The following is a 188,898-nucleotide window of genomic DNA, read 5'->3' as shown; positions in this document are numbered from 1 at the left end:
CGGTCTGAGCAAGAAAGAGATCATCCGCTGCCTCAAGCGCTACCTCGCCCGCGAGGTCTACGCCGCCCTCACCCACACCCGAAAAGATCTTGAACCAGCTGCTTGACGTCCATAGGAGCATCGGAACGGGCAGCCGCGCTGCTCGCGCCCGTGCTGCCCCGCACCCGCGGGGTGGCGGAGGCGGATCTCGCGGCCGTCGCGGCCCCGGACGGCACGCAGATCTTCTTCACCCGCACCGTGCCCGACGGCTGGCCCGCCGACTTCCTCCCCACCGGCCACGCGCCGGGCAGCGGCCCGCTGCGCGTCGACCACGTCGGGCTCACCCAGCCGTTCGACTCCTTCGACGAGGCGGCGCTGTTCTACCGGGAGGTGCTCGGGCTCGGCCCGGAGGCGGTCACCGAGATCCCCGCGCCGTACGGGCTGATCCGCGACCGGGCGGTGACCAACGCCGACCACTCGGTGCGCCTGACGGCCACGGCCTCGCTGCTGCGCCGCGGCGGGTGGGCCCCGGGCGTGCCGGCACCCCAGCACGTCGCGTTCGGCACCGACGACATCGTCGCCACCGCACGGGCGCTGCGCGACGCGGGCGCGCCGCTGGTGGCCGTGCCCGCCAACTACCACGACGACCTCGACGCCCGGTTCGACCTGGACCCCACGCGGCTCGCCGCGATCCGCGAGTTCGGGCTGTTCTACGACGAGGCGGGGACCGGCGCGTTCCTGCACCTGTACACCGAGGTGCTCGGCGGGCGGGTGTTCTTCGAGTTCGTGCAGCGGATCGGCGGCTACGACGGGTACGGGGCCGCCAACGCGCCGGTCCGGATGGCCGCCCAGCGGCGCGCCCGCCTCACCGAGGAGGTGGCCGCGGCCGGAGTGTGACCGGCGGAGTCAGCCCTTCTCCGCGCGTACCTCCAGCTCGCCGTCGCGCACGTCGACCACGACCCGGCCACCCGGGCCGAGCTCGCCGGCGATGATCAGCCGGGAGAGCGCGCGATCGACGTCGCGGGCGATCGTGCGCCGCAACGGCCGGGCCCCGAGGTCGGGCTGGTGGCCGCGCTCGGCGAGCAGGTCGACGGCGGCGGGCGTGACCTCCAGCGCGATGTCCTGCGCCCGCAGCCGCTCGGCGGTGCCCGTGAGCAGTAGTTCCGTGATGCGGCGCAGCTCGGCGCGGTCGAGGGCGGAGAAGAGCACGACGTCGTCGATCCGGTTCAGGAACTCCGGCCGGAAGTGCACGCGCGCCATCGCGAGCACCCCCTCACGCACCTGGTCGGTGAGCCGCCCGGTGGCCGCCAGCAGGCGGTCGGCCCCCAGGTTGCTCGTCATGATCACCACGGTGTGGGTGAAGTCGACGGTGCGCCCGTGGGAGTCGGTGAGCCGCCCGGCGTCGAGCACCTGCAGCAGCGTGTTGATGACCTCGGGGTTCGCCTTCTCGATCTCGTCGAGCAGGAGCACGGAGTAGCGGTTGCGGCGCACCGCCTCGGTGAGCTGGCCCGCGTCGTCGTACCCGATGTGCCCGGGCGGGGCGCCCACGAGCCGCATCGCGCTGCCGCGGTCGGCGTACTCGCTCATGTCGAAGCGCAGGAGCGCATCGACGCTGCCGAACAGGGCCTCGGCGAGGGCCCGCGCGAGCTCCGTCTTGCCCACCCCGGTGGGGCCGAGGAACAGGAACGAGCCCACCGGCCGGTCGGGGTGGGCCAGCCCCGCGCGCCCGGCCCGCACGGCGTCGGCGACCGTCTCCACGGCCTCGTCCTGCCCGACCACGCGCCGGTGCAGCAGCGCCTCCAGGTCCAGCAGGCGGCGGCGCTCGGCGCCCGTCAGCTCCGCCACCGGGATGCCGGTGCTGTCCGACACCACCCGCGCCACGTCGTCGGGCCCGATCGTGACGGTGTCCCCGCCGCCCTTGCGCAGGTCCGGGCCCAGCGCGGCCTCCGCGGCCTCGATCTCGCGGGTGAGCACGTGGGCGCGTTCGAAGTCCTCGGCGTCGACGGCCACCTCACGGGCCCGGCGCAGCTGCTCCAGCTCCTGCTCACCGGCTCTTGTGCCGGGGTTGTCGGCCGGTGCGCCGCCGCGGATGCGGGCCCGGGAGCTCGCGCGGTCGAGCAGGTCGATGGCCTTGTCCGGCAGGAACCGGTCGGGCACGTACCGGTCGGAGAGCTCCGCCGCGGCCACGAGCGCCTCGTCGGAGATCCGCACGCCGTGGTGCTCCTCGTAGCGCGACCGCAGGCCGCGCAGGATCGCCACCGTGGCCTCCACCGAGGGCTCCGCGATCGGCACCGGCTCGAAGCGGCGCTCAAGCGCGGCGTCCTTCTCGATGTGGCGGCGGTACTCCTTGAGCGTGGTGGCGCCGATCAGCTGCAGGTCGCCGCGGGCGAGCGCCGGCTTGAGCAGCGTGGCGGCGTCCATCGGGGCGCCCTCGGCCGACCCGGCCCCGATCACGGCGTGCAACTCGTCCAGGAACAGCACCACCGACCGCTCGGCGGCCACCACCTCGTCGATCACGCCGGTGAGCCGCTGCTCGAAGTCGCCGCGGTAGCGGGTGCCTGCCACCATCCCGCCCAGGTCGAGCGCCACCACCCGCACACCCTGCAACGACGCGGGCACCGACCCGTCGGCCACCCGCTGCGCGATGCCCTCCGCGATGGCGGTCTTCCCGACCCCCGGGTCGCCCACCAGTACCGGGTTGTTCTTCGTGCGCCGGGCCAGCACCTCGAGCACCTGGTCGATCTCGGCGTCGCGCCCGATCACCGGGTCCAGCTCGCCCCGGGCGGCCTCCGCGGTGAGGTCGCGCCCGAACCGGTCGAGCTTCGGCGTGCGGCCGCCCGTGGGCGTGCGCCGTCCCCCCGCGCCGCCCAGCGTGTCGCCGAGCGTGCTCTCGAGGTTGCCGATGAGCCGCTCGAAGAGGTCGTCGAAGGGCCCGGGGTTGGGGCCGGGGTTCGGTCCGGGTCGGTCCTGCGGCACGTCCACCTCCAGGGGTGTGCTCCACCTCCGATGGTCCTCCGTCCCGGCCGTTCGCGCCGCTCCGGTGTGCGGACCTCGCGCGCGACGGGCCGGATGATCGACGACTGGACCGGCGACGGCGTCACAGATCGATCCGCCGACCGGTCTCGGCCGAGCGGGTGATCGCGTCCAGCAGCCGGTGACGCCGCACCGCGTGGGCGAAGTCGGGCACCGTCCGCGGGCCCCCGCGGAGTGTGTGGCCGATCCCCGCGTAGGCGTGTACCAGCGAGTGGATGGGTGTCTGGGCGAGGTGGCGGTACGGGTCGTCCGGTCGGGTCAGTGTGGTGAGTGGCTCGCCGCGGCGTGCACCGCGCACGAGCACCGGGACCACGTGCGGATGGTCGGGGGCGGTGACCTCGAGGGTGCCGGCGGTGCCGTCGATGACCATCGAGAAGCTCGAGCCCGCAGCTGTCCCTCCGCGCTGGTGTGCGGAGAGGATCGCCCCGTTCGGCAGTCTCCCCGAGACCGCGATCTGGTCGTCCGCGGTCATCGGGACGAGCCGGTCGCCACCGCCGAGCCGAACGTGTGGATGGCGTACCGCCGTCGTCGCGACCACGTCCTGCAGGTCGCCGACGACCATCGACGCGGCGTCGATCGCGTGGCCGAACGCAATGCCCAGCATCGTCGCCCCGAGCGTCCGGTCCAGTGTGTAGAGCATCCGTTGCGCGACGGGCCCACCCCACTCGGTGACCGTCGAGGAGACGGTGGCCGACAGCACCTCGCCGACGTAGCCGTCGGACACGAGCCCGGCCAGCCATCGGAACGTCGGCGAGGACCGGCCTTGCAGCCCGACGAACGTCGGCACCGCGCGGGCTGCTGACGCGATCTCCTCCGCTTCACCGAGATCCACGGCCAGCGGCCACTCGCAGAAGACCGGTCGCCCGGCGGCCAGAGCGGGCAGCACCAGTTCGCGATGACGAGGTGTCTTCACGGTCACCACCACGAGATCGATGTCCTCGGCCTGCGCGAGCCGTTCCACGGACCGATACGCCGGGACACCGTGCACCTCGCTCGCGGCGCGAGCAGATGTCGTCGAGCCTCCGACCAGACCGCGCAGCTCGAAACCACCGGCCGCGCTGAGGGCCGGGACGTGTGCGCCGGCCCCCCATCCGCCCGTCGCGCTCAGCCCGACGATGCCGACACCGATCGTGCGCTCACGGGCGCCCACCCGTTGTCGAAGTCCGTCGAGTGCAGTCGTCCTGCTCACGACCAGAGGGTATATACGGAACGCTCGGTACGGAAATGTCGTGCTCAACTCGTCCATCCGTGCCGCCGACGGCTGGGCGGACTTCGGTCAAGGCCGAGCTCGCCGCGGCGGTTCCGATCGAACGCCTCGGCCGTCCGGAGGAGGTGGCCGCAGCGGTGGCTTTCCTCGCCTCGCCGGAGAGCAGCTTCGTCTACGGCGTCAACCTGGACGTCGACGGCGATGAGCGCCAGTTCTGAGCCGAGTTCGCGCGCGGCACGGAGTTCCTGACGTACCAACGGCACCCCCGTACCGCTCTATCGGACGAAGGTGCCGTTGGTGCGGAGCTGGTCAGGCGGTGCGGGCCTTCGCGAAGCGCTCGGCGGCGTCGGCCCAGTTGACGACGTTCCACCAGGCCTTGACGTAGTCGGGCTTGACGTTGCGGTACTGCAGGTAGAAGGCGTGCTCCCACATGTCGAGCATGACCAGGGGGATCTGGCCGGCGGGGAGGTTGGCCTGCTGGTCGTAGAGCTGGTGGATCAGCAGCCGCTGGCCGAGGGTGTCCCAGCCGAGGACGGCCCAGCCGGAGCCCTGGATGGTGGTGGCGGCGGCGGTGAAGTGGGCGCGGAAGGCGTCGAAGGAGCCGAAGTGCTCGTCGAGGGCGGCGGCGAGTTCGCCGGTGGGCTTGTCGCCGCCGTCGGGGGAGAGGTTGTTCCAGAAGATCGAGTGGTTGACGTGGCCGCCGAGGTTGAACGCGAGGGTCTTCTCGAGGCCGACGATGGCGGCGAAGTCGTTCTTCTCGCGGGCGGCGGCGAGCTTGTCGAGCACGTCGTTGGCCGCGTTGACGTAGGTCTGGTGGTGCTTGGAGTGGTGCAGCTCCATGATCTCGCCCGCGATGTGCGGGGCGAGGGCGCCGTAGTCGTAGGGCAGGTCGGGCAGCGAGTACGTCATGATCCGATCGTCGAACCTCCACCCGGGTTCAGCTCAAGATGACCATGGCGCAGGTCACCTACGCCCGGGGGAGTAGGCGCACCGCCCACCCCGAGCGGACGACAACGGGGCTGGCGCGGCCGACGATCGCAGGCATGGACACCGAGGTGCTGCGACCGCGCCGGATCTGGTTGATGCTGCTGGTCGCCGTGGTGGCGGGCGCGATCATGGTGGCGCCCTACGTGCTGCTGGACATCCGCTCCAGCCGGCTGGACGTCGACGGCGGGTGGCACTACGGCCTGCTGGTGGCGCACGTCTTCACCGCAGGCGTGGCGCTGGTGCTCGGCCCGCTGCAGTTCGTGCCCGCGATCCGGGCGCGGCGGCGGTGGCACCGCCGGATCGGGCGCACCTACCTGCTCGCGGGCGTGCTGCCCGCCGCGCTCACCGCGGTGCCGGTCGCACTCCTGTCGGGCCGGATCATCACCCAGGTCGGGCTCGTGATCCCGGCGGCCGGGTGGCTCATGACGGGATCGCTCGCCGTCCGCGCGATCCGCCGCGGGGACGTCACGGCCCATCGCGAGTGGATGACCCGCAACTACGCGCTGACCTTCCTCGCCGTCACCGCACGGATCCTCGTGCCGCTGATGCTGCTCACCGGCCTGGCCACCGGCGTCGTCGCGCCGGCAGGCGCTCAGGCGGCGGCCACATCGCTGATCCCGGTGGGCCAGGTGCTCGGCTGGGTGATCGACCTCGCCGTGGCGGAGGTGCTGATCAGGCGAGCTCGACGGTCCCGGTCGGCGTCGCGACCAGCGCGCGCAGCGCGGGGGCGGGCCCCGGCGCGACCGTGACGTCCGGTGCGCCGACGGCGGCGAGGCGGCGCCGCGTGCCCGCCGGATCGGGGTGCGCGGCCGTGAATTCCTCCAGCCGGGCCCCGCGGGCGGCGCTGCGACTGGGGTGCTCGGTGGCGCCCCACGCGATCAGGAATGGCACCACCTCGGGCACCGTGCCCGGGGGAGGGGTGAGCCGCCACTCCAGCCGCACGCCGTCACCGCGCAGGCGCGCCATGTCGCGGGCCGCACCCGGATCGACGCCGTGGGAGCGGGCGGCGGCCACGGCGGCGTCGATGTCGGCCACCCGCACCGCCCACGCCACCAACCGGGGCGCGCGCAGGCCGTCGATGCCGAACGGCCGCGGCTGCGTGGGCTCCGGCTGCTGCGGGTCGGGGCCGATCACCTCGAGGTAGGCGCCGTCGCCGAGATCGGCCAGCGCGTTGCGGGTACCGAGCCCGTCGTGGGCGCCGCCCGGGCTGGTGACGAGGCCGCGGCCGGCCAGGTCGGCCACGGTGGCGTCGAGGTCGGGGGTGGCGAGGACGAGGTGGTCGAGGGCGGGGTGGTCCAGCACGGGGCCGATCATGCCGGTCCGGAGGGGGTGGTGAGGCTCGTGGGGCCGCTGGCGAGCACGGCCGCGGCGAGCGCCTTCGTGGCCGGACGGTCCTCGGTGCGGGGGTTGGTGAGCAGCACGAGGTCGAGGTAGCCGAGCTCGGGCAGGCGGTGCTGCGGCCCGAGCGGGGTGAGCTGCACCGGCACGAGGCTGCTCGCGAGGGCCGAGATCCCGATCCCGGCCGCGACCGCCCCGATCAGACCGTTGACGCCCCGGCAGATGCAGGCGGGCCGGTAGGTGATGGTGGCCCGCTGCAGCGCGTTCTCCATCGCCGAGCGCGACAGGCTGGGGTTGGGGTAGACGACGAGCGGCAGCGGCTTGCTCGTGTCGAGCCGCGTGGAGGCCGTGCCCACCCAGACGAGCCGGTCGCGCTTCACCAGCTGTCCCCGCGGTTCGCCGCGCGGGCGCTTGCCGACGAACAGGTCGAGCCGGTCGTTCTCGAGCCTGCGGTGCAGGGAACCGCTCTGGTCGATCGACAGGTCGAGGTCGACGAGCGGGTTCTCGCGGCGGAAGTCGCGCAAGATGTGCGGCAGCCGGGTGAGCGCGAGGTCGTCGGACATCCCGATCCGCAGCCGTCCGTGCGGGCGTTCCTCGTTGAAGTAGTTCGCGGCCCGCTCGTGGGCGGCGAGGATCGACCGGGCGAAACCGATCATGGCCTCGCCGTCGGGGGTCAGGGCCACGGTGTGGGTGTCGCGGTGCACGAGCACACGTCCCGTGGCCTCCTCGAGCTTGCGGACGTGCTGGCTGACCGTGGGCTGGCGGATGCCGAGCCGCGCCGCTGCCTGGGTGAAGCTGCGGGTCTGGGCCACGGCGAGGAACGTCTGGAGCTGGGCGGGGTCGTAGATCGTCTGTGCCATTCTGCTCCGCAATAACAGTTAGTCGGCTGATCGGCGTTCACAATACGCCCCTGGCGCGGGACACTGAGATACGGATTTCTGCGGGCACTACGAAGGGTTATCCGTGACAACGGCTGCGGCCGACATACCCGTGAGCGGGACCACATCCACCTCCGATTCCACGCAGCGCCGCGGCAGCACATTCGCCGCCTTGCGCGTTCCCAACTTCCGGATCTACGTCAGCGCTCACGCGGTCGCCAGCACCGGCACGTGGATGCAGAACATCGCCCTGGAATGGCTCGTCCTCGAGCTCAGTGGCAGCCCCGCCGCGGTGGGAATCACGATGGCCTGCCAGTTCCTGCCGATGCTGTTGCTCGGCATGTACGGCGGCATGATCGCCGACCGCTACCCCAAGCGCGCCATCCTGATGATCACCCAGACCGCCAACGGTCTCCTGAGCGCCGCGCTCGCCGTGCTGACGATCAGCGGGCAGATCCGCGTCGAGCACGTCTACGCGTTCGCGCTCGCCGCCGGGCTCGTGTTCGTGGTCGACAACCCCACCCGCCAGATCTTCGTCAACGAGGTCGTGCCGCAGCGCTACGTGCGCAACGCCATCGCGCTGAACGCCGCGGTGTTCCAGACCAGCCGCCTCATCGGGCCCGCCGTGGCCGGCGTCATGATCGCCACCGTGGGCTCGGGGTGGGCGTTCGCCGCCAACGCGGCGTCCTACGCCGCCCCGATCATCGCCCTCACGCTCATCCGCAGCGCCGACCTGTTGCGCACACCCCCGGTGGAGCGGGCGCCCGGGCAGCTGCGCGACGCGCTGCGCTACGTCGCCGACCGCCCGCACGTCGCGTGGACGATCGTGCTCGTCGGCGTCTTCGGCACCTTCGGGCTCAAGTTCCCGGTGGTGCTCACGGCGATGGCCAACGAGACCTTCGCCGGCTCGTCCGTCGACGGGGCCCAGCTCTACGGGCTCTTCAACGTCGTCATCGCCGTCGGCTCGGTGGCGGGCGCCCTGATCGCGGGCGGTCGCACACACCCGCGGCTGCGTACCATCGTCCTCGCGGGCGCCGGGTTCGGCGCCGCCCAGTTCGCCGCCGCGCTCGCCCCCGGGCTGGGCGTCTTCCTCGCGGCCCTGGTGGTCATGGGCATGGTGAACCTGGCGTTCCAGGCCATGGCCAACTCGTCGGTGCAGTCCTGGGTCGGCGGCGACGTCCGCGGCCGCGTGATGAGCCTCTACATGCTCGCGTTCGTCGGTGGCACCCCGCTCGGCGGCCCGGTGATCGGGTGGATCACCGACGCCTTCGGCGCCCGCGTCGGCATGGCCGTGTGCGGGCTGGTGCCCCTGTTCGCCGCGGTCGCGGTGGCAGGCGTGCTGGCCCGGCACGCCCGCGCCCGCCGGGCGGCCGAGGTCGCGCCGGCCTGAGGCGCTAGTGGTGGTGTGTCGGCGCCGTGGCGGCGTTGCCTCGGTGGCTCGCGCGTCGGTTGTCGTGCTGGCACATCGGTTGCGTCGGTGTGTGAGCGCGGGTGGTGGTGTGTGAGCGCCGTGGCGGCGTCGCCTCGACGGCTCGCACACGACCATCGGTGCCGACACATCGGTTGCAGTCGATGTGTGGGCGCCAGTGGTGGTGTGTCGGCGCCTCCGCGCGGCGCCTCGGTGGCTCGCACATCGGTCGTCGTGCTGGCACATCGGTTGCAGTCGGTGTGTCGGCACGATTGGTGGTGTGCGGCGCTTCGGGGTGGCTGGCACCTCGGTCGGCGGCGCGACCGGTGAGGGCCACGTGGTGCTGCGGCCCTGGGCGTCGAGGCTCGGCGGCTCGCACACGACTATCGGTGCCGACACATCGGTTGCAGTCGGTGTGTGAGCCCCAGTGGTGGTGTGTGAGCGCCGTGTCGGCGGCGCCTCGGTGGCTCGCACATCGGTTGTCGTGCTGGCACATCGGTTGTAGTCGGTGTGTCGGTGCCACTGGTGGTGTGTGAGCGGTCCGCCGGTCGCGTCAGCGCGGGCTAGCGGCCGAGGAGCTTGTCCAGCCAGCGGATCTGGGCCTGCCGCTGGTAGGACTCGCCGCCCTCGTGGTCGTTGTAGCGGTAGACCTCGATGTCCTTCGTGGCGCCTGCGTAGTGGTTGTAGGCGGCGTAGACGGTGGAGGGCGGGCAGATCAGGTCCATCAGCGCCACCGAGAACAGGGCGGGTGCGCTCGCGCGGCGGGCGAAGTTGACGCCGTCGAAGTACGACAGGGTGCCCAGCACGTCGTCCACGCGCGGGCGGTGGACGGCGAGGTAGCGGGTGATCTCGGCGTACGGGTCCTTGTCGCAGACGTCGAGCGCGCGGGCGAAGTGGCACAGGAACGGGACGTCGGGCATGGCGGCGACGAGGTCGGGCACCAGCCCGGCGACGGCGAGGGTGATGCCGCCGCCCTGGCTGCCGCCCTGGGCGGCCACGCGGCCGGGGTCGACGCCGGGGAGGGTGCGCACGGCCTCGACCGCGCGGACGGCGTCGGTGAAGACGCGGCGGTAGAAGTAGGTGTCGGGGTGCTCGATCCCGCGGGTCATGAAGCCGGGGGTGGCGGGGCCGGATCCGTGCGGGTCGGCCGTGCGGCCACCGCCGCCCCAGCGGGCGCCCTGGCCGCGGGTGTCGACGAGCAGGTGGGCGTAGCCGGCGCTCGCCCAGCGCAGCGACTCGCCGGGCAGGTCGCGGCCGCCGTTGTAGCCGATGAACTCCACGACGGCGGGCAGGGGGCCGTCCTCGCCGCGCGGCACCGTGAACCACGCGCCGATGCGGTCGCCGCCGAACCCGGCGAAGGAGACGTCGCGGACCGTCACGGTGCGGTAGGGCGTGTCGACCTCCTCGACCCGGACGGCCAGGTCGTGGCCGCGCGCCTCGTTCAGCGTGCGGGCCCAGAAGGCGTCGAAATCGTCCGGCCGGGTGACGTCGGGGCGGTAGGCGACGAGTTCGTCAAGGGGAAGATCGGCTCGGGCCACGGAGCTCCTGTCCTCGAACGGGGGTACCGCGGTGACGATATCCCGCGCGTGATCAGAAACTCTGCAGAGCGCTGTCGAGGTCGGGGTACAGGGGCAGGATCTGCTGCAGGTTCATCGTCTCCCACGGCCGCACCACCGCGCTGTTATCGGGTGGTGCCACGAGGCGCAGCGGGGGGACCGGTGCCGACGGCCGGGGCCGGTAGCCCTCGCCCCCGGACGGCGCGGTGGTGCGCGTGGCGAGCTCGGCGAGCGTGCCCAGCCCCGACGAGCCGAGGAAGCTCACGGCGGTGAGGTCGACGACGACGCCGGTGAGGTCGGGCCAGTGCAGGGTCTCGTCCACGGTCTTCATCAGCTCGCGCGCGGTCAGCAGGTCCAGCTCACCGGTGACCGTCACCACGGCTGCCGAGCCGACGCGGGTGGCGTTCAGCGTCATGACGTCGGCGGTGTCGTCGGCGCGCTCGTCGGCAGGGTCGCTGTCGCTCATCCCGAGACCGTATCCGGCGCGCGGTCACGGCGGTGACGCAGTGCGTGACCGCGGCGCCGGATCCTCCGGCTACCTGTGGTGAGCGGTGGGCCGCCGGTGTAGCCCGTTCGGGCGGCCTATCGGGGCTTCGGTGTACGGGGACCACCAACCGGGGTAGGCGGTCCCGTGTGGATCTCGCTCGCCGTGCCGGTCGCCCTCATCCTGGCGACGCTGTTGCTGCAGCGACTCGAGGCCAAGCTCCTCAGTACGACCGCACCGGCCGAGCATCCTGATCCGAACGATCCCCGGCCGGTGCTGACCGCCGGGTCCCCCGCCCCGCCCGCATCCCCGCCACCACGGCGAGTGTTGCCGCGAGGAACAGCAGCTGCATGAGGGTGCGGGGGAGCAGCGGGGTGCCGGTGCCCTCCAGTGCGGCGTGGACGTTCGCGGGGAACATCACGACGAGCAGCGCGGCGAGCCCGCCCGCGGCCCACGGTGCCGTGCGGGTGATCAGGAGCCCGGCCGCGGCCGCGAGCTCGAGCACGCCGGTGATCGTGACGAGCAGGTCCGGCGCGGGTAGCCACGGCGGCACCATCGCGATGAGCTCCTGACGCATCCCCACGAAGTGCACGACCCCGGTGAGGGTGAACATCGCCGCCAGGCCGCCGCGGAGCGCCACCGGCCACGGCCGCAGGCCGCGCACACCGAGGGCGCCCGCGCCGAGCAGCACGGCCGTGACGGCGACGAGGGTGATCAAAGGTTCCACGACGGCCTCCAGGTCTTGTCAGTGGAAAGTTGCCACTGACAAGATGCCTGCCTCGCGCCGTCTTGTCAACGTAAAGACGGGCCGTGAGTGGATACGAGTGCTCCAGCACTCGTATCCACTCACGGGGTGGGCCTGGCCGCCGCCTCCCGCAGCAGCGTGAGCCGGATCTCCCGCGCGGTGCTCATGTGCGTCCCCGCGATCTCCCGGGCGGCCTGCTCGTCCCGGTCGCGCACGGCGGCGACGAGCCGGGCGTGCTCGTCGAGCGCGGCGGCCCACCGGCCCGGCACCGAGAGGGTGGAGCGCGGGGCGTGCACGAGGTGCAGGGTGAGGCGGTCGAGCAGGTCGATCAGCACCGCGTTGTGGGTGGCCTCGCGGATGGCGGCGTGGAACTCCAGGTTGGTGCGGATGCGGGTGGCGTCGTCCGGATCGGTGAGGGCGCGGTCGCGGGCGAGGAGCCCCTCCAGGCGCATGAGGTCGGCGTCGCCGCGGCTGCGCGCCGCCTGCCCGGCCGCCTCGGTCTCCAGCAGCACCCGCATGTCGTAGACCTGCACCACCTCGTGCGGCTCGATCGCCCGCACCTGCATGCCGCGGCCACCGGGCGCCAGCAGGCGGTCCTGCTGCAGGCGGCGCAGCGCCTCGCGCACCGGTGTGCGGGACACCCCGAACCGCTGCGCCAGCGCGATCTCGCGCAGCGGGGTGCCCGGCGGCAGGTCGCCGGAGAGGATCTGGTCGCGCAGGTCTCCGTAGACGGTCTGCGCGTCTGTCCCGGCCATGGTGCTCAGGCCAGCGACCCGGCGCGGCGCCCGAACACCGCGCCCGACGTGAGCCCGCTGCCGCCCGGGTAGTTGCCGCTGAAGAGCCCGCCCAGCATCTCCCCGCAGACGAACAGGCCGGGCAGCGGAGTGCCTTCGGCGTCGAGCACCCGGCTGGAGGTGTCGGCGCGCAGCCCGCCGAAGGTGAACGTGATCCCGCACGTCACCGGGAAGGCGTAGAACGGCGGCGTCTCGCACGGGATCGCCCAGTTCGACTTCGGGGGGTCGACGCGGGCGCTGCGCCCGTCCTTGACGGCCAGGTCGAGCGGCACATCGCGGTCGATCGACGCGTTGAACTCCTCCACCGTGCGGGTGAGCGCCGCGGCGTCGACACCCATCCCGGCGGCGAGCTCGGCGAGGGTGGAGCCGGTGACGACCGACGCGCCCGGCATGTCGTACTCCTCGGTGCGCAGCTGCGGGCGCGTGGTGGCGTCGAAGATCTGGAACGCGATCCCCCCGGGCTGGGCGAGGATGCGGGCGCCGTAGAGCGCGTAGGTGTAGTTGCGGAAGTCGGCGCCCTCGTCGAGGAACCGCTCGCCGCGGGAGTTGACCACGATTCCGAGGGGGTAGCCGCTGCGGGTGAGCTGGTTGGTGAGCTCGCGGTTGCCCTCGTTCTCGGCGTGCCAGGCGTCCCACGCCACGCTGTGGCAGCTGCCCCAGTCGCCGTACGGGACCGCGCCGGCGGCGAGGGCGGCGGTGAGCATGTCGCCGGTGTTGAGCGGGGTGCCGCGCACCTTCGCCAGCTCCCAGCCCGGGCCGAGGTGGCGCCTGCGCAGCTCCGCGTCGGCTTCGAAGCCGCCGGCCGCGAGCACCACGGACTTTGCGCGCACGGTGCCGGTGCGCCCGGCGGCGTCGCGCCAGGTGACGCAGGGTCCGTCGGTCAGCAGGTCGAGCACTCGGGTGCCGTAGCGGATCTCGATGCCCGCCTTCTCGGCCGCCTCGGTGTGCTGCTCGATCAGGCCCTTGCCGCCCCCGGTGCTGCCCACGGCGAGCCCGCCCCAGAACACCTGGCGGCCCTGCGCGTCGGGGTACGCCTGGCGCTCGTACATGAGCCGGTAGCGCAGCCCCTTGCCGTGCAACCACCGGATGGCGTCCTGGCTCTCGCCCACCAGCACCTCGGTGAGCGCGGGGTCGTTGCGCCCACCGGTGACCTTCGCCATGTCGGCGGAGAACTGCTCGGCGGGGTACGGGGGGAGCACGCTGACGCCGTGCCGCTCGTCGGGGTCGAGCAGGTCGGACAGCTCCTCGAGACCGTGGTGCGCGATCCGCACGGCCCCCGCGGTGAAGTAGCTGTTGCCGCCGGCGAGCCCGGCCTCGCCCTTCTCGAGCACCAGCACGCGCCGGCCCCGCTCGGCCGCCGCGTGGGCGGCGCTGAACCCCGCGTTGCCGCCGCCGACGACCACCACGTCGACGGAGGACTCGATCTCTTCCTGCACTCTCGGGCCTCCCACTTGTCCTCGACTGCACATCACTGTATACAACGGTCGACAAAGCAGTCGATCCAACCGACGGGGGAGCCGGTGGAGCAGGCACCCGGAACCACGCAGGAGCAGGCCCCACCCGCCCGGCCCGGCCGCAGCGGCGTGATCGCGCTGGTGGCGGCCGTGGCGGCCACGGCCGCGATCGTGCTCACCGCGCCCGCCGACGCCCAGGGCGGCGCGGTCGCCGACGTCCTCGGCGAGGAACAGCTGCGGATCATGGCCCCGGCCTCGCCCGGCGGCGGCTGGGACCAGACCTCGCGCGAGATGCAGGCGGCACTGCGCGAAGTGGTGGGGCGCACCGAGGTCTACAACGTCTCGGGTGCGGGCGGCACGATCGGGCTCAGCCAGTTCGTGCGCCACGAGGGCGACCCCGCGGAACTCATGACCACCGGGCTGATCATGGTCGGCGCGATCACGGCCAACGGGTCGCCGCACTCTCTCGCCGAGACCACCCCGCTCGTGCGCCTCACCACCGACTACCAGGTGGTCGTGGTCGGGGCCGACTCCCCGCTCGCCGACGTGCCGGGGCTCGTCGCGGCCATGCAGGCCGACATCGCGGCGGTGTCGATCTCAGGTGGGTCCGCGGGCGGCGCCGAGCAGATCATGGCCGGGCTGCTCGCCCAGGCGGTGGGCGCCGACCCGGCGAAGGTCAGCTACGTGGCCCACTCCGGCGGCGGCGAGGCGCTCACCACCGTGCTGTCCGGGCGGTCGACGATCGGGATCTTCGGGCTCTCCGAGATCCTCCCGCAGATCGAGGCGGGCACCGTGCGGGCGATCGCGGTGTCCGGCGCCGACCGCCTCCCGGCGCTGCCCGACACCCCGTCGCTGCGGGAGTCCGGGCTGGACGTCGTGGTCGAGAACTGGCGCGGGGTCGTCGCCCCCGCCGGGATCACCGACGAGGAGGAACGGGCCCTGGAGGACGTGCTCGTCCGGATGGCCCGCACCGACGCCTGGCGCGACGCGCTGGCCCGCCGCGGGTGGGGCGACGCGCTGCTCGCCGGGCCCGAGTTCGAGGAGTTCGTGCGGTCCGAGCAGGACCGGGTCTCGCGCGTGCTCGCCCAGATCGGGTTGGGGGGAAGCTGATGGCCGAGAGTTCACCGGCCGACCGGCACACCGTGCTCGCCACGGCGGCCTTCGGCGGGCTGCTGCTGGTCGCCGCCGTCCTCGTGATCGTCGACGCCGCGCGGCTGCCGGCCACCTCGGCGGTGGTCGGGCCTGCCGCCGTGCCGCTCCCGGTAGGGGTGGCGCTCGGCATGGTGGGCGCCGGGCTGCTGGTCCACGCCCGCCGCACGCTGCCCACCGCGGGCACGGGCACCCCGTGGCAGCCGCGCGCCGGGCTGCGGGTGCTGGGCCTCGTCGCGGCGCTCGTCGGGTTCGCGCTGCTGCTGCCGCTGCTGGGCTACGTGGTGAGCTCCACCGCGCTGTTCGTCGCCGCCGCACTGCTGCTCGGGGCGCCCCGCGACTGGCGGGTGGCGGCCTGGGGCTGGGCGCTGGCCGCCGCCGTGTTCCTCGTGTTCGACCGCCTGATCGGGCTCACCCTGCCCGCGGGCCCCTGGGGGTTCTAGTGGACGGCCTCACGCTCCTGCTGGAGGGATTCGCCTCCGCGCTCACCCTCGAGCACCTGCTGTGGGCCCTGCTCGGCGTCACGATCGGCACCGCGGTGGGCGTGCTGCCCGGGATCGGGCCCGCGCTCACGGTGGCGCTGCTGCTCCCGATCACGTTCCGCCTGGAGCCCCCCAGCGCGCTGATCATGTTCGCCGGCATCTACTACGGCGGCATGTACGGCGGGTCCACCACCTCGATCCTGCTCAACACGCCCGGCGAGAGCGCCTCCATGATCTCGGCGCTGGAGGGCAACAAGATGGCGCGGGCCGGCCGGGCCGCGGCCGCGCTCGCCACGGCGGCGCTGGGCAGCTTCGTGGCCGGCACGATCGGCACCGTCGCGCTGACGTTCCTCGCACCCGTGGTGGCCGACTTCGCCACCGGGTTCGGCCCGCCTGAGTACGTCGCGCTGATGGCCGTCGCGTTCGTCACGGTGAGCGCGCTGCTCGGCCCGAACCTGCTCAAGGGGTTCGCGAGCCTGCTGGTCGGCGTCACGATCGGGCTGATCGGGATCGACGCCCAGACCGGGCAGCCGCGGCTGACGTACGGCAGCGACGCGCTGCTGGACGGCATCGACGTGGTGATCGTGGTGGTGGCCCTGTTCGCGCTCGCCGAGGCGTTCGGGCACCTGCTCACCGGCACCGGGCACTCCACCGTGGAGCCGCTGCGCGGCCCGGCCGTGCTGTCGCGCTCGGACTTCCGCCGGTCCTGGCCGGCCTGGCTGCGAGGCACCGCGCTGGGGTTCCCGATCGGGAGCCTGCCCGCGGGCGGCGCCGAGGTGCCCACGTTCCTGTCCTACGCGGTGGAGAAGCGGCTCACGCGCCACCCCGAGGAGTTCGGGCGCGGGGCGATCGAGGGCGTCGCCGGGCCGGAGTCGGCGAACAACGCGGCGGCGGCCGGCGTGCTCGTGCCCCTGCTGACCATCGGGCTGCCGACCTCGGCCACGGCCGCGGTGATCCTCACCGCGTTCCAGTCCTACGGGCTGCAGCCGGGCCCGCAGCTGTTCACCGAGTCCGGGCCGCTGGTCTGGACGCTCATCGCGAGCCTGTACGTCGGCAACGTGATGCTGCTGGTTCTGAACCTGCCGCTGGTGCGGATCTGGGCCCGGCTGCTCACGATCCCGGCCTACGGCGTCTACGCCGGCGTGCTGGTCTTCGCCACGCTCGGGGCGTTCGCGGCCGGCGGCACCACCGCCGACCTGCTGGTGCTGTGCGGGCTGGGGCTGCTCGGGCTGCTCATGCGCGCCGCGGAGGTGCCGGTGGCGCCCGCCGTGGTGGGGCTGATCCTCGGCCCGCTCGCCGAGCAGCAGCTGCGCCGCGCCCTCACCCTGTCCGAGGGCGACCCGGCGATCCTGCTGTCCTCGCCCATCACGGTGTTCCTGTGGGTCGTCGTGGCGCTCGCGCTGGTGATCCCGCTCCTGCTGCCCGTGGCCCGCCGCCGACGCGGGGTGCTCACCCGGTCGTGAGGGCCGTGGAAGTATCGGGGGATGGACCAGCAGGCGCCCGCGCGCACGCAGCACTGGACGCGCTCGGCGCCGTGGATCACGGCCGGGATCGCGGCCGTGGTGCTCGTGCTCGACCAGAGCTCCAAGCTGTGGGCCACCAGCACCCTGCGCGCGGGCGAGCGCACCCCGCTGATCGGCGACGCGCTGGGCATCAAGCTGATCTACAACCCGGGGGCCGCGTTCTCGATCGGCACCGGTGCCACCTGGATCTTCACCCTCGTCGCCGCGGGGGCGGTGGTGGCGGGTGGCTGGTACGCCTGGCAGGTGCGGTCGCGCCCCTGGGCGGTCTGCCTGGGCTTCCTGCTCGGCGGCGCGGTCACCCACCTGCTCGACCGCCTGCTGCGCGCGCCATCGTTCGCCCAGGGGCACGTCGTCGACTTCATCGCCTACTTCGACTGGTTCGTCGGCAACGTCGCCGACATCGCGCTCTTCGCGGGCGGCGTGCTGCTGCTCGTGCTGTCGTGGATGGGGTTCACGCTGCGCCCCGAGCCCGATCGGCCCGCCGAGCAGGCGGAGTAGGCACGCGGCCCACGGCGGCCACCCCGAGCGCGCCGAGCGCCAGCACCGCGGCCCAGCCGAGCACCGCCGGTGCGCCGAGCCCGTCCACCACGAGCCCGCCGCTCACGGCGCCGAGCGCGATGGCGCCGTTGAAGACACCGGCGAGGAGCGACGACGCGGTCTCGCGGGCCTGCGGCGCGGCGGCGGCCATCCAGTTCTGCGCCGACACCGAGACCCCGCCGTAGGCCACTCCCCAGACGAGCAGCGCGATCGCGGCGCCCGGCCCGGAGGGCGCCAGCGCGAGCAGCAGCACCGCCGCGGCGAGCAGCACCGCGAGCGCCTGCACCGTGCGGTGCACCGAGCGCACCGCCGCCGCGCCCGCCAGGAAGTTGCCCGCCACCCCGGCCACCCCGTACGCCAGCAGCAGGGCACCGATCAGCGCGGCTCCCGCGTCGCCGTGCTCCAGGACGGGCCGGACGTAGGTGTAGGCGCCGAAGTGCCCCGTGACGAGCAGCACCACCACGGTGAGGCCGGTGGCCACGCGCGGGTCGCGCACGAGTGCGGCCACGCCCCGCAGCCCCGTCGCGCGCTCGGCGGGCAGCGCGGGGAGCACCCCGGCCATGGCGAGCGCCACCCCCGCCGACTGGGCCGCGACCACCACGAACGCCGCCCGCCAGCCCGCGAGCTCACCGAGGAACGTGCCCGCGGGAACGCCCAGCACCGACGCCACCGCGATCCCGCTGAAGATCGTGGCCGTGGCGCGCCCCACCGCGGCGGCGGGCACCAGCCGCACGGCGATCCCCGCCGCGATCGCCCACACCCCGCCCATCGCGACGCCCACCAGCACCCGGGCGCCGACCAGCACGGCGAAGACGGGGGACCACGCGGCGAGCAGGTTCGCGAGCGCGAGCAGCCCCATGAGCGCCACCAGCACCCGGCGGCGGTCCGCGCGTCCCAGCACGGGCACCACGAGCGGCGCCGACACCGCGGCCACCAGCCCGGTGATCGTCAGCGTCTGCCCGGCGGCGCCCTCGCTCACCGCGAGCGCCGAGGCGATCGGGGTGAGCAACCCGACCGGCATCATCTCCGCCGTGACGACGGTGAAGATCCCCGCCGCCACCACCAGCACGGCCGGCCACCCGGTCGTGCGCACCGTCTGCGTCATGATCTCCAGCTCAGCGCGGGTGGCGCGGCGGAACAACGACGGAACGCTCACGTTCCCATGAGTCGGACTCATCGATCGGGAGGTGGACCGTGGCCGGGCTGGAGATCCGCGAGCTCGAGTGCTTCCTTGTCCTCGCCGAGGAGCTGCACTTCGGGCGGACGGGGGAGCGGCTGTTCGTCACGCAGAGCCGCGTCAGCCAGCTGATCGGCGCGCTGGAGCGCCGCGTCGGCGCCCGCCTGGTGAGCCGCACCAGCCGCCGCGTCCGGCTCACCCCGCTCGGCGTGCGGCTGCGCGACGCGCTCGCACCCGCGTACGACGCGCTGTGCGCGGCCGTGGACGACGCGCGCGACGCGGCCCGCACCGTGGCGGGTGATCTGCGCGTCGGGTTCCAGGGCACCGCCGACGACCGGCTGCTGGCCGCCGTCACCGCCTTCCAGGACCGCCACGCCGGCAGCCGCGTGGAGATCACCGAGATCGCGTTCTCGGACCCGTTCGGGCCGGTGCAGCGCGGGGAGGTGGACGCGGCGGTGGTGCTGCTGCCCGTCGAGGAGGAGGAGCTCGTGCTGGGGCCGGTGTTCTCCCGCCAGCCGCAGCGCCTCGCGGTCTCCACCCGGCACCCGCTCGCGCGTCGCGGCGAGGTCGCGGCCGAGGAGCTCGCCGGCGTGCCGCTGATCTGCGCGGCCGAACCCGCGGGGGAGTACTGGCGGCGCGCCCACGCGCCCACCGCCACACCCGGTGGGCAGCCCATCCCGCGCGGTCCGGCCGTCAGCACCCTGCAGGAGGGCGTCTGGATGATCGCCGCGGGCCGCGGTGGGATGCTGCTCTGCGCACCGACCGCCGCCCACCACCGCCGCCGCGACGTGGTGGACGTCCCCGTGACCGGCCTGCCGGACACGTCGCTGGGTCTCGTGTGGCACCGCGACCACGAGAACGCCCGCATCCGCGCGTTCGCCGAGGTCGTGGCCGCGACCGTGCCCTGAGCCCCGGAACCGGGTGCCCTACCGCCGCCACCAGCGCGACCGGCGCGGCGACCGGATCTCCACCTCGGCGGCCCGCAGCCGCCCGCGCAACCGGAACAGCGGGCCCGCGGGCGTGTCCGGGCGGCTGCGCAGGCGGTTCTCGACGCTGGACAGCGTGGCCTGCAGCTCGCCCTGCTCCACCCGGGCGCCCGCGGGCAAGCGCAGCGTCACCTCGCCCGCCACCACCTCCAGCTCGACGGCGACCACCTCGTGGGGGATCACCGCCTCGGTGAAGTCGAGGTCGGCGGAGCCGAGGGTGATGCGCACGACCAGGTGGGCGGGCACGTCCCAGCTGCCCTTGCGGCTCACCGAGCCGAGCATGCTGCGGATCTCGTCGCCGCCGCCCGTGTCCACCACCGGCGCCACCGGCCGCGGGGCCGGGGGCCGCGCCGGCATCGGGACCTGCGCGGGGCGGTCCGGGTGGGTCAGGCCGGGCAGGTCGAGCAGCACGACGTTCAGCTCGGCCCGGGTGCGGGCGGCGAGGGCGGTGTCGACGCGGCGGGTGAACTCGTCGAGGTCGAGCAGCCCGGAGCCGGTGGCCCGCTCCAGCAGCCCCACGACGTGCTCCCGCTCGGCGTCCGAGACACGCAGGTGGTGGGCGGCGGGAGTGTCGGGCACGCACTCACCGTAGCCGTGCGGAATGGCAGCCGTCCGGCACGCGTTGGCGGGCGTGATCGAGGAGGTCGAATGGCACGCACGACGAGCGCAGCGGAACTCACCGCGACCGATCGGGAATTCCTGGCCACACCGAGGCTGGGCTACCTGACCGTGGCGGGCGGCACCGGTATCCCGGAGCCGCGGCCGGTGTGGTTCGGGATCACCGACGACGGCGAGGTGGAGCTGTTCTCGCTGGCCGGCTCGCCGAAGGTGCGGCGGTTGCGCGCCGACCCGCGGGCCTCGCTCGTGGCGGGCAATGTCGTGGGCGAGGAGGAGTACTGGGTGGCCGTCAGCGGCGGTGTCACCCTCGAGGCCGAGGGCGGCCGCGAGCTCGCCAGCCGCCTCGGGGCGCGCTACTGGGATCTCGACGACCCGGAGAAGGCCGCGGCGCTGGACGGCATGCTGGCGGCTGATCTGGTCCGCATCGTGATCCGGCCCGAGCGCGTCAGCCGCTACGCGGGCTGACGCCGGCCCGGTTCGCGCGCACGAGGAGCCAGAGCAGCACCGGGGCGCCGACGGCGGCCGTCAGCACGCCGGCGGGCAGCTCGTCGGGGCTGAACAGGCGCCGTGCCACGAGGTCGGCCGCCGCCACGACGAGCGCGCCGACCCCGGCCGCGGGCAGCAGCCCGGACGGCCGGACGCCGAGCACGCGGCGGACGATCTGCGGTGCAACCAGCGCGACGAACGCGACCGGGCCCGCGGCGGCCGTGGCGAGCGCGGTGAGACCCACCGCGGTGGCCACGAGCGCGGCGCGGGCCTGGCCGATCCGGCCGTCGAGGGTGCGCGCGGTCTCGTCGCCGAGCTCCAGCAGCCGCAGGTGGCGGGTGAGCAGCAGCACCACCGGCGCGCCGAGGGCCAGCCCGGTGGCCACGGTGAGCACGTCCGGCCACGAGCGGCCGGCGAGGTCGCCCACCAGCCAGGTGGCGGCCTGCTTCGCCGCGTACCGGTCGGAGCGGGTGAGCAGGAACGACGCCGCGGCGTTCGCGAGCGCGGTGACCCCGATGCCGACCAGCACCAGCCGGTGGCCCGCGAACCCGCCGCGCGCGGCGATCGCGTGGACCGTCGCGGCGGTGACGGCGGACCCGGCCAGCGCACCCGCGACCACCGCCGTCGCGCCTGCCCCGACCACGACGATCATCACCACGGCACCGGCCGACGCACCGGACGCGATCCCGATCACGTCCGGGCTGACGAGCGGGTTGCGCGCGATGCGCTGCAGCACCGTGCCCGCCAGCCCGAGCGAGGCGCCCACCAGCAGCGCGACCACCGCGCGGGGCAGCCGGTTGCGGACCACGACGTCGTAGCTGAGCAGGGTGCCGTGGCCGGTGAGCGTGTCGAGGACGGCCGGCAGCGGCAGCGGGTAGTCGCCGACGGCCACCGCGGCGAGCCCCACCACGAGAGCGGCCGTCCACACGCCCGCTCCGAGCAGGACGGATGCCGGCTCCACCCGCACCGAGACCCGCCCGGCCCGCAGCGTCGCGGTCACAGCTGGGCCACCCGGCGCCTGCGCACCAGGTACAGGAAGACCGGTGCGCCCAGCACCGCCGCGGTGACGCCGACCTGCACCTCCTCGGGCCGCAGCACCACCCGGCCCACGACGTCGGCGAGCAGCAGCACCGCCGCGCCGAGCAGGGCCGAGAGCGGCAGCACGCGCAGGTGCGCCGGTCCGTTGAGCATCCGCGCGACGTGCGGCACCACCAGCCCGACGAACCCGACCGGGCCCGCCACCGCGGTGGCCGTGCCGGCGAGCACCACGACCGCCGCGACCGCCAGTCCGCGCAGCAGGGCGGGCCGGGCGCCGATGCCGCGCGCCGTGTCGTCACCCAGCGCGGCGGCGTCCAGCGGGCGGGCCAGCGCGAGCGCGAGCACCGTGCCCGCCGCGACGAACGGCACGGCCTGGGACACGGTGGCGAGATCGGCCCGCGTCAGCGAGCCGACCAGCCAGAACCGGAACCGTTCGAACACGTCGTGGTCGCGCAGCACCACGCCCGCGGTGAGGGAGAACAGCAGGGCCGACACCGCCGCCCCGGCCATCGCGATCTTCACCGGCGTGGCGCCGCCGGGGCCGGCCGCGGCGATCGCCAGCACGGCCGCGAGCGCGAGCGCGGCACCGGCGAAGCAGAACCACACGTAGCCCCCGAGCGACCCGACGCCTGCCACGGCGATCACGATCACCGCGGCGAACGCGGCACCGGCGTTGACGCCGAGCACCCCGGGGCCCGCGAGGGGGTTGCGGGTCAGCCCCTGCGCCACCGCGCCCGCCAGCCCGAGCCCGGCGCCCGCGAGCAGTCCCGCCGCGGTGCGGGGCACCCGCAGGTGCAGGACCACGGCGTCGGCCGGGCTCCCGGAGGGGGCCGTGACCGCCGCGGCGACGTCGGCGGGGGTGATCGGCTGGATGCCGACCAGCAGCGAGAGCCCGGCGGCGACCGTGACCACGACGCCCGCCCCGCCCAGCACACCCAGCTGCCGGCCCACCCCGGTGATCACCGCCGGTCGGTGTGCACGAGGGAGGCGACGAGCTCGGCGGCGTGCGGTACCCGCACCCCGGCGGCCCGGTCGGCGAACAGGAACCCGTGCACGCGGCCCTCGCGCACGGCGCGCAGCCCGGCGAAGGCCGGGTGCGTGCGGATGCGCTGCGCGTCCGGTTCGGCGTCGGCGAGCGTGTAGGCGCCGTCGCAGCACGTGCTGGTGAGGATCACATCGGGGTCGCGGGCGATGATCTCCTCCGCGCCGACCGGGATGTTGCGCCTGCTGCGCAGGTCGGCGAAGGCGTTGTCGGCGCCGGCGACGTCCAGGATCCGCGTGACGAAGTCGGATCCGCCCGCCACCCGGAACGTGCCGTCGTCCTCGGGGCTCACCACCGCGACCCGCGGGCGGGGCGCACCCGCCACCCGCTGCTGCACGGCGGCGATGCGGGCCTGCATGTCCGCGACGACCCGCTCGGCGCGGTCCTCGACGCCGAGGAGCAGGCCCAGGTCCTGCACGTCGGCGTAGACGTTCTCGACGGTGACCGACGCCGGGTCGATCGCCTCGTCCGACGCCCCGTCCGCGCTCGGGCACAACGGGCTGAAGATCCAGGACTGCACGCCGAGCTCGCGCAGGCTCGCGCGGGTGCCGATCGACTCCGACCCGGTGGTCGCGAACACGTCGTTGAACCCGGACAGCACGAAGTCCGGGTTCGTGGCCAGCAGCGCCTCCCGGCTGGGCAGCTCGGGCAGGTAGTCCGTGCCGGCCTGGGCGGCGGCGTACTCGGGCAGCACCTGCGCGTCGAGGAACGCGGTGCCGACGACGCGGTCGGCCACGCCCAGCGCGTGCGCCATCTCGATCGCGGGCTGGTAGGCGGCGTAGATGCGCTGCGGCGGGCCGGCCACGGTGACGTCGATCCCGCAGTTGCGCACGGTGGTGCCGGCGGCGGGGACGCCGGCCCGCGGCGGGCCCCCGCACGCGGCGAGGAGCGAGGCGGCGGCGACCGCCGTGGCGATGCGGAGCAGGGGTGAGCGCGGCATGCCGCCAACTATGGCTCATCTGAACAGTTCTTCAGGAGTCAGGTGGCGGCGTCCTGCGTGAGGTGGTGACCGAGCTGGGCCGACAGCCCGCACAGCTCGCCGACCAGCACCTGCGCGAGCCGCGTGATCCCGTGCTCGGTGATGCGCGTGGTGGGCCCGGACACCGAGACGGCGGCGACCACGGCCCCGTCGACGCCCCGCACGGGAGCGGCCACGGCGCCGAGGCCCACCTCGAGCTCGTCCAGCGACACCGCCCAGCCGCGCTCGCGCACCTCGGCGAGGACGCGCTCCAGCTCCGCCCGGTCGGCCGGGGCCTGCGGGGTGGGCCGCTCCAGCTCCCCGGGCGGCAGCGGCAGCGCGTCGAAGGCGTAGAGCACCTTGCCCAGCGCGGTGCAGTGCGCAGGCACGTCGACGCCCACCCAGTTCGTGGACCCCAGCAGGTAGCGGCTGTCGATCTGCGCGATCTGCACGACCTCCCGCCCGCGCGGCACGCTCAGGTTCACGGTCTCCTCGGTGCGCTCCCCGATGCGCCGCAGCGTGGGCCGCGCCAGCTCGACGAGGTCGTACAGCGCGTTCGGCCGGGCCGCGTAGATCGAGAACAGGGCGCCGGGGCGGAACGCGCCGTTGCGGTCGCGCTGTACGAGCCTGCTGCGTTCGAGCGCGTGCAGCAGCCGCGAGGTGGTGGACTTCGCGAGCCCCAGCTCGGCCACCAGCGAGGTGAACGTGCGCGGAGTGCCGGACTCCACCACGAGCGCGAGCAGCGCGCTCGCGCGGTCCACGGCCTGGCTGCCCAAGGGTCGAGTCGCCATCGCAGGGTCCGTTCCGCGAGCGGGTTTCACAGTGTGGAACCCGGGTTCCCGATGTGTTGCACAGCGTGTGGCCCCCGCGGGCGGCCGTCAAGGTGCAGGTGGGGGACGGTGCAGGTGGGGACTCGTCCGAGCCGCGCGAGTCCCGCGTTCGACCGAGCGAGTGTCACGTCGGGGGGAGAGAGCTCAGCGCAGGAAGCGGGCCGCGGCCTCGGCGTAGACGTGCGCGCACCGCACGATGTCGGCCACCTCGACGAACTCGTCCACCTGGTGGGCGATCCACTTCCCGCCCGGCCCGTAGACGACGGTCGGGATCCCGGCGTCGCGGGTGAGGATCGTGCCGTCGGTGGCGCCGGGCACCCCGCCGAAGCGCGCGGGCTCGCCGAGCACCTCCTCGTGGGCGGCGGCGAGTGCGGTGACCAGCGGGTGATCGGCCGCGATCTCCACGCAGGGGCGGTCGTCGACCACCGTGACCTCGGTGACCACCCCGTCCGGGTCGCCCGCCTCACCCGCCAGCTCACGCACCCGCTCGACCAGCGCCGCGTGCTCGACGCCCGGGATCGTGCGCACGTCGACCGCGACGGTGGCCAGGGCCGGGATCACGTTGATCTGGTCGAGCGAGCCCGCCCGGCTCACCGTCGGGGTCACGTACACCTCGCCGAGGTGCTCGTGCGCCGGGTGTGCCTTCTGCAGTTCCTCCTGGAGCGCGGCGAGGGCCACGAGGAGCCGCCCGGCCGCGGGCAGCGGGTTGCGCCCGTGCTGGGGCATGGCGCCGTGGGCCATCGCGCCGCGCAGGTCGACCCGGATCCGCACGGCACCCTTCGCCGACGTGCAGATCTCACCCTCCTCGGGCTCGCAGACGATCGCCGCGTCCACCTCGCGGGCCAGGTCGGTGCCCGCGAAGTGCTTGGCGCCGAGCATCAGGCCCTCCTCGTCGACGAGCGCGCACACGAGCACCCGGCCCGGGAACGACCCCGCGAGCTGCAGCGCCCGCACCCCGTGCAGCATCGCCGCCACGCCGGACTTCATGTCCGCCGAGCCGCGCCCGTAGAGCCGCCCGTCGCGGATCTCGCCGCCGTACGGGTCGACGCTCCAGCGGTCCCGGTCGCCCTCGGTGACGACGTCGGTGTGGCCCTCGAAGGCGAGCGTGCGCCCCGGCCCGCCGCCGCCCTCGACCACGGCCACCACGTTCGGGCGCCCCGGCGCCACCTCGGTGACCTGGGGGTCCCAGTCGAACGACCGCATGGTGGCGGCCACCAGCTCCGCGGCAGGCGCCTCCCGGGCGCCGTCCTCGTTCACGGTGCGCAGGCGCACGAGGTCGCGCGTGAGCGCGACGACGGCCTCCTCGTCGACGGGATGGCTCACCGCTGCTGCTCCTCCCGGGCGAGGTCGGGCCGCCCGGGCGGATCGTAGGGGTCCCGGCGCGGGCCCCGGGGTTCAGGAAAGCCACATTCAGGGCCGGAGCGGCCCTGAATGTGGCTTTCCTGCCCTCCCGGAGGGGGGCGCGCGACGCGGTTGACCTCGACCGAGGTTGAGGTTCTAGCGTCCTCCCATGATCGATGCACTGGACGGGTACGGGGTCGCGCTCTCGGTCACCGACGACCTGGAGGCGCACGCGGCGGCCGTGGAGGGGTGGGGGTACTCGGCGATCTGGCTGCCCGGCGGGCAGCTGGAGACGCTCGAGCCGCTGCTGCGGGTCCTGCGCGCGACGCAGCGGGTGGCGGTGGTGCCCGGGATCGTCCCGCTGGACGTGCACGGTCCCGCGGCGATCGCCGAGCTGTACGCCGAGGCCGAGCGGATCGCGCCGGGGCGCCTGGTGGTGGGGATCGGCAACCAGGCTGGTGGCCTCGCGGCGCTGGGGCGTGCCGTGGACGAGATCGATGCGACGGTGCCGCGGGAGCGCAGGCTGCTCGCGGCGCTGGGCCCGCGCAAGCTGGGCGTGGCCCGCGACCGGTTCGGCGGGGCCGTCACGCTGCTGGTGAATCCCGGGTACACGACGTGGGCGCGGGAGCACCTCGGCGCCGGTGCGACGCTCGCGGTGGACCAGCTGGTGGTGCTCGACGAGGACGCCGAGTCGGCGCGCGGTGCCGCTCGGGAGGTCCTGGGCTTCCTCGTCACCGTGCCCGGCTACGCGGCGGCCTTCTCCCGGATGGGCTTCACCGAAGCCGATATCCGCGACCTCTCCGACGCCCTCGTCGACGCGGCGGTCGCGCGGGGCGACGTGGAGCGGGTGGTCGCGCGGCTGCGGGAGCACGAGGCGGCGGGCGCCGATCACGTGGTGGTCGGGCCGCTCGGGGGTCCGGGAGAGCTGGAGACCCTGGAACGGCTGGCTCCGCGCCTGCTGCGGGGGTGAACGGCGGCTCAGCCGGGCCGGCCGTGGCGGCGCGCGATCTCGTCGATCTCGTCGAGGCCGCGCCACTTCGCGACCAGCCACTCGCTGACCTGCGCCTCGGTCATGTCCGGGAACTCCTCGACCATGGTGGTGAGGACGCGGTTGGCCTCGTCCCGGCTCAGCCCGCGGGTCAGCGCCTCGCTCAGGTACGCCTGGCGAGCGGCGGAGGGCCGGCCGCCCCCGGCGCCGCGGCCTGGCAGGTTCTCACGCCACTGCACGATCTCGTCCAATCTCGCCGGTAGCCATCCCGGGGCCCCGTCGATCTCGACGTCGGGGTCCGGGAACGGGTGGGCGGAGTCGCCCGGGTACCGGGAACGCCACTTGTGCACGGCGTGCCTGCCGACCCCGAGCGCCTCGGCGACGCCGAGCACGCCGAGGTAGCGCTCCGTCATGCCAAAACCTTGTCTCTGACGTGGACAGAGTATCTGCGGTGGGTCGTGCGGGTCAACGGTCAGCCGCGAAGCAGCTCCACCACGGGCTCGAAGGCCTCGTAGTAGGGCGCGTGCACGGTGACGTAGGAGAAGCCGTACCGCTCCCGGGAGGCGCGCAGCTGCTCGGCCATCTGCGCCGGCGTGCCGATGAGCAGGTACGGCGTCTCCAGGGTGTCCTCGACGCTCATGCCGTGGAGCCTGCCCACCAGCTCCTCCGCGGCGGCGCGGCGGTCGGTCGTGGGCACCACCATCTGCACGAGCAGGTGCCACTCGACGTCGTCCGCGCGCCCGCCCGCCCGCTCGCGGGTGAACCGCACCCGCTCGTCGGCCTCGGCGGCGGTGGCCAGGCGGAAGGTCCCGGGCGGCTCGCCGGGCACCTGGAAGGCGCCGGCCACGCCGATGATGTCGGCGTACCGCGCGGCGACCGAGAGCACCCGGTCGCCCGTGCCCCCGACGATCAGCGGTGGGCCGGACCCGTCGAACCCGGTGCGCTGGACCGGCACCGGTGAGAGCCCGCCCGGCAACGCGGCGAGGTCCGTGGCGAAGAACCGGCGCAGCGTGGTGATCGTCTCCTCCAGCCGGTCGACGCGCGCCCCGAACGGCTCCCACGGGATGCCCGCCGTGTCGAACTCGTGCTTCATGTGCCCGGCCCCGAGCCCCAGCTCCAGCCGCCCGCCGGACAGGACGTCGGCGGTGGCGGCCTCCCGAGCGAGCAGTGCGGGGTTCCAGAACGGCGCGTTCAGCACGAGCGTGCCGACCCGCAGGTGCTCGGTGGCGTCGGCTGCGGCCTGCACCACCGGGAACGGTGCCGGGGCGCCGAGGTGGTCGGCGGCGAAGACCGTGTGGAACCCGGCGCTCTCCGCGCGGCGGCAGCGTTCCCGCAGGGCCTCGCGCGACGGGATCCCGAAGACGTTGACGGAGAACCGGAAGGCGCGCACGTGCCGCAGCGTGCCGAGGAGCCCCGGGCCGCACAACCGTGGTTCACCCGGAGCGGACGGGTGTCATCCCTCCCGGCGCGGGCCGACGCCGAGCGTCACGACGTCGGGTGCGCCGCGTTCCACGGGCACCTCGAGGGTGGTGGTCTCGGTGAACAACCCGCCCATCCGCGCCACGAGGGCGGGGGAGGGGGCGGCGCTCCACACGGCGAGGACGCCGCCGGGCGCGAGCGCGCGGGCCGCGGCGGCCAGGCCCGAGTCGGTGTAGAGCCGGGCGTTGGCCGGGCTGACGAGCCAGTCGGGGCCGTTGTCGGTGTCGAGGCAGATCGCGTCGAACGCTCCGGGCTCGGCGGTCGCGATCCGGTCGGCGACGTCGGCCTCGCGCACCGTGACGCGCGGGTCGGCGAGCGCGTCGCCGTGCAGCGGGGCGAGGTGCCCGCGGTTCCAGCGCACCACGGCGGGCTCGCGTTCCACCACCTCCACGGCCGTGACCGCGGGGTGCTTCAGCGCCGCGGCCAGGGAGAACCCGACGCCGAGTCCGCCGATGAGCATTCGCCCGGGCGCGGGCATGCGGTCGGCGGTGGCGGTGACGAGCAACCGCTCCGAGCTGCCGCCGCGGGTGTCCATCAGGAAGACGCCGTTGGCGACGATCTCGTGGTGGTCGCCGACGCGGCGCAGCACCAGCTCGCCCGCGTGGCCGGTGGTGCGCTCGACGACCTGCGCCTCGGTGCTCACGCCGCCTCCGTTCGGCAGACGTACATGCAGTTCTGGGGCCGTGGTGTGTCGAGCACGTGGACGTCGGTGAAGCCGGCGTCGGCGAGCATCTCGCCCGCCCGCTCCCGCCCCCACACCGCGCCGAGCCCGCTGCCGCCGGTGGCGATCGAGGTGGGCACGCAGAACAGCAGGCTGATCCCGTACGCCAGCGGGGCGTGCGGGTTGCCCGCGTTGTCCTCGAGGCGCGTCGCGAAGTTCGTGTCGATCATCAGGAACAATCCGTCGGGGGTGAGGGCGTCACGGACCCTGCGCAGCACGACCTCCGGTGCGGCCTGGTCGTGGATCGCGTCGAACGCGGTGATCACGTCGTAGGGCCGGTCGGGGGCGAGCTCGGCGGCGTCGCCCACGGTGAAGGCGGCGTTGGGCAGCCCCAGCGTGTCGCGTTCGGCCTCGGCGTCGGCGATCGCGGCCTCGGCGATGTCGACGCCGTCGAACGTGGAGCGCGGGAACTCCCGCGCCATCACGGTGACGGCGTGGCCGGTGCCGCAGCCGAGGTCGAGGACGCGGGCGCCGGCGCGCAGCCGCTCGGGCAGTCCGGGCACGCGCGCGAGGAAGCCGTCGACGAGGTGCTCGTCGTAGACGTGGCGCCAGGTCTCACCCAGCCCGCCGGCGGAGACCGCGGCGTACTGCGCGATCGGCACGCCGCCGCCGTCGGTGAAGCACTGTTCCACCTGCGGGAGGACGGAGCCGAGGGTGCGCAGGCTGCTCGCGATCGGGCCGACGTTGCGCGAGGTGGCGCCGGTGAGGAGCGCGGCGTGGGCGGCGGGCAGCCGGTGCGTGCCGTCGGCGGGGTCGTAGTCGAGGATCCCGCCGGTGACCATGGCGCCCAGCCATTCGCGCACATAGCGCTCGTGCAGCCCGGCGCGCTGCGCGAGCTCGGCGCTCGTGGCGGGTCCGCGCGCCGCGGCCTCGAACAGGCCGGTGCGGTGGCCGATGCCGATGAGCATCGTGAGCATGCCGCCGGTCAGCAGGCCGAGCAGCTGCTCGCCGAAGGCGCGGGTCTGGTGCGGATCGGGTTCGGCGTGCTGCACGCGGCCGAGTCTTCCAGCACCCGCCCGAGCCGGCTCGGTCCGGTTGACAGAGATTAGATATCTGACCTATTTTCGCCGCGACTCGGACAAGGAGGTCGGACATGCGGGGAATCCGGAGGACGCTGAGAACCAGCGTGGTGGTGGCCGCCGCCGTCCTCGCGGCAGCGGGGTGCTCGAGCGGCGGGGAGAGCGGGGGAGAGGCGGCGGAGCCGCTGTCGGTCTGGCAGTTCTACGGCGACGAGTCGATGCCGACCGGCAAGCCGTTCTACGACGTCGTGGCGCGCTACGAGCAGGAGAGCGGCACCGAGGTCGACATCCGCTTCATCCCGTTCGACGACTTCAACCGCACGCTCACCCAGGCCGCCGCGGCGGGCGACGGCCCGGACATCGCGCTGATCAGCGCGTTCGACACCGCCGCGATGGCCGAGGCCGGCGTGATCCAGGACATCGACGAGCAGGTGCAGGCCTGGGGCCAGCAGGGCGCGTACTTCCCCACGGGGTGGTCGTCCACGCAGGTGGACGGGCAGACCTACGGGATCCCGCACCTGGCCGACGCGTACGCCGTGTACTACAACACGGCGATGGTCCAGCAGGCTCCGACCACGTGGGCCGAGATGGAGTCCACGGCCGCGGCGCTGGCCGGCGAGGGGCGGGCCGGGCTGGCCGTCAGCGGGGTCGAGGGCGCGGAGGGTGCCACCGGCCTCGCGATCCGGATGCTCGCGGAGGGCGTGCAGCCCACGGAGATCGACAGCCCCGGCGGGCACGCGGCGCTCGAGTCGTTCCAGCGGATGGTGGGCAGCGGTGCGCTGTCGCAGGGCTTCCTCACCTGGAACGAGGACGACGCGAAGAACCAGTTCGCCACCGGCCAGGCCGCGATGATGATCAACTCGGCCACGTACGTGAACATCCTGCGCGAGGAGAACCCGGACCTGCAGTGGAGCGTGGCCGTGCTGCCGTCGGAGACGACGGGGCAGACGGTGCTCTCCGCGGAGAACCTGACGATCGGCGCCACGAGCGACGACGTCGACCGCGCCTGGGACCTCATCACGTACCTGCAGCGGCCCGAGGTGCTGCAGGTCTACCTGCCCGAGCGCAACAAGCTGCCCGCCCGTGACGACGTGCCCGGCACCGACGAGGACCCGGTGCGCGCGATCTTCGCCGAGCAGCTGCAGCAGGCGTGGGCGCCGGACGCCACGCTGGCGCCGCGCAACACCGAGGTGCTCACCGCGCTGCAGTCGGCGCTGCAGGCCACGATCAGCGGCACGCCCGTGCCGGACGCCGCCCGCGCCGCTCAGGCCACGATCGACGAGGCCCTCGCGACATCATGACCGCGGTGCTCGAGCCGGCCACCCGCACGCCCGCGCCCGCCCACCGGCGGCGCGGGCGGGCGGGACACCGCAGCGACCAGCTGTTCCTCCTGCCCGCGGTGCTCTTCGTGGCAGTCACGGTGGTCTACCCGCTGGTGTACAGCGTGCTGCAGGCCTTCCAGGACGTCGGGCTGCGGGAGGTCATCCGGGGCGGGGCCGAGTGGGTGGGCGTGGCCAACTTCGCCGACCAGTTCGGGCGCCCCGAATTCTGGCAGGCGCTGTGGTTGTCGCTCGTCTACACCGTCGGCACGGTGGCGCTCAGCTACGCGGGCGGGCTAGCCCTCGCCCTGCTGTTCGTCCACCGGTTCGCGGGCCGCAACGTGATGCGGGCCCTGCTCATGCTCGCCTGGATCCTGCCGACGGTCGTGGGCGCCAACGTGTGGCGCTGGCTGCTCGACGGTTCCTACGGGCTGCTCAACGCGGTGCTGCGCGGCATCGGCCTGATCGACGGCGACGTCTTCTGGCTGGGGCAGCCCGGCCCCGCGCTGGCCTCGGTGATCGTGGCCACCGCGTGGAGCTTCGCGCCGTTCGCGATGATCCTGCTGGTGGCGGCCCTGCAGGGGGTGCCGGCCACGCTGTACGAGGCGGCCCGCATCGACGGCGCCACGGCGTGGCAGCAGTTCCGGCACGTCACGCTGCCCGGGCTGCGCCCGGTGAGCATCACCGTGATGCTCCTGATCTTCATCTTCGCGTTCAAGACGTTCGACACGATCTACCTCATGACGCGGGGCGGCCCCGGCGGCGCCACGCTCACGCTGCCGCTCTACGCCTTCCAGGAGGCGTTCGAGTTCCGCCGCTACGACACGGCGGCGGTGGCCACCACGGTCATGCTGATCGTGCCGCTGGTGCTGTCGGTCTTCTACTTCCGGTCGCTGCGCGAGGAGGAGGCGGCATGACGCGCGAGAGGGTGCGGCTCGTGGTCGCCGTCGCCGTGACGGCGATCTACCTGGTGCCCGTCTACTGGATGCTCAACACGTCGTTCAAGGAGCAGGCCGAGGTGTTCGCGCGGCCGCCCGCGCTCGTGCCGGTGCCGCCGACGATCGCCGCCTACCGGACCGCGGTCTTCGGCGACCCGGACATCGCCCGCGGCCTGCTCAACACGTTCGTCATCGCGACCGGCACCACGATCCTCACGCTGGTGGTGGCCGTGCCTGCGGCGTACGCGCTGGCCCGGCTGCGGATCCGGTGGGTCACGCCCGCCCTGCTGCTGTTCCTCGCCGTGCAGATGATCCCGGCGGTCAACCTCGCGCTGCCGATGTTCGTGCTGTTCGGCCGGGTCGGGCTGGTCAACACCTACGCCGGGCTGATCGTCGCGAACTGCTCGCTGTCGATCCCCCTGGCCATCACGATCATGCGGCCCTACTTCCTGTCGGTGCCGGGCGAGGTGCTCGAGGCGGCCCGCGTGGACGGCTGCACCACGTTCGGCGCGTTCGTGCGGGTGGCCCTGCCGGTCAGCATCCCCGGCGTGATCACGATGGCGGTCGTCAGCTTCCTCGGCGCGTGGGGCGAGTTCGTGTTCGGGCTCGCGCTCGCCACCGGCGACGAGCTGCAGCCGATCAGCGTGGTGATCGCGAAGCTCACCAACGCGTTCGGCACCCGCTGGAACGAGCTCATGGCCGTGTCGGCCGTGGTGGCCGTGCCCGTGATCGTGCTGTTCGTGCTGCTCCAGCGTTACATCGTCGCCGGCCTGACCGACGGCGCCACGAAAGGTTAGAGAGGACCGCCTGCATGCTCCAGATCTGGGCCGCCACGCCGACCCCGTTCACCCCGGACGGGAAGCTGGCCCTCGACGTCGTCGCGGCGCAGGCCGCCCACCTGCACGCCGCCGGGGTGGCGGGCGTCTTCGTCGGCGGAACCACGGGCGAGTTCCCCGCCCTGGACGCTGCCGAGCGGCAGTCGCTCGTGGAGGCCTGGCAGGACGCGCGCCCCGCGGGCATGGGGCTCGGGGTGCACGTCGGTCACACGGACCTCGCGCAGGCCCAGCAGCTGGCCGCGCACGCCGAGTCGTGCGGCGCCGACCTCGTGGCGGCCGTCGGGCCCTACTACGGCGACGCGCCGAGCCTCGACGCGCTGGTGGCGCACCTGGCCGAGATCGCCGCGGCGGCCCCGGGCACCCCGTTCGGCTTCTACCACATCCCGAGCATGACCGGGTCGCGCTACCAGCCCTCCGACGTGGTCGGGACGCTCGCCGCCGCGGCCCCGACCACCGCGGCGGTGAAGTTCACCGATGCCGACCTGCTCGAGTTCGACCGCACCCGCGCCGCCGCACCGGGCATCGACGCCTACTTCGGGCGCGACGAGCTGCTGCCCGCGGCGCTGGCCTGCGGGGCCGACCGCGTGATCGGCACCCTCTACAACGGGATGGCCCCGCTCGCACACGCCGTGGCGGCGGCCTTCCACCGGGGTGAGCCCGCCGAGGCCTACCGCCTGCACGCGCCGTTCCGCGAGGTGGCGCGGGTGGCCAACGCGGGCGGCGGCATCGGGTTCCTGAAGGCCCTGATGAACGCACTCGGCCCGGACGCCGGACCCGCGCGCTCGCCCCACGGGCGCCTCGAGGGTGCGACCCGGGCCGCGGTGGACGAGCTGGCCGCCTCGGTGCGCGCCGCCCAGGAGACCGCTCATGGCTAGATCCCCGATCTACCTCGAGGCCCAGGCCCGGCTGCGGGACTTCATCACCGAGGCCGGGCTCGGACCGGGGGACCGGCTCCCGCCCGAGGCGGCGCTCGCCGAGCGGCTCGGCGTGAGCAGGCTGTCGTTGCGGGAGGCCACCCGCAGCCTGCAGACCCTCGGCGTCATCGAGGCCCGCCACGGCAACGGCCTGTTCGTCTCGGCGTTCTCCTTCCGCCCGCTGATCGAGCAGCTGCCCTACGGGCTCGCCGCGGCCGGCACGGGGCTGGAGGAGATCCTCACCGCGCGCGAGGCCATGGAGGTCGGGCTCATGCCGGCCGTCGCCCGGCTGAATCCGCAGGTCGAGCTCGCCGAGTGCGCCCGGCTCGCCGACGAGATGACCGCGCTGGAGACCCGCGGGAAACCGACCACCGAGGTGGACAAGCGGTTCCACCTGCTGCTGTACCGGGCACTGGGCAACCCGCTCGTCGACAACCTCATCGAGGTGTTCTGGGAGCTGTTCACCCGCCTCGGCGACTCGATCCCGGTGCCGCCCGAGGGCGGCCGCGGGGCCGTGCACCTGCGGATCATCCGCGCGCTGCAGGACGGCGACGCCGCCGAGAGCATCGCGGCGATGCAGAAGCACTTCGACGACATCCGGGTGCGCGCCGCCCTGCTGCGCCACCCCGATTCGGACGCGGATTCGGACGCGGGGTGAGCGCCGAACCGCTCACCCCGGACGGGCTGCGCGGCGTCTGGGCCACGGTGCTGCTGCCGATCCGCCCCGACGAGAGCCTCGACGAGGACCGGCTCGCCGCCGCGCTGGACCACGTGCTCGGCTCCGGCGTCCACGGGGTGTACACCGGCGGCACCGCGGGGGAGTTCCACACGCTCTGCGAGGAGGAGTACGAGCGGCTGAACGCGCTGGTGGCGCGGCGCTGCACCGCCGCGGGCGTGCCGTTCCAGATCGGGGCGAGCCACCCGAGCGGCCAGCTGTCGCTGGAGCGCATCGCCCGTGCCGCCGCCCTGCGTCCCGGCGCGATCCAGGTGGTGCTGCCCGACTGGCTGCCGCTGCAGCCCGACGAGGTGCTCGCCGCCGTCGCGCGCATGGCGGCGGTGGCCGGCGGGGTGCCGCTGGTGCTCTACAACCCGCCGTACGCCAAGACGCAGGTGACGCCGGAGCTGTTCGGGCGCCTCGCCGACGCGGTGCCCGCCCTGGTCGGCGTGAAGGTGCCCGGTGGCGACGACGACTGGTACGCGCGCATGACCGACGCCGTGGGCGGCCGACTCGCGGTGTTCGTGGCCGGGCACACCCTCGCCTCCGGATACGCCCGGGGCGCCGCGGGCGCCTACTCGAATGTGGCCTGCCTCGACCCGGCCGGCGCGGCCCGCTGGTACGCGCAGATCACGAGCGACCTGCCCGCCGCGCTGGCGTTCGAGGAGCGGCTGCGCGGATTCCTGGACGCCCACATCGCGCCGCTGGCACGCGCGGGCCACTGCGACCCCGCGCTCGACAAGACCCTCGCCGCGATCGGTGCCTGGGCCGAGATCGGCACCCGGGTGCGCTGGCCGCACCGCTCGGTGCCCGAGGAGGCGATCCCGCCCCTGCGTGCCGCGGTCGAGGCGGCGATCCCGGAGTTGCTCACCGGTTCCACACCGCGGGTGCGGTAGTACCCGGGGGGTGAAGGGCCGCACCGTGCAGACCGTCCTGCGCTGGCCGGGCATGACCTCGGAATACGCGTGGCTGCCGCCGCACGCCGAGCTGACGGTCACGCGGCCCCACCAGGTAGGCGTCTCGTTCTCCCGCCACCGCGCCCAGGAGTACGAGTCCGGCGGGCGGGCCGTGCGCGCCGACATCGCGGCAGGCGCCGTGTTCGTCACCGGCGCCGAGGCGATCACCTGGGGCGGCGTGGCGGGCACCACCGAGGCGCTGGAGATCTACCCCGATCCCGAGCTCGCCGGCCGCGGCGAAGTGGAGCCCGCGCTCGGCGTCCGCGACGCCGTGGTGTTCGGGATCGCGGTGCTGCTCAAACAGGCGCACCTGCACGGCGCCCTCACCGACATCGAGGCGAGCACGCTCGCCCACCGGCTGGTGGCGCACCTCGCCCGCTCCTACGCCGGCGCGCCCCGGGCGGACCGGCCTCCCGCGGGCGGCCTGGACCGGCGCACCGTCGAGCGGGTGGCCGAGTACGTCGACGCAGACCTGTCCGCCACGATCGCGCTCGACCGGATGGCCGCCGTCGCGGCGCTGAGCCCGTTCCACTTCGCCCGCGCGTTCAAGGCGACCACCGGCCTCGCACCGCACCGGTTCGTCACCGCCCGCAGGCTGGAGGCGGCGAAGTCCGCGCTGCTGACGTCGGACGCGAGCGTGGTGCGGGTGGCCCACGAGGTCGGCTTCTCGAACGTGAGCCACTTCCGGCGGCTGTTCCGCCGGGAGTTCGGCGTGGGGCCGGGGGAGCTGCGCGCCTGAGCCGTGCGCAAGATCGGACCCTCCCGGCCGGCGCTCGTGGTGCCACGATCCCCGCTGTGCTCTCGCGTGAAGACCCCGCCACCGTGCTCACCCGCATGCTCCAGGCCGTCGACGACCTCGACTGGCCCGCCGTCCGCCGATGCCTCGCCGACGAGGTCCGCACCGACTACACCGAGCTGTTCGGCGGCGAGGCCGAGACGCTGCCCGCCGACGGGCTGGTGCGGCGCTGGCAAGGGCTGCTGCCCGGCTTCGACGCCACCCAGCACCTCATCGGGACCGGCCTCGTCGAGGAGGATGAGCACAGGCCCGTGGTGCGCACCCACGTGCGCGGCTACCACCACGTGGCCGGAGCGGAGGGCGGCCCGACCTGGGCGGTGCACGGGCACTACGTGGTGCCGCTCGTCCGCACGCCCACCGGCTGGGCGATCGCCGGGATCACGCTGCGCGTGTTCTACCAGGAGGGCAACACGGACCTGCCCGCGCTCGCCACCGAGCGGGCGGCCACGGCGCCCCAGGCGGCCCGCCCGCGCGGCTGAGCCCTGTCGGTATCGGGCGCTGTCACAGCCGGGCGGCGGCGGTTCCGGAGCCGCCGCCCGCCGGGCAGCCGGCGTCGGGGGCGTCCGGTGCCGGGCGCAGCTCGGCAGGCCCGCCCTGCTGGACGGAGATCGTGCGCGAGGGGACGGTCGGCTCCGAGTTCGCGGCGAGCGCCACCCCACCGGTCACCAGCGCGGCGAGCGAGAGCACCCCGGCGAGGACGATGCGGGCGGTGCGGGACACGGCGCCTCCGGGAGTCCTAGGGCCGGCCCGCCCGCACCCTGGGGGACGCGCGGGTGGACCGGCCGTCGGTACCGGTGGTCGAGGGGCGCGCCACCGGCTGCCCCCAGGAGACCAGGCCGGGCCGAAAACGCCGGGAAAGCCGGGGCGAAAGCGGACCGAAAACGACGCCACCGCCCGGTGTGCGCAGTCGCTAGCGTCTGCTCCATGCGGCTGCTGGTGGTCGAGGACGCGCAGGACCTCGCGGGTGCGTTGCGGGTGGGCCTCGGCCGGGCCGGCTACGCGGTCGACATCGCCCTCACCGGTGCTGACGCGGTGGCGAAGCTCGGCGTGAACGCATACGACCTGCTCGTGCTCGACGTCAACCTGCCCGACACCGACGGCTTCGCGCTCTGCCGCGGCGTGCGCGACGGCAGCGTCACCGGCCCCAGCGGCACCGGCCTGAAGATCCTCATGCTCACCGCCCGCGGTGAGCTCGCCGACCGGGTCCGCGGGCTCGACGAGGGCGCCGACGACTACCTGGTGAAGCCGTTCGCCCTCGCCGAGCTGCTCGCCCGCGCCCGCGCCCTCCTGCGCCGCGACCAGGCGGGCGGCACCGCCGTCCTCACCGTCGGCGACCTGCGCCTCGACGACGGGCGCAGCACCGCCACCCGCGGCGACCGCGACCTGCCGCTCACCCGCAAGGAGTTCGCCGTGCTGCGCTACCTCATGCACCGGCCGGGGCACGTCGTCCCGGCCGAGGAGCTGCTCGAGCACGTGTGGGACGAGAACACCGACCCGTTCACCCAGACCGTGCGAGTCACCGTCGGCACGCTGCGCCGCAAGCTCACCGTCGACGGCGAGGAACCGCTCATCGAGACCGTGATCGGGCGCGGCTACCGGCTCAGGGAGGCGTGATGGCACGTCCGGTGTGGACCCAGACGATCCGGTTCCGGCTCGCCGCCGCCTACTCGCTCGTGCTGTTCGGGCTGGCCGCGCTCGTGCTCGTGGCCGTCTACACGGTGGTGTCGCAGAGCGTCGACGCCGCGCCGCTGAACCCGATCACGGTGCAGAAGGTCAAGGAGGTCGACGGCCGGATCGTGCTGCGCGACGGCGAGCAGTTCCAGGCGGCCGACCTCGCCAGCGTGCAGGAGGCGGTCAACCACAAGGCGCTCGAGCTCATGCGCGACGCGTCGAGCGCGGCGCTGGGCGGGCTGCTCGTCGTGAGCTTCGGCGTGGGGTGGTGGCTCGCGGGTCGGGTGCTGCGCCCGGTGCAGCGGGTCACCGCCACGGCGCGCGAGATCGGCGCCACCGACCTCTCGCGCCGCATCGCCCTCGACGGGCCGCGCGACGAGCTGCGCGACCTCGCCGACACCGTCGACGACATGCTCGACCGCCTCGACCGGGCCTTCGCCGCCCAGCGCCAGATGATCGACGACGCCTCGCACGAGCTGCGCAACCCCCTCGCGATCATCCAGATCAACCTCGACGCCGTCCTGGCGCGCGACGACGTCGACGCGGCCGAGCGGCGGCGGGCGAGCGCCGTCACCGCGCGCGCCACCCAGCGCATGAGCAGCCTCATCGAGGACCTGCTCGCCGCGGCCCGGCGCGCCGCGCCCGCGTTCACCGACACCGACGTCGACCTCGGGCAGGTCGCCGACGAGGCGGCCGACGCCTTCACGCTGCTCGCCGAGGGCGACGGGCTGCGGCTCACCCGGCGGTTCACGTCCGGGCTCGGCCTGATCGGTGACCCGGAGGCGCTGCGCCGCGCCGTGGACAACCTGCTCTCCAACGCCGTGCGGGTGTCACCGCCGGGGGAGGAGATCGTGCTCGCCACCGGGCGGACGGGCGGCTGGGCCTGGCTCGCCGTCCGCGACCACGGTCCCGGGATCCCGCCCGAGCACCAGGAGCGGGTGTTCGACCGGTTCTGGCGCGGCCCGGACACCGCGGACGGGCGCGACCGCGGCACCGGCCTGGGCCTCGCGATCGTCCGGCAGGTGGTGGAGAGCCACGGCGGCAGCGTCGCGATCCACAGCGCGCCCGGCGCGGGCACCACGTTCGTGCTCTGGCTCCCGCTGCGCGCGGCCGGGGCGGTGGAACGGACGCCGCGGCCGCCCGCGTCGGACCCGCTCGCCACCCACCCCGTCCCCTCCTGACGGTACGAACGGCACCTCCGTACCGCTCTATCGGACGGGAGTGCCGCTCGTACGGTCGGTGCGGCGGCGGGCCCGGTGGTTGGCGACGTGGACCCGGTTGCCGCACACCTCGGGCACGCAGTAGCGGCGCCGGCCCGCCCTGCTGGTGTCGACGAACATGCCGTCGCAGGTGGGGGCCGCGCAGTGGCGGATCCGGTCGGGCCCGAGCGCGCGCAGCGTGGACAGCAGGGCCGTGCCGGTGAGCAGCGCGAGCCGGTCGGCGAGCGGGGCCCCGGGCCGGGCACGCACGTGCCACTGCCACCTGCCCTCGGCGTCGCGGTGCAGGTCCAGGCCGCCCGCGGTGGCGGTGAGCGCGGCGAGGCACCCCGGCTCGGGGTGCTCGAGCGCGGCGCGCAACGTGCGGCGCAGGGCATGCACCGCGGCCACGTCGGCGGCACTCGGCGGGGCATCGGGCCCGATGCCGCGCTCGGCGAGGAACCGCGTGAGCGCGGCGGCGTCGGGGAGCGTGTCGCGGCCGCTCATGACCTCCGGAGCGGAGTTGACCAGGTCGGTGGCGACCGCGGCCCCGACCCGGTAATCCTCCAGCAGGATTTGCACCCCTTACCGGCCTCCCCTAACGTGTAACGGGTGAACGCAGCCTACACCCCTGTACGGGTTCGGCCGGAAGTGGTGCTGATCGGGCTGCTGGCACTGGCGCTGAACCTGCGCACCGCGCTGGCCGGGTACCCGCCGCTCATCGACGCGGTGCGCGCCGACCTGGGCCTCTCCGCGGGCGCCGCCGGGTTCGTGCAGACCGGGGCGGTGCTGATGATGGCGGCCGGCTCGCTCGCGGGCCCTGCCGTCGCGCGGCGCGGGGGACCGGAACGCGCGCTCGTAGCAGCGGTCGCGCTGGTCGCGCTGGGCAGCCTCGTGCGGGGCGTCCCCACCGTCGTGCCGCTGGTGGCGGGCAGCCTCCTCGCCGGGTTCGGCATCGGGGTGGCCGGCGTCCTGCTCACCGGGGTGGTGAAGCACCACCTGCCCGACCGGGCCGGCGCGGTCACCGGCGCGTACGTCGTGGCGATGATGATCCCCGCCACCGTGGCGAGCGCCGTGGCGGTGCCGCTCGCCGTCGCGGTGGGCGGGTGGTCGCTCGCGCTGGCCGTGTGGGCTGTGCCCGCGGTGCTCGCCCTCGCCGCCTGGGTGCCGGTGGCACGGCGGACCGGGCGCCCCGCACCCACCGAACGGGCCGGGCTGCCCTGGCGCGACCGCCTCGCCCGGCTCGCCGCCGCCCACCAGTCCGCGGCGTCGCTCCTCGTGTACGGCTGGATGACCTGGCTCGCGCCCTACCTCACCAGCCGCGGCTGGAGCCCCCGCGACGCGGGCGTCGTGCTCGGCGTCTGGGCCGCCGCGCAGGTGCCGGGCGCCCTCGTGATCCCGGCGCTCGCCGAACACTCCGGGCGCTGGCGGTTCTGGTCGGTCGTGGCGCTCGTGAGCACGGCGGTCGGCACGCTCGGCCTGCTGCTCGCGCCCCTGCCGCCCGTCCTGGGGCCGTGGCTGTGGGCCACGCTCGTGGGCATCGGCTCCGGCGCCGGGTTCCCGCTGGGCCTCGCCGTGGTGGCCTGGCGCACCCCCGACGCGGCCGCCAGCGCCGCCACCAGCGGCATGGCCCTCGGGATCGGCTACACCACCGCGGGCGTCGGCCCGTTCGCCATGGGCGTCCTCATCGACCTGACCGCCGGCTACGCCGCCGCCATCGGCGTGCTCGTCGTCGCCGTGGCCGTGCAGGCGGTCGCGATCATCCGCATCGGCGACGCCGAGCGCGCCTGCTGAGGCCGCCCGGGTTGCTCGCACACGACCTGTGGTGCACACACACCGACTGCAACTGGTGCGTGAGCACCCAGCCTGGTGTGTGAGCGCCTGAGGTGGTGCGCCGGCCGTGCGGTCGCCGCCGCCCCGGGCTGCTCGCACACAACTTGTGGTGTCGGCACATCGATTGCAGTCGGTGTGTGAGCACCCGAGGTTGTGTGCGAGGGGCCGTCAGCGGGCGGCCGTCGCCTCCAGCCGCCGGGTGAGGTCGGCCCAGCTGCTACCTGCCTTGTCCTTCTCGCTCATCACCGAGACGGGGAGGGGCCAGTCGATCGCGAGGTCGGGGTCGTCGAAGCGGACCGTGACGTCCTCGGCGGGGTCGTGAGGGGCGTCGATGCGGTAGCAGGTGTCGGCCTCGGTGAGCGCCTGGAACCCGTGCAGGCAGCCGCGGGGGATGTAGATGCTCGTCATGTTCTCGTCGTCGAGGCGGAACGATTCCACGGTGCCCAGAGTGGGTGAACCCGGCCGCGCGTCGACCACGACGTCGAAGATCGCGCCCCGCGCGCAGCGCACCAGTTTCGCCTCGCCGCGCCCGACCCGGCCGTGGAGTCCGCGCAGTCCGGCGCGTACCGTGCGCGACTGGGAGTCCTGCAGGAACGCGTGCGGGTCCACGCCAGCGTCTCGCGCCACGTCGGCGTCGAAGGTGCGGCTGAACCACCCGCGTTCGTCGCGGTGCGGCGACGGCTCGAACACCAGGAGGCCGGCGATCCCGGTCTCTCGGACGTGCATGGCGCCTCCACCAGCGGTGCCTCGTGTCACGGTTCGATGTGCCTGGGTGACGTCCCGGGCGTTCGCGCCGACCTTACCGCCGTGCCGTTCGAGAGCCGGACCGATCCGGGAGACAGATGGTGATCGCCAGCCCCGCCTGCCGTTCCTGTCACCGCACCGACGGAGACATCGTCCTCGACCTCGGCGCGCAGCCGTCGTCGGAGCTGTTCCCGAAGATCGACGATCCCGGTCCCGACGAGCTCTACCCGCTGCGGATGTGGCTGTGCGCGAACTGCGGGCTGGCCCAGCTCGCCGACGACGCGGACGTGCCGGAGGAGGTCGTGGGCTCCGAGCCTGCGGCGCTCACGGCGCAGCGGGCCGACGCGGTGCGCGAGCTCGCGGCGGCGGGCGCGTTTCCGGCCGGTGGTCGCGCCGCGGAGTTCCCGAGCCCGCACGGCGGCAGCTGGCTGCCGCTCCTGGCCGACCACGGGTTCACGGCGACGCCGTACGCGGCCGCGGCCGAGCAGGGTGGGGCCGAGCTGGTGGTCGACGGCTGCTTCGGGGTGATGCACGAGCCCGACCAGGACGCGGCGCTGCGCGAGCGCGCGGCGGCGGTGGCCCCCGGCGGGCGGCTGGTGGTGCAGTTCCACTCGTTGCACGCGATCGTGTCCGGCGCGCAGTGGAACGCGTTGCGCCTGGGCCACTACGCCTACTACTCGACGCCCGCGATGATCACGATGCTGGAGCGCGTGGGTTTCACCGTCGCCACCGCGCGCCGGTTCCCCCTCTACGGGGGCACGGTGGCGCTCGTGGCGGGTCGCACCTCGGAGTCGCCCGCGGTGGACGCGGCGGCCGTCGACGCGGTGGTGGCGCCCGAGCTCGCCGCGGGGATGCTGCGCCGGTCGGCCGTGGGCGCCCTGCAGCACTCGGTGCAGCGCACCGCCGGGTCGTTGCGGGAGATGCTCGTGGCGCAGCGGGCCGCGGGCCGGCGGGTGTACGGGTACGCGGCGGCGTCGCGGGCGGTGTCGCTGCTGCGCCTCGCCGACCTGGACGCGGGCCTGCTCGCGGGCGTGGCGGACGCGTCGCCGGGCAAGCAGGACCGGCGGATGCCCGGCACCGACATTCCGATCATCACGCCGCAGGAACTGGTGGCGGCGCAGCCCGACGTCGTGCTGGTGTTCGTGTCGGAGCTGGTGGGCGAGGCGCGGGCCGCGCTGCCCGAGATCGAGCGGCACGGGGGCACCTGGGTGGACGCGGGCGCGGGCCGGTAGACGTGCGTGGACCGGCCGTCCCGTGCGGGGCGGCCGGTCCACGGCGGATCAGGCGAGCGTGATGATGCCCGTGGCCCACATCAGGCCGACGAGGACGATCCAGATCGTCATCGCGACCAGCACCTTGAGCCACAGCTGGCGGATCACGCCTGCTACCCCACGATCCCGAGCTGGTCGAGGACGAGCAGCACCGACAGGAAGCCGAAGAACAGGAACGAGACGGCCAGCACGGCCATTCGCACCCCGCCGAGCTTGATCTCCTTCGGCAGCGCCCTGCGGTTGAGCATCATGAGCAGGCCGGAGTAGATGAACATCTGGACGCCCGCGATGGACGACGAGATCACGACGAGCACGAACGGCTGGTCGAAGCCCACGAGCAGGATCACCGAGCCCACGACGATCATCGCCCACACCGACGCGGCGTAGATCCGGCTCTCGGTCCAGAACGGGCTGTCCTTGAGCGCGTTGATCTTGAACTGGTCGGCGATCAGCCGGCTGGTGTAGTCGAGGATGCCGAGGTTCGTCGTGAACAGCGCGATGACCGCGGTGATCCAGAAGGCGACGCCGAACCAGGGCGCCACGGTCTCCTGCAGGGCCTCACCCTCCAGGCGCAGGAACGCGAGGTCCTGCTCCTGCACGTTGCCGACACCCAGCGTCGAGTACGCCAGCACCGACATGATGATCAGCGTCAGTACGCCGATCAGGAAGAACGTGATGAACTGCTCCCAGTTCGCCACCTTCCACCAGCCGCGCCACCGCCGCATGTTCTCCGCGTCGGTCGGGAACACGTAGCCCAGGGACGGCTTCGCCTCCTCGTGGCCGGTGATCGGGGAGACGATCTTGGGCATGTGCATGCCCATGCCCATGCCCTTGTCGCGGATGTAGTTGCTCTGCACGAGGTTGTTGGCGCCACCCGCGCCGGCGAAGGCCAGCGCACCCAGGAGCAGCGCGACGCCCAGCCCCGCCTGCCCGGCCGGGAAGCCGACGCCGTCGGTGACGAGCGCGCCCCAGGCCTCACCCGTGGTCGCCGCGGGGATCGCGATGATCACGAAGAGCATGATCAATCCGACGAGCACGCCCTGGATCTTCTCGACGGCCTGGTAGACGACCGGCGAGAGCGTGAGCGTGATGCCGATGGCCAGCAGAGCCGCGATCGTGATCGGCACGACGGGGGCGTCCTCACCCATGCCGAACACGTACGTGGCCGCCGTGGCCGCACCCGTCGCCCAGCCCGGCCAGAAGTTCTGCAGGAGGGCGAAGATGACGAACAGCCACCACCACGGCTTCCAGAACCGGGTGAACCCGGTGATCGCGGTCTCCCCGGTGGCGAGCGTGTAGCGCTCGATCTCCATGTTGAGGAAGAACTGGATCCCGAACCCCACGAGCGCGGCCCACATGAACGTGAAGCCGATCTGGGTGGTGATGTAGGGCCACAGGATCATCTCGCCGGAGCCGATGGCGGTGGCGAGGATGATGACGCTCGCGCCCGACACCTTCCGCAGGGGTACCGGTTCCGGGAGGTCCCGGAAGTCGACGGGTGGGAGGTACTTGGTGGGGAGGTGGGCGCTCCGCTCGGAACTGCTCGATGCCGTCATACGGTTCCTCGTCTCACCGCGGGGGCGTTTCTCGTGGTGCGATCGCGCCAGGTGGAACCGCGGGTGCTCGAGCTGCTCCGTCGCCCAGGGCCACCGCGCCTCCTTGCGCGTCCGGGTGGTGCATGCCATCTGAACAGCCGCCTCACCCGCGTGGGTGAGGAGTGCGGACGATCGCAGCAGGTGCGGTAAACGCTGTCAAGCGCTGGCGGCGGGCGCGGGACCGCCACGGGTGCGTGCCCGCGCCGGCCGGCGCTCAGGCGGGTGCCGCCGCGGGAGCCGCTGCCCGGCGCAGCATGCCGGGCGTGGTCCGCACGGCGACGTTGAGGACGTTCCACGCCGTGATGGTCGCGATGGCGGTGACCAGCGCGGCGAGCTCGGACGGCGAGTAGTGCCGCTCGGCCTCGGCCCACGTCTCGTCCGAGACGCCGCCGGGGCCCATCCGCGTCGCCTCCTCGGTGAGCGCGAGCGCCGCGCGCTCCTCGGGGGTGAACCACGGGGCCTCGCGCCACGTCACCACCGAGAAGAGCCGCTCGTCCGACTCGCCCTCGGCCTTGAGCTCGTGGGCGTGCATGTCCGTGCAGAACGCGCACCCGTTGATCTGGCTGGCGCGCAGCTTCATCAGGTGCAGCGTGCGCCGGGGGACCGGGCAGCGCGCCAGGTAGCCCTCCAGCCCGTACATGGCCTTGAGCGCGGCGGGGTCGACGTCCTGCATGCTCAGGCGTTCGGTCATCTTCGTGCTCCCTCCGCGGCGCGGTGCGCGCCGCACGCAGGAGGGACGGCGTGGGTGGGTGGGTCGTGACAGCCGCGCGCGGTGACCCCGGTCACGCGCGGGCGTGGTGGGCCTGCGTGAGCTCGCGGCTGTGGGCCACGAGCCGGGGGTGGTCCACGGCGATCCCCGCCAGCAGCGCCTCGACCGCCTGCTCGACGCCGCGCTCGGGGGTGGGGGCGTGCCCGAACAGCGCGCGGTGGTGCACCACCGCGGACAGCATGTCCAGCACGAGCGTGCGGTCGACGTCGGCGCGCAGGTCACCGCGGGTCACGGCCCGTTCCAGCATCTGCGCGACGGCGGCGCGTGGCGGGTCGAACAGCGCGGCGAGGAACGCGTCGCGCAGCTCGGGCACGGCGGCGCAGTCGGCGAACAGCGCGGCGAGCACACCCGGGCGGATCTGCGGAACGCGGTGACGAAGACGCCCATGCCCTCGCCGAGGTCGCACAGGGTGCAGCCGGTGTCGGGCACCGGGAACTCCCCGAGGCGGGCATGGTCGTCAGCGTAGTTGGGGCCCGGCTGCTGCCCGAGGTGCGCGACCCGGCGCCCGGCCGCTTCGACGTGCCCGGCGCGGTGCTGTCGGTCGTGGGCGTGCTCGCCGTGATCTACGGCGTCAAGCGGCTCGCCGAGGCGGGCGCGGACGCGGGCGCCCTGCTCGCGCTGGTGGTGGGCATCGCCGTCGGTGCCGTGTTCGTGCGCAGGCAGCGGCGCACCGCCCACCCGCTGCTCGACGTCGGCCTCTTCCGCTCGGCGGCGTTCAGCACGTCGGTGCTGGTCAACGTGCTGATCGGGGTCACCCTCGCCGGGATCTTCCTGTTCGTGGCCCAGTACCTGCAGCTCGTGATCGGGATGAGCCCGCTGGTGGCAGGCCTGTGGCTGATCCCCTCGACCGCGGGCATCATCGCCGGATCGCTGCTAACGCCGCTGCTGGTGCGCCGCGTCCCCGCGCGCCGGCTCGTGGCCGCCGGCCTCGCGGTGGCGGCGGCGGGGCTGGTGGTCATCGCCCAGGTCGGCGCCGAGCCCGACCTCGCCCTGCTCGTGGCGGGCACCGTGGTGCTGGGGATCGGGGCCGCGCCCGCGTCCACGCTGAGCGTCGACCTGATCGTCGGTGCGGCGCCCGCCGAGCGGGCCGGTGCCGCGTCGGCGATCTCCGAGACCGGCAACGAGCTGGGCAACGCGCTCGGGATCGCGCTGCTGGGCAGCATCGGCGTGGCGGTCTACCGCGCGACGATGACCGGCGCCGTGCCGGCCGGCCCGGCCTCGCAGCTCGCGCCCCACGAGGCGGCCGCGGCCGCCGACACGCTCGCCGGTGCCCACGAGGTGGCCGCCACGCTCCCGGCGCCCGCCGGGGCCGAGCTGGTGGCCACCGCCACCGACGCCTTCGTCGGCGGGATGCAGCTGTCCGCGTGGCTGGGCGCCGTACTGGCCGCGGCCGCCGCCGTCGCCGTGCCGGTGCTCCTGCGCCGGACCGGCGGTGACCGGCGGTGATCGCGGCTCGGCGCGCCGTGGCGCGCGGGGGTGAGAGTGCTTGTCCGTGGCGCGGGGGCCGGTAGCCTCCTGGCAGTGACCGCCGAGAGCGGGCGTGCGCGCCCCGGCGTTCCCCTGGTGAAGACGGCCGTTCCGCGGCTGTCTCGCCGCCATGTGCCGCGGGCCCGGCTGCTGGCCGCCCTGGACGAGGCCGCCGAGGGGCAGGTCACGCTGGTGTGCGCGCCTGCCGGGTACGGCAAGACGCAACTGCTGGCCGAGTGGGTGGCGCGCGCGCCCGAGCAGGTGGCCTGGGTGTCGCTCGACGACGACGACACCGATGACCGCCGGTTCTGGTCGGCGGTGCTCGCGGCACTCGGCTCCTGCCCGGCCGTTCCCGCAGGCAGCGCGGTGCACGATCTCGCCGTGCCGGCGCGGCCCAGCCGCGACCCGGAGTTCCTCGCCGCGGTCGTGGACGCCGTGGCCGCCCTGCCCGGCCCGGTCCGGCTCGTGCTCGACGACGTGCACGAGCTGACCGCACCCGCCCCGCTGCACGGTCTGGCGGCGCTGGTGCGCGACCGCTCGCCGGGGCTGAGGCTGGTGCTGTCGGGGCGCACCGATCCACCGCTGCCGCTGTCGCGCATGCGGCTGGAGGGGCAGCTGTGCGAGGTGCGGGCGCAGCTGCTGCGCTTCTCGGTGTCCGAGGCCGCGCAGATGCTCCTCTCCGCGGACATCCCCGCCCGCCCGGACCAGGTCCGGCTGCTGGTCGAGCAGACCGAGGGCTGGGCCGCAGGCCTGCGGCTGGCGGCGCTGTCGCTGCGGGAGGCCCAGGACCCCGACCAGTTCCTCACCGACCTGGTCGGCAACGGGCGGGCGGTGTCGGACTACCTGTTCGGGGAGATCCTCTCCCGGCTCCCGGTCGCCACGCGCGACCTGCTGGGCGCGGTGAGCATCTGCAGCCGGATCTCCGCACCGCTGGCCGGGGCGCTGACGGGCCGGTCCGACGCGGGAGAGGTGCTGGACGCCCTGGAGCGGGAGACGGGGCTGGTGCTCAGCACGGGTGTGGGCCGCACCTGGTACCGGCTGCACCCGCTCCTGCGCTCGCACCTGCGCGCCGACCTGCAGCGCCGCCGCCCGGACCTGGTGGTGCGGCTGCACGGCCGGGCGGCCGACTGGTTCGCCGAGGCCGGGCAGCCGGGCACCGCGCTGTCCTACGCGCGCCAGGGCGGGGCGCCCGACCGCGTCCGGCGGCTGCTGCGCGAGCACGCCACCACGCTGATCGCCGACGGTGAGCACGAGCAGGTCTGCGCCGCCCTGGAGTGGCTCGGGGCGCCCTTCCGCCACGACCCGTTGCTGGCGCTGGTGGCCGCGCTCGTGGCCACCGAGAACGGGGCGCTCGCCGAGGCCGACGACCACGTGGCGATGGCCGATGCGGCGTGGCCGTCGGACCCGCCACCGGAGCTGGTGGCGCTGCGGGGGCTCGTCCGGTCGCGGCGCACCATCCTCACCGGCGACCCGGGTGCACCCGCGGCCGTGGTGGGCCCCGATGCCGCCGAGGGGCTGGGCCTCGCCCCGATGGCGATGCTGCACCTCGCCGCGCAGCAGCTCGGGGCGGGCCGGCGCGACGAGGCGCGCGGCATCGTCGAGTCCGCGCTCGAGCAGGCCCGCAGGCAGCACCACGGCTACCTCGCCGCGCTCGCGCTCACCCTGCTCGCCGCGATCGCCGCGGGAGAGGGCGACTACCGGCGGATGGCGGCGCTCGCCGAGGCGGCCGACGCCGAGCCGGGCAACCCGGGCTGGCAGGCCACGGTCGGCGCGCTCTGGGCGTCCACCACGCGCGCGTACGGCGCGCTGCTGCGCTCCGAGCCGGACCGGTGCCTGGAGCTGGTGTCCGACGGGGCGGACCGGCCGTCGCGCGGCTCGGTCGAGGCCCGCGCGCTGCGCACCGCCCTGACCGGCGCCGCGCTGTTCGACCTCGGCCGCAGCGCGGAGGGCGTGGACCGCCTCCACGAGGCCCACCTGCTCGCCGCGGGCGCCGGCGGCCCGGCCGAGGTCACCGCGAGCGTCGCCGTGCTCGAACACGCCGCGGCCACGGCCCTGGGGCGGGGCGACCTCGCGCGTAGCGCCGCGAGCTGGGCCGAGGAGGAGCTCGGCGCGGCCGGGGAGCTGGTGCTGCTGCACGCGCGGCAGCGCGCCGCGCACGGCCGGTACCGGCCCGCGAGCGACGCGCTCGTGCCGCTGTGGGATGGGTCGGCGCCGCCCGTGCTGCCGTGGACCCTGGCGGACGCCCGGGTGCTGGAGTGCGGTCTCGCGCTGCGCCTCGACCAGCGCGCCCGCGCCCGGCGCGAACTGGACCACGCGCTGGAGCTCTGCGCCGCCATGGACGTGGTGCGGCCGCTGGCGTCGGGCCCCGCCGAGGTCATCGACCTGCTGGTCCGCCACGTCGGGAGCTTCGGCAACCAGGAGGACCTCGCCGCGCGCGTGCTCGCGACGCAACGGCGCCGCGCCGCGCCGCCGGTGGCGCTCACCGACCGGGAACGCGCGGTGCTGAGCCTGCTGCCCACGCAGCGGTCGTTCGAGGAGATCGCCGACGATCTGACCGTCTCCCACAGCACCGTCAAGACGCACGTGCGCGCGATCTACAGCAAGTTCGGTGTGCGCTCCCGGCGCGAGGCGGTGGCCCGCGCGCGCCGCCACGGGATCCTCTCGGCGGATCTGCGCTGATGGATCTGCGCTGACCCATCCGCGCCGACCGGCCGCCCGCGGCCCCGATCGGCGCGCGATTAGGCTGGAGGCCTCATGCCAGAGGTCCTTCCCGAGCCGGCCGGGGTGCCGGGAGAAGCGCGCAGGCGCCGTACGTTCGCCGTGATCAGCCACCCGGACGCGGGCAAGTCCACTCTCACCGAGGCGCTCGCGCTCTACGCCGAGGTGATCGACACCGCGGGCGCCGTGCACGGCAAGTCGGGCCGCCGTGGCGTCACGTCGGACTGGATGGAGATGGAGCGCAAGCGCGGCATCTCCATCACCTCCGCGGTGCTGCAGTTCGCCTACCGCGACTGTGTGATCAACCTGCTCGACACGCCGGGCCACGGCGACTTCTCCGAGGACACCTACCGGGTGCTCGCCGCCGTCGACGCCGCGGTGATGCTGCTCGACGCCGCCAAGGGCCTCGAGCCGCAGACGCTCAAGCTGTTCGACGTCTGCCGCTCCCGCGGGATCCCGGTGCTCACGTTCGTCAACAAGTGGGACCGGCCCGGCCGCGAGGCCCTGGAGCTGCTCGACGAGGTGGAGCAGACGATCGGGCTGCGCCCGATGCCGCTCACCTGGCCGGTCGGGATCGCGGGGGAGCTGCGCGGGCTCGTCGAGGTGGCCACGGGCGAGTTCACCCGGTTCACCCGCACCGCAGGCGGCGCCACCCGGGCCGAGGCGGAGGTGGTGCCGGAGGCGGAGGTCGCCGCCGCCGAGCCGGAGTTCTGGCCCGCCGCGCAGGACGAGCTCGCGCTGCTGGCCGAGATCGGCGCCGGGTTCGACGAGAAGGACTTCCTCGCGGGCATCGCGACGCCGGTGCTGTTCGGGGCCGCGCTCACCGGGGTGGGGGTGGCGCGCCTGCTCGAAGCGCTCGTGGATCTCGCGCCCGCTCCCGCGCCCCGCGACGACGCCGAGGGCAACCCGCGCCCCCTCGACGCCCCGACCTCCGGGCTGGTGTTCAAGGTGCAGGCGGGCATGGACCGCGCCCACCGCGACCGGATGGCGTTCGTGCGGATCTGCTCGGGCCGGTTCGAGCGCGGCATGGTGCTCACGCACGCCGCCACCGGCCGCCCGTTCGCCACGAAGTACGCGCAGGCGGTGTTCGGCCAGCAGCGCACCACCGTGGAGGAGGCGTTCCCGGGCGACATCGTCGGCCTGGTCAACGCGGGTGCCCTGCGTCCCGGCGACACCCTCTACGCCGCCGAACCGGTGCACTTCCCGGCGATCCCGAGCTTCGCGCCCGAGCACTTCGCCGTGGTGCGCGCGGCCGACACCGGCGCCTTCAAGCAGTTCCGGCGCGGGATCGAGCAGCTCGACAGCGAGGGCGTCATCCAGGTGCTGGTCTCCGACCTGCGCGGCGACCAGGCCCCGGTGCTCGCCGCCGTCGGGCCGCTGCAGTTCGAGGTGGTGACCTCCCGGCTCGAGTCGGAGTTCCGCGCCCCCGTCACGCTAGAGCACCTGGGCTACTCGATCGCCCGCCGCACCGACGAGGCGGGCGCCGAGCTGCTGGCCGGTCAGAGCGAGGTGGAGGTCCTCACCCGACGCGCCGACGGCACCCTGCTCGCGGTGTTCAGCAACAAGTGGCGGATGGAGACCGTCCGCCGCAAGTTCGACGACCTGGTGCTGGAGCCGCTGCCGGCCGGAAGCGTACGCTGACCCGCTGCTGCCTGTAGTCCGATCGGACTGTTGCGCGGCGGCCTTCTGCCGCATCCGCGCTACCGTCCCGGGAGGTATCGGCCCTGCCGGTGCGCGCAACCGGTGAGGGCCCGGGGGCAGGGGAAGCGCATGGCAGAAGCGACGGGAACAACGCGAACGCACGCGCACTGGGATCCGGACGCGGCCTCCACACTCGGCACCAGCGAGGGGGAGAGCGCGCGGCTGTTGCGCCAGGCCGAGGAGCTGACGCCCGTCAGCGGGGAGCTGCTCGACCGCGTCGGCCTGGCGGAGGGGCAGACCGCCCTCGACCTGGGCTGCGGGCCGCGGGGCACGCTGGAGCTGATGGCCGAGCGGGTGGGGCCGGGCGGCCGGGTGGTCGGCGTCGACGCCGACGAGGCGCACGTGGCGATGGCGGCCCGGTTCGCCGCCGAGCGCGGGCTGCAGGGCGTCGAGGTGGGGACGGCCGACGCCCGTGACACGCGGCTGCCGTCCGGCACGTTCGACCTGGTGCCGGTGGTCTTCAGCCGCAACGGCGCCGACCCGAACATCGGGCGCCGGGTGCCGGAGCTGTACCGCCGGGCCGGGCCCACCGACGTGCAGGTCGACGGCATCGTGCAGGTGTTCCCGCCGGGTCACACCCGCCGCACGCCCCTGGTCGACCTGGTGCGCAGCATGCGCCCGCACGTGGTGGAGCTGGGGCCGGCCGGCGAGGCGGAGCTCGAGGAGCTGGACGCCGCGGCCCGGGCGCACCTCGAGCACCCCGACACCCTCGTCATGTCCCACCCGATCTTCATGACCTGGGGCCGCGCACCCGCCTGAGCAGCGGTCACCGGCACGTCTGGTGGGATCGCACAAACCCGGGTGGCGGGTGCGGCGCGGGGTTCGTAAGTTCCGCGGGTGTCCGGGGCAGGCCCCGGGCGCGATCGTGAATCGTCCCCGCCGCCGCGCACAGCGAGGTGCCCATGCCGCGCCGCCCGTCCCGCCGCATCCACCCGGTCGACCAGGTCCTGCCCGTAGGCAAGCTCGCCGTCTACGGGTTCCAGCACGTGCTCGCGTTCTACGCGGGCGCGGTGATCGTGCCGATCCTGCTCGCGGGCGCGATCGGGCTGTCCGAGCGCGAGCTCGTCCACCTGATCAACGCCGACCTGTTCACCTGCGGGATCGCCTCCATCATCCAGGCCGCCGGGTTCTGGAAGATCGGGGTGCGGCTGCCGCTGCTGCAGGGCGTCACGTTCACGGCCGTCTCGCCGATGATCGCGATCGGGCTCGCGGCGGGCGGCGGCACCGAGGGCCTGCTCGTGATCTACGGCGCGGTGATCGTCGCCGGGCTGGCGACGTTCCTGATCGCGCCGTTCTTCGGTCGCCTGATCCGGTTCTTCCCGCCCGTCGTCACCGGGTCGGTGATCCTGGTGATCGGGCTCGCCCTGCTCCCGGTGGCCGCGGCCGACGCCGTCGGCGGCGCCTCCGCACCGGACCCCGGCAACCCGCGCTACCTCGCCTACGCCCTCGGCACGCTCGCCGTGATCGTGGCGATCCAGCGACTGTTCCGCGGGTTCCTCGCCACGGTCGCCGTGCTGGTCGGCCTCGTGCTCGGCACGTTCGTGGCGTGGCTGCTCGGCGACGCGCACTTCGGCGCCGTGGGCGAGTCGGCGTGGTTCGGGGTGACCACCCCGTTCTACTTCGGGTGGCCGCAGTTCAGCTTCGCCGCGATCGTGTCCATGATCGTGGTCATGCTCATCACCGCGGTGGAGACCACCGGGGACGTCTTCGCCACCGGCGAGATCGTCGGCAAGCGCGTCGGGCGCGAGGACGTCACCCGCGCGCTGCGGGCCGACGGCCTCGCCACCACCATCGGCGGCGTCCTCAACTCCTTCCCCTACACCTGCTTCGCCGAGAACGTCGGGCTCGTGCGCCTCACCCAGGTCAAGAGCCGCTGGGTGGTCGTGGCCGCGGGCGGGTTCATGATCCTGCTCGGGCTGCTGCCCAAGGCCGGCGCCGTGGTGGCCGGGATCCCGCACCCGGTGCTCGGCGGCGCCGCGCTCGCCATGTTCGCCACGGTGGCCGTGGTCGGCATCCAGACGCTCTCGCGCGTCGACTTCCACGACCACCGCAACGTTGTGATCGTCGGTACGAGCGTCGGGCTCGCCATGTTCGTCACGGCCCAGCCCGACGTGGGCACAGCCGTCCCGGGGTGGGCGCAGATCGTGTTCGGGTCCGGGATCACGCTCGGCAGCCTCACCGCGATCGTGCTCAACATCGCGTTCCACCACCTCGGCCGCAGCCGCGGGCCCGCCGTGGCCGGAGCGCCCGGGGCCGACGCCGTGCGGCTCGAGCAGGTCAACCGGATGAGCCGCGACGATTTCGTGGACACGTTCGGGCGGCTCTTCCAGGGCGGCCCCGACACCCGCGCCGCCGTCGTCGGCCGCGCGTACGACCGGCGCCCGTTCGCCGACACCGCGAACCTGCGCGCAGCGTTCCAGGAGGCCCTGTTCTCCGCGCCGCACGAGGAGCAGCGCGCGCTCATGACGACCTACCCGGACCTGGGCGCCGACGCGGTGGCCGACGGCGACGAGGGCGAGGAGTCCGCCCGCGACCAGGCGAGCGTCGGGCTCGACCGGCTCGCCGACGAGGACCACGACGAGCTCGTGGCGCTCACCGAGGCCTACCGGGAGAAGTTCGGGTTCCCGCTGATCGTGTGCGTGCGCGACTCCGGTTCCCGGGACCGCGTGCTCGCCGAGGGGCAGCTGCGCCTTGCCAACTCCCCGGCGCAGGAGCACGCCGCGGCGCTGATCGAGATCGCGAAGGTGGCCAACCGCCGCTTCTCCGACCTCGTGGCCGACGCCAACCCGATCGCCACCGCGCGCACGAGAGCGTTCGGCCGATGAGGCTCGACGAGTGGAACGCCCTCGACCCGGCCGCCGCTGAGCGCGAGCTGCGCCAGGTGTGCGTCGCACCCCGCTGGGCGCAGGAGGTGGCGGCGAGCCGGCCGCACCCCGACCTCGCGTCGCTGCAGGCCACCGCGGAGGTCGCGCTCACCGACGCGGACCTCGACGAGGCGATGGCCGGCCACCCCCGGATCGGTGACCGCACCGCAGGCGGCGCGTCCCGGCGCGAGCAGAGCGGGGTGGCCGGCGCCGACGCGGAGGTCCTCGACGCCCTCGCCGAGGGCAACCGCGCCTACGAGGAGCGCTTCGGGCACGTCTACCTGGTGTGCGCCACCGGCCGCAGCGCCCAGGAGCTGCTCGACGTCCTGCGCGCCCGGCTCGGCAACGACGCGGCCACCGAGCGGGCGGTGGCGCTCGCCGAGCTGGCCGCGATCAACCGGCTGCGCATCGCGCGCCTGTTCGACGAGGGAGCCGCATGAGCCTGTCCACCCACGTCCTCGACGCGACGCGCGGCACGCCGGCCGCCGGCGTGCCCGTCCGGCTCACCACGGTGGACGGGCGCGAGCTCGCCGCCGCCGTCACCGACGCCGACGGGCGGGTCCGCGACCTCGGCGGCCTCACCGCGGGCGACCACCGGCTCGTGTTCGCCACGGGGGAGTACTTCGCGGCCACCGGCCAGAAGGGGTTCTACCCCGAGGTGGTCGTCACCTTCACCGTCACCGACCCCGCGGCGCACCACCACGTGCCGCTGCTGCTGTCCCCCTTCTCCTACTCGACCTACCGCGGGAGCTGACTGATGTCGATCATTCTCGGCGCGAACCAGTACGGGAAGGCGGAGAACCGCCTCGTCCGGATCTACCGGGAGACCGCGCGGCACGAGATCCGCGACGTCACCGTGTCCACCGCGCTGCGCGGCGACTTCGCCGCCGCCCACCTGGAGGGCGACCAGGGCAAGGTGCTGCCCACCGACACGCAGAAGAACACCGCGTACGCCTTCGCCAAGGAGCACGGCCTGCGCGCGATCGAGGACTACGCGCTCACCCTGGCCCGGCACTTCGTCGACGACGTCGAGCCGGTGCACGGCGCGCGGATCGCGGTCGACGAGTTCGCGTGGGACCGGGTGCCGGTGGGCGGCGAGGGGCACGACCACACCTGGGTGCGCCGCGGCCCCGAGGTGCGCACCACCGAGGTCGACGTGTCCGCCGAGGGCACCGAGGTCGTGTCCGGCCTGCGCGACCTGGTGCTGCTCAAGTCGACCGGCTCGGAGTTCCACGGCTTCCTCACCGACCGCTACACCACCCTCCCCGAGACCGACGACCGGATCATGGCCACGGCCCTCGTGGCGCGGTGGCGCTACTCCGAGCTGGACGTCGACTGGGACAAGACCTGGGTCGACGCGCGCCGGATCCTGCTCGAGAAGTTCGCCACCGTGCACTCGCTCGCGCTCCAGCAGACCCTCTGGGAAATGGGCCGCGGCGTGCTCGAAGCCCACCCGGCGATCGCCGAGATCCGCCTGCAGGCGCCCAACAAGCACCACTTCGCCGTGGACCTCTCGCCCTTCGGCCTGGACAACCCCAACGAGGTCTTCTACGCCGCCGACCGCCCGTACGGCCTGATCGAGGCGACGGTCACGCGCTCCTGAGGGTCTCCCGCCCTCGGTCCCCCGCCCCCGTATGCCGGCAAGGTGGCTTTACTGGCGTAATCGGCCAGTAAAGCCACCATGCTGGCGCAGCCGGGGGTGCGGGGCGGGCTGGCACGGCCCCGGGTCAGCGCGTGAGGTCGGCCAGCAGGTCCTCGTGGGTCACGGTCCAGGCCGCGGGGCCCAGCTGGGCCACGAATTGCACGGTCTCGCCGTCGAACCAGGGGCGGGCCCAGGGCAGCACCCGGCGCGCGAGCCGCTGCATCGCCTCGTTCTCCGGCAGCACCGAGCCGTGCAGCTCGGTGTAGCCGATCTCCTCGGCGTGCGCGGCGAGGGCCGTGAGCAGGAGCCTGCCGACGCCGCGGCGCTGCCAGGCGTCGACGACGGCCACCGCCACGTCCGCTGCACCGGACCCGGCCCGGAACACCTGGGCGAGCCCGATCGGCCCGGCCCCGGCGACCTCGGCCACCAGGGCGGCGTGGCGCGACCCGTCGACGTCCACCAGCGTGGCGCGCAGGGCCGCGGGTAGGCGCGGCACGGGGGCGTGGAAGCGCAGGTAGCGGCTGCGCGGGGACAGCCCGGCGACCACGGCGTCGACGACGGCGGGGGCGTCCGCGCGGTCGAGGACGTGCACGACGGGCTCGGCGAGGGTGGTCATGCCGGCCGCCGGACCGTCCGGGCGCCCGCGATGAACCGGACGACCTCGTCGACCACCGCGGGGTCGCGCAGCAGCCTGCGGTGGCCCAGCCCCTCGGTGGTGAGCAAGCGGGCCCCCGGCCAGGAGGCGGCGATGGCGCGGCCGTGCTCGGGCCCGACCTCGCGGTCGGCCGCGTCGTGCACCACGAGGGTGGGCGGCACCGGTACCGACCGGGGCAACGCCGGCACGTCGAAGGTCTCCCATGGCATGCCCACCCGGCGCACGACCAGGCGTTCCAGCTCAGCCCGCACCCGGGCCCCGGCGCCGAGCCGTGCCACGAACCCGTCGAGCATCCACCGGGGGTCGGCCGGCGGGGCGATGAGGACGAGTGCCGAGGGGCGCAGCCCGCAGCGCACGGCGTGTGCGGCGGCGGCCGCGCCGATCGAGTGGGCGATCACCGCGCGCGGCGCGTCCTGCTCACCCGCGGCCGCGCGCAGGGCGGCCGCGAGCTCGGGGATGGTGGTGGAGCGCGGCCCGCGGGCGCCCGCGGGCGAGGCCCCGTGGCTCGGGGCGTCGTGGGCGACCACCCGGTACCCGGCCGCCACCAGCGGCGCGACGAACGCGCCGAGCTGCTCGCTGCGCCCACCCCAGCCGTGCACGAGGTGGACCGGCTCGCCCGCGCCCCAGGCCACCGCGTGCAGCACCCGCCCGGACAGCTCCACCCGGATCGCCTCCCCTGGTGGCAGGGCGGGCAGCCGGTGGCGCGGGATCGCCGGCGGGACCGTGAACCACGCCCGCGCCGCGAACCGGGCGGCGAGCGACGGCGCCCACCGCTCACCCCAGCCAAAGGCACGAACGATCGTGCTTTTTTTCGCTGACACGGGCACGGGGTCCTCCAGGGGGACGGGGTCAGGCGGCGGCCGCGAGGAGCGCGTCGAGCGCGCGGCGGGCGCGGTCGGCGGCCTGCGGGTCGGCGAGCAGGCGGCTCGCCAGGTGGTAGGACAGCATCACGCCCATGATGTCCTGGGCGAACTGGTGCGGGTCTGCATCGGCGCGGAAGTGACCCTCGCCGATGCCGCTGGTGAAGACCGTGGCGAGCGTGTCGGTCCAGTCGCGCTGCACGCGCACGACGCTCTCGCGCACGGGCCCGGGCTGGTCGTCCAGCTCGAAGCTGGCCGCGACGAGGGGGCAGCCGCCCTCGGTGGAGTCCCACGCGAGCCAGCGCTCGAACAGGTCCCGCACCCGGGGTTCGCCCCGTGGCGCCTTGAGCGCGGGGCGGATGACGTCGTCGACGAACCGCTCCGAGCTGTACCGCAGCACCTGCAGCTGCAGCGACTCCTTCGAGCCGAAGTGGGCGAACAACCCGCTCTTGCTCATGCCGGTCTGCGTGGCGAGCGAACCGATGGTGAGGCCGCCGAGGCCGACGCGGCGCGCCAGCCGGCCCGCCTCGTCGAGGATGACCCCACGGGTCGCCTCACCCTTGCTCATGCCGACCTTTTTAGCACGACCGTTCGTGTGGCGTCGAGCCGATCCTCAGAGCGAGCGCAGCGCCAGGTACACGTCGACGCGGTCGGGGAGCTCGGCCAGGTTGCGGCCCGTCAGCTCCTCGACCCGCCCGATCCGGTACCGGACCGTGTTGACGTGCAGGTGCAGCTGCTGGGCCGCGCGGCTCCACGAGCCGGAGCAGTCGAGGAACGCCTGGAGGGTCTCGCGCAGGCCGGCGCCGGTGCGGGCGTCGTAGTCGAGCACGGGCTCCAGCACGCGCACGGCGAACGCGCGGCGCACCTCGTCGGGCACGGCGGCGAGCAGCGCCACGTGCGAGGTGACCTCCGCGCCGGTGACCACGTGCACCGGGCCGGGGCCGCGGGAGGCCAGGTCGCGGGCGTGCCGGGCCTCCTGCAGCGCCCCGGAGAGGGCCTCCAGCGTCGCGGGCCGGCTCACGCCCACCGTGAGCCGGTCCGGCCCGACCCCGGGGGCGAGCCGCTGCAGCGCGGTGGCCAGCACCGCGTCGGACGGCGCGTCGGGCGGGCCCGCGGGCAGCAGCGCCACCGCCAGCCCGTCGTGCAGGCCGACGGCGGGCGGTCCGACGTGTGCGGCCGCGTCGACCAGCACGGAACGGGCGGTCTCGGCGCGCTCCGCCGCCCCGAACCCGGCCACCGCGACGACCAGTGGCGCGTCCGGGTCGAGACCGGCTTGCCGCAGCCGCACGGCCGTCTCCGGACGGCCCGCGGAGCCCTCGGCGACGAGCGCGATGGCGTCCTCGGCGATCTCGCGGGCCAGCCGGTGGCCCTCGCCGCGGCGGGCGCGGTCGAGGGCGGTGATCGCCACCAGCTCGCCGACGGTGTCGCCGACCTCGCTGTCCCAGCGGGTGCAGTCGCCGTCGGCCAGCACGAACCACGACGTCACGCGCTCCTCGGACGACGGACCCACCGGGAACACCGAGCGCTCCGCCCCGGGCACCACCGCGGGCAGCCGGTGCGCGGTGAGGAACGTGGTGACGGCGGCGTCGAGCTCGGCGCCTGCGAGCGGGATCGGCCCCGCCACGACCGCGCGCCCGGTGGCCGAGAGCACCCGGATCACCACCCCGGTGGTCATCGAGACCTCGGCGGCGAGCTCGTCGAGCCCGAGCCCGCCCGCCACGGCGGAGAGCAGCCGCCGCTGCCGGCCGAGGGTGAGCGCGAGCCGGTCACCGCGGGCGGCCGTGAGCGCCCCGACCACCAGTTCGGTCACCGCGGCGAACGACACCTCCTCGGGCACGGCGAGCAACGCGAGGTCGTGGCGGCGGCATGCCGCGACCAGGTCGTCGGGGATGCCGTGGAACACCGCCTCGCCCGCGGCGAGCGCCACCGCGCCCGCGCCGGCCACGGCGGCGACGAACCGCTCGCTGTCGGCGGGCTCGCGGCGCCAGACCAGCCCGCTGATCACCAGCTCTCCGCCGGACAGGTAGCGGGCCGGGTCGATCAGGTCGGTGGTGTAGACCCAGCGGACGGGCCGGTCCAGGGCGTCCGGCGCGCTGCCCGCGTGCAGCAGCCGCAGCCCCAGTGCGGGGTTGGCGAGCAGGTCGCGCAGCTGCATTGGAGGAACCTACAACCCGTTCGGGGTCCCGGGTCGGGCGATTCGTCACGTCGGCGACTTCTGCGCGTCCCGGGCGCGCGCTGTACTTCTGGGCATGGACTTCCTCGCCCCGACGACGTGGGCCGACGCCCTCGCGGCGAAGGCCGAGCAGCCGGACGCGGTGCCCCTGGCCGGGGGCACCGACGTGATGGTCGAGCTGAACTTCGACCACCGCCGCCCGCCCGCGCTGCTCGACCTCACCCGCGTGCCCGAACTGCGCGAGTGGGGCACCGAGACCGACGGCCGGATCCGGCTGGGAGCCGGGGTCACCTACACCCGGATCATCGACGAGCTGGGCGACCGGCTGCCGGGGCTCGCGATGGCCGCGCGGACCGTCGGGTCCCCGCAGATCCGCAACCGGGGCACCGTGGGCGGCAACCTCGGCGCGGCCTCGCCCGCGGGCGACAGCCACCCGCCGCTGCTCGCGGCCGACGCCGAGGTGGAGGTGGCGTCGGTGCGCGGGGCCCGTCGCATCCGCGCCGCGGAGTTCTACACGGGCGTCAAGTGCAACGCGCTGGCCCCCGACGAGCTGATCGCGGCGGTGCTGATCGCGCCGGCGAGCGGGCCGCAGCAGTTCTGCAAGATCGGCACGAGGAACGCGATGGTGATCGCCGTGTCGGCGTTCGGGCTGGCCCTGCACCCGCAGCGGCAGGCCGTCGGCACCGGCATCGGCTCGGCGGCGCCCACCCCGCGCCGTGCCGACGCCGCCGCCGAGTTCCTCGCGGGCGAGCTCGCCGCGGCCGGGCTGTGGGAGTCGCGCGGCCCGCTGCCCGAGGGGCTCGCCGTGGAGTTCGGGCGGAAGGTCCGCGACGCCGCCGCCCCCATCGACGACGTGCGCGGCAGCGCCGCGTACCGCCTGCATTCCCTGTCGGTGATGGCGCGCCGCGCCGCCACCTGGGCATGGGACGACTACCGGAGGGCCGCCTGACATGAAGATCGAACTCACGATCAACGGCGAGCGGCGCGAGGCCGACGACGTGTGGGCGGGCGAGAGCCTGCTCTACGCCCTGCGCGAGCGCCTCGGCCTGCCCGGTTCGAAGAACGCCTGTGAGCAGGGTGAGTGCGGCTCCTGCACCGTCTACCTCGACGGCACCCCCGTCTGCTCGTGCCTGGTGGCCGCGGGGCAGGCGCACGGCCGCGAGGTCACCACCGTGGAGGGGCTCGGCTCGGGTGAGGACCTGCACCCGGTGCAGCAGGCGTTCGTGGAGCGCGGGGCCGTGCAGTGCGGCTTCTGCACGCCGGGCCTGATCGTGTCCACCCACGACCTGCTGCAGCGCAACCCGCACCCGAGCGACCCGGAGATCCGGGAGGCGCTCGCGGGCAACCTCTGCCGCTGCACCGGGTACGAGAAGATCATGGATGCGGTCCGCACCGCGGCGGAGGCTGCGGAATGATCATCATCGAGGGTGCGCACGTCGTCACCGTCTCCGGCGAGGAACACCCGGACGGGCACGTCGTCGTCGACGGCAACCGGATCACCGCGGTCGGGCGGGGGCCCGCGCCGCGCGCCGAGGGGGCGCGCGTCGTGGACGGGCGGGGCTGCCTGCTCACCCCGGGCTTCGTCAACACCCACAACCACCTCTACCAGTGGGTCACCCGCGGCCTCGCCGTCGACGCGACGCTGTTCGAGTGGCTCACCACGCTCTACCCGGTGTGGGCGGGCATCGACGAGCGCGCGGTGCACGTCGGCGCGAGCGGGGCGCTGGCCCAGCTGGCCCGCACCGGCTGCACCACCAGCACCGACCACCACTACGTCTTCCCGCGCGGGGGCGGCGACGTGCTCGGCGCCGAGATCACCGCCGCGCGCGAGGTGGGGCTGCGCTTCCACCCCACCCGCGGGTCGATGGACCTCGGGCAGCGCGACGGCGGCCTGCCGCCCGACCACGTCGTGGAGGACCGCGACGCCATCCTCGCCGCGTCCGAGGAGGCGATCGACCGCTGGCACGACCCCTCACCCGGGGCGATGCTGCGGATCGGGCTGGCGCCCTGCTCGCCGTTCTCCGTGACGGGCGAGCTGATGCGGGAGTCCGCCGAGCTGGCGCGGCGCCGCGGCGTGCGGCTGCACACCCACCTCGCCGAGACCCTCGACGAGGAGGATTTCTGCCGCGAGCGGTTCGGCTGCACGCCCCTGGAGTACGTCGAGGGCCTGGGCTGGACCGGCGAGGACGTCTGGTTCGCCCACGCGATCCACCTCGACGACGCCGCGGTGAAGAAGATCGGCGACACCGGCACGGGCGTGGCGCACTGCCCGTCGTCCAACGCGCGGCTCGGCGCCGGCATCGCCCGCACCCGCGACCTGCGCGACGCGGGCGCCCGCATCGGCCTCGGCGTGGACGGGGCGGCGAGCAACGAGGCGGGCAGCCTGCTGGAGGAGGTCCGCCACGCCGTGCTCTTCGCCCGCGCGGTCGGCGGCCCCACCGCCCTGTCGGTGCGCGACGGCCTCGCGCTGGCCACCCTCGGCGGCGCCGCCGTGCTGGGGCGCACCGACGAGCTCGGCTCGATCGAGGAGGGCAAGCTCGCCGACCTCGCCCTCTGGCGGCTCGACGGCCCGGCCCACGCCGACGTCGCCGACCCGGTGGCCGCGCTCGTGCTCGGCGCCCCGCCGCCCCTGGAACTGCTGCTCGTGGACGGGCGCCCGGTGGTCGAGCGCGACCGCGTGGTCACCGTCGACGCGGACGCGCTGGCCCGCGAGGCCCAGGCCGTCCACCGCGACCTCCTGGAGAAGGCATGACCAGCACCGAAACGGGAAGCCGCACGTCCGGGCGCATCGGCGACAGCCCGCTGCGCCCCGACGGCACGCTCAAGGTCACCGGCGAGTTCGCGTACGCGAGCGACCTGTGGCACGACCAGATGGTCTGGGGCGTCACCCTGCGCAGCCCACACCCGCACGCCCGGATCGTGGCGATCGACACCGGGCCCGCGCTCGCGGTGCCCGGGGTGTGGGCGGTGCTCACCGCCGCCGACGTACCCGGTGAGAACTCCGTGGGCCTGGAGCACCAGGACACCCCGGTCCTGGCGCGCGACGTGGTGCGTTACCAGGGCGAGCCGGTGGCGCTGGTGGCCGCCGACCACCCGGAGACCGCCCGGCGCGCCGCGAAGAAGATCGTCGTGACGTACGAGGAGCTGCCGGCCGTCACCGACCCGCGCAAGGCGCTCGACCCGGACGCCCCGCAGGTGCAGCCCGGCGGCAACCTCGTGCGCCACCTGAAGCTGCACCGCGGGGAGGAGGACCAGAGCGCGCCGGTCGTCGTGGCGCTCGACTTCGAGGTCGGCATGCAGGACCAGGCGTTCCTGGGCCCCGAGTCCGGCCTCGCGGTGCCGGCCGAGGACGGCGGCATCGACCTCTACGTGGCCACGCAGTGGCTGCACGTCGACCAGCGCCAGGTCTGCCGCGCGCTCGGCATGGGCCCGGACAAGGTGCGGCTGCACCTGGCGGGCGTCGGCGGGGCCTTCGGCGGCCGCGAGGACCTGTCCATGCACGTCCACGCCTGCCTGCTCGCGCTGCACACCGGCAAGCCGGTGAAGATGAGCTACTCGCGCGAGGAGTCGTTCTTCGGGCACGTGCACCGCCACCCGGCGTGGCTGCACTACGAGTTCGGCGCCGAGCGCGACGGCACCCTGGTCTATGCCAAGGCCGACATGCTCTTCGACGGCGGCGCCTACGCGTCGTCCACACCCGCGGTGGTCGGCAACGGCGGCACGCTGGGGCTGGGCCCGTACCGGATCCCGAGCGTCCGCGTCGACGCGCGGGGCGTGTACACCAACAACCCGCCGTGCGGGGCGATGCGCGGGTTCGGCTGCGTGCAGGCGGCGTTCGCGCACGAGGCGCTGATGGACGAGCTGGCCGACACCGTCGGCGTCGACCGCGTGGAGATCCGCGCCCGCAACGGCATGCGCGAGGGCGACGTCAACATCACGGGGCAGCTGATCGACTCCGCCGCCCCGGTGGCCGAGCTGATCCGCACCGTCCGCGACCTGCCCCTGCCCCCCGAGCCGGCGGGCGAGCGCGACCTGCGCGACCTGCCCGGCGGCGTCTCCAACACCACGCACGGCGAGGGGGTCGTGCGCGGCGTCGGCTACGCGGTGACCTACAAGAACGTCGGGTTCTCCGAGGGCTTCGACGACTACTCCACCGCCCGCGTGCGGCTGCAGGTGACCGGCGGCGAGCCGGTGGCCACCGTGCAGACCGCGGCGGCCGAGGTCGGCCAGGGGCTGATCACCGTCGAGCAGCAGATCGTGCGCACCGAGCTGGGCGTCGACCGGGTGGTCGTCGCGCCCAAGGACACCTCCGTCGGGTCCGGGGGCTCCACGTCGGCGTCGCGGCAGACCTACGTCACCGGCGGCGCGGTGAAGGCGGCCTGCGAGGCCGTGCGCGCCTCGGTGCTCGCGCGCGCCGCCGGCGTGCTGGGGCGGGCCGACCTGCGCCTGGACGGCATCAAGGTCGTCGATGCGGGCGGGGAGGTGCTCGCCGACCTCGTGGAGGTCCTCGGCGACGACGCAGTGGAGGAGACCGTCGAGTGGCGCCACCGCCCGACGCACCCGATCGACCCCGAGACCGGCCAGGGCGACGCCCACGTCCAGTACGCCTTCTCCGCCCACCGGGCCGTCGTCGACGTCGACGTGGAGCTCGGCCTGGTCAAGGTCGTGGCGCTGGACACCGCGCAGGACGTCGGCAAGGCGATCAACCCCGACGCGGTCGTCGGCCAGATCCAGGGCGGCAGCGCGCAGGGCATGGGCCTCGCGCTGATGGAGGAGGTGGTGGTGCGCGACGGCATCGTGCAGAACCCGTCGTTCACCGACTACCTGATCCCCACGATCCTCGACATGCCGCCGATGAAGATCGAGGTTCTCGAGTACGCCGACCCGCACGCCCCTTACGGTGTGCGGGGGGTCGGCGAACCGCCGACGATCTCCAGCGGCCCCGCCGTCGCGGCCGCGATCCGGGCGGCGACGGGGCGCGCCCTGCGCCGCGTCCCGATCCGGCCCGAACACATCGTGCCGTGAGTGGATACGAGTGCTGGAGCACTCGTATCCACTCACGACCCCTGGGAGGCTGTTCCTCGATGCCACGGATGTTCCTGAACGGCACCGCGATGTCCGGCGGCGCCGACCACCACCTCGTCGGCGACGCCCCGCTGGTGGCCCGCACCACCACCGCGCCGCGCTACCGCTTCCACGCCGTCGGCGGGAAGTACCCGGCACTCGAGGACGTCGGCGAGGGCGGGGCCGCGGTCGAGGGCGAGGTCTACGACCTGTCCTACGAGCAGCTGCGGGAGGTCCTGCTGCCCGGCGAGCCCGACGGGCTGGAGCTCGGGGTCGTCGAGCTGGCCGACGGCAGCGGGTCGCTCGCCATGATCCTGCGCCGTGAGTATCCGCAGCTGCCGCCGCTGGAGGACATCTCGGAGCTGGCGAGCTGGCGCGCCTACCAGGAGAGAACGTGATCGTCATCCGGGCGCGGCGGGCCGTCGTCGACGGCACCGACGGTCCGGCGGCCGTGCTGGTGGCGGGGGAGCGCATCCAGGCGGTGCTGCCCTACGACATGCCCCTCGACGCGCAGGACGTGGTGCTCGCCGACGACGAGGTGCTGCTGCCCGGGCTGGTCGACACCCACGTGCACGTCAACGAGCCGGGCCGCACCGAGTGGGAGGGCTTCGCCACGGCCACCCGCGCCGCGGCCGCGGGCGGGGTCACCACGATCGTCGACATGCCGCTCAACTCGCTGCCGCCCACCGTGGACGTCGCCGCGCTGCAGACCAAGCGCGCGGCCGCCGACGGGCAGTGCGCCGTGGACGTCGGGTTCTGGGGTGGGGCGATCCCCGGCAACGCGGGCGAACTCGGGAAGCTGCACGCCGAGGGCGTCTTCGGCGTCAAGTGCTTCCTGCTCGACAGCGGGGTGCCGGAGTTCCCGCCCCTGGACGTCGACGGCCTGCGGACCGCGCTCGAGGCGGTGGCCGAGTTCGGCGGCCTGCTCATCGCCCACGCCGAGGACGCCACGGCGGTGCGGCCGGCGGCCGGCCGCCGCTACGCCGACTTCGTGGCGTCCCGCCCGCGCGCCGCGGAGGACGGGGCGATCGCCACGCTGCTACGGCTGGCCCGCGAGACCGGGGCGCGGGTGCACGTGGTGCACCTGTCGGCGGCGTCCGCGCTGCCGCAGCTGGCCGCCGCCAGGGCCGAGGGCGTGCCGGTGAGCGTCGAGACCTGCCCGCACTACCTCGCGCTCACCGCCGAGGAGGTGCCCGACGGTGACACCCGGTTCAAGTGCTGCCCGCCCGTGCGCGAGGCCGCCAACCGGGACGCGCTGTGGGCGGGCCTCGCCGGCGGCGTGATCGACATGGTGGTCTCGGACCACTCGCCCTCGCCGCCGGAGCTCAAGCACCTCGACACCGGCGACTTCGGCACGGCCTGGGGTGGCATCGCGTCGCTGCAGGTCGGGCTGCCGGTCGTGTGGACCGAGGCCCGGCGGCGCGGGCACCACCTCGCCGACGTCGTCGAGTGGATGGCGCACGCGCCCGCCGCGCGCGTCGGCCTGCAGCGCAAGGGCCGCATCGCCGCGGGCGCCGACGCCGACCTGGTCGTCTTCGCACCCGACGCGCCCTACACGGTGGGGGAGCTGCACCACCGCCACCCGGTCACGCCCTACGCGGGCCGGGAGCTCACCGGCGTCGTGCGCCAGACGTGGCTGCGCGGCACACCGGTGGACGGGCCGCCCCGGGGGCGGCTGCTGCGACGAGGGGAGGACTGACCGATGGCCGACTTCCGGGAGCTGCCCGACCTGGCGCTGCGTTCGCTCGGCGGCGCGGTCGTGCACGCCAACGACGACGCGTTCGCCGCCAAGGAGAACCTGATCACGCCGGGCCGGCCCGCGTTCGACCCCACGACCTTCGGCGCGCAGGGCAAGGTCTACGACGGCTGGGAGACCCGCCGCAGGCGCGAGCCGGGCCACGACGAGGCGGTCGTGCGCCTCGGCGTCTCCGGGGTGGTGCGCGGCGTCGTGGTCGACACGGCGTGGTTCACGGGAAACTATCCGCCTGAGGTGGCCGTCGACGGCGCGGTCGCCGACGGCACGGACGACCCGGTGGACTGGACGCCGCTCGTGCCGCGCAGCCCCGTCGCCGGCGACACCGAGAACGCCTTCGCCGTGGAGCACCCCGGCCGGATCACCCACGTCCGGCTGCGGATCTTCCCCGACGGCGGGGTCGCCCGGCTGCGGGTGCACGGCGAGTCCCTGCCCGACCCGGAGCTGCTCGATCTGCTCGGCACCACCGACCTCGCGGCGCTGGTGCACGGCGGCCGCGTCGTCGGCTGCTCGAACGCGTTCTACGGCTCCCCGAACAACCTGCTGATGCCCGGCCCGGCCCGGCACATGGGCGAGGGCTGGGAGAACGCCCGCCGCCGCGACGACGGCAACGACTGGGTGGAGGTCGCGTTCGTCGCCGAGGCCGCGCTCGTGCTGGCCGAGCTCGACACGAGCTGGTTCCTGCACAACGCCCCCGGCTGGGCGGGCCTCACCGGCCGCACCGCCGACGGCGGCACCGTCGAGCTGCTGGAGCGCACCCCGCTGCGGCCCGACACCCGCCACCGGTTCCGCGTGCCCGCCACCCCGGTCACGCACGTCCGCATGGACGTCCACCCCGACGGCGGCATGGCCCGCCTGCGCCTGCACGGCGCGCTCACCCCGGGCGGGCGGGCGGAGCTCGCCGCGCGCTGGTCCGGAAGTTCAGGAAAGCCACATTCAGGGCCGTAGCGGCCCGGAAAGTGGCTTTCCTGACCCATCTCACGGAGGACATGTGACCCGCTGGACCGTCAACTGCTCGATCCTCTTCACCGAGCTGCCCCTGCTCGAGCGGCCCGCCGCGGCGAAGGCCGCAGGATTCGACGCCGTCGAGTTCTGGTGGCCCTTCCCCACGGCCGCGCCGTCCGACGCCGAGGTCGACGCGTTCGTGGGCGCGATCGAGGACGCGGGCGTGCAGCTCACCGGGCTCAACCTGGCCGCGGGTGACATGCCCGGTGGCGACCGCGGGCTGGCGTCGTGGCCGGGGCGCGAGACCGAGTTCCGCGACAGCATCGACGTGGCCGCGGGCATCGGCAAGCGGCTGGGCACGCGGGTGTTCAACGCGCTCTACGGCAACCGCGTCGAGGGCGCGGACCCGCGCGACCAGGACGACATCGCCGTGCAGAACCTCGCCCGCGCGGCCGCCCTCCTCGAGGGCACCGTGGTGATCGAGCCGCTCTCCGGCGCCGATCGCTACCCGCTGCGCACCGCGGCGGACGCCCTTGCGGTGGTCGACCGGGTGGGGGCGCCGAACGTCGCGCTCTTGGCCGACCTCTACCACCTCGCCGTGAACGGCGAGGACCTCGCCGCCGTGATCCGCGACCACGCGCCGCGGATCGGGCACGTCCAGATCGCCGACGCCCCCGGCCGCCACGAGCCCGGCACCGGCGAGATCCCCTTCGACGAGCACCTGCCCGCCCTGTCCGCGGCCGGCTACACCGGCTGGATCGGGCTGGAGTACGTGCCGTCCACCACCACCGACAGCGCATTCGACTGGATGGAGCGCAGCAAGTGACCACGATCGGATTCATCGGCCTCGGCATCATGGGCGCCCCCATGGCCGGGCACCTGATCGACGCCGGCCACGACGTGGTCGGCTACAACCGGTCCCGCCCGGCGGTGGACCGGCTCGTGGAGCGTGGCGGGCGCGCCGCCGACAGCGTGGCCGACGCCGTGCGCGACGCCGAGGTCGTGATCACGATGGTGCCGGACAGCCCGGACGTCGAGGCCGTGGCGCTCGGCGACGACGGGATCTACGCCGCCGCGAAGCCCGGCACCCTGCACATCGACTGCTCGACGATCCGCCCCGACGTCGCCCGCGCGGTGGCCGCCGCCGGCAACGAGCGCGGCATCCGCGTGGTCGACGCGCCGGTGAGCGGCGGGGAGGCCGGCGCGAAGGAGGGCACGCTCTCGATCATGGTGGGCGGCTCGGCCGAGGACGTCGAGGCCGCGCGCCCGTACCTGGACGTCGTGGGCGGCACCGTGGTGCACGTCGGGCCGTCCGGGGCGGGCCAGACCGTCAAGGCGGCCAACCAGCTGATCGTGGCGGGCAACATCGAGCTGCTCGCCGAGGCGCTGGTGTTCCTCGAGGCCCACGGCGTGGACACCGAGGCGGCCACCGAGGTGCTCGGGGGCGGCCTGGCCGGCAGCACCGTGCTGCAGCGCAAGGCCGCGGGCATGCGGGCCCGCGAGTTCGCGCCCGGCTTCCGCATCGACCTGCACCACAAGGACCTGGGCATCGTCACGGCCGCCGCCCGCGAGGCCGGCGTCACGATCCCGCTGGGCGCGCACGTCGCGCAGCTGGTGGGGGCGCTGCGCGCCATGGGCCACGGCGACCTCGACCACAGCGCACTCCTGCTGCTCGTCGAGCGGTTGTCGGGAAGGAGTACGTGATGACCGAGCCAGAAGGAATGAAACTGCGCGCCGTCGACGCCGCCGTCGCGATCCTGCGCCGCGAGGGGATCTCGCACCTGTTCGGGGTCCCCGGCGCGGCGATCAACCCGTTCTACGACGCAGTGCGCCGGGACGGCTCGCTGCAGCACGTGCTCGCCCGGCACGTGGAGGGCGCCGCCCACATGGCCGACGGCTACAGCCGCACGGCCGCCGGGAACATCGGCGTCTGCATCGGCACGTCCGGCCCCGCGGGCACCGACATGATCACCGGTCTGTACGCCGCCGCGGCCGACTCGGTGCCCCTGCTCGCGATCACGGGGCAGGCACCGGTGGCGCGGCTGCACAAGGAGGACTTCCAGGCCGTCGACGTGGCCGCGATCGCCGCTCCCGTCGCCAAGTGGGCGGTCACGGTGCGCGAGCCCGGGCAGGTGCCGGGCGCGTTCGCCCAGGCCTTCCACCTGATGCGCTCCGGGCGGCCGGGGCCGGTGCTGATCGACCTGCCGCTCGACGTGCAGCAGGCCGGGATCGCCTTCGACGTCGACACCTACACCCCGTTGCCCGTGCACCGGCCCGCGGCCACCCGCGCCCAGGCCGAGAAGGTCCTGGACATGCTCGCGGCGGCGCGGCGGCCGCTGATCGTCGCCGGGGGCGGGATCATCGGGGCAGACGCGTCCGCGGAGCTGGTGGAGCTGGCCGAGCTGCTCGACGTGCCGGTGGTGCCCACGCTGATGGGCTGGGGCGCGATCCCGGACGACCACCCGCTCATGGCGGGCATGGCGGGTCTGCAGACCTCCCACCGCTACGGCAACGCCACCTTCCTGGCCTCCGACTTCGTGCTCGGAATCGGCAACCGGTGGGCCAACCGGCACACCGGCGGCCTGGACGTCTACCGCGCCGGGCGCACGTTCGTGCACGTCGACGTCGAGCCCACCCAGGTGGGGCGGGTGTTCGCGCCCGACTACGGCGTGGTGTCGGACGCGGGCGCGTTCCTGCGCGAGACGATCGCCGCCGCCCGCGACCGGTCGCTGCCCGACCGCAGCGCCTGGGTGCGCGAGTGCGCGGGCCGCAAGGGCACCCTGCAGCGCCGCACCCACTTCGACGACATCCCGATCAAGCCGCAGCGGGTGTACGAGGAGTGCAACCGGGCGTTCGGGCCCGACACCCGCTACGTCACCACGATCGGGCTGTCCCAGATCGCGGCCGCGCAGCTCCTGCACGTCCAGCAGCCGCGGCACTGGATCAACGCGGGCCAGGCCGGCCCTCTCGGCTGGACCGCACCCGCCGCGCTCGGCGTGCGCGCAGCCGACCCCGACGCGTTCGTGGTGGCCGTCTCCGGCGACTACGACTTCCAGTTCATGATCGAGGAGCTCGCGGTGGGCGCGCAGTTCAACCTGCCCTACCTGCACCTCGTGCTGAACAACTCCTACCTCGGGCTCATCCGCCAGGCGCAGCGCGCGTTCGACATGGACTACTGCGTGCAGCTCGGCTTCGACAACGTCAACGCCCCCGGCCTGGGCAAGTACGGCGTCGACCACGTGGCGGTGGCCGAGGGGCTGGGCTGCAAGGCGCTGCGGGTCACCGACCCGCGCGAGCTCCCGGCCGCGTTCGCCCGGGCCCGCGAGCTCATGGCCGTGCACCGGGTGCCCGTGGTCGTCGAGGTGATCTGCGAGCGGGTCACGAACATCGCCATGGGCGCCGAGATCGACGCCGTGCAGGAGTTCGAGGAGCTCGCCACCACCCGCGCCCACGCGCCGACCGCCACCGTGCCGCTCGTCTGAGCGCCGGTCGCCTCCCGAAGGCCAGGAAAGCCACATTCAAGGCCGGAGCGGCCCTGAATGTGGCTTTCCTGAACCTCCCGGAGGGAGGCCCTCAGCTGGTCTCGGAGACCGGGCGGAACCAGCGCCCGGCCGCGAGGCGGGTGTCGCTCGTGCGCATCCCGCGCAGGTGGGGGGCGAGGATCGGCAGGTCGGCCAGCACCGCGGGGGTGAGCTGGGCCGCGGTGGCCGGGCGGGCCACGAAGTGGCCCTGCACGAGGTCGCAGCCCTGCCTGCGCAGCTCGTGCAGCTGCCCCGCGCGTTCGACGCCCTCGGCGACGGTGCGCAGGCCCAGGTGGCGGGCGAGTTCGAGCAGGCCACGCAAGAACCAGCGCTGCTGCTCGTCGTGGTCGATGTGCGCCACGAACGACCGGTCGATCTTCACGGTGTCGACGGGGGTGCGGGCGAGCCGGGACAGCGTGCTGTAGCCGGTGCCGAAGTCGTCGAGGGCGATCCGGACGCCGAGCTCGCGCAGCCGGTGCATCACGTCGACGGCGTTGCCGGGGCGGTTGTTCACGGCCGTCTCGGTCATCTCCAGCGCGAGCTGGCCGGGGGAGAGGCCGTAGCGGCGCAGGACGCCCGCCACCCGGTCGGGCAGGCCGCTGTCGCCGAACTCGGTGGGGTCGACGTTGACCGCGATGCGCAGGCGCCGGTGGGCGAGCCCGGCGTTCCACAGGCCCAGCTGGGCGCAGCTTTGCTCCAGCATGAGCGCGGTGAGCTGGCCGGACAGGCCCGCGGCAGCGCAGGCCGGGATGAACGTCGACGGGGGAACGGCCTCGCCCTCGTGCGTCCAGCGGGCCAGCACCTCCATGGCGGAGATCCGCCCGGACACCGGGTCGACGACGGGCTGGTAGATGGCGTGGACGTCGCCGCGGTGCAGGGCGTCGGCGAACGCCTCGGGCAGCGGCGGGCGCACCTTGCGCACCGCGTGGCGCCCGTTGCGGCCGGGCGCCTCCCCGTCGAGCTCGGCGGTGTGTGCGGCCACGTCGCCCTTGCCGGACGCCTTCACCGCGTACATGGCCACGTCGGCGCGGTGCACCAGGGTGGCGGCGCGGGTGGCGGCGTCGGTGCCGGTGTCCTGCCCGGCCTCGACGGTGGCCACGCCGATGCTGGCCCCCACCGCCACCGACCGGCCGTGCACGTGGAACGGGTCGCGCAGCGTGGCGAGCAGGCGCCGTGCCGCGGTGGTGGCGTCGTCGCCCTGCTCGACGAGCACGGCGAACTCGTCGCCGCCGAGCCGGGCGAGGGTGTCGGCGCTGCGCAGCGCTCCCTTCAGGCGACCGGCCACCCCGACGAGCAATGCGTCGCCCGCGGCGTGCCCGAGCGTGTCGTTGACGGCCTTGAACCCGTCGAGGTCGATGAACGCCACGGAGACCGGCTGCCGGGTGCGCTCGGCGCGGCCGAGTGCGTGCTCGAGCCGGTCGAGGAACAGCGCGCGGTTGGCGAGGCCGGTGAGCGGGTCGTGGAAGGCGAGGTGGTGCAGCTGCACCTCGCGTTGCTGGATGGCGCGGGTGAGCTCCTGGTTCTCCCGGACGGTGACGTACTGGCGCCCGAGCACGAGCAGCACCAGTGCGGCGATGCACGCCACCTCGACCACGTCGAGGCCCACCCCGCCGGTGGCCTCGACCGCGACGAGCAGGGCGGCGAGCGCGAGCGGCAGGTAGGGCAGCAGGCCGGCGCGCACGGAGTCGCGGGGCGCGGGCGCGCTGGGCAGCTCCGCGGCCGGGTCGTCCCGCACGAGTGTGGCCGCCACCCCGATGAGGCAGAACGCGATCCGCCATCCCCACTCGACCACCGAGCCGGTGGCGTAGGCGCCGCCCGACACCTGGTGGGCGAACACCGCGTCGGAGACCGCGATCGCGAGCACGGCCGTGCCGAGCAGGCCCCAGCGCACCGGCGAGCCGCGCGTGCGGGCAAGCGTGAGCACGGTGGCGCTCACGAGCACCGCGTCCGCCACGGGGTAGGCGAGTGCGGGTGCAGCCTGCAGCAGCGAGCGCCCGGAGTGCTCGAGCACCGGGTCGAGCACGGTGACCCACGCGACCAGGCCCACGGCGCAGCCGACGAGCAGCGTGTCGAGCACACGCCGCGCCCTGGCGAGGCCGGAGTCGGACGGCGTGAGGTGGGCCAGCCCCACCAGCGCGGCCACCGGGAAGGCGAGGAACCCGGCGTCGGCCGGTGACGGGAACGGGCTGGGCGTCCCCAGCAGGTTCTCCTGCACCGTCCACACGACCTGCCCGCCCGCCCAGCACCAGCAGGCCACGGCGAACGCGCCCCACCCGCGCCGCCCCGGGCCGCTGCTGCGCCGCGCCGCCCCGAGGCAGGCGAAGCCGCCTGCCAGGGAGAGCACGAGCAGGCCCACGTTCGCCACGAGCCGCTGCGCGTCGCCGTCGAGCACCGCGCCGAGCCCGCCCAGCGCCAGCAGCGCCACCGCGGCCGCCGCGGCCGCGGCGACGCCGCGGGGGCGGTCCGCTGCGCTCGACAGCGGGAGCGACGTGAGGCGCATCGATGTCCGTTCCATCCGGTTGCGGGACCAGCGGCTTTGCGTGGTCCAAGGGCTAGTGAATCCGGCCCGCTGCGGCGCGCGTCACCGGGGTCCCCTTATTCACCCGATCCCGTGATGCCGGAGGGGTTGCCCGGGTCACACACGCTGGGCGAACAGGAGCCCGATCGAGTCCGTCGACAGCACGCGTTCGATGCCCAGCACCGCGGCGCCCGCGAGCCCCGCGTACTCGCCCAGCACGCTGTTGGTGAGCACGAGGTTGCGGGTGGCCAGCGGGAGTGCGCGCTGGTAGGCGACGCTGCGCACGCCGGCGAGCAGCTCGTCGCTCGCCGCGGACAGGCCGCCGCCGATGGTCACCCGTGCCGGGTTGTAGAAGTGCACGAGCGTGGCGACGAGCTCGCCGATCAGTGCGGCCGCCTCGCGCACGGCCGCCACCGCGGCCCCGTCGCCGCGGGCGAGCAGGGCGCGCACCTCGTCGGTGGGGATCGGCGGGCCCGGCGCGCCGAGCTTGCGGGCGATGGCACCCGCGGATGCGACGGCCTCGATGCAGCCGACGTTGCCGCAGACGCACGCGTCGTCCGGGGCGCCGCGCACCCGGACGTGCCCGATGTCGCCCGCGGCGCCGTCGGCACCGTGGTGCAGCACCCCCTCACGGCTCACGAGGCCGCCGCCGATGCCTGTGCCGACCTTGACGAACAGCAGCGGCACCTGGTCGGCCGGCAGGGCCCTGGCCTCGCCGAGCGCGCGCAGGTTGACGTCGTTCTCCAGCACCGCGGGGCAGTCGAAGGTCTGCGACAGCCGAGCCGCCACCGGGTAGGCGTGCCAGCCCGGCATGATCGGCGGGCGGACCGGGACGCCCTGGGTGCCGTCCACGGGGCCGGGCAGGCCGATCACCACGGCGCGCACCGGAACGTCCTGCGGCACGGTTGCCAGCAGCTGGGTGAGCTGCGTCTCCACCGTTCGGAGCACCGCGTCGGGGCCGCGGTGCATGTCCACGCAGACCTCGGTGCGCGCGAGCATCCGCTGGCTCAGGTCGATCACGGCGAGGTGGGCGCTGCTCGCGCCGACGTCGGCGAGGAGCACGTGGCCGCCGCGCGGGGAGAGCGCGAGCCGGTCGGCAGGCCGGCCCCTCCCGGCGGTGGGCCGGGTGCCGTCGACCTGCAGCAGGCCGCGGGCCAGCAACTCGTCCACCGCGGTGCTGACGGTGGTGCGCGCGAGACCGGCCGCGGGCACGAGGTCGGCCTTGCTCACCGCGGCTCCGGAGGCCACCAGCCGGGCCACCGTGCTCAAGGTGGCGGCCGCGTCGGTTCGTCCGGTTCGCGCCGCGGACAGCCGCAGGGGAGGGAGGGGGGACGGTGGCAGCATCACAGCCCGATATCGACGGAAAACTCGCGGAAAGAGGCATTATTCCGTCGTTGTACGGCACTGGTCAATGCTCCTAGGTTCCGGGCTGGGGGACCCGTGACCGAGGTGTGGAGTGATGACTGGAGAGCCGCTGCTCGCGATGCGGGGCATCGTCAAGCAGTTCCCGGGTGTGCGCGCGCTCGACGGCGTCGATCTCGACGTCGCCGCCGGTGAGGTGCACTGCCTGCTCGGGCAGAACGGCGCGGGCAAGTCCACGCTGATCAAGGTGCTCGCCGGCGCCCATCGGCCGGACGCGGGCGAGATCGTCTGGGACGGCCGTCGCGTGTCGTTCGCCGCGCCGCAGGCCGCTGATGCCGCCGGCATCGCCACCATCTACCAGGAGCTCGACCTCGTCCCCGGTCTCTCGGTGGCGGAGAACATCGTGCTCGGGCACGAGCCCTCCCGGTACGGATTCAGCAGGCTGCGCGCCGCCGAGGACACCGCGCGGGCCCTGCTGCGCCGCCTCGGGCACCCCGAGATCCCGCCGCGCCGCGAGCTGGGCCGGCTCTCGGCGGCCGGCCAGCAGGTCGTGAGCATGGCGCGGGCGCTCGCCCGCGACGCCCGCCTGATCGTGATGGACGAGCCGTCGGCCGTTCTGGACCCCGAGGAGGTCCAGAACCTGTTCCGCGTCATCCGCGAGCTCACCGCCGACGGTGTCGCGGTCGTCTACATCTCCCACCGGCTCGAGGAGATCCGCGAGATCGGCGACCGCGTCACGGTGCTCAAGGACGGCCGCACGGTGGCGCGCAACCTCCCGGCCCGGGAGACGCCCACCGCCGACGTCATCCGCCTCATGACCGGCCGCACGATCGAGTACGTCTTCCCGGAGCGCACCGGCGACGTGGGCGAGGTCGTGCTGGAGGTCGAGGGGCTCTCCCGCGCGGGCGAGTTCGAGGACGTGTCGTTCACCGTGCGCGCGGGCGAGGTGGTCGGGCTCGCCGGGCTCGTCGGGTCGGGCCGCTCCGAGATCCTGGAGACCGTCTACGGGGCCCGCCCACCCACCGCGGGCACCGTGCGCGTGCGCGGACGCCGCGTGCGGCCGGGCTCGGTGCCCGCGGCCGTCCGGGCGGGCATGGGCCTGGCGCCCGAGGAGCGCAAGAGCCAGGGCCTGCTCCTGGCCGAGCCGGTGTTCCGCAACGTGTCGCTGCCCGGCATGGGCCGGTTCGCCCGCGCCGGGTTCCTCGGCCCGCAGGCCGACCTGGACGCCGCCGCGGACGTCACCGCGCAGCTCGACGTCCGCCCGGCCGACCCCACGCGCCCGGTACGCACGCTGTCGGGCGGCAACCAGCAGAAGGTCGTGCTCGCCCGCTGGCTGATGCAGGGCTGCACCGTGCTGCTGCTGGACGAGCCCACCCGCGGGGTGGACGTCGGTGCCCGCAGCGAGATCTACGCGCTGATCCGCAGGCTCGCCGCCGAGGGGGCGGCGATCGTGCTGGTGTCCAGCGAGGTGCCCGAGGTGCTCGGGCTCGCCGACCGCGTGCTCGTCGTACGGGAGGGCCGCGTCGTGCACGAGGCCCCCGCCGGGGAGCTGGACGAGGGTCGCGTTCTCGACCTGGTGATGGAAGGGAGCAGGGTGCCGTGACCGAGCGGACAACGGGACCGACCACGGTCCCCGCCGCCGACGAGCACGCGCGCGTCGAGAAGGCGGCCCGGGAAGCCGAGCCTGCCCGCTCGCCGTGGGCGCGGCTGCTGGAGGGCGGGGCAGGGCGCAACTTCGGGCTCGTCGCCGTGCTGGTGCTGCTGGGCCTCGTCGGGGTGGCCACCGCGGAGACGTTCCTGACGGTGTCGAACCTGCTCACCGTGCTGACCCAGGCCTCGATCATCGGCGTGCTCACCGTCGGCGTGACGTTCGTGATCATCGGCGGCGGGATCGACCTGTCGGTCGGCAAGGTGATGGCGCTGGCGTCGGTCTGGGCCACCACCGTCGCCACCCAGTCCTACGGGTGGGTCGTCATGATCCTCTGCGCGGTGGCGGTGGGCGTCGGCGCCGGGCTGGTCAACGGCCTGCTGATCGCCTACGGCCGGATCGTGCCGTTCATCGTCACCCTCGCCATGCTGATCTCCGCCCAGGGCCTCGCGGAGCAGATCTCGGGGCGGCGCAGCCAGATCGTCACCGACCCGGTGATCGCCGGCATCGCCAACACGCGCCTGCTGGGCATCCCGCTGCTGATCTACATCTTCGCGGCGGTCGTGGCCGTCGGCTGGGTGGTGCTCAACCGCACCACGTTCGGCCGCCGCACGTTCGCCATCGGCGGCAACCCTGAGGCGGCCCGGCTGGCCGGCCTGGACGTCCGGCGCCACACGGTGCTGCTCTACATGGTCTCCGGCCTGTGCTGCGGCATCGCCGCGATCATGATCGCCTCGCTCACCACCACGGGGTCGAGCACCCACGGCACGCTCTACGAGCTCGACGCGATCGCCGCGGTGATCATCGGCGGCACGCTGCTGTCCGGTGGCCGCGGCACGCTGATCGGCTCGATCCTCGGCGTATTGGTGTTCACGACGATCACGAACCTCTTCGTGCTGAACAACCTCGAGACCGACGTCCAGAACATCGCCAAGGGCGCGATCATCGTCGTCGCCGTGCTCATCCAGGCCAGGGCCCAGCGCTCGTCGGTTTCTTCCACCTGAGGAGAGAAAGATGTCCGATCCCACCCGGGGCCTGCACCGTCGCAGGTTCCTCACCGGCGCCCTCGGTGTCGGCGCCGGTGCCGCCCTCACCGCGTGCACGAGCAACGAGCCCGCCGCTCCCGCCGGGGGCGCGCCGGTCGCCCCGGCGCCGGCCGCGGGCGGTGCCGCCGAGCCCGGTCGCCCCGTCACCATCGGCTTCTCCGCGCCCGCGGCCGACCACGGCTGGATCGCCGCGATCGCGCAGAACGCCCAGGCGCAGGCCGAGCAGTTCCCCGACGTCACGTTCGAGGCGGTCAACCCGACCAACGACATCGCCCAGCAGATCGCCGCCGTCGAGACGCTGATCAACCGCGGCGTCGACGCGCTGGTGATCCTGCCCAACGACGGCAGCCAGCTCACCCGCGTGGGCCAGCAGGCGATGGACGCGGGCATCCCGGTGATCAACCTGGACCGGATCTTCGACTCCCCGCTGGCCTACCGCACCTGGATCGGCGGCGACAACTACGGCATGGGCGTCAGCGCGGGCCACTACATCGGCACCCGCTTGCGCGAGGCCGGCGTGGCGAACCCGATCATCGCCGAGATCGCGGGCATCGACAACCTGCCGCTCACCCAGCAGCGCAGCAGCGGTTTCACCGACGCGCTGGCCACCTACGGCTTCTCGGTGGGCCCGCGCCAGGCCGCGGACTTCACCGCGCAGGGCGGACAGGAGGTCACCGCCAACCTGCTGCAGGCCTCCCCGCAGATCGACGCCATCTGGAACCACGACGACGACCAGGGCATCGGTGTGCTCGCCGCCATCAACCAGGCCGGGCGCAACGAGTTCTTCATGGTCGGCGGGGCCGGGTCGGCCAACGCCATGCGCGAGATCCAGGCGGACACGAGTGTGCTCAAGGCCACGGTGACCTACAGCCCCTCGATGGCCTCCTCGGCCGTTGCGCTCGCCCGGCTCGTGGCGCAGGGTCGGGGCATGAGCGATCTTGCCGAACGGGAGGTGCCGGCGTCGATCACGCTGGCATCCGCGACCATCACGAAGGAGAACGTGGCCGACTACCTTCCCCTGGGTTTCGAGTCATGACGCACGGCACGACGCTCGGCATCGGGATGGTGGGTTACGCCTTCATGGGCGCGGCCCACTCGCAGGCCTGGCGCACGGCGGGCCGGTTCTTCGACCTGCCGCTGCAGCCCGACATGGCAGTGCTGTGCGGCCGCAATGCCGACGCCACCGCGGCCGCCGCGCAGCGGATGGGCTGGCGGCACACCGAGACCGACTGGAAGGCGCTGCTGGGCCGCGACGACGTCCAGCTGATCGACGTCTGCACGCCCGGCGACACCCACGCCGAGATCGCCATCGCGGCGCTGGAGGCCGGCAAGCACGTGCTGTGCGAGAAGCCGCTCGCCAACACCGTCGACGAGGCCAAGGCCATGGTCGCGGCGGCCGAGAAGGCGCAGGCGCAGGGCGTGCGCAGCATGGTGGCCTTCAACTACCGGCGGGTGCCCGCGGTGGCGCTGGCCCGGCGGCTCGTGGAGCAGGGCCGCATCGGCGAGGTGCGCCACGTGCGCGGCACCTACCTGCAGGACTGGATCGTCGACCCGGAGTTCCCGTTGGTCTGGCGGCTGCAGAAGGACAAGGCGGGCTCCGGCGCGCTCGGCGACATCGGCGCGCACATCGTCGACATGGCGCAGTTCGTCACCGGCGACCGCCTCCAGGGCGTCTCCGCGCTCACCGAGACCTTCATCAAGGAGCGCCCGCTGCCCGAGGCCTCCAGCGGGCTGTCGGCGTCCGGATCCAGCGAGCGCGGCGAGGTCACCGTCGACGACACGGCGCTGTTCATCGGCCGCTTCGGCAGCGGCGCCGTGGCCTCGTTCGAGGCCACCCGGTTCGCCACCGGGCGCAAGAACGCCATCCGGCTGGAGATCAACGGCAGCAAGGGCTCCCTCGCGTTCGACTTCGAGTCCATGAACGAGCTGTCGTTCTACGACGGTGAGGAGGACGCCGAGACCGCGGGCTTCCGCCGCATCTACGTCACCGAACCCACCCACCCCTACGTCGGCGCCTGGTGGCCGCCGGGCCACGGCCTCGGCTACGAGCACTCGTTCACCCACGAGGTCGTCGACCTGGTCCGCGACCTCGCCGCGGGCACCGACCCCACCCCGTCGTTCGCCGACGGCCTGCAGGTCCAGCAGGTGCTGGACGCCGTGGTCCGCTCGGCCGAGTCCGGCAGCGGCTGGGTACCGATCGCAGGAGAGGACTGATGGCACGACCGATCACGCTGTTCACCGGTCAGTGGGCCGACCTCCCGTTCGAGGAGGTCGCCCGGCTCGCGGGTGAATGGGGCTACGACGGGCTGGAGATCGCCTGCTGGGGCGACCACTTCGACGTCCGCGCCGCCGTCGAGGACGACTCCTACATCCCCGGCCGCCGCGCGATCCTCGAGAAGCACGGCCTGCAGGTGTTCGCGATCTCCAACCACCTCAACGGCCAGGCCGTCTGCGACGACCCGATCGACGAGCGCCACCGCGCCATCGTGCACCCGCGCGTCTGGGGCGACGGCGACCCGGAGGGCGTGCGGCAGCGCGCCGCCGAGGAGATGAAGTACACGGCAAGGGCCGCCGCGAAGCTCGGCGTGAACACCGTCGTCGGCTTCACCGGATCGAAGATCTGGAAGACCGTCGCGATGTTCCCGCCCGTGCCCGACTCGATGGTCGAGGACGGCTACGCCGACTTCGCCGCCCGCTGGAACCCGATCCTCGACGTGTTCGACGAGGTCGGCGTCCGGTTCGCCCACGAGGTCCACCCGTCGGAGATCGCCTACGACTACTGGACCACCGTGCGCACCCTCGAGGCCATCGGGCACCGCGAGGCCTTCGGCCTCAACTGGGACCCCAGCCACTTCGTGTGGCAGGACCTCGACCCCGTCGGCTTCCTCTGGGACTTCAAGGACCGGATCTACCACGTCGACTGCAAGGACGCGAAGCGCCAGGTCGGCAACGGCCGCAACGGCCGCATGGGCAGCCATCTGCCCTGGGCCGACCCCCGGCGCGGCTGGGACTTCGTCTCCACCGGCCACGGCGACGTGCCGTGGGAGGCCTGCTTCCGGATGCTCAACACCATCGGGTACGAGGGCCCCATCTCCGTGGAGTGGGAGGACGCCGGCATGGACCGCCTGGTCGGCGCCCCGGACGCATTGGCCTTCGTGAAGGGCACCGCGTTCGACCCGCCCTCGGCGGCCTTCGACGCGGCGTTCAGCAGCGGCTCGTAGCGCCCACCACCTCCCCGCGGTCCGCGGATCCGCCGGTCGACCGGTCGGCCGGTCGGCCGCGGGGAGGTGGCCGTGCGCTCGCACACCGGTCGTGGTGCTCACACACCGACTGCAGTCGGTGTGTGGGCGCCGGTGGTGGTGTGTGGGCGCCTCGGGGCGGCCTTGGTGTCGCTGGCACATCGGTTGTGGTGCCGGCACATCGGTTGCGGTCGGTGTGTGGGCGCCGGTGGTGGTGTGTGGGCGCCTCGGGGCGGCCTTGGTGTCGCTGGCACATCGGTTGTGGTGCCGGCACATCGGTTGCGGTCGGTGTGTGGGCGCCGGTGGTGGTGTGTGGGCGCCTCGGGGCGGCCTTGGTGTCGCTGGCACATCGGTTGTGGTGCCGGCACATCGGTACCGGTCGGTGTGTGAGCACCCGTGGTGGTGTGTGGCCGCCCCGGGGCGGCCGTCGAGTCCGCTCGCACATCGATTGTGGTGCCGGCATCGTCGACGGTCGGCCTGTGAGCGCCTCGGGGCGGCCTTGGTGTCGCTGGCACATCGGTTGTGGTGCTCGCACATTGGTTGCAGTCGGTGTGTGAGCACCCGAGGTGGTGTGTGGGCGCCCCGGGGCGGCCGTCGCGTCTGCTCGCACATCAGTTGCGTCGGGGTGGCGCGGCGATCTTCGATATCGATTCGAGCGTCGGTCTCGGCCCGCGGTTGGCTCCGGCGGCCAGGGTGACCTAACGTCATCCTGTTCGGCGACGGAGGCGGCGATGGTTGCAGTGGACGCAGAGGCCGCGCCGGAGGAGTCCCGCCGCCGGTGGCGCCGGGCCCGCGGCGGAGCGGGGTCGATGGCCACGCTCGCGGAGGCGCGGCGGATCGCGGCCGGGGTCCGGGGAGGGCTCGGCGGGCCCGACGCCGCCGGTGCGGCGCGGGGTCTGCGGCGGCTGCTGGAGGCGGACGCGGTGGGCCTCGGGGGCCTGAACGGCGCGCTCGTGTGGGCGGGACGCCCGCCCGAGGACGCCGACGCCCTCGCCGACTCGGTGCTGCGCAACGACACCCGCGCGGCCGCCCGCGGCATCGTCGCGCTCCCCGTGCACGCCCGCGACGAGTTCGCCGGGGTGCTGGTGGTGGCGGGGCCGGTGGCGTCCGGCGCCGTGCGCGAGGCGGCGGTGTGGCTGGGGGAAGCGCTCGAGCGGGCCCGGCTGGAGGAGTCGGCGGCCGTGGCGGAGCAGGCCGAGCTGCGGGCGTTGCGCGCGGAGATCTCGCCGCACTTCGTCTACAACAGCCTCACGGCGATCGCGTCGTTCGTGAACTCCGAACCGGAGCGGGCGCGTGACCTCATGCTCGACTTCGCCGAGTACACGCGTCACAGCCTGGCCCGCCACGGCGACTACACCACTGTCGCCGGGGAGTTCCGGGCGATCGAGGCGTACCTGGCGCTGGCCAGGGCGGTGCTCGGGGAGAGGCTCACCGTGCAGGTGCGCATCGCCCCGGAGATACTGCCCGTCGCGCTCCCGTACCTCGCGCTCCAGCCCCTCGTGGAGAACGCCGTGCGCCACGGTGTGGAACTCCCGGGCGGCAGCGGCCTGGTCCAGGTCAGCGGGGAGGCCGACGGCACGGAGTGCGTCATCGCGGTCGAGGACGACGGGCCGGGGATGGACCCGGAGTACGCGGCCGCGGTCCTCGCCGGCGACGCCTCGCCGGGGAGCATGGGTCTGGTGAACGTCGATCGGAGGCTGCGCACGGTGTTCGGGCCGGGCTACGGGCTGGTGATCGAAACGGGGGTAGGGGCGGGTACGCGGGTACTCCTGCGGTTGCCGCGGTTCCAACCGGGGGTGGTGGTGTCATGACCCGTCCCATGCGGGTGCTCGCCGTCGACGACGTCGCGCCGGCGCTGGCCGAGCTCACCCGGCTCCTGCGGGAGTCCCCGGACGTGGGGGAGGTGGCCGAGGCGGGCGATCCGATCACCGCGCTGCGGCTGATCCAGGCCGGTCCCCTCGACGCCGTGTTCCTCGACATCTCGATGCCCGGCATGAGCGGGCTCGAGCTCGGGTCGCTGCTCTCCCGGATGACCGACCCGCCGGTGGTCGTGTTCGTCACCGCCTACGAGGAGCACGCCGCGTCGGCCTACGGCATCGGGGCCGTCGACTACCTGCTGAAGCCGGTGAGCGCGGAACGCCTCGCCGCGGCGCTCACCCGGGTGCGGCGGTTCGGCGCCGCCGAGGCCACCCCTGCCCCGGTGCCGGTCGACGCGCTCGCCGCCGTGCCCGTCGAGCTCGCCGGGCGCACCCGGTTCGTGCGGCGCGACGACGTCCGCTTCGTCGAGGCCCACGGCGACTACGTGCGGTTGCACACCCCGTCCGGGGCGCACCTCGTGCGGATCCCGATCTCGCGGCTCGAGGAGCACTGGCAGCACGCGGGGTTCAGCCGCGTGCACCGCAGCTACCTGCTCGCCGTGCCGGCCGTCCGGGAGCTGCGCAGCGACCTGTCGGGCGGCCTGCTCGCGCACACCGACGTCGGCGACGTGCCGGTGAGCCGCCGCCACGCCCGTGAGCTGCGCGAGCACCTGCTCGAGGCCGCCACGCGGGGCGCATTCGAGTCACCCGGCCAGAGGGCGCGGTGAGGTCAGGGGCCATGAAGCAGCGGCGCCGCGTCGCGGTGACGAGCCCGCAGACCCGAGTTGCCCTGGCCCGTGGGCGCACCGGGGTGCGGGCCGCGCCCCCGCACCTCGCCCCGGCCGACGCCGAACGCGCGCGCCGGATCCACCGCAGGCAGCTGCGCTACGCCCTCACGGTGCTGGCCCTGCTGGGCGCGTTGCTGCTCGGGCTGCCGCTGCTGCTCGCGGGGGCCCCCGCCCTCGACACGGTGCGGGTGGCCGGCATCCCGGTCTCCTGGCTGGCGGTGGGGGTGCTGCCGTTCCCGCTGATGGCGCTGCTCGCCGGGTGGCAGCTGCGCAAGGCCGAACGGGCGGAGCGGGCGACGGGATCAGGAGCGCAGGCGGGCCACAGGGCGGTCCGGTGATCCTCGCGATCGTCCCCGTCCTGCTGATCACGCTGCTGATCGGCGCGCGCGGGGTCGCGGCCATGCGCACCACGTCGGACTTCCTGGTGGCGTCGCGGCGCATCTCGCCCACGGTCAACGCGGCCGCGGTGTCGGGCGAGTACCTGTCCGCCGCGTCGTTCCTCGGCATCGCGGGCCTCGTGGTGAAGGACGGTGTGGGCTCGCTCTGGTACGCCGTGGGGTTCGCCGCGGGCTACGTCGCGATGCTCGCGCTCGTCGCCGCACCGATGCGCCGCACCGGCGCGCTCACCGTCCCCGACTTCGCCGAGGCCCGGCTCGGTTCGCCCGCCCTGCGCAGGCTGTCGGCCGCGGTGGTGCTGGTGATCGGCTGCCTGTACCTCGTGCCGCAGTTCACCGCGGCCGGGCAGGTGCTGGGCGTCGTCTCCGGCAGCCCGTACTGGGTGGGGGTGGTGATCGCCGGTGCCGCCGTCAGCATCACGCTCGCGCTCGGCGGGATGCGGGCGGCCACCTACGTGCAGGCGTTCCAGTTCGTGCTCAAGCTCGCCCTGTTCATCGTGCCGGCGATCTGGCTGGTGCTGCAGGTCTCCCCGGACACCCGCCGCGAGGCCCTCACCCCCGTCGAGTTCACCCGGTTCGACGCGGCCACCCCGGTGCAGTTCCGGCTCGACACCACCCTCACCCTCAGCGAGCCCACGCGCGTGGCCGTGGGCGGGGCGGACGCGGAGGTGCTGCCACCCGGTGAGTACGACGTGCAGGCGGGGCAGACCTGGGATTTCGCCGCCGGGTCGGCGGTGCCGCACGTCGGCACCGGGCCGCCGGGCGGCGCCGACTGGGCCCGCCCCCTCCTCGACCCGGGCGGCTACCCGCTGCTCGCCACCTGGTCGGTGCTGGTGGCCACCGTGCTCGGGACGATGGGGCTGCCGCACATCCTGATCCGCTTCCACACCAGCCCGGACGGCCGCGGCGCCCGCCGCACGGCCGCGATCACCGTGGCGCTGCTGGGCGTGTTCTACCTGTTCCCCGCGGTGTACGGGCTGCTCGGCGCGGCGCTGCTGCCCGAGCTGTACCTGTCCGGCGCCACCGACACGGTGGTGGTCGCGCTGCCGGCGCGGGTGGACGGGGGGTTCGCAGGCACCCTGTTCACCGCGCTGCTCACGGCCGGGGCGTTCGCCGCGTTCCTGGCCACCTCGCTCGGCCTGCTGCTCGCCGTGTCCGGCGCGCTCTCGCACGACCTGGTGCCGAGCACCCTGCGCCGACTGCGGTTCACGCCGATCGTCGCGGCGCTCGCCGTCGTCCTTCTCGCGCTCCCGGCGGCCCGGCTCGACGTCGGCGTCCTGGTCACCTCGGCGTTCGCGGTCGCCGCGTCGACGTTCTGCCCGCTGCTCGTCCTCGGGATCTGGTGGCCGCGGCTCACGGCGCGCGGTGCGATCGTCGGGATGGTCACCGGGCTGGTGGCGTCGGCGGGCGTGATCGGGGTCGACCTGTTCCTCGGGGTGCCGCCCGGGCTCGCCGGCATCCTCCTGGGCCAGCCCGCGCTGTGGTCGGTGCCGCTGGCGTTCGCCACGATGGTGCTGGTCTCGCTGCGCGGCCGCCCGCCCGCGTGGGCATCCGCGGCGATGCTGCGGCTGCACCTGGACGAGACCGAGCCCGGCCGCCGATGAGTTTCGGGGCCGCACCCGGTCTCATGAGCATGACGCCAGCGACAGACGCGCAGACATCCGCCGCGGTGGCGGGAGACCAGGCAGCATTCGCGGCGCTCGTCGAGCCGCACCGGCGGGAGCTGCACGTGCACTGCTACCGCATGCTCGGCTCGTTCACCGACGCCGAGGACATGGTGCAGGAGGCGCTGCTGCGGGCCTGGCGCAGCCGCGCCACGTACGCGGGCCGCTCGACGTTCCGCGCGTGGCTCTACCGCATCGCCACCAACGCCTGCCTCGACCACCTGGAACGCCACCCGCGCCGCCCCGGCGCCACCGGCGAGGTGACCTGGTTGCAGCCGTTCCCGGACCAGCTGCTCGAACAGGCCGCGCCCGACGACGAACCGGACGCGACGGTCGTGGCGCGGGAGACGATCGAACTGGCGTTCCTCGTCGCGGTGCAGCACCTGCCGCCGCGCCAGCGGGCCGTGCTGATGTTGCGCGACGTGCTCGGCTGGTCGGCCGCGGAGAGCGCCGACCTGCTCGGGTGGAGCGTCGCGTCGGCCAACAGCGCCCTGCAGCGCGCGCGGGCCACGCTGCGCGAGCACCTGCCGCGGCAGCGGTCGGAGTGGTCACCCGAGGGCCCCAACGACGAGGAGCGGTCCGTCCTGCAGCGGTTCATGGACGCCTGCGAGCGCGCCGACCTGACCGCGCTCGCCGCGCTCATGCGCGAGGACGCGGTGTTCTCGATGCCTCCGTACCCCGACGTGATCCGCGGCCGGGACGCGATCGTCGAGCAGTGGGCACCGGCGCTGGACGGTTCGTCCGAGTTCGGGAAGTTCATGCTCGTGCCGGTGTGGCTGAACCGCCAGCCCGCGGCGGCGAACTACGTCTGCCGGCCAGGCACGGACGAGTTCCGCGCCTTGGCGGTGGACGTGCTGCGCGTCGAGGGGGGAGTGATCACCGACGTGCTGTCGTTCGAGCACACGGACCAGTTCCCGATCTTCGACCTCCTCGGCCTCCCGGTCACCCGGTAGCGGGGCCAGCTGTGGACGCCGAGCCGATCACGTTCCTCGGCAGGCCGCTCGGGCCCTCGTTCCGCTCCCGCACCGTGACGATCCGCCCCGGCGCGTCGCTGCCCTACGCCGAGCACGAGTGGCGGGACGCGCTGGTCGTCGTGGAGTGCGGGACGGTGGTGGTGGAGTGCGACGCCGGCGGGCGGCGGACGTTCACCACGGGCGAGGTCCTGTGGCTCAGCGGGATCGGGGTGCGGGCCCTGCACAACGAGGGCGGGGAGAGCGTGGTGCTGGTCGCGGTCTCGCGGCGGGCGGTGCCGGACGGGTGATCGGATGACGGGTCCGGTTCCCGCACGCCGCGCGCGCTGACGATCCGGGCTCGGGTCTCTCGTGGCGGAGCAGCGGCGCCGCCGACGCCTCCAGCGCCGGACGCCGGGCAACGGACCGGTGACCGGGTCGTCGGTAGACGGGGCGATGGCTCGGTCGCGAACACCGAGTCGGTGGGTCGGTCGACGTGCGGTGTGGCGGGCTCAGTCGTCGGACGACGAGCCGGAGGCCGACTCGGCCGCATCGCGGACGTCGGCGAGGACGGAGTCGCCGCCGTCGTCGCTGTCGCCGTCGTCTCCGGAGTCGCTGTCTCCGGAGTCGCTGTCGCCGGAGTCGCTGTCGCTGTCGCCGGAGTCGCTGTCGGAGTCGCCGTCGTCGTCGGAGCTGTCGGAGTCGCCGTCGTCGTCGGAGCTGTCGGAGTCGTCGTCTCCGGAGTCGCTGTTGTCGCTGCTGTTGTCGCTGTCGCCGGACTCGTCGGAGTCGTCGCTGGATGCGCTGTCGTCGTCGCTCGAGTTCGAGTCGTCGGAGTTGCCCGATCCGGAGTTGCTCGACCTGGAGCCGCTCGAGTCGGAGCCGGTCGAGTCCGAGTCACCGTCGGACCGGTCGCCGTCGGAGTCGGCCGACCGGGCGTTGTCGCGGTTGGTGTCGGAGTTGCCGTTGCCGTCGCCGTTGCCGTCGCCGTTGTCGTCGTCGGAGCCGACCGAGCTCGCGTCGTCCTCGTCGTCGCTGTTCCTGGCCTCGTCGCTGCCGGCCGGCTCGGTAGCGGAGCCGGGGGAGTCGCCGTCGGTGGAGTCGTTGGTGGTGGCGGCAGTGGGGGAGGCGGCCTCGGGGGCGGCCTGGGACTCCGTCGAGTCGTCGGTGGCGGTCGGGAGGGGCACCGTGATCGGGGGCAGGGGAGGAACCTCGATGATGAGGTCGTTCCCCTCGGGCGCCGGGTCGGGCTCGGTGGGGGCGGGGTCGTCGCTCGCGGCCGGCGGCGCCGGTTCCTCCCCGTTCGGGGAGCCGGGCTCGTCTGCGGTGGCGCCGCTGGGGGACTCGTCGCCGCCCGTCTGCCCGCTGTCGGTGCTGCTGCTCTCGGTGCCGCCGCTGTCGGTGCCGCTGTCGGTGTCGCTGTCGGTGTCGCTGTCGGTGTCGTCGTCGGACTGCGTGCTCGGCTCGCCCTCGGATCCGCCGGAGTCGGTGCCCGTACCGGAGCCGGTGCTGCCCGAGTCGCCGGTGCTGCCCGGGTCACTGCCGGTGTCACTGCCCGGGTCACTGCCGGAAGCGGAGTCCGAGCCGCTGCCGGATCCGGTGCTGCTGCCGGCGTCGCTGCCGGACTCGGAGCCCGAGTCACTGCCGGAACCCGAGTCACCGCCGGAACCGGTGCTGCTGCCCGAGTCGCTGCCCGAGCCGATGCTGCTGTCGGTGCCGGTGTTCGAGCCCGAGCCCGCGTCCGGATCCGCGGGCGGCTGTGCGGGCCCCTCCGGGCCGGCGGGGGCGGGGTCGCCCGGACCGGTACCCGCGCCGCCCTGCGCCGGATCCTGCGCGGGGTCCTGGGCGCCGCCGGCCGGGTCCTCCGGCCCGCCGCTCGGGGCATCGGCCGCGTGGCCGCCGGGCCCGGAGCCCGGGTCGCCCTGCTGCGGGAGGCCATAATCGGGCTCCCCGGGCCCGCCCTCGCCGGGGGCGGCGAGGATCTGCTCGTCGGGCGGGCCGCCGGGCCGGCCGGGTGTGTCGGACTCGTCCTGCTCCTCGGGCCGCGAGGGGCCGACGGTGTCGGCGAGCTCCTGCTGCGCGCGGGCGAGGTCCTCGTGGCCCTCGTCGGGCCGCACGGCGGACAGCGTGGCGGCGGCGGCGTCGATCTCGCGGGCGGCCTCGTCGCGGCGGCCCTCGCGCAGGGCCGTGCGCGCTTGCTCGAGGTGGCCGGTCACCGCGATCGCGGCCTCGACCGACCGCGCCCGCTCGGCGTAGAAGACCTTCGAGACGGGCCAGAGCATGCTGCCCGGCTCGGCCTCGGACGCCCCGACCGCGACCCCCGACGTGGCCAGCGCGATCAGGGCGGCGGCGATCCCGAGCCGCCGCGCGTACGGGGTGATGGCCCGGTGCCGGCCGGAGCGCAGCGGGACGACGTCGGCGGCGGGCTCGTCGGGGCCGGGAAAGCCGGGCCCCGTGGTGTCGATCACATCGGTGGCCGGCGGCGCAGCGGTGGTGGCGGAGGCCGAGGCGACAGCGTCGGGCCGGGCCTCGGCCACCCACGCGGCGAGCATCGCCACGAGCTCGTCCTCGGTGCCCCGGGCCGACGCGGGCACGGAGCGCGGGGCTACGAGACCGGCACCGAGCCGCTCGATGAACTCGTTGTCGGCACGCAGAGCCGCGACGTCGAGGGGGTGTTCGCTGTCCTGGGGCAGTAACCCGCGATTCTCGGCGCCGCCCTCGTCGGGGAGATCGTTCTCGTCTCCGAGCCGCACCCCGACCTCCGTTTCTCGTGAGTGGTGCCGGCCGGGCAACCGGCGACAGACTACCCCGGCCGCCATCGCGTCCGGGGTGTCCGGTGAAGGAGTCGTTCCGGGGGCGCGGGATGTTTCGCGAGGGCCCTTCCGCAGCCCCCTGCGCTGTTACTCGGGCAGCGCGTTGCGCCGGATCACCTCGGCGTAGAAGTGTGCGCTCTCCTTGATCGTGCGCACCTGTGTGGCGTAGTCCACGTGGACGATCCCGAACCGCTTCGCGTAGCCCCAGGCCCACTCGAAGTTGTCCAGCAGCGACCAGACGTAGTAGCCCCGCACCGGCGCACCCGCCTCGATCGCGGCGTGCACGGCCGCGAGGTGCCCTCGCAGGTACTCGATCCGGTCGGTGTCCACCACGCGGCCGTCGGGGCTCACGGCGTCGGGGAAGGCGGCGCCGTTCTCGGTGACGAGCAGATCGAGGCCGGGAGACTCGCGGGCGACCCGGAGCAGCAACTCGGTGAGCCCGCGGGGGTCGATGCTCCAGCCCATGTCGGTCTTGGGTCCGTGCTGGATCGGGAACTCCACGTCCTCGCACGCGATCCACGGGGTCGCGGCGCCGTCGCCGTGGCCGTCGGCGTTCTCCTTCGGGCGCTCCCGCGTCCAGTGCCGCACCGGCGTGGGCGAGTAGTAGTTGACGCCCAGCGCGTCGATCGGGGCCGAGATGACGTCGAGGTCGCCGTCGCGCACGAACGACCAGTCCGTGACGCCCGCCGTGTCGGCCAGCACGTCCTGCGGGTAGCGCCCGTGCAGCACCGGGTCGAGGAACACCCGGTTCTGCAGGCCGTCGACCCGGCGGGCCGCGTCGACGTCGAGCGGCTCGTCCGGCTTCTCGGGGCGCACCCAGGCGAGGTTCAGCGTGAGCGCCACCCGCGCGGCCGGCGCGGCACGGCGGATCGCCGTCGTGGCCAGGCCGTGGGCCAGGTTGAGGTGGTGGACGGCGGCGAGGGCGGCCGCGGGCTCGGTGCGGCCGGGGGCGTGCACCCCGCTGGCGTAGCCGAGATAGGCGCTGCACCACGGCTCGTTCAACGTGATGAACACCGGCACCCGGTCGCCCAGCGCGCCCGCCACCACCTCCGCGTACTCGGCGAACCGCTCGGCGGTGCGGCGCTCCGCCCAGCCGCCCGCGTCCTCGAGCGCCTGCGGGAGGTCCCAGTGGTAAAGGGTGATCGACGGGCTGATGCCGTGGGCGAGCAGCTCGTCGACGAGGTCGGAGTAGAAGGCGATGCCCTCGGGGTTGACCGGGCCGAGCGCATCGGGGGTGACCTGCGGGGTGATCCGGGGCCACGAGACGGAGAACCGGTACGAGGTGAGCCCGAGCCGGGCCATCAGCGCGACGTCATCACGGAACCGGTGGTAGTGGTCGACCGCCACGTCCCCCGTGTCGCCCCGTGCCACCCGCCCCGGCGTGTGCGAGAAGGTGTCCCAGATGGACGGGGTGCGCCCGCCCTCCGTGGCGGCCCCCTCGATCTGGTACGCGGCGGTGGCCGAACCCCACAGGAACCCCTGGGGGAACCGGACTGCGCCGGTCGCGGTGCTGGCCTCGGTGGCGGTCACGTGCGTCCTTCCGTCTGCGGAGCGTCCCGAACCGGCGCTGCCCACTGCTCGTAGGACGACCATGCTCGCAAATCGAGGCGGCTGGTGAACCGGCGCACCTCCCCGCTGAACGGGTCGCGGAACTCCAGCGTGGTGGCCAGCAGCTGCAGGGGGCGGCTGAAGTCGTCGAGCGGCTTCTCGGTGAGCGCCGGGTAGAAGTCGTCGCCGAGGATCGGGACGCCCAGTCCGTTCATGTGCACCCGCAGCTGATGGGTGCGGCCGGTCTCGGGTACGAGCCGGTAGCGGGCGAGCCCGTCGCGGACCGCGAGCAGCTCGACGTGCGTGACCGCGTTGACCGGCCCCGGCTCCTCGAACGCGCGGATCACGCCGCGTTCCTTCACGATCCGGCTCTCCACCGTGCGCGGCAGCTCCAGCGCCGGGTCGTGGCGCGCGACCGCCTCATAGGTCTTGCGGACCCGCCGGTCGCGGAACAGCGTCTGGTACGCCCCGCGCCGCTCCCGGTGCACCACGAACATCAACAGGCCCGCGGTGGGCCGGTCCAGCCGGTGGGCGGGGGAGAGGGTGGGCAGGTCCAGCTCCTGGCGCAGGCGCACCAGAGCCGTGTCGAGGATGTGGCTCCCGCGCGGGATCGTGGCGAGGAAGTGCGGCTTGTCGACGACGACCAGGTGCTCGTCGCGGTGCACCACCCCGATCTCGAACGGCACCCGCACCTCGTGGGGCAGATCGCGGTGGAACCACAGGAACTCGTCCGGCACGAACGGGGCGTCCAACGCGATCGGGCCGTGGCGGCCCACGATCCGCTCCTCCCGGAGCATGGCATCGATCCGCGCCGGGTCCACGCGCGGCAACCGGTCGACCAGGTGGTCGCGCATCGTGGCCCACGACGCCTCCGCCGGCGTCCGCAGCCGCACCGGGTCGAGCCCGTGTCGCTGCGGAAGCGGCGACGTCACCTTCCGTCTGCTGATGGCGTCAGATCTCCGCGCGGATCCTGGTGAGGATCTCCTCCGTGCGCTCCGGCTGCTCCACCTGCGCGCACAACCGGTCCATCACCGCGGCGTAGTGCTCCACGTCGGACCGCTTGTCGAGGTAGAGCGCGCTCGTGAGCTGCTCGAGGTAGACGATGTCGGGCAGGTCCGGCTCGGCGAACCGCAGGATCGCGAACGGCCCGCCCGCCGCGGCGTGACCGCCGTAGGAGAACGGCGCCACCTGCAGCGAGATGTTGGGCAGTTCGTTCATCTCGATCAGGTGCGTGAGCTGGGCGCGGCTCTGCTCGGGACCCATCATCGAACGCCGCAGCGCGGCCTCGTCGATCACGGCCCACAGCGTGGGCGGGTTCGGCCCGGTGAGCAGCGCCTGCCGCTGCATCCGCAGCTCCACCCGCCGCTCGACCTCCACCGGGTCGGTGTGGCCGAGCATCGTGACGGCCCGCGCGTAATCGCGCGTCTGCAGCAGACCGGGCACGAACTGCAGCTCGTAGTTCCGGATGACCGACGCGGCCTGCTCCAGCCCGAGGTAGGTCTCGAACCAGCTGGGCAGCAGGTCGGCGTAGCGGTGCCACCAGCCCGGCGTGTTGGCCTGGCGGGCCAGGTCGAGGAACTGGGCGCGCTCCGCGGGGTCCCGCACCCCGTAGCACGTGAGCAGGTCGGCGACGTCACGTTCCTTGAAGCCGACGCGCCCCAGCTCCAGGCGGCTGATCTTCGCGGGCGACGCGCGGATCGCCTCGCCCGCGCGCTCACGGGTGACGCCCGCGGCCTCGCGCTTGCGCCGCAGCGCCCCACCGAGGCCGATGCGGAGCACGGTGGGGCCCGTCGGGGCACCCTTCGGAGCCCGACCGGCGGCACGGTCGAGCGCGGACTGGTCTGCCGACCCGGACTCCGCGTCGTCGGGCACGACGATCATCAGGCTCCCCCGGGAGTGTGTCTTCAATGCGTTCACGTGCATGCGCACTGTAGTGAGCACTCTCACTCTGCCGTGCATCGGCACGTACGGCAAGCACGCGCAGATGCTCGTTCAGCAGGCGAGGTCGTCCAACTCCCCGCTCCGCGCCGCACGGACGAAATCGGCCACCGCGGCCCGCGTGCCCACCACGACCGGGCCGGTGGGGAACCGCGAGTTGCGCAGCGCAACGTTCCCACCAGCGAGAACAGCCAGCTCGACACAATTCCCGCTCGGGTTGCTCGCCGTGCTCTTGCGCCACTGCACGGTCTCGTAGTTGTCTGTCAATGCGAGATGCACGTGCAGATGCTCATGCACTGGCACTTGCGGATGCAAGTTAGACAGGCCACGATCAGGTGCGACAAGCGCCACCCGGTCGGGTGGCTGCGGCAGTGAACGGGGGAGCGGCATGAGTTACTCCTGGGGGGCGAGCCACAACACGGCGCGCACAGGAGGCGTCGCGTTCGAACGCACCGACGTCGCCATCCGCGGCATGAGCGCCCCACGCCCGTCCGGCTCCCTCCACGGGCAGCAGGCCGACACCGACGACAGCGTGCCCGAACAACAGCGCGTCGCCGACGAACTCGCCCCCATGGTCGAGGTCTGGCAGCGCCTCCTCGCCCAGCACGTCCCCGACCGCGCCGGTCGCTGCCGCACCTGCACCAAGGGCGGCACCGGCCTCCCCACCACCCCCTGGCCGTGCGTGATCCACGGCATCGCAGACATGGCCCGCCGCACCCACGACGCACAACGCAGCCGCGCCGCCTCCTAGGCCGCGCGTCGCAGGGCGCGCCCGCCCGCGCCCGGACCCCGCCCCGGCGATCACCACACCCGCCGGGTGCCGGGCGCCCCGGCGGGCCACCCCAGAACTCGCGGCCGCGGACCGTCATCGGAGCCGGTCCGCGGTCGTGCTCCTCCCGGGGGCGAGGTGTGCTCGCGGAGTGCGCTCGCCTCGCCGGGAGATCGCGGTGTCTTCTGGGGCCCAGCCCTCAGACCCCGGCCGGGGGCTCGCCCCCGGACCCCCATCCCCCGTGGGTGCGTTTCCTCGTTCGCTGCGGTGGGCGGATCGCCGCCTCGCGGTGTCTTCGGATCGAGCCGAACGTTGTTGTCCCGGCGGGGCTGGGGTGTGCTGCTCGAGCTGATCGCGGATCGTTGATCGGAGCGAGGCGTACGCCCGTGTGAGCGGGGCGGCGGTGTGGTGCTGGTGATCTCGATGGAGCCGGGTGAGGCGTACCTCGGTGCTGTTGTGGTCGCGGTGGGGTGCGGCTCGTGCCGGGTCGGCGGCAGGTGATGGCATGGCGGCCTCTGGGCGGTGGCGGCCGCCGTGGGGTGCTGCTCGCGAGGCGTACGTTTGTGCGGGCGGGGCGGCGGTGTGGTGCTGGTGATCTCGGTCGAGCCGGGTGAGGCGCACCTCGGTGCTGTTGTGGCTGCGGTGGCGTGCGGCTCGTGCCGGGTCGCCAGCAGTTCTGCTGCGGCCGCCTTCCGGCGGTGGCGGCTGCCGTGGCGTGCTGCTCGGTGTGATCATCGGCGCTGCGTCGGGGCGAGGCGTACGTCTGTGCGGGCGAGGCAGCGGTGTGGTGCTGGTGATCTTGAACATGCCGGGTGAGGCGTACCTCGGTGTCGCTGTGACCGCGGTGGTGTGCGGCTCGTGGCGGGTCGCCGGTAGTTGATTGGGGCGGGCCACCTTTGGGCGGTGGCGGCCGCGGGGGAGCGCTGTTCGCGAGGCGTACGTCTGTGTGGGCGGGTCCGCCGTGTGGTGCTGGTGATCTTGAACATGCCGGGTGAGGCGTACATCGGTGCTGTTGTGACCGCGGTGGTGTGCGGCTCGTGCCGGGTCGACGGCAGGTGATGGTGTGGGCCGCCTCCGGGCGGTGGCGGCCGGCGTGGCGCGCTGCTCGGTGTGATCGTCGGTGGCCCGTCTGGGCGAGGTGTGCGTCGGGTCCGCGGTGGTGTGCGGCTCGGGCAGCAGGCTGCTGTCGATCGGGGCGAGGCGTACGTCGGCGCACCTGGGGCGGCAGTGACGTGCTGGTGGTGCCGATCGAGGCGCGCGAGACGTACCTGCGGGCGGTGGTGGGTGCTGTGGTGTGCTGCCCGGGCGGGGGAGCGGTCAGCCGCGCCCGGCTGTCCGCTCCCGCAGGACGAAACGCTGCAGCTTGCCGGTGCTCGTGCGGGGGAGCGTGTCGACGAACTCGACGATCCGCGGGTACTTGTACGGCGCGATCGTCTGCTTGACGTGGTCCTGGAGGGCGGCGGCGTCGCGCGCGGCGCCCTCGCGCAGCACGACGAAGGCGGTGACGAGGGCGCCGCGCTCCTCGTCCGGGGTGGCCACCACCGCGCAGTCCACGACGTCCGCGTGGCCGAGCAGCGCCTGCTCGACCTCCGGGCCGGAGATGTTGTAGCCGGAGGAGACGATCATGTCGTCGCTGCGGGCCAGGTAGGTGAAGTAGCCGTCGGCGTCGCGCACGTAGGTGTCGCCCGTGTAGTTCCAGCCGCCGCGCACGTAGTTGCCCTGCCGGTCGCCGTCGAGGTAGCGGCACCCGGTGGGGCCCTTCACCGCCAGGTGGCCGGGGGTGCCGTCCGGCACCGGGTTGCCGTCGTGGTCGAGCACCGCGGCCCGGTAGCCGGGCACCGCGCGGCCGGTGCTGCCGGGCCGGATGTCGTCGTCGGCGGCCGAGATGAACACGTGCAGCATCTCCGTGGAGCCGATGCCGTCGATGATCCGCAGGCCGGTGGCGTCGTGCATCGCGTGCCACACGCTGGCGGGCAGCGTCTCGCCCGCGGAGACGAGCCGGCGCATGCCGGTCAGGCGGTCGACCTTGCCCGCCGCCAGGATCGCCCGGTACGCGGTGGGGGCGGTGAAGAGCACGGTGGCGCCGTGCTCGGCGACGGCGTCGGCGAGCTGCGGCGGCGTGACCCGGTCCAGCAGCACGATGCTCGCGCCGGCGCGCAGCGGGAACACCACCAGCCCGCCGAGCCCGAACGTGAACGCGATCGGCGGAGTGCCCGTGACGACGTCGGACGGCTCGATGCGCACCACGTGGCGCGAGAACGTGTCGGCGATCGCGAGCACGTCGCGGTGGAAGTGCATCGTGGCCTTCGGGCGCCCGGTGGTGCCGGAGGTGAAAGCCAGCAGCGCCACGTCGTCGGCGGCCGTGTCGACGGCGGTGAACGTGCCGTCGTGGGCCGCGCACAGGTGGGCGAGCTCGGCGTCCTCGCCGTACGGGACTGCGCGCAGGTCCGGCGGGACGTCCTCGAGGAAGGCGTGGTGCACCAGTGCGAGCGAGGGCCGGGCGAGCTCGGTGATCGTGTCGAGCTCGGTGCGCCGCAGCATCGGCATGGTCGCCACCGCCACGCCACCGGCCAGCAGCACGCCCAGCCAGCACGCCACCTGCCACGGCTCGTTGGGGCCGCGCAGCAGCACCCGGTTGCCCGGCACGAGGCCGAGATCCTGCGTGAGCACCGCGGCCACGCGGGCGGCCTGGCGGCGCAGCTGCCCGTAGGTCCACCCCACACCGGAACCGCGCACGCACGGGTGCTCGTCGGGCGGGCCCGCGAGCAGCTCGCGGGCGGCGTTGAGCTGCGGCGGGTACTGCAGTTCCGGCAGGTCGAACGTGAGCTCGGGCCATTGATCGCGGGGCGGCAGGTGATCGCGGCAGAACGGGTCCGTGTAGGCGCTGGGCATGGCGAACCTCCGGCGTCCGAGTATGCCGCTTTGGTGACGGTAGTCAAGACCACGCAATGCGCGGGCAGGTGTCAGACCTCGGCGAGGGAGACCGCGGGATCCGCCAGCCGGGCGGGGTCGACCCGCTCGCCGGAGCGCACGAGCCGCTCGACGTCCTCCGTGACGTCCCAGACGTTGACGTTCATCCCGGCGAGCACGCGCCCGTCGGCGAGCCAGAACGCGATGAACTCGCGGCCGGCGACGTCGCCGCGGAACACCACCCGCTCGTAGTCGCCCGGCCCGGCGAGACCGGAGTACTCCATGCCGAGGTCGTACTGGTCGGTGAAGAAGTAGGGAACGCGGTCGTACACGACCTCCTGGCCGAGCATGGAGCGGGCGGCGGCCGGGCCGCCGTGGAGCGCGTTGGCCCAGTGCTCGACGCGCACGCGGCGCCCCAGCAGCGGGTGCTGCACGTTCGCGACGTCGCCCGCCGCCCAGACGCGCGGGTCGGACGTGCGCAGCGACGCGTCGACCAGCACCCCGTCGTCGACGTCCAGGCCCGCGCCCCGGGCCAGCTCGACCGCCGGGGTGATCCCGATGCCCACCACCACGACGTCGGCGGGCACGGACGAGCCGTCGTCGAGCGTCACCGACGCGACGTGCCCGCCCGCGCCGACGATCTCGCGCACCCCCGTGCCGAGCCGCAGGTCCACGCCGTGGGCGACGTGCAGGTCGGCGAACACCTGCGCCACCTCGTCGCCGAGTACCCGGCGCAGGGGAAGCGCGTCGATCTCGACGAGCGTGACGGCGGCCCCGCGGGTGCGGGCCGCGGCCGCCACCTCGAGCCCGATCCAGCCCCCGCCCACGACCACGACCCGGGTGCCGTCGGTGAGCCGGTCGCGCAGCGCGTCGGAGTGCTCGATCCGGCGCAGGTAGTGAACGCCGGCCAGGTCGGCGCCGGGCACCGGCAGCTCGCGGACGACCGACCCCGTGGTGAGCAGCAGCGCGTCGTAGCCGATCCGCTCGCCGTCCACGAGGGAGACGGTGTGCGCGTCGCGGTCGATCGCCTCCACGCGCACCCCGGTGTGCAGCTCGATCCGCTGCTCGTCGTACCAGGCGCGGTCGTGGACGAAGACGGATCCGCGTTCGTCGCTGCCCAGGAGGTAGCCCTTCGACAGCGGGGGGCGCTCGTAGGGGAGTTCCGGCTCCTCGCCGAGCAGGACCACCCGCCCGGTGAAGCCCTCCTCGCGCAGCGTCTCCGCGGCCTTCGCGCCGGCGAGGCTCGCGCCGACGACGACGAACGTCCGGCCGTCCCGGGCGGTCGATCCGGTCATGGTTCACCTGCCCTGCCTCGAGTACCGAGACGTCCCATTCGAGCACGTGGACGGGTCTGCTGCCACCGGTTGCGGGGCGCGCACCCCGAGCACGAGCCCGGCGAGCACCAGCGCCGTGCCTGCCCACACGCCGGCGCCGGGCACGTGCGCGCCGAGCAGCACGCCGACCCCGGCCGCGGCCACCGGCGCCACCCCGGTCAGCAGGCCGGCCAGTGCGGAGCCCAGCCGCCCGACCGCGGAGTACCACAGCACGAACGCGATCGCGGTGAGGACCACCGCCAGGTAGGCGATCGCGACCAGGTGCGCGCCGCGCAGCGAGGTGAGCGCCGCGGGGTCCTCTGTGGCCGCCGCGAGCACGCCCAGCTGTGCGGTGGCGATCCAGCAGGTGTGCACCGACACGCCCCACGCCCCGTGCCGCCGCAGCACGGGCACGGCGAGCAGGGTGAACCCGACCTCGCAGGCCAGCACCGTGGCCGCCCAGCCCAGGCCGGCGAGGTCGGTGCGTCCACCGGTCTGCACGAGCACCGCCCCGGCCGTGACGACCAGCGCGGCGAGCACGGTGCTCCGGGCCGGTCGCCCGCCCTCCAGCAGCGGGCCGACGAGCGCGAGCACCACCGGGACGCACGCGACGGCGACCCCGATCGCGGCGGGCTCGGCGTGCTCCGAGCCGCGCACGAGCGCCACGTTGAACAGCACGAGCCCCAGGGCGGCCACGCCGAGGAGCCACAACCACTCGGTGCCGCGCGGCATCCGGATCGGCACCCGTGCGGCGCGGGCCAGGGCGAGCAGCAGCAACGACGCCGCGGCGTAGCGGATCGCCTGCACGGTGAACAGCGGCGCGTCGGCGAGCACACCGGACACGGCGACGCTGCCGCCGACGCTCGCCATCGCCACGGAGCCCATGGCGAGGGCGCCGGTCCTGGTCTCGGTTCGGATCGTCATGGACCCCAGGCTGGCCCGGTAATGGTCCTCGCCGGAGGTCCATTCAGAGCCGGGCCTGTGGGTCCAATGAGCGCGCTACGGCGCCTTCGGCAGGCGCTGGACGGCGGCCGTGGCGACTTCCTGGCCGAGCACGCACGGGTCGGGGACCGGGGCGGGCTGGTCGACCTTCACGACCAGCAGCTCCTGCGCCGGGTCCCCGTTCGGGCGGGTGTAGGGGCCGTAGGCGATCGTGACGTCGCACCCGGCGGCGTCCGCGTCCGGCTGCACGGCGGCGTCGCGGCCCGCGATCCGTACCCGCCGACCGGCCTCCGGCCGGATCTCGTTGTCGCGGTCGTAGGTGACCACGATGGACGCGCCGGTGGTCGCGTTCTCCCAGTCGCAGTCCCAGCCGGCGTAGCCGGGGTCGGCCTCGGCGGTCTCCAGGCTCGGCACCCGCGTGACGACGGCCCGGTCGAGCAGCCCGCAGGCGTCGACCGTGGCGATCGACCGGGCGGGGAAGGCGGCCGGGCGGCGGGGCACCGAGCCGCTGGCGAGCACGATGAGCGCCGTGTCGGTGGCGACGTCGGCCACCGCGCACGGCTCCGGGCCGGCTCCCACCAGGAGCTGGCCGACGACGCGGATGTCGTGGCCGTCGGTGAGCCGCAGCGTGCGGACGCACTCGGCGACGGTGCCCGGGGCTGCGGGGGTGGGGGCGCCGCGCACGAGCAGCAGGCCGTCGCGCTGCTCGACCTCGCCCTGCGGCGGGGCCGCGCTGGCCGCGGACAGCTGCAGCCGGGCCACGGCCCGGTCGGCCCCGTTCTCGATGTAGACGTCGCAGCGGTCGAAGTTCCCGCCGTCGGTCTCGAGGATGGTCTTGCCGAAGCGCTTGAGGTGGTCGGTGCTCAGCAGCGCGCACGGGTCGGCCGTGGCGGGATCGCCGAGCGTGGGGCCCGGGCCCGTGGCCACCAGCTCCGGGTTGCTGCTCGGCCACGCGACCAGCCCCACGCCGACCAGCGCCAGCACGACGACCGCTGCCGCCGCGACCCACAGCCACCGCTTGCGGGAGCCCCCGCCGCCGGCGTCACCGCCGCCGCGCGCCACCTCGCCGAGCAGCTGGGCGGCCTCGGCCGCCGTGGGCCGTTCGCGCGGCCTGCTCTCCAGCATGCGGGTGAGCACCGGCCCCAGCGCCCCCGCCCGCCGCGGCGGGTCGACGACCCCCTTCATCGCGGCGGCACGGGTCTGCTCGGGGGTTCCGTCGCCCCACGGGGGCCTGCCCTCCACCGCGGCGTACAGCGTGGCCCCGAGGGAGAAGACGTCGGCCTGCGGGCCGCCCTCCATCCCGTTCACCACCTCGGGGGGCAGGTAGGTCGGCGACCCGTGCGGGGTGGGGATCCCGAAGCCGGTGAGGAAGACCTGGTCGCCAGACCCGACGAGCACGGTGCGCGGCGACACACCACCGTGCAGGACACCGAGGCCGGGGGAGTGGGCGTAGGCCAGCGCGCCGGCCACCTGCGCGCCGATCGCGGCGGCGCGGGTGGGCGGGATCGGCCCGCTGCTCGTGAGCTCGGCGAGGCTCGGGGCCCCCACGAACCGCGTGACCACCCACGGATCGCCCTCGTGCTCCACCAGCCCGTGCACCGATGCGATGTTCGGGTGGTCGAGCAGCGAGGCGATGCCCACCTCGCCGCGCAGCCGCCCCCGGACGCGTTCCCGCTGGTCGGGCGGCATCTGCGACAGCCGCACGCGGGTCAGGGCGACCACCGCCTCCGACCCCTGTTCGGTCGCGCGCCACACCTCGCCCGTGGCGGCAGAGCCGCTCTCGGCGTCGAGGCGGTAGCGCCCGGCGATCAGGTCACCACGCTTCACCGTGTCTCCCCCTGCACCTTGCCGATCCGGCGCACGTTATCTGACGACGCCGGACGGGCTCGCCGCGGCTACTCGGTGGAGAACGTGAAGACCGTCCGGGCGACGTAGCGCTCCCCGGGCCGCAGCACCGCCGACGGGTAGTCCGGGTGGTTCGGTGCGTCCGGCAGCCCCTGCGCCTCCAGGCAGAACGCGTCGCTCTGGCGGGCGGTGATCCCGTCGCGCAGCACGAGGGTGCCGCCCAGCATGTTGGCCGTGTAGAACTGCACGCTCGGCTGGTCGGTCTGCAGCTCGATCGTGCGGCCGGTGCGCGGCTCCACCACCCGGGCCGCCGGGCGCAGCTCGCCCGGGGCGCCGTCGATCACGTACGCGTGGTCGTAGCCCCGCACCGCCGTGAGCAGCGGGTGGCCCTCCCGGATCCGGGCGCCGATGCGGGCCGGGGAGCGGAAGTCCAGCGGGGTGCCCTCCACCGGCACCGGCGGGCCGGTCGGCAGGGAGCGGTCGTCCACCGGCAGCACGCGCGTGGCGTGCAGCTGCACCTCGTGGTCCTCCGCGGTGCCGCCGCCCGCGAGGTTCCAGTAGGCGTGGTTGGTGAGGCTGAGCACGGTGGGGGCGTCCGTGGTGGCGGTGTAGGTGATCGAGAGCGCCGGCCCGTCGACGGCGTAGGTCACGGCCGTCTCCAGCGTGCCGGGGAAGCCGTTGTCGCCGTCCGGGCTGGTGTGGCGCAGCGTGACCGACGCCCCGTCCGGGCCGTCGGTGGCCCAGTCGTAGGAGTCGAAGCCCTTCGGCCCGCCGTGCAGCGCGTTCTCGCCCTCGTTCGGCGGGATGCGGTACTCCACCCCGTCGAGCGTGAACCGCGCCCCCGCGATCCGGTTCGCGTAGCGCCCCACGCTCGCACCCAGGTAACCGGACGCGTTCCGGTAGGCGTCGAGGTCGGGGAGGGCGAGGGTGACCTCGTCCCACCGGCCGTCGCGATCCGGGGTGCGGACCGAGACGATCCGCGCCCCGTAGGTGATCACGCCGACCTCGAGCGTGCTGCTGCGCAACCACATGACGTCCATGGCCACTCCTCTACAGCCCCCCGGCCAGCCGGTAGTACGCCTGGTTCCACCGCAGCTCCTGCCGGAACCGCCGGACCTGGGTGTCGGCGTCGATCACGACGAGCTCGGTGCGGGCGAACTCGGCGAGGTCGGCGACCTCGCCGGTGGACAGCGCCGTGGACAGCACCGTGTGGTGCGGCCCGCCCGCCATGATCCACGTCTCCGCGGACGTGGCGAGGTCGGGTCGAGGCTCCCACACCGCGCGGGCGACCGGCAGGTTCGGCAGCGGTTCGTCGGCGGGCACGACGTCGATCTCGTTGAGCACGAGCCGGAACCGGTCGCCCATGTCCGACATGCCGACGACGAAGCCCTCGCCCGGCGCGGTGTCGAACACCATCCGCACCGGGTCCTCGCGGTTGCCGATGCCCAGCGGGTGGATCTCGACGCGCGGGGTGCCCGCCGCGATCGACGGGCACACCTCCAGCATGTGGGCGCCCAGCACCTTCGGGGTGCCCGGGCCCAGGTGGTAGGTGTAGTCCTCCATGAACGAGGTGCCGCCGGGCAGGCCCTCCGCGGCGACCTTGAGCGTGCGCAGCAGGGTGGCGGTCTTCCAGTCACCCTCGCCCGCGAACCCGTAGCCCTCGGCCATGAGCCGCTGCACGGCGAGCCCGGGGAGCTGGCGCAGCGCGCCGAGGTCCTCGAAGTTCGTGGTGAACGCCTTCGCGCCGGTGCGCTCGAGCAGCGCGCGCAGGCCCAGCTCGATGCGCGCGCCGTAGCGCAGCGACTCGTGCCGCTCCCCGCCGCGGCGCAGCTCAGGCACGACCTCGTAGCGCTCCTCGTACTCGGCGACGAGGCGGTCGACCTCGCCGTCGAGGCTCGCGTGCACGGCGTCGGCGAGGTCGGTGACCGCGTAGCCGTTGACGGTGACGCCCCAGCGCCACTGCGCCTCGGTGCGGTCCCCCTCGGTGACGGCGACGTCGCGCATCGTGTCGCCGAAGCGCGCGAGCTTCAGCGAGCGGATCTCCGCCCAGCCCTTCGCCGCCCGCGTCCACACCGCGGTCTCGCGCTGCACGCGCGCGTCCGAGACGTGCCCGGCCACGATCTTGCGGATCACCCCGAGCCGGGCCTGGACGTACCCGAACTCCCGGTCGCCGTGGGCGGCCTGGTTCAGGTTCATGAAGTCCATGTCGATGGTGGCCCACGGCAGCTCGCGGTTGGCCTGCGTGTGCAGGTGCAGCAGCGGCTTCTGCAGGGCGTCGAGACCGTGGATCCACATCCGCGCCGGCGAGAACGTGTGCATCCACGCGATCACACCGATGCAGTGCGGGTCGGCGTTCGCCGCGAGCATCACCTGGTGGATGCCCTCGCTGCTGGTGAGCACCGGCTTCCAGGACAGCTCGACGGGCAGGGCCGCCCCGAGCTCCTTGGCGATCTCCTGGGACTGCTCCGCGACCTGCTGCAGCGTCTCCTCGCCGTAGAGGCCCTGGCTGCCCGTCAGGAACCAGACCTGCGCCGTCACCTGCGTCCCCCCTGCTGGCCGTAGACGTTCTGGTACCGGTCGTAGAGCGCGTCGACGTCGTCCTGCGGGATCGGGACGAGCGGGCCCATCTGGCGGGCGATGAACGTGGAGCGCGCCACGTCCTCGCACATCACGGCCGCCTTCACCGCCGCCTTCGCGTCCGGGCCGATCGAGAACACACCGTGGTTCTTCATGATCACGGCGCGCGAGCGGTGGCCCGACAGCGTCTCGACGATGCCGCGCCCGATCGCGTCGTCACCGATGCGGGCGAACGGGCCGAGCGGGATCGGGCCGCCGAACTCGTCGGCCATCGCCGTGAGCGTGCAGGGGATCTCCTCGCCCAGCGCCGCCCACGCGCTCGCGTAGTTCGAATGCGTGTGCACCACGCCGCCGACCGCGGGCATGTGCCGGTAGACGTAGGCGTGCGCCTCGGTGTCGCTCGAGGGGGAGTAGTCGCCCTCGACGAGGCGGCCGTGCAGGTCGCAGACGACCATCCGGTCGGCCGTGAGGTCGTCGTAGGAGACCCCGCTCGGCTTGATGACCATGAGGTCGTGGCCGGGGACGCGGGCCGATACGTTGCCCGCCGTCCACACGACCAGTTCGTAGCGCACCAGCACCGCGTGCAGGGCGGCGACGCGTTCGCGCAGCTCGTCGACGGTGGCTTTCGCGGACTCGGGGACGGCAGAGGTCACTTGCTCACCGCTTCCCGTCGGATCGCGCGCAACCGGTGCAGAACATCGTTCTCTCCTCGTCCGAAGTAGTCGTGCAGGCGGCGGTACTCGGCGTAGAGCGCGTCGTAGGCGCGGGCCCGCTGCGGGTCGGGGGTGTAGGCGTTGCGGTGGGAGCCGCCCATCGCGGCGGCGGCGGCGCGGACGTCCGGGTACGCCCCGGCCGCGACGGCGGCGTGGATCGCGGCGCCGAGCGCGGGGCCCTGCTCGGACACGATCGTCGAGAGAGGCATGTCGCAGACGTCGGCGTAGAGCTGCATGAGGAACCGGTTCTTCAGCAGCCCGCCCGCGACCACCAGCTCCCGCACCGGCACCCCGGAGGCCTCGAAGGCCTCGATGATCGTCCGCGTGCCGAACGCGGTGGCCTCCAGCAGGGCGCGGTAGGTGTGCTCGGGCCGGGTGGCGAGCGTCTGCCCGACGATCACGCCCGACAGCTCGTGGTCGACGAGCACCGACCGGTTGCCCGAGTGCCAGTCCAGCGCGACCAGGCCGTGCTCGCCCACCTGCTGCTGCGCGGCCAGCTCCGTGAGCAGGTCGTGCACGTCGATGCCGCGCTCGGCGGCCCGCTGGTGGTACTCCGGCGGCACCGACGTCTCGACGAACCAGCCGAAGATGTCGCCGACGCCGCTCTGCCCGGCCTCGTAGCCCCACGTCCCGCGCAGGACGCCGCCGTCGACCACCCCGCACATGCCCGGCACCTCGGCGAGCCGCTCGCCCAGCATCACGTGGCAGGTCGACGTGCCCATGATCGCCACCAGCTGGCCGGGTTCGAGGGCGTTCGCGGCCGGGACGGTGGCGTGCGCGTCGAGGTTGCCGACGGCCACCGCGATGCCCTCGGGCAACCCGGTCCAGGCCGCCGCCTCCGCGGTGAGCCCGCCGGCGCGCTCGCCGAGCTGGGCGATCGGGTGCTCGAGCTTGTCGCTGACGAAGTCGGCGAAGTCCGGGTTCAACGCCGCGAGGTAGTCGCGGTCGGGATGGCGACCGTCCTGGTAGATGCCCTTGTAGCCCACGACGCAGGCGTTGCGGACGTACGTGCCGCTCAGGCGCCAGATGATCCAGTCGGCCGCCTCGACCCAGCGCTCGGTGCGCGCGTAGACCCCGGGGTCCTCCTCGAGCAGCTGCAGCGCCTTCGCGAACTCCCACTCGCTGGAGATCCGGCCGCCGTAACGGGCCAGCCAGGCCTCCCCGCGCTCCGCGGCGACCCGGTTGATCCGGTCGGCCTGCCCCTGCGCGGCGTGGTGCTTCCACAGCTTCGGGTATGCGTGCGGGCGGTAGGCGAACTCGGGCAGCTCGCACAGCGGCGTGCCGTCGGTGAGCGTCGGCAGCACGGTCGACGCCGTGAAGTCCGTGGCGATGCCGATCACGTCGCGCGGGTCGACGCCCGCCGCGGCCACGGCCTTCGGCACGGCGACCTTGAGCACCTCGATCCAGTCGCCGGGCATCTGCAGCGCCCAGTCGGGCGGCAGGGCGGCCCCGGTGGCGGGCAAGGTGTGGTCGACGACCCCGTGGGGGTAGGGGTGCACGGCGCTCGCCAGCTCGGCGCCGTCGGACACGCGGACGACCACCGCGCGCCCGGACAGCGTGCCGAAGTCGATGCCGACGGTCACGGCGCCCTCGGGCTGCTTCGGGTGGGGCGCGGGCGGGCTCGGTGCGGGCGTACTCGGCACGGTGCTCACTCCCGTCGAACGGCGTTGTTAGCGCTCACAATCGCGGTGGGTCGGCGGGTTGTCAAGACGGGTGGGAGCAACTCCTCTGATATCACGCCGCGCGGGCCGGCTGCGGCCGCCGATGGGGCCGCGGCGCCGGGGTGGTCCTCGGTGGTGCTGGCACATCGGTTGTGGGGCTGGCACATCGGTTGCAGTCGGTGTGTGAGGGCCGGTGGGCGTGTGTCAGCGCGGGTGCGGGCGGCCTGGGCGGATAGTCGGGGGGCATGGACCGTCCGGAGCGCCCAGGCCCGCGGCGGTGGTTCCCAGCCCGACCGCGGGGGCGGTTCGGGTTCTGGGGGCCCGTGCCGTACTACTCGACGCGCATCCGCCGCGGGACGGACGTGTCGGTGGGTGGCTGCGGGTGCTGCCTGCCGATCCCGCTGTTCGTGATCGTCGCCGCCGTGGCCGGCCTGCGCGCCGTCGTGCGGCGCCTGCGCTGACGCGGGCGGCGTCCTCAGCGCGCCGGGCCGGTGCTGCGGCGCAGGACGAGGTCGGTGGGCACCAGGTCGGTGCCCGGGCCGGGGCCGAAGTTCTCCGCCTCGTCCGGCCGGATGATGTCCAGCAGCAGGCGGACGGCACGCCGGCCGGCCTCGGGGAAGTGCTGGCGCACCGTGGTGAGCGGCGGGCGGAAGAACTCCGCCTCCGGCACGTCGTCGAACCCGATGAGGCTCACGTCCTGCGGCACGCGCCTGCCGGCTTCGTCGAGCGCGCGCAGGGCGCCGAGCGCCATGTGGTCGTTGGCGGCGAAGACGGCGGTGAGGTCCGGGTCGGCGGCGAGGAGCCGCTGCATGGCGGCGAAGCCGGAGCGGGCGCTCCAGTCGCCGGCCTCGGGGGTGGTGAGCGGCGCCCCGGCCTCGACGAGCGCGTCCTGCCAGCCCTCGACGCGCCAGCGGGCGTCCAGCCAGTCGGCGGGGCCGGCGACGTGGTGGACGGTGCGGTGGCCGAGGTCGAGCAGGTGGCGGGTGGCGCGGGCGGCGCCGCCGCGCTGGTCGATGCCGATCGCGGGCACGGACGGCACCTCGCCGCGGCCACCGCCGCCGAGCAGGCCGCCGACGAACACGGTGGGGACGGGCCGCAGCTTCGCGGTGAGCACGTCCACGGCGTCGAGCTGGGCGGCCAGGGCGACGACGCCCTCCACGGACTGGTCCTGCAGCCGCATCAGGGCGCGTTCCACGGCCTCGGAGCTGATGCGCTCGACCACCGCGATGCTGACGCCCATGCCGACGGTGCTGGCGGCCTGCTCGATGCTGTAGAGGGTGCTGACCGGGCCGTAGAGCACGGTGTCGAAGGTGATCACGCCGAGGGCGCCGGACCGGCGGGTGGCGAGGGCCCGCGCCACGGCGTTGCGGCGGTAGCCGAGCTCCTCCATCGCGGCGAGCACGCGGGCCCGGGTGGGCTCGCTGACGTGGGGGGAGCCGTTGACGACGCGGGACACGGTCTGGTGGGACACGCCGGCCAGCCGTGCGACGTCGGTCATCACGGGCGCCTGTGCGGGTTCCACCATGGCGCACATGCTCGCACGTGCGGGCCCTGCGCGAACCGAGCCGAGATGACAGGCTTCGGGTATGGCTGACGAGCAATGGTTCTACTGCCTGAAGCACGGCACGGTGGAGCCCGTCGAGGGCTGCCGTGCGGCCGACCGGCTCGGGCCGTACCCGGACCGGGAGACCGCGGCGCGGGCGCTGGAGATCGCGCGGGAGCGCACGGAGGCCGCCGACCGGGCCGACCGCGAGTGGGCGGAGAAGGGATCGGACCGCGATCCCAACCGCTGAGCCTCAGGCGGGGTAAGGGATCGTCTGCGGTCCCTCGGGCAGCACGCAGACGCGCGCGTCGGGCCCGGCGGCGGCGAGCGCCTCGGCCACGGTGCCCGCGATGTCGCCGGTCTGTTCGAGGTGGGCGGCGGCGAGGGCCTCGTCGGACAGGTACGACGTGTGCATCACCACCCGGGCCAGGCTCTGGACCTTGGCCTGCACCTGCACCTGCCACTGGTCGGGCACGGTCTGCGGACGGGCCTCGATCGCGTCGAGCAGGGCTCGCGGCGACGGCGCGGACACCAGGACGTCCCGGTACGAGCCGTGGTCGGGGAAGCCGTCGCGGCACTCGGCGGCGCAGACGATCGTGCCGCCGTCGCGCACCACCGTGGCGCCCGCCGACATGCCCTTCACCGCCTGGTAGAGGTTCTGGTCGAGCGGGAAGCCCGCGTTGGTGGTGACGACCACGTCGAACCGGCCGTCCACCGGGCGCATCGCGAGGCGCTTGGCCGCCTCCCGCGCGGCGGCGTGCATCGCGAAGAGCTCGCCGCCGAACGCCTCGACGATCTGCTGCTCGCGGTTGAGCACGACGTCGAGCGCGAAGTCGACCCGGCCGACGGCGCCGACGACGGCGCGGATGTCGTCGTGCACCGGGTTGCCCTCGCACACCGCCCAGGTGGCCTGCGGGTGCCCGATGCGGCGGGCGTCGTGCAGGGTGAGCACGGTGTCGAGCCCGGCGAGGCCGGGGGCCACGAGCTTCGGGCCGCCGCTGAAGCCCGCGAAGAAGTGCGGCTCGACGAACCCGGTGGTGATCCGCAGGTCGGCCTCCACCCAGTGCCGGTCGAGCCACACCGGTACCCCGTCGCCGTGGGTGCCGAGGTGCACGAGCGACGACGGGTCGCGCGCGTCGTGGTTGACCACGCTGACGGCGTCGACGACCGCGTCGCCGAGCATCGCCCGCAGCTCGGCGTCGGTGTTGCCCCGGTGCGTGCCGGTGGCGACGAGGATGACGACGTCGTCGAGATCGACGATCCCGTCGAGCTCCTCCAGCACGGCCGGGATCATGAGGTGCCGCGGCTGGGCGCGGGTGCCGTCGCACATCGAGATCGCGACCTTCTGGCCCGGCCGGGCGATCTCGCGCAGCGGCGGGCCGGCCACCGGCTCCCGCAGGGCGCTGCGCAGCACGTCGCGCTGGTCGGCCGCGCCCGGCACGTAGACCGGCTCCACCACGGTGGTCCGCTCGGCCGGCAGGTCCACCGCCAGGCCGTTCTCGCCGTACGCGAGCCGCACGCGTGTGGTGCCCGTCATCGGACCGCTCCCTCCTGGAGCGCCCGCAGCAGCGGGATCGCCCCGATCTTCTCCGGTGTGAGCTCGGACCAGCGGATGCCCTCGACCGGCCGGGGGCCCCGCCGCTCCCGGCAGTCGATCACCCGGTCCGGGGTGACGACGAGGTCGACCGGCGCGTCGTGCGGCGCGGTCGGGATCGCCCCGGCGGGGCGGACCTGCAACTCGTGCACCGTGGTGACCACGAGCGTGTCGGGGCCGACGAGCCCGGCCGCCGTGGCGAGCGCGAACTCCAGGTCGGCGAACCCGCCGCCCTTGCCCAGCCGGGCGCCGTCCTCGCCCACGGCGACGCACCCGCTCACGACGAGGTCGACGGGTTCCAGGTCGGCAACCGCCACCCGGCGCGCCGAGCGCGTGGCCCCGGCGATGGAGGCGGCGCGCCGCGGCGGGTCGGCCAGGTGGTCGGGGTCGAGCAGGAAGAACGGTTCGGGCTCGGCGAGGCGCGGCACCGCCATGTAGACGGTCTTGCCGTCCTCGAGCGCCCGCTGCCGCACCGGCAGCTGCGCGGAGTCCGGGTTGGCCTTGACGGTGGCGGCCGCCGCCCACGCGTCCGTCCCGGCCAGCCGCCGGGCCGCGGCCTCGGCGCCGGTGAAGTTCGAGATCCGGTTGCGGGCTCCCGGGAAGCGCGCCACCCCGGCCTCCGACAGCGCCGTCCACACCTCGTCGCGCAGCGCCGCCTTCGCCGCGAGCAGCTGCGGGTCGCCGCCCGCGTCGTGGTCGTGGCGCCTGCTCCGGCCGGTCACGACCCCGCGACCCGACGGCGGTCACCCTGTGCGCGCAGGCGGGCGAGCACCGGCAGGCCCACCCGGGGCAGAGCGCCCGCGATCCGCATCGCGCCGGAGCGGTAGCCCGGGATCGACCGCACGATCCGGCGCCCGTCGAGCAGACCCATCGCGGCGTCGGCCACCGCGGTGGGCGTGAGCAGCGAGCGCTGGGAGAACAGGAGCGCGGTGTCCGGGCTCTCCTGCTCGTCGCGCACGAGCGCGGTGTCGGCCGCGTCCGGGCAGAGCGCGTGCGCGCGGACCGGCACCCCCGCGATGGCCAGCTCGCCCTGCAGGCTGGTGGTGAAGCTGAGCACCGCCGCCTTCGTGGCCGCGTAGACGGCGAGCCCGGGCACCGGCCCGTGCGACGACATCGATGCGATGTTGAGCAGGTGCCCGCCGTGCTCGCGCATCGCCTCGACGGCCGCGCGGGAACCGTGGACGACGCCCAGCAGGTTGACCTCGACCTGCAGCGTGACGTCCTCCTCGGGCTGCTCCCACGCGCGGCCCGCCCGCAGGACGCCCGCGTTGTTGACCCACACGCCCACGGGGCCGAGCTCGGCCGCGGCGGCCGCCACCCGGGCGTGGTCGGCGGGCACCCGGGCGTCGGCGGGCACCGCGGCCACGCCCAGCTCACCGGCCGTGGCCGTGACCGCGCCCGCGTCCAGATCGGTGATCAGCACCCGGTGGCCGCGCGCCACGAGCCTGCGGGCGATCTCGCGGCCGAAGCCGCGGGCGGCTCCGGTGACGACGGCGACGGAGTTCCCGGCCGTGGGGTTGCGTGCGGTGGACACGGGAACACCCTGCCACCCCGGTCCGCGCGCGGCGCGCCGGGCGTCACGGCAGCAGGACGATCTTCCCGCGGGTGCGGCGCCGCATGAGCTGCCGGTACGCCTCGCGGACCTCGGTGAGCGGGTAGGTCGCCGCCACCGGGACGTCGAGCTCGCCCGCCGCCACGAGCTTCGCGAGCTCGTCGAGGACCTCGGGACGGGCCCCTTCGGCGTTGCCCGCGGTCCGGACGCCGGTGCGTGCCGCGGCCGCGAAGTCGATGACCGTGTCGATCCGGTCCGGCGCGACCCCGAGGGCGAGCGCGAGGTCGACGTAGCCGGAGCCGAACGTGTCGACGAACGCGTCCACACCGGCGGGCGCGGCGGCCCGGATGCGGTCGGCGACCCCGTCGCCGTGGGCCACGGGGACAACGCCGTGGTCGGCCAGCCAGTCGTGGTTGGCCGCGCTCGCCAGCCCGATCACGGTGGCCCCGGCCCGCCGGGCGAGCTGCACCGCGATCGAGCCGACACCCCCCGCCGCACCGGCCACGACGAGCGTGTCGCCCGGGCCGGCGCCGACCGCGTGCACGGCCGCGTGGGCCGTGGTCCCGGCGACGAACAGGGCGCCGCCGACCTTCCACGGCACCTCTGGGTCGCGGCGCACCAGGTGCTCGGCGGGCACCACGGCGAGCTCGGCGTGGCTGGACCGGGTGTCCACCCAGCCGATCACCTCGTCGCCCACCGCCCACGTGGGCACGCCCGCGCCGACGGCCTCGATGCGCCCGGCGAGGTCGCTGCCCTGCCCGGACGGGAAGCGCGCGGGGAAGCGGTCGTGGAACGCGCCGAGGCGGATCGCGTTCTCCCCGGGGTTGATGCCGGCCGCGCGGACGCGGACCAGCACCTCGCCGGGTCCCGGCTCCGGCCGCGCCACCTCCCGGACCTGGAGCACGTCGATGTCGCCGTACTCGTCGAACTGCACTGCCAGTGCCATGTCGCCGCTCCTTCTCGTGGTGTGAACACCACCCAGGAAACCCGTGGCGCGTGCGGTCATCCATGCTGGATCGGCGCGAAAAGATATGGGATCGTCTCATCTCGTGGACGTGCTCACCGATCTGCTGCGCCGCTCCCGCGCGCGGGGCGCCGCGTTCTCGCACTCCACGGCGCGCGGCGACTGGGGCGTGGAGTTCCCGGAGGCGGCCCAGCTCGCCATCCACGGGATCCTCGGTGGGGAGGCCTTCGCCTGGACCCACGAGCGCGGCGAGGCGCAGCGCGTGCTCGCGGGCGACGTGGTGCTGATCCGGGGTCCGGCGCCGCACCACATGGCCGCCTCGCCGGCGGCCGGCCTCGAGCCGTTCGGCTGCGCACCGGCGCGCACACCGCCGTCGGGCGGTGCGGTGCGGATGCGCTTCGGCGCCGACGAGGGGCAGCCCACCACGTTCTTCTGCGGCGCCTACCGCTTCGAGGGCGAGCTGTGCGCAGGCCTGCTCGCCGGGTTGCCCCCGCTCACCGTGGTGCGCCCGGAGCCCGGGTCCGGCCTGAGTGCCACGTTCGGCGTGCTGGCCGGGGAGCTGCTGCGCGAGGGCCCCGGCCAGCAGGCGCTGCTCGACAGCCTCCTCGACGTGGTCCTGGTGCAGGCGCTGCGCGAACAGCTCGCGGCCGACCTCGACACCGCGCCGGGCTGGTTCCGCGCCATGGCCGACGACGGGGTGGCCGCCGCGCTGCAGGCCGTGCACGCCGCGCCGCACCGGGAGTGGACGGTGGCGGCGCTCGCCGCCGAGGCCTCGCTGTCGCGGGCGACGTTCGCGCGCCGCTTCACCCGGCTCCTCGGGCTGGCGCCGCTGGCCTACGTCACCGACTGGCGGATGGCGCTGGCCCGCGAGGAGCTACGAGCGGGCGACGCGAGCCTGGCCGCCGTGGCCCGCTCGCTGGGCTACGCGTCGGAGTTCTCGTTCGCGGCCGCCTTCAAGCGCCACCACGGGGTGGCGCCGGGCCGCTGGCGGGCCTCCGCGCGGTCGGCTTGAGCCCGCCTGCGCCGGCCCGCCCTATGCCAGCCGCGACGCCGCCACCGTGAGCCAGCGGTCGACGTCGTCGGGGTCGTGGTGGCGGATCGCCCAGTCGACCATCCGCAGCCCCATGTGCGCCCAGTACGCGCGCAGCGTGGCGGCGTCGAGGAGGTCGTCGATGCGGTTGTCGAGCCACCGCGCCGCCGCCGAGCGGGCCGAGCGGTCCTGGGCGTCGACTCCGGGCACGGCGAGGTCGAACCGCAGGGTGACCAGTGCGAACCGGTGATCGCCGCGGGCCACGCCGTCCCAGTCGACGACGCCGGTGACGGCGCCGGTGCGGTCGACCAGCACGTTGCCGGGGTGGAAGTCGGTGTGCACCAGGTCGTGGCCCGCCATCCGGTGGGGCGACGCGGCGCCGATGCGGCGTACGAGGTCGAGCAGGCGCCGGGTGCGCTCGTCGTACTGCGCGAGGGTCTCGTGCAGGCAGAAGCCGGGGCCGCTGCGCAGCAGGTGCAGCTCGGCGGTGGGAACGTCGGCCCGTTCGCGCAGCAGACGCGCCCCGCGCCCGGCGATCGCCACCAGGTTCTCGACCAGCGCGAGGTCGACCCGGGACGGCGGCTCGCCCGGCAGCCGTTCCTGCACCACCGCGATCCGGTCGGCCAACCGCGTGACCAGCTCGTAGCGGGGTGCCGGGATGCCGGCGTCGCGGGCGAGGCCGAGCAGCTCCCCGGTGCGCGCGATGCGCGCCCACGCCTCGTCCGACGGGTCGCCCCAGTGGGTGAGGACGCTCTCGTGGCCGTCCGGCCACCGCACGAGCGCCGCTCCGACCTGCCCGCCAGGCAGCGGCCCGATCAGCTCGAGGTTCGTGCCCGTGGCGGCGTGCAGCCGGGAGAGCAGTTCGGGGGCGTCGAGGCGGGGAACGGGGGGAGCCGGGGTGGCGGGATCGGGCACAACCGGTCACCCTATCCGCGTGCGGTGGATGCGGAACCCGCCTCGATCGACCGGTCCCGGCCGGTGATCGCCTTCTACAGCCGCAGGCTCGGGTGCCTCGGCTCGGTGCTGCTGTCGGTGCTGCTGACGGCCTGCCTCATCCTGCTGTTCGTGCTCCTCTAGAACGTGCTCCTCTTAGAACGTGCTCCTCTAGAACTCGGTGCCGTGCTGGGGCGCGCGCTCGCCCCGGAACGCCGTGTCGACGCGGCGCAGCACGGCCGGTTCCCCCTCCAGGAGGCCGGCGCGCGCGAGCGACCCGGCGTGGGCGCCGCCGAGGAGCAGGGAGCCCAGCGCGGCCATCCCGAGCCCGACGAGCGGCGCCCCGTCCCGCGCGGGCTCGCAGGAGGCGCCGTCCGGGCCGCCGCGCAGCCGGAAACGCCCGCCCCGGTCGAGGAACGGGTCCCACACGTCGAGGACGACGTCGATCTCGGTGGCGTAGCGGCGCGCCGACAGCGCGGCCGGCACGTCGAGCACGCGGGCCCACATGCCGTCGTACTGGGCGACGGTGCGCACCTGCCGGGGGTCGGCGAGGAGGAACTGCACCGGTTCGGCGGGTGCGAGGGAACGGGCGACGATCGTCTCGACGAGGTCGAGGCCGAGCAGGGTGCGCCACAGCGCGGTGTACGCCTCGTCGGTGGCGGTAGCCATGTCGACGATGCGGCAGGTCTGGGTGGCCCGGTCGATGCGGTAGGAGACGTAGCCGTCGCGGTGGGCGAGGTGGAACAGCGCGCTCGCCCCGCCACGCTGCCACTCGCGGTCGGCGAACAGCACGTCCCACCAGGCCGGGGTGCGCGACAGCGCACCGGGCGTCTGCGCCGCCCAGCGGCGGTGGATCTCCGGGGCGGTGCGGCGCAGCTCGGCCGTGCTCACCTGGCGCACGCCGCCGCAGTCGGGCACGTCCCGGCGCAACACGGCCCGCCGCCTCGTGATCTCGACCTCGCGGTGCTCGGTGGCGATCCCGTAGCCGAACCGGCCGTAGATCCCGCCCTCGCTGGCCGTGAGCAGGGCGAGGGGGAGGCCGTCGGCGACGAACCCCCGGTGCTGCTCGGCCAGGAGCGCGCGCAGGATGCCGCGGCGCCGGTGCGTGACCGCCACCGACACCCACGTGACGCCCGCGGCCGGGAGCGCGGCGCCACCCGGGAGCGTCACGTCGAACGGGTACGAGCCGGTGACGCCGACGACCTCGTCCCCGTCTCCGTCCAGGGCCACGAGGAAGCGCCCGGGGTCGAACAGCCGCCGGATCGTCTCCATGTGCTCGTCGGTGTTGTGCTTGCCGAAGGCGCGCCCGTCGGCCTCGGCCATGGCCGGGACGTCGGCGGCGGTGGCGCGGCGGATGGTGATCGACGGGGGGGAGGGGCGGCGCGTCGTGGTCCGGCACGGAGCGTGAGTCTGCCCCGGGGGCCGTGGGGCGTCGACCCGTTTCGGTCAGGCGCGGCTGGGCGTGCGCGCGAGCACCTCGTCGTAGACGTGACGCAGCCGGCGCGCCCAGCCGGCCGCGTCGTACTCGGCGAGGAACCGCGCCCGTGCCGCCGCGGCCATCCGTTCCCGGCGCGCGGTGTCCTCGGTGAGTCCGACGAGCGCGTCCACGAGCGCGGGGGCGCTGAGCGGCACGAGCACGCCGGTGGGCGGGGTGACGATCTCCGGCACACCCCCGACCCGCGTGGCGACGATCGGCACGCCCGCGGCCATGGCGCGCAGCAGCGCGGTGGGCGCGGCACCGGAGCGCGCCGTGTGCACGACGATGTCGGCGGCGGCGAGCAGCCCCGCGGGGTCCTGGTGGCGGTGCACGAAACGGACGCGGCCGGCGAGGTCGGGGATCGCGTCGACGCGCGACTCCAGCCACGGCCGCAGCGGGCCGTCCCCGGCCAGCGCCACCGCGAGCGGCAGCGCGTCGGGCAGCGCCTCGAGGGCGTCGAGCAGCAGCTCGTGGCCCTCGCCGCGGCGCATCGGAGCGCTGGAGACCACCAGCACCTCGTGGTCGGCCACGTCGAGCGCGGCGCGGCGGGCGCGCCGCAGGGCCGGGTCGGGCAGGCCGGGATCGGCCACGCCGTCGGGCACGACGACGAGGTTGCGCCCGGTGCCGCTGAGCCCGCGGTACCACTCCAGCTGGACCTGCGAGATCGCGATCGTGCGGGCCATGAAGCGTTGCCGGGCGACGATGCGGGCGGTGCGCTTGAGCCGGTCGCCCCGGTCGGCGGGCAGGTTCTCGATCCGGTGGAGCGTGGAGACGGCCGGGATCCGGTTGCGCAGCGCCGCCGCGGCACCCACGACGTCCGCGGGCGGCAGGTGGGTGTGCAGCAGCTGCACCCCGTGCGCGCGCAGCTGCGCGGCGGTGCGCGCCACGGTGCGCGGGTCCCAGCGGGCGAGGCCCAGCTCGACGACCGGCACGCCGAGCCGGCGCAGGGCGCTCACGTGCGTGGTGTCCGACGTGGCGGCGATCGCGACGACCACGAGCTCCAGGCCGGCGTCGGGGGCCGCGCCCGCGAGGTCGGTGAGGCCGATCTCGGGCCCGTTCGGGTGCAGGGTCGGGACGAGGTGGGCGACCTTCACGCTGCGCTCCCCGTGGTCTCCTCGCTCCGGACGGTGACGGGCGCCACGCTACCGGAACGCGGTCACCCGATCGGGGCGGCCCAGGCGGCGCGGAAGGCGGCGAGTTCCGGCTCCATCGTGGCCTCCGGGACCTCGACGAGGCGCCGCGCGCCGACGGGCACGCTGGTGGTGATCAGCGCGTCGGGGAACAGGTCCACCCGGCTCGCGGTCGGCGTGGCGAGGGTGCGCAGCGCGGCCCCGGGGGCCAGCGGGTCGAAGGCGCCCGCGATCGGGCCGCCGGTCCAGACCGGCACCCCGCCGAGCGTGCCCGCGCTGACGACGTGGGTGTGGCCGGCGAGCACGAGCCGCACGTCGGTGCCCGCGACGGCGGCGGCGAGCTCGTCGCGGCGCAGCAGGGGGATCGACGCGGCCAGGGGCGCGGCGCTGGGCAGGGGCGGGTGGTGCAGCGCCAGCACCGTGCCCCCGGGCGCTGGCCCGGCGAGCTCGGCGCGCAACCACGCGAGCTGGGCGGGCCGCAGCTCGCCGTGGGCGCGCCCGGGCACGGTGCTGTCGAGCACGACGATCCGCAGGTCGCCCACCCGGACCACGTGGTCGAGCGGGTGCGCCGACGGCGCCGCGTCCAGGAGGTGCTCGCGCAGCGGGGCGCGGTCGTCGTGGTTGCCCGCCACGTACACGAGCGCGGCGCCGAGGCGGGCCGCGGCGGGCTCGACGATCCCGCGCAGGCGGCGGTACTCGGCGGGCCGCCCGTGCTCGGTGAGGTCGCCGGTGAGCACGAGCGCGGCAGGACGGATCGCCGCCTCCTCGAGCGCCCGCAGCGCCTCCTCCAGGACGGCCGCGGTGTCGACGCCGCCGGGCGGGTCGTCGCCGTCGGCCACGAGGTGCAGGTCGGTGAGCTGGACGAGCGTGCTGGTGGGGGAGGGATGCGTCACAACGGTCATCCTGCCGCAGTATATGATTAGCAACGCTATCTATAGTGGTGCCCTGTGACCGCAGAGATCAGCCCCTTCCGGCAGCCGAAGGCGGTCTGGGCCGTCGCCTTCGCCTGCGTCATCTCGTTCATGGGCATCGGCCTGGTCGACCCGATCCTCCCGGCGCTCGCCACCCAGCTCGACGCCACGCACACGCAGGTGGAGCTGCTGTTCACCAGCTACCTCGTGGTCACCGCCGTCGCGATGCTCGTCACCGGCGTGGTGTCGAGCCGGATCGGTGCCAAGCGCACGCTCATCGCGGGGCTCGTGCTCATCGTCGTGTTCGCGGCGGCGGCCGGGGCCGCGGGCAGCATCAGCGGCATCGTCGGGTTCCGCGCCGGCTGGGGCCTGGGCAATGCGCTGTTCATCGCCACCTCGCTCGCCGTGATCGTCGGGTCCGCGAGCGGCGGCTTCGCCGGCGCGATCGTGCTCTACGAGACCGCGCTCGGCATCGGCATCGCCACCGGGCCACTCCTGGGCGGGCTGCTCGGCGACATCAGCTGGCGCGGCCCGTTCCTCGGCGTCTCGGTCCTCATGCTGATCGCCCTCGTGGCCACCGTCGTGTTCCTGCCGCCCACCCCCGTGCCCGAGCACCGCTCGTCCCTGCGCGAACCACTCGCGGCGCTGCGGCACCGCAGCCTGCGCACCACGAGCCTCACCGGCCTGCTCTACAACTGGGGCTTCTTCACCCTGCTCGGCTACTCGCCGTTCCTCATGGGCCTCGACGCCCTGCAGCTCGGCGCGGTCTTCTTCGCCTGGGGCGTGCTCGTGGCGATCTTCGCGGTGTTCGGCGCACCGTGGCTGGAGGGCCATTTCGGCACCGCCCGCACGCTCACCGCCTGCCTCGTGCTGGTGGCCGTGCTCCTCGCCGTGATCGGCGCGTTCCCCGGTGCGCGGTGGGTCGTGATCGGCGCGGTGATCCTCTCCGGCGCGTTCGTCGGGCTCAACAACACCCTCGTCACCACCGCCGTCATGAGCATCTCACCGGTGCCGCGGCCGGTGGCGTCGGCGACCTACGGGTTCGTCCGCTTCATCGGCGGCGGGCTGGCCCCGTTCGCGGCCGGCCTGATGGCCGAGCACCTGAGCGTCCACGTGCCGTTCCTGCTCGGGGCGGTGGTCGTGCTGGCGGGCGCCCTGCTCCTGCAGACCGTGCGCCGCGAGCTCGACGGCGCGGGCGAGACCGCCGAGGAGGCAGTGCTCTGAATGCCGGCAAGGTGGCCTTACTGGCGCATTACGCCGGCAAAGCCACCTTGCCGGCATCTCCCCGGGGGCAGCGGGGCCTCAGCGGCGGCGGCGGGTCGTCGGGGGTGCCTCCCGCGGGTTCTCGGGCCACGCGTGCTTGGGGTAGCGGCCGCGCAGTTCGGCCCGGACCTGGGGGTAGCCGGTGTCCCAGAAGCTCGTGAGGTCCGCGGTCACCGCCGCGGGACGGCCTGCGGGTGACAGCAGGTGCAGCACCACCGGCAGCCTGCCGCCCGCGACGGAGGGGGCGCCGGCCCAGCCGAACACCTCCTGCACCCGCACGGCGAGCACCGGGCGCTCCCCGGAGTAGTCCAGCGCGATCCGGGAGCCCGAGGGCACGGTGATCCGCTCGGGAGCCAGCTCGTCGAGCGTGGCGGCCTCGCGCCAGCCGAGGAGGCCGCGCAGGACGCCCGCCGCGTCGACGCGGGCGAGGTCGGCGCGGCCGCGGGCCGACGCGAGCGGCCCGCCCCACCAGGCATCGGGGTCGGCCGGCAGCGCCTCGTCCGAGACGTCCGGCCAGGGTGGCCCGAGGACGCGGTGCAGCGTGGCGATGCGGTCGCGCAGCCTGCGGGCGCCGTCGGTCCAGCGCAGCAGGCCGAGGCCCTCGGTGCGCAGTCCCTCGAGCAGCGCGTCGCGCACCGCGTCGGGCGGGGGATCGGCGATGCGGCGCTCGTCGAGCACGATGGCGCCCAGGCGCCGCACGTGGCGCGCCACCACCCCGGCCGGGTCGCCGCGCACCCACGCCACCTCGTCGGCCTCCGCCACGAGGGCGGGCGCCGCGCGCAGCGCGAGCTCGCGGTCGGCCGCGGCGGCCAGCCGCACCCGGCCGTGGTCGGCGCCGGGGGTCCGTTCGGCCACGGCCACCGCGAGCCACTCGTGGTCCTCGAGCGGGGTGCCCGGCGCCAGCTCCACCGCGGTGCCGCCGGCCATCAGGTAGCGGCGGGAGCCGGGGGAGCGGCGGCGGGCCAGCCGCTCCGGCTGCGCCAGCGCCGTCACGAGCGGGACGGCGAGCGCGAGGTCCTCCTCGCCTCCCCGGCCGCCACGGACCAGTCGCCGCAACCGGGCGGCCTCCGCCCGCCACCGGCCCGACCCCGGTGCCGCACCGGAGCGCAGCCGCCGCAGCTCGCCGTCGGCGTCGACGCCCGCGGTGAGCGTGTCGTCGTCGAGCAGGGCCACGACCTCGGCGGCGGCGCGGGCCCCCACGGCCTCGGCGCCGTCGAGCAGGGCGCGGGCCAGGCGCGGGTGCAGGCCCAGCTCGGCCATCCGCCTGCCCCGCTCGGTGACGCCCGTGCCGTCGGCGGAGAGGGCGCCGAGCGCGTGCAGCACGGTGTGCGCGGCGCGCAGCGGGCCCTCGGGCGGGGTGTCCCACCAGCGCAGGCCGGCGCCGTCGGGGGTGCCCCAGCAGGCGAGGTCGAGGGCGAACCGGGTGAGGTCGGCGGTGCGGATCTCCGGCTCCGGCTCGGCAGGCAGCAGTTCGCCCTCCGGCCAGCAGCGCAGCACCCGGCCCGGGGCCTCGCGCCCGGCCCGACCGGCGCGCTGCTCGGCCACGGCGGCCGACACGCGCACGGTGACCAGCCCGGCGAGGCCGCGCCGGTGGTCGGTGCGCGGCACGCGCGCGAGCCCCGCGTCGACGACGGCGCGCACCCCGGGCACCGTGAGGCTCGACTCCGCCACCGCGGAGGAGAGCACCACGCGGCGGCGCGGGCCGGACCGCAGCGCGCGGTCCTGCTCGGCCGCGGGCAGCCGCCCGTGCAGCGCCAGCACGTCGGCGTCGACGCCGTCGAGCGCCGCGGCGGTGCGCCGGATCTCCGCGGCGCCCGGCAGGAACGCGAGCACGTCGCCGTCGCCTTCGTCGAGCGCGGCGCGCAGGGCCCGGGCGACGCAGCCCTCGATGCGTTCCCCGCGCCGCGGTGGGACGTGCCGGACGGCCACCGGGTACGTGCGCGCCGCGACCTCCAGCACCGGCGCGTCCCCGAGCAGCTCGGCGAGCCGCTTCGTGCGGACCGTCGCCGAGGTGGCCAGCAGCCGCAGGTCCGGGCGCAGCCCGTCGCGGGCGTCGAGCAGGAGCGTGAGCAGCAGGTCGGCGTCCAGATGCCGCTCGTGGCACTCGTCGAGCACCACGGCCGCGGTGCCGGGCAGCTCCGGGTCGGCGACGAGGCGGCGCAACAGGAGCCCCGACGTCACGACCTCGACGCGGGTGGCGGCCGACGTGCGCGCGTCGCCGCGGACGGCGTAACCGATGCGCTCCCCGACCTCCTCGCCCGCGAGCGTCGCCATCCGGGCGGCCGCGGCCCGCGCGGCGAGCCGCCGAGGTTCGGCGACCACGACCTTGCCCGGGACCTCGCCCGCGAGCGCGAGCGGCACCAGCGTGGTCTTCCCGGTGCCGGGCGGCGCGACCAGCACCGCCGAGCCCGCGGCGGCGAGCGCCTCCGTGACGTCGGGGAGCACGGGGCGGACCGGGAGGTCGGGCAGGGCGGGGATCATCACCGCCGAGTGTGCCCGGTCAGCGCTCGTCCAGCTCCTCCAGCCGGGCCCGGGCGCGGGCGGTGCGCGACGCGGCGACGCCCACGGCGCGGGCGGAGGCCTTCGCCGCGGTCTCGGCCTCGCGTGCGGCGGCGGCCGCGGCGCGCTCCTCCTCCCGGGCCGCCTCCAGCTCGGCCTGGAGTTCGGCCACCCGGCGGCGGGCGTCCTCGCGGGCGGTGGCGGCGTCCTCGCGGGCTGATTCGTCGGCATCGGCCTGCGCCCGGGCCTGTGCCTCCTCGTCCTCGGCGGCCGCGAGCGCCTCGGCGCGACGGTTCCGCTCCGCGCGCAGCCGCTCGCGCTCGGCCTCGTCGTCGGCCGGCGGCGCCGGGGCTTCCTCCTCGGCGGGCGGGGCAGCCGGCGCGGCGGGCGCGGGCACCGCGTCCGGGTCGGACTCCGGCCCGAAGCCCGTGTAGCTCAGCGTGCGGGTGAGCCGGCCCGACCGGACCTGTTCGGCGATCTCCGGGCGCGCCAGGGCAGCGTCGAGGATCCCCTGCAGCTCGCGCAGCACGCTCTCGGCTGCGGGGTCGCCCGCCTCCTGCGCCAGCCGGCCCGCCTCGCGGGCCATCGCGGCCACGAGCTGGTGGCGTTTGCTGGACAGCTGCCGCAGCGCCGCCCCGTCCAGGCTGCGCTGGGCGTCGGCGAGCCCGGCGGCCAGCCCCAGCAGCCCGTCCAGCTGCGCGGTGCGGTGGCGGGCGAGCAGGTTGGCCAGCCACGCGGCCTTGGTGGGCCTGCGCAGCCTGCCGATCGCCTTGGCGAGCTCGCGGTCGCCCCGCTCGCGGGCCTGCTTGACCGCGGCGTCGCGCGCGCCGACGAACTCGTCGGGCGGCACGCCGTACAGCTCGTCGGCGACCGCGTCGAGTGCGGACTCGAGCTGCTCTGTGTCCTCCGGCACATCCGAAGCTTAGGGCCGCGACACAGCCTGCGATCCCGGTACGAAGATCCGCCCGATTGCGCGCGCAACAGTTACTGTGGAGTAGCACGGCTTGGCGGAACCCCCGGCCGCCCTCCCGTGCCGCCGGCGGCCGCTTCCCCACCCCTCGAGAGGCGGCCGCCGGCCCACCCGATCGGGCATCCCGGGGGTGCGTCGGCACCGCGATCCGGGCAGGCTGCCCGGGATGGCCGCGCCCGATCCGCTCCCGCCGCCCGTGTCGCCGATGCTGGCCACGGCCGGGGATCCGCCCGCGGGTCCGGGGTGGTCGTTCGAGTTCAAGTGGGACGGGGTGCGCGCCGTCACGGGCGTCGCCGGCGAGCGCATCCGGGCGCAGAGCCGGCTCGGCAACGAGGTCACGGCGGCCTATCCCGAGCTCGCCGACCTCGTCGCGCTCCTGGACGGCCGCCCGGTGCTGCTCGACGGGGAGATCGTCGCCCTGGACGAGTCGGGCCGGCCCGACTTCGGCACCCTGCAGCACCGGATGCACGTCCGGTCGCCGGACCCCGAGCTCGTCGAGCGCATCCCGGTGTCCTACGTGGTGTTCGACCTGCTGTACGTCGACGGGGTGTCGCTGCTGCGCGAGACCTACGACCGCAGGCGCGAGCTGCTCGAGGGCCTCGGTCTCGCCGGCCCGCGGGTGCGCGTGCCGCCCGCGGCCGCGGGGGTGAGCGGGGCGCAGCTGCTCGAGGTCGCGCGGGCGCACGGCCTGGAGGGCGTGGTCGGGAAGCGGCGCGCGTCGCGCTACGAGCCCGGCCGCCGCTCCACGGCGTGGATCAAGACGGCGCTGCTGCACACGCAGGAGGTCGTGATCGGCGGCTGGACGGCAGGGGAGGGGCGCCGCGCGCAGACCATCGGCGCCTTGCTCCTGGGCGCCTACGACGCCACCGGGTCACTGCGCTACCTCGGTCACGTCGGCACCGGGTTCACCGAGGCCGCGCTGCGGTCGCTGCTGCCCGAGCTGCAGGCCAGGGAGCAGCCGGACAGCCCGTTCGACGAGGAGGTCCCGCGCGCCGAGGCCCGCAAGGCCCGGTGGGTGCGCCCCGAGCTGGTGGGCGAGGTCGTCTACCGCGTGCTGACGAAGGAGGGGCGGCTGCGGCACGCGGCGTGGCGCGGCCTGCGCAACGACAAGACCCCGGCCGACGCGACGATCTGACCGCCGCGACCCACCCGCGAAGATCTGCGCGACCAGGTGATCCACATTCGGGTGACTCAGCCGAACAGCGCGCGATCAGCTGATTACCGTTCGGCATCGTCCGCTCCCGCACCACTCACGTGCACCCCACGTGAGTCCGGCCGATGGGACGTCCGTGATGACGATCAGCCACCCCCTCCTCGCCACCGCGCTCGCCGCCGCGCTGTCGACCACCGCGCTGTTCAACCCGGCGCAGTTCGACTCCGCGCAGTTCGACCCGGTGCCGCCCCTGCCCCCGCTGCCCGAGATCGTCGGGCAGCACCCGCCGGCGCAGGAGGGTCCGCTCGCGCCTGCCACGGCCGACGTCCCCGCCGACCTGCTCGACCTCAGCGACTGGAAGCTCACGCTCCCGACCGGCGACGAGAGCAGCCCGCAGGAGGTGCTCACCGGGGCGCTGTCCACGTTCACGAACGAGTTCTTCCGGGTCAACGAGTCGCGCAACGGTGTTGTCTTCACGGCGAAGGTCGGCGGCGTCACCACGCAGAACAGCAAGTACCCGCGCTCCGAGCTGCGCGAGATGCGCGACGGGGAGAAGGCCTCCTGGTCGAACCCCGGCGGCACGCACACGCTCGAGGTGCGCGAGGCGATCATCGCCACCCCGAAGGCGAAGCCGGAGGTGGTGGCGGCCCAGATCCACGACGGCGACGACGACGTGCTGCAGATCCGCCTGGAGGGCGAGCGGCTGACCGTGCAGTCCGACGACGGGGAGACCGAGACCGTGCTCGACCCGGCCTACCGGCTCGGTACGCCCTACGACCTGAGGATCGTGGCGGCCGACGGGCGGGTGGAGGTCTTCCACGACGGGGAGAAGAAGGCCGAGCTGAACAAGAGCGGCACGGGCTGGTACTTCAAGGTCGGCGCGTACGTGCAGTCGAGCACGGAGAAGGGCGACGCGGTGGGCACGCCCGGGGCGGTGGCCGTCTACGCGCTGAAGGTGACGCACACCGACTGACCGGCGAGCCGGGACCGGCCGTCAGGGCCGGGGGAGCGGCTGCTCGTCGAGCGCGTCGAAGTACGACTCGATGTCGTCGGCCCAGCGCATGACGAGCGTGCACACCTGCCGGCGGTCGTCGGCGGGCCAGTGGGCCACGGCGGCGCGCATCCAGTCCTTGAGCACCGCGTGGTAGCGGTCGATCACCTCGGCGCCCGCGGGCGTGAGCGTGATCCGGGCCACCCGCCGGTCGCCGGGGTCGACGGTCTTCTCGACGAGCCCGCGGGCGACGAGCCGCTGGACCTGCCGGGTGGCGTGCGGTCCCTCGACCTGCATCGCCTCGGCGAGCTCCTTGAGGCTGGGAGGCTCCTCGGCCTTGCTGACCAGGCTGAGTACCTGCACGCCGACGCGGTCGACCGTGATCCCGGCCTCGAGGCAGGCGCGCTCGTACACCCGGGTGCGCTTGAACATGCGCGCCAACCTGCTCATCGAGCCGGCGGCCTCGAGCAGGTCGTCGCCGTCGTCGTGCACGACAATCTCCCTTGACTGTTACCTAACTTAGGTAGGTAGTCTACGACGGTTACTTACTCAAGGTACCCATTCGAAGGGTTGAGATGGCACAGGCATCGTCTGTGGCCCCGTCCCCGGCAGCACCCCCCAGGCAGGGGTGGTCGGTGGTGGCCGTGGCGGCGTTCGGCTCCGCCGTCACCGTCCTGCAGCAGAGCGCGGTGTTGCCGCTGCTCCCGCGCCTGCAGGCCGAGCTGGGCGCGGACGTGACGGCGGTCAGCTGGACGTTCACGATCAGCATGCTCGTCGGCGCGGTGGCGACGCCGCTGTTCAGCCGGCTGGGCGACATGTACGGGCGGCGGCGGGTGCTGCTGGGGTCGTTCCTGCTCATGCTGGCCGGCTCGGTGATCGCCGGTCTTTCCACCACGCTGCCGGTGCTGCTGACCGGTCGGGTGGTGCAGGGCTTCTCGGTGGCCGTGATCCCGCTGTCCATCGGCGTGGTGCGCGGCGCGTTGCCACCCGACCGGCTGGCCACCGGGATCGGCACGATCAGCGCCACGATCGGCATCGGCAGCGGGCTGGGCCTGGTGCTCTCCGGCGTGATCGCGCAGTACACCACCGGTTTCCGGGCCGTGTTCTGGGTGATGGCCGCGCTCGCCGTGGTCGCCTTCGTGCTCGGCCGGATCCACCTGCACGACCCCACGCCGCCGCAGGGCGGGCGCCCGGACGTCCCCGGGGCGGTGCTGCTGGCGGGCGGGCTGGTGGCGCTGCTGCTCGCCATCACCGAGGGACGCAGTTGGGGGTGGACCTCCGCCGCGACCCTGGGCCTCGTCGCCGCCTCGGTGGTGCTCTTCGCCGCCTGGGTGACGGTCGAGCGGCGCACCGCGGAACCGCTCGTCGACATCGGCCTGCTGACCCACCGCGGCACGATCGGCGCCAGCGTCGCGTCCCTCCTGCTCGGGTTCGCGATGTTCGGCGGGTTCTCGCTCGCACCGCAGTTCGTGCAGGCCCCCGCCACCGCGGGGTACGGGTTCGGCGCGTCGGTCCTCGAGGCGGGCCTCTACCTGCTGCCCGCCTCGTTGCTGATGATGATCGTCTCGCCGGCGTCCGGCCTGCTGATCCGGCGGCTGTCCGCGCCGCACGTGGTGGCGATCGGGTCGGCGCTCACCGCGGCCGCGGAGCTGTGGCTGGTGTTCTCGCACGGCCACGTCACCGACGTGCTGACCGCGATGACGCTGCTCGGCCTGGGGATCGGGCTGGCGTACTCCGCGCTCGCCACGATGGCGATCGAGCACGTCGACCCCGCCCGCACCGGCGTGGCCAGCGGGGTGAACAGCCTCGTGCGGATGCTCGGCGCCTGCATCGCGGGCGCGGTGGCCGCCGCCGTGCTGGCCGCGAGCGTGCCCGAGGGCGCCACACTGCCGTCGATCACCGGCTACGAGGTGGGTTTCGGCGTCACGGCCGTCGGCGCCGTGGTCGCGGCGCTGTTCGCCCTGGGCTTCGGGCTGCTCGCCCGCCGCGCGCGCCCCTGACGGGGCGCCCGGCGCTCAGCACCCGGTGTCCGGGTTCTCGGTGCGCTCGGGCGGGTCGTCGTCGGCGGGCGGTTCCGCGGACGTCCACTCCTCGCGGTTCGACCCGCCCGGGCCGAGCTCGCCGGCCAGCTGGTCGGCGAGCGCCTCGTCCTCGCGGGCCCCGTGCTTCGAGCTACCCCGTTCCACCGGTGTCCTCCTTCCGGCGTGCGCGGCGGCGCGCCACGAGCGTGCGCACGCACAGCAGCAGGAACGCCGCGAGCACCCCGCCCACCACGGCGGGGGACTCGCGCAGCGCGTCCTGGACCGCGGGTGCCTTCTGCGCCACCGTCTCGCGGGCCCGGGCCACCTCCGCCTGCACGCGTTCGGTGGTCTCGGCCCGCTTCTCGCGCAGCCGCTGCGGCACGTCGACGCGGTGGACCAGCTCCTCGACCGTGTGGCCGAGGTCGGCCCGCAGCTGCTCGACGTCCCGCTCGACGACCTCGCCCTCGGCCGGGACGCCCTCGGGGCGGGTCATCGGTGCACCGCGTTCCGCACCGCGGAGACGTCGTGCTGGACGCCCCGCACCGCCTCCTGCGGCACCGGCGACCCGGCCTGCCGCAGCCGCCCGCGCCCGGTGAGCGCCAGGATGCCGGCCACCAGCAGCAGCACGACGCCGACGATCAGCGCAGAGAGCCACACGGACAGCACCGTGGCGAGCCCGGCGACGGCTGCCGCGACGAGCGCGCCCACGCCGAAGACGGCCACCACGCCACCGGCTCCCGCCAGCCCGGCGCCCGCGCCGGCCCGCTTGCCCTTGGCGGTGAGCTCCTCGCGCGCCAGCTGCAGCTCGCGGCGCACCAGGTCGGACAGCTGGGTGGACATCCGGTGGACGAGCTCGCTGGTCGGCACGTCACTCAGGTCGGTGCCGGTCCCCGCCGGGCTGCGTTGCGCCGGCACGTCCACGTTCGGCGCGTCGGTTCTGTGCGCGGTCATGCAGGGGAGCTACCCCCGCAACTGGCCCCCTGAACACTCGGCGGCGGAACAGACGGCGACCGCCCCGCTGAACGCTTGCGCCCGCCGGTGCGCGGTGCGCGACGAGCGGGCCACCGGACGATTTGGGGCGCCCGGCGACGTTTGCTTCTCGCCGATGGGGTGGAACGTGACGGACATGGAGCTTTCGCGCCGGCCCGCCCCCGGCCACGTCGAGTTCGTGCACCGCAGCTGGCCCGCCGACCCCAACCAGCTCGCGGTGATCCGGCGGGAGCTCTCGACCTGGCTCGCCCCCCTGCAGCTCACCGAGGTGGAGGTCGCCGACGTCGTGCTCGCGGTCGACGAGGCCGCCGCCAACGCCGTGCGCCACGCCTACGGTCCGGACGAGGCGGGCATCGTCGAGCTCACCCTGTGGACGGAGGAGGGGACCCTCTGCATCGAGGTCGTCGACCACGGCAGCTGGCGCCCGCCGTCCGACCGCCCCGCGGAGGGCGGGCGCGGGATCCCGCTGATGAACCACATGTCCGAGTCGGTGCTCATCCGCTTCGACGACCGGGGCAGCCGCGTGCTGCTGCGCCACCGCATCCCCGGCGGCGACGGCGAACTGGAGCACGAGGAGGCCTGACCCGTTCCGAGCGGGTACCCGGCAACCATGATGGAGCGCCAGCAGGACGGCAGGCGGCGGCGCACCCGCGCCGACTACGAGCGGGGCCTGCCCGACTACCACGACCCCACCGCGGGCTTCGGCGGCGCCGCACCCACCTACAGCGCACTGACGCTGCGGGCGGTGCTCGCGGCGTTCGGTCTCGTGTTCGCGGTGGGTGCGGCGTGGATCGGCTTCGCCTACGACTTCCCGCTGCTCGCGTGGGCGATGGTGGTGGTGGCCGCCATCGCGCTCGGCGACCTGGCGTGGGTGCTGTACCGCAAGCGGCGGGGCGAGCCGGGCTGACCCGGGGCTGAGACCGCCCCTTGTGCCGGCAAGGTGGCTTTACTGGCGCAATGTGCCAGTAAAGCCACCATGCTGGCGTTCGGGGAGGGCCTGCGCTCAGGGGGAGACCTGGCCCACCACCGCAACCGCCTCGCTGCGCAGCCGCTGCCACAGCTGGTCGACGTGCTCGGGCCCGGTGGAGACCGACCCGATGGCCACCCGGATCACGTAGCGGCCGCCCGCCACGGTGTGGGTGAGGAACGCCTCCCCTGAGGCGTTGACGCGGGTGAGCACCTCGCGGGTGGCGGCGTCGTCGGCCTCGGGCCCGGCTCCCGTCACCACGCGCAGGCACACGAGCGCGAGCGACGGCTCGGCGCCCAGCTCGAACAGCGGGTCGGCGCGCACCCGGTCGGCGAGGTCCGCGGCGAGCGCCACGTGCTCGCGCAGGTGGGACCGCAGCCCCGACAGGCCGGTCCCGTGCACCACCGCCCACAGCTTGAGCGCGCGGAACCGGCGGCCGAGCGGCACCTGCCAGTCGCGGTAGTCCACCACCGCACCGGACTCGGACGCGGCGTTGCGCAGGTACTCCGGTGTGATCGACAACGCCGCCGGGAGCGCGTCGGCGTGGCGCACCCACAGCAACCCGGCGTCGAACGCCGTGAGCAGCCACTTGTGCGCGTTGGTGGCGAAGGAGTCGGCGAGCTCGACGCCGTCGAGCAGGTGGCGGAACTCCGGGCAGAGTGCGGCGACGCCCGCCCACGCGGCGTCGACGTGCACCCAGGCGCCGTGTTCGCGTGCGACGCCGGCCACCGCGCGCACCGGGTCGACGGCTCCGGTGCCGGTGGTGCCGACGGTGGCGCACACGAGCACCGGGCGCAGCCCGGCGGCGACGTCGTCGCGCTGCGCGGCGGCCAGCGCGTCGGGGGACATCGCGAGCGAGCCCGGCGCGGTGTCGACCACGCGCAGCGCGCGGGCGCCGAGCCCTGCGACCCGCACCGCCTTGGCCAGCGAGGAGTGGGTCTCGGACGTGACGTACACCCGCTCGGCGCCGGTGGCCCCGGTCTCGCGCCACCCCGGACTCGCCCGGTGCAGCGCGGCCAGCAGCGCCACCAGCGCGGCGGACGACGCGGAGTCCTGGATGCAGCCGCCCCCGCCGCCCGCGAACGTGAACGCGGGGTCGAGGCCGAGCGCGGCGGCGAAGCCGTCCAGCAGCACCTGCTCGACCTCGGTGGTGGCGGGCGAGGTGGACCACAGCATCCCCTGCGCCCCCAGCGCGCCCGAGAGCACGTCGCCCAGGAGCGAGTGCAGGGAGGCGTTGGCCGGGAAGTAGCCGAAGAACCGGGGGTGCTGCCACAGGGTGCTCGCGGGCACCACGACGCGGTCGACGGTGTCGAGGAGATCCTGCAGCGGAGCCGGGTCCTCGGGCAGGGCGGCGGGCAGCTGCGCGCGCACCCAGCCGGGTTCCACCCCGGTCTGCACCGGGAGCTTCTCGAGGCCGGCGCGGTGGTCGGCGATCCAGTCGACGACGGCGTGCCCGAGCCTGCGGAACTCCTCGGGATCGAGATCGGCGCTCACGTGTCCAAAGCTAACCAGTGGCGCGATTCACGCTCGCCACCGGCAGCGGAGCGGCCCGCCGGGGAGCATGGTCGAACGGTGACGACCGACACCGGCAGAGCCGCCGAGCGGAGCAGGCTGCGGTTGCTGCAGCTCACCGCTCTCACCAGCTCCTGCGACCGCTTCGCCCTCCCCCCGATGCTCGTCGTCATCGGCCTCGACCTCGGTGAGCCGCTCGTCGCGGTGCTGGCGGTGGCGAGCGCGTACTTCCTGGCCTACGGCCTGATGCAGCCCGTGTGGGGTCTGATCAGCGACCGCATCGGGCGGGTGCGGGTGATGCGGGTGTCGCTGCTGGGGGCGGCGGTGGCCGGGGTGGTGTCGGCGCTCGCGCCGAACCTGCTGGTGCTGGGCGTCTCCCGCACCGTCTCGGCCGGGTGCGTCGCGGCGCTGGTGCCGGCGACGCTCGTCTACGTCGGTGACATGTGGGAGGCGCGGGTGCGCCAGCGCCCGCTCGCGGAGGTCCTGACCGCGTCGTCGTTGGGCATCGCGGTGGCCACGGCCGGCGCGGGCGTGCTCGCGGAGGTGGTCGGCTGGCGCACGGTGCCCGGGATCACCGGGATCGGCGCGGCCGCGCTGTGGGTGGCGCTGCGCAGGCTGCCCGAGCCGGACCGCCCGCCCACCACCGGCAGCCCGCTGAACTCGATCACCACCGTGCTGCGCCACCGGTGGGCGCTCATCGTGCTCGGCCTCGTGCTCGTCGAGGGCGTGGTGGTGCTGGGCGTGGTGACCTACCTGGCGCCCGCCGTGCAGGCGCTCGGCTCGTCGGCGGCGATCGGGGGGCTGGTCGCGGCCTCCTACGGGGCGGGCGCTGTGGTGTTCTCCCGCCTCGTCCGCGTGCTGGTCGGGCGCCTCTCGGCGCCGGGCCTGGCCGCCGTCGGTGCCGCCCTGCTCGTCGCCGCGTGGGCCGTGCCCGCGGTGACGGTGTCGATCCCCACCGTCACCGCCGCCGGCGTGCTGCTCGGCGGGTCGTGGGCGTTCCTGCACACCACGCTGCAGAGCTGGTCCACCGAGGTGGTGGCGGCGGAGCGGGCCACGATGGTGGCGCTGTTCGCCGCCCTGCTGTTCCTCGGCGCCGCGATCGGCACCGCGGGCCTCGCCCCGTTCGCCGACGTGGCCGACTTCGAGACCGTGTTCCGGGTGGCGCTCGTGGTGTCGGTGCCGCTGGCCGTGGCGGCCGTTCTGGCCCGCCGCCGCTACGGCGCCCGGACCGCGGGCGGGGGTGGTATGACAGGGCCGGTCGAACACGGATCTTGAGAGGCGGGCGCGGTGGACATCGACGGCGGAGTGGCAGTGGTGACCGGTGGGGCGTCCGGCCTCGGGCTCGCCACGGCGACGGCCCTGCACGCGGCCGGGGCCCGGGTGGTGATCGTCGACCTCCCGTCGTCGGCGGGTGCCGAACGCGCGGCCGAGCTCGGCGACGGGGTGCGTTTCGCACCCGCGGACGTCCGCAGCGAGGCCGACGTCACCGCCGCCCTCGACGTCGCGGCCGAGCTCGGCCCGCTGCGCGTGGCGGTGAACTGCGCCGGGGTGGGTGGCGCCGCCCGGACGGTGGGGCGCAACGGCCCGTTCCCGCTCGCCGACTTCACGCGCGTCATCGAGATCAACCTGATCGGCACGTTCAACGTGATCCGGCTGGCCGCCGAACGGATGCTGCGCCACGAGCCGGTGGGCGAGGAACGCGGCGTGATCGTGAACACCGCATCGGTGGCGGCGTTCGACGGGCAGATCGGCCAAGCCGCCTACTCGGCGTCCAAGGGCGGCGTGGTGGGGATGACGCTTCCCGTGGCGCGGGATCTGGCGAACGCGCGGATCCGGGTGATGACGATCGCGCCGGGCCTTTTCGACACGCCGTTGCTCGCGGGCGCGTCGGACGAGGTGCGGGCTTCACTGGGCAATCAGGTGCCGCACCCCGCCCGGCTCGGGGATCCTGCGGAGTACGCGGCGCTCGTGACGCACATCGTGGCCAATCCGATGCTGAACGGAGAGGTCATCCGGCTCGACGGCGCAATCCGGATGGCCCCGCGCTGATGCGCGGGTTCGCGATCTCGGAGGCGGTGGCGCGACTCAGTGGGCCTTGTGGTAGGCCTCGAGCACGTTGGACGGGATCCGGCCGCGCTCCGAGATCTTCATCCCCTGCTGCTGGGCCCATTCGCGAATGGCCTGGTTCTGCTCGCGGTCGGTGCTGGGCCGCGCCGTGGCCACCGCGCCACCCGAACGGCGGCGTCCACTCGTGCGACGAGCTGCGGAAATGAAGGGGGCGAGCGCCTCGCGCAATCTGGCGCTATTGGCCGAGGACAGGTCGATCTCGTAGGACTTGCCGTCCATCGCGAACTCGACCTGCTCGTCGGCTTCGCTGCCGTCGAGGTCGTCGACCAGGGTGACGGTCGTCTGCTTGGCCACGGGATGCTGCCTTTCGGAACTGCTCCGGCTAGGCCGGAGGAACCCGCCTGAGGCGGGATCCGGCGCTGGAGAAGGGTGGGTACGAATTTCGGTGCCGATGATAAAGGAGGCCCGAGCGCATTGTCGATCCGGGGCCGATCCGGGGCCGATCCGGTGTGTCGGGGCTGGAATGGATCGTGCCGCCGGGAAAGCGTGCGGCCCGCCCGGCGCCTGGCCCGGCCGGACGGAGGAGTCGGGGTGGGCCCGATAACGGATCGGAACCGCACTCGGGAGGCCGGTGCGGGCATTCCCGGCGGGCCCGCTGCGGGAGATAGTGGCGGCGTGGATCTGTCGTTCGACCGCGTCGCGGTGGTCGACGGGCACCGGCGCGTGAGCTGAGGCCTCCGCGGTTCAGGTTCAAGATCACTCTCCGTGTGCGGTACCCGCCATCCGGGTGGGATCATGCGTCCGGCAGAGTGAAGGGGTGGCTGTCGTCTCCCCGTCCACGGGTGCGCGGGCGTTCCGCGCCGTCGCCATCGCCGAGGCGTGCTCGTGGGCCGGCCTTCTGTTCGGAATGTTCTTCAAGTACGTCGTGGTGTTCGACGACATCGGGGTGAAGGTGTTCGGCCCGATCCACGGCGCGCTGTTCGTGGCCTACGTGGTGGTCACCCTCGTGGTGGCCCGCACGTTCCGCTGGCGGTTGCCGGTCACGATCGTCGCGCTGGTCGCGAGCATCCCGCCGCTCGCCACGCTGTGGTTCGAGCGGCGCGCGCACCGCCGCGGTCTGCTCGCCGAGCCGGTGGCAGTCGCCTAGTGCGGCCCGTGGCACGAAGGGTGCAGGGGCGGGCCGTGCCCACCCGCGGGCGGCCGCCGCCCTCGGGCCCGGGGCGCGGCAGACCACCCGGCCCGATGGCTCCGGCGGGCCCACCGCGCTGATCGTACGAACGGCACCCTCGTCCGATAGAGCGGTACGGGGGTGCCGTTCGTACAGGCTTCGCGCGGTCGCGTACGAAGGAGGCGTGTCCGACACCCCGCACCTCGCCACGCTCGCCGTGCACGCCGGCAACGCCGTCGACGCCGGGAGCGGGGCCATCCGCCGACCACTGGTCATGGCCAACTCCTACGCCCTGCCCGACGACCCGTCCGAGCTGTCCTGGTCGGGCACCGGCACCCGCCTCTACACCCGCAACGGCGGTGCCAACCAGGCGTGGCTGGAGGAGAAGCTCGCCGCGCTCGACGGCGGCACCGCCGCGGTGGCCGTCGCCAGCGGGATGGCCGCCGTGCACGGGCTCCTCTTCGCCGCGCTGCGCACCGGCGACCACGTCGTCTGCTCCGACAACACCTACGTCGGCACGTACCGGCTGCTCACCGAGCTGCTGCCCGCGAAGTACGGCATCACCGCCACGCTCGTCGACTCCTCCGACCCCGCCGCCGTGGCCGCCGCGATCCGGCCGGAGACGCGCCTCGTGCACGTCGAGACCCCCGCCAACCCCACCACCCGGATCACCGACGTGGCCGCGGTGGCCGAGATCGCGCACGCCGCGGGTGCGCCGCTCTCGGTGGACGCCACGTTCGCCACGCCCGTGCTGCAGCGCCCGCTGGCCCTCGGCGCCGATGTCGTCGTCCACTCGCTCACCAAGTACGTCAACGGCCACGGCGACGCCATGGGCGGTGCCGTGATCGGCGCGGGCGAGGCGGGCACGGCGCTGGTCGAGGCCGTGCGCTCGGAGGCGATGGTCAACGTCGGCGGGGCGATCAGCCCGTTCAACGCCTGGTTGATCACGCGCGGCTCGGTGACGCTCCCGATGCGGATGCGGGCCCACTGCGCCAACGCCCAGGCCGTGGCCGAGTTCCTCGACGAAGACCCCCGCGTGGCCTACGTCGCCTACCCCGGCCTCCCGTCCCACCCGCAGCACGCCGTGGCCGCCCGCACCCTCGACGGCGGGTTCGGTGGCATGCTCGCGTTCGCCGTGCGCGGCGACGCCGGCACGCAGAACCGGTTCGTCGCGGCGTTGCGGGTGATCACGTCGGCGGTGTCGCTGGGGCACGACGAGTCGCTGATCGTGCACGTGGCGGGCGACGACGAACGGGCCCGGTACTACCCGGAGGAGTTCCGCCGGTACGGCCACCTGCGGTTCTCGGTGGGGCTGGAGGACCCCCGCGATCTGGTGGCCGACCTCGACCAGGCGCTGACCGCGACGCTCGGCCCGCGGGAGCGCTACTCCGCGGCCCCGAGCGCGCGGTAGGCCGGGCGCAGCAGTTCGCTGACCGGGTGGCCCCGCACCTCGATCGGGAACGGGGGCACCTGGTCGAGCAGGGCGTCCGGCGGGGTGCGCGGGCCCGCGAGCTGCTCGGGCAGCGCGGCCGCGGTCCAGAACCGGTCCATCACCCCGGCGAGGTCGGCGCCCTGCGTGGGTGCTGCGGCGGAGCGCCGGACGCGCAGCTCCTCCAGCAGCTCGTCGCGCTGCCGGCCGCGCAGGGCGAGGATCTGGAACGGGTCGGCGTCGAAGCGCTCCGCGAGGACGTAGCAGACCGCGGCCAGGTGCTTGCACGGCACGGCGAAGTCGGGACAGCTGCAGTCCATCGCCAGGTCGCGCTCGGTGGCGGGGAACAACGACAGCCCCACCGTCTCGAACACCCGCTCGATGTCGCGCGGCATCTCGCCGTTGAGCAGTGCCGCCGCGTACGAGGCGTCGTCGGCGAGCGCCTGGGCCACCGCCGCCCATTCCGCCTTGCCGAACGCCGGCACCCCGAGTCGCACCCGGTAGGGCTGCGGCCGCGAGCCCTGCACCTGCGCGACGGCCCCGCCGACGTCGACGTCGAGCGAGACGATCTGCCCGGCGCGGGCGTAGCTGCGCCCGCGCGACAGCCGCCCTCCGACGCCCAGCTGCTCCAGCACCGAGATGAACCGCTTCGACCACCACGTGCGCGCCACCTGGCCGCGGGTGCTGTGGATCTGGATGCCGCCCTCGACCTTGCGCGGCCGGGCCGGTTGGGCGTCGCGCCACCAGAAGGGGTCCGGGTCAGGCATCCCCGACCTCCTCCTGCACGGCCTCCCCGCCGAGCGCGAACAGCTCCCGCAGCGACTCCGTGGACAGCTCGGTGAGCCAGCCCTCCCCGTCGCCGACGACCATGGACGACAGCGCCTTCTTCCTGGTGATCAGCTCGTCGATGCGCTCCTCGACGGTGCCCGGGCACACGAACTTGCGCACCTGCACGTTGCGCCGCTGGCCGATGCGGAACGCGCGGTCGGTGGCCTGGTTCTCCACGGCCGGGTTCCACCAGCGGTCGAGGTGGACGACGTGGTTGGCCGCCGTGAGCGTGAGGCCCGTGCCGCCCGCCTTGAGCGACAGGAGCATGATCGGCGGCCCGTCGCCCTCCTGGAACCGGGTGACCATCTCGTCGCGGCGCTTCTTCGGGGTGCCGCCGTGCAGGAACGCGACGTCGGTGTCGAACCGGGCCGACAGGTGCGGCACCAGCATGTGGCCGAACTCGGTGAACTGGGTGAAGCACAGCACGCGGTCGCCCTCGTCGAGGATCTCGGCGAGGATCTCCTCCAGGCGGATGATCTTGCCCGACCGGCGGCCGACGGGGGAGCCGTCGTGCAGCAGCTGCGCGGGGTGGTTGCAGACCTGCTTGAGCTTGGCCATCGCCGCGAGCACGTTGCCGCGCCGCTCGATGCCCTCGGAGTCCTCGATCTTCTCCATCATGTCGTCGACGACCGTGCGGTAGAGCGAGGCCTGCTCGCGGGTGAGCTGGTAGTGCTGGGTGACCTCGATCTTGTCGGGCAGGTCGTCGATGATGGTGGGGTCGGTCTTGACCCGGCGCAGCAGGTAGGGGCGGGTCACCCGGCGCAGCTGCGCGGCGGCCTCGCCGTTGCCGTGGCGCTCCACCGGGATCGCGTAGCGCGCGCGGAAGGTGTCGGCCGAGCCGAGCAGGCCGGGGTTGAGCACGTCCATGATCGACCAGAGCTCGGAGAGCCGGTTCTCCACCGGGGTGCCGGTGAGCGCCACGCGGTGCTCGGCCTCGAAGCGGCGCACGGCGCGCGCGTGCGTGGCGCGGCTGTTCTTCACCGCCTGCGCCTCGTCGAGCACCAGCCGCCGCCACGACATCGGGGCGAGGTCGTCGCCGTCGCGGGCCGCGGTGGCGTAGGTGGTGACCACCAGGTCGGCCTCGGCGACGGCGGCGCGCAGCTCCTCGCCGTGGGCGCGGCCGCTGCCGTGGTGGGCGAGTACGCGTAGGTGGGGCGCGAACCTCGCCGCCTCCCGCTGCCACGTGCCCACCAGCGACATCGGGCAGATCAGCAGCGTGGGCGGCCGCTCTTCCTGCGCGCGCTCGGTGGCCTCGAGGGCGAGCAGCTGCACGGTCTTGCCCAGCCCCATGTCGTCGGCGAGGCAGGCGCCGAGGCCGAGCGAGGACAGGAAGGCCAGCCACGACAGGCCGCGCTGCTGGTAGGGCCGCAGCTGCGCCCGGAACTCCGGCGGCGGCTCGATCGGGGTGATCGACCGCTCCGCCGTGCCCGCCAGCAGCTCCCCGATCCAGCCGTCGGCGCGGACGTCGGTGAGCGGGAGCGGCAGCTCGTCCTCGGGCCAGTCGTCGGGGTGGCGCTGGGCCAGCGCCAGCACCTCGGCGGCCGTGGGCGCGGCCGACTCGGGACGGCGCCGCGCCCGGCGCAGGAACTCCAGGCCCTTGCGCAGCCGCTCCACGTCGACGCTCACCCACCGCCCGCGCAGCCGCACCAGCGGCGCCTTCGTGGCGACGAGCTCGCTGATCTCCTCCTCGGACAGCTCCTCGTCGCCGACCGCGATCGACCAGCGGAACTCCGCCAGCTGCTCACGCCCCAGCCCGCTGCGGGTGAGCACGCGGTCGGCCGGGGTGCTGCGCGCGGACAGGGTGAGCCCGACGCGGCGCGCGCCGTCCCAGCCCCGCGGCAGCTGCACCCCGAACCCGGCCTCGACGAGCAGCGCGGCCCGGGTGGTGAGGAACTCGTGGGCGTCCTCGACCGTGAGATCGAGGTGCTCGGGCCGGGCCTGCCGCAACGCCCCGGCGAGCGCCGGGTGGACCAGCGCCGCCCGGCCCAGCTCCGCGAGCATCAGGTGCTGCGGGTCGGTGAACAGGCGTTCCGCCCCACCCGACCACACCTGCTCGGCCGGCACGAGCAGGCTCGGGTCGGCCGTGGACTGCAGCAGGAACTCCAGCACCCAGCGGGTGCCGTCGCCGGTCTGGTCGAGCGTGTCGGGACCGGGGTCGGACGGGTCGTGCAGCGTGGGCAGCTCGGAGAGCCGGAAGCAGGCCCGCCCGTCGCCCGCGGCCTCCGCGCCCACCTCGTCCCACTCGGCGACCGCCTCCTCCAGGGCGGAGAGCTCGGCCGCGGCGCACTCCCCGATCCGGCCGTCGGCGGTGAGCAGCGCGGCGAGCCACGCCTCGGCGGCCGGCAGCTGACGGGAAGCACGACCGCGGCGCGGCGGCAGCAGCGCCACCGGCTGCGGGGCGCGGGCCAGCCGGTCGCGCACCGCTGCGTCGGTGAGCGCCTCGAGCGCGTCGGCGACCAGCTCGTGGGGGTCGGGACCGGCGTCCGGCGCCCCCTTCGGCGACACCGCCTCCGCCCGCCCGACCGGCGGCAGCGCGGCCACCAGTGCGTCGAGCGCCACCGCGTCGAGCCCCTGCACGACCGGCCGCCACCGCGCGAACGCGTGGCCGCCGTGGCGGCGCAGGGTGGGCAGCACCGGCCCCCACGCGGCGAGGTCGGCGACGAGCGCCGCGACCGCCCGCAGGTGGGCCACCGAGCTGCCGTAGCGCGCCTCGTCGGCCGGATCCTCCAGCTCTGCGGCGTCGACGGCGAGGGCGGGGACCGTCCACGCCCGCAGCACCGGCCCACCCCGCGGCGGCGCCGACCGGCCCCCGCTGCGCACCAGCTCGGGCGAGGCGAGCGGCCCACCCGGACGCGAGGGCAGCAGCAGCGTGGCCGTGGTGGGCTTGCCGGGGTGCAGCGCCGCGAGCGCCGACACCGGCGCCGCGAACGGGTGCGGCCGCCCGGGCCGCAACGACCGGCTCGACGCCCCCGCGGGCCGTTCGCCGTCCTCGGCCCACAGCAGCACCCCGCGGCCGGGGGACCAGAGGGCGTGGACGGCGAGCACGGGATCAGGCTACGGAGCGTCCCCGACACCCGGTCGTGGCGGCCGGGCGAGGCGTACGTGGGCGTCGAGGTGGGTGCGGTGGGGTGCTGCTCGCCGGGCGCCGGGTGCTGCCGGCCGGGCACGGCGCGCCCGCCGCAGCGCTGCCGTTGGTTTCGCCGACGCAGGCAGCCTCCGCCGCGCTCACACACCACCACCCGCACTCACACACCGACTGCAACCGGTGTGTGAGCACCACGACCGGTGTGTGCGGCGTCGGCCGGCCGTCGCCGAGGTGTTCGCACACCACCTCTCGTGCCGGCACACCGACTGCAACCGGTGTGTGAGCACCACGACCGGTGTGTGAGGCCCCACCGGCGCGAGCAGGGCTCTGGAGTGGTCACCACATCGGGGGTACGGTCGCCCGAGGTTCTCACCTGTGGGATGCAGTTCCGTGTAGCGGAACGGAGAGGGTGGTCGATGAGGATCGCGGAGATGCTGCCTGCCGACCGTGCGGACGGCAGCCTCTGGCCGCTGATGCGCCAGGCGGGTGTGGCGGACGCGGTGGGCACCCTGCCCGGGGACCCGCGGCCACACCCGGGGCACGAGGCCCCGTGGGACTACCTGCCGATGGTGCGCACCAAGGACCTCTACGAGCGCAACGGCTTCGACCTCGGTGTGATCGAGTGGCGGCCACCGTTCAACCTCGCCAAGCGCGGCCTGCCCGGGCGGGACGAGGAGATCGAGAACGTCTGCACGCTGCTGCGCAACATGGGCAAGCTGGGCATCCCGGTCTGGTGCTACGAGTGGATGACCGACCGCAACTGGGTGCGGACGTCCACGTCGATCCCGGCGCGGGGCGGGTCGACGGTCACCGGGTTCGACCGCGCGATCTTCGAGGCCGGCCCGCCGCCACCGCTCGGGACGATCTCCGAGGAGCAGCTCTGGGAGAACCTGGAGTACTTCCTGGCGCGGGTGCTGCCTGTGGCCGAGGAGGCGGGGGTGCGGCTCGCGATGCACCCGGACGACCCGCCGCTGTCGCCGCTGGGCGGGATCGGGCGGATCATGTCGAGCGTGGGCGGATTCCGCCGGCTGCTGGAGGTCTCCGACAGCCCGATGAACGGCATCACGTTCTGCCAGGGCAACTTCCGGCTCATGACCGACGACGTGCCGGCCACGATCCGCGACCTCGGGGACACCGGGAAGATCTTCTTCGTGCACTTCCGGGACGTGGAGGGCACGGTCGACGGGTTCGTCGAGACGTGGCACGACGCCGGCCCCACCGACATGCGGGCCTGCATCGAGGCCTACCGCGGCATCGGGTTCGACGGCCTCATGCGCTCCGACCACGTGCCGACGCTGCACGGCGAGGTCGGCGCGCAGGCCGGGTACGGGGTGCTGGGGCGGCTGTACGCCGTGGGCTACATCCGCGGGCTGATCGAGGGCACCGCCTGATCACCGCGGCGTCCGTGCGAGGAACGTCCGCACCGCCTCGCGCGCGCCGTCGACGATCTCCGGGCCGTGGGTGAAGCCCGCGCGGTCGTACTCCAGCTCGCCCAGGACGTGGGCGGTGCGTTTCGACATCCGGAAGTCGGTGCAGAACACCCGCGGCGAGTAGCGGATGCCGAGCACGTTGAAGATCGCGTCGCCGGTGATCAGGGTGCGGGTGGGCTCGTGCAGGAGCGACACGTGGCCGGGGGAGTGGCCGGGCGTCGCCACCACCCGCAGCCCGCCCGCGACGGGGAGGACCTGCCCGTCCGCGAGTTCCTCGGCCACCGGCACGGGCGGGAACCGGCCGTTCTGCACCCGGGCGAAGAGGCGGCCCGACACCGACGAGCGGTCGTTCGGCGGGCTCGTGCCCTCGCCCGCGTACCCGGCGTCCCCGCTGTGCACGGCCACGGGGGCGCCGGTGCGGGTGGCCATCTCCCGCGCCCCGCCCGCGTGGTCGGGGTGGGCGTGGGTGAGCACGATCCGCTGCACGTCCGCCGGGTGCTTCCCGAGCGCGGCGAGCCCGGCGACGATCCGCGCGGGCGCCCGCTCCACCCCGGTGTCGACGAGCGTGACGGAGCCGTCGTCGTCGAGGAGGGCGAAGGAGTTCACGGCCCACGAGCCGATCGTGGGGATGCGGAAGACGCCCGGTGCGATCGCCACGGCGGGGGGAGGGGCCATGCGCCCGCAGCGTACTCAGGAGCAGGGGGAACGCGGGTCGAACCCGACCGGCAGGACGTCCAGCTCGGGCCCGGTGAACGGCCGGTCGAACAGCGCGCAGAGGTGTTCGCGCCACTGGCCGGCGGCGAGCGGGAGGTCGACCGGGACGGCATCGGCCAACCCCGGGAGCGCGAGGGCAGGAGCCCGGCGCGCTTACGCCACACTCGGGGGGTGCCCGCGCTCGAACCCGAGGTGATGCGCTCCCGCTTCGCCGCCGCGCCGGTGGCCCGACTGGCCACGCTGCGCCCCGACGGCAGCCCGCGGCTGGTGCCGATCACGTTCGTGCTGCTGGACGGGCTGGTCTGCTCGGCGGTGGACGAGGTGAAGCCGAAGAGCACCACCCGGCTGGCGCGGCTGGCCGACGTGCGCCGCGACCCGCGGGTCGGTCTCGTGGTGGACCACTACGACGCGGACTGGTCGGCGCTGTGGTGGGTGCGGGTGGACGGCACGGCGGCGGTGCACGAGGACGGGCCCACGCGGGAGCGCGCGCTCGCGGCGCTGGCGGCCAAGTACCCGCCCTACGCGGCGGCGCCGCCCTCGGGGGTGCTGCTCGTGGTGACCCCCGTGCGATGGTCCGGCTGGTCCGCGTCCCCGACCAGCGGTGAAACCTTTCACTGCTGATCTCCACATGCCCGCGGTGCGCTCTTGCCCTTGACGGGTGTCACGCTGCGCCCATAGGGTCCCCCCAGCTCTGAAACGTTTAAATTCCCGTCCCGACGAAGAGGTCCTGATGCGGAAGCACACATCCTCGCGCCATCACCTGCGGGTGATCGCGCTCGCAGCCGGCGCGGCGCTGGCCCTCGCCGGGTGCAGCGCCGGCAGCCTCGGTTCCAGCGGCGATGGGGACGGGGTCTCCCTGACCTTCCTCGTCGGCAGCAACCAGAGCAGGGTGAACGCCGCGCAGAGCGTGGCCGAGGCGTTCATGGCGGCCAACGCCGGCATCACGGTGGACGTCGAGACCCGGCCCAGCGGCTCCGAGGGCGACAACATCGTCAAGACGCGGCTGGCCACCGGCGACATGGCCGACGTGTTCGTCTACAACTCCGGCTCGCTGTTCCAGGCGATCGGCCCCGAGCAGAACCTCACCCCGCTCACCGACCAGCCGTGGGTCGGCTCGGTGGAGGAGAACTCCCAGCGGGTGGTGTCGGCGGGCGACCAGGTCTACGGCGCCCCCTTCGGTCCTCAGCTGACCGGCGCGATCCTCTACAACAAGAAGATCTACGCCGACCTCGGCCTCGAGGTACCGCGCACGTGGGACGCGTTCATGCAGAACAACGCGGCGATCAAGGCGGCGGGCATCGACCCGGTCATCCAGACCTACGGCGACACCTACACCTCGCAGCTGTTCGTGCTCGGCGACTTCCACAACGTCGCCTCCGCCGAGCCCGACTTCGCCGAGCGCTACACGGCGGGCCAGGCCAAGTTCGCGACCTCCCCCGCGGCGCTGAAGGGCTGGCAGCACCTGCAGGAGCTGCACGACCTCGGCTACTACAACGAGGACTTCCCCACCGCCAAGATGGAGGAGGGGATGCGCAAGCTCGGCGAGGCCGAGGGCGCGCACTACCCGATGCTGACCAACGGCATCCCCGCCCTCGCGCAGGCGTCCCCCGAGGGCGCGAAGGAGATCGGCATCTTCCCGATCCCGGGCGACGACCCCGCGAAGAACGGGCTGACGGTGTGGTCCCCGGACGGCGTCTACATCCCGAAGACCACCGAGGGCGAGAAGCTGGACGCCGCGAAGAAGCTCGTGGCCTTCATCGCGAGCCCGGCCGGCTGTGACGCGCAGTCCGCGGGCGCCATGCCCACCGGCCCGTACGCGGTGGACGGGTGCACGCTGCCCGCCGACGTCCTCCCGGCCACCACGGACTTCCAGTCCTACATCGACGCGGGCACCTACAGCCCGGCGCTGGAGTTCCTGTCGCCGATCAAGGGCCCGGCCCTCGAGCAGATCACCGTGGAGGTCGGATCCGGCATCCGGCCCGCCGCCGACGGCGCCGCCCTCTACGACGACGACGTCCGCAAGCAGGCGCTGCAGCTCGGGCTGGACGGGTGGCAGTAGCGGCCGCACGCGCGGAGGGCGCCGACATGGTGAGGCCGACATGGTGAGCACGACCACGACCAAGCCGCGTACCCCGGCTGCCGGGGGCCCGGCGGGCACGCCCGCCGGGCAGCGGCCCCGCAGCCCGTACCCGACCTGGTTCTACCTGCCGGCCGCGATCCTCTACACGATCTTCTTCCTGGTCCCGACGGTCGCCTCGTTCTGGTTCAGCCTCACCCGCTGGAGCCTGTTCGAGTCCGAGTTCATCGGCCTGGAGAACTTCGTGCAGTTCTTCCGGGAGCCCGCGCTCGTCACGGGCATGGTCAACACGGTGATCTACGCGGTGGTCACCTCGGGGCTCAAGGTCGTGCTCGGGCTCCTGCTCGGGGTGCTGCTGACCTCGCAGATCATCGCGCGCGGCTTCCTGCGCTCGGTGGTGTTCTTCCCGGTGCTGGTGAGCACGATCGGGGTCGGGATCACCTTCCAGGTGCTGATGGACCCCTTCGGCGGGCTCATCAACGAGACGCTCGCCGTCGTCGGCATCCCGGGGCCGGGCTGGCTCACCGACCCCTCGCTCGCGCTGCTGTCGGTGGCGCTGGTCGACGTCTGGAAGGGCGTCGGCCTCGCCACCGTGATCTACATGGCGGGGATCGTGTCGATCCCGCAGGAGTACTTCGAGGCGGCCCGGGTGGACGGGGCGGGGACGGTGCAGCAGTTCCGCAACATCGTGCTGCCGCTGGCCCGCCCGGCCACCGTCACCGTGATCATCCTGTCGCTGATCGGCGGCCTGCGCTCGTTCGACCTGATCTGGGCGATGACCCGCGGTGGGCCCGGCTTCACCTCCGACGTGATCGCGTCGGTGATCTACAAGCAGTACCAGGCCGGCTTCTACGGGCTCTCCACGGCCGGGAACGTGATCCTGTTCATCCTGGTCACCGCCATCGTCCTGCCGCTGTCGCGGGTGCTCAACCGCAAGGAGGTCGAGCTGTGAGGACCGCGACCCGCTACTGGCTCGGCACCGCCGCGATCGTCGCGTTCGCCGTGGTGTTCATCGTGCCGTTCGCGTTCGTCCTCGTCACCGCGATGAAGACGCAGCGCGAGGCGGGCCTGCTGGAGTTCAGCTGGCCCACCGAGTTCGCGTTCCTTGAGAACCTCCGGGAGGCCCTCGAGGCGCGCGACTACATCCTCATCATCGCGTTCATCAACAGCACGATCCTGACCGTCTCCAGCGTGGCGATCATGGTGATCCTCGCGGCGATGGTCGGGTTCGTCCTGCAGCGCCGCCCGAGCCGCTGGACCGGTTTCATCAATTTCCTCGTGCTGTCCGGGCTGATCATCCCGCCCGCGGTGGTGCCCACGATCTGGGTGCTGCAGGGGCTGGGGCTGTTCCGCACCATGCCCGGGCTGATCCTGGTGGAGGTCGCCTACGGGCTGTCGTTCTCGATCCTGCTGTTCCGGGCGTTCATCGCCACGGTGCCGCGGGAGCTGGACGAGGCCGCGATCATCGACGGCGCGGGGCCGCTGCGGCTGTTCTTCCGCGTGGTCTTCCCGCTGCTGCGGCCGGTGGCGGTCACGGTGATCGTGGTGCAGTCGGTGGTGGTCTTCAACGACTTCACCCACCCCCTGTACTTCCTGCCCGGCGAGCAGAACGCCACCGTGCAGCTCACGCTCTACAACTTCCAGAGCCAGTACGAGACGCAGTACAACCTGCTGTTCATGAACATCCTGCTCATCACCGTTCCGCCGCTGGTGATGTACCTGTTCTTCAACCGCCAGATCGTCGCCGGCATGACGGCCGGCGCCATCAAGGGCTGAACCGACCCGAGAGGAATCTCTGTGCCGTCCGTCGTCCGGATCACCGCCGAGCACGCCACCGATCGGACCACCGTCGCCACCCCGCGCCCCCGCCTGTCCTGGGTGACCGAGTCCGAGACCCCCGGGTGGGTCCAGGCGGGCGCCGAGGTCGAGCTCGACGGTGCCCGCACCGTCCGGGTCGAGGGGCGCGACTCGGTGCTGGTCGACTGGCCGATCGACCCGCTGGAGGCCGGCGCGTCGCACACCGTCCGCGTCCGCGTCACGGGCGAGGACGGCGTCACCTCGGAGTGGAGCGAACCGCACGAGGTCGTGGCCGGCTTCCTGCCCGATGGCGGGTGGACCGCGCAGCTGGTCGGGCTCGCCGACCCGGCGCGGGAGGGGCAGCCCGCACTCGTGCGGGCCGGGTTCACCGTCGACGGGCCCGTGCGCCGCGCCACCCTGTACGCCACCGCGCACGGCGTCTACCAGGTGGAGCTCAACGGCCGTGAGGTCGACGACGAGGTGCTCAAGCCGGGCTGGACGGCCTACGAGCAGCGCCTGGTGCACGAGACCACCGACGTCACGGCCCTTCTCGCCGAGGGCGAGAACGCGGTGGGGGTGTGGCTGTCGGGCGGCTGGTTCTGCGAACGGTTCGGCTTCCGGGAGGCGGCGCTGCACTACGGGCCGCAGCCCGCGGTGGCCGTGCAGCTGGTGATCGAGTACGCCGACGGGCGCACCGCCACCGTGGCGAGCGGCCCGCACTGGCGCGCCACGGGCGAGGGCCCGATCACGGCGGGCGGGATCTACGCCGGCGAGACCTACGACGCCCGGCGCGTGCTGCCCGGCTGGTCGGCATCCGGGTTCGACGACTCGGCGTGGGCGCCGGTGCGGGTCGACGAGACGGTGGTGGTGCCCGAGGCCCGCAGCGCCCCGGCGGCCCGGCGCACCGAGGAGGTGGCGGTCCGGGAGGTGCTCACCACGCCGAGCGGGGCCACCGTGCTGGACTTCGGGCAGAACGTCGTCGGCTGGCTGCGGATCACCGTGTCCGGCGAGCGCGGGCAGGAGGTCGTGCTGCGCCACGCCGAGGTGCTCGAGCACGGCGAGCTGTGCACGCGGCCGCTGCGCCGGGCCGAGGCCACCGACCGCATCACGCTCGCCGGCGGCGGGCCGGAGACCTGGGAGCCGCGCTCGACGTTCCACGGGTTCCGCTACGTGCAGGTGGAGGGCTGGCCCGGCGAGCTCGACCCGGCCGACGTCGTGGCGGTCGTGGTGCACAGCGACATGCGCCGCACCGGGTGGTTCGACAGCTCCTCGGAGCTGGTGAACCGGCTGCACGAGAACGTGGTGTGGGGGATGCGCGGCAACTTCCTGCACGTGCCCACCGACTGCCCGCAGCGCGACGAGCGCCTGGGCTGGACCGGCGACATCCAGGTGTTCGCGCCGACGGCCACGTTCCTGTTCGACTGCGACGGCTTCCTGTCCTCCTGGCTGCGCGACCTCGCACTGGAGCAGCAGGCGCAGGACGGGATCGTGCCGTTCATCGTGCCGAACGTGCTCGAGCGCGCCGCCACGCCCGCCGCGGCGTGGGGTGACGCCGCCACCGTGATCCCGCACGTGCTGCACGAGCGCTTCGGCGACCGCGAGGTGCTGGCCACCCAGTACGACAGCATGCGCGACTGGGTGGAGGTGTTGCTGGCGCTGGCCGGCCCCCGGCTGCTGTGGGAGGGGCGGTTCCAGTTCGGCGACTGGCTCGACCCCGCGGCGCCGCCGGACCGGCCCGGGGACGCCACCACCGACCGCGACCTCGTGGCGAGCGCCCACCTGTTCCGCTCCACCGATCTGCTCGCCCGCGCCGCGGCGCTGCTGGGCCGCGACGACGACGCCGCGCAGTACCGCAAGCTCGCCGAGGACGTGCGGGCCGCGTTCGTGCGCGAGTACGTCACCCCGGCCGGCCGGATGATGTCCGACACGCAGACCGCGTACGCGATGGCGCTGGTGTACGGCATCGTGACCGACGAGGGCGAGCGCCGCGTGATGGGCGAGCGCCTCGCCGAGCTGGTGCGGGTGGCCGGGTACCGGGTGGCCACCGGGTTCGTGGGCACGCCGATCGTGCAGGACGCCCTCACCGAGGGCGGCCACCTCGACGCCGCGGCGCGGATGCTGCTGCAGACGCAGTGCCCGTCCTGGCTCTACCCGGTGACGATGGGCGCCACCACCGTCTGGGAGCGCTGGGACAGCATGCTGCCCGACGGCACCGTCAACCCGGGCCAGATGACCTCGTTCAACCATTACGCGTTCGGGGCCATCGCCGACTGGCTGCACCGGGTGGTGGCGGGGCTCGCCCCGGCCGCGCCGGGCTACCGGGAGATCGCGATCGCCCCGCACCCGCTGCCGGGCCTCGACCGGGCGAGCGCCACGCACGAGACCCCGTACGGGCGCGCGTCGGCGAGCTGGGAGCGGCGCGGAGACGTGGTCGTGGTGGAGGCCGAAGTGCCGGCGAACACGACGGCGACGGTGCGGCTGCCCGGCGGTGACGAGCTGTCCGTGGGCTCGGGCCGCCACCGCTGGGAGGTCCCGGCGCCCACCACGGGCAACGGGCGCGGGCCGGTCTCGCTGGACACCCCGCTGGCCGACGTGATCGACGACCAGGAGGCCTACGACGCCGTGCTGGACGCCATGCGCGCCCACGACGGGACGCTCGTGCAGGCGTTCCTCGACCGGACCCGGTGGCTGCCGCACCTGTCGCTGGGCGCGGGGCTGGAGCGCGTGCCGGCGCCGGTGCGCGCGGACATCGGGTCGGCGCTGGAGTCGGTCAGCCGCGGCCGGGCCGGGTAGGCGCCACCCCGCGGGCCGCGAGCGAGCCCGCCACCGCCAGCAGCGCGATCGCGGCCAGCACCACCGCGAGCGGCGCCGTCCACCCGCCCGACGCGGCGTGGACGGCGCCGAGCACCGGCGGCCCCGTGGCGGCCACGGTGTACCCGCCGCCCTGAACGAGCGCGGAGAAGTGCCTGCTCTCCGCGGAGTCGCGGGCCACCCGCACGATCAGCGAGAAGATCACCACCAGGCCGCCGCCCTGCGCCGCGCCGCCGATCACGCACCAGGCCGTCCAGAACTGCGGGGCGAGGAAGAGGCCGAGCGGGATCGTGATCCACGCGGCGCAGACGACGAGGACGGTCGGCACCGCGCGCGTGTAGCGCAGCAGCACCGGCACCCCGAACGCGCCGGCGAGCGCGGCGATCTGGAACACCGAGGCCGCCGCGCCCGCGCGGGCCGCGGGCATCGCCAGCTCGTCGCGCAGCAGCTGGGGGAGCCAGGCCGTGACGCTGTAGTAGGCGAAGGACTGCCCGGCGAACGCCGCGGTGAGCACCCAGACCACCGGGCGGCGCCACCAGGCCGTGACGACCGCGCCGTCGGGCGCGTCGCGAGGCGGTGCCGGGCGCGCGTCGCTGCCCCGGGTGGCCCACCACCAGACGACGGCGGACCCGACCACCAGCACGCCCCAGCTCGCCAGCGCCACCCGCCAGCCGGTCGCGCCCGCGATCGGCACGGTCAGCGACAGCGTGAGCATCGACCCGACGTTGAGCGCCGCCGTGTACGCGCCGAGCACCGCGCCCGCGTGCCGGGGCAGGTCGCGCCCGATCACCACCGGGATCGCCACGTTGCCCGCGGTGATCGCCAGCCCGAGCAGGAGCGTGCCGGTGATCGCGGCGGGCAGGCCGTCGAGGGAACGCACCACGATCCCGGCCAGCAGCACGCCGGTGGCGGCGAGCACGCCCCGCGCGAGCCCCAGGCGCGCCAGCACCGCGGAGGCGAGCGGGGTGGCGATGCCGAAGCAGAGCACCGGGAGGCTCGTGAGCAGCCCGGCGGTGGCGGCGTCGATGCCCAGGTCGGCGCGGATCGGGTCGATCACGGCCGAGACGGCCACGAGCGGGCCGCGCAGGTTGAGCGCGAGCAGCAGGATCGCGGTGACGAGCAGCGCCGCCGGGACCGCATGCGAGTCGGTGATGGGTGCGGGCCGGGGGCGGGCGGAGGTCACGTGGCTCCATGTTCCTGCCTGCGGCCCGCGCAGTCACGTGGAGGTGAGGGGACAGACAGCGCCGCGGCGCCGGGGCGGGCGATATCGTGCTCGGGTCACTGGGGGGTGCATGGACGCGCTGTGGGCGGATGATCCGGCGGAGCTGGGTCCGTTCACACTGCGCGGGCGCCTCGGTTCCGGCGGGATGGGTGTCGTCTACCTGGGGGAGACGGCCGACGGGCGTCGGGCTGCGGTGAAGGTGGTGCACGCGCACCTCACCGGCGACCGCGCGTTCCGGGACCGCTTCGCACGCGAGATCGAGGTGGCCCGCCGGGTGGTCGGCCCGTGGACCGCGCAGGTGCTGGAGGCCGATCCCGAGGGGCCGCGCCCGTGGCTGGCCACCGAGTACGTCGAGGGTCCCAGCCTCGAGGACCAGGTGAGCCGGGCGGGGCCGCTGCCGCCCGGTGCGGTCAGGCCGCTGGCGGAGAAGCTCGCGGAAGCGCTGGCCGCGCTGCACGCCTCCGGGGTGGTGCACCGCGACCTGAAGCCGTCGAACGTCCTGTTGGCGCCCGATGGTCCGCGGTTGATCGACTTCGGGATCGCGCGGGCCCTGGACGCCACCAAGATCACCCACACCGGCCACGTGATCGGTACTCCGGCGTTCATGTCGCCGGAGCAGGCGGCGGGCGACGAGGCGCAGGCCCCGTCCGACGTGTTCTCGCTGGCGTCCGTGGTGGTGTTCGCCGCCACCGGCAGCGGCCCGTTCGGCCACACCGCGAACCCGGTGGCCATGCTGCTGCGGATCAGCCAGCAGGAGCCGTCAACCGACGGGGTGCCGGACGCGCTGCGCCCCCACCTGCGGGAGTGCCTCGTCCGCGACCCGGCCGCCCGCCCCACCGCCGAGGAGCTCGCCCGCAGGTTGCGGCCGGTGCGGCCGACGCTGGTGGAACCGCCGGGTGACCCGACGATCATCCCCGGGCCGGCCGAGCCCGCACCGGCCGTGCCCCGCGTGGCCGGCTGGGCAGTCGGCCGGGGCCCGTTGCCGTGGCTGCTGGCGGCGAACGGCGTGCTCGCGGTGGTGGTCGTCGTGCTCGTGGTGCTGGTGAACCAGCCCGTGCCGGTCACGCACGCGCCGCAGGCGGCGGCCGCCGGAGCGCAGCTGCCCGCCGCGAGGACCGTGGCGCAGGTGGCCGACATCCCCATCGGCCAGCTGGCCATGGACCTGGCGGTCACCCCGGACGGCGGCCACGTGGTGGTGCAGACCATCCTCGGCACGCACATCGTCGACACGGCGAGCCGGACCGCGTCGGACCCGGTACCCGTCGGCTCCTTGGCCACCGCCATCGCACCGGACGGGTCGCGAGCCTACGTCCCCGGGCAACGGACGATCGACGTCGTCGACATCGGCGCGGCCCGCGTCGTCGGCGAGCTGCCGGTCCCCGAGGACATCAGGGACCTCGTGCTGTCCCCGGACGGTGCCACCGGGTACGCGAGCGTCCGCGACCGCCCGGAGGTACTCACGATCGAGATGGCCACGGGCCGGGTCGTCGCCACGTCGCCGGTGGGCGTGACCGACGCCCAGCTGGGCATCAGCCCGGACGGCGCCACGCTGTACCTGCTCTCCGGCAGGATCGGCGACCAGAGCGCCGACGTCGTGCTCGCGGTCGACACCCGCACGATGGAGGTGGCAGCCACGATCGCGGGCTGGGCCGGCTGGGCGGCCTTCCGGCCCGACGACGAGGTGTTCCTCGGGGGGAACGGGGGTTACACGGTCGTCCGCGGGGCGACCCGGGAGGCGGTGCGCACCGTCCGGTTCCCGAACGTCGCCGACGCGGCGGTGATCGCCGTGGCGGTGAGCCCGAGCGGAGGGCTGATCGCGCTCGGCGACACGGACGGCGGCCTCCGGCTGGTCGACGCGGCGACGCAGGTGGAGATCGCCGCGGTGCCCCTCGACGCGGTGCCGAACGAGCTGTCCTTCGCCCCCGACGGCCGGTCGCTGTACGCCGCCACCGATGCGCGCACCCTCGTGGTCATCGACACCGACGCGGTGGCCCGATGAACGCCCCGGGGACGGTGCGCCGCCGGGCCCGGGCGCTCTGGATCGCAGCAGCGACGGCCGTGGCGCAACTCGTCGCCGCGGGCGTTCTCGCGGCGCAGCTGCCCGCGACGCTGCCGGAACCGGTGGTGCTCGACATCGCGTCGGCGTCGATCAACGCGCACGGATCTCCCGGGCGGGTCCTGCTACAGGACGAGCACGCCGTGCAGGTGCTCGACCCCGCCTCGCAACGCGTCACGGCTTCCGTCGACACGGGTGCGCCCCCGCTGCGCCACGGTGTCGCCGTCCGCGGCGGCACGGACGAGGCGCTGGTCCTGAGCGGGAACGCCGTGGTCCGGATCGACCTCGCCGCGGGTGCGGTCGCCGGTTCCACACCGCTCGGGTTCGCCGTCGAGTTCGACTCCTACGCCGAGGTGCTCGGCCTCGACGCGCGCGGCTCCCTGCTCGTCGACACCGGCGAATGGGTGGAGGCCGTGAGCCTGGACGACGGGGACAAGGAGTTCGTGGCATACCAGGACGGGGTCGTGTCGTCGAGCGGGCGGCTGTGGCAGCCCGCTGACGGCGGACCCAGCCTCCACAGCACCGGCGTGGTGCTCTCGCCCGACGAGGAGCGCTTCTACGTCTTCACCGACGAACCCTCCGTCATCGTGGTGGACACCCGCACCGAGGACAGCGAGACCCTGCCGGGACGGCGCCCGATCGCGAGCGCGGTCGCCCTGCCCACGGCCGACGGGAGCCACGTGGTCACGATCGGCGGGCCCGACTCGACCCAGGTCCTCGTCCGCCGCCTCGACGGCACCGACGTCGCCGCCGTGCAGGCGGGCGCCCCGATCCGTGACATGGACATCACCCCGGACGGGAGCACCGTCTACGCCACCACCGGCGATCGGCTGCTGCTGGTCGACGTGCGCGCCTACACCTGACCTGTGGGGTCACGCCAGGAGCGGGCTCAGCCGTTCGGCGTGCTCGCGCAGCAGCGCCACGAGCTCGTCGTTCGGCTCGGCCACGCGGTGGGGCGGCCCGGCCAGCGCGAGGCCGGCGACCAGCGCCCCCGTGCCGGGCGCGCGGACCGGCACGGCCAGGCAGCCGCGGTCGGGGCGCAGCTCGCCGCACTGGCGGGCCAGCCCGCCGGTGGCGACGGTGGCGAGCTGGCGGTCGAGCGCGCCGGCGTCGACCACCGTCTGCTCGGTGAACCGGCGCAGGTCGCGGGCCACGGCGCGCCAGTCGGGCTGCTCGGCGAGCAGCAGCTTGCCCAGCGCGGACACGTGCGGGTAGCGGCCGATCAGGGTGGGCTCGGCAGGAGGGTGGTCGGGGTCGGCGTCGACGAGCGTGACCTGCCCGGCGGCGAAGGAGGCGAGGTGCACGCCCCAGCGCACGAGGCCGCGCAGGTGCTCCACCACCGCGCGGGCCGCCGTCGGCGGGGTCGTGACCACGGGGAGGGCCAGGCGCGCCGCCCGGCGCCCGAGGGCGAACCCGCGCAGGTCGGGCAGGCGCACCAGGTACTCCTCGCCCACGAGGAGGTTGAGCAGCCGGTACGTGGTGGCCTGCGGGAGCTTGAGCGCGGCCGAGATCTCCTTCGCGGTGACCCCCGGCCCCGCCGCCACCACCTCCTCGAGCACGGCCAGCGCGCTGCGCACCGCCCGCGGCTGGCGGCCGGACAGGGGGAGCGGGTCGAGACCGGTCACGCCGCCCGCCCGGTGCTCGCCGGGTGGACGTCCGCGGTGGACGGCTCGTCGTACACCCCGATGCCGGCGAGCTCGCGGGGGCGCCGCACGCGCAGCACCGCGTACCAGCCGAGCGCGGCGAGCACCAGCGCGCCGAGCACCAGCGGCACCGGCCCGTCCACCGCGGACACCACGAAGGCGCAGCAGACGCCCGCCAGCACCGGCACGGCCACCGCGGTGACCACCACCGGCGCCGGCGTGAGCTCCCCGATGCGGTTCAGGAACAGCGGTGCGGCGAGCGCCACGAGCAGGTAGGCCACGAGGTAGCCCGCCGTGGCGACGCCCAGCAGCCCGCGCAGCACCGTGAGCCCCGGCAGCCCGGCGAGGAACAGCGCCGCGGGCACGGCCGCACCGACCGGCACCGCCACGGCGATCGCGACGTGCGGCGTGCGGAAACGGGGGTGGGTGCTGCCCACGCGGGCGGGCACGATCCCGTCGCGCGCCATCGAGAACAGCACGCGGACCAGCGCGTTGGCCGTGGCGAGCGTGCACGCCACGAACGAGGTGGCGATGCCGACGTCGAGCAGCACGGCCAGCCACGGCGTGCCGTGCGCCGCCGCGAGGGTGACGACCGGCTCGGGCTGCCCGCCCAGCGCGCCGGCGAAGCCGACCACCTGCGTGTGGGCGGCGAGCAACGTCAGGAGCCCGACCAGCGCCGCCGTGCCGAGCACCGCCCGCGGCACGGCGACGAACGGGCGCCGCGCCTCCACCCCGAGCGTGGTGGCGGCCTCGAAGCCGATGAAGGCGCCCAGGGCGGGCAGCACCCCGGCGGCGAGCCCGACGGCGCTCCAGCCGGGAGTCGCGTCCGACGGGGCGGGCGCAGCCGGCGGGCCGGCCAGCAGCACCACGAAGATCACGACCATCAGGGCGATCGAGACGGCCTCGACGGCGAGCACGATCCGCGCCGACACCCGCACCCCGCGCAGCACGAGCGCGGCCGCGACCCCGGCGAGGACGACGACCACGGCCGCGCCCACGACGGGCGGCGGGGGCCACCCGAGCCGGGTGAGCAGCGCACCGGCGTAGATGGCCGCGCCGGTGAGCGCCGCCATGAGCAGCACCGCGTACCCGGCGAGCAGTGCGGCGCCGCACGCGAACGCCGCGCCGGGGCCGAGGCCCTTCGCGGTGAGGCTGTAGAGCGACCCGGCCGCCGCCATCCGCCGGGTGAACGTCGCGATGCAGGCGCCCACCGCGAGGGCCACCGCCGTGGCGAGCACGAACGACCAGACCGTGGCCGTGCCGGCCGTGGTGGCCACGATCGCGGGCACGGTGGCCATCCCGGCGGCGGGCGCGGCCGTGGACACCGATTGCGCGAGCACCTCGAGCGGGCGCAGGCCGCGCCGGTCGAGCCCGTGCACGGGAGATCGCTGCCGCAGCGCCGCCAGTGCCCCGTTCCGCATCCCTCACCTCCGGCGATCGCAGGACGCTAACCCCTCGACCAGCGCCGCGACAGGCGTGCCGATCCCGAATGAGAATCCCGCAAGGTCGATTCCCGTGGAGTGAGAGCGGCCGCCGCGGGCTTTCGCGAGTGCGGAGACCCACCTTTGACCGCGCGGTCACCCGGCGGCGACCGTCCCTGACCACGCTCTCGCCGACGACGCAGGGAGGATGCGCATGACCACGCTCGAGGACCGGCGCGATGCGGCCACCGCCGCCCCCACCCATCCGCTCGCGATGACCAGGAGCACGGAGGTCGACCGCGTCCGGGAGACCCTCGCCGCCGCGGGCCTGCTCACCGAGACCGTGCGCTTCGCCTTCTTCGCGCCTGAGGAGCCGCCCAAGGAGCAGGTGCTCGCCCACACCGCCGGCGCCCCGCTCGACCGCCGGTTCCGCGCCGTGCTGCTCGACCTCGCGACCGGGCGGTCGTGGGACACGGTGGTGTCGGCGACGCGCGGCGAGGTGGTGTCCTCGCGCGAGCTCGACCCGCCGGTGGACGGCCAGCCGCCCATCATCGACGCCGAGTTCGAGCTGATCGAGGACATCCTCAACGCCGACGAGGGCTGGACCGGCGCCCTGCGCACGCGGGGGATCGACCCTGCCGCGGTGCGCGCCGTGCCGCTGTCGGCCGGCGTCTACGACCACCCCGAGGAGGTCGGCCGCCGGATCGTGCGGGCCTTCGGGTTCCGGCAGGACCACGAGAAGGACCACCCGTGGGCGCACCCGGTCGACGGCCTCGTCGCCTACGTCGACCTGACCGACCGGAAGGTCACCCGGATCGTCGACGTCGCCACGCCGCCCGTGCCGGCCGCATCGGGCAACTTCGACGACCCCGACGTGCAGGGGCCGCCGCTGGAGTCCCTGCGGCCCATCGAGATCACCCAGCCCGAGGGCCGCAGCTTCACCGTGGAGGACGGGCGCGTGCGCTGGGGCCGGTGGGACCTGCGCATCGGGTTCAACGAGCGCGAGGGCCTGACGCTGCACCAGATCGCCTTCGACGGCCGCCCGGTCTGCTACCGGGCCTCGATCGCCGAGATGGTGGTGCCCTACGCCGACCCCGCGCCCACCCGCTTCTGGCAGAACTACTTCGACTGCGGCGAGTACATGTTCGCCCGCTACGCCGACTCGCTGCAGCTGGGCTGCGACTGCCTCGGCGACATCCACTACGTCGACGCCGTGATCGCCGACGACCTGGGCAACCCGAAGACGATCACCAACGCGATCTGCATGCACGAGGAGGACACCGGGGTGCTCTGGAAGCACTCCGACATGTTCACCGGATCCCGCGAGGTGCGCCGCCAGCGCCGCCTGGTGATCTCGTTCTTCACCCCGATCGGCAACTACGACTACGGCTTCTACTGGTACCTCTACCTCGACGGCACCATCCAGCTCGAGGTCAAGGCCACCGGCGTGGTCTTCACCGCCGCCTACCCGGAGGGTGGCAACGACTACGCCACCGAGGTGGCACCCGGGCTGGGCGCGCCCTACCACCAGCACCTGTTCTCGGCCCGGCTGGACATGACGGTCGACGGCGTGCGCAACGCCGTGGAGGAGGTGGAGGCCGAGCGGGTGCCGATGGGGGAGGGCAATCGGTACGGCAACGCGTTCCGGCAACGGCGCACCCGCCTGACCCGGGAGTCGCAGGCGCAGCGGCGCGCCGACGGGTCGGTGGTGCGGTCCTGGCACATCGTCAACCCGGAGAAGCGGGGCGCCTTCGGTCAGCCCGTGGGGTACGCCCTGCTGCCGGAGGGCCGGGCCACCCTGCTCGCCGACGAGCGCTCGTCCATCCACGCGCGGGCCACGTTCGCCACCCACCACCTGTGGGTCACCCGCTACGACCCGGCCCAGCGCTACCCGGCCGGCGACTTCGTCAACCAGAACCCCGGCGGCGCCGGCCTGCCCGCATGGGTGCAGGCAGACCGGGCGATCGACGGCGAGGACGTCGTCGTGTGGCACACGTTCGGCACCACCCACTTCCCGCGACCCGAGGACTGGCCGGTCATGCCCGTCGACCACACCGGCTTCACCCTCAAGCCGGTCGGGTTCTCCGATCGCAACCCCGCCCTCGACGTGCCCCCGGCGCGCACCGCCCACTGCCACGGGGCCGGCGATGGCTGCTGACGCCACTGACGCCACAGCCACTCCGACCGCGTCCGGCGGCTTCCACCGCACCCTGGGCCTGCGCGACGTCGTGGCGCAGAGCCTTTCGGTGATCGCGCCCGCCATGTCGGGGGCGTTCCTCACCTACCTCGCCTCCACGAAGGCGGGCGGCGCCACGCCGCTGGCGTACCTGCTCGGCACGCTCGCCATGCTCGCCGTGGGCGGCACCGTGGCGATGTTCGCGCGCTCGCTGTCCTCGGCCGGGTCGATGTACACCTACCTCACCCGCGGCGGCGGCAAGGTGCTCGGGTTCCTCGGCGGCTGGTGCTACGCCGCGGCCTTCCTGGTGCTCGGCGGCGCGGTGCTGTGGGGCTTCGGCTTCTTCACCGCGAGCCTCGTCGCGCTGCTCACCGGCGCCGACCCGGCCTGGTACTGGTTCTCGCTGGCCGGGCTCGTCGTCATCGCGGTGATGAGCATGCTCGACATCCAGGCCTCCACCCGCACCCAGCTGGCGATCCTGCTGGTCACGATGGTCGCCCTGCTCGCGGTGGCCGTCACGGTGATCGCGATCGGGTCGCCCGCCGTCAGCGTGATCGATCAGACGACGCCGGTGGCCGACCCGGGCCGCAGCCTCGACCTCGCCGCCTTCTGGCCGTCCGCGGCCGGAGTGTCGTGGACGGGAGTGCTCTTCGGGCTGTCGTTCGCGATGCTGTCGTTCACCGGCGCCGAGGCGAGCGCGGTGCTGTCGGAGGAGACGCGCGACCCGCGGCGCGCGGTGCCGCGGGCGATCATCGGCTCGATCGTCGTGGCCGGCCTGTTCTACCTCGTGATCACCTACGCCACGGCCGTCGGATTCGGGGTGCGGCAGGCGGCCAGCGACTGGCCCGCCTCCCTCGCCGGACTCGCCGCCGTGGCCCCGAACGGGGCGGTGGCCGCGGTGGTGCTCGCCTGCGCGGCGCTGGCGAGCCTGTTCTGCGCGCTCGGGGTGCACATCGCGGTGTCGCGGGTGCTGTTCGCGATGGGCCGCGAGCGGGTGCTGCCCGCCTGGCTGGGCGTCCTGCACCCGCGGTGGGGCACACCGTACCGGGCGATCGCGCTCGACCTGGTCGTCTGGGTCGTGCTCGCCGCCGCGTCGGTGCTGTTCACCAGCCGGGAGAGCCAGGTGGAGCTGGCCGGCGGGGTCGACAGCGGCCTCACCGGCGGCGTCTTCCTCTTCACCTTCCTCGCCGGCATCGGCACGCCGCTCGTCATGGCCGTGTACCTGATGCTCGGGATCGCGGGCGTGGCCCAGGGCAGGCGCACCGGCGCACCCGCGTTCACGGTGACGGGCGCGCTCGCGGCACTCGTCGGGGCGCTCGCCGTGTTCGGCGGGCTCTACTACTCGTTCGTGCCCGCCGCGCCCGGCGCGCCCATCCCGTTGCAGGTCGCGATGGTGCCGTGGGTGTGCCTCGTGATCGCGGCCGCAGGCCTCGCCCTTGCCGCCTGGACCCACCGCTGCCGCCGGGAGGTGTGGGCGGACATGGGCCGCATCTTCGACGAGGTCTGAGGCGCCCGCGCCGACCTGCCCGAATGCCAGCAAGGTGGCTTTACTGGCGTAATCGGCCGGCAAAGCCACCTTGCTGGCATATGGGGCAGGCGCGTGGGGCCGTTGTCGAACCGTCGCCTCAGCCTTCCCCCGGCCGCCACTGATCGCGCTAGTCTGCCGACACGATCAGGTGAGCTGCGGCTGGGGGGCGTGACGGCGACATGACTGGCGGGAGCGGCCGTGCGCCCACCGGGGGGTTGGAAGCGGAGCTGGCGCAGCGCGACGCCGCCGCGGGGCGGATGGCCACCTCGCTGGTCGAGCTCGACGCCCACCCCGCCCACGCGCTGCTGTCCGCGGGCCCGCTGACCGGCCGCACGGCGCGGGAGTGGGACGGGGCACGCGCCGACCTCGCGGGGCTGTGGCGCGACTTCGACACCTACCGGCAGGTGCTGGGCGCGGCGCGCGACGCGCTCGCGCGGGCGGGTTCGGCCGGCGAGGCGGAGCTGCACCGGCTGCTGCACGAGCCGTCGATCGAGGTGGGGCGCGCGGTCGTCGAGCGCAGGCTCACCGGCGCCGTCGAGCGGATCGAGTCGATCACCCTCGGCGAGCTGGCCGACCGGATGGAGGCGGCGTTCGACCGGGTGCACGAGCTGTTCGTCGCGGTCCACGCGGGGCACGAGCGGTTCCTCGCCGCGATCGGCCCGCTGGCCGAGCGCCTGCGGACGGGCCGCGAGCTCGCCGCCGAGCTCGGCGATCCCCGCACGGCGGAGCTCACCGCGCGGGTGGAGGAGCTCACCGCCCGCTACACCACCGACCCGCTCGCCGTGGCCGACGCGCCGCCGGACGCCGCGCTCGCCGAGCTCGCGGCCCGCGTCGACACCCTCACCACCGACCTGGGCCGCGCCGCCGCCGCCCGCGACGGGTGGCAGGTCCGCCTCGCCGGGGTCGGCCCGGCGATCGCGGAGGTCGAGGCCGCGCGCGGCGCCGCGGAGCAGGTGCGGCTGCGCGCGCAGGAGCTCGTCGTCACCGCCCCGCTGGACCCGCCGCCCGAGAGCGCCCCGGCGCTGCGCGGCGTGCTGGCCGCGCTCACCGACGGGCGCCTGCCCAGCGGCCGCGGCTGGCCCGCGCGGGCGCGCGCCCTCACCGACCTGGAGGCCGACGTCCACGCTGCAGCCGCCGAGGTACGCACCGCCCACGCGCTCGCCGAGGGCCTGCTGGAGCGGCGCACCGAGCTGCGCGGCCGCTTCGAGGCCTACCGCGCCAAGGCGGGCCGGCTCGGCATCGCCGAACGCCCCGATCTGCTCGCCCTCGACACCGACATCCGCCGGCTGCTCTGGACCCGTCCCGCCGACCTCGCCGCCGCCACCCGAGCGCTGGTGTCCTACCAGCGGCTGCTGGCCGCGGGCGAGAGCGCCCCGGGCAGGCCGGCATGACCGGGACCCAGGTGTGCGGCCGTCCCGGGTGCGAGGGCACGATCGACGGCGGCTGGTGCGACACCTGCGGCATGGCCGCCCCAGCCCCAGCCCCAGCCCCTGCCGCTGCCCCCGCCCCGGCCGCTGCCCGGCCACCCGCCCCGCCCGCAGGCCCCGAGGCGTGCCGCCGCGCCGGGTGCGACGGCCTCGTCACGGGCGGCTACTGCGACGTCTGCGGGCTGGCCCCGCCCGCGGACGACGCGGCCGGGTCCGCGAGCGGCCCGGCGACGGCCGCGGCCTCCGGTTCGGGCAGCTGGTCCACCGGCAGCGGCGGCAGCCGCCCGTCGCGGCGCGGGTCGGGCCGCACCGCCACCGGCTCCGCGCGCAGCCGGCTGGGCGCCGGGCTGGTCGACGTGCCCGCGGTGCCGCGCGTCGATCCGGCGAGCGCCCTGCTCGCCGACCCCCAGGTGCCGGAGGACAAGCGGTTCTGCAGCACCTGCCACAAGCCCGTCGGCCGGTCGAAGGGCGACCGGCCCGGCCGGGCGGAGGGCTTCTGCCCGCACGACGGCACGCGGTTCTCGTTCACCCCGAAGCTGCAGCCGGGCACGGTGGTGGCGGGCCAGTACAAGGTGCAGGGTTGCCTCGCCCACGGCGGGCTCGGGTGGATCTACCTCGCCACCGACCTCAACGTCGACGACCGCTGGGTGGTGCTCAAGGGCCTGCTCGACTCCGGTGACGCCCACGCGATGGCGGCTGCGGTGGCGGAGCGGCGGTTCCTCGCGCAGGTGAGCCACCCGAACATCGTCACGATCCACAACTTCGTGCAGCACCCCGACGAGGACGGCACGCCGGTCGGCTACATCGTGATGGAGTACGTGGGCGGGTCCTCGCTCAAGCAGCTGCTGGAGGAGCGCCGCCGCCCCGACCGCACGATCGACCCGTTGCCCGTGCCGCGGGCGATCGCCTACGCGCTGGAGATGCTGCCCGCACTGGGCTACCTGCACGCGAGCGGCCTGGCCTACTGCGACTTCAAGCCGGAGAACGTCATCCAGTACGACCGGCAGCTGAAGCTGATCGACCTGGGCGCCGTGATCCGCTTCGACGACCTCACCAGCGCCGTGTACGGCACCATCGGCTACCAGGCGCCCGAGATCGGCGACCCGGACGCCCCGGACAACGGCCCGTCCCCGAGCTCGGACGTGCACACCGTGGGCCGCACCCTCGCGGTGCTCGCCCTCGGCATCCCGCCCGCGCGCCGGGGCGTGCCGACACCGCTGCCCGACCCCGCCGACCACCCGGTGCTCGCGCGGCACGAGTCGTTCCACCGGCTGCTGCTGCGCGCCACCGACCCCGACCCGCTGCGCCGGTTCGGTTCCACCGACGAAATGGCCGAGCAGCTCGGCGGGGTGCTGCGGGAGGTGCTGGCCACCGAGCGGGCCGAGGGGCTGGGCGGGGACGACGCGGTCCCGCTGCCGCCCGCGGTGTCGGCGGTGTTCGGGCCGCCGCGCGGCACGTTCGCCCCCGGCCTGCTGATCGCTCCCGAGGCGGGCGACGACGCCGAGCCCGGGCGTCCCGGCCCGCGGCGGGTGGCCACGCTGTTGCCGGTGCCGCTGGTCGACCGCGACGACCCGGCCGCCGTCGTGCTCGCCGCGGCGGCGCCCGGTACGCCACGGGACGTGGAGCGGATCATCGCCGCGTCCGGGCCGAGCCGTGCGCTGCGGCTGGCCCTCGTGCGCGCCCACCTCGACGCGGCCGACCCGGCCGCCGCGGGTGAGGTGCTCACCGCGCTCGCCGCCGACGACCCCGACGACTGGCAGCTGGAGTGGTTCCGGGGTGTCGCGGCGCTCGTCGAGGGCCGGCTCGACGCCGCGTGCGCGGCGTTCGACACCGTGTACTCCACGCTTCCCGGCGAGGCCGCGCCGAAGCTGGCGCTCGCGGCCGCCTCGGAGTGCGCGGGCCTCGACGAGCCCGCGGGCCGCTGGTACGCGCTCGTGGCCCGGCCGGACCCGCGGGTGGGCGACGCGGTGTTCGGCCTGGCCAGGGTGCGGGTGCGGGCAGGCGACCGGGAGGGGGCGCTCGCGGCGCTCGACGCGGTGCCGGACACGTCGAGCGGCTACGTCGCCGCGCAGCTCGCCGCGGTGGAGGTGATGCTGTCGGGCCGGTTCGGCACCGAGCCGGGGGAGCCGGAGCTGCGCTCGGCCGCCGCGCGGGTGGAGGGGTTGCGCCTCGACGCGGCCACCGCGCAGCGGGTACGCGCGCGGCTGTTCTCCGAGGCCGTGGCGCTCGCACCGAACGGTCGCGGCGGGGAGCCGCTGCTGACGTGCCCGTGGGACGAGCGGTCGCTGCGGCTGGCCCTCGAGGAGAGCCTGCGTGCCTCCGCCCGGCTCGCGTCCGACCCCGCACAGCGGGTGGTGCTGGTCGACCGGGCCAACGCCGTGCGCCCGCGGACGTGGGTGTAAGCCGATGCAGGAGGAGCACACACCGTTGGCTGCCACGTGCCCCAGATGCCGGGAACAGGTGGAGCCGCACCGTTTCTGTGAGAGTTGCGGCCACGACATGTGGCTGCGCCGCGGCGGCGCCGCGCGCGCGCCTGGCGGTCCCTGCCCGGGGTGCGGCACGCCCGGCGACAACGGGCACGGCGGCGTCGACCGGTCGGGGGAGGCGTACTGCGAGACGTGCGGGCTGCGCCGCTCCGACGGCACCGAGCACGTCGAGGCCGACCTCGGTGCGATCGCCGGGGTGAGCGACCGCGGGCTCTCCCACGCCCGCAACGAGGACGCGATGGCCCTGGGGCTGCTCGCGGCCCCCGGGGCGGCGCCGGTGCTGGCCGCCGTGGTCTGCGACGGGGTGTCCTCGGTGGACTCGCCGGAGCTCGCGTCCCGGGCCGGGGCGGACGCCGCGCTGGAGCGGCTGCTGCACCCCGCCGCACCCACCATGCGCGACGCGGTGGCCGCCGCGGCGACCGCGGTGGAGGCGCTGGAGGAGGTCAGCGTCCGCAACCCGCCCTCGTGCACGCTCGTGGCCGCGATCGTCCGCCCGGACGACGGGATCACGGTGGGGTGGGTCGGCGACAGCCGGGCGTACTGGCTGGCCGCGCCGGACGCGGTGGAGCCCGCGCGCCTGCTCACCGTGGACCACTCGTGGGCGGTGGAAATGGTGGCGGCCGGCGCGATGGACGCGGCCACGGCGCTGGCCGACCCGCGCGCGCACGCGATCACGCGCTGGCTCGGCGCGGGCGGCGAACCCCGCCCGGACGTCGTCACGCTGCACCCCGCCTGCCCCGGGCTGCTGCTGATCTGCTCCGACGGGCTGTGGAACTACCTCCCGGGCGCCGTGGACCTCGCCGAGGTCGCGCTGCCGGAGCTCGCGCGGGGCGGCCCCGCGGCCGTCGCCCGCGCCCTCACCGCCATCGCGCTGGACGCGGGCGGTCGCGACAACATCACCGTCGTCGCCGTACCCATCGGGCTCCCGGAGCAGAGGAGGGACACATGACCGACGGGTCGGTGTTCACCGTCGAGGTCGACCAGAACAGCTACCTGCCGGTGGACGGCACGCGGGTGGACGCGGTCGTCACGGTGACGTCCACCGATGGTGCGGCGGCCCCCGCGCCCGCGTCCGACGTGCTCGAGGTGATCGTCATCGACTGCTCCACGTCGATGACCGGCAGCAAGATCCACGCCGCCCGGCAGGCCACGGTGGCCGCGATCGGCGCGCTGCGCGCCGGCGTCTCGTTCGCGGTGGTGGCGGGCACCCACGTCGCGCAGCAGGTGTTCCCGGCGCACGGCACCGCCGTGGCCGACAACAGCTCGCGCGCGGAGGCGGTGCGGCTGGTCGAGCGGCTGCGGGCCGACGGTGGCACCGGGATCGGGAATTGGCTCACGCACGTGGGCGGGCTCGCCGCAGCGCACCCCGGCGCGATCAAGCACGCCATCCTGCTCACCGACGGCCAGAACGGCGAGTCGGAGGGGTACTTCGCCAACGCGCTCGACGGCGTGCGCGGGGCGTTCACCTGCGACTGCCGCGGGGTGGGCACCGACTGGCGGGTCGACGAGCTGCGCACGATCGCCACCGCGCTGCTCGGCACCGTCGACATCGTCGCCGACCCGGCCGACCTCGCCACCGACTTCGAGTCGATCATGGGCGTGGCGATGGGCAAGAGCATGGCCGACCTCTCCCTGCGGCTGTGGACGCCGCGCGGGGCGGCCGTGCGGTTCGTCAAGCAGGTGGCGCCCACCGTCGAGGACCTCACCGGGCGGCGCACCGAGTCGGCCCGCCAGAGCGGTGACTACCCCCTCGGCTCGTGGGGCGCCGAGAGCCGCGACTACCACCTCGCCATCGACGTCCCGGCCGGGTCCGTGGGCGACGAGATGCTCGCGGGGCGGGTGAGCATCGTGCGGCCGGGTACCGGCGGCGCCGTCGAGACGGTGCTGGGGCAGGGGCACGTCACCGCGATCTGGACCGAGGACACCGGGCTCTCCACGCGGATCAGCCGCGGCGTGGCCCACTACACCGGGCAGGCGGAGCTCGCGGAGGCCATTCAGGAGGGCCTGGCCGCGCGCAAGGCGGGCGACGAGGTCAGGGCCACGGCCCGGCTCGGACGGGCGGTCGCGCTGGCGGCGGCGTCGGGCAACGACGGCACCGCCCGCCTGCTGGAACGGGTGGTGGAGGTGGTCGACGCGCCGTCCGGCACGGTCCGGTTGCGCAAGGGGGTGACGGACGTCGACGAGATGACCCTCGACACCCGCTCCACCCGGACCGTGCGCGTGCGGGGCGACGGATGACCGGCTGCACCGAGGATCACGCCACCGCCACCGGCGAGTACTGCGACGTCTGCGGGTTGCGGCTGCGGGGTGCCACCGCGGCCCCGCCCGCACCGGCGCCGCCCCAGTCGTGCCCGAGCTGCGGGGCAGCCCGGGAGGGGCGGTTCTGCGAGGTCTGCGGGTACGACAGCGCGTTGGGGCCACCGCCGCAGTCCGCGGCCCCGGCGCCCCCGCCGGTGCCTGTGCCTGCCGACCCGGCGCCCGCGGGCGGCACCTGGACCGTGGTGGTGCGGGCCGACCGCGCCTGGTTCGAGGAGGTCGTGCGCCGCGACGGGCCGGACGCGGCCGCGCTGCAGTTCCCCGCGTTCAGCACGGAGCGGCGGTTCGCGCTCGACCGGCCGCAGCTGGCCCTCGGGCGCCGCAGCCGCTCCCGCGGCATCGAGCCGGAGATCGACCTGTCCGCCCCGCCCGTGGATCCCGGCGTGTCCGCGCTGCACGCCCTGTTCGTACGGCGCGACGACGGCGGCTGGGACGTGGTGGACCTCGACTCCACCAACGGCACGGTGGTGGGCGCCGGGCCCGACCCGATCCCGCCGAACACGCCGGTGCCGCTCGCCGACGGCGACGTGGTGAAGGTGGGGGCGTGGACCACCCTCACACTCGTGCGGCAGGCGTCCTGATCGCGCCGGCGACGGCCGGGGGTCAGTCCCGGTAGACCGGGGGCAGCGGCGCGGGCACCGGGTCGAGCCTGCCGGTGTACCAGCGGCGGTTGCTCGCGGCGAGGCTGCCGTCGGCGCGTGCCTCCTCCAGCACGCCGTTGACGAACCGGACGAGGTCGGGCTCGTCGGGCCGCATGCCCACCGCGTAGCGGGTGGAGGCGAGCGTGCGGCCCACGACCCGCGTGTTGGGGTCCTGCGCGGCGAGCCCGGCGAGGATCACGTCGTCGCTCGACACCGCGGCGACGCGGCCGCGCTGCATCTCCAGCACGCAGTCGGGGATGCCGGGCAGCGTGCTGACCTGCAGCCCGAGGTCGCGCAGCACGATCTCGGTGGTGGAGCCGACCGAGGTGCAGACGGTGCGGTCGCCGAGGTCCGCGACCTCCTCGATCCCGCTGCCGAGCGGTACGAGCAGGCGCTGCTCGGCGGGCATGAACGGGGCCGAGAACTCCACGGTGCGCTGGCGTGCGCAGGTGACGGTGAAGCTGTTGACCACCACGTCCACCTGGTCGCGCTCCAGTGCGGCGGCGCGGTCGGCGATGTTCAGCACGACGTACTGGACGCGGTCCGGGTCGCCGAGGATCGCGTCGGCGATGCGGCGGACGATGTCGATGTCGGATCCGTCGAGGCCGCCGGTGAGCGGGTCGCGGTACCCGGAGAGGAACTTGCCCTGGTCCACGCCCGCGATGAGCCGGCCCCGCTCGGCGATCGCGGCCATCGTGGAACCGGCAGGCATCGCGCCCGGTGCGGGGAGCTGCCCCTGCGGCCGCAGGCTCTCGCGCACCTCGGTGCACTGCGGTGCCGGCGTGGCGGGCTCGCTCGCCGCCGCGGGGGGCGGCGGTGGGGCCCCGGTGGCTCCGGGCCCGGTGAGCGCGAGGCTGCCGAGGGCGAGCACGGCCCCCACCACGACGTAGACCGCGGGCCTGCGGGGGTTGACCGCGCTCATCGGTACTCCTCCACGCGCTGGGCGATGCCGGCCGCGGCCCCGGCGGCGGCCACCAGCGCGAGCACCGCGGGCCCGGCCGCGAGCCCGGTGAACGCGGCGCCCGCGGCGTCGGCCTCGGCCCGGAACGCGGCCCGCTCGGCGTCGATGGCCTCGCCCAGCGCCGCGCCGAGCCGGTCGAACGCGACACCGGACCCGCCCGGGCCGGCCCCGGTGGACGACGCCACGGCATCGCGGTAGCGGCCGCCGTCGTCGAGTTCGCGCAGGGCCCGGTGGGCGGAGTGCCACTCCTCGGCGGCGGCGCGGACGGCGGCGCTGCGCCCGCGCGAGCCGGGGTCGGCGGCTTCGGTGGCGGCGGCCAGGAGGCCGGGGTCGCCCGGCGCGCCGAGCACCGAGTCGATCGCGGCCGTGAAGCCCGAGTCGGCCGCGCCACCGCCGCGCGCCACGAGCACCAGGCTCTCGTTGCTGCGCGCCTGCAGCACGGCGGCCCGGGCGTCGTCGAGGGTGTCGGCCACCGCGCTGTGGCGGCCCGCCTCGGTGAGCCGGCCGCCGGCCACCGACGTGGCGAGCACCCACCACAGCAACGCCGCCGCGACGGCCCCGACGGCGACCACGAGCCCCACCGACAGCACCCGCTGGGTGCGCCTGCGCTCGCGCACCGCGGCGTCGAGCAGGGCGGCGAGCACCGCGACGCCGATCAGCAGGACGGCGATCGGCACGCTCCCCGCGCGGCCGTAGGTGTCGGTGAGGGCGGTGGCCTGCAGCGCGCGCACCCGGTCGACGGCGGGCAGGATCTCGCGGGCCATCAGCCGGGAGGCGCTGTCGAGGTAGGACTGCCCGAGCGGGTAGCCGAGCCCGTTGTAGGTGCGCGCGGACTCCACGAGCCCGGTGTAGACGGGCAGCTGCGCCGAGATCGTGCCGAGTGCGGGCGTGGCCGGGTCGTCGGAGGGCAGCAGACCCGCCGCGCGCACGAGCCGGGCCGTGGCGTCGGCGATGTCGCGGTCGTAGCGGGCGCGGATCTCGGCGGGCTCGCGCCCGCCGGACACGAAGCCGCTCGTGGCCATCGCGTCGGCGTCGGCGAGCGACCGGTACACCTCGGCGGCGTCGGCGTGCACGGCGGCGATGCGGGTGCTGCCCTCCTGCACGGCGGCGGTGCGCGCCGCCCCGTCCAGCAGGCTGACCACCCCGGCGGCCAGGCAGCCCAGCACCAGCACGGCGCCCACGCGGCGCAGCCGGTCGGGCGTGGTGGATCCGCCTGCGAGCAGGCGCAGCCGCCTGCGCAGCCCGCGGCCCGCGGCCGGTGCCTGCGGGCGCACGGCCGTGTCGACGTCCAGGCTCACTCGTCCCCCCGAGCGCTCGTACCCGGTGCTCAGCCTAGAGCCGGGCGGGCGACGCGGAGATCGAGATCAGGTCAGGATCCGGCGACGATCGACCGGCCGGTCGGCCCCCGCGCGCGGCGGCTTCCTAGGATTGGCCGGTTGGTTGCGGACGGGGAGGACTGCATGACGCCGCGTGAGCAGCAGGGCGGTCGCCCGCTGGTGGGTGCCGCCGTTGCCACCGGCTACCGCCCGGAGCTGCAGGGGCTGCGCGCGCTCGCGGTGCTGCTCGTGGCCGTCTACCACATCTGGGTCGGGCGGGTCTCCGGCGGCGTCGACGTCTTCTTCCTGGTCTCCGGGTTCCTGCTCACCGGGCAGCTGCTGCGCGCCGCCGAGCGCGGCGACCTCGACGCGCGGCGCCGCTGGGTGCGCAGCCTCTCGCGCCTCGTGCCGGCCGCGGCGGTGGTGCTGGTGGCCACCACGGTGGCCGCCGCCCTCGTGCTCCCCGAGGGGCGCTGGGGCCAGACGGTGCGCGAGATCGTGGCGGCCGCCCTGTTCCTGGAGAACTGGCAGCTCGCCGCCGACTCGGTGGACTACGCCGCGCGCAACAACGTGGAGAGCGTGGCCCAGCACTTCTGGTCGCTGTCGGTGCAGGTGCAGGTCTTCCTGCTGTGGCCGTTGCTGTTCGCCGTGGTGGCGCTGGCCTGCCGCAGCGTGGTGCGCGAGACCCGGGCCGCGGCGCTGCACCGCGCCGCCACGATGGCGCTGCTCGGCGTGTTCGTGACGTCGCTCGTGTACTCGGTGGAGCTGACGATCGCCAACCAGCCGCTCGCGTACTTCCACACCCTCACGCGGCTGTGGGAGTTCGCGCTGGGCGGGCTGCTCGCGCTGCACGGCGACCGGATCGTGCTCAGCGCCCGCCGCCGCGTGGCCGCGGGGTGGACGGGCGTGGTGGGGCTCGTGGCCTGCGGCGCGGTGATCCCGGTGGCGCAGGCGTTCCCCGGCATCGCGGCCCTGTGGCCCACGGGGTGCGCGGCGCTCGTGCTGCTGGCCGGCCGCACCGGCGCGCCGCTGGGCGCCGACCGGCTGCTCACCTCCGCCCCGGCGCGCTACCTGGGCGACATCAGCTACGGGCTGTACCTGTGGCACTGGCCGCTGCTCGTGCTCTACCAGCAGGCCACCGAGGAGCAGACGGTCGGGTTCGGCGCCGGCGCACTGATCATCACGGCGGCCGCGGGTCTGGCCGCGCTCACCCACGAGTTCGTGGAGAAGCCGCTGGCCCGGCGCCGGGGCGGGGCGCGCCAGCAGGCCCGGATCACGGTCGGGTGCACCGCCGCCGTGGTCGTCGTCGCGCTGGCCTGGCAGTTCTCCGCCGCGATGCGGCACGACCCGGAGGCCGCGGTCGGCGACGACGAGCACCCGGGCGCCCGCGCGCTGCTGATGGACGAGGAGCCGGCGCCCGCGCCGCTGCTGCCCTCGGCCATGGCCGTCACCGAGGACTGGGTGCGCATCGAGCGGTGGGACTGCTCGCCCATGGCGGGGTTCCCCATGGACGTCTGCGCGCAGCCGCTGCCCGTGGCCGAGGACACCCAGGAGCCGGTGCTGCCCGACCGGCGCATCGTGGTGGTCGGCGACTCGCACGCCCAGCAGCTCACCGGCGCGCTGCTGCCGATCGCGCAGCAGCACAACTGGCAGATCATCGTGATGGCCCGCGGGGCCTGCCCGTTCTCCACGGTCTCCGAGGTCAACCCGGACGAGGAGGACTGCCTGGCCTGGAACGCGGCTGCCGCCGACGAGATCACCGCGCTGCAGCCGGACGCGGTCGTCACGCTCGCCACGCGGGACGCGCGGGTCGGGCACACCGAGCAGACGCCCGCCGGGTTCGTGGAGCAGTGGCGCAAGCTCGACGAGCAGGGCATCCCGGTGCTCGCGCTGCGCGACAACCCCCGGTTCGACTGGTCGGTGCCCGACTGCGTGCAGACCCGCCCCGAGGACCTCGACGGCTGCGGTGTGGAGCGCGCGGCGGTCTACGCGCCGACCCCGCCCTGGGTCGACCTGCCCGACGTTCCGCCGAACGTCTCTTTCGTCGACATCGCCGATGCGGTGTGCGACACCGAGCGCTGCCCCCCGGTGATCGGAAACGTGCTCGTGTACATGGACGACAACCACCTCACCGCCACCTACAGCACGTCGATGGCCGACGTGCTCGCCTCCCGGATCGAGGAGGGCCTGGGCTGGCCGTGAGCCTGGGCCGGCCGCCTCAGCCGGCCAGGTGGCCCCAGCGGTCGGCGAGCTGCGACCACGGCCCGGTGGCCGCCACCCGCCCGTCCTCGAGCACCACCACGCAGTCGGCGCGGGCGAGCGCGGAGCGCTTGGAGCTGCAGCCCACCACCGTGACACCGCGGCGGCGCAGCGCGTCCCACAGCTCCACCTCGGTGCGGGCGTCGAGCGCCGAGGAGACGTCGTCGGCGACCAGCAGCTCGGCGTCGGTGGCGAGGGCCCGCGCGAGCGCGAGCCGCTGCACCTGGCCGCCGGACAGCCGCACGCCGCGGTGGCCGATCAGGGCGCCGTGCCCGCCCGCCTCCGCGACGTCGGCCTGCAACCGGGCGTCGTCGAGCGCGTCCTGCAGCGGCCGGTCGTGGTCGAGCGCGATGTTGTCGGAGAACGAGCCCGACAGCACGCGCGGGACCTGGTCGACGTAGGCCACCTGGCCGGGGCGCAGGAAGAGCTCCGGGTCGTCGACCTCGACGTCGTTCCACCGGATGCTGCCCTCGTGGTCGACCAGGCCGGCGAGACCGGCGAGCAGGCTGGACTTGCCCGACCCGACCCGCCCGGTGAGCAGCACGAGCGAGCCCGCGTCGATCGTGAGGTCGACGTCCTGCACGCCGACGGTGCCGTCGTCGTGCACGGCGGTGACGCGCTCGAGGGTGAGCCGCTTGAGCGGCACCCGGCAGGGCGCGACGGGTGCGGGCGCGGTGCCCGCGCGCAGGTCGACGCCTACCGGCAGGCGGACGAGGTCGGCGCCGCCCGCGAGGTCGGACGCCGCCTGCAGCCAGCGGCGGGCCACCGGGGCCTCGGTGACGGCCGCGCCGAACACCAGGCCGAACCAGCCGGATCCGGCCACGGTGGTGGTCACGAGCAGCGCGGTGGCGAGGTCCCAGCCGCCCGCGACGTGCACCGCCCAGGCCGTGACCACGCCGAGCTGCACCAGCAGGGCGGGCGCGCCCTCCAGCAGCATGCGCACCCGCTGCTCGCGCACCGCCGCCGTGACGCGCCGCTCGTCCACGCGGCGCAGGTGGGCCCGCACCGCGGGGGTGGCGGCGGCGAGCTTGACGGTGCGCGCGGCGTCGAGCACCGAGACGAGCGCGGCACCGAACCAGGCGCGCGCGTCGCCCGCCACGCGCGCCGAGGAGCCGGCGAGCGGGGCGCCGAGCGCCGAGACCGCCGCGGACACGAGCAGCACGGCGCCGAGCACCGCACCGGCGAGCACGCTGCGCCCGGCCACGGCCGTGACCAGCACGACGACGGCGCCGTTGACGACGTCGACCCAGCGGTCGACGTAGAGCACGAGGCGGTCGGAGTCGAGCGCCCGCGCCACCACCTCGCCCGCCGGGGTGCGGGCGAGTCGCCGTTGCATGGTCTGGCCGCACAGCACCGCCAGCCGCATCCGCAGGGTGACGGCCGACCACCACTGCGGGTAGGTGCGGAACGCGAGCGCGAGGGCGGCCGGCGCGAGCAGCAGGGTGGCCGCCAGTGCCGCTGCCACGCCCCAGGGAGCGCCGCCACCCTGCTCGAGCGTGGTGGCGAGCCGGCCCCACAGCAGGCCCGTGACGGCGCCGTACGCCCCCACCAGCGAGGCGGCGAGGAACGCGACCGCTCCCAGCACACCCCAGCGCGGATGGGCGAGCACCGCGCGCACCACCGTGGCGGCGAGCCGCGCACGCACCGGCGGGGGAGCGGGCTTCGGCGCCCGGCGCACGGCCGGGGCGAAGCGGGCCGGGGGTGCGGGCGGCGGCTCGTCCTCGCCCGCGGCGGCGAGCAGGTCGCGGAAGGGTCCCGGCGCGACGGCGAGCCGCGCGCGCTCGCCGTGCTGCACGAGGCGCCCGCCGTCGAGCACCGCCACCGCGTGGCAGCGCCGGGTGGTGGACAGCCGGTGCGCCACCACGATGCCGGTGCGCCCGTGCAGGAGCCGGTCGGCGGCCCGGGTGACACGGCGCTCGGTCTGCGGGTCCATGCGCGCGGTGGCCTCGTCGAGCACCACGACCGCGACGTCGCGCACGAGCAGCCGGGCGAACGCCACCAGCTGCTCCTCGCCCGCGGACAGCGTGGTGCCGCCCGTGCCGAGCCGCGTGCCCAGGCCGTCGGGCAGGGCCGCGACCCACTCGGTGAGGCCGAGCGCCTCCACGGCGGACTCCACCGCGGAGCGCGGCACGTCGTGGAAGAGGGTGATGTTCTCCTCGAGGGTCGCCGCGAGGATCTCGGTGCGCTGGGTGACCACACCGACCGCGCGCCGCAGGTCCTGCAGGTCGGTGGTGGTGACGTCCTGCCCGGCCACGAACACCGTGCCGGGCGGCGGGTCGACCGCGCGCGAGAGGAGCGCGGCGAGGGTGGACTTCCCGGCGCCGGTGCGCCCGACGAGCGCGCAGGTGGTGCCCGCGGCAACGGTGAGGTCGATCGACCGCAGCGCGAACCCGCCCGGGTAGCCGAACGTCAGGCCGCGGACCTCCACGGCGGCCGGGCCCGCCGGCACCGGGCGGCCGTCCACGGGTTCCTGCGGAGCGGCCAGCAGGGCGCGCACGCGGTGCAGCGCGCCGAGCCCGGCCTGCACCTCGGGCATCTGCATCGCGATGTTGTTCAGCTGGCCCGCGAACGCGGTGACCAGCAGCCACAGCGTCACCAGCTCGGCCACCCCGAGGACGCCCCCGCTCACGGCCGCGACGCCCGCCACGGCGAGCGCGGCGAGCATCCCGTGCAGCACCAGACCGCTGCGCAGCCCCACTCGGGTGGAGGCGGCGCAGGTGGCCGCGACCCGGCGCAGCACCTCGCGGGAGCGGATCGCGTACTGGCGCACGACGTGCGGCTGGCCGAGCGAGGAACGCACGTCGTCGCGCCCGGCGACGGCCTCCTCCAGCTGGGCCGAGTGGTCCGACCACGCGGCCTCCTCGGCGAGCTTGCGCTCGGCGACGACCGCCGTGAGCGGGCGCACCAGCGCGGCCGCCAGCAGCGCGACGAGGGGGAAGGCGAACCAGGCCGGCCACCAGGTGAGCCCGGCGACCACCCAGGCGAGCACGGAACGCAGCGCGGCGTGGCTCAGGTGCCACCCGGAGCGCCGCACCAGCACGCCGAGCTGGCGGGCGTCGTCGTCGACGCGGTCGAGCACCTCGCCCACCGCCTGCTCCTGCAGCGCGGGCAGCGGCTGGCGCAGCGCGGCGTCGAGAAGGTCGGCGCGCAGCCTGCCCTCGGCGCGCCCGATCACGCCGGAGAAGGCGGTGCGGCCCGCGGTGTCGAGCGCGGTGGCGGCCACCAGCAGCGATCCGAGCAGGACGACGAGCCCGGTGGTGGGGTGCTCGGCCAGGCGCCCGGCCACCACGGCGCCTGCCGTCTCGGCCACCGCGGCGACGCAGGCGAGCGCGGCGACCGCGGTGGTGGTGCTCCCCGCGAGGCGGCGCCAGGTCAGCGTGCGGTCGCTGCGCTCCATGCCCCCCGGCCCGTGCCCCCGACCGGCCCTGCGCCGGTCACCGCACGCTAACCGGGCGGCGGCGCCGGGCGCGCCCGGTTTCCCGGCCGGTGGTTCCCGGGCCGGTCAGGAGATGCGCAGCCGCCCGCCCGCGACGATCCGGTCCGCGTCCATGATGTGCGGGTTGAGGCGCAGCAGGTGGGAGACCGTGACGCCGTGGCGGGAGGCGAGCCCGGTGAGGGTGGCGCCCTCCGGGATCACCACCTCGTTCTGCGGCGCGGGCCGGATCTCGAGGGTGGCGCCCGCGCGGATCACGTCCGGGTCGGCGATGCCGTTCTGCTCGGCGATGCGTTCCAGCGGCACCTGGTAGCGCAGCGCGATGCGGGCGAGCGTCTCGCCCGGCTGCACGGTGTGGGTGGCCGGACGGCCGGCTTCGGGCGGTGCGGGCCGCGCCGGCTCGGGGCGGGACGGATCGGCGCTGGGCGGATCGGTGCGGGGCGGATCGGTGCGGGGCGGTTCCGGCTCGGCCGCTCGCGGGGGCACGTCCGGGCCGGTGGACGTGGCGGGTGCCCGCGGCGTGCTGGGCCGGGGCGGCGGTGCAGGCACGGCGGCCTCGGCGGGCGGCTCGCCGACCGGGGTGGTGGGCGCGGCGGGCTGCGCGTTCGGCCCGGACGGCTGGGACGACGACTGCGACGCGGCGATCGCCGCGATCACGGCTGCGGCCACCGGGACGGCGGCGAGCGCTCCGATCAGCGCCTGCCTGCCGGTGAACCGGGGCCCACCGGACTGGGTGCGCGCCTCGGACGCCGCGGTCTCGAGGTCGCGCCGGAGGCGCTCGTGATCGGGCTCGTTCATCGCGCGTATTGTGCATCCCTCGATCGGGCGATGCTCACCGGGTCGGCTCAGCGGACGGTGGTCACATCTGGGCGCACGATGCTTGCGCGCCCCTCGGTCGATCAGGTTGACTTGACACGTTCGGCCGAGCGGTCGTCACGCAACGTGGCGGCCCCGTTCCTCGTTGGGGGTCTGGATGCCCTGGTGGTCCAGGGAGGCAGAGGACGGTCCCGTCGCTTCGGTGGACGGGGGCCGGCCCCCGTCGCGGGCCGGCGCTCCCGAGCGGGGGAGCGTGCAGGAGCTGGCCGTGCGCAACGCGCGCGCGGCGGCGCTGTTCAGCGCGGGCAACCCGCGTGAGGCGGCGGACATCTTCGAGGACACCCTGCGCGGGTGTCGCGCGCTGCTCGGCCGCGACCACCACGCCACGCTCACCGTGGCGGGCAACCTCGGCGCCGCGCGGATGTCCGCGGGCAGGCGGCGCGAGGGCATCACCCTGATCGCCGAGAACGTGGCCGACCGCGCGCGGGTGCTCGGCGACGAGGACCCGCGCACGCTCACCGCCCGCGACGCGCTCGCGGTGGCCTACCGGCTGGCCGGCGACGTCGACGACGCCGTCGAGCTGTCCGGCCAGGTCACCGCCCAGCGCAGGCGCACGCTCGGCCCGGCCCACCCCGACACGCTCACGTCCCGCATGGGGCTGGCGCGGGCCCAGGCCGCCGCGGGCGACCTGGAGGCGGCCACCGCCCTGCTCGGCGCCGCCGTGCAGGACGCGGAGCAGGCGCTCCCGCCGCGCCACCCGCACCTCACCGCCCTCGTCGAGTGCGCCGAGGCCATCGGCATGACCCGGCGCGAGGGGTAGCGCCGCCCCCGAATCCCCCGAGCTCCCCAGACTCCCCAGAACCGAGGCTCTACCATGTCGACCCCGACCGGCTACCTGACGAGAGAGCGCGAGACCGCGCGGAGCGACGAGGCGCTGCTGCTGCGCCTGGGCTACTCGCAGGTGCTCTACCGCCAGATGGGCGGGTTCTCGAACTTCGCGATCTCGTTCACGATCATCTCGGTCCTCGCGGGGTGTCTGACCTCGTACTACCTCGCGTTCAACAACGGCGGCCCGATCGCGATCACGTGGGGCTGGCTGCTGGTCGGCGCGTTCTGCGTGGTCGTCGCCATGGCGATGGGGGAGATCGCCTCCGCCATGCCCACCGCGGGCGCGCTGTACTTCTGGGCGTCGAAGCTGGGCGGACCGGCGTGGGGCTGGTTCACCGGCTGGTTCAACCTCGTCGGCCAGATCGCCGTCACCGCCGCCATCCAGTACGGGTCGGCGACCTTCATGACGGCGCTGCTGAACCTCTGGTTCCCCAGCCTGTTCGGCACGGACACCACTACGATCTTCCTCGTGTTCACCGCGATCGCGGCGGGGCAGCTGGGCCTGAACCTGCTCAACGTCAACCTGCTCTCGCGGCTGAACACCCTGTCCGCGTGGTGGCACATGGCCGGGGTCGCGCTGATCGTCGTGATCCTGCTGCTCGTGCCCACGGAGCACCAGTCGGTGGCGTTCGTGTTCGGCGAGGTGATCAACAACTCCGGGTTCTCCGACACGAACACCTGGTTCGTGTTCGGCCTCGGGCTGCTGATGGCGCAGTACACCGTCACCGGGTACGACGCCTCCGCGCACATGAGCGAGGAGACCCGCGGTGCCTCGCGCGCCACGGCGCTCGGGATGATCTGGGCGGTGGCCGCGTCCGTGGTCTTCGGCTTCATCCTGCTGGTCGCGGTGACGTTCGCCGTGCCGGACGTGCAGGGCACGCTGGACGCGGGCGGCATGGCCGTGGTGTACATCTGGACCGAGGCCACCAACGAGACCTGGGCCGAGTTCATGCTGATCATCGTGGTGATCGCGCAGCTGTTCTGCGGCACCGCGTCGCTGACGTCGGCGTCCCGGATGCTGTTCGCGTTCTCCCGCGACCGCGCGGTGCCCGGCTCGCGGCTGTGGCGCCGGGTGGGCGCCAACCGGGTGCCGGTGAACTCGGTGATCGCGATCGCCGTGGCGTCCTGGGCGCTGATGATCCCGACCCTCGCCAACGGCGTGGTCGGTTACGCGGTGGGCACCTCGATCGCCGTGATCGGCCTCTACATCGCGTTCGCGCTGCCGATCATCCTGCGCATCAAGGCGGGCGACAAGTTCGAGCCCGGTGCCTGGAGCCTCGGCGGGCACTACAAGTGGGTGTCCACGATCGCGGTGATCTGGATCGGCGCGGTCTGCGTGCTGTTCCTGATGCCGATCTCGCCGAACGGCATCCCCGGCGCGGAGGACTTCGCCTGGGAGTCGGTGAACTACGCCCCGATCACCGTGGGCGGCGCACTGCTCCTGTTCGGCGGCTGGTACTTCCTCTCGGCCCGCAAGTGGTTCACCGGCCCGGTCCGCGAGACCCGCAGCCCCGAGGACTACGCCTCCGTCGCGCGTGAGAACGGCCGCCCGCCGCAGCAGCCGCCGCACCAGCAGTGGCGTGAGCCCGTCCGGCCCTACTGACGGGCCCTACTGACGAGCGCCGGCGGCGCGCAGCAGCCGCAGCTGCCCGAGCTCGGCGGTGTTCTTCATCAGCTCGGCGTTGGCCCAGGCCAGCACCTGCGCCACGGTCATGCCCGCGTCCGCGGGCCACGGGAAGGCGGCGGGTGCGGCGAGGTCGGCGTCGGTGAGGCCCCCGAGCGCGCCGGCCCAGTCGTCGCGCAGGTCGCGCAGCCAGCCGGCCACGCCGGCGGGCCCCGGCCACGCCACCGCCTCCCGGTCGCGCGGGGCCCGGCCGCGCAGGTGGTCGGCCGACACGCCCCACCACCAGCCGAGGTGCCACGTCACCCAGGCGATCGTCGGCACCGGGACGGGATCGGGCTCCACGTCGGCCCAGTCCGGGGACCAGCTGCCGTCGGCACCGCGCCGGACGGTCCAGCACAGCGGTGCCGGCTCCCACAGGACGTCGTCGACGGCCAGGCGGTCGAGGTGGTACTCGGTCAGCGACCAGGTGAGGTCGAACTGCCAGCGCAGGAGCTCGCGGGTCGGCACCCGGTGATCATCCCGGGGTGCCGCGGCCCCCGCACCCCGATTGCGGCCGCACGTCCTGCGCCGCCGTCGTGAACGCGGGTCACGCGGCGCGGGAGCGGGGCGCCGAGGGCACGGTCACCCCGGTGGTGCGGCGCACGAGCTCGCGTTCCGCCGCCTGAGCCGCAGCCAGTGCGGGCACGTCGGCGTGGGCGTCGAGGAGCGCGCGCACGCCGCGGCCGCCGGTCGACGGGTCGGCCCACAGCTGGGCGACGCGCGCGTCGAGGTCGGCGGGGGAGTCCTCGAGCAGGGCGTCGAGGCGGGCGAAGAAGGCCGTGCGCCACCGGTGGTGCAGGGCGAGCAGGAACGCCTCGGCGCCGCCGAACGCGGCCACGACGTCGTCCCGGCGGGTGATCTCGGGGCGGCCCGTGCGGGCGACCTCCGCGAGGACCTCGCGGACCAGCAGGAACTTCGGGGACATGACGTCGGTCTCCAACGCTGCGACGGTGACATACACAGAGTACGTACTCCGAGTATGTCGTAGACTCACCGCATGTCAAGGCCGAAGAGCCGCCGCGAGCTGTACTCCGAAGCCACGCGCGCGGCGCTGCTCGACACGGCCGCGGCGATGTTCGCCGAGCGCGGCTTCGCACGGACATCGCTCGACGACATCGCGGTGGCCACCCAGGTCACCCGCGGGGCGGTGTACCACCACTTCGAGAGCAAGCAGGCGGTGTTCGAGGCGGTCTTCGACCGGCTCGAGCAGGACATGATGGCGCGGGTGTCGGCGGCGGCCGCCGGGCAGCCCGACCCGTGGCAGGCCGGCATGGCCGCGCTCGAGTCGTTCCTCGACCTGTGCTGCGAGGACCGGTACGGGCGGCTGTGCTGGCTGGAGGGCCCCATCGCGCTCGGCTGGGACCGGTGGATGGACTACGAGAAGAAGTACGCCTTCGCGTTGATCGACGCCTTCCTGGCGGCGGCCCGCGACGCGGGGATGCTCGCACCGCTGCCCGCGTCGGTCACCAGCCAGCTCGTGTTCCACCTGCTCGGTGGGGTCGGCCGCACGATCAGCGAGGCGGCCGAGGAGGACCGCAAGGCGGCACGTGACGGGTGCGCGGTGACGATCCGCGCGATGCTCAACGGCCTGCGCGCATAGCCGCCGCCGGTGCCGGGCGCCCGGCCTCGAGCAGCTCGGCGGCCCCCTGCACGACCACCCGCACGTTGCGGCGGTTCCACACCGGGTTGGCCGCCATCCGCTGCGAGCGCGACACGCACGCGCTCACGTGCTCCAGCCAGCCGAGCAGCACCAGCACCTCGGGGGCCAGGACGTTGCCGCCGAGCGCGTGCTGGCACCCGACGATCACCTCGGCCTCGGCCCGCGGCACCTGCGCGAGCCAGCGCAGCACCACCGGGCCGAACTCCTCGCCCGACGCCATCGCCTCGGCCATCGGCACGAACGTCGCGACGTCGAGCACCGACAGGCCGTCGGGGCGGGCGGTGCACCAGTCGACGATCGCGCTCACCCGCCCGTCGGGCGCGGCCAGCAGGTTCACCGGCAGGTAGTCGCCGTGGGCCCAGCCGACGGCGACGATCTGACCGCGCAGCCGGGCGTCCAGCGCCGCGGCGATGCGGGCGGTCTCATCGCGCAGGCCCGCCGGCAGCGTGCGGGCGAGCGCGGCGAAGCGCTGGTGCACCCAGGCGTCGAGCTCCTCGTCGCCGACCCGACGCAGCGTGGCGGTGGTGCGGTGCAGCTCGCTGATCGCCCGCACCGCGGAGGACAGGAAGGCGCCGCGGCGCGCGTCGTCGGCCAGCGCGTCGGGTCCGCACCCCCCGGGCAGCAGGCTCTCGGCCACGCAGTAGGCGTTGCCCACCTCTGCGGTGCCGAGGACACGCGGGATAAGCGGCGTCCAGTGCTGCAGGCGCGGGTCGGCGTGCAACGCGGCCAGCACGGCCGTCTGCTGCCGCAGCTCCTGCTGCCCGTTGGCGGTCTCGGCCGCCTTGAGCAGCGCACGGCGCTCGCCCGCGGGTCCCACGGCGACCACCACCGTCTCGGACCCGCCGCCCATCGCGTCGCCGACCGACCAGTCCGGCGGGGCGCCGAGCCGGCGCAGGCCGTCGGGGCCGATGCGGCGCATGAGGGCCGAGCTGTGCAGGGCGTCGAGCCACCGTCCGGGCGGCCCGGGGACCCACGGCGCGTTCGCGACCAGCACGACGGCAGCCACGAGGCACTGCGCCGCCAGCCAGGCCAGCCCGACCGCCAGCACCCCCAGGTGCGGCATGAGCACCCAGGCGAGCCCGATCGTGAGCACCGACAGCGAGGTGGGCACCCCGAACTGCACGAGCCGGTGCTGGCGGACGCGGGCCGTGCTGGTGGCGGCCGCTGTGACCACGTTCGGGATCGCGGACAGGGCGACGAGCGCGAGCGCCCCCGTGCCCGTGTCGGCGTAGTGCGGCCCGAACAGGGCCAGCACCAGCGGCGCCCCGAGGGCCAGCACGAGCGCCACCGGGGTGACGAGCGTGAGCCCGCGGCGCACCGTCTCCCGCCGGGCCTTCTCGACCTGCGCCGGGTCGGCCGCGCTGTGGGCGATCATCGACTGGCCCATGCCCGAGGGCACCATGTACAGCGCCAGCCCGAACTGCCACACCATGTTGTAGGCGGCCGCCGCCTCGGCACCCAGGCGCCCGAGCACCAGCACGGGCAGCCCCATCATGGCGGCCTGCCAGAACAGGGCACCGACGTAGTCGGCGCCGATGAACCGGCCGATGGCCCCGACGGTGACGGGCACGGCGCGGTCGGCCGTGCGCCTGCCGTGCGCGGGCAGCAGGCTCAGCAGCAGCCAGAGGTTGATCGGCAGCACGACGATGGCCGTGGCGACCACCCAGGACAGGGCGATGCCGCCGGGCATCGCCGCGAGCGCGACCACGACCAGCAGGCCGACCTTGAGCACGGAGAAGACGACGTTCTGGAGCGGCACGGAGGTGGCGCGGCCCACGGCGGTGAGGACGTAGGGCTGCAGGCTGAACAGCGTCCAGACCGGGCAGCTCACGGCGAAGAAGGCCACCAGGGGGCCGTAACCCGCCACGTCGACGAGCTCCGGGGCCCACCAGATCGCGCCGAGCGCGAACCCCGCACCCGCGAGGGCGGACACGGTGATCGCCACCAGGAAGCCGAGCACCACGAGCCGCCTGGCCGCGGTGCCGGCGACGGGGACGAACCGCAGCAGCGCGTGCGACATGTTCAGGTGGGCGATGCCGCCGACCAGCATCAGCGACGACAGCGCCACCGCGTTCACGCCGACGACGTCGGCGGGGAACATCTGCGCCGCGAGCATCCAGTAGAGCAACCCGACCGCGGCGGTGACCCCGGAGCTGAGCACGAGAGCGAGACCGTCGCGGTGCTGCGGTGCCCGCCAGCCCTGCACCAGGCCCTTCAGTCGCGCGACCGCAACTGCCACTTTCGCGCCTCCACCGAGTCCGGGCTCTACACCACCGTCGTGAACATCATGTGGACGGCGCTCCAACAGGCGCTGTCCGCGGCACATCCTGCCTGAGTGCCTGTTCTGTCCGCCCTGGGCCCCGTCGAACGGATTCGACGCCCGGTGGGTCGCGGGAGCTCAGCGGTCGTCGGAGGAGGGCGGATCGAGCTTCTCGAGAACCCGCAGCAGCACCCAGGGCACCACGACCACGCAACTGATCACGGCCAGGAACGCCCACACCACGGCGGGTACCAGGCCGGCCACGGCGAGCACCAGCACGAAGGAGACGACCAGGAATCCCGTCTCCACGACGCCCGGCGGCACCGGCGCCGCGGCGGTGAGCTGGGCCATCTCACGGGCGAGCCGCGGCGACTCCGCCTCGAGGTCCCGCTCGATGCCCGCGAGGATCTCCCGCTCCCAGGGCGAGAGGCCGGGCGACTCGCCCGGACCGGGAACCATCGGCGAGGACATGGCGGCCGATCCTCCCCACGTGCGTGGCGCTGGACTCGACGGGTCCATTTTACGCCGTGCGTCCGGTCGGGCGTCGCCGTCCGGTTCCGCCGGGATCGTCGGACCGGCGTGCTCGAATGGCGCTCTTCAGCCCTCGCGTGGCTCAGTAGACGGTCACCTCGGTGCCCACCGGGGCCACGTCGCTGGACCACAGCAGGTCCATGGCGGAGTTGGTCAGCCGCACGCACCCGTGCGAGGCGGGCTCGGCGGGGATGGAGCCGGAGCCGTGCACGGCGATGCCGCCGTGGAAGTACTTGGGCCGGTAGAGCACCCCCAGCTCGGCGCGGCGCACCCCGTTGATCTGCCGCTCGATCTCGTAGCTGCCGCGGGGGGTGCGGGCCACCCCGCTGCCGCCGGAGGGGCGGTCGTAGGCCTCGCCGCTGCCGGTGGAGGTGTTGAACGTCCAGAGCACCCGCCCGTCGCGCACCACCAGCAGGAGCTGGCGTTCGAGGTCGACCTCGAGGTGGTCGTCCTCGGTGGTGCGCGGGGCCGGGCGCGTGGCGTCGGGGAGCCGTTCGCGGGTGACGGGCCCGGCGATGCCGTCGCGGTCGAGGCCCTCGGCCTTCTGGAACGCCATCACGGCCTGGCGGGTGAGCTGCCCGTAGTGCCCGTCGATCTCGCCGAGCCAGTAGCCCAGGTCGGTGAGGCGTTGCTGGACCTCCTGCACGGCCGGGCCGTACGAGTCGAGGTCCAGCACCTCCTCCTCCTCCTCCGGCTCGGGCGCGGGGGAGGTGGGCGGCGTCGGCGGCAGCACCGGCGGGGGCGTGGCGGAGGGGGCCGGCGCACCGGGCGGGAGGGTGTCGGGGGACGGGCCGAACGCGCCGCCGCAGCCGCCCGCGAGAGCGAGGCCCGCCGCCAGCACCAGGGTGACCGCGAGCCGGAACGGCGTGCGGGCGGTGGCGCGGGCTGCGGTGGCGGGGTCGGCGGTCATGGGTGCTCCTCGGATCCTGGAACGATCATGCCCGGAGGAGTGCTCGGTGACACGCCACGGCGGCTGCCACCGCGGCCCCCGACCGGTCAGCATCGTGGAGATCATCCTGCACGCCGGGGCGTGAGCCGTGCATATCGCACGGAGGCGCGCGGGGATGTCACCCGAGATGTCGGGTTCCACCCGCCTGCCACGACCGCCACAGCGCGGCGTAGGCGCCGTCTGCCGCGAGCAACGCCTCGTGCGTGCCGAGCTCGGTGATGCGCCCGTCGCGCAGCACCGCCACCCGGTCGGCGTCGTGCGCGGTGTGGAGGCGGTGGGCGATCGCCACCACGGTGCGCCCGGCGAGCGCGGCGGCGAGCGCCCGTTCGGTGCGGCGGGCCGTGGCCGGGTCCAGGAGCGCGGTGGCCTCGTCCAGCACCACGGTGTGCGGGTCGGCGAGCACCACGCGGGCGAGCGCGAGCTGCTGGGCGAGCCGGCCGTCCCCCGTGGGCGCACCGGAGCCCAGCCGCGTGTCGAGCCCGTCGGGCAGCTCGTCGAGCAGGCCGCCGACGGTGGCGAGCGCGGCGCGCAGCGCGTCGTCGTCGGCGTGCGGGGCGGCGAGGAGCAGGTTGTCGCGGACGGTGCCCAGGAACACGTGGTGCTCCTGGGTCACCAGCACGACGTGGCGGCGGCGCTCGGCGCGGTCGAGATCGGCCACGGGCACCCCGCCCACCGTGACCGACCCGGTGCGCGGCGCCTCCAGCCCCGCCAGCAGCCGGCCGAGGGTGGACTTGCCCGCCCCCGACGGCCCCACCAGCGCGATCCGCTCGCCGGGGCGCAGGTCCAGGTCGACGCCGCGCAGCGCGTCGCAGGCGTGCCCCGGGTAGGCGAACCGCACGTCGCGCACCGACACGCGCACGCCCCGGGGCCGGGGCGCGGGTCGAGGTGTGGGCACCGCCCCCGCCACGCCCTCCACGCGGGCGAACGCGGCGGTGCTGCGCTGCAGCTGGTCGACCTGCCAGAGGATGGTGTTGAGCGGGGTGGCGAGCTGCAGCAGGTAGAGGGCGGCGGTGGCCACGGCGCCCAGGGTCACGGCGCCGCGGGCGAGCAGCACACCACCCACCAGCAGCACCGCGGCCACCGGGAGCACGTGCGAGACGTCCACCGCCGGGAACAGCACGCTGCGCAGCGCGAGCGTGCGTTCCCGGGCGCGCCGTGCGGTGGCGATCGCCCGGTGGCACGCGGCCACCCGGCGTTCCTGCAGCCGCAGTGCCTCCACCGTGCGGGCGCCGGCCACGGTGGCGGTGAGGACCTCGGCGAGCTGCGCGGAGGCCGCACCCTCGGCGAGGTACGCGCCGTGGGCGCGGCGCAGGTACCAGCGCGCGGCGCACCCCGTCCCGGCGAGCCCCACGAGGCTGCACGCGCCCAGCGGGGGAGCCACCACCGCCACCGCTGCCAGCAGGAACACCGCCTGCACCGCCGCGATGAGCAGCTCTGGCCCCGTGTCGCGCAGTGTGACGGCGAGCGCGGCCACGTCGCCGGTGCCGCGGGCGGCGACCTCGCCGGTGCCCGCCCGTTCCACCACGCCCGTCGGGAGGCGCAGCACCCGCTCGACGAAGCGTTCGCGCACCCGGGCGAGGGTCCGCTCGCCGAACCGGTGGGCGATCCGGCGGGCGTGGCGGGCCAGCACGAGCTGGACCAGCCCGCAGGCCACGATGCCCAGCGCCAGCCGGTCGACGGCGTCGGGGCCGCTCCCGGCCCGCACCTCGTCGAGGATGCGGCCCACCAGCCAGGGGCCGGCGAGCCCCGCGGCGGCGGCGAGCGCGGTGAGCACCAGCGTCGCGGCGACTGCCCCCGCGTCGGCCCGCACGAGGCCCAGCCCCGCCCGGCGGGCCGTGGCCGGGTCGGCGACGGGCAGCTCATCCACGATCGACCACCTCCCGGTACGCTGGGTCGGCGAGCAGCTCCTCGTGCGTGCCGGTGGCGGCCACGCGCCCGTCGCGCAGCAGGTGCACCACGTCGGCGTGGGCCAGCAGCAGCGGCGACGCCGTGGTGACGAGCGTGGTGCGGCCCATCCGGGCGGCGCGCAGCCCGGCCGCCACCGCGGCCTCGGTGGGCGAGTCGAGCGCCGAGGTGGGTTCGACGGCGAGCAGCACCTCGGGGTCGGCGACCAGCGCGCGGGCCAGGCGCACCCGCTGGCGCTGGCCCCCGGACAGGTTGCGCCCGTCGGCGTCGACGCGCCCCGCGAGGCCCTCGGGCCGCCCGTGCACGACCTCCTCGGTGACCGCGGCGGCCGACAAGGCACGCAGCGCCGCGGCGTCGGAGTCGGTGTGTGCGCCGTCCACCGCTCCCCGCCCGGCGAGGACCTCGCGCAGCGGCCCGGCGAACAGCGCGGCGTCCGGGTCGGCCACCAGGATCCGCCGCCGGACCTCGGTGGCCGCGACAGCGTCGATCCGGATCCCGCCCCAGGTCGTGTCGCCCTCGGCGTAGCCGCCGAGGCGGTCCACCAGCGCCGCGGCGTCGGCCGGGCGGGTGCTCACCACGGCGGTGAACGTGCCCGGCGCGAGCTCCACGCCGGAGGCGGGATCGCGCAGGGGGGCGGGCGCGGGCGGGCCGGGCGCCCCGCCGTCCGGGGGCGGGGTGAGGGCGAGGAACCGGGCCACCCGGTCGGCGGCCACCCAGCCCCTGCTGAGCTGGTGGCCACCCTCGATGAGCGTGGCGACGGGAGTGACGAGCAGCGCCGCGTAGCCGTACACGGCGAGCAGGTCGCCCACCGTCATGGCGCCCGCGGCGGCCGTGCGTGCGGCGACCCAGGTGACGGCACCGACGAACAGGATCGGCAGCCCGGCCCCGACCGCCTCGATCCAGCTGGTGATCGCCCCGACCCGGTACCCCTCGGCGCGCAGCTCGCGGGACGTGGCCCGGAAGCGCCGCGCGACCACGTCCTCGCCCCCGAGCCCGGCCAGCACGCGCAGCCCGCCCGCGACGTCCAGCAACCGCGCGGTGAGCCCGGCCTGCCGCACCCGGTAGGTGCCCTCGACGGTGCGCAACCGGGCCAGGAGCGGTGCGAGGCACGCGGCCGCGACCGGCCCGCCGATCAGCACGACCACGGCGAGCGGCGGCGACACGAGCCCCATCAGCACGGCCACCAGCAGGTAGGCGATCACCGCTCCCACGCTGGGTCCGGCCACCGTGAGCGCGGTGCTCACGGTGGCGATGTCGGCGAGGCCGATGCTCGCGACCTCAGCCGCCGAGGTGCGGCGGTGCAGGCCGGCGCCCAGCCGGGTGGCGTGCAGGAGCAGCGCGTGGGCGAGGCGGAACGCCCCGTCCATCCGCACCCGCGACATCGTGCGGTGCCGCAGGATGTTCAGCACGGCCGCGGCGACGCCCGCGGCGAGCAGCGCCCCCGACCAGCCGAGGAGCGCCGCTCGGTCGGCGGCCGCGAGCCCCTCGTCGACGGCCCGGCCGAGCAGGAAGGGCGCCAGCACGAGGCTGGTCATCGACAGCGTGCCGAACACCGCTCCCGCGGTCACCCGCCCCCGCTGGCGCACCACGAGCCACCACAGCACCCCGGCCGGGCCGGAGTGGGCCGGCGCGTCCTCCACCGGCCCCCCTCGTGGTGATCGCTACGTCCCCCGATCAGGTTGCCAGATCGGCGAGCGCCGCGGCGGCTTTCTCGCGGAAGACGGCGACGTTGCGCAGCTTGATCCCCTCGTAGCCGCGGACCACGTCGGGCAGCGCGGCGATCTCCGCGACGGCGTCGGCGTTCCGCGGGTCCAGGTGCTCGAGCGCGGACCGGACGAGTGCCTGGTACTCGGGCACGAGCGCGCGCTCGACGCGGCGGACCTCGGCGCGCCCGAACAGGTCGAGCGCGGTGCCGCGCAGGCGCCGCGCGGCGCGCAGCGCGCGGAACGCCGGGCCGGCGCTGCGGCGCAGGCGGATCTTGCGGGTCATGCCGAGCGCGCGCAGCACCGGTGGGTGCAGCAGCACCGAGACGTCGGCGCCGGGCCCGAACTCCGCGTCGCGGCGGGCCTGCTCGGCCGGGTCGAGGTGCAGCCGGGCCACCTCGTACTCGTCCTTGTAGGCCATGAGCTTGTGCAGCCCGCGCGCGTAGGCCACGGCGATCCGCTCGCCCGCCTCGGCCCCCGCGCGCTCGGTGGCGATCGCGGCCACCCGCTGCACCTCCTCGGCGTAACGGTCGCCGTAGCGCGCGTCCTGGTAGCCGGTGAGGTCGGCGACGCGGGTGGCGAGGACGTCGGCGAACCCGCTGGGCTCGGCCGGGGCCGCAGGCCCCCGGGTGGCTGCCGCCACCGCCTCCGGGTCGGCCACCGCGGCGCGGCCCCAGCGGAAGGCGGCGAGGGTCTTCTGCACCCCGGCACCGTTCAGCCGGATCGCCTGCTCGATGGCCTCCGCCGCGATCGGGATGCACCCGTGCTGGAACGCGGCGCCCACGAGCAGCATGTTGGCCGGCATGTGGTCGCCGAACAGCGCCTCGGACAGGCCCTGCGCGTCGACGTGCAGCGCGGCGTCGGCGCGGGTGGCCGCGGCGATGCGGTCGAGGGCGTCGGCGGGGGAGCCCGGCACCGGGACGCGCCCGGTGACCATGGCCGCCGTCGGCACCACGGCCGAGCTCACCACCGCGATCGTGTGCCCGGGCCGCGCGACGGCGAGGTTCGCCTCGGCGGCGGCGCCGAGCAGGTCGAACCCGATGAGCACGTCGGCCGTGCCGCGGGTGGCGCGCAGCGCCCCGCGCACCGGCTGCTTGCCGATGCGCACGTCGCTCACCACCGGCCCGCCCTTCTGCGCGAGCCCGATCTGCTCCAGCCCGGCGGCGTAGCGGCCGTCGAGGTGGGCGGCCATCTGCAGGATCTGCGAGACCGTGACCACGCCGGTGCCGCCGATCCCGGGCATGCGCAGCAGGGCCGTGTCGCCGGTGAGCCTGCTCTCCGGCTCGGGCAGCCCGGTGGGCGGCTCCGGCACCGGGCGCGGAGCCCGGTCGCGCGGCTCCACCAGCAGGAACGACGGGCAGTCGCCCTTGAGGCACGACAGGTCGCTGTTGCAGGACGCCTGGTGGATGCGGGTCTTGCGGCCGAACTCGGTGTCCACCGGTTGCACCGACAGGCACGTGGAGGCGTCGGCGCAGTCGCCGCAGCCCTCGCACACCCGCTCGTTGATCACGACCTTCGCGGTGGGGGTGGGGAGCTTGCCGCGCTTGCGCAGGCGGCGCTCCTCGGCGGCGCAGCGGTCGTCGTGGATCAGGACCGTCACACCTTCGACGGCGGCGAGCTCGCGCTCCACCTCGGCGAACTCGTCGCGGTGGCGCACCGTCGCGATCGGGTCGAGGGCGACGTCGCGGTAGCTGCCCGGGTCGGCCGTGGTGACGACGACGCGGCGCACGCCCTCCACCGCGAGCCAGCGGGTGAGCGCGGGGACGTCGAGCCTGCCCTCGGCACGCTGGCCGCCGGTCATCGCGACGGCGTCGTTGTAGAGCAGCTTGTAGGTCATCGTGACCCCGGCGGCCACGGCGGCGCGCACGGCGAGCGACCCCGAGTGGTGGAACGTGCCGTCGCCGAGGTTCTGCACGAAGTGCCGGTCGTCGGTGAACGGGGCGAGGCCGAGCCACTGCGCGCCCTCGCCGCCCATCTGCGTGAGCCCCAGCTGGTGGCCGCGGCCCGCGCCGTCGAGCGCGATCATCGCGTGGCAGCCGATGCCGACGCCGACGAGCGTGTCGTCGTCCGTGCGCGTGGAGGTGTTGTGCGGGCAGCCCGAGCAGAAGTACGGGGTGCGCGCCGCGAGCGGCACCGCGATCCGCGACGGCGGCCGCGGGGTGAGCGCCTCCAGCCGCACGGCCGCGGTGCGGGGCAGCCGGTCCGGGCCGATGCGGGCCGCGAGGGCGCGGGCCACCTCCTCGGCGCCGAGCGTGGAGCGGGCGGTGAGCAGCGGGCGCCCGTCCGGGTCGTGGCGGCCGACCACGCGCGGTGCGCCGGGCCGCCCGTACAGCGCGGCCTTGAGGTGATCCTCCAGGAACGGCACCTTGTCCTCGACGACGAGCACCTCCTCGAGGCCCTCGGTGAGCTCGGCGAGCGCCCCGGCGTCCACCGGGAACGGCATGGCGAGCGTGATGATCCGCAGGCCCAGCGCCTCCATCGCCGCCTCGTCGAGACCCAGGTCGTCCAGCGCCCGCTGCACCACCGCCGCGGTGGTGCCCGAGGCGAGCACGCCCAGGCGCGCGGACCGCGCGGTGAACGCCACCCGGTTGAGCCCGGCCCGCCGCGCGTAGGCGCGGGCGAGGTCGAGGCGGCGGGTGAGCGCGTCGTGCTCGGCCTCCAGGGCGGTGGCGCCGACGAGCACCCGGGGCGGATCCTCCGCGCGCCCGGGCGCGGGAACCCCGAGGTCGAGCGCGCCCACGTCGAGCGTGGCGGCCGCGTCGGCGACGTCGGCCACGATCTTCAGGCCCGTCCACAGCCCGCTGGCGCGCGACATCGCCACGGCGTGCAGCCCCAGCTCCACGATCTCCCCGACCGACCCGGGCGCGAGCAGCGGCAGCAGCAGGCTCTGCGCCATCGGCTCGCACGAGCTGGGCACGGTGGAGGACTTGCAGGACGGGTCGTCGCCGATCAGGGCCACCGCCCCGCCGAGCGCGGTGGTGCCGGCGAGCGTGCCGTGCCGGATCGCGTCCGCGGCGCGGTCGAGACCGGGGTTCTTGCCGTACCAGAACCCGGTGACGCCGTCGTGGCGCCGCCCGGGCGCCTGCCGCAGCAGCTGGGTGCCCGCCACCGCCGTGGCCGCGAGCTCCTCGTTCACCGCGGGCCGGAAGACGACGCCGTCTGCGTCGAGGAAGCGGCCCGCGCGCGCCATCTCCTGGTCCAGCCCGGCCAGCGGGGAGCCCTGGTAGCCGGTGACGTAGGCGCGGGTGTCCAGGCCGCGCGCGGCGTCGAGCCTGCGTTGCTCGAGGACCATCCGCACGATCGCCTGGATCCCGGTGATCAGGACCCGGCCGTGGCGGGCGGAGTACTTGTCGTCCAGCGTGACCGTCTGGCTCGTGGTGGGCGGCACCGTCGACCTCCGTCAGTGCGGGTTTCGGTGAGGAGACCGCGATCACCCTCGCGTGGGCAAGACCCCCGGCGTCTCCTGCCCGGAACACGCAAAGCCGTTGTGCTTGGATCGGCGGACAGCTCAGGTTCTTTGCGCGGAGGTGCCCGTGAATGCCGCCGGGGTCGACGACACCGACCTCCTGCTGCTCGACCTGCTGCGGGCCGACGCCCGGCGAACCTACTCCGAGATGGCGGGCGAAGTGGGCCTCTCGGTGGCTGCGGTGAAGCGGCGGGTCGACCGGCTGCGCGAGATCGGCGTGATCACGGGGTTCACCGTGCAGGTGGACCACGCGAAGCTCGGCCAGGGCGTCCAGGCGTTCATCGAGCTGCGCTTCCTCGGCAACACGCGGGTGAGCGAGATCGTGCGCGCCGTCTCCACCATCCCGGAGGTGGACGCCGTCTTCACGCTCGCGGGCGACCCGGACGCGCTGGTGCAGCTGCACGTGCGCGATCTCGCCCACCTGCAGCAGGTGATCGACACGCTGCGCCGCTCCGGCTCGGTCACGGGCACCCGCACGCTGCTGGTGCTCGGGTCGTGGGAGCGGCGCAACTGACCCCTCAACCCTCCGCGCGCAGGACGGTCCGCACCACCGGCCAGGGCTGCCCCGCCTCGGCGAGCACGAGGTCGGCGCGGGCGCCCGGCGCGAGCGTGCCGCGGTCGGGCAGGTCCACCGCCCGCGCGGCGCCACCGGTCACCATCCCCACCGCGGCGGGGAGGGTGGTGACGCCGTCGGCCGCGAGCAGGAACGCCGCCGCCAGCAGGCCCGAGGGCAGGTAGTCCGACGCGAGCGCGGTCACCAGGCCGCGCGCCACGAGCTCGCGCGCCGACGCGTTGCCGGAGTGCGAGCTCCCGCGCAGCGCGTTGGGCGCCCCCATCACCACCGGCATCCCGCGCTCCCGCGCGGCGCGGGCGGCCTCCACGGTGGTGGGGAACTCGGCCACCGCGCCGCCGCGCCCGGCGAGCGCCGCGATCTCGGCCGCCGACGCCGGGTCGTGCCCGAGCAGCCACACCGCACCGGCCCGCGCCCGCTCCCCGAGGAACGCCAGCGCCTCCTCGCGGACGTCCCGGTTCGCCTCGCGCGCTGCGGCGAACGCGTCCACCTGCGCGCGCGCCTCGTCCGCCGAGATGCCGCGGGTCGCCATGAGGTAGCGCTCGTAGTAGGTGCGGTCGGCGTACTGGCCCTGGCCGGGCGTGTGGTCCTCGTGGGACACCACCGCGGGCGCGTCGAGCCCGGCGAGCCGGGTGCGCAGCGCGGCGAGCCCCTCGGCCGAGCGCACGTCGAGCCGGTGCAGCACCCGGTGCTCCACCGGCCCGTCGCCGCGGCCGGCCACCTGGCGGCACAGCTCCAGCGCCGCCTCCACCGAGCGCACCTTGAGCGAGCCCTCACCCTGCTCGAACGCGGCACCGTGGAACACCGTGGTGATCCCGGCCGCGCGCAGCTTGCCCTCGAACGACAGCAGCGCGAACCGCCACGGCACCTCCGCGCCGGGACGCGGCACCCGCTCGCGCTCCAGGCCGTCGGAGTGCACGTCGACCAGGCCGGGCAGGCAGAACGCGCCGCCGCCGTCCACGTCGGCGCCCGCCCCGGCCGGGTGCGGGCCGACCTCGGCGATCCGCCCGTCGCGCACGGCGACGCGGGCGTCGTCGAGCACGCGGT

General features: G+C 74.7%; 170 protein-coding genes (1 of these 170 cut by a window edge). 87 read left to right on the top strand and 83 right to left on the bottom strand.

Features of this window, described 5'->3' with window-relative positions; genetic code table 11:
• Positions 1 to 102: 102 nt before the first annotated feature.
• Positions 103 to 876, top strand: a complete 774-nt coding sequence (locus tag ACFPL3_RS22575; protein ID WP_379589622.1) for a VOC family protein — start codon at positions 103 to 105, stop codon at positions 874 to 876.
• 9 nt (positions 877 to 885) lie between these two features.
• Here the strand turns inward: ACFPL3_RS22575 and ACFPL3_RS22570 are convergent, their stop codons facing one another.
• Together ACFPL3_RS22570 and ACFPL3_RS22565 are read right to left on the bottom strand one after the other, a co-directional pair.
• Positions 886 to 2,955 (bottom strand): ATP-dependent Clp protease ATP-binding subunit, encoded by a 2,070-nt coding sequence (locus tag ACFPL3_RS22570; protein WP_343942607.1) that lies wholly within the window; start codon positions 2,953 to 2,955, stop codon positions 886 to 888.
• Between the two features lie 121 nt (positions 2,956 to 3,076).
• Positions 3,077 to 4,258, bottom strand: a complete 1,182-nt coding sequence (locus ACFPL3_RS22565; RefSeq protein ID WP_343942606.1) for a Gfo/Idh/MocA family protein — start codon at positions 4,256 to 4,258, stop codon at positions 3,077 to 3,079.
• 2 nt (positions 4,259 to 4,260) lie between these two features.
• Here ACFPL3_RS22565 and ACFPL3_RS22560 point away from each other — a divergent pair, with 2 nt between their 5' ends.
• A complete protein-coding gene (locus ACFPL3_RS22560) occupies positions 4,261 to 4,437 on the top strand; it encodes an SDR family oxidoreductase (RefSeq protein WP_379589621.1) in 177 nt (58 codons plus the stop codon).
• A 91-nt stretch (positions 4,438 to 4,528) separates the two neighbouring features.
• On the opposite strand, the gene ACFPL3_RS22555 is transcribed toward ACFPL3_RS22560, so the two are convergent.
• Positions 4,529 to 5,131 (bottom strand): superoxide dismutase, encoded by a 603-nt coding sequence (locus tag ACFPL3_RS22555; protein WP_343942613.1) that lies wholly within the window; start codon positions 5,129 to 5,131, stop codon positions 4,529 to 4,531.
• Positions 5,132 to 5,166: 35 nt separating this feature from the next.
• Between ACFPL3_RS22555 and ACFPL3_RS22550 the strand changes: the two genes are divergently transcribed.
• The gene (locus ACFPL3_RS22550) at positions 5,167 to 5,955 is read left to right on the top strand and encodes a DUF2306 domain-containing protein (RefSeq protein WP_343942605.1); all 789 of its coding nucleotides are present in this window, start codon (positions 5,167 to 5,169) and stop codon (positions 5,953 to 5,955) included.
• On the opposite strand, the gene ACFPL3_RS22545 is transcribed toward ACFPL3_RS22550, so the two are convergent.
• Together ACFPL3_RS22545 and ACFPL3_RS22540 are read right to left on the bottom strand one after the other, a co-directional pair.
• Positions 5,879 to 6,508 carry a VOC family protein gene (locus ACFPL3_RS22545; RefSeq protein ID WP_343942604.1) on the bottom strand — a complete coding sequence of 210 codons (630 nt, stop codon included), beginning with the start codon at positions 6,506 to 6,508 and terminating at the stop codon, positions 5,879 to 5,881. The genes ACFPL3_RS22550 and ACFPL3_RS22545 overlap by 77 nt on opposite strands.
• 8 nt (positions 6,509 to 6,516) lie before the next feature.
• A complete protein-coding gene (locus ACFPL3_RS22540) occupies positions 6,517 to 7,404 on the bottom strand; it encodes a LysR family transcriptional regulator (RefSeq protein ID WP_343942603.1) in 888 nt (295 codons plus the stop codon).
• A gap of 103 nt (positions 7,405 to 7,507) precedes the next feature.
• Between ACFPL3_RS22540 and ACFPL3_RS22535 the strand changes: the two genes are divergently transcribed.
• Complete coding sequence (locus ACFPL3_RS22535; protein WP_343942602.1) at positions 7,508 to 8,812, top strand: MFS transporter; 1,305 nt, start codon at positions 7,508 to 7,510, stop codon at positions 8,810 to 8,812.
• A gap of 581 nt (positions 8,813 to 9,393) precedes the next feature.
• Here ACFPL3_RS22535 and ACFPL3_RS22530 read toward each other — a convergent pair.
• The 5 genes from ACFPL3_RS22530 to tcuA all read right to left on the bottom strand — a co-directional run bounded on the left by ACFPL3_RS22530 (position 9,394) and on the right by tcuA (position 13,845).
• Entirely contained in the window at positions 9,394 to 10,368 is a 975-nt protein-coding gene (locus tag ACFPL3_RS22530) for an acetylxylan esterase (RefSeq protein WP_343942601.1), read from the bottom strand.
• Positions 10,369 to 10,420: 52 nt separating this feature from the next.
• Positions 10,421 to 10,852: an STAS domain-containing protein gene (locus ACFPL3_RS22525; RefSeq protein WP_343942600.1), complete on the bottom strand. Its 432-nt coding sequence runs from the start codon at positions 10,850 to 10,852 to the stop codon at positions 10,421 to 10,423.
• A 241-nt stretch (positions 10,853 to 11,093) separates the two neighbouring features.
• On the bottom strand, positions 11,094 to 11,597 hold the full coding sequence (locus tag ACFPL3_RS22520) for a DoxX family protein (protein ID WP_343942599.1): 504 nt from the start codon (positions 11,595 to 11,597) through the stop codon (positions 11,094 to 11,096).
• A 119-nt stretch (positions 11,598 to 11,716) separates the two neighbouring features.
• Positions 11,717 to 12,370: a GntR family transcriptional regulator gene (locus ACFPL3_RS22515; RefSeq protein ID WP_379589620.1), complete on the bottom strand. Its 654-nt coding sequence runs from the start codon at positions 12,368 to 12,370 to the stop codon at positions 11,717 to 11,719.
• 5 nt (positions 12,371 to 12,375) lie between these two features.
• On the bottom strand, positions 12,376 to 13,845 hold the full coding sequence (gene tcuA / locus ACFPL3_RS22510; RefSeq protein WP_343942597.1) for an FAD-dependent tricarballylate dehydrogenase TcuA: 1,470 nt from the start codon (positions 13,843 to 13,845) through the stop codon (positions 12,376 to 12,378).
• Between the two features lie 84 nt (positions 13,846 to 13,929).
• Here tcuA and ACFPL3_RS22505 point away from each other — a divergent pair, with 84 nt between their 5' ends.
• From ACFPL3_RS22505 to ACFPL3_RS22490, 4 genes are read left to right on the top strand one after another with little or no spacing between them, the layout of a single operon-like run.
• On the top strand, positions 13,930 to 14,973 hold the full coding sequence (locus tag ACFPL3_RS22505; protein ID WP_343942596.1) for a Bug family tripartite tricarboxylate transporter substrate binding protein: 1,044 nt from the start codon (positions 13,930 to 13,932) through the stop codon (positions 14,971 to 14,973).
• Entirely contained in the window at positions 14,973 to 15,455 is a 483-nt protein-coding gene (locus ACFPL3_RS22500) for a tripartite tricarboxylate transporter TctB family protein (protein WP_343942595.1), read from the top strand. The genes ACFPL3_RS22505 and ACFPL3_RS22500 overlap by 1 nt, the downstream gene beginning before the upstream one ends.
• Positions 15,455 to 16,957 carry a tripartite tricarboxylate transporter permease gene (locus ACFPL3_RS22495; protein WP_343942594.1) on the top strand — a complete coding sequence of 501 codons (1,503 nt, stop codon included), beginning with the start codon at positions 15,455 to 15,457 and terminating at the stop codon, positions 16,955 to 16,957. Before ACFPL3_RS22500 ends, ACFPL3_RS22495 begins: the two co-directional genes overlap by 1 nt.
• A 21-nt stretch (positions 16,958 to 16,978) precedes the next feature.
• A complete protein-coding gene (locus tag ACFPL3_RS22490) occupies positions 16,979 to 17,515 on the top strand; it encodes a signal peptidase II (RefSeq protein WP_343942593.1) in 537 nt (178 codons plus the stop codon).
• On the opposite strand, the gene ACFPL3_RS22485 is transcribed toward ACFPL3_RS22490, so the two are convergent.
• On the bottom strand, positions 17,469 to 18,710 hold the full coding sequence (locus ACFPL3_RS22485) for an MFS transporter (protein ID WP_343942592.1): 1,242 nt from the start codon (positions 18,708 to 18,710) through the stop codon (positions 17,469 to 17,471). The genes ACFPL3_RS22490 and ACFPL3_RS22485 overlap by 47 nt on opposite strands.
• 38 nt (positions 18,711 to 18,748) lie before the next feature.
• Between ACFPL3_RS22485 and ACFPL3_RS22480 the strand changes: the two genes are divergently transcribed.
• Entirely contained in the window at positions 18,749 to 19,639 is an 891-nt protein-coding gene (locus tag ACFPL3_RS22480) for a LysR family transcriptional regulator (RefSeq protein WP_343942591.1), read from the top strand.
• An 18-nt stretch (positions 19,640 to 19,657) separates the two neighbouring features.
• Here the strand turns inward: ACFPL3_RS22480 and ACFPL3_RS22475 are convergent, their stop codons facing one another.
• Positions 19,658 to 20,296: a DUF1707 SHOCT-like domain-containing protein gene (locus ACFPL3_RS22475; RefSeq protein WP_343942590.1), complete on the bottom strand. Its 639-nt coding sequence runs from the start codon at positions 20,294 to 20,296 to the stop codon at positions 19,658 to 19,660.
• 69 nt (positions 20,297 to 20,365) lie between these two features.
• Here ACFPL3_RS22475 and ACFPL3_RS22470 point away from each other — a divergent pair, with 69 nt between their 5' ends.
• On the top strand, positions 20,366 to 20,800 hold the full coding sequence (locus tag ACFPL3_RS22470) for a pyridoxamine 5'-phosphate oxidase family protein (protein ID WP_343942589.1): 435 nt from the start codon (positions 20,366 to 20,368) through the stop codon (positions 20,798 to 20,800).
• Here ACFPL3_RS22470 and ACFPL3_RS22465 read toward each other — a convergent pair.
• The 5 genes from ACFPL3_RS22465 to ACFPL3_RS22445 all read right to left on the bottom strand — a co-directional run bounded on the left by ACFPL3_RS22465 (position 20,781) and on the right by ACFPL3_RS22445 (position 26,012).
• On the bottom strand, positions 20,781 to 21,821 hold the full coding sequence (locus ACFPL3_RS22465) for a FecCD family ABC transporter permease (RefSeq protein WP_379589619.1): 1,041 nt from the start codon (positions 21,819 to 21,821) through the stop codon (positions 20,781 to 20,783). The two genes, ACFPL3_RS22470 and ACFPL3_RS22465, sit on opposite strands and share 20 nt — an antisense overlap.
• Complete coding sequence (locus ACFPL3_RS22460; RefSeq protein ID WP_379589618.1) at positions 21,818 to 22,822, bottom strand: FecCD family ABC transporter permease; 1,005 nt, start codon at positions 22,820 to 22,822, stop codon at positions 21,818 to 21,820. Before ACFPL3_RS22460 ends, ACFPL3_RS22465 begins: the two co-directional genes overlap by 4 nt.
• Positions 22,819 to 23,841, bottom strand: a complete 1,023-nt coding sequence (locus tag ACFPL3_RS22455; protein ID WP_343942585.1) for an ABC transporter substrate-binding protein — start codon at positions 23,839 to 23,841, stop codon at positions 22,819 to 22,821. The genes ACFPL3_RS22460 and ACFPL3_RS22455 overlap by 4 nt, the downstream gene beginning before the upstream one ends.
• A gap of 38 nt (positions 23,842 to 23,879) precedes the next feature.
• Positions 23,880 to 24,650, bottom strand: a complete 771-nt coding sequence (locus ACFPL3_RS22450) for an IclR family transcriptional regulator (protein ID WP_343942584.1) — start codon at positions 24,648 to 24,650, stop codon at positions 23,880 to 23,882.
• 183 nt (positions 24,651 to 24,833) lie between these two features.
• Positions 24,834 to 26,012 (bottom strand): M20 family metallopeptidase, encoded by a 1,179-nt coding sequence (locus ACFPL3_RS22445; protein ID WP_343942583.1) that lies wholly within the window; start codon positions 26,010 to 26,012, stop codon positions 24,834 to 24,836.
• 187 nt (positions 26,013 to 26,199) lie between these two features.
• Between ACFPL3_RS22445 and ACFPL3_RS22440 the strand changes: the two genes are divergently transcribed.
• On the top strand, positions 26,200 to 27,000 hold the full coding sequence (locus tag ACFPL3_RS22440) for a TIGR03620 family F420-dependent LLM class oxidoreductase (RefSeq protein ID WP_343942582.1): 801 nt from the start codon (positions 26,200 to 26,202) through the stop codon (positions 26,998 to 27,000).
• An 8-nt stretch (positions 27,001 to 27,008) separates the two neighbouring features.
• Here ACFPL3_RS22440 and ACFPL3_RS22435 read toward each other — a convergent pair whose 3' ends face one another.
• The 4 genes from ACFPL3_RS22435 to ACFPL3_RS22420 all read right to left on the bottom strand — a co-directional run bounded on the left by ACFPL3_RS22435 (position 27,009) and on the right by ACFPL3_RS22420 (position 30,210).
• Positions 27,009 to 27,431 carry a hypothetical protein gene (locus tag ACFPL3_RS22435; RefSeq protein WP_343942581.1) on the bottom strand — a complete coding sequence of 141 codons (423 nt, stop codon included), beginning with the start codon at positions 27,429 to 27,431 and terminating at the stop codon, positions 27,009 to 27,011.
• Between the two features lie 59 nt (positions 27,432 to 27,490).
• Positions 27,491 to 28,408, bottom strand: coding sequence for an LLM class F420-dependent oxidoreductase (locus ACFPL3_RS22430; protein WP_343942580.1), 918 nt, complete (start codon positions 28,406 to 28,408; stop codon positions 27,491 to 27,493).
• A gap of 63 nt (positions 28,409 to 28,471) precedes the next feature.
• Positions 28,472 to 29,140: a spermine/spermidine synthase domain-containing protein gene (locus ACFPL3_RS22425; protein ID WP_343942579.1), complete on the bottom strand. Its 669-nt coding sequence runs from the start codon at positions 29,138 to 29,140 to the stop codon at positions 28,472 to 28,474.
• The gene (locus tag ACFPL3_RS22420) at positions 29,137 to 30,210 is read right to left on the bottom strand and encodes a class I SAM-dependent methyltransferase (RefSeq protein ID WP_343942578.1); all 1,074 of its coding nucleotides are present in this window, start codon (positions 30,208 to 30,210) and stop codon (positions 29,137 to 29,139) included. The genes ACFPL3_RS22425 and ACFPL3_RS22420 overlap by 4 nt, the downstream gene beginning before the upstream one ends.
• Before the next feature lie 101 nt (positions 30,211 to 30,311).
• On the opposite strand from ACFPL3_RS22420, the gene ACFPL3_RS22415 reads away from it, so the two are divergent.
• The 8 genes from ACFPL3_RS22415 to ACFPL3_RS22380 are packed head-to-tail and all read left to right on the top strand — an operon-like array spanning position 30,312 to position 37,190.
• Complete coding sequence (locus tag ACFPL3_RS22415) at positions 30,312 to 31,538, top strand: sugar ABC transporter substrate-binding protein (protein WP_343942577.1); 1,227 nt, start codon at positions 30,312 to 30,314, stop codon at positions 31,536 to 31,538.
• Complete coding sequence (locus ACFPL3_RS22410) at positions 31,535 to 32,473, top strand: carbohydrate ABC transporter permease (protein ID WP_343942576.1); 939 nt, start codon at positions 31,535 to 31,537, stop codon at positions 32,471 to 32,473. The genes ACFPL3_RS22415 and ACFPL3_RS22410 overlap by 4 nt, the downstream gene beginning before the upstream one ends.
• The gene (locus ACFPL3_RS22405) at positions 32,470 to 33,291 is read left to right on the top strand and encodes a carbohydrate ABC transporter permease (RefSeq protein WP_343942575.1); all 822 of its coding nucleotides are present in this window, start codon (positions 32,470 to 32,472) and stop codon (positions 33,289 to 33,291) included. The genes ACFPL3_RS22410 and ACFPL3_RS22405 overlap by 4 nt, the downstream gene beginning before the upstream one ends.
• 14 nt (positions 33,292 to 33,305) lie before the next feature.
• A complete protein-coding gene (locus tag ACFPL3_RS22400) occupies positions 33,306 to 34,205 on the top strand; it encodes a dihydrodipicolinate synthase family protein (RefSeq protein ID WP_343942574.1) in 900 nt (299 codons plus the stop codon).
• Positions 34,198 to 34,902: a FadR/GntR family transcriptional regulator gene (locus tag ACFPL3_RS22395; protein ID WP_343942573.1), complete on the top strand. Its 705-nt coding sequence runs from the start codon at positions 34,198 to 34,200 to the stop codon at positions 34,900 to 34,902. Before ACFPL3_RS22400 ends, ACFPL3_RS22395 begins: the two co-directional genes overlap by 8 nt.
• The gene (locus ACFPL3_RS22390) at positions 34,899 to 35,855 is read left to right on the top strand and encodes a dihydrodipicolinate synthase family protein (RefSeq protein WP_343942572.1); all 957 of its coding nucleotides are present in this window, start codon (positions 34,899 to 34,901) and stop codon (positions 35,853 to 35,855) included. Before ACFPL3_RS22395 ends, ACFPL3_RS22390 begins: the two co-directional genes overlap by 4 nt.
• Positions 35,856 to 35,865: 10 nt before the next feature.
• On the top strand, positions 35,866 to 36,654 hold the full coding sequence (locus tag ACFPL3_RS22385) for an AraC family transcriptional regulator (protein WP_343942571.1): 789 nt from the start codon (positions 35,866 to 35,868) through the stop codon (positions 36,652 to 36,654).
• A gap of 56 nt (positions 36,655 to 36,710) precedes the next feature.
• Complete coding sequence (locus ACFPL3_RS22380; protein ID WP_343942570.1) at positions 36,711 to 37,190, top strand: nuclear transport factor 2 family protein; 480 nt, start codon at positions 36,711 to 36,713, stop codon at positions 37,188 to 37,190.
• A 22-nt stretch (positions 37,191 to 37,212) separates the two neighbouring features.
• On the opposite strand, the gene ACFPL3_RS22375 is transcribed toward ACFPL3_RS22380, so the two are convergent.
• Complete coding sequence (locus tag ACFPL3_RS22375; protein WP_343942569.1) at positions 37,213 to 37,431, bottom strand: hypothetical protein; 219 nt, start codon at positions 37,429 to 37,431, stop codon at positions 37,213 to 37,215.
• A 204-nt stretch (positions 37,432 to 37,635) separates the two neighbouring features.
• Here ACFPL3_RS22375 and ACFPL3_RS22370 point away from each other — a divergent pair, with 204 nt between their 5' ends.
• Positions 37,636 to 38,325: a response regulator transcription factor gene (locus tag ACFPL3_RS22370; protein WP_343942568.1), complete on the top strand. Its 690-nt coding sequence runs from the start codon at positions 37,636 to 37,638 to the stop codon at positions 38,323 to 38,325.
• The gene (locus ACFPL3_RS22365; RefSeq protein ID WP_343942567.1) at positions 38,325 to 39,563 is read left to right on the top strand and encodes a sensor histidine kinase; all 1,239 of its coding nucleotides are present in this window, start codon (positions 38,325 to 38,327) and stop codon (positions 39,561 to 39,563) included. The genes ACFPL3_RS22370 and ACFPL3_RS22365 overlap by 1 nt, the downstream gene beginning before the upstream one ends.
• Before the next feature lie 27 nt (positions 39,564 to 39,590).
• On the opposite strand, the gene ACFPL3_RS22360 is transcribed toward ACFPL3_RS22365, so the two are convergent.
• A complete protein-coding gene (locus ACFPL3_RS22360) occupies positions 39,591 to 40,160 on the bottom strand; it encodes a CGNR zinc finger domain-containing protein (RefSeq protein ID WP_343942566.1) in 570 nt (189 codons plus the stop codon).
• 30 nt (positions 40,161 to 40,190) lie between these two features.
• Here ACFPL3_RS22360 and ACFPL3_RS22355 point away from each other — a divergent pair, with 30 nt between their 5' ends.
• The gene (locus tag ACFPL3_RS22355; RefSeq protein ID WP_343942565.1) at positions 40,191 to 41,372 is read left to right on the top strand and encodes an MFS transporter; all 1,182 of its coding nucleotides are present in this window, start codon (positions 40,191 to 40,193) and stop codon (positions 41,370 to 41,372) included.
• A 207-nt stretch (positions 41,373 to 41,579) separates the two neighbouring features.
• On the opposite strand, the gene ACFPL3_RS22350 is transcribed toward ACFPL3_RS22355, so the two are convergent.
• The gene (locus ACFPL3_RS22350; RefSeq protein ID WP_343942564.1) at positions 41,580 to 42,137 is read right to left on the bottom strand and encodes a dTDP-4-dehydrorhamnose 3,5-epimerase family protein; all 558 of its coding nucleotides are present in this window, start codon (positions 42,135 to 42,137) and stop codon (positions 41,580 to 41,582) included.
• Positions 42,138 to 42,253: 116 nt separating this feature from the next.
• On the opposite strand from ACFPL3_RS22350, the gene ACFPL3_RS22345 reads away from it, so the two are divergent.
• Positions 42,254 to 43,387, top strand: a complete 1,134-nt coding sequence (locus tag ACFPL3_RS22345) for a class I SAM-dependent methyltransferase (protein ID WP_343942563.1) — start codon at positions 42,254 to 42,256, stop codon at positions 43,385 to 43,387.
• Positions 43,388 to 43,539: 152 nt separating this feature from the next.
• On the opposite strand, the gene ACFPL3_RS22340 is transcribed toward ACFPL3_RS22345, so the two are convergent.
• The 3 genes from ACFPL3_RS22340 to ACFPL3_RS22330 form a co-directional block, all read right to left on the bottom strand.
• Positions 43,540 to 44,982, bottom strand: coding sequence for an Nramp family divalent metal transporter (locus ACFPL3_RS22340; RefSeq protein ID WP_343942562.1), 1,443 nt, complete (start codon positions 44,980 to 44,982; stop codon positions 43,540 to 43,542).
• A gap of 253 nt (positions 44,983 to 45,235) precedes the next feature.
• Positions 45,236 to 45,712 carry a carboxymuconolactone decarboxylase family protein gene (locus ACFPL3_RS22335; protein ID WP_343942561.1) on the bottom strand — a complete coding sequence of 159 codons (477 nt, stop codon included), beginning with the start codon at positions 45,710 to 45,712 and terminating at the stop codon, positions 45,236 to 45,238.
• 91 nt (positions 45,713 to 45,803) lie between these two features.
• The gene (locus ACFPL3_RS22330; RefSeq protein WP_343942560.1) at positions 45,804 to 46,136 is read right to left on the bottom strand and encodes a TetR-like C-terminal domain-containing protein; all 333 of its coding nucleotides are present in this window, start codon (positions 46,134 to 46,136) and stop codon (positions 45,804 to 45,806) included.
• Positions 46,137 to 46,240: 104 nt separating this feature from the next.
• Between ACFPL3_RS22330 and ACFPL3_RS22325 the strand changes: the two genes are divergently transcribed.
• From ACFPL3_RS22325 to pucL, 8 genes are all read left to right on the top strand, one after another.
• Entirely contained in the window at positions 46,241 to 47,236 is a 996-nt protein-coding gene (locus tag ACFPL3_RS22325) for an MFS transporter (RefSeq protein WP_343942559.1), read from the top strand.
• 75 nt (positions 47,237 to 47,311) lie between these two features.
• Positions 47,312 to 49,936, top strand: coding sequence for a winged helix-turn-helix domain-containing protein (locus ACFPL3_RS22320; protein WP_379589617.1), 2,625 nt, complete (start codon positions 47,312 to 47,314; stop codon positions 49,934 to 49,936).
• A gap of 75 nt (positions 49,937 to 50,011) precedes the next feature.
• On the top strand, positions 50,012 to 51,616 hold the full coding sequence (locus tag ACFPL3_RS22315; RefSeq protein ID WP_343942557.1) for a peptide chain release factor 3: 1,605 nt from the start codon (positions 50,012 to 50,014) through the stop codon (positions 51,614 to 51,616).
• A gap of 129 nt (positions 51,617 to 51,745) precedes the next feature.
• A complete protein-coding gene (locus tag ACFPL3_RS22310; RefSeq protein WP_343942556.1) occupies positions 51,746 to 52,435 on the top strand; it encodes a methyltransferase domain-containing protein in 690 nt (229 codons plus the stop codon).
• Positions 52,436 to 52,578: 143 nt separating this feature from the next.
• A complete protein-coding gene (gene uraD / locus ACFPL3_RS22305; protein ID WP_343942555.1) occupies positions 52,579 to 54,501 on the top strand; it encodes a 2-oxo-4-hydroxy-4-carboxy-5-ureidoimidazoline decarboxylase in 1,923 nt (640 codons plus the stop codon).
• On the top strand, positions 54,498 to 54,980 hold the full coding sequence (gene uraD, locus ACFPL3_RS22300; protein WP_343942554.1) for a 2-oxo-4-hydroxy-4-carboxy-5-ureidoimidazoline decarboxylase: 483 nt from the start codon (positions 54,498 to 54,500) through the stop codon (positions 54,978 to 54,980). The genes uraD (ACFPL3_RS22305) and uraD (ACFPL3_RS22300) overlap by 4 nt, the downstream gene beginning before the upstream one ends.
• The gene (uraH, locus tag ACFPL3_RS22295; RefSeq protein WP_343942553.1) at positions 54,977 to 55,294 is read left to right on the top strand and encodes a hydroxyisourate hydrolase; all 318 of its coding nucleotides are present in this window, start codon (positions 54,977 to 54,979) and stop codon (positions 55,292 to 55,294) included. The genes uraD (ACFPL3_RS22300) and uraH overlap by 4 nt, the downstream gene beginning before the upstream one ends.
• A gap of 3 nt (positions 55,295 to 55,297) precedes the next feature.
• Complete coding sequence (gene pucL / locus ACFPL3_RS22290; protein ID WP_343942552.1) at positions 55,298 to 56,143, top strand: factor-independent urate hydroxylase; 846 nt, start codon at positions 55,298 to 55,300, stop codon at positions 56,141 to 56,143.
• Positions 56,144 to 56,267: 124 nt separating this feature from the next.
• On the opposite strand, the gene ACFPL3_RS22285 is transcribed toward pucL, so the two are convergent.
• Genes ACFPL3_RS22285 through ACFPL3_RS22270 form a run of 4 tightly spaced genes read right to left on the bottom strand, consistent with a single transcriptional unit; the run spans position 56,268 to position 59,852 of the window.
• Positions 56,268 to 56,798 carry a GNAT family N-acetyltransferase gene (locus tag ACFPL3_RS22285; RefSeq protein WP_343942551.1) on the bottom strand — a complete coding sequence of 177 codons (531 nt, stop codon included), beginning with the start codon at positions 56,796 to 56,798 and terminating at the stop codon, positions 56,268 to 56,270.
• Entirely contained in the window at positions 56,795 to 57,658 is an 864-nt protein-coding gene (locus ACFPL3_RS22280) for an alpha/beta hydrolase (protein WP_343942550.1), read from the bottom strand. The genes ACFPL3_RS22285 and ACFPL3_RS22280 overlap by 4 nt, the downstream gene beginning before the upstream one ends.
• A gap of 28 nt (positions 57,659 to 57,686) precedes the next feature.
• Positions 57,687 to 58,265, bottom strand: coding sequence for a TetR/AcrR family transcriptional regulator (locus tag ACFPL3_RS22275; RefSeq protein WP_343942549.1), 579 nt, complete (start codon positions 58,263 to 58,265; stop codon positions 57,687 to 57,689).
• A gap of 45 nt (positions 58,266 to 58,310) precedes the next feature.
• Entirely contained in the window at positions 58,311 to 59,852 is a 1,542-nt protein-coding gene (locus ACFPL3_RS22270; protein ID WP_379589616.1) for a PucR family transcriptional regulator, read from the bottom strand.
• A 94-nt stretch (positions 59,853 to 59,946) separates the two neighbouring features.
• Between ACFPL3_RS22270 and ACFPL3_RS22265 the strand changes: the two genes are divergently transcribed.
• Genes ACFPL3_RS22265 through gcl form a run of 10 tightly spaced genes read left to right on the top strand, consistent with a single transcriptional unit; the run spans position 59,947 to position 71,114 of the window.
• Positions 59,947 to 60,819 (top strand): FAD binding domain-containing protein, encoded by an 873-nt coding sequence (locus ACFPL3_RS22265; protein WP_379589615.1) that lies wholly within the window; start codon positions 59,947 to 59,949, stop codon positions 60,817 to 60,819.
• Between the two features lies 1 nt (position 60,820).
• Positions 60,821 to 61,285 carry a (2Fe-2S)-binding protein gene (locus ACFPL3_RS22260; protein ID WP_343942545.1) on the top strand — a complete coding sequence of 155 codons (465 nt, stop codon included), beginning with the start codon at positions 60,821 to 60,823 and terminating at the stop codon, positions 61,283 to 61,285.
• The gene (locus tag ACFPL3_RS22255; protein ID WP_343942544.1) at positions 61,282 to 62,622 is read left to right on the top strand and encodes an 8-oxoguanine deaminase; all 1,341 of its coding nucleotides are present in this window, start codon (positions 61,282 to 61,284) and stop codon (positions 62,620 to 62,622) included. Before ACFPL3_RS22260 ends, ACFPL3_RS22255 begins: the two co-directional genes overlap by 4 nt.
• Positions 62,619 to 64,895, top strand: coding sequence for a xanthine dehydrogenase subunit D (gene pucD, locus ACFPL3_RS22250; protein ID WP_343942543.1), 2,277 nt, complete (start codon positions 62,619 to 62,621; stop codon positions 64,893 to 64,895). Before ACFPL3_RS22255 ends, pucD begins: the two co-directional genes overlap by 4 nt.
• A gap of 59 nt (positions 64,896 to 64,954) precedes the next feature.
• Positions 64,955 to 65,332, top strand: coding sequence for an allophanate hydrolase-related protein (locus ACFPL3_RS22245; protein WP_343942542.1), 378 nt, complete (start codon positions 64,955 to 64,957; stop codon positions 65,330 to 65,332).
• Complete coding sequence (gene allB, locus ACFPL3_RS22240) at positions 65,329 to 66,633, top strand: allantoinase AllB (RefSeq protein WP_343942541.1); 1,305 nt, start codon at positions 65,329 to 65,331, stop codon at positions 66,631 to 66,633. The genes ACFPL3_RS22245 and allB overlap by 4 nt, the downstream gene beginning before the upstream one ends.
• A 3-nt stretch (positions 66,634 to 66,636) precedes the next feature.
• Entirely contained in the window at positions 66,637 to 67,635 is a 999-nt protein-coding gene (alc, locus tag ACFPL3_RS22235; RefSeq protein ID WP_343942540.1) for an allantoicase, read from the top strand.
• A gap of 43 nt (positions 67,636 to 67,678) precedes the next feature.
• A complete protein-coding gene (locus ACFPL3_RS22230) occupies positions 67,679 to 68,458 on the top strand; it encodes a hydroxypyruvate isomerase family protein (RefSeq protein WP_343942539.1) in 780 nt (259 codons plus the stop codon).
• Entirely contained in the window at positions 68,455 to 69,336 is an 882-nt protein-coding gene (locus tag ACFPL3_RS22225) for a 2-hydroxy-3-oxopropionate reductase (protein WP_343942538.1), read from the top strand. Before ACFPL3_RS22230 ends, ACFPL3_RS22225 begins: the two co-directional genes overlap by 4 nt.
• Positions 69,336 to 71,114 carry a glyoxylate carboligase gene (gcl, locus tag ACFPL3_RS22220; protein WP_379589614.1) on the top strand — a complete coding sequence of 593 codons (1,779 nt, stop codon included), beginning with the start codon at positions 69,336 to 69,338 and terminating at the stop codon, positions 71,112 to 71,114. The genes ACFPL3_RS22225 and gcl overlap by 1 nt, the downstream gene beginning before the upstream one ends.
• A gap of 91 nt (positions 71,115 to 71,205) precedes the next feature.
• Here gcl and ACFPL3_RS22215 read toward each other — a convergent pair whose 3' ends face one another.
• A complete protein-coding gene (locus tag ACFPL3_RS22215) occupies positions 71,206 to 73,653 on the bottom strand; it encodes a putative bifunctional diguanylate cyclase/phosphodiesterase (RefSeq protein WP_379589613.1) in 2,448 nt (815 codons plus the stop codon).
• 135 nt (positions 73,654 to 73,788) lie between these two features.
• A complete protein-coding gene (locus tag ACFPL3_RS22210; protein WP_343942536.1) occupies positions 73,789 to 74,931 on the bottom strand; it encodes an ROK family protein in 1,143 nt (380 codons plus the stop codon).
• Positions 74,932 to 75,130: 199 nt separating this feature from the next.
• Here ACFPL3_RS22210 and ACFPL3_RS22205 point away from each other — a divergent pair, with 199 nt between their 5' ends.
• The 11 genes from ACFPL3_RS22205 to ACFPL3_RS22155 all read left to right on the top strand — a co-directional run bounded on the left by ACFPL3_RS22205 (position 75,131) and on the right by ACFPL3_RS22155 (position 86,930).
• Complete coding sequence (locus ACFPL3_RS22205) at positions 75,131 to 76,636, top strand: sugar ABC transporter ATP-binding protein (RefSeq protein ID WP_343942535.1); 1,506 nt, start codon at positions 75,131 to 75,133, stop codon at positions 76,634 to 76,636.
• Positions 76,633 to 77,685: an ABC transporter permease gene (locus ACFPL3_RS22200; protein ID WP_379589612.1), complete on the top strand. Its 1,053-nt coding sequence runs from the start codon at positions 76,633 to 76,635 to the stop codon at positions 77,683 to 77,685. The genes ACFPL3_RS22205 and ACFPL3_RS22200 overlap by 4 nt, the downstream gene beginning before the upstream one ends.
• Positions 77,686 to 77,695: 10 nt before the next feature.
• Positions 77,696 to 78,763 (top strand): substrate-binding domain-containing protein, encoded by a 1,068-nt coding sequence (locus tag ACFPL3_RS22195; RefSeq protein WP_343942534.1) that lies wholly within the window; start codon positions 77,696 to 77,698, stop codon positions 78,761 to 78,763.
• Entirely contained in the window at positions 78,760 to 79,941 is a 1,182-nt protein-coding gene (locus ACFPL3_RS22190) for a Gfo/Idh/MocA family protein (protein WP_343942533.1), read from the top strand. Before ACFPL3_RS22195 ends, ACFPL3_RS22190 begins: the two co-directional genes overlap by 4 nt.
• Positions 79,941 to 80,948 (top strand): sugar phosphate isomerase/epimerase family protein, encoded by a 1,008-nt coding sequence (locus tag ACFPL3_RS22185; RefSeq protein WP_343942532.1) that lies wholly within the window; start codon positions 79,941 to 79,943, stop codon positions 80,946 to 80,948. Before ACFPL3_RS22190 ends, ACFPL3_RS22185 begins: the two co-directional genes overlap by 1 nt.
• Positions 80,949 to 81,697: 749 nt before the next feature.
• Positions 81,698 to 82,777, top strand: a complete 1,080-nt coding sequence (locus ACFPL3_RS22180; protein WP_379589611.1) for a sensor histidine kinase — start codon at positions 81,698 to 81,700, stop codon at positions 82,775 to 82,777.
• Entirely contained in the window at positions 82,774 to 83,550 is a 777-nt protein-coding gene (locus ACFPL3_RS22175; RefSeq protein ID WP_343942531.1) for a LytR/AlgR family response regulator transcription factor, read from the top strand. The genes ACFPL3_RS22180 and ACFPL3_RS22175 overlap by 4 nt, the downstream gene beginning before the upstream one ends.
• An 11-nt stretch (positions 83,551 to 83,561) precedes the next feature.
• The gene (locus tag ACFPL3_RS22170; protein ID WP_343942530.1) at positions 83,562 to 83,948 is read left to right on the top strand and encodes a hypothetical protein; all 387 of its coding nucleotides are present in this window, start codon (positions 83,562 to 83,564) and stop codon (positions 83,946 to 83,948) included.
• Positions 83,945 to 85,609, top strand: a complete 1,665-nt coding sequence (locus tag ACFPL3_RS22165; RefSeq protein ID WP_343942529.1) for a sodium/solute symporter — start codon at positions 83,945 to 83,947, stop codon at positions 85,607 to 85,609. The genes ACFPL3_RS22170 and ACFPL3_RS22165 overlap by 4 nt, the downstream gene beginning before the upstream one ends.
• Positions 85,610 to 85,638: 29 nt before the next feature.
• Complete coding sequence (locus ACFPL3_RS22160) at positions 85,639 to 86,622, top strand: RNA polymerase subunit sigma-70 (protein ID WP_343942528.1); 984 nt, start codon at positions 85,639 to 85,641, stop codon at positions 86,620 to 86,622.
• An 11-nt stretch (positions 86,623 to 86,633) separates the two neighbouring features.
• Complete coding sequence (locus tag ACFPL3_RS22155) at positions 86,634 to 86,930, top strand: hypothetical protein (protein ID WP_343942527.1); 297 nt, start codon at positions 86,634 to 86,636, stop codon at positions 86,928 to 86,930.
• Positions 86,931 to 87,131: 201 nt separating this feature from the next.
• Here ACFPL3_RS22155 and ACFPL3_RS22150 read toward each other — a convergent pair whose 3' ends face one another.
• From ACFPL3_RS22150 to ACFPL3_RS22130, 5 genes are all read right to left on the bottom strand, one after another.
• Positions 87,132 to 89,372 (bottom strand): hypothetical protein, encoded by a 2,241-nt coding sequence (locus ACFPL3_RS22150; RefSeq protein ID WP_343942526.1) that lies wholly within the window; start codon positions 89,370 to 89,372, stop codon positions 87,132 to 87,134.
• A 147-nt stretch (positions 89,373 to 89,519) separates the two neighbouring features.
• On the bottom strand, positions 89,520 to 90,962 hold the full coding sequence (locus tag ACFPL3_RS22145) for a GH1 family beta-glucosidase (RefSeq protein ID WP_343942525.1): 1,443 nt from the start codon (positions 90,960 to 90,962) through the stop codon (positions 89,520 to 89,522).
• Positions 90,959 to 91,912, bottom strand: a complete 954-nt coding sequence (locus tag ACFPL3_RS22140) for a pseudouridine synthase (protein WP_343942524.1) — start codon at positions 91,910 to 91,912, stop codon at positions 90,959 to 90,961. The genes ACFPL3_RS22145 and ACFPL3_RS22140 overlap by 4 nt, the downstream gene beginning before the upstream one ends.
• A 19-nt stretch (positions 91,913 to 91,931) precedes the next feature.
• Positions 91,932 to 92,861 (bottom strand): helix-turn-helix domain-containing protein, encoded by a 930-nt coding sequence (locus tag ACFPL3_RS22135; RefSeq protein ID WP_343942523.1) that lies wholly within the window; start codon positions 92,859 to 92,861, stop codon positions 91,932 to 91,934.
• Positions 92,862 to 92,972: 111 nt separating this feature from the next.
• Entirely contained in the window at positions 92,973 to 93,197 is a 225-nt protein-coding gene (locus tag ACFPL3_RS22130) for a DUF397 domain-containing protein (protein WP_343942522.1), read from the bottom strand.
• 109 nt (positions 93,198 to 93,306) lie between these two features.
• Here ACFPL3_RS22130 and ACFPL3_RS22125 point away from each other — a divergent pair, with 109 nt between their 5' ends.
• Complete coding sequence (locus tag ACFPL3_RS22125; protein ID WP_343942521.1) at positions 93,307 to 93,669, top strand: hypothetical protein; 363 nt, start codon at positions 93,307 to 93,309, stop codon at positions 93,667 to 93,669.
• Between the two features lie 1,335 nt (positions 93,670 to 95,004).
• Here ACFPL3_RS22125 and ACFPL3_RS22120 read toward each other — a convergent pair.
• From ACFPL3_RS22120 to araB, 8 genes are all read right to left on the bottom strand, one after another.
• Positions 95,005 to 96,579: an AMP-binding protein gene (locus ACFPL3_RS22120; RefSeq protein ID WP_343942520.1), complete on the bottom strand. Its 1,575-nt coding sequence runs from the start codon at positions 96,577 to 96,579 to the stop codon at positions 95,005 to 95,007.
• 71 nt (positions 96,580 to 96,650) lie between these two features.
• A complete protein-coding gene (locus ACFPL3_RS22115; protein WP_343942519.1) occupies positions 96,651 to 97,892 on the bottom strand; it encodes an NAD(P)/FAD-dependent oxidoreductase in 1,242 nt (413 codons plus the stop codon).
• 3 nt (positions 97,893 to 97,895) lie between these two features.
• A complete protein-coding gene (locus ACFPL3_RS22110) occupies positions 97,896 to 98,834 on the bottom strand; it encodes a DMT family transporter (RefSeq protein WP_343942518.1) in 939 nt (312 codons plus the stop codon).
• A 75-nt stretch (positions 98,835 to 98,909) separates the two neighbouring features.
• Positions 98,910 to 100,679: a serine/threonine-protein kinase gene (locus tag ACFPL3_RS22105; protein ID WP_343942517.1), complete on the bottom strand. Its 1,770-nt coding sequence runs from the start codon at positions 100,677 to 100,679 to the stop codon at positions 98,910 to 98,912.
• A gap of 68 nt (positions 100,680 to 100,747) precedes the next feature.
• A complete protein-coding gene (locus ACFPL3_RS22100; RefSeq protein WP_343942516.1) occupies positions 100,748 to 101,737 on the bottom strand; it encodes an aldose epimerase family protein in 990 nt (329 codons plus the stop codon).
• A 10-nt stretch (positions 101,738 to 101,747) separates the two neighbouring features.
• Entirely contained in the window at positions 101,748 to 103,235 is a 1,488-nt protein-coding gene (gene araA, locus ACFPL3_RS22095) for an L-arabinose isomerase (RefSeq protein ID WP_343942515.1), read from the bottom strand.
• On the bottom strand, positions 103,232 to 103,927 hold the full coding sequence (locus tag ACFPL3_RS22090) for an L-ribulose-5-phosphate 4-epimerase (RefSeq protein ID WP_343942514.1): 696 nt from the start codon (positions 103,925 to 103,927) through the stop codon (positions 103,232 to 103,234). The genes araA and ACFPL3_RS22090 overlap by 4 nt, the downstream gene beginning before the upstream one ends.
• Positions 103,924 to 105,630, bottom strand: coding sequence for a ribulokinase (gene araB, locus ACFPL3_RS22085; protein WP_379589610.1), 1,707 nt, complete (start codon positions 105,628 to 105,630; stop codon positions 103,924 to 103,926). The genes ACFPL3_RS22090 and araB overlap by 4 nt, the downstream gene beginning before the upstream one ends.
• 263 nt (positions 105,631 to 105,893) lie before the next feature.
• Between araB and ACFPL3_RS22080 the strand changes: the two genes are divergently transcribed.
• Positions 105,894 to 106,109 carry a hypothetical protein gene (locus ACFPL3_RS22080; protein WP_343942512.1) on the top strand — a complete coding sequence of 72 codons (216 nt, stop codon included), beginning with the start codon at positions 105,894 to 105,896 and terminating at the stop codon, positions 106,107 to 106,109.
• 14 nt (positions 106,110 to 106,123) lie between these two features.
• Here ACFPL3_RS22080 and ACFPL3_RS22075 read toward each other — a convergent pair whose 3' ends face one another.
• Positions 106,124 to 107,173: a LacI family DNA-binding transcriptional regulator gene (locus tag ACFPL3_RS22075; RefSeq protein WP_379589609.1), complete on the bottom strand. Its 1,050-nt coding sequence runs from the start codon at positions 107,171 to 107,173 to the stop codon at positions 106,124 to 106,126.
• 61 nt (positions 107,174 to 107,234) lie between these two features.
• On the opposite strand from ACFPL3_RS22075, the gene ACFPL3_RS22070 reads away from it, so the two are divergent.
• Positions 107,235 to 107,441 carry a hypothetical protein gene (locus tag ACFPL3_RS22070; protein ID WP_343942509.1) on the top strand — a complete coding sequence of 69 codons (207 nt, stop codon included), beginning with the start codon at positions 107,235 to 107,237 and terminating at the stop codon, positions 107,439 to 107,441.
• Positions 107,442 to 107,444: 3 nt separating this feature from the next.
• Here ACFPL3_RS22070 and larA read toward each other — a convergent pair whose 3' ends face one another.
• Genes larA through ACFPL3_RS22050 form a run of 4 tightly spaced genes read right to left on the bottom strand, consistent with a single transcriptional unit; the run spans position 107,445 to position 111,283 of the window.
• A complete protein-coding gene (larA, locus tag ACFPL3_RS22065) occupies positions 107,445 to 108,728 on the bottom strand; it encodes a nickel-dependent lactate racemase (protein ID WP_343942508.1) in 1,284 nt (427 codons plus the stop codon).
• Complete coding sequence (locus ACFPL3_RS22060) at positions 108,725 to 109,507, bottom strand: 5-formyltetrahydrofolate cyclo-ligase (RefSeq protein ID WP_343942507.1); 783 nt, start codon at positions 109,505 to 109,507, stop codon at positions 108,725 to 108,727. Before ACFPL3_RS22060 ends, larA begins: the two co-directional genes overlap by 4 nt.
• Positions 109,504 to 110,319 (bottom strand): SDR family oxidoreductase, encoded by an 816-nt coding sequence (locus tag ACFPL3_RS22055; RefSeq protein WP_343942506.1) that lies wholly within the window; start codon positions 110,317 to 110,319, stop codon positions 109,504 to 109,506. Before ACFPL3_RS22055 ends, ACFPL3_RS22060 begins: the two co-directional genes overlap by 4 nt.
• Positions 110,320 to 110,362: 43 nt before the next feature.
• Positions 110,363 to 111,283, bottom strand: coding sequence for an NADP-dependent oxidoreductase (locus ACFPL3_RS22050; RefSeq protein ID WP_343942505.1), 921 nt, complete (start codon positions 111,281 to 111,283; stop codon positions 110,363 to 110,365).
• A 103-nt stretch (positions 111,284 to 111,386) separates the two neighbouring features.
• Here ACFPL3_RS22050 and ACFPL3_RS22045 point away from each other — a divergent pair, with 103 nt between their 5' ends.
• The gene (locus ACFPL3_RS22045) at positions 111,387 to 112,313 is read left to right on the top strand and encodes an AraC family transcriptional regulator (RefSeq protein ID WP_343942504.1); all 927 of its coding nucleotides are present in this window, start codon (positions 111,387 to 111,389) and stop codon (positions 112,311 to 112,313) included.
• A gap of 21 nt (positions 112,314 to 112,334) precedes the next feature.
• On the opposite strand, the gene ACFPL3_RS22040 is transcribed toward ACFPL3_RS22045, so the two are convergent.
• Positions 112,335 to 113,246 (bottom strand): phosphotransferase, encoded by a 912-nt coding sequence (locus ACFPL3_RS22040; protein WP_343942503.1) that lies wholly within the window; start codon positions 113,244 to 113,246, stop codon positions 112,335 to 112,337.
• A 24-nt stretch (positions 113,247 to 113,270) separates the two neighbouring features.
• Here ACFPL3_RS22040 and ACFPL3_RS22035 point away from each other — a divergent pair, with 24 nt between their 5' ends.
• A complete protein-coding gene (locus tag ACFPL3_RS22035) occupies positions 113,271 to 113,408 on the top strand; it encodes a hypothetical protein (protein WP_343942502.1) in 138 nt (45 codons plus the stop codon).
• Between the two features lie 27 nt (positions 113,409 to 113,435).
• Here ACFPL3_RS22035 and ACFPL3_RS22030 read toward each other — a convergent pair whose 3' ends face one another.
• From ACFPL3_RS22030 to ACFPL3_RS22020, 3 genes are all read right to left on the bottom strand, one after another.
• Positions 113,436 to 114,620 carry a GNAT family N-acetyltransferase gene (locus ACFPL3_RS22030; RefSeq protein WP_343942609.1) on the bottom strand — a complete coding sequence of 395 codons (1,185 nt, stop codon included), beginning with the start codon at positions 114,618 to 114,620 and terminating at the stop codon, positions 113,436 to 113,438.
• A 90-nt stretch (positions 114,621 to 114,710) separates the two neighbouring features.
• A complete protein-coding gene (locus tag ACFPL3_RS22025) occupies positions 114,711 to 115,835 on the bottom strand; it encodes a glycosyltransferase (RefSeq protein ID WP_343942501.1) in 1,125 nt (374 codons plus the stop codon).
• A 62-nt stretch (positions 115,836 to 115,897) separates the two neighbouring features.
• The gene (locus ACFPL3_RS22020; RefSeq protein ID WP_343942500.1) at positions 115,898 to 116,773 is read right to left on the bottom strand and encodes a metallophosphoesterase family protein; all 876 of its coding nucleotides are present in this window, start codon (positions 116,771 to 116,773) and stop codon (positions 115,898 to 115,900) included.
• A 45-nt stretch (positions 116,774 to 116,818) separates the two neighbouring features.
• On the opposite strand from ACFPL3_RS22020, the gene ACFPL3_RS22015 reads away from it, so the two are divergent.
• On the top strand, positions 116,819 to 118,006 hold the full coding sequence (locus ACFPL3_RS22015; protein WP_343942499.1) for an MFS transporter: 1,188 nt from the start codon (positions 116,819 to 116,821) through the stop codon (positions 118,004 to 118,006).
• Between the two features lie 78 nt (positions 118,007 to 118,084).
• On the opposite strand, the gene hrpB is transcribed toward ACFPL3_RS22015, so the two are convergent.
• Entirely contained in the window at positions 118,085 to 120,526 is a 2,442-nt protein-coding gene (gene hrpB / locus ACFPL3_RS22010) for an ATP-dependent helicase HrpB (protein ID WP_379589608.1), read from the bottom strand.
• Between the two features lie 19 nt (positions 120,527 to 120,545).
• Positions 120,546 to 121,457 carry a hypothetical protein gene (locus tag ACFPL3_RS22005; protein WP_379589607.1) on the bottom strand — a complete coding sequence of 304 codons (912 nt, stop codon included), beginning with the start codon at positions 121,455 to 121,457 and terminating at the stop codon, positions 120,546 to 120,548.
• A gap of 223 nt (positions 121,458 to 121,680) precedes the next feature.
• Between ACFPL3_RS22005 and ligD the strand changes: the two genes are divergently transcribed.
• Together ligD and ACFPL3_RS21995 are read left to right on the top strand one after the other, a co-directional pair.
• Positions 121,681 to 122,649, top strand: a complete 969-nt coding sequence (gene ligD, locus ACFPL3_RS22000) for a non-homologous end-joining DNA ligase (protein WP_343946437.1) — start codon at positions 121,681 to 121,683, stop codon at positions 122,647 to 122,649.
• Positions 122,650 to 122,806: 157 nt separating this feature from the next.
• The gene (locus tag ACFPL3_RS21995) at positions 122,807 to 123,640 is read left to right on the top strand and encodes a polysaccharide lyase family 7 protein (protein WP_343946436.1); all 834 of its coding nucleotides are present in this window, start codon (positions 122,807 to 122,809) and stop codon (positions 123,638 to 123,640) included.
• A 21-nt stretch (positions 123,641 to 123,661) separates the two neighbouring features.
• On the opposite strand, the gene ACFPL3_RS21990 is transcribed toward ACFPL3_RS21995, so the two are convergent.
• The gene (locus ACFPL3_RS21990) at positions 123,662 to 124,150 is read right to left on the bottom strand and encodes a MarR family winged helix-turn-helix transcriptional regulator (protein WP_343946435.1); all 489 of its coding nucleotides are present in this window, start codon (positions 124,148 to 124,150) and stop codon (positions 123,662 to 123,664) included.
• 146 nt (positions 124,151 to 124,296) lie between these two features.
• On the opposite strand from ACFPL3_RS21990, the gene ACFPL3_RS21985 reads away from it, so the two are divergent.
• Positions 124,297 to 125,658 (top strand): MFS transporter, encoded by a 1,362-nt coding sequence (locus ACFPL3_RS21985; protein WP_343946434.1) that lies wholly within the window; start codon positions 124,297 to 124,299, stop codon positions 125,656 to 125,658.
• A 15-nt stretch (positions 125,659 to 125,673) separates the two neighbouring features.
• Here ACFPL3_RS21985 and ACFPL3_RS21980 read toward each other — a convergent pair whose 3' ends face one another.
• From ACFPL3_RS21980 to ACFPL3_RS21970, 3 genes are read right to left on the bottom strand one after another with little or no spacing between them, the layout of a single operon-like run.
• Positions 125,674 to 125,844 carry a hypothetical protein gene (locus tag ACFPL3_RS21980; RefSeq protein WP_343946433.1) on the bottom strand — a complete coding sequence of 57 codons (171 nt, stop codon included), beginning with the start codon at positions 125,842 to 125,844 and terminating at the stop codon, positions 125,674 to 125,676.
• Complete coding sequence (locus tag ACFPL3_RS21975) at positions 125,831 to 126,172, bottom strand: DUF3618 domain-containing protein (RefSeq protein WP_343946432.1); 342 nt, start codon at positions 126,170 to 126,172, stop codon at positions 125,831 to 125,833. Before ACFPL3_RS21975 ends, ACFPL3_RS21980 begins: the two co-directional genes overlap by 14 nt.
• The gene (locus ACFPL3_RS21970) at positions 126,169 to 126,630 is read right to left on the bottom strand and encodes a phage holin family protein (protein ID WP_343946431.1); all 462 of its coding nucleotides are present in this window, start codon (positions 126,628 to 126,630) and stop codon (positions 126,169 to 126,171) included. Before ACFPL3_RS21970 ends, ACFPL3_RS21975 begins: the two co-directional genes overlap by 4 nt.
• Before the next feature lie 175 nt (positions 126,631 to 126,805).
• Here ACFPL3_RS21970 and ACFPL3_RS21965 point away from each other — a divergent pair, with 175 nt between their 5' ends.
• Both ACFPL3_RS21965 and ACFPL3_RS21960 read left to right on the top strand, forming a co-directional pair.
• Positions 126,806 to 127,252 (top strand): ATP-binding protein, encoded by a 447-nt coding sequence (locus tag ACFPL3_RS21965; RefSeq protein ID WP_343946430.1) that lies wholly within the window; start codon positions 126,806 to 126,808, stop codon positions 127,250 to 127,252.
• 30 nt (positions 127,253 to 127,282) lie between these two features.
• Complete coding sequence (locus ACFPL3_RS21960) at positions 127,283 to 127,576, top strand: hypothetical protein (protein WP_343946438.1); 294 nt, start codon at positions 127,283 to 127,285, stop codon at positions 127,574 to 127,576.
• Positions 127,577 to 127,672: 96 nt separating this feature from the next.
• Here the strand turns inward: ACFPL3_RS21960 and ACFPL3_RS21955 are convergent, their stop codons facing one another.
• Positions 127,673 to 129,130, bottom strand: a complete 1,458-nt coding sequence (locus ACFPL3_RS21955; protein ID WP_343946429.1) for a pyridoxal-dependent decarboxylase — start codon at positions 129,128 to 129,130, stop codon at positions 127,673 to 127,675.
• 78 nt (positions 129,131 to 129,208) lie between these two features.
• Between ACFPL3_RS21955 and ACFPL3_RS21950 the strand changes: the two genes are divergently transcribed.
• Positions 129,209 to 130,423, top strand: a complete 1,215-nt coding sequence (locus tag ACFPL3_RS21950) for an MFS transporter (RefSeq protein ID WP_343946428.1) — start codon at positions 129,209 to 129,211, stop codon at positions 130,421 to 130,423.
• A gap of 12 nt (positions 130,424 to 130,435) precedes the next feature.
• Complete coding sequence (locus ACFPL3_RS21945; RefSeq protein WP_343946427.1) at positions 130,436 to 131,197, top strand: 3-hydroxyacyl-CoA dehydrogenase; 762 nt, start codon at positions 130,436 to 130,438, stop codon at positions 131,195 to 131,197.
• A 36-nt stretch (positions 131,198 to 131,233) separates the two neighbouring features.
• On the opposite strand, the gene ACFPL3_RS21940 is transcribed toward ACFPL3_RS21945, so the two are convergent.
• Positions 131,234 to 131,569: a histone-like nucleoid-structuring protein Lsr2 gene (locus tag ACFPL3_RS21940; RefSeq protein WP_343946426.1), complete on the bottom strand. Its 336-nt coding sequence runs from the start codon at positions 131,567 to 131,569 to the stop codon at positions 131,234 to 131,236.
• A gap of 463 nt (positions 131,570 to 132,032) precedes the next feature.
• Here ACFPL3_RS21940 and ACFPL3_RS21935 point away from each other — a divergent pair, with 463 nt between their 5' ends.
• Entirely contained in the window at positions 132,033 to 132,362 is a 330-nt protein-coding gene (locus ACFPL3_RS21935; RefSeq protein WP_343946425.1) for a DUF3817 domain-containing protein, read from the top strand.
• 205 nt (positions 132,363 to 132,567) lie between these two features.
• The gene (locus ACFPL3_RS21930; protein WP_343946424.1) at positions 132,568 to 133,794 is read left to right on the top strand and encodes a trans-sulfuration enzyme family protein; all 1,227 of its coding nucleotides are present in this window, start codon (positions 132,568 to 132,570) and stop codon (positions 133,792 to 133,794) included.
• On the opposite strand, the gene ACFPL3_RS21925 is transcribed toward ACFPL3_RS21930, so the two are convergent.
• Together ACFPL3_RS21925 and ACFPL3_RS21920 are read right to left on the bottom strand one after the other, a co-directional pair.
• On the bottom strand, positions 133,767 to 134,579 hold the full coding sequence (locus ACFPL3_RS21925) for an SWIM zinc finger family protein (RefSeq protein WP_343946423.1): 813 nt from the start codon (positions 134,577 to 134,579) through the stop codon (positions 133,767 to 133,769). The genes ACFPL3_RS21930 and ACFPL3_RS21925 overlap by 28 nt on opposite strands.
• Positions 134,572 to 137,685, bottom strand: coding sequence for a DEAD/DEAH box helicase (locus ACFPL3_RS21920; RefSeq protein ID WP_379589606.1), 3,114 nt, complete (start codon positions 137,683 to 137,685; stop codon positions 134,572 to 134,574). The genes ACFPL3_RS21925 and ACFPL3_RS21920 overlap by 8 nt, the downstream gene beginning before the upstream one ends.
• Positions 137,686 to 138,141: 456 nt before the next feature.
• Between ACFPL3_RS21920 and ACFPL3_RS21915 the strand changes: the two genes are divergently transcribed.
• Complete coding sequence (locus ACFPL3_RS21915; protein WP_343944839.1) at positions 138,142 to 139,116, top strand: mannonate dehydratase; 975 nt, start codon at positions 138,142 to 138,144, stop codon at positions 139,114 to 139,116.
• On the opposite strand, the gene ACFPL3_RS21910 is transcribed toward ACFPL3_RS21915, so the two are convergent.
• Both ACFPL3_RS21910 and ACFPL3_RS21905 read right to left on the bottom strand, forming a co-directional pair.
• On the bottom strand, positions 139,117 to 139,830 hold the full coding sequence (locus ACFPL3_RS21910) for an MBL fold metallo-hydrolase (protein ID WP_343944838.1): 714 nt from the start codon (positions 139,828 to 139,830) through the stop codon (positions 139,117 to 139,119).
• 15 nt (positions 139,831 to 139,845) lie between these two features.
• The gene (locus ACFPL3_RS21905; protein WP_343944837.1) at positions 139,846 to 139,989 is read right to left on the bottom strand and encodes a hypothetical protein; all 144 of its coding nucleotides are present in this window, start codon (positions 139,987 to 139,989) and stop codon (positions 139,846 to 139,848) included.
• Between the two features lie 51 nt (positions 139,990 to 140,040).
• On the opposite strand from ACFPL3_RS21905, the gene ACFPL3_RS21900 reads away from it, so the two are divergent.
• The 5 genes from ACFPL3_RS21900 to ACFPL3_RS21880 all read left to right on the top strand — a co-directional run bounded on the left by ACFPL3_RS21900 (position 140,041) and on the right by ACFPL3_RS21880 (position 146,536).
• Complete coding sequence (locus ACFPL3_RS21900; RefSeq protein WP_343944836.1) at positions 140,041 to 140,490, top strand: TIGR03668 family PPOX class F420-dependent oxidoreductase; 450 nt, start codon at positions 140,041 to 140,043, stop codon at positions 140,488 to 140,490.
• A 109-nt stretch (positions 140,491 to 140,599) separates the two neighbouring features.
• Entirely contained in the window at positions 140,600 to 141,928 is a 1,329-nt protein-coding gene (locus ACFPL3_RS21895) for an ABC transporter substrate-binding protein (protein WP_343944835.1), read from the top strand.
• A gap of 40 nt (positions 141,929 to 141,968) precedes the next feature.
• A complete protein-coding gene (locus ACFPL3_RS21890; protein WP_343944834.1) occupies positions 141,969 to 142,898 on the top strand; it encodes a carbohydrate ABC transporter permease in 930 nt (309 codons plus the stop codon).
• Positions 142,895 to 143,722 (top strand): carbohydrate ABC transporter permease, encoded by an 828-nt coding sequence (locus tag ACFPL3_RS21885; RefSeq protein ID WP_343944833.1) that lies wholly within the window; start codon positions 142,895 to 142,897, stop codon positions 143,720 to 143,722. Before ACFPL3_RS21890 ends, ACFPL3_RS21885 begins: the two co-directional genes overlap by 4 nt.
• Before the next feature lie 21 nt (positions 143,723 to 143,743).
• Positions 143,744 to 146,536, top strand: a complete 2,793-nt coding sequence (locus tag ACFPL3_RS21880; RefSeq protein WP_343944832.1) for an alpha-L-rhamnosidase — start codon at positions 143,744 to 143,746, stop codon at positions 146,534 to 146,536.
• Here ACFPL3_RS21880 and ACFPL3_RS21875 read toward each other — a convergent pair.
• The gene (locus ACFPL3_RS21875; RefSeq protein WP_379589605.1) at positions 146,514 to 147,737 is read right to left on the bottom strand and encodes an MFS transporter; all 1,224 of its coding nucleotides are present in this window, start codon (positions 147,735 to 147,737) and stop codon (positions 146,514 to 146,516) included. The two genes, ACFPL3_RS21880 and ACFPL3_RS21875, sit on opposite strands and share 23 nt — an antisense overlap.
• Before the next feature lie 109 nt (positions 147,738 to 147,846).
• On the opposite strand from ACFPL3_RS21875, the gene ACFPL3_RS21870 reads away from it, so the two are divergent.
• Entirely contained in the window at positions 147,847 to 149,775 is a 1,929-nt protein-coding gene (locus ACFPL3_RS21870; RefSeq protein WP_343947051.1) for a protein kinase domain-containing protein, read from the top strand.
• Positions 149,772 to 150,695, top strand: coding sequence for a WD40 repeat domain-containing protein (locus ACFPL3_RS21865; RefSeq protein WP_343947050.1), 924 nt, complete (start codon positions 149,772 to 149,774; stop codon positions 150,693 to 150,695). Before ACFPL3_RS21870 ends, ACFPL3_RS21865 begins: the two co-directional genes overlap by 4 nt.
• Before the next feature lie 9 nt (positions 150,696 to 150,704).
• Here the strand turns inward: ACFPL3_RS21865 and ACFPL3_RS21860 are convergent, their stop codons facing one another.
• A complete protein-coding gene (locus ACFPL3_RS21860; RefSeq protein ID WP_379589604.1) occupies positions 150,705 to 151,457 on the bottom strand; it encodes an IclR family transcriptional regulator in 753 nt (250 codons plus the stop codon).
• On the bottom strand, positions 151,454 to 152,896 hold the full coding sequence (locus ACFPL3_RS21855) for an APC family permease (RefSeq protein ID WP_343945764.1): 1,443 nt from the start codon (positions 152,894 to 152,896) through the stop codon (positions 151,454 to 151,456). Before ACFPL3_RS21855 ends, ACFPL3_RS21860 begins: the two co-directional genes overlap by 4 nt.
• Positions 152,897 to 153,110: 214 nt before the next feature.
• Here ACFPL3_RS21855 and ACFPL3_RS21850 point away from each other — a divergent pair, with 214 nt between their 5' ends.
• The 7 genes from ACFPL3_RS21850 (at position 153,111) to ACFPL3_RS21820 (ending at position 163,410) form a co-directional block, all read left to right on the top strand.
• Positions 153,111 to 155,054, top strand: coding sequence for a primary-amine oxidase (locus tag ACFPL3_RS21850; RefSeq protein ID WP_343945765.1), 1,944 nt, complete (start codon positions 153,111 to 153,113; stop codon positions 155,052 to 155,054).
• Positions 155,044 to 156,579 (top strand): APC family permease, encoded by a 1,536-nt coding sequence (locus ACFPL3_RS21845; RefSeq protein ID WP_343945766.1) that lies wholly within the window; start codon positions 155,044 to 155,046, stop codon positions 156,577 to 156,579. Before ACFPL3_RS21850 ends, ACFPL3_RS21845 begins: the two co-directional genes overlap by 11 nt.
• A 200-nt stretch (positions 156,580 to 156,779) precedes the next feature.
• Positions 156,780 to 157,991, top strand: a complete 1,212-nt coding sequence (locus ACFPL3_RS21840; RefSeq protein WP_379589603.1) for a hypothetical protein — start codon at positions 156,780 to 156,782, stop codon at positions 157,989 to 157,991.
• Positions 157,988 to 160,429 (top strand): serine/threonine-protein kinase, encoded by a 2,442-nt coding sequence (locus ACFPL3_RS21835; protein ID WP_379589602.1) that lies wholly within the window; start codon positions 157,988 to 157,990, stop codon positions 160,427 to 160,429. The genes ACFPL3_RS21840 and ACFPL3_RS21835 overlap by 4 nt, the downstream gene beginning before the upstream one ends.
• 97 nt (positions 160,430 to 160,526) lie before the next feature.
• On the top strand, positions 160,527 to 161,462 hold the full coding sequence (locus ACFPL3_RS21830; protein ID WP_343946556.1) for a PP2C family protein-serine/threonine phosphatase: 936 nt from the start codon (positions 160,527 to 160,529) through the stop codon (positions 161,460 to 161,462).
• Positions 161,459 to 162,751 (top strand): vWA domain-containing protein, encoded by a 1,293-nt coding sequence (locus tag ACFPL3_RS21825; protein ID WP_343946555.1) that lies wholly within the window; start codon positions 161,459 to 161,461, stop codon positions 162,749 to 162,751. The genes ACFPL3_RS21830 and ACFPL3_RS21825 overlap by 4 nt, the downstream gene beginning before the upstream one ends.
• Positions 162,748 to 163,410 (top strand): FHA domain-containing protein, encoded by a 663-nt coding sequence (locus tag ACFPL3_RS21820; protein ID WP_343946554.1) that lies wholly within the window; start codon positions 162,748 to 162,750, stop codon positions 163,408 to 163,410. Before ACFPL3_RS21825 ends, ACFPL3_RS21820 begins: the two co-directional genes overlap by 4 nt.
• A 22-nt stretch (positions 163,411 to 163,432) precedes the next feature.
• Here the strand turns inward: ACFPL3_RS21820 and ACFPL3_RS21815 are convergent, their stop codons facing one another.
• On the bottom strand, positions 163,433 to 164,392 hold the full coding sequence (locus tag ACFPL3_RS21815; protein WP_343946553.1) for a transporter substrate-binding domain-containing protein: 960 nt from the start codon (positions 164,390 to 164,392) through the stop codon (positions 163,433 to 163,435).
• Positions 164,389 to 165,729 carry a hypothetical protein gene (locus ACFPL3_RS21810; RefSeq protein ID WP_379589601.1) on the bottom strand — a complete coding sequence of 447 codons (1,341 nt, stop codon included), beginning with the start codon at positions 165,727 to 165,729 and terminating at the stop codon, positions 164,389 to 164,391. Before ACFPL3_RS21810 ends, ACFPL3_RS21815 begins: the two co-directional genes overlap by 4 nt.
• 162 nt (positions 165,730 to 165,891) lie before the next feature.
• Between ACFPL3_RS21810 and ACFPL3_RS21805 the strand changes: the two genes are divergently transcribed.
• Positions 165,892 to 167,949 carry an acyltransferase family protein gene (locus tag ACFPL3_RS21805; protein ID WP_343943922.1) on the top strand — a complete coding sequence of 686 codons (2,058 nt, stop codon included), beginning with the start codon at positions 165,892 to 165,894 and terminating at the stop codon, positions 167,947 to 167,949.
• A gap of 16 nt (positions 167,950 to 167,965) precedes the next feature.
• Here ACFPL3_RS21805 and ACFPL3_RS21800 read toward each other — a convergent pair whose 3' ends face one another.
• Together ACFPL3_RS21800 and ACFPL3_RS21795 are read right to left on the bottom strand one after the other, a co-directional pair.
• A complete protein-coding gene (locus ACFPL3_RS21800) occupies positions 167,966 to 171,403 on the bottom strand; it encodes an ATP-binding cassette domain-containing protein (protein ID WP_379589600.1) in 3,438 nt (1,145 codons plus the stop codon).
• Between the two features lie 105 nt (positions 171,404 to 171,508).
• Positions 171,509 to 172,237 carry a LysM peptidoglycan-binding domain-containing protein gene (locus tag ACFPL3_RS21795; protein WP_379589599.1) on the bottom strand — a complete coding sequence of 243 codons (729 nt, stop codon included), beginning with the start codon at positions 172,235 to 172,237 and terminating at the stop codon, positions 171,509 to 171,511.
• Between the two features lie 220 nt (positions 172,238 to 172,457).
• Between ACFPL3_RS21795 and ACFPL3_RS21790 the strand changes: the two genes are divergently transcribed.
• Together ACFPL3_RS21790 and ACFPL3_RS21785 are read left to right on the top strand one after the other, a co-directional pair.
• Positions 172,458 to 173,075 carry a tetratricopeptide repeat-containing protein gene (locus ACFPL3_RS21790; RefSeq protein WP_343939995.1) on the top strand — a complete coding sequence of 206 codons (618 nt, stop codon included), beginning with the start codon at positions 172,458 to 172,460 and terminating at the stop codon, positions 173,073 to 173,075.
• A gap of 54 nt (positions 173,076 to 173,129) precedes the next feature.
• The gene (locus tag ACFPL3_RS21785; protein ID WP_343939993.1) at positions 173,130 to 174,746 is read left to right on the top strand and encodes an amino acid permease; all 1,617 of its coding nucleotides are present in this window, start codon (positions 173,130 to 173,132) and stop codon (positions 174,744 to 174,746) included.
• 6 nt (positions 174,747 to 174,752) lie between these two features.
• Here ACFPL3_RS21785 and ACFPL3_RS21780 read toward each other — a convergent pair whose 3' ends face one another.
• Together ACFPL3_RS21780 and ACFPL3_RS21775 are read right to left on the bottom strand one after the other, a co-directional pair.
• On the bottom strand, positions 174,753 to 175,274 hold the full coding sequence (locus ACFPL3_RS21780) for a DinB family protein (RefSeq protein WP_343939992.1): 522 nt from the start codon (positions 175,272 to 175,274) through the stop codon (positions 174,753 to 174,755).
• 79 nt (positions 175,275 to 175,353) lie between these two features.
• On the bottom strand, positions 175,354 to 175,746 hold the full coding sequence (locus ACFPL3_RS21775; RefSeq protein ID WP_343939990.1) for a hypothetical protein: 393 nt from the start codon (positions 175,744 to 175,746) through the stop codon (positions 175,354 to 175,356).
• Positions 175,747 to 175,803: 57 nt separating this feature from the next.
• Here ACFPL3_RS21775 and ACFPL3_RS21770 point away from each other — a divergent pair, with 57 nt between their 5' ends.
• Entirely contained in the window at positions 175,804 to 176,406 is a 603-nt protein-coding gene (locus ACFPL3_RS21770) for a TetR/AcrR family transcriptional regulator (protein WP_343939988.1), read from the top strand.
• Here the strand turns inward: ACFPL3_RS21770 and ACFPL3_RS21765 are convergent.
• The 6 genes from ACFPL3_RS21765 to ACFPL3_RS21740 all read right to left on the bottom strand — a co-directional run bounded on the left by ACFPL3_RS21765 (position 176,387) and on the right by ACFPL3_RS21740 (position 187,202).
• Positions 176,387 to 178,705 (bottom strand): phosphotransferase, encoded by a 2,319-nt coding sequence (locus tag ACFPL3_RS21765; protein ID WP_343939986.1) that lies wholly within the window; start codon positions 178,703 to 178,705, stop codon positions 176,387 to 176,389. The genes ACFPL3_RS21770 and ACFPL3_RS21765 overlap by 20 nt on opposite strands.
• 159 nt (positions 178,706 to 178,864) lie before the next feature.
• Positions 178,865 to 179,197: a DUF3040 domain-containing protein gene (locus ACFPL3_RS21760; protein WP_343939984.1), complete on the bottom strand. Its 333-nt coding sequence runs from the start codon at positions 179,195 to 179,197 to the stop codon at positions 178,865 to 178,867.
• A gap of 142 nt (positions 179,198 to 179,339) precedes the next feature.
• A complete protein-coding gene (locus ACFPL3_RS21755; RefSeq protein ID WP_343939982.1) occupies positions 179,340 to 180,167 on the bottom strand; it encodes a L,D-transpeptidase family protein in 828 nt (275 codons plus the stop codon).
• 157 nt (positions 180,168 to 180,324) lie between these two features.
• Positions 180,325 to 182,073: an ABC transporter ATP-binding protein gene (locus ACFPL3_RS21750; RefSeq protein WP_343939981.1), complete on the bottom strand. Its 1,749-nt coding sequence runs from the start codon at positions 182,071 to 182,073 to the stop codon at positions 180,325 to 180,327.
• Positions 182,066 to 183,751 carry an ABC transporter transmembrane domain-containing protein gene (locus tag ACFPL3_RS21745; protein ID WP_379589598.1) on the bottom strand — a complete coding sequence of 562 codons (1,686 nt, stop codon included), beginning with the start codon at positions 183,749 to 183,751 and terminating at the stop codon, positions 182,066 to 182,068. The genes ACFPL3_RS21750 and ACFPL3_RS21745 overlap by 8 nt, the downstream gene beginning before the upstream one ends.
• A 34-nt stretch (positions 183,752 to 183,785) precedes the next feature.
• Complete coding sequence (locus ACFPL3_RS21740; RefSeq protein ID WP_379589597.1) at positions 183,786 to 187,202, bottom strand: indolepyruvate ferredoxin oxidoreductase family protein; 3,417 nt, start codon at positions 187,200 to 187,202, stop codon at positions 183,786 to 183,788.
• A gap of 139 nt (positions 187,203 to 187,341) precedes the next feature.
• On the opposite strand from ACFPL3_RS21740, the gene ACFPL3_RS21735 reads away from it, so the two are divergent.
• Positions 187,342 to 187,794, top strand: coding sequence for an Lrp/AsnC family transcriptional regulator (locus ACFPL3_RS21735; RefSeq protein ID WP_379589596.1), 453 nt, complete (start codon positions 187,342 to 187,344; stop codon positions 187,792 to 187,794).
• 4 nt (positions 187,795 to 187,798) lie between these two features.
• Here ACFPL3_RS21735 and ACFPL3_RS21730 read toward each other — a convergent pair whose 3' ends face one another.
• Positions 187,799 to 188,898, bottom strand: partial view of an alpha-D-ribose 1-methylphosphonate 5-triphosphate diphosphatase gene (locus ACFPL3_RS21730; protein ID WP_343939973.1) — the 3' portion only. Its footprint extends 94 nt past the window's final position; only the last 1,100 of its 1,194 coding nucleotides appear in the window; its start codon lies beyond the right edge, outside the window; the stop codon is at positions 187,799 to 187,801.

The organism is Pseudonocardia zijingensis, assembly GCF_042657305.1.
GTDB classification, from domain to species: Bacteria; Actinomycetota; Actinomycetes; order Mycobacteriales; family Pseudonocardiaceae; genus Pseudonocardia; species Pseudonocardia zijingensis.
Note: the sequence above shows the minus strand (reverse complement) of the source record. Positions and strands in the feature narration are given on the sequence as shown.

Excerpts from the sequence above, each read along its gene's own strand:
- ACFPL3_RS22365 (WP_343942567.1), top strand. The coding sequence starts at position 38,325 with ATGGCACGTCCGGTGTGGACCCAGACGATCCGGTTCCGGCTCGCCGCC.
- ACFPL3_RS22310 (WP_343942556.1), top strand. The coding sequence starts at position 51,746 with ATGGCAGAAGCGACGGGAACAACGCGAACGCACGCGCACTGGGATCCG.
- ACFPL3_RS22370 (WP_343942568.1), top strand. The coding sequence starts at position 37,636 with ATGCGGCTGCTGGTGGTCGAGGACGCGCAGGACCTCGCGGGTGCGTTG.
- ACFPL3_RS21910 (WP_343944838.1), bottom strand. The coding sequence starts at position 139,830 with ATGGCCCCTCCCCCCGCCGTGGCGATCGCACCGGGCGTCTTCCGCATC.
- ACFPL3_RS22215 (WP_379589613.1), bottom strand. The coding sequence starts at position 73,653 with ATGCGCCTCACGTCGCTCCCGCTGTCGAGCGCAGCGGACCGCCCCCGC.
- ACFPL3_RS22500 (WP_343942595.1), top strand. The coding sequence starts at position 14,973 with ATGGCCGAGAGTTCACCGGCCGACCGGCACACCGTGCTCGCCACGGCG.
- ACFPL3_RS22270 (WP_379589616.1), bottom strand. The coding sequence starts at position 59,852 with ATGCAGCTGCGCGACCTGCTCGCCAACCCCGCACTGGGGCTGCGGCTG.
- ACFPL3_RS21865 (WP_343947050.1), top strand. The coding sequence starts at position 149,772 with ATGAACGCCCCGGGGACGGTGCGCCGCCGGGCCCGGGCGCTCTGGATC.
- ACFPL3_RS21755 (WP_343939982.1), bottom strand. The coding sequence starts at position 180,167 with ATGACCGCCGACCCCGCCACCGCAGCCCGCGCCACCGCCCGCACGCCG.
- ACFPL3_RS21970 (WP_343946431.1), bottom strand. The coding sequence starts at position 126,630 with ATGACCGCGCACAGAACCGACGCGCCGAACGTGGACGTGCCGGCGCAA.
- uraD (WP_343942554.1), top strand. The coding sequence starts at position 54,498 with ATGAGGCTCGACGAGTGGAACGCCCTCGACCCGGCCGCCGCTGAGCGC.
- ACFPL3_RS21850 (WP_343945765.1), top strand. The coding sequence starts at position 153,111 with ATGACCACGCTCGAGGACCGGCGCGATGCGGCCACCGCCGCCCCCACC.
- ACFPL3_RS22550 (WP_343942605.1), top strand. The coding sequence starts at position 5,167 with ATGACCATGGCGCAGGTCACCTACGCCCGGGGGAGTAGGCGCACCGCC.
- ACFPL3_RS21965 (WP_343946430.1), top strand. The coding sequence starts at position 126,806 with ATGGAGCTTTCGCGCCGGCCCGCCCCCGGCCACGTCGAGTTCGTGCAC.
- ACFPL3_RS22405 (WP_343942575.1), top strand. The coding sequence starts at position 32,470 with ATGACGCGCGAGAGGGTGCGGCTCGTGGTCGCCGTCGCCGTGACGGCG.
- ACFPL3_RS22125 (WP_343942521.1), top strand. The coding sequence starts at position 93,307 with ATGAGTTACTCCTGGGGGGCGAGCCACAACACGGCGCGCACAGGAGGC.
- ACFPL3_RS21855 (WP_343945764.1), bottom strand. The coding sequence starts at position 152,896 with ATGCGGAACGGGGCACTGGCGGCGCTGCGGCAGCGATCTCCCGTGCAC.
- ACFPL3_RS22255 (WP_343942544.1), top strand. The coding sequence starts at position 61,282 with ATGATCATCATCGAGGGTGCGCACGTCGTCACCGTCTCCGGCGAGGAA.
- ACFPL3_RS22410 (WP_343942576.1), top strand. The coding sequence starts at position 31,535 with ATGACCGCGGTGCTCGAGCCGGCCACCCGCACGCCCGCGCCCGCCCAC.
- ACFPL3_RS22525 (WP_343942600.1), bottom strand. The coding sequence starts at position 10,852 with ATGAGCGACAGCGACCCTGCCGACGAGCGCGCCGACGACACCGCCGAC.
- larA (WP_343942508.1), bottom strand. The coding sequence starts at position 108,728 with ATGACGGGCACCACACGCGTGCGGCTCGCGTACGGCGAGAACGGCCTG.
- ACFPL3_RS21960 (WP_343946438.1), top strand. The coding sequence starts at position 127,283 with ATGGAGCGCCAGCAGGACGGCAGGCGGCGGCGCACCCGCGCCGACTAC.
- ACFPL3_RS21825 (WP_343946555.1), top strand. The coding sequence starts at position 161,459 with ATGACCGACGGGTCGGTGTTCACCGTCGAGGTCGACCAGAACAGCTAC.
- ACFPL3_RS22245 (WP_343942542.1), top strand. The coding sequence starts at position 64,955 with ATGCCACGGATGTTCCTGAACGGCACCGCGATGTCCGGCGGCGCCGAC.
- hrpB (WP_379589608.1), bottom strand. The coding sequence starts at position 120,526 with ATGATCCCCGCCCTGCCCGACCTCCCGGTCCGCCCCGTGCTCCCCGAC.
- ACFPL3_RS22345 (WP_343942563.1), top strand. The coding sequence starts at position 42,254 with ATGGTGATCGCCAGCCCCGCCTGCCGTTCCTGTCACCGCACCGACGGA.
- ACFPL3_RS21830 (WP_343946556.1), top strand. The coding sequence starts at position 160,527 with ATGTGGCTGCGCCGCGGCGGCGCCGCGCGCGCGCCTGGCGGTCCCTGC.
- ACFPL3_RS22020 (WP_343942500.1), bottom strand. The coding sequence starts at position 116,773 with ATGACCGTTGTGACGCATCCCTCCCCCACCAGCACGCTCGTCCAGCTC.
- ACFPL3_RS21890 (WP_343944834.1), top strand. The coding sequence starts at position 141,969 with ATGGTGAGCACGACCACGACCAAGCCGCGTACCCCGGCTGCCGGGGGC.
- ACFPL3_RS22325 (WP_343942559.1), top strand. The coding sequence starts at position 46,241 with ATGGTCGTCAGCGTAGTTGGGGCCCGGCTGCTGCCCGAGGTGCGCGAC.
- ACFPL3_RS22195 (WP_343942534.1), top strand. The coding sequence starts at position 77,696 with ATGTCCGATCCCACCCGGGGCCTGCACCGTCGCAGGTTCCTCACCGGC.
- ACFPL3_RS22260 (WP_343942545.1), top strand. The coding sequence starts at position 60,821 with ATGAAGATCGAACTCACGATCAACGGCGAGCGGCGCGAGGCCGACGAC.
- ACFPL3_RS22190 (WP_343942533.1), top strand. The coding sequence starts at position 78,760 with ATGACGCACGGCACGACGCTCGGCATCGGGATGGTGGGTTACGCCTTC.
- ACFPL3_RS22115 (WP_343942519.1), bottom strand. The coding sequence starts at position 97,892 with ATGACCGGATCGACCGCCCGGGACGGCCGGACGTTCGTCGTCGTCGGC.
- ACFPL3_RS22400 (WP_343942574.1), top strand. The coding sequence starts at position 33,306 with ATGCTCCAGATCTGGGCCGCCACGCCGACCCCGTTCACCCCGGACGGG.
- ligD (WP_343946437.1), top strand. The coding sequence starts at position 121,681 with ATGGCCGCGCCCGATCCGCTCCCGCCGCCCGTGTCGCCGATGCTGGCC.
- ACFPL3_RS21785 (WP_343939993.1), top strand. The coding sequence starts at position 173,130 with ATGTCGACCCCGACCGGCTACCTGACGAGAGAGCGCGAGACCGCGCGG.
- ACFPL3_RS22455 (WP_343942585.1), bottom strand. The coding sequence starts at position 23,841 with ATGCCGCGCTCACCCCTGCTCCGCATCGCCACGGCGGTCGCCGCCGCC.
- ACFPL3_RS21805 (WP_343943922.1), top strand. The coding sequence starts at position 165,892 with ATGACGCCGCGTGAGCAGCAGGGCGGTCGCCCGCTGGTGGGTGCCGCC.
- ACFPL3_RS22070 (WP_343942509.1), top strand. The coding sequence starts at position 107,235 with ATGGCTGACGAGCAATGGTTCTACTGCCTGAAGCACGGCACGGTGGAG.
- ACFPL3_RS22265 (WP_379589615.1), top strand. The coding sequence starts at position 59,947 with ATGGACTTCCTCGCCCCGACGACGTGGGCCGACGCCCTCGCGGCGAAG.
- ACFPL3_RS21815 (WP_343946553.1), bottom strand. The coding sequence starts at position 164,392 with ATGAGCGCGGTCAACCCCCGCAGGCCCGCGGTCTACGTCGTGGTGGGG.
- ACFPL3_RS21820 (WP_343946554.1), top strand. The coding sequence starts at position 162,748 with ATGACCGGCTGCACCGAGGATCACGCCACCGCCACCGGCGAGTACTGC.
- ACFPL3_RS21895 (WP_343944835.1), top strand. The coding sequence starts at position 140,600 with ATGCGGAAGCACACATCCTCGCGCCATCACCTGCGGGTGATCGCGCTC.
- ACFPL3_RS22110 (WP_343942518.1), bottom strand. The coding sequence starts at position 98,834 with ATGACGATCCGAACCGAGACCAGGACCGGCGCCCTCGCCATGGGCTCC.
- ACFPL3_RS21995 (WP_343946436.1), top strand. The coding sequence starts at position 122,807 with ATGACGATCAGCCACCCCCTCCTCGCCACCGCGCTCGCCGCCGCGCTG.
- ACFPL3_RS22450 (WP_343942584.1), bottom strand. The coding sequence starts at position 24,650 with ATGGCGACTCGACCCTTGGGCAGCCAGGCCGTGGACCGCGCGAGCGCG.
- ACFPL3_RS22335 (WP_343942561.1), bottom strand. The coding sequence starts at position 45,712 with ATGACCGAACGCCTGAGCATGCAGGACGTCGACCCCGCCGCGCTCAAG.
- ACFPL3_RS22080 (WP_343942512.1), top strand. The coding sequence starts at position 105,894 with ATGGACCGTCCGGAGCGCCCAGGCCCGCGGCGGTGGTTCCCAGCCCGA.
- ACFPL3_RS22075 (WP_379589609.1), bottom strand. The coding sequence starts at position 107,173 with ATGGTGGAACCCGCACAGGCGCCCGTGATGACCGACGTCGCACGGCTG.
- ACFPL3_RS21760 (WP_343939984.1), bottom strand. The coding sequence starts at position 179,197 with ATGTCCTCGCCGATGGTTCCCGGTCCGGGCGAGTCGCCCGGCCTCTCG.
- ACFPL3_RS21795 (WP_379589599.1), bottom strand. The coding sequence starts at position 172,237 with ATGAACGAGCCCGATCACGAGCGCCTCCGGCGCGACCTCGAGACCGCG.
- ACFPL3_RS22515 (WP_379589620.1), bottom strand. The coding sequence starts at position 12,370 with ATGGCCGGGACAGACGCGCAGACCGTCTACGGAGACCTGCGCGACCAG.
- ACFPL3_RS22205 (WP_343942535.1), top strand. The coding sequence starts at position 75,131 with ATGACTGGAGAGCCGCTGCTCGCGATGCGGGGCATCGTCAAGCAGTTC.
- ACFPL3_RS22175 (WP_343942531.1), top strand. The coding sequence starts at position 82,774 with ATGACCCGTCCCATGCGGGTGCTCGCCGTCGACGACGTCGCGCCGGCG.
- ACFPL3_RS21835 (WP_379589602.1), top strand. The coding sequence starts at position 157,988 with ATGACCGGGACCCAGGTGTGCGGCCGTCCCGGGTGCGAGGGCACGATC.
- ACFPL3_RS22285 (WP_343942551.1), bottom strand. The coding sequence starts at position 56,798 with ATGACCACCCTCGCCGAGCCCGTCGTGCACGTCCTCGACCGCGCGGAC.
- ACFPL3_RS21845 (WP_343945766.1), top strand. The coding sequence starts at position 155,044 with ATGGCTGCTGACGCCACTGACGCCACAGCCACTCCGACCGCGTCCGGC.
- ACFPL3_RS22170 (WP_343942530.1), top strand. The coding sequence starts at position 83,562 with ATGAAGCAGCGGCGCCGCGTCGCGGTGACGAGCCCGCAGACCCGAGTT.
- alc (WP_343942540.1), top strand. The coding sequence starts at position 66,637 with ATGGCCGACTTCCGGGAGCTGCCCGACCTGGCGCTGCGTTCGCTCGGC.
- ACFPL3_RS22120 (WP_343942520.1), bottom strand. The coding sequence starts at position 96,579 with ATGCCCAGCGCCTACACGGACCCGTTCTGCCGCGATCACCTGCCGCCC.
- ACFPL3_RS21800 (WP_379589600.1), bottom strand. The coding sequence starts at position 171,403 with ATGGAGCGCAGCGACCGCACGCTGACCTGGCGCCGCCTCGCGGGGAGC.
- ACFPL3_RS21770 (WP_343939988.1), top strand. The coding sequence starts at position 175,804 with ATGTCAAGGCCGAAGAGCCGCCGCGAGCTGTACTCCGAAGCCACGCGC.
- ACFPL3_RS21975 (WP_343946432.1), bottom strand. The coding sequence starts at position 126,172 with ATGACCCGCCCCGAGGGCGTCCCGGCCGAGGGCGAGGTCGTCGAGCGG.
- ACFPL3_RS22490 (WP_343942593.1), top strand. The coding sequence starts at position 16,979 with ATGGACCAGCAGGCGCCCGCGCGCACGCAGCACTGGACGCGCTCGGCG.
- ACFPL3_RS22315 (WP_343942557.1), top strand. The coding sequence starts at position 50,012 with ATGCCAGAGGTCCTTCCCGAGCCGGCCGGGGTGCCGGGAGAAGCGCGC.
- ACFPL3_RS22340 (WP_343942562.1), bottom strand. The coding sequence starts at position 44,982 with ATGACGGCATCGAGCAGTTCCGAGCGGAGCGCCCACCTCCCCACCAAG.
- ACFPL3_RS22440 (WP_343942582.1), top strand. The coding sequence starts at position 26,200 with ATGATCGATGCACTGGACGGGTACGGGGTCGCGCTCTCGGTCACCGAC.
- ACFPL3_RS22100 (WP_343942516.1), bottom strand. The coding sequence starts at position 101,737 with ATGGACGTCATGTGGTTGCGCAGCAGCACGCTCGAGGTCGGCGTGATC.
- ACFPL3_RS22565 (WP_343942606.1), bottom strand. The coding sequence starts at position 4,258 with ATGGACGAGTTGAGCACGACATTTCCGTACCGAGCGTTCCGTATATAC.
- ACFPL3_RS22540 (WP_343942603.1), bottom strand. The coding sequence starts at position 7,404 with ATGGCACAGACGATCTACGACCCCGCCCAGCTCCAGACGTTCCTCGCC.
- ACFPL3_RS22185 (WP_343942532.1), top strand. The coding sequence starts at position 79,941 with ATGGCACGACCGATCACGCTGTTCACCGGTCAGTGGGCCGACCTCCCG.
- ACFPL3_RS22050 (WP_343942505.1), bottom strand. The coding sequence starts at position 111,283 with ATGGCACTGGCAGTGCAGTTCGACGAGTACGGCGACATCGACGTGCTC.
- ACFPL3_RS22160 (WP_343942528.1), top strand. The coding sequence starts at position 85,639 with ATGACGCCAGCGACAGACGCGCAGACATCCGCCGCGGTGGCGGGAGAC.
- ACFPL3_RS22135 (WP_343942523.1), bottom strand. The coding sequence starts at position 92,861 with ATGATCGTCGTGCCCGACGACGCGGAGTCCGGGTCGGCAGACCAGTCC.
- ACFPL3_RS22395 (WP_343942573.1), top strand. The coding sequence starts at position 34,198 with ATGGCTAGATCCCCGATCTACCTCGAGGCCCAGGCCCGGCTGCGGGAC.
- ACFPL3_RS21840 (WP_379589603.1), top strand. The coding sequence starts at position 156,780 with ATGACTGGCGGGAGCGGCCGTGCGCCCACCGGGGGGTTGGAAGCGGAG.
- ACFPL3_RS22415 (WP_343942577.1), top strand. The coding sequence starts at position 30,312 with ATGCGGGGAATCCGGAGGACGCTGAGAACCAGCGTGGTGGTGGCCGCC.
- ACFPL3_RS21915 (WP_343944839.1), top strand. The coding sequence starts at position 138,142 with ATGAGGATCGCGGAGATGCTGCCTGCCGACCGTGCGGACGGCAGCCTC.
- ACFPL3_RS22180 (WP_379589611.1), top strand. The coding sequence starts at position 81,698 with ATGGTTGCAGTGGACGCAGAGGCCGCGCCGGAGGAGTCCCGCCGCCGG.
- ACFPL3_RS22275 (WP_343942549.1), bottom strand. The coding sequence starts at position 58,265 with ATGAGCAAGGGTGAGGCGACCCGTGGGGTCATCCTCGACGAGGCGGGC.
- gcl (WP_379589614.1), top strand. The coding sequence starts at position 69,336 with ATGACCGAGCCAGAAGGAATGAAACTGCGCGCCGTCGACGCCGCCGTC.
- pucL (WP_343942552.1), top strand. The coding sequence starts at position 55,298 with ATGTCGATCATTCTCGGCGCGAACCAGTACGGGAAGGCGGAGAACCGC.
- uraH (WP_343942553.1), top strand. The coding sequence starts at position 54,977 with ATGAGCCTGTCCACCCACGTCCTCGACGCGACGCGCGGCACGCCGGCC.
- ACFPL3_RS22350 (WP_343942564.1), bottom strand. The coding sequence starts at position 42,137 with ATGCACGTCCGAGAGACCGGGATCGCCGGCCTCCTGGTGTTCGAGCCG.
- uraD (WP_343942555.1), top strand. The coding sequence starts at position 52,579 with ATGCCGCGCCGCCCGTCCCGCCGCATCCACCCGGTCGACCAGGTCCTG.
- ACFPL3_RS21925 (WP_343946423.1), bottom strand. The coding sequence starts at position 134,579 with ATGCCTGACCCGGACCCCTTCTGGTGGCGCGACGCCCAACCGGCCCGG.
- ACFPL3_RS22435 (WP_343942581.1), bottom strand. The coding sequence starts at position 27,431 with ATGACGGAGCGCTACCTCGGCGTGCTCGGCGTCGCCGAGGCGCTCGGG.
- ACFPL3_RS21870 (WP_343947051.1), top strand. The coding sequence starts at position 147,847 with ATGGACGCGCTGTGGGCGGATGATCCGGCGGAGCTGGGTCCGTTCACA.
- pucD (WP_343942543.1), top strand. The coding sequence starts at position 62,619 with ATGACCAGCACCGAAACGGGAAGCCGCACGTCCGGGCGCATCGGCGAC.
- ACFPL3_RS22470 (WP_343942589.1), top strand. The coding sequence starts at position 20,366 with ATGGCACGCACGACGAGCGCAGCGGAACTCACCGCGACCGATCGGGAA.